This is a genomic window from Paenarthrobacter sp. A20 (genome assembly GCF_024168825.1).
Classification (GTDB): domain Bacteria; phylum Actinomycetota; class Actinomycetes; order Actinomycetales; family Micrococcaceae; genus Arthrobacter.
Map to the genome: position 1 here is coordinate 4806800 of NZ_JALJWH010000001.1, position 230686 is coordinate 5037485.

General features: G+C 63.3%; 201 protein-coding genes and 1 tRNA gene (2 of these 202 cut by a window edge). 75 read left to right on the plus strand and 127 right to left on the minus strand.

The features are described from left to right. Together J3D46_RS22260 and J3D46_RS22265 are read right to left on the minus strand one after the other, a co-directional pair. Window positions 1-755, minus strand: the 5' portion of a protein-coding gene (locus J3D46_RS22260) for a YdiU family protein (protein WP_253468908.1). The gene continues 709 nt to the left of window position 1, outside the view; 755 of the gene's 1464 nt are visible here — the first part of the coding sequence; its start codon is at window positions 753-755; its stop codon lies off the left edge, out of view. A 51-nt stretch (window positions 756-806) separates the two neighbouring features. Then, window positions 807-3146 (minus strand): glycosyltransferase family 2 protein, encoded by a 2340-nt coding sequence (locus tag J3D46_RS22265; protein ID WP_253468910.1) that lies wholly within the window; start codon window positions 3144-3146, stop codon window positions 807-809. Between the two features lie 219 nt (window positions 3147-3365). Here J3D46_RS22265 and J3D46_RS22270 point away from each other — a divergent pair, with 219 nt between their 5' ends. Both J3D46_RS22270 and J3D46_RS22275 read left to right on the plus strand, forming a co-directional pair. Then, a complete protein-coding gene (locus J3D46_RS22270; RefSeq protein ID WP_253468912.1) occupies window positions 3366-4931 on the plus strand; it encodes a chitinase in 1566 nt (521 codons plus the stop codon). A gap of 104 nt (window positions 4932-5035) precedes the next feature. Then, window positions 5036-6571 (plus strand): hypothetical protein, encoded by a 1536-nt coding sequence (locus J3D46_RS22275; protein WP_253468914.1) that lies wholly within the window; start codon window positions 5036-5038, stop codon window positions 6569-6571. A gap of 44 nt (window positions 6572-6615) precedes the next feature. Here the strand turns inward: J3D46_RS22275 and J3D46_RS22280 are convergent, their stop codons facing one another. From J3D46_RS22280 to paaA, 6 genes are read right to left on the minus strand one after another with little or no spacing between them, the layout of a single operon-like run. After that, complete coding sequence (locus J3D46_RS22280) at window positions 6616-7395, minus strand: enoyl-CoA hydratase/isomerase family protein (protein WP_253468916.1); 780 nt, start codon at window positions 7393-7395, stop codon at window positions 6616-6618. An 8-nt stretch (window positions 7396-7403) separates the two neighbouring features. Next, window positions 7404-8609 carry a 1,2-phenylacetyl-CoA epoxidase subunit PaaE gene (paaE, locus tag J3D46_RS22285; protein WP_231342000.1) on the minus strand — a complete coding sequence of 402 codons (1206 nt, stop codon included), beginning with the start codon at window positions 8607-8609 and terminating at the stop codon, window positions 7404-7406. 10 nt (window positions 8610-8619) lie between these two features. Beyond that, window positions 8620-9177: a 1,2-phenylacetyl-CoA epoxidase subunit PaaD gene (gene paaD, locus J3D46_RS22290; RefSeq protein WP_253468918.1), complete on the minus strand. Its 558-nt coding sequence runs from the start codon at window positions 9175-9177 to the stop codon at window positions 8620-8622. A gap of 5 nt (window positions 9178-9182) precedes the next feature. Then, window positions 9183-10100, minus strand: coding sequence for a 1,2-phenylacetyl-CoA epoxidase subunit PaaC (gene paaC / locus J3D46_RS22295; RefSeq protein WP_253468920.1), 918 nt, complete (start codon window positions 10098-10100; stop codon window positions 9183-9185). After that, window positions 10097-10474 (minus strand): 1,2-phenylacetyl-CoA epoxidase subunit PaaB, encoded by a 378-nt coding sequence (paaB, locus tag J3D46_RS22300; protein WP_231342012.1) that lies wholly within the window; start codon window positions 10472-10474, stop codon window positions 10097-10099. Before paaB ends, paaC begins: the two co-directional genes overlap by 4 nt. Then, window positions 10471-11466 (minus strand): 1,2-phenylacetyl-CoA epoxidase subunit PaaA, encoded by a 996-nt coding sequence (paaA, locus tag J3D46_RS22305; RefSeq protein WP_231342014.1) that lies wholly within the window; start codon window positions 11464-11466, stop codon window positions 10471-10473. Before paaA ends, paaB begins: the two co-directional genes overlap by 4 nt. Before the next feature lie 125 nt (window positions 11467-11591). On the opposite strand from paaA, the gene J3D46_RS22310 reads away from it, so the two are divergent. The 3 genes from J3D46_RS22310 to J3D46_RS22320 all read left to right on the plus strand — a co-directional run bounded on the left by J3D46_RS22310 (window position 11592) and on the right by J3D46_RS22320 (window position 17811). After that, on the plus strand, window positions 11592-13286 hold the full coding sequence (locus J3D46_RS22310; protein WP_253468922.1) for an alkaline phosphatase: 1695 nt from the start codon (window positions 11592-11594) through the stop codon (window positions 13284-13286). 248 nt (window positions 13287-13534) lie between these two features. Then, window positions 13535-16900 (plus strand): PAS domain-containing hybrid sensor histidine kinase/response regulator, encoded by a 3366-nt coding sequence (locus tag J3D46_RS22315; RefSeq protein WP_253468924.1) that lies wholly within the window; start codon window positions 13535-13537, stop codon window positions 16898-16900. Next, window positions 16897-17811, plus strand: coding sequence for a diguanylate cyclase (locus J3D46_RS22320; RefSeq protein WP_253468926.1), 915 nt, complete (start codon window positions 16897-16899; stop codon window positions 17809-17811). The genes J3D46_RS22315 and J3D46_RS22320 overlap by 4 nt, the downstream gene beginning before the upstream one ends. A gap of 62 nt (window positions 17812-17873) precedes the next feature. On the opposite strand, the gene J3D46_RS22325 is transcribed toward J3D46_RS22320, so the two are convergent. The 8 genes from J3D46_RS22325 to J3D46_RS22360 all read right to left on the minus strand — a co-directional run bounded on the left by J3D46_RS22325 (window position 17874) and on the right by J3D46_RS22360 (window position 27922). Then, entirely contained in the window at window positions 17874-19130 is a 1257-nt protein-coding gene (locus tag J3D46_RS22325; RefSeq protein ID WP_253468928.1) for a glycosyl hydrolase family 28-related protein, read from the minus strand. A gap of 83 nt (window positions 19131-19213) precedes the next feature. Next, the gene (locus J3D46_RS22330; RefSeq protein WP_253468931.1) at window positions 19214-20572 is read right to left on the minus strand and encodes a glycoside hydrolase family 5 protein; all 1359 of its coding nucleotides are present in this window, start codon (window positions 20570-20572) and stop codon (window positions 19214-19216) included. Then, the gene (locus J3D46_RS22335; RefSeq protein WP_253468933.1) at window positions 20569-22152 is read right to left on the minus strand and encodes a glycosyltransferase family 39 protein; all 1584 of its coding nucleotides are present in this window, start codon (window positions 22150-22152) and stop codon (window positions 20569-20571) included. The genes J3D46_RS22330 and J3D46_RS22335 overlap by 4 nt, the downstream gene beginning before the upstream one ends. Beyond that, window positions 22149-22973 (minus strand): PIG-L deacetylase family protein, encoded by an 825-nt coding sequence (locus J3D46_RS22340; RefSeq protein WP_231340462.1) that lies wholly within the window; start codon window positions 22971-22973, stop codon window positions 22149-22151. Before J3D46_RS22340 ends, J3D46_RS22335 begins: the two co-directional genes overlap by 4 nt. Window position 22974: 1 nt before the next feature. Then, window positions 22975-24060, minus strand: coding sequence for a glycosyltransferase (locus J3D46_RS22345; protein WP_253468935.1), 1086 nt, complete (start codon window positions 24058-24060; stop codon window positions 22975-22977). Window positions 24061-24166: 106 nt separating this feature from the next. Continuing rightward, window positions 24167-25726, minus strand: coding sequence for a lipopolysaccharide biosynthesis protein (locus J3D46_RS22350; protein ID WP_253468937.1), 1560 nt, complete (start codon window positions 25724-25726; stop codon window positions 24167-24169). Between the two features lie 34 nt (window positions 25727-25760). After that, window positions 25761-27203: a glycosyltransferase family 4 protein gene (locus J3D46_RS22355; RefSeq protein WP_253468939.1), complete on the minus strand. Its 1443-nt coding sequence runs from the start codon at window positions 27201-27203 to the stop codon at window positions 25761-25763. Further along, window positions 27200-27922, minus strand: coding sequence for a glycosyltransferase (locus J3D46_RS22360; RefSeq protein ID WP_253468941.1), 723 nt, complete (start codon window positions 27920-27922; stop codon window positions 27200-27202). The genes J3D46_RS22355 and J3D46_RS22360 overlap by 4 nt, the downstream gene beginning before the upstream one ends. Before the next feature lie 269 nt (window positions 27923-28191). Between J3D46_RS22360 and J3D46_RS22365 the strand changes: the two genes are divergently transcribed. Then, the gene (locus J3D46_RS22365) at window positions 28192-30411 is read left to right on the plus strand and encodes a S9 family peptidase (RefSeq protein ID WP_253468943.1); all 2220 of its coding nucleotides are present in this window, start codon (window positions 28192-28194) and stop codon (window positions 30409-30411) included. Window positions 30412-30418: 7 nt separating this feature from the next. On the opposite strand, the gene J3D46_RS22370 is transcribed toward J3D46_RS22365, so the two are convergent. Together J3D46_RS22370 and J3D46_RS22375 are read right to left on the minus strand one after the other, a co-directional pair. Then, the gene (locus J3D46_RS22370) at window positions 30419-31228 is read right to left on the minus strand and encodes a class I SAM-dependent methyltransferase (RefSeq protein ID WP_253468945.1); all 810 of its coding nucleotides are present in this window, start codon (window positions 31226-31228) and stop codon (window positions 30419-30421) included. A gap of 19 nt (window positions 31229-31247) precedes the next feature. After that, window positions 31248-31631 carry an STAS/SEC14 domain-containing protein gene (locus tag J3D46_RS22375; protein WP_231340455.1) on the minus strand — a complete coding sequence of 128 codons (384 nt, stop codon included), beginning with the start codon at window positions 31629-31631 and terminating at the stop codon, window positions 31248-31250. 190 nt (window positions 31632-31821) lie between these two features. Here J3D46_RS22375 and J3D46_RS22380 point away from each other — a divergent pair, with 190 nt between their 5' ends. Further along, window positions 31822-33486, plus strand: coding sequence for an ATP-binding protein (locus J3D46_RS22380; RefSeq protein ID WP_256491776.1), 1665 nt, complete (start codon window positions 31822-31824; stop codon window positions 33484-33486). A 256-nt stretch (window positions 33487-33742) separates the two neighbouring features. Here the strand turns inward: J3D46_RS22380 and J3D46_RS22385 are convergent, their stop codons facing one another. Next, window positions 33743-33913, minus strand: a complete 171-nt coding sequence (locus tag J3D46_RS22385; protein WP_207594441.1) for a hypothetical protein — start codon at window positions 33911-33913, stop codon at window positions 33743-33745. A 107-nt stretch (window positions 33914-34020) separates the two neighbouring features. Here J3D46_RS22385 and J3D46_RS22390 point away from each other — a divergent pair, with 107 nt between their 5' ends. Continuing rightward, the gene (locus tag J3D46_RS22390) at window positions 34021-35073 is read left to right on the plus strand and encodes a hypothetical protein (RefSeq protein ID WP_231340454.1); all 1053 of its coding nucleotides are present in this window, start codon (window positions 34021-34023) and stop codon (window positions 35071-35073) included. Window positions 35074-35075: 2 nt separating this feature from the next. After that, complete coding sequence (locus J3D46_RS22395) at window positions 35076-36629, plus strand: bifunctional diguanylate cyclase/phosphodiesterase (RefSeq protein WP_253468947.1); 1554 nt, start codon at window positions 35076-35078, stop codon at window positions 36627-36629. On the opposite strand, the gene J3D46_RS22400 is transcribed toward J3D46_RS22395, so the two are convergent. Continuing rightward, the gene (locus tag J3D46_RS22400) at window positions 36622-37200 is read right to left on the minus strand and encodes a GNAT family N-acetyltransferase (RefSeq protein ID WP_253468949.1); all 579 of its coding nucleotides are present in this window, start codon (window positions 37198-37200) and stop codon (window positions 36622-36624) included. The two genes, J3D46_RS22395 and J3D46_RS22400, sit on opposite strands and share 8 nt — an antisense overlap. Before the next feature lie 108 nt (window positions 37201-37308). Between J3D46_RS22400 and J3D46_RS22405 the strand changes: the two genes are divergently transcribed. The 5 genes from J3D46_RS22405 to J3D46_RS22425 all read left to right on the plus strand — a co-directional run bounded on the left by J3D46_RS22405 (window position 37309) and on the right by J3D46_RS22425 (window position 41521). Further along, the gene (locus tag J3D46_RS22405) at window positions 37309-37773 is read left to right on the plus strand and encodes a hotdog fold thioesterase (protein WP_253468951.1); all 465 of its coding nucleotides are present in this window, start codon (window positions 37309-37311) and stop codon (window positions 37771-37773) included. Between the two features lie 7 nt (window positions 37774-37780). After that, complete coding sequence (gene paaK, locus J3D46_RS22410; RefSeq protein WP_253468953.1) at window positions 37781-39130, plus strand: phenylacetate--CoA ligase PaaK; 1350 nt, start codon at window positions 37781-37783, stop codon at window positions 39128-39130. Between the two features lie 36 nt (window positions 39131-39166). Next, a complete protein-coding gene (locus J3D46_RS22415; RefSeq protein ID WP_231340450.1) occupies window positions 39167-39769 on the plus strand; it encodes a TetR/AcrR family transcriptional regulator in 603 nt (200 codons plus the stop codon). 163 nt (window positions 39770-39932) lie between these two features. Next, a complete protein-coding gene (locus J3D46_RS22420) occupies window positions 39933-40733 on the plus strand; it encodes a CPBP family intramembrane glutamic endopeptidase (RefSeq protein ID WP_253468955.1) in 801 nt (266 codons plus the stop codon). Between the two features lie 11 nt (window positions 40734-40744). Next, a complete protein-coding gene (locus J3D46_RS22425; protein ID WP_253468957.1) occupies window positions 40745-41521 on the plus strand; it encodes a CPBP family intramembrane glutamic endopeptidase in 777 nt (258 codons plus the stop codon). Window positions 41522-41722: 201 nt separating this feature from the next. Here J3D46_RS22425 and paaZ read toward each other — a convergent pair whose 3' ends face one another. The 13 genes from paaZ to J3D46_RS22490 form a co-directional block, all read right to left on the minus strand. Beyond that, a complete protein-coding gene (paaZ, locus tag J3D46_RS22430; RefSeq protein WP_253468959.1) occupies window positions 41723-43822 on the minus strand; it encodes a phenylacetic acid degradation bifunctional protein PaaZ in 2100 nt (699 codons plus the stop codon). 198 nt (window positions 43823-44020) lie between these two features. Then, the gene (locus J3D46_RS22435; RefSeq protein ID WP_374110824.1) at window positions 44021-46207 is read right to left on the minus strand and encodes a carboxypeptidase regulatory-like domain-containing protein; all 2187 of its coding nucleotides are present in this window, start codon (window positions 46205-46207) and stop codon (window positions 44021-44023) included. 125 nt (window positions 46208-46332) lie between these two features. Continuing rightward, complete coding sequence (locus tag J3D46_RS22440) at window positions 46333-47349, minus strand: glycosyltransferase family 2 protein (RefSeq protein WP_253468963.1); 1017 nt, start codon at window positions 47347-47349, stop codon at window positions 46333-46335. Next, on the minus strand, window positions 47346-48086 hold the full coding sequence (locus J3D46_RS22445; RefSeq protein ID WP_253468965.1) for a tyrosine-protein phosphatase: 741 nt from the start codon (window positions 48084-48086) through the stop codon (window positions 47346-47348). The genes J3D46_RS22440 and J3D46_RS22445 overlap by 4 nt, the downstream gene beginning before the upstream one ends. 92 nt (window positions 48087-48178) lie before the next feature. Further along, window positions 48179-48781, minus strand: a complete 603-nt coding sequence (locus J3D46_RS22450; protein ID WP_253468967.1) for a GNAT family N-acetyltransferase — start codon at window positions 48779-48781, stop codon at window positions 48179-48181. A gap of 26 nt (window positions 48782-48807) precedes the next feature. Continuing rightward, window positions 48808-49671, minus strand: a complete 864-nt coding sequence (locus J3D46_RS22455) for a 3-hydroxyacyl-CoA dehydrogenase family protein (protein WP_231340441.1) — start codon at window positions 49669-49671, stop codon at window positions 48808-48810. Next, window positions 49668-50471 (minus strand): enoyl-CoA hydratase/isomerase family protein, encoded by an 804-nt coding sequence (locus J3D46_RS22460; RefSeq protein WP_253468969.1) that lies wholly within the window; start codon window positions 50469-50471, stop codon window positions 49668-49670. Before J3D46_RS22460 ends, J3D46_RS22455 begins: the two co-directional genes overlap by 4 nt. Next, window positions 50471-51697 (minus strand): acetyl-CoA C-acyltransferase, encoded by a 1227-nt coding sequence (locus J3D46_RS22465; RefSeq protein WP_253468971.1) that lies wholly within the window; start codon window positions 51695-51697, stop codon window positions 50471-50473. Before J3D46_RS22465 ends, J3D46_RS22460 begins: the two co-directional genes overlap by 1 nt. A gap of 132 nt (window positions 51698-51829) precedes the next feature. Next, entirely contained in the window at window positions 51830-52486 is a 657-nt protein-coding gene (locus J3D46_RS22470) for a pentapeptide repeat-containing protein (RefSeq protein ID WP_231340438.1), read from the minus strand. Continuing rightward, window positions 52486-52944 carry an SRPBCC family protein gene (locus J3D46_RS22475; RefSeq protein ID WP_231340437.1) on the minus strand — a complete coding sequence of 153 codons (459 nt, stop codon included), beginning with the start codon at window positions 52942-52944 and terminating at the stop codon, window positions 52486-52488. The genes J3D46_RS22470 and J3D46_RS22475 overlap by 1 nt, the downstream gene beginning before the upstream one ends. A gap of 9 nt (window positions 52945-52953) precedes the next feature. Beyond that, complete coding sequence (locus J3D46_RS22480; RefSeq protein ID WP_253468973.1) at window positions 52954-53361, minus strand: DUF2177 family protein; 408 nt, start codon at window positions 53359-53361, stop codon at window positions 52954-52956. A gap of 8 nt (window positions 53362-53369) precedes the next feature. Beyond that, window positions 53370-55238 (minus strand): long-chain fatty acid--CoA ligase, encoded by a 1869-nt coding sequence (locus tag J3D46_RS22485; protein ID WP_231340435.1) that lies wholly within the window; start codon window positions 55236-55238, stop codon window positions 53370-53372. Next, window positions 55235-55714: a MarR family winged helix-turn-helix transcriptional regulator gene (locus J3D46_RS22490; RefSeq protein WP_231340434.1), complete on the minus strand. Its 480-nt coding sequence runs from the start codon at window positions 55712-55714 to the stop codon at window positions 55235-55237. Before J3D46_RS22490 ends, J3D46_RS22485 begins: the two co-directional genes overlap by 4 nt. Before the next feature lie 97 nt (window positions 55715-55811). Between J3D46_RS22490 and J3D46_RS22495 the strand changes: the two genes are divergently transcribed. Beyond that, window positions 55812-56681 (plus strand): DUF1295 domain-containing protein, encoded by an 870-nt coding sequence (locus J3D46_RS22495; protein ID WP_253468975.1) that lies wholly within the window; start codon window positions 55812-55814, stop codon window positions 56679-56681. 94 nt (window positions 56682-56775) lie between these two features. Here J3D46_RS22495 and J3D46_RS22500 read toward each other — a convergent pair whose 3' ends face one another. The 5 genes from J3D46_RS22500 to J3D46_RS22520 all read right to left on the minus strand — a co-directional run bounded on the left by J3D46_RS22500 (window position 56776) and on the right by J3D46_RS22520 (window position 63404). After that, window positions 56776-58239: an amino acid permease gene (locus J3D46_RS22500; protein ID WP_231340432.1), complete on the minus strand. Its 1464-nt coding sequence runs from the start codon at window positions 58237-58239 to the stop codon at window positions 56776-56778. Between the two features lie 239 nt (window positions 58240-58478). Continuing rightward, entirely contained in the window at window positions 58479-58790 is a 312-nt protein-coding gene (locus J3D46_RS22505) for a Rieske 2Fe-2S domain-containing protein (RefSeq protein WP_253468977.1), read from the minus strand. Next, on the minus strand, window positions 58787-61255 hold the full coding sequence (gene nirB / locus J3D46_RS22510; RefSeq protein ID WP_253468979.1) for a nitrite reductase large subunit NirB: 2469 nt from the start codon (window positions 61253-61255) through the stop codon (window positions 58787-58789). The genes J3D46_RS22505 and nirB overlap by 4 nt, the downstream gene beginning before the upstream one ends. Next, window positions 61255-61602, minus strand: a complete 348-nt coding sequence (locus J3D46_RS22515) for a molybdopterin oxidoreductase (protein ID WP_159701185.1) — start codon at window positions 61600-61602, stop codon at window positions 61255-61257. The genes nirB and J3D46_RS22515 overlap by 1 nt, the downstream gene beginning before the upstream one ends. A 140-nt stretch (window positions 61603-61742) precedes the next feature. Then, entirely contained in the window at window positions 61743-63404 is a 1662-nt protein-coding gene (locus J3D46_RS22520) for an ABC-F family ATP-binding cassette domain-containing protein (protein WP_253468981.1), read from the minus strand. 202 nt (window positions 63405-63606) lie between these two features. Between J3D46_RS22520 and J3D46_RS22525 the strand changes: the two genes are divergently transcribed. Beyond that, window positions 63607-64107 (plus strand): histidine kinase, encoded by a 501-nt coding sequence (locus tag J3D46_RS22525; protein ID WP_253468983.1) that lies wholly within the window; start codon window positions 63607-63609, stop codon window positions 64105-64107. After that, window positions 64107-64964: a DUF4097 family beta strand repeat-containing protein gene (locus J3D46_RS22530; RefSeq protein WP_253468985.1), complete on the plus strand. Its 858-nt coding sequence runs from the start codon at window positions 64107-64109 to the stop codon at window positions 64962-64964. Before J3D46_RS22525 ends, J3D46_RS22530 begins: the two co-directional genes overlap by 1 nt. A gap of 5 nt (window positions 64965-64969) precedes the next feature. Here J3D46_RS22530 and J3D46_RS22535 read toward each other — a convergent pair whose 3' ends face one another. The 3 genes from J3D46_RS22535 to J3D46_RS22545 are packed head-to-tail and all read right to left on the minus strand — an operon-like array spanning window position 64970 to window position 67512. Continuing rightward, complete coding sequence (locus J3D46_RS22535) at window positions 64970-65833, minus strand: metal ABC transporter permease (protein ID WP_253468986.1); 864 nt, start codon at window positions 65831-65833, stop codon at window positions 64970-64972. A gap of 3 nt (window positions 65834-65836) precedes the next feature. Beyond that, window positions 65837-66571 (minus strand): metal ABC transporter ATP-binding protein, encoded by a 735-nt coding sequence (locus J3D46_RS22540; protein WP_253468987.1) that lies wholly within the window; start codon window positions 66569-66571, stop codon window positions 65837-65839. Further along, window positions 66568-67512, minus strand: a complete 945-nt coding sequence (locus J3D46_RS22545) for a metal ABC transporter substrate-binding protein (RefSeq protein WP_253468988.1) — start codon at window positions 67510-67512, stop codon at window positions 66568-66570. The genes J3D46_RS22540 and J3D46_RS22545 overlap by 4 nt, the downstream gene beginning before the upstream one ends. Window positions 67513-67563: 51 nt before the next feature. On the opposite strand from J3D46_RS22545, the gene J3D46_RS22550 reads away from it, so the two are divergent. The 5 genes from J3D46_RS22550 (at window position 67564) to J3D46_RS22570 (ending at window position 71905) form a co-directional block, all read left to right on the plus strand. Beyond that, on the plus strand, window positions 67564-68292 hold the full coding sequence (locus tag J3D46_RS22550; RefSeq protein ID WP_253468989.1) for a CPBP family intramembrane glutamic endopeptidase: 729 nt from the start codon (window positions 67564-67566) through the stop codon (window positions 68290-68292). A 122-nt stretch (window positions 68293-68414) separates the two neighbouring features. Continuing rightward, window positions 68415-68852, plus strand: coding sequence for a VOC family protein (locus J3D46_RS22555; RefSeq protein ID WP_231340422.1), 438 nt, complete (start codon window positions 68415-68417; stop codon window positions 68850-68852). A gap of 21 nt (window positions 68853-68873) precedes the next feature. Then, the gene (locus tag J3D46_RS22560) at window positions 68874-69824 is read left to right on the plus strand and encodes a 1,4-dihydroxy-2-naphthoyl-CoA synthase (protein ID WP_231340421.1); all 951 of its coding nucleotides are present in this window, start codon (window positions 68874-68876) and stop codon (window positions 69822-69824) included. A 7-nt stretch (window positions 69825-69831) separates the two neighbouring features. Next, the gene (locus tag J3D46_RS22565) at window positions 69832-70971 is read left to right on the plus strand and encodes an AMP-binding protein (protein ID WP_231340420.1); all 1140 of its coding nucleotides are present in this window, start codon (window positions 69832-69834) and stop codon (window positions 70969-70971) included. A 52-nt stretch (window positions 70972-71023) separates the two neighbouring features. Further along, window positions 71024-71905 (plus strand): 1,4-dihydroxy-2-naphthoate polyprenyltransferase, encoded by an 882-nt coding sequence (locus J3D46_RS22570; RefSeq protein ID WP_231340419.1) that lies wholly within the window; start codon window positions 71024-71026, stop codon window positions 71903-71905. Window positions 71906-71966: 61 nt separating this feature from the next. Here J3D46_RS22570 and J3D46_RS22575 read toward each other — a convergent pair whose 3' ends face one another. After that, complete coding sequence (locus J3D46_RS22575; RefSeq protein ID WP_231340418.1) at window positions 71967-72278, minus strand: DUF4229 domain-containing protein; 312 nt, start codon at window positions 72276-72278, stop codon at window positions 71967-71969. 84 nt (window positions 72279-72362) lie between these two features. Here J3D46_RS22575 and J3D46_RS22580 point away from each other — a divergent pair, with 84 nt between their 5' ends. Further along, the gene (locus J3D46_RS22580) at window positions 72363-72803 is read left to right on the plus strand and encodes a PLD nuclease N-terminal domain-containing protein (protein ID WP_231340417.1); all 441 of its coding nucleotides are present in this window, start codon (window positions 72363-72365) and stop codon (window positions 72801-72803) included. Window positions 72804-72809: 6 nt separating this feature from the next. Beyond that, window positions 72810-73436 carry a hypothetical protein gene (locus tag J3D46_RS22585; protein ID WP_231340416.1) on the plus strand — a complete coding sequence of 209 codons (627 nt, stop codon included), beginning with the start codon at window positions 72810-72812 and terminating at the stop codon, window positions 73434-73436. Here J3D46_RS22585 and J3D46_RS22590 read toward each other — a convergent pair. The 10 genes from J3D46_RS22590 to J3D46_RS22635 form a co-directional block, all read right to left on the minus strand. Next, window positions 73417-74892, minus strand: coding sequence for a dynamin family protein (locus tag J3D46_RS22590; protein WP_231340415.1), 1476 nt, complete (start codon window positions 74890-74892; stop codon window positions 73417-73419). The genes J3D46_RS22585 and J3D46_RS22590 overlap by 20 nt on opposite strands. Beyond that, window positions 74889-76778, minus strand: coding sequence for a dynamin family protein (locus tag J3D46_RS22595; protein WP_231340414.1), 1890 nt, complete (start codon window positions 76776-76778; stop codon window positions 74889-74891). Before J3D46_RS22595 ends, J3D46_RS22590 begins: the two co-directional genes overlap by 4 nt. Window positions 76779-76908: 130 nt before the next feature. Beyond that, the gene (locus J3D46_RS22600; protein ID WP_231340780.1) at window positions 76909-78201 is read right to left on the minus strand and encodes an IniB N-terminal domain-containing protein; all 1293 of its coding nucleotides are present in this window, start codon (window positions 78199-78201) and stop codon (window positions 76909-76911) included. 174 nt (window positions 78202-78375) lie between these two features. Beyond that, a complete protein-coding gene (locus tag J3D46_RS22605) occupies window positions 78376-80445 on the minus strand; it encodes a LuxR C-terminal-related transcriptional regulator (protein WP_231340779.1) in 2070 nt (689 codons plus the stop codon). A gap of 3 nt (window positions 80446-80448) precedes the next feature. Next, complete coding sequence (locus J3D46_RS22610) at window positions 80449-82431, minus strand: Hsp70 family protein (RefSeq protein ID WP_231340778.1); 1983 nt, start codon at window positions 82429-82431, stop codon at window positions 80449-80451. A 186-nt stretch (window positions 82432-82617) separates the two neighbouring features. After that, window positions 82618-83685, minus strand: coding sequence for a c-type cytochrome biogenesis protein CcsB (ccsB, locus tag J3D46_RS22615; RefSeq protein ID WP_231340777.1), 1068 nt, complete (start codon window positions 83683-83685; stop codon window positions 82618-82620). Next, window positions 83685-85400 carry a cytochrome c biogenesis protein ResB gene (locus tag J3D46_RS22620; RefSeq protein ID WP_231340776.1) on the minus strand — a complete coding sequence of 572 codons (1716 nt, stop codon included), beginning with the start codon at window positions 85398-85400 and terminating at the stop codon, window positions 83685-83687. Before J3D46_RS22620 ends, ccsB begins: the two co-directional genes overlap by 1 nt. After that, window positions 85400-86155, minus strand: coding sequence for a cytochrome c biogenesis CcdA family protein (locus J3D46_RS22625; protein WP_231340775.1), 756 nt, complete (start codon window positions 86153-86155; stop codon window positions 85400-85402). The genes J3D46_RS22620 and J3D46_RS22625 overlap by 1 nt, the downstream gene beginning before the upstream one ends. A gap of 5 nt (window positions 86156-86160) precedes the next feature. After that, window positions 86161-86766 (minus strand): TlpA disulfide reductase family protein, encoded by a 606-nt coding sequence (locus J3D46_RS22630; protein WP_231340774.1) that lies wholly within the window; start codon window positions 86764-86766, stop codon window positions 86161-86163. A 2-nt stretch (window positions 86767-86768) separates the two neighbouring features. Then, the gene (locus J3D46_RS22635; RefSeq protein ID WP_231340773.1) at window positions 86769-87434 is read right to left on the minus strand and encodes a histidine phosphatase family protein; all 666 of its coding nucleotides are present in this window, start codon (window positions 87432-87434) and stop codon (window positions 86769-86771) included. A gap of 208 nt (window positions 87435-87642) precedes the next feature. Between J3D46_RS22635 and J3D46_RS22640 the strand changes: the two genes are divergently transcribed. The 3 genes from J3D46_RS22640 (at window position 87643) to J3D46_RS22650 (ending at window position 90033) form a co-directional block, all read left to right on the plus strand. Beyond that, window positions 87643-88194 (plus strand): YceI family protein, encoded by a 552-nt coding sequence (locus tag J3D46_RS22640; protein WP_231340783.1) that lies wholly within the window; start codon window positions 87643-87645, stop codon window positions 88192-88194. A 178-nt stretch (window positions 88195-88372) separates the two neighbouring features. Next, window positions 88373-89071, plus strand: coding sequence for a hypothetical protein (locus J3D46_RS22645; protein WP_231340772.1), 699 nt, complete (start codon window positions 88373-88375; stop codon window positions 89069-89071). A 263-nt stretch (window positions 89072-89334) separates the two neighbouring features. Beyond that, a complete protein-coding gene (locus tag J3D46_RS22650; RefSeq protein ID WP_231340771.1) occupies window positions 89335-90033 on the plus strand; it encodes a hypothetical protein in 699 nt (232 codons plus the stop codon). A 47-nt stretch (window positions 90034-90080) separates the two neighbouring features. Here the strand turns inward: J3D46_RS22650 and J3D46_RS22655 are convergent, their stop codons facing one another. Beyond that, a complete protein-coding gene (locus J3D46_RS22655; protein ID WP_141281215.1) occupies window positions 90081-90788 on the minus strand; it encodes a redox-sensing transcriptional repressor Rex in 708 nt (235 codons plus the stop codon). A gap of 76 nt (window positions 90789-90864) precedes the next feature. After that, a complete protein-coding gene (locus tag J3D46_RS22660; RefSeq protein WP_159707209.1) occupies window positions 90865-91119 on the minus strand; it encodes a glutaredoxin family protein in 255 nt (84 codons plus the stop codon). A gap of 76 nt (window positions 91120-91195) precedes the next feature. Between J3D46_RS22660 and J3D46_RS22665 the strand changes: the two genes are divergently transcribed. Together J3D46_RS22665 and J3D46_RS22670 are read left to right on the plus strand one after the other, a co-directional pair. Beyond that, window positions 91196-92014 carry an HAD family phosphatase gene (locus tag J3D46_RS22665; protein ID WP_231340770.1) on the plus strand — a complete coding sequence of 273 codons (819 nt, stop codon included), beginning with the start codon at window positions 91196-91198 and terminating at the stop codon, window positions 92012-92014. A 178-nt stretch (window positions 92015-92192) separates the two neighbouring features. Next, complete coding sequence (locus tag J3D46_RS22670) at window positions 92193-93155, plus strand: DUF559 domain-containing protein (RefSeq protein WP_253468990.1); 963 nt, start codon at window positions 92193-92195, stop codon at window positions 93153-93155. A 154-nt stretch (window positions 93156-93309) separates the two neighbouring features. On the opposite strand, the gene J3D46_RS22675 is transcribed toward J3D46_RS22670, so the two are convergent. From J3D46_RS22675 to J3D46_RS22725, 11 genes are all read right to left on the minus strand, one after another. Beyond that, window positions 93310-93408, minus strand: a complete 99-nt coding sequence (locus J3D46_RS22675; protein ID WP_003792170.1) for a 30S ribosomal protein bS22 — start codon at window positions 93406-93408, stop codon at window positions 93310-93312. A gap of 163 nt (window positions 93409-93571) precedes the next feature. Then, on the minus strand, window positions 93572-93784 hold the full coding sequence (locus J3D46_RS22680; protein ID WP_017199160.1) for a helix-turn-helix domain-containing protein: 213 nt from the start codon (window positions 93782-93784) through the stop codon (window positions 93572-93574). A gap of 140 nt (window positions 93785-93924) precedes the next feature. Next, window positions 93925-95073 (minus strand): 3-deoxy-7-phosphoheptulonate synthase, encoded by a 1149-nt coding sequence (locus tag J3D46_RS22685; RefSeq protein WP_253468992.1) that lies wholly within the window; start codon window positions 95071-95073, stop codon window positions 93925-93927. A gap of 220 nt (window positions 95074-95293) precedes the next feature. Then, window positions 95294-96313, minus strand: coding sequence for an acetylxylan esterase (locus J3D46_RS22690; RefSeq protein WP_231340767.1), 1020 nt, complete (start codon window positions 96311-96313; stop codon window positions 95294-95296). 51 nt (window positions 96314-96364) lie between these two features. Continuing rightward, window positions 96365-97057, minus strand: a complete 693-nt coding sequence (locus J3D46_RS22695) for a DUF1961 family protein (protein WP_253468993.1) — start codon at window positions 97055-97057, stop codon at window positions 96365-96367. Then, on the minus strand, window positions 97054-97725 hold the full coding sequence (locus J3D46_RS22700) for a rhamnogalacturonan acetylesterase (protein ID WP_253468995.1): 672 nt from the start codon (window positions 97723-97725) through the stop codon (window positions 97054-97056). Before J3D46_RS22700 ends, J3D46_RS22695 begins: the two co-directional genes overlap by 4 nt. Before the next feature lie 27 nt (window positions 97726-97752). Further along, window positions 97753-98625, minus strand: a complete 873-nt coding sequence (locus tag J3D46_RS22705) for a carbohydrate ABC transporter permease (RefSeq protein WP_253468997.1) — start codon at window positions 98623-98625, stop codon at window positions 97753-97755. Continuing rightward, window positions 98625-99599: a sugar ABC transporter permease gene (locus tag J3D46_RS22710; protein ID WP_231340763.1), complete on the minus strand. Its 975-nt coding sequence runs from the start codon at window positions 99597-99599 to the stop codon at window positions 98625-98627. Before J3D46_RS22710 ends, J3D46_RS22705 begins: the two co-directional genes overlap by 1 nt. After that, window positions 99596-101125: an extracellular solute-binding protein gene (locus tag J3D46_RS22715; RefSeq protein WP_253468999.1), complete on the minus strand. Its 1530-nt coding sequence runs from the start codon at window positions 101123-101125 to the stop codon at window positions 99596-99598. The genes J3D46_RS22710 and J3D46_RS22715 overlap by 4 nt, the downstream gene beginning before the upstream one ends. Then, complete coding sequence (locus tag J3D46_RS22720; protein ID WP_253469001.1) at window positions 101122-101358, minus strand: hypothetical protein; 237 nt, start codon at window positions 101356-101358, stop codon at window positions 101122-101124. The genes J3D46_RS22715 and J3D46_RS22720 overlap by 4 nt, the downstream gene beginning before the upstream one ends. Then, entirely contained in the window at window positions 101351-102121 is a 771-nt protein-coding gene (locus J3D46_RS22725) for a YesL family protein (RefSeq protein WP_253469003.1), read from the minus strand. The genes J3D46_RS22720 and J3D46_RS22725 overlap by 8 nt, the downstream gene beginning before the upstream one ends. 338 nt (window positions 102122-102459) lie before the next feature. Between J3D46_RS22725 and J3D46_RS22730 the strand changes: the two genes are divergently transcribed. Next, window positions 102460-104571 (plus strand): DUF6807 family protein, encoded by a 2112-nt coding sequence (locus tag J3D46_RS22730; RefSeq protein WP_253469004.1) that lies wholly within the window; start codon window positions 102460-102462, stop codon window positions 104569-104571. A gap of 98 nt (window positions 104572-104669) precedes the next feature. Further along, on the plus strand, window positions 104670-107717 hold the full coding sequence (locus J3D46_RS22735; protein ID WP_253469005.1) for a family 78 glycoside hydrolase catalytic domain: 3048 nt from the start codon (window positions 104670-104672) through the stop codon (window positions 107715-107717). 58 nt (window positions 107718-107775) lie between these two features. On the opposite strand, the gene J3D46_RS22740 is transcribed toward J3D46_RS22735, so the two are convergent. From J3D46_RS22740 to J3D46_RS22765, 6 genes are all read right to left on the minus strand, one after another. Further along, the gene (locus tag J3D46_RS22740; RefSeq protein WP_253469006.1) at window positions 107776-109068 is read right to left on the minus strand and encodes an ABC transporter substrate-binding protein; all 1293 of its coding nucleotides are present in this window, start codon (window positions 109066-109068) and stop codon (window positions 107776-107778) included. A 121-nt stretch (window positions 109069-109189) separates the two neighbouring features. Beyond that, window positions 109190-110482: an MFS transporter gene (locus J3D46_RS22745; RefSeq protein WP_253469007.1), complete on the minus strand. Its 1293-nt coding sequence runs from the start codon at window positions 110480-110482 to the stop codon at window positions 109190-109192. A gap of 105 nt (window positions 110483-110587) precedes the next feature. Next, the gene (locus J3D46_RS22750) at window positions 110588-111229 is read right to left on the minus strand and encodes a Poxvirus protein I5 (RefSeq protein ID WP_253469281.1); all 642 of its coding nucleotides are present in this window, start codon (window positions 111227-111229) and stop codon (window positions 110588-110590) included. A gap of 34 nt (window positions 111230-111263) precedes the next feature. After that, window positions 111264-112190, minus strand: coding sequence for a carbohydrate ABC transporter permease (locus J3D46_RS22755; protein ID WP_231340755.1), 927 nt, complete (start codon window positions 112188-112190; stop codon window positions 111264-111266). Beyond that, window positions 112187-113137 carry a carbohydrate ABC transporter permease gene (locus J3D46_RS22760; protein WP_253469008.1) on the minus strand — a complete coding sequence of 317 codons (951 nt, stop codon included), beginning with the start codon at window positions 113135-113137 and terminating at the stop codon, window positions 112187-112189. Before J3D46_RS22760 ends, J3D46_RS22755 begins: the two co-directional genes overlap by 4 nt. Window positions 113138-113186: 49 nt before the next feature. Next, on the minus strand, window positions 113187-114473 hold the full coding sequence (locus J3D46_RS22765; RefSeq protein WP_253469009.1) for an ABC transporter substrate-binding protein: 1287 nt from the start codon (window positions 114471-114473) through the stop codon (window positions 113187-113189). Between the two features lie 208 nt (window positions 114474-114681). On the opposite strand from J3D46_RS22765, the gene J3D46_RS22770 reads away from it, so the two are divergent. Further along, on the plus strand, window positions 114682-116700 hold the full coding sequence (locus J3D46_RS22770; protein WP_253469011.1) for a beta-galactosidase: 2019 nt from the start codon (window positions 114682-114684) through the stop codon (window positions 116698-116700). 73 nt (window positions 116701-116773) lie between these two features. On the opposite strand, the gene J3D46_RS22775 is transcribed toward J3D46_RS22770, so the two are convergent. The 3 genes from J3D46_RS22775 to J3D46_RS22785 all read right to left on the minus strand — a co-directional run bounded on the left by J3D46_RS22775 (window position 116774) and on the right by J3D46_RS22785 (window position 120175). After that, on the minus strand, window positions 116774-118126 hold the full coding sequence (locus J3D46_RS22775; protein WP_253469013.1) for an ABC transporter substrate-binding protein: 1353 nt from the start codon (window positions 118124-118126) through the stop codon (window positions 116774-116776). Between the two features lie 182 nt (window positions 118127-118308). Next, window positions 118309-119238: a carbohydrate ABC transporter permease gene (locus J3D46_RS22780; RefSeq protein WP_231340750.1), complete on the minus strand. Its 930-nt coding sequence runs from the start codon at window positions 119236-119238 to the stop codon at window positions 118309-118311. Further along, the gene (locus tag J3D46_RS22785; protein WP_231340749.1) at window positions 119231-120175 is read right to left on the minus strand and encodes a carbohydrate ABC transporter permease; all 945 of its coding nucleotides are present in this window, start codon (window positions 120173-120175) and stop codon (window positions 119231-119233) included. The genes J3D46_RS22780 and J3D46_RS22785 overlap by 8 nt, the downstream gene beginning before the upstream one ends. A 375-nt stretch (window positions 120176-120550) precedes the next feature. Between J3D46_RS22785 and J3D46_RS22790 the strand changes: the two genes are divergently transcribed. Genes J3D46_RS22790 through J3D46_RS22800 form a run of 3 tightly spaced genes read left to right on the plus strand, consistent with a single transcriptional unit; the run spans window position 120551 to window position 124919 of the window. Next, a complete protein-coding gene (locus tag J3D46_RS22790) occupies window positions 120551-121768 on the plus strand; it encodes an acetylxylan esterase (RefSeq protein ID WP_253469015.1) in 1218 nt (405 codons plus the stop codon). Next, window positions 121765-123813 (plus strand): DUF6807 family protein, encoded by a 2049-nt coding sequence (locus tag J3D46_RS22795; RefSeq protein WP_253469017.1) that lies wholly within the window; start codon window positions 121765-121767, stop codon window positions 123811-123813. Before J3D46_RS22790 ends, J3D46_RS22795 begins: the two co-directional genes overlap by 4 nt. Continuing rightward, window positions 123810-124919, plus strand: a complete 1110-nt coding sequence (locus J3D46_RS22800; RefSeq protein WP_253469018.1) for a Xaa-Pro peptidase family protein — start codon at window positions 123810-123812, stop codon at window positions 124917-124919. The genes J3D46_RS22795 and J3D46_RS22800 overlap by 4 nt, the downstream gene beginning before the upstream one ends. 113 nt (window positions 124920-125032) lie before the next feature. Here J3D46_RS22800 and J3D46_RS22805 read toward each other — a convergent pair whose 3' ends face one another. Genes J3D46_RS22805 through J3D46_RS22825 form a run of 5 tightly spaced genes read right to left on the minus strand, consistent with a single transcriptional unit; the run spans window position 125033 to window position 130956 of the window. Next, window positions 125033-126484, minus strand: coding sequence for an aldehyde dehydrogenase (NADP(+)) (locus tag J3D46_RS22805; protein WP_253469020.1), 1452 nt, complete (start codon window positions 126482-126484; stop codon window positions 125033-125035). Continuing rightward, window positions 126465-127613, minus strand: a complete 1149-nt coding sequence (locus J3D46_RS22810; protein ID WP_253469022.1) for a mandelate racemase/muconate lactonizing enzyme family protein — start codon at window positions 127611-127613, stop codon at window positions 126465-126467. The genes J3D46_RS22805 and J3D46_RS22810 overlap by 20 nt, the downstream gene beginning before the upstream one ends. Next, a complete protein-coding gene (locus J3D46_RS22815; protein ID WP_253469024.1) occupies window positions 127613-128518 on the minus strand; it encodes a 5-dehydro-4-deoxyglucarate dehydratase in 906 nt (301 codons plus the stop codon). Before J3D46_RS22815 ends, J3D46_RS22810 begins: the two co-directional genes overlap by 1 nt. Then, window positions 128515-129513: an NAD(P)-dependent oxidoreductase gene (locus J3D46_RS22820; protein WP_253469026.1), complete on the minus strand. Its 999-nt coding sequence runs from the start codon at window positions 129511-129513 to the stop codon at window positions 128515-128517. Before J3D46_RS22820 ends, J3D46_RS22815 begins: the two co-directional genes overlap by 4 nt. Window positions 129514-129543: 30 nt before the next feature. Further along, window positions 129544-130956, minus strand: coding sequence for a Gfo/Idh/MocA family protein (locus tag J3D46_RS22825; RefSeq protein WP_253469028.1), 1413 nt, complete (start codon window positions 130954-130956; stop codon window positions 129544-129546). A 179-nt stretch (window positions 130957-131135) separates the two neighbouring features. Here J3D46_RS22825 and J3D46_RS22830 point away from each other — a divergent pair, with 179 nt between their 5' ends. Next, window positions 131136-132167 carry a LacI family DNA-binding transcriptional regulator gene (locus J3D46_RS22830; RefSeq protein ID WP_231340740.1) on the plus strand — a complete coding sequence of 344 codons (1032 nt, stop codon included), beginning with the start codon at window positions 131136-131138 and terminating at the stop codon, window positions 132165-132167. A 41-nt stretch (window positions 132168-132208) separates the two neighbouring features. On the opposite strand, the gene J3D46_RS22835 is transcribed toward J3D46_RS22830, so the two are convergent. Continuing rightward, window positions 132209-132907 carry a FadR/GntR family transcriptional regulator gene (locus J3D46_RS22835; protein ID WP_253469030.1) on the minus strand — a complete coding sequence of 233 codons (699 nt, stop codon included), beginning with the start codon at window positions 132905-132907 and terminating at the stop codon, window positions 132209-132211. Window positions 132908-132997: 90 nt separating this feature from the next. Here J3D46_RS22835 and J3D46_RS22840 point away from each other — a divergent pair, with 90 nt between their 5' ends. Further along, window positions 132998-134329: an alpha-hydroxy acid oxidase gene (locus J3D46_RS22840; RefSeq protein WP_305884640.1), complete on the plus strand. Its 1332-nt coding sequence runs from the start codon at window positions 132998-133000 to the stop codon at window positions 134327-134329. 81 nt (window positions 134330-134410) lie between these two features. On the opposite strand, the gene gdhA is transcribed toward J3D46_RS22840, so the two are convergent. After that, a complete protein-coding gene (gene gdhA / locus J3D46_RS22845) occupies window positions 134411-135748 on the minus strand; it encodes an NADP-specific glutamate dehydrogenase (RefSeq protein WP_253469032.1) in 1338 nt (445 codons plus the stop codon). Window positions 135749-135955: 207 nt separating this feature from the next. Then, a complete protein-coding gene (locus J3D46_RS22850) occupies window positions 135956-136537 on the minus strand; it encodes a helix-turn-helix transcriptional regulator (protein WP_231341547.1) in 582 nt (193 codons plus the stop codon). Window positions 136538-136693: 156 nt separating this feature from the next. Between J3D46_RS22850 and J3D46_RS22855 the strand changes: the two genes are divergently transcribed. After that, a complete protein-coding gene (locus J3D46_RS22855) occupies window positions 136694-137170 on the plus strand; it encodes a hypothetical protein (RefSeq protein WP_231341546.1) in 477 nt (158 codons plus the stop codon). A 32-nt stretch (window positions 137171-137202) separates the two neighbouring features. Here J3D46_RS22855 and J3D46_RS22860 read toward each other — a convergent pair whose 3' ends face one another. Next, a complete protein-coding gene (locus tag J3D46_RS22860) occupies window positions 137203-138351 on the minus strand; it encodes an acetoin utilization protein AcuC (protein WP_231341545.1) in 1149 nt (382 codons plus the stop codon). Between J3D46_RS22860 and J3D46_RS22865 the strand changes: the two genes are divergently transcribed. Genes J3D46_RS22865 through J3D46_RS22875 form a run of 3 tightly spaced genes read left to right on the plus strand, consistent with a single transcriptional unit; the run spans window position 138350 to window position 140645 of the window. Beyond that, entirely contained in the window at window positions 138350-138487 is a 138-nt protein-coding gene (locus J3D46_RS22865) for a hypothetical protein (RefSeq protein ID WP_231341544.1), read from the plus strand. The genes J3D46_RS22860 and J3D46_RS22865 overlap by 2 nt on opposite strands. A 45-nt stretch (window positions 138488-138532) precedes the next feature. Beyond that, on the plus strand, window positions 138533-139966 hold the full coding sequence (locus J3D46_RS22870) for a TrkH family potassium uptake protein (RefSeq protein ID WP_231341543.1): 1434 nt from the start codon (window positions 138533-138535) through the stop codon (window positions 139964-139966). After that, window positions 139959-140645 (plus strand): TrkA family potassium uptake protein, encoded by a 687-nt coding sequence (locus J3D46_RS22875; protein WP_026541351.1) that lies wholly within the window; start codon window positions 139959-139961, stop codon window positions 140643-140645. The genes J3D46_RS22870 and J3D46_RS22875 overlap by 8 nt, the downstream gene beginning before the upstream one ends. A gap of 75 nt (window positions 140646-140720) precedes the next feature. Here J3D46_RS22875 and proC read toward each other — a convergent pair whose 3' ends face one another. The 7 genes from proC to J3D46_RS22910 all read right to left on the minus strand — a co-directional run bounded on the left by proC (window position 140721) and on the right by J3D46_RS22910 (window position 149620). Further along, window positions 140721-141551, minus strand: a complete 831-nt coding sequence (proC, locus tag J3D46_RS22880; protein WP_231341542.1) for a pyrroline-5-carboxylate reductase — start codon at window positions 141549-141551, stop codon at window positions 140721-140723. Window positions 141552-141869: 318 nt separating this feature from the next. After that, complete coding sequence (locus J3D46_RS22885; protein WP_231341541.1) at window positions 141870-142703, minus strand: sugar phosphate isomerase/epimerase; 834 nt, start codon at window positions 142701-142703, stop codon at window positions 141870-141872. A gap of 1 nt (window position 142704) precedes the next feature. Continuing rightward, complete coding sequence (locus J3D46_RS22890) at window positions 142705-143814, minus strand: Ppx/GppA phosphatase family protein (protein ID WP_231341540.1); 1110 nt, start codon at window positions 143812-143814, stop codon at window positions 142705-142707. An 89-nt stretch (window positions 143815-143903) separates the two neighbouring features. Beyond that, the gene (locus J3D46_RS22895; protein WP_231341539.1) at window positions 143904-144338 is read right to left on the minus strand and encodes an SseB family protein; all 435 of its coding nucleotides are present in this window, start codon (window positions 144336-144338) and stop codon (window positions 143904-143906) included. Between the two features lie 66 nt (window positions 144339-144404). Continuing rightward, entirely contained in the window at window positions 144405-147128 is a 2724-nt protein-coding gene (gene topA / locus J3D46_RS22900) for a type I DNA topoisomerase (RefSeq protein ID WP_231341538.1), read from the minus strand. A gap of 124 nt (window positions 147129-147252) precedes the next feature. Then, a complete protein-coding gene (locus J3D46_RS22905; RefSeq protein WP_231341537.1) occupies window positions 147253-147963 on the minus strand; it encodes a helix-turn-helix transcriptional regulator in 711 nt (236 codons plus the stop codon). A 7-nt stretch (window positions 147964-147970) separates the two neighbouring features. Next, window positions 147971-149620, minus strand: a complete 1650-nt coding sequence (locus J3D46_RS22910) for a methyltransferase (RefSeq protein WP_231341536.1) — start codon at window positions 149618-149620, stop codon at window positions 147971-147973. 92 nt (window positions 149621-149712) lie between these two features. On the opposite strand from J3D46_RS22910, the gene J3D46_RS22915 reads away from it, so the two are divergent. Continuing rightward, window positions 149713-150156 (plus strand): hypothetical protein, encoded by a 444-nt coding sequence (locus tag J3D46_RS22915; protein ID WP_231341535.1) that lies wholly within the window; start codon window positions 149713-149715, stop codon window positions 150154-150156. A 65-nt stretch (window positions 150157-150221) separates the two neighbouring features. Then, window positions 150222-150752, plus strand: a complete 531-nt coding sequence (locus J3D46_RS22920; protein ID WP_231341534.1) for a hypothetical protein — start codon at window positions 150222-150224, stop codon at window positions 150750-150752. Between the two features lie 5 nt (window positions 150753-150757). On the opposite strand, the gene J3D46_RS22925 is transcribed toward J3D46_RS22920, so the two are convergent. After that, entirely contained in the window at window positions 150758-151654 is an 897-nt protein-coding gene (locus J3D46_RS22925) for a rhodanese-related sulfurtransferase (RefSeq protein WP_231341533.1), read from the minus strand. Window positions 151655-151800: 146 nt separating this feature from the next. On the opposite strand from J3D46_RS22925, the gene J3D46_RS22930 reads away from it, so the two are divergent. Then, a complete protein-coding gene (locus J3D46_RS22930) occupies window positions 151801-152496 on the plus strand; it encodes a GNAT family N-acetyltransferase (protein WP_231341532.1) in 696 nt (231 codons plus the stop codon). 90 nt (window positions 152497-152586) lie between these two features. Then, window positions 152587-154929 carry a DEAD/DEAH box helicase gene (locus J3D46_RS22935; RefSeq protein ID WP_231341531.1) on the plus strand — a complete coding sequence of 781 codons (2343 nt, stop codon included), beginning with the start codon at window positions 152587-152589 and terminating at the stop codon, window positions 154927-154929. Window positions 154930-154968: 39 nt separating this feature from the next. On the opposite strand, the gene J3D46_RS22940 is transcribed toward J3D46_RS22935, so the two are convergent. The 7 genes from J3D46_RS22940 to ssd all read right to left on the minus strand — a co-directional run bounded on the left by J3D46_RS22940 (window position 154969) and on the right by ssd (window position 160125). After that, window positions 154969-155328 carry an Rv3654c family TadE-like protein gene (locus tag J3D46_RS22940; RefSeq protein ID WP_231341530.1) on the minus strand — a complete coding sequence of 120 codons (360 nt, stop codon included), beginning with the start codon at window positions 155326-155328 and terminating at the stop codon, window positions 154969-154971. Next, on the minus strand, window positions 155328-155741 hold the full coding sequence (locus J3D46_RS22945) for a TadE family type IV pilus minor pilin (protein ID WP_231341529.1): 414 nt from the start codon (window positions 155739-155741) through the stop codon (window positions 155328-155330). Before J3D46_RS22945 ends, J3D46_RS22940 begins: the two co-directional genes overlap by 1 nt. Beyond that, on the minus strand, window positions 155738-156157 hold the full coding sequence (locus J3D46_RS22950) for a DUF4244 domain-containing protein (protein ID WP_231341528.1): 420 nt from the start codon (window positions 156155-156157) through the stop codon (window positions 155738-155740). Before J3D46_RS22950 ends, J3D46_RS22945 begins: the two co-directional genes overlap by 4 nt. Before the next feature lie 149 nt (window positions 156158-156306). Next, a complete protein-coding gene (locus tag J3D46_RS22955; RefSeq protein ID WP_231341527.1) occupies window positions 156307-156930 on the minus strand; it encodes a type II secretion system F family protein in 624 nt (207 codons plus the stop codon). Further along, complete coding sequence (locus J3D46_RS22960; RefSeq protein WP_231341526.1) at window positions 156930-157724, minus strand: type II secretion system F family protein; 795 nt, start codon at window positions 157722-157724, stop codon at window positions 156930-156932. The genes J3D46_RS22955 and J3D46_RS22960 overlap by 1 nt, the downstream gene beginning before the upstream one ends. Further along, window positions 157724-159010, minus strand: coding sequence for a TadA family conjugal transfer-associated ATPase (locus J3D46_RS22965; protein ID WP_231341525.1), 1287 nt, complete (start codon window positions 159008-159010; stop codon window positions 157724-157726). Before J3D46_RS22965 ends, J3D46_RS22960 begins: the two co-directional genes overlap by 1 nt. Next, window positions 159007-160125 carry a septum site-determining protein Ssd gene (ssd, locus tag J3D46_RS22970; protein ID WP_231341524.1) on the minus strand — a complete coding sequence of 373 codons (1119 nt, stop codon included), beginning with the start codon at window positions 160123-160125 and terminating at the stop codon, window positions 159007-159009. The genes J3D46_RS22965 and ssd overlap by 4 nt, the downstream gene beginning before the upstream one ends. 138 nt (window positions 160126-160263) lie before the next feature. On the opposite strand from ssd, the gene J3D46_RS22975 reads away from it, so the two are divergent. Beyond that, the gene (locus J3D46_RS22975; RefSeq protein WP_231341550.1) at window positions 160264-161955 is read left to right on the plus strand and encodes a bifunctional 3'-5' exonuclease/DNA polymerase; all 1692 of its coding nucleotides are present in this window, start codon (window positions 160264-160266) and stop codon (window positions 161953-161955) included. Window positions 161956-162142: 187 nt separating this feature from the next. Then, the gene (locus J3D46_RS22980; RefSeq protein ID WP_231341523.1) at window positions 162143-162343 is read left to right on the plus strand and encodes a DUF1508 domain-containing protein; all 201 of its coding nucleotides are present in this window, start codon (window positions 162143-162145) and stop codon (window positions 162341-162343) included. Window positions 162344-162385: 42 nt separating this feature from the next. On the opposite strand, the gene J3D46_RS22985 is transcribed toward J3D46_RS22980, so the two are convergent. The 3 genes from J3D46_RS22985 to J3D46_RS22995 are packed head-to-tail and all read right to left on the minus strand — an operon-like array spanning window position 162386 to window position 165368. Then, complete coding sequence (locus J3D46_RS22985; protein ID WP_231341522.1) at window positions 162386-163066, minus strand: CoA pyrophosphatase; 681 nt, start codon at window positions 163064-163066, stop codon at window positions 162386-162388. After that, window positions 163063-163857 carry an endonuclease III gene (nth, locus tag J3D46_RS22990; RefSeq protein WP_231341521.1) on the minus strand — a complete coding sequence of 265 codons (795 nt, stop codon included), beginning with the start codon at window positions 163855-163857 and terminating at the stop codon, window positions 163063-163065. The genes J3D46_RS22985 and nth overlap by 4 nt, the downstream gene beginning before the upstream one ends. Window positions 163858-163868: 11 nt before the next feature. Next, the gene (locus J3D46_RS22995; protein ID WP_253469034.1) at window positions 163869-165368 is read right to left on the minus strand and encodes a hypothetical protein; all 1500 of its coding nucleotides are present in this window, start codon (window positions 165366-165368) and stop codon (window positions 163869-163871) included. A gap of 469 nt (window positions 165369-165837) precedes the next feature. Here J3D46_RS22995 and acs point away from each other — a divergent pair, with 469 nt between their 5' ends. From acs to J3D46_RS23015, 4 genes are all read left to right on the plus strand, one after another. Beyond that, window positions 165838-167883 carry an acetate--CoA ligase gene (gene acs / locus J3D46_RS23000; RefSeq protein ID WP_253469283.1) on the plus strand — a complete coding sequence of 682 codons (2046 nt, stop codon included), beginning with the start codon at window positions 165838-165840 and terminating at the stop codon, window positions 167881-167883. A gap of 167 nt (window positions 167884-168050) precedes the next feature. Beyond that, entirely contained in the window at window positions 168051-168839 is a 789-nt protein-coding gene (locus J3D46_RS23005; RefSeq protein ID WP_253469036.1) for a DeoR/GlpR family DNA-binding transcription regulator, read from the plus strand. 106 nt (window positions 168840-168945) lie between these two features. Beyond that, on the plus strand, window positions 168946-169692 hold the full coding sequence (locus J3D46_RS23010; protein WP_253469038.1) for an ABC transporter ATP-binding protein: 747 nt from the start codon (window positions 168946-168948) through the stop codon (window positions 169690-169692). 7 nt (window positions 169693-169699) lie between these two features. Then, window positions 169700-171055, plus strand: coding sequence for an FtsX-like permease family protein (locus J3D46_RS23015; RefSeq protein ID WP_374110846.1), 1356 nt, complete (start codon window positions 169700-169702; stop codon window positions 171053-171055). 114 nt (window positions 171056-171169) lie between these two features. On the opposite strand, the gene J3D46_RS23020 is transcribed toward J3D46_RS23015, so the two are convergent. Beyond that, window positions 171170-172189 carry a LacI family DNA-binding transcriptional regulator gene (locus J3D46_RS23020; RefSeq protein WP_231341820.1) on the minus strand — a complete coding sequence of 340 codons (1020 nt, stop codon included), beginning with the start codon at window positions 172187-172189 and terminating at the stop codon, window positions 171170-171172. Between the two features lie 14 nt (window positions 172190-172203). Continuing rightward, the gene (locus tag J3D46_RS23025) at window positions 172204-173403 is read right to left on the minus strand and encodes a Gfo/Idh/MocA family protein (RefSeq protein ID WP_231341821.1); all 1200 of its coding nucleotides are present in this window, start codon (window positions 173401-173403) and stop codon (window positions 172204-172206) included. A gap of 215 nt (window positions 173404-173618) precedes the next feature. On the opposite strand from J3D46_RS23025, the gene J3D46_RS23030 reads away from it, so the two are divergent. The 5 genes from J3D46_RS23030 to J3D46_RS23050 all read left to right on the plus strand — a co-directional run bounded on the left by J3D46_RS23030 (window position 173619) and on the right by J3D46_RS23050 (window position 180623). Next, a complete protein-coding gene (locus J3D46_RS23030; protein ID WP_374110827.1) occupies window positions 173619-174581 on the plus strand; it encodes a carbohydrate ABC transporter permease in 963 nt (320 codons plus the stop codon). 26 nt (window positions 174582-174607) lie between these two features. Further along, window positions 174608-175519, plus strand: coding sequence for a carbohydrate ABC transporter permease (locus J3D46_RS23035; RefSeq protein WP_159707050.1), 912 nt, complete (start codon window positions 174608-174610; stop codon window positions 175517-175519). A 27-nt stretch (window positions 175520-175546) separates the two neighbouring features. Next, window positions 175547-176887, plus strand: coding sequence for a sugar ABC transporter substrate-binding protein (locus tag J3D46_RS23040; RefSeq protein WP_253469042.1), 1341 nt, complete (start codon window positions 175547-175549; stop codon window positions 176885-176887). A 105-nt stretch (window positions 176888-176992) separates the two neighbouring features. Then, on the plus strand, window positions 176993-179176 hold the full coding sequence (locus J3D46_RS23045) for an alpha-galactosidase (RefSeq protein WP_253469044.1): 2184 nt from the start codon (window positions 176993-176995) through the stop codon (window positions 179174-179176). A 247-nt stretch (window positions 179177-179423) separates the two neighbouring features. After that, window positions 179424-180623, plus strand: a complete 1200-nt coding sequence (locus tag J3D46_RS23050) for an IS110 family transposase (protein ID WP_231339521.1) — start codon at window positions 179424-179426, stop codon at window positions 180621-180623. Between the two features lie 100 nt (window positions 180624-180723). Here J3D46_RS23050 and aroQ read toward each other — a convergent pair whose 3' ends face one another. After that, entirely contained in the window at window positions 180724-181188 is a 465-nt protein-coding gene (gene aroQ / locus J3D46_RS23055; RefSeq protein WP_159707044.1) for a type II 3-dehydroquinate dehydratase, read from the minus strand. A gap of 129 nt (window positions 181189-181317) precedes the next feature. Next, entirely contained in the window at window positions 181318-182502 is a 1185-nt protein-coding gene (locus J3D46_RS23060) for a MarP family serine protease (protein ID WP_231341824.1), read from the minus strand. A 235-nt stretch (window positions 182503-182737) separates the two neighbouring features. Between J3D46_RS23060 and J3D46_RS23065 the strand changes: the two genes are divergently transcribed. Continuing rightward, window positions 182738-183415 (plus strand): Crp/Fnr family transcriptional regulator, encoded by a 678-nt coding sequence (locus J3D46_RS23065; protein ID WP_011775987.1) that lies wholly within the window; start codon window positions 182738-182740, stop codon window positions 183413-183415. A 66-nt stretch (window positions 183416-183481) separates the two neighbouring features. On the opposite strand, the gene J3D46_RS23070 is transcribed toward J3D46_RS23065, so the two are convergent. Then, window positions 183482-184636, minus strand: a complete 1155-nt coding sequence (locus J3D46_RS23070; RefSeq protein ID WP_305884641.1) for an epoxide hydrolase family protein — start codon at window positions 184634-184636, stop codon at window positions 183482-183484. Window positions 184637-184699: 63 nt separating this feature from the next. On the opposite strand from J3D46_RS23070, the gene J3D46_RS23075 reads away from it, so the two are divergent. After that, window positions 184700-185677, plus strand: a complete 978-nt coding sequence (locus J3D46_RS23075) for a YafY family protein (protein ID WP_253469046.1) — start codon at window positions 184700-184702, stop codon at window positions 185675-185677. Between the two features lie 84 nt (window positions 185678-185761). Here the strand turns inward: J3D46_RS23075 and J3D46_RS23080 are convergent, their stop codons facing one another. From J3D46_RS23080 to J3D46_RS23090, 3 genes are read right to left on the minus strand one after another with little or no spacing between them, the layout of a single operon-like run. Then, complete coding sequence (locus J3D46_RS23080) at window positions 185762-186673, minus strand: NUDIX hydrolase (protein WP_253469048.1); 912 nt, start codon at window positions 186671-186673, stop codon at window positions 185762-185764. 17 nt (window positions 186674-186690) lie between these two features. Then, window positions 186691-187227, minus strand: coding sequence for a RidA family protein (locus tag J3D46_RS23085; RefSeq protein WP_231341827.1), 537 nt, complete (start codon window positions 187225-187227; stop codon window positions 186691-186693). A 2-nt stretch (window positions 187228-187229) separates the two neighbouring features. Beyond that, window positions 187230-187385 (minus strand): DUF4177 domain-containing protein, encoded by a 156-nt coding sequence (locus J3D46_RS23090; RefSeq protein ID WP_011775990.1) that lies wholly within the window; start codon window positions 187383-187385, stop codon window positions 187230-187232. Between J3D46_RS23090 and J3D46_RS23095 the strand changes: the two genes are divergently transcribed. From J3D46_RS23095 to J3D46_RS23115, 5 genes are all read left to right on the plus strand, one after another. Next, a complete protein-coding gene (locus tag J3D46_RS23095) occupies window positions 187384-189717 on the plus strand; it encodes a transglycosylase domain-containing protein (protein ID WP_253469050.1) in 2334 nt (777 codons plus the stop codon). The two genes, J3D46_RS23090 and J3D46_RS23095, sit on opposite strands and share 2 nt — an antisense overlap. A gap of 2 nt (window positions 189718-189719) precedes the next feature. Beyond that, window positions 189720-190667, plus strand: a complete 948-nt coding sequence (locus J3D46_RS23100) for a metallophosphoesterase (RefSeq protein ID WP_253469052.1) — start codon at window positions 189720-189722, stop codon at window positions 190665-190667. Window positions 190668-190819: 152 nt separating this feature from the next. Further along, window positions 190820-192619 carry an ABC transporter ATP-binding protein gene (locus tag J3D46_RS23105; protein ID WP_253469054.1) on the plus strand — a complete coding sequence of 600 codons (1800 nt, stop codon included), beginning with the start codon at window positions 190820-190822 and terminating at the stop codon, window positions 192617-192619. Continuing rightward, on the plus strand, window positions 192616-194448 hold the full coding sequence (locus J3D46_RS23110) for an ABC transporter ATP-binding protein (RefSeq protein WP_253469056.1): 1833 nt from the start codon (window positions 192616-192618) through the stop codon (window positions 194446-194448). Before J3D46_RS23105 ends, J3D46_RS23110 begins: the two co-directional genes overlap by 4 nt. Window positions 194449-194547: 99 nt before the next feature. After that, a tRNA-Pro gene (locus J3D46_RS23115) sits at window positions 194548-194624 on the plus strand. A gap of 167 nt (window positions 194625-194791) precedes the next feature. On the opposite strand, the gene J3D46_RS23120 is transcribed toward J3D46_RS23115, so the two are convergent. Then, on the minus strand, window positions 194792-195019 hold the full coding sequence (locus tag J3D46_RS23120; protein WP_253469058.1) for a hypothetical protein: 228 nt from the start codon (window positions 195017-195019) through the stop codon (window positions 194792-194794). A 126-nt stretch (window positions 195020-195145) separates the two neighbouring features. Here J3D46_RS23120 and J3D46_RS23125 point away from each other — a divergent pair, with 126 nt between their 5' ends. Further along, window positions 195146-196411: a helix-turn-helix transcriptional regulator gene (locus tag J3D46_RS23125; protein ID WP_231341833.1), complete on the plus strand. Its 1266-nt coding sequence runs from the start codon at window positions 195146-195148 to the stop codon at window positions 196409-196411. 74 nt (window positions 196412-196485) lie between these two features. Here the strand turns inward: J3D46_RS23125 and J3D46_RS23130 are convergent, their stop codons facing one another. Both J3D46_RS23130 and purD read right to left on the minus strand, forming a co-directional pair. Continuing rightward, window positions 196486-197424 (minus strand): phosphoribosylaminoimidazolesuccinocarboxamide synthase, encoded by a 939-nt coding sequence (locus tag J3D46_RS23130; protein WP_253469060.1) that lies wholly within the window; start codon window positions 197422-197424, stop codon window positions 196486-196488. A gap of 2 nt (window positions 197425-197426) precedes the next feature. Next, entirely contained in the window at window positions 197427-198737 is a 1311-nt protein-coding gene (gene purD / locus J3D46_RS23135) for a phosphoribosylamine--glycine ligase (protein WP_374110847.1), read from the minus strand. A gap of 185 nt (window positions 198738-198922) precedes the next feature. Between purD and J3D46_RS23140 the strand changes: the two genes are divergently transcribed. Further along, window positions 198923-199939 carry an asparaginase gene (locus tag J3D46_RS23140; RefSeq protein WP_231341836.1) on the plus strand — a complete coding sequence of 339 codons (1017 nt, stop codon included), beginning with the start codon at window positions 198923-198925 and terminating at the stop codon, window positions 199937-199939. 21 nt (window positions 199940-199960) lie between these two features. After that, window positions 199961-200371 carry a sterol carrier family protein gene (locus J3D46_RS23145; protein ID WP_253469062.1) on the plus strand — a complete coding sequence of 137 codons (411 nt, stop codon included), beginning with the start codon at window positions 199961-199963 and terminating at the stop codon, window positions 200369-200371. A gap of 69 nt (window positions 200372-200440) precedes the next feature. Here the strand turns inward: J3D46_RS23145 and J3D46_RS23150 are convergent, their stop codons facing one another. From J3D46_RS23150 to J3D46_RS23170, 5 genes are all read right to left on the minus strand, one after another. Continuing rightward, on the minus strand, window positions 200441-201928 hold the full coding sequence (locus J3D46_RS23150) for a cation:dicarboxylate symporter family transporter (protein ID WP_231341838.1): 1488 nt from the start codon (window positions 201926-201928) through the stop codon (window positions 200441-200443). Window positions 201929-202108: 180 nt separating this feature from the next. Then, window positions 202109-202609 (minus strand): hypothetical protein, encoded by a 501-nt coding sequence (locus J3D46_RS23155; RefSeq protein WP_253469064.1) that lies wholly within the window; start codon window positions 202607-202609, stop codon window positions 202109-202111. A gap of 638 nt (window positions 202610-203247) precedes the next feature. Then, complete coding sequence (locus J3D46_RS23160) at window positions 203248-204015, minus strand: SDR family oxidoreductase (RefSeq protein WP_253469066.1); 768 nt, start codon at window positions 204013-204015, stop codon at window positions 203248-203250. 36 nt (window positions 204016-204051) lie between these two features. After that, window positions 204052-204813, minus strand: coding sequence for an aspartate/glutamate racemase family protein (locus J3D46_RS23165; RefSeq protein ID WP_231343245.1), 762 nt, complete (start codon window positions 204811-204813; stop codon window positions 204052-204054). Window positions 204814-204907: 94 nt separating this feature from the next. Further along, window positions 204908-206473 carry an NCS1 family nucleobase:cation symporter-1 gene (locus J3D46_RS23170; RefSeq protein ID WP_253469070.1) on the minus strand — a complete coding sequence of 522 codons (1566 nt, stop codon included), beginning with the start codon at window positions 206471-206473 and terminating at the stop codon, window positions 204908-204910. A 291-nt stretch (window positions 206474-206764) separates the two neighbouring features. Here J3D46_RS23170 and aceE point away from each other — a divergent pair, with 291 nt between their 5' ends. Next, window positions 206765-209539, plus strand: coding sequence for a pyruvate dehydrogenase (acetyl-transferring), homodimeric type (gene aceE / locus J3D46_RS23175; RefSeq protein ID WP_253469072.1), 2775 nt, complete (start codon window positions 206765-206767; stop codon window positions 209537-209539). A 77-nt stretch (window positions 209540-209616) separates the two neighbouring features. Here the strand turns inward: aceE and J3D46_RS23180 are convergent, their stop codons facing one another. After that, on the minus strand, window positions 209617-209808 hold the full coding sequence (locus J3D46_RS23180; RefSeq protein ID WP_044569301.1) for a DUF1508 domain-containing protein: 192 nt from the start codon (window positions 209806-209808) through the stop codon (window positions 209617-209619). Window positions 209809-209967: 159 nt separating this feature from the next. Between J3D46_RS23180 and nboR the strand changes: the two genes are divergently transcribed. Continuing rightward, window positions 209968-210606 carry a nicotine blue oxidoreductase gene (nboR, locus tag J3D46_RS23185; RefSeq protein WP_253469074.1) on the plus strand — a complete coding sequence of 213 codons (639 nt, stop codon included), beginning with the start codon at window positions 209968-209970 and terminating at the stop codon, window positions 210604-210606. Between the two features lie 21 nt (window positions 210607-210627). Then, on the plus strand, window positions 210628-211095 hold the full coding sequence (locus J3D46_RS23190; RefSeq protein WP_253469076.1) for a GNAT family N-acetyltransferase: 468 nt from the start codon (window positions 210628-210630) through the stop codon (window positions 211093-211095). 48 nt (window positions 211096-211143) lie between these two features. Here the strand turns inward: J3D46_RS23190 and J3D46_RS23195 are convergent, their stop codons facing one another. The 5 genes from J3D46_RS23195 to J3D46_RS23215 form a co-directional block, all read right to left on the minus strand. After that, entirely contained in the window at window positions 211144-213966 is a 2823-nt protein-coding gene (locus J3D46_RS23195; RefSeq protein WP_253469078.1) for a molybdopterin-dependent oxidoreductase, read from the minus strand. After that, window positions 213956-214894 (minus strand): xanthine dehydrogenase family protein subunit M, encoded by a 939-nt coding sequence (locus tag J3D46_RS23200; RefSeq protein WP_253469079.1) that lies wholly within the window; start codon window positions 214892-214894, stop codon window positions 213956-213958. The genes J3D46_RS23195 and J3D46_RS23200 overlap by 11 nt, the downstream gene beginning before the upstream one ends. Beyond that, a complete protein-coding gene (locus J3D46_RS23205; protein WP_253469081.1) occupies window positions 214885-216189 on the minus strand; it encodes an XdhC family protein in 1305 nt (434 codons plus the stop codon). Before J3D46_RS23205 ends, J3D46_RS23200 begins: the two co-directional genes overlap by 10 nt. Window positions 216190-216534: 345 nt before the next feature. Next, window positions 216535-218100 carry an NCS2 family permease gene (locus J3D46_RS23210; RefSeq protein WP_253469083.1) on the minus strand — a complete coding sequence of 522 codons (1566 nt, stop codon included), beginning with the start codon at window positions 218098-218100 and terminating at the stop codon, window positions 216535-216537. 6 nt (window positions 218101-218106) lie between these two features. Further along, window positions 218107-218601: a nucleoside deaminase gene (locus J3D46_RS23215; protein WP_017200639.1), complete on the minus strand. Its 495-nt coding sequence runs from the start codon at window positions 218599-218601 to the stop codon at window positions 218107-218109. Window positions 218602-219013: 412 nt separating this feature from the next. Between J3D46_RS23215 and J3D46_RS23220 the strand changes: the two genes are divergently transcribed. Then, window positions 219014-220360: an 8-oxoguanine deaminase gene (locus J3D46_RS23220; RefSeq protein WP_253469085.1), complete on the plus strand. Its 1347-nt coding sequence runs from the start codon at window positions 219014-219016 to the stop codon at window positions 220358-220360. A 110-nt stretch (window positions 220361-220470) separates the two neighbouring features. Here J3D46_RS23220 and J3D46_RS23225 read toward each other — a convergent pair whose 3' ends face one another. Both J3D46_RS23225 and J3D46_RS23230 read right to left on the minus strand, forming a co-directional pair. Beyond that, window positions 220471-221436, minus strand: a complete 966-nt coding sequence (locus J3D46_RS23225; RefSeq protein ID WP_253469087.1) for a hypothetical protein — start codon at window positions 221434-221436, stop codon at window positions 220471-220473. A 67-nt stretch (window positions 221437-221503) separates the two neighbouring features. After that, on the minus strand, window positions 221504-222049 hold the full coding sequence (locus J3D46_RS23230) for a hypothetical protein (RefSeq protein WP_253469089.1): 546 nt from the start codon (window positions 222047-222049) through the stop codon (window positions 221504-221506). A gap of 532 nt (window positions 222050-222581) precedes the next feature. On the opposite strand from J3D46_RS23230, the gene J3D46_RS23235 reads away from it, so the two are divergent. Beyond that, the gene (locus J3D46_RS23235) at window positions 222582-223484 is read left to right on the plus strand and encodes a hypothetical protein (protein WP_253469091.1); all 903 of its coding nucleotides are present in this window, start codon (window positions 222582-222584) and stop codon (window positions 223482-223484) included. Window positions 223485-223669: 185 nt separating this feature from the next. On the opposite strand, the gene J3D46_RS23240 is transcribed toward J3D46_RS23235, so the two are convergent. Next, window positions 223670-223846 carry a hypothetical protein gene (locus tag J3D46_RS23240; RefSeq protein ID WP_014922716.1) on the minus strand — a complete coding sequence of 59 codons (177 nt, stop codon included), beginning with the start codon at window positions 223844-223846 and terminating at the stop codon, window positions 223670-223672. Between the two features lie 370 nt (window positions 223847-224216). Here J3D46_RS23240 and pucL point away from each other — a divergent pair, with 370 nt between their 5' ends. Then, on the plus strand, window positions 224217-225131 hold the full coding sequence (gene pucL, locus J3D46_RS23245) for a factor-independent urate hydroxylase (RefSeq protein WP_253469093.1): 915 nt from the start codon (window positions 224217-224219) through the stop codon (window positions 225129-225131). A gap of 178 nt (window positions 225132-225309) precedes the next feature. Next, window positions 225310-226818 (plus strand): nucleobase:cation symporter-2 family protein, encoded by a 1509-nt coding sequence (locus J3D46_RS23250; protein ID WP_231341605.1) that lies wholly within the window; start codon window positions 225310-225312, stop codon window positions 226816-226818. Between the two features lie 217 nt (window positions 226819-227035). Here the strand turns inward: J3D46_RS23250 and J3D46_RS23255 are convergent, their stop codons facing one another. Then, entirely contained in the window at window positions 227036-227791 is a 756-nt protein-coding gene (locus J3D46_RS23255; RefSeq protein WP_159705757.1) for an IclR family transcriptional regulator, read from the minus strand. Window positions 227792-228012: 221 nt separating this feature from the next. Here J3D46_RS23255 and J3D46_RS23260 point away from each other — a divergent pair, with 221 nt between their 5' ends. Both J3D46_RS23260 and aceB read left to right on the plus strand, forming a co-directional pair. Continuing rightward, window positions 228013-229413: an NAD-dependent malic enzyme gene (locus J3D46_RS23260; RefSeq protein ID WP_253469095.1), complete on the plus strand. Its 1401-nt coding sequence runs from the start codon at window positions 228013-228015 to the stop codon at window positions 229411-229413. Window positions 229414-229429: 16 nt separating this feature from the next. Further along, window positions 229430-230686, plus strand: the 5' portion of a protein-coding gene (aceB, locus tag J3D46_RS23265; protein ID WP_253469097.1) for a malate synthase A. Its footprint extends 342 nt past the window's final position; 1257 of the gene's 1599 nt are visible here — the first part of the coding sequence; its start codon is at window positions 229430-229432; its stop codon lies beyond the right edge, outside the window.

Here is a 230686-nt window from a genome sequence, read left to right on the forward strand (position 1 = left end):
TTCATGACGCCGTGCACGAATCCGACCAGCATCCATTGGGCCACAAGTTTCGCTTGGACCGATATGACGCTCTTGAGAAGTGCAAGGTAACGGTTGCTTTCCCCGGCCGACGACGGGTGGTGTCGTTCGATTGCGTGATCAGCAAGGCGGCGGAGCAGATCCACGTCGTTAGTGGCCCTGGCATATTGGAAACTACCTACGCGCAGGTGGCTGCCGGCCACCCGGGTCAGAACGGCCCCCGGCAGGAGAGTTTCCCGCTGAACCTGATGCCCTGTGCCGACGACGGCAAGGCTTCTGGTGGTGGGAATATTCAGGGCATGCATCGATTCACTCACGATGTACTCGCGCAGCATCGGGCCAACCGCTGCCAGTCCATCACCATTCCGGGCAAACGGCGTGCGCCCCGAGCCTTTGAGGTGGATATCGCGGAGCTTCCCGTCGTCGCCGGCGATTTCACCCAGCAGCAGGGCACGCCCATCCCCCAACCGGGGTGAGTACCAGCCGAACTGGTGACCCGAGTAGGCCTGGGCTACTGGGGTTGCTTCCTCCGGTAGGGCATTACCGATCAGCAGCCGAATGCCCTCGGGGCTCCGGAGAAAATCAGGATCAAAACCGAGTTCGACGGCGAGTGGCTGGTTAAGTGCCAGAAGCTGCGGGTCGGCTGCTTCCTCCGCCCGCCACGGAATGGCCAACTCCGGGAAGTCCCGGGCGAAAAACCCCTCGAAGGCGATGGTGGAACGTGCAACGTCACTCATCGCTTAATGATACCGATGCGTTTCAGGGTTGCCCGGTCGCAGTTACGGGCATCACCGCAAAGAGATACGACGACGGCGGTCGGTTCCGCCGCGTAGGTCCCGGTTAAGCCTGCGGTCGCCGTGGTAGAGAATCGATTCCCAGTCCACTTCCTCCGCGGTCTTTGGCACTACGAGGGACTCCGGCTTGCCGTTGGATTTGGGAGTCACGTATAGCCAGTTGATGGCACCGAGAAAGACATCCACCGCAGAATTCCAGATCCCGATGTATGCCTGGATGCAGGTCATTGCCAGGACGGCATTCAACGACGCGAAGGCTACGTTTCCCCAATTACCCTGCTGGGCGTCCCTCCAGATTGTCAGGATTGAGAACGCGACGATTGCGTACGGAATCAACACATAGATGGCCGGCGCAGCGGTCCGGTTCTTCACCTTGGGTGTACGGACAAAGGGGATCTTATCCCCCGTCAGCCCCTGTTGGAGAGACTTCAAAACACCGGCCAGGTTGACCGGGAGCAGGATGAGGTTGAAGCCGTAGATCCGGAAAATGTCGCTGAACCGGTGCCCGCAGTCGCGAAGGTCCGAACCCATGCACAGGAAGTACGGGAGGGCAGCGATGAAGACGGCCGGACTGAGCAGCCTGCTGTCGTAGGGGTAGGCCAACAGGAAGAGGAGTCCAAAGCTGGCCCACGTTATGGACGCCATATAGTTCACCCGCAGCAGCACTTCGCGGATGAGTATCCGTTGCCGTTGGCTGCGCCTATGGGACAGCTGGTTCCACAGCTTGGGAAGGATCAGCAACCCGCCGTTGGCCCAGCGCCGCCGTTGCACCACAAGTGAGCCGAAGTCAGGTGGTGTGGCGCTGTAACTCAGGCGCTCCGGATAATTCACGAGTTTCCAGCCATGGGTTCCCAGGTCGATGCTGGACTCGGTGTCCTCAATGACCGTGCGGTCCTGAATGTAGGTACGGATTTCGAACCCGCCCACTGTCTCCACTTCCACGATGTCTTCAAGCGCGCACTTGCGGATTATCGCGTTGGCTCCCACCCAGAACGTGGCACCGTAATAGGTCATGCCTTGGTGGAGAATGTGCTGGATGTCCGTTGTGGCGCCTGCGATTCTCTCGATCCTGGTGGGGGCGCCGCGGAACGATGAATACGGCGTTTGCGTCACCGCCACACGTTCATTGCCGGCAGACTCAAGGAAATAGACCAACCGCAGGCAATAGTCCCGCAGGAGCAGGGAGTCCGCGTCCAAAGTCAGCAAATATGTGCTGTCCGGAACCAGGAGGTCGTCCTCACGCGGAACCAGCGAAGGCCGCAGCACCACGCTTCCGGCAGTTTCTTCCCGGCGCCACCTTTTGCCCATGAGGGAGATGTAGGCATTGAGGTTCATGGCTTTGTTGGCCTCATGGGAGAGGCTGGCGTACTTCTTGCGCTCAAACGTCTCCGTGCGGACATTGAAAATCCAGGTGAGGCGAAGATAAAGCTGCTCCATGCGTTCCGGGCTGGGGGCAGCATTCTGGGCAGTGGCTGCTTTGAGCGCCAATAACACCAGGCGAAGTTCGCGCGCCAGTCCCATAATGACCAGGTCCACGAAGAATTCATCCACGTGGTCCTCAACCGTCTCGGCCTCAGCCATCGTCTCCAACCACTCAACGGCTGCCTCATACTCGCCGATCAGCAGCTGGAGTTCCCCGGTCTCATTGGCGCCTGAACCTTGCCTCTCCCTGAAGGCTGCAAGGGCTTTGTTGACCCGCCCTGCCGGAGCCGACATCGCGTCTTCGATGTGACCTGCCAACGCACGGGTTTGGTCAAGGCGTTGAATCTTCTCCGGCTCAGTGGGGTTGGGAGGGTCATCGAGCAACAACACCACTCGCAGATCCGGGAATTCCTGAAGAGCGGCCGACCACAGCGTTCCCCTCACAACCTGTGGTTCTTCGGCATAGGACGGCACCAAAACCGTCACGGCCTCGCTGTAATGGGCAAAATGGTTATCCAGCTCTCCGCGGGGTACCCGCCGGTGTTCCTTAAACCGATAGAGGGCTCCTTGCCGCGCCATGAGGTACATGAGGGCTGAGAAGGTCAGGAAAGTGACCACAATGAGGTAGGAAATCGATTCGAACCCGAATCGGAACCCGGAGTTTGGGTTGTCAACGAACTGCCGAATGATGGTGGAGACAACGTAATAAATCCACGCTCCCACCGTCACCAAAATAGCCAGCCTGCCGAGCACGATCTTTCGTGAAGAGGGCGTTGGATGAACAATTGCCAAGGGCTCGGAGCGACGCTCGGATCCCCACTGACGCTTACGTACGGCATTTTCCAGGCGCTCAGGGGGAAGCAAACCGGAATCCCGCGCAAGTTCAGGTGAAACAACCAACTGGTCCGTCATAGTTCCCCATCAGACTGTGACCGGGCCAAAAAGCCCGATGTCCGGTGAACGTCCGCCTTTTCGTAGCAAAAGCGTCGCCGATTGCCCTTATAGTAATCGATAACAGGTACCTTATGATTCGCGTGCAATCGACGGAAATCATTTGGACACTTTTAGGCTTTGTCAAGAGGCTAATAACATCCAGTCGCGCGCATTTCCAGTGTCAACGTTGGGGGATTTATGTCGAAACACTTTCCTGGGCGAAAGTTGTCCTGGATTCGGCTCTCCGTTCTTGTCGCTGTGATTGCGGCAGTGGTGGGCGCCGGCGTCGTTTCCTGGCGCACCTACACAGACACCCGGGCGGCCGCAGCCTCACCATCGGTCTTCACCGGATACGTTGATGTAACCGCGACCCCACGGTACGCATTCGAGCAACCAGCCACAGAAAACACCAAGTCAGTGGCGTTGGCTTTCATCGTGGCCGATGCGAAGGATGGGTGCACACCTTCCTGGGGATCCTTCTACAGCCTTGAAGCGGCCGCCACGGAACTGGACCTGGACCGGCGCATCGCCCGGCTCCGGCAAACCGGTGGAGACATCGCAGTCTCCTTCGGCGGGCTATCAAACCGGGAACTTTCCACCGCCTGCACTGATGACGCACGGCTGCAGCAGGCCTATTCGGCCGTGGTGGACCGCTACGACCTGTCCACCATTGACCTGGACATCGAAGGCACCGCTCTGGCTGACAAGGCTGCCATTGCGCGGCAGGCCAAAGCCATCACAGCTCTGCAGAAAGACCGGCAGGCGGAAGACAAGAACCTGTCCGTCTGGCTCACGCTCCCCGTGGCCCCAGCCGGGCTGACCGCTGACGCGACTGCCGCCGTCGCGCAAATGCTTGCCGCCGGAGTGGAACTTGCCGGCGTCAACATCATGACCATGGACTATGGCGAAAGCCGGGTTGCCGGGCAGTCCATGCTGCAGGCCTCCATCGCGGCGGCAGAAGCCACCCATGCCCAATTGGGTGATATCTACTCTGCCGCGCAACAGAACCTGGGTGCACAGACGCTGTGGCGCAGGATCGGCCTCACGCCCATGATCGGCCAGAACGACATTGTGGCCGACGTGTTCACCCTGGCCGACGCCCAAGGCCTTCACGACTTCGCGCAGGGCAAAGGCATCGGCAGGATGTCCATGTGGTCCTTGAACCGGGACGCCGAATGCGGGCCGAACTATCCCACCCTCACAGTAGTGTCCGACGCTTGCAGTGGTGTGGCGCAAGGCAGCACCCGGTTCTCCGACGTCCTGGGAGCCGACATCGACTCCAAGGTCACTGACGCCCCCAGCTCCGCGTTGCCCATCGGCACAACCACTGCCACGGCGATAGTGGACAACCCCGCCACCAGTCCCTATCCGATCTGGTCCCCCGTGGCCACCTACGTGCAATCAGACAGGATCGTCTGGCAGGGCAACGTTTACGAGGCCAAGTGGTGGACAAAGGATGACGTGCCCAATGACCCGGTCCACGACGGCGCCGCGGCGCCGTGGAAGCTGATCGGTCCGGTTCTTCCCGGTGACCGCCCAGCACCCGAAGTCACCGTTCCCGCCGGAACCTACCCGGCTTGGTCGGCCACCACCGTTTACCACAAGGGTGACCGGGTGATGCTTGACCAGCACGTCTTCGAAGCCAAATGGTGGGTCCAAACGCAGAGCCCTGAGGCGGCCCTGCAGGGTTCCTCCGACTCAGCGTGGATGAAACTCTCCAACGAGGAGATGGCCAAGTTGCTGGCGGGAGGAACGGCTAAGTAGCCGTCGGCAGGCTGTATTCTCTACTTGAGCCACGCCCAGCTGGCCCTTTTTTGGTTTGGAACCACACCCTCCAGGTGCTGAACCTTTCCGTTCCTGGGGGAACCATGAATTCTTCAGCGTCTGCGCTGACAACCCGACTGAAGTCTGTGGGACTGGCCATCACGGCGGTAGGGGCAGCATTTCTGCTGTCCTCGTGCACTTTCCTCACGCCTCAAGCTGCGCCTGCCACAAGCACGCCAGCACCAACCGTGGCTCCGGTTGAGCGAAGCACGGAAACCGCGACGGCGGCATGGGAAGTTGCGCTCGATCCCATCGGTCAGCCTGTGGTGGCCGACGGTGTTGCGCTGGTTTACGCCAAGAGCGCGGCAGGCGTTGCGGCCCATGCCATCTCTGTTGCAGACGGCAAAGAGCTGTGGACGCAGCCCGTTCATCCCGGGTACGAAGCACCTGGTGTCCCGCTGGAACCGGTTGTGACCAGGACTTCCACTGGCAAGAGCGCCGCGATCTTCCTGCAGGCGGCAACACCACCAGCCAATGACGGCGGCGTGGCATGGTGGACAGCCCCCGTAGCCTTTGACCTTGGAACAGGAAAGGAAATCTATCGCGGCAGGGAAGAGCTGGTCAGCACTCGTCCCTTCGCCTGCGACGATATCCAAGACATGTGCTTCATCGCCTTCGATGAATCAGCCCACACTGTGGAACATTGGGTGGACTTGGAATCCGGCGAGGAATCGGGTGGTCCCGACATCAACCCCCTCATCGGGAACTTCCGACCAGTGGGCAAAGAACTTTACTCGGTGGTGACGGACGGCGTCGAAAAGCTGGCCCACATCTCCTACGGCGAGGTGCTCTGGGAAGTCGGGATAGAAGAAATCTTTGGCAAAGGGGCCAACACCGGCATGGGCTGGCACTTCATCTACTCCGAAAAGCTGGACCTCTACGTTGGCTCCGTTGGAATGAACCCCACGGATCTCGCACCCGAAAAATTCTCCGAGCAAACCTTCTCACTGAACCTGCGCGAATCCACTAAGACCGTAGGCTTCCGGGCTTCAAGCGCCCGGGTTCTCTGGACATCGGAAGGATCGCAAGTTGAGTGCGCCAAGACAATTGGAACCACAGCCACCAAGTTGGAAGGGGGCGAGGCATTCCCTGTTCGGTGCGAGTACACCGAGGGCCACATTGAATTCCCCTCTGGAAAATATCGTGGTGGTCTATCAAAGTTGGTCGGCTACGATCCCCTCACCGGCAGTGCCGCTTGGGAAACCAAGGCGGTAGAAGTCCGGAGCTGGGGCGACTACGGCCTTTTGCCGTCATTAACCCCTGGAGACAGGGTTATTGCAGGCACCTTTTGGAGCGCAAACCTTTGGGACACCGCCGCCGGGAAATACCGTGGCACATCGTTCGAGGACGTGTTCGTCTGCCTCAAGGAGACGACGTACACCATGCCCCCTCGTGGCCCATACCAGGATGCTCCCGGCGCAGGATCTTTCTCAGCGTTCCCGTGTATCAAGGGCGGCACAGCCGTCCCGGCATTCACTTACGGTGCCCTCACCGACGTGAATACAACGGACAATGGCGTGGCCGTCATCTCCTTGGAAGGAAAAGTGGCCGGCTACAAGCTCCTGAACGGCTTTGTGTAGGGAATACCCGGGCAGCCCCTCAGCTTGGGCGGGACCGGCCGCGGCTAGCCCTTGAAAACCGGCGCGCGCTTCTCCTGAAAAGCCCGGAAGCCCTCGGCGTAGTCGTCGGTCTTGCACAGCCGGGCCTGCTCGGCGTTCTCCTCGGCCATGGATGCCCACAGGCCCAGGCGCTGGTCACGGATGTGGGCCACGAGTTCCTTGGATGCATTGAATGCTTCGGTTGCCCCGACAGCTACCCGCGAAACGATCTCCCGGGTCTCGTCAAGCAATACATCGGCAGGCATCGCCCTGCTGAACATCCCCTGGGCCACTGCTTCGGCCCCTGAGATGAGGTCGGCCGTGTAGATCAGGTCCAGGGTGCGGTGCATTCCGAGCCGCTCCGTAAAGTACCAGTGTCCGCCCGAGTCCAGCGTGGCCCCCAGCTTCGCAAAGGGAGAACCAAACTTGGCGTTCTCCGCCACGTACACAACGTCAGTGGCCAGCAACAACCCCAGCCCGACTCCCAGGCAAGCGCCGTGGGCGGCAGCGAATGTCGGCGTCGGGAAGGCGGCCATCTTCTTCAGCAGCGGCTCCACGAGGCCACCGAGGTAAGCCTGTGCGTCGTCGGTTTCCGGAGTCACGGCGGCAATGTCGCGGCCGGCACAGAAGGCGCGTCCCTCTCCGCGAAGAAGCAGCGCCCGCACCTCGCCACGTGAGGCGGCGGCAGCAGCGTCGTCGTACGCCTTATCCAGTTCGGCCAGCGCGTCCTCGTTGAGCGAGTTCAGCTTTTCGGGGGAATTGAGGACAATTTCGGCAATGCCGTTGGCAATGGAGAGCTCGATCATGGGACTCCTTAGACGTCGAAGTCGACGGTAACTTCTTCGCTGGTGGGGTGGGACTGGCAGGTGAGGACATAGCCTTTGTCCAGCTCGTCCTGTTCAAGGGCGTAGTTCTCGTCCATGGTCACCGTACCGGTGATCAACTTGGCGCGGCAGGTGCCGCAGACGCCACCGGCACACGCGAAGGGAACGTCCGGGCGAACACGAAGGGCCGCGTTGAGGATGGATTCGCGGGCATGGGTGGGGCTGGCGACGTCGCCGGTGAGGCCATCCAGTGTGAAGGTGATCTTGTACGTGTCCTGCGACTCGTCCGCCACAACAGGTCGGCCCGCGTTGCCCTCGGGACGATCCGGGCGGCCGGTGGTGAACAGCTCGAAGCGGACGTGCTCAGGCTCGACGCCGCGGGCAGCTAGGGTGTCGCGGCACAGCTGGACCAGTTCGAACGGTCCGCACAGGAACCACTCGTCCACATCCTCGGCACGGATGGCACTGCTGAGCAGTGCCTGCAGCTTCTCGGAATCAATACGCCCGGTCATCAGCGGCGCGATGCGCTGTTCGCGGGACAGCACATGGTGCAGCGCCAGGCGCGACGGGTACTTGTCCTTCAGGTCCGCCAGCTCCTCGAGGAACATCACGTCCATGGCTGCTTTGTTGGCGTAAACGAGGTCGAACGTGGTTTCCGGGTTGGCGGCCAGCAGCGTCCGCGCAATCGCGATCACCGGCGTGATGCCCGAACCGGCGGCGATGGCCACGAAGCTGCCGGGCTCCCCTGCCAGCTCCTCCGGGTGGTTCATGGAATTCATGACGTTGTGCTGGACGGACGAGCCGTCCTTGCCGTGGCGCGAAATGAACGCACCCTGCGGGCTCATGACATCCAGGACGTCGCCGGCCTTCAGTTCGGCGTTGGCCCACGTGGAAAAGATGCCGCCAAGGTCCTTCTTGATGGCCACCCGGATCTCGCTGCTGCCGTCCGCGAAGCTGCGCGGCTCTGCGCAAATCGAGTAGCTGCGGCGGACCTCGTGCGGCTCCCCGGCTTCGTCGGGAAGCGTGGTGCGCAATGCCACGTACTGGCCCGGAAGGTAGTCGTACTGGCCGGCCAGCTCGGCGGGAACACCGAACGTGACCTCAATGGCATCGTCCGTGAGGCGCCGGACTTCCGCGACGGTCAGGTTGTGGAAAGACGCACGACGGCGGCTGGCCGTCTGTGTTTCGGTGGTCATGGCTGCTTCCTTAGAGGACTTTGAAGTAGTCGAACGGTTCCTTGCAGTCCTGGCAGACGAACAACGCCTTGCAGGATGTGGAACCAAAGCGGGTGAGTTCCTTAGTGTTCAATGACGAACACTGCGGGCATTTCACGGCAAGGCTCAAGCGGACAGGACCGGAGTGGCCACCGGCCGCAGCCATGCCGGTGGGCGGGGCAATCCCGTACTCCTCCAGCTTGGCTTTCCCGGAATCCGTCATCCAGTCCGTGGTCCACGCCGGCGACAACACCAGGTTGATGTGCACGCTCGCGTAGCCTTCCTTCTCGAAGGCTGTCCGCAGATCGTCGCCAATGGCGTCCATCGCGGGGCACCCGGAGTAGGTGGGCGTGATGGTGACCTCGACGGCGGTACGTGAGGTGCCGCCGTCGTGCTTGGCCGTTGCTTCAGTCGGGGCTACCCGCACACCGCGCAGGATCCCCAGGTCCTCGATGGTGAGGACAGGGATCTCCGGATCGCAGACCGTGGACGCAATGTCCCAGGCCCGCTGCTCAGCGGTACGTTCCTGCGTCCGTGACTGCGTCGTCATGCTGGTCACCAGCTCGCGCCGGGGTGTTCGCGGGCAAGGACCTGCATTTCAGCAAGGATGTAGCCCAGGAATTCGGAGTGCTTGCCACGGCGGCCACCGCCCAGGGACTGCGGGACGCCGGGGATTTCCAGCTCGGCCTCGGCCATGATTTCCCCGGTGAGGCGGTCGAAACCAGCGCGGAGGCTGGAGGGCTGCACCGCGACGCCGGCCTCAGCCAGGCGGGTGGTGAGCTCATCGTCCTCGAAGAGTTCGTCCACGTATGGCCATACGAGCTTGAAGCCCTGGATGATGCGTTCGCGGGACTCCTCGGTGCCGCCGGCCAGGCGAAGTACCCACTGGGCGCTGTGGTCGCGGTGGTAATCCACCTCCTTGACGGCCTTCGCGGAGATGGCAGCGAGGGTGGCGTCGGTGGACTCCATGAGCTTTGTGTAGAGCTCGTACTGGTAGAAGCTCACGATGAACTGGCGGGCAATGGTGACTGCGAAGTCGCCGTTGGGCTGCTCAAAGAGGTGAGCGGAGCGGAACTCGTGCTCGCGGCGGAAGTAGGCGAGGTCGTCCTCGGACTTGCCCCAAGCGGCGCCGGCATACGTCAGGAACGACCTCGCATGGCCCAACTGGTCCAGGGCAATGTTGCCCAGCGCGATGTCTTCCTCCAGCTCGGGAGCACGGGAAATCCAGTGGCCCAGGCGCTGGGCGAGGATCAGGCCGTCGTCGCCGATGCGCAGCGCAAACTCTGCAACGTCCTCGCTGGGCTTGACCTGCCCGCGGCTGATTTCGAGGGCGATGTCTTCGGGACGCAGCGCATTGCCCGGTGTGATGCGGGTGGCGCTGGCGGAACCGTCGCCCGAAGCGCCGGCTCCGTGGACGCCCACGGAAATGTCCCCGTGGCCTTCGATGGCGAAGTCAGTGTCTTTGGTAGTCACAGGTGCTTCACGCCTTCGCTCTTGGTGTAGTACGTTGCGTGGCGGTAGTCCTTGCCCTGCGGGGACTCGAAGAAGGAGCCCTTGGAATCAGGATCGCTGGAGGAAATCGCCTCGGCCGGGACAACCCAGATGGACACGCCCTCGTTGCGGCGGGTGTAGAGGTCGCGGGCGTTCCGGAGAGCCATGGCGGCGTCCGGAGCGTGCAGAGAACCGGCGTGTACGTGGGACAGGCCTCGGCTGGAACGCACGAAGACCTCCCACAGGGACCATGGGGATTCCTGGTGCTCCTCAGTGGTGGCCGCAACCTTTGGGGCTTCGCGGTTGATTTCGCTGGAGGCGCTGCCCGGTGCTTCCGGGTTGCCGTGTGGGCTCATGCTGCGTGTTCCTTCTGTGCTTGCTTGCGGGCGTATGCCACTGCGGCTTCGCGAACCCAGGCACCGTTTTCGTGTGCCTCGCGGCGGCGCTCTACGCGCTGCGAGTTGCAGGGGCCGCGGCCGGCCAGGACTTCCTTGAACTCGTTCCAGTCCAGGGGTCCGTGCTCCCACTTCTTGGTTTCTTCGTTGAAACGGATGTCCTCGTCAGGCAGGGTCAGGCCGAGGACCCGGACCTGCTCCACCATCATTCCGACGAACCGGCTGCGCAGCTCGTCATTGCTGAAGCGCTTGATGTTCCAGGCCATGGACTGCTTGGAGTTGGGTGAATCGTCATCCGGCGGGCCGAACATCATCAGCGACGGTGCATACCAACGGTTCACTGCGTCCTGGGCCATCTGCTTCTGAGCAGGCGTGCCGTTGGCGAGTTCCAGCAGGATCTCGAAACCCTGGCGCTGGTGGAACGATTCTTCCTTGCAGATGCGCACCATCGCGCGACCGTAAGGACCGTACGAGGCACGGCACAGGGGCACCTGGTTGCAGATGGCGGCGCCATCAACAAGCCAGCCGATCGCCCCCATGTCTGCCCAGGAAATCGTGGGGTAGTTGAAGATGGACGAGTACCTGGCCTTGCCGGCAATCAGGTCTTCCATCATCTGGTCCCGGGACTGGCCCAGGGTCTCGGCGGCCGAGTAAAGGTAGAGACCGTGGCCGGCCTCGTCCTGGACCTTGGCCATGAGGATGGACTTGCGCTTCAGGCTCGGAGCCCTGGTGATCCAGTTGGCTTCCGGCTGCATGCCGATGATTTCCGAGTGTGCGTGCTGCGAGATCTGGCGCAGCAAAGTCTTGCGGTAAGCCGCCGGCATCCAGTCGCGCGGTTCGATGCGCGAGTCCTCCGAAATGATGCGATCAAAATACGCCTGACCGGCTGCCTCCCGCTCCTGCTCCTCCGGGGACAGCTCAGCGGGCACTGACTGCAGATTCTGCGATGCCATGGTTGCTCCTAATAAATTACCGACCGTTCGTTCAGAATATGCGGAGCGGGTGTTTTCAGTCAAGGTCCGGGTTCCTTTACCTCAACCTCACTTTCCGTTCATGGGCGCTCACAACAGTGGACGGCATGACTGACCTCACGCGCCGCACCCTCGTCAAGACGTCCCTCGCCGGCCTGGCCCTGACCGGCCTCGCCACCAGCGCCGCCCCCGCCTCCGCCGCCCCTGGATCCGCGGCTTCTGGATCCGCGGCCCCCTCCGCCATTCCCTTGGTCCGCAAGCGGCTCACGCTTCCCACCGGGATCGCCACCGGCGACGTCACCGCCGACTCCGCCGTCCTGTGGTCCCGCGCTTCCGGGCCCGGCCGGCTCACTGCTTTATTGCAGGCAGTGGACGAATCGGGCGAGATCCTGCGCGGCCGCAGCGGCTTCAGCCGCACCATCCGCGGTCCTTTGGCCAACGAAGCCAGCGACTTCACCGCCAAGATCCATGCCAAAGGACTCCCCGCCGGCACCCGCTTCGCGTTGGAACTGAACTTCGAAGACGGCAACGGTCCTGGCGAAGCACTTCGCGGCACCTTCCGCACGGCACCTGGCACTTCCATGGGAAAGCACGACGGCGGTACTGACGTCGCGCGCGGAGGCGGCAGGTCGTCGTCGTACTCGCAGTCCTTCGTCTGGACCGGCGATACCGCCGGCCAGGGCTGGGGCATCAACGAGGACCTGGGCGGCATGCGCGGCTACAAGGCCATGCACGCCACCAAACCGGACTTCTTCATCCACTCCGGCGACACCATCTACGCCGACGGCCCCATCGCCGCCACTGTGACCGAAAAGGACGGCCAGGTGTGGCGGAACATCGTCACGGAGGAAGTCTCCAAAGTGGCAGAAACCCTCAAGGAGTACCGCGGACGCCACCGCTACAACTCACTGGACGCCAACATGCGCGCCATGTTCGCCGACGTCCCGGTGATCGCTCAGTGGGACGACCACGAGACCACCAACAACTGGTACCCCGGCGAAATCCTGGACGACCCCCGCTATACCGAACGGAACGTCAATGTCCTCGCCGCCCGGGGCCGCCAGGCGTGGCAGGAAAACATGCCGATCGCCGACGCCGCGGCGCTCTGGCGCCCGGGATCGTACGACGCCGGCCAGTACCAGCCGGCGCGCATCTACCGGAAGATCCCACGCGGCCCGCAGCTGGACATCTTCTGCCTGGACATGAGGACGTTCAAATCCCCCAACACCGACGGCAAGGAACCCTACGCCACCAACATCCTGGGCCAGGAGCAAGTGGACTGGCTGATCAAGGAAGTCCGGAAGTCCAAAGCGACATGGAAGGTGATCGCCGCCGACCTGCCACTGGGCATCATCGTTCCTGACGGCGCCGTCAACCAGGAAAGCCTGGCCAACCGCGACCACGGAGCTCCTTTGGGCCGCGAGCTCGAGATCGCCGGCGTACTGAGCGCGTTCAAGAAGCACGGGGTCAAGAACACCGTGTGGCTGACCGCGGATGTGCACTACTGCGCCGCGCACCACTACTCCCCCGAACGCGCAGCCTTCACCGACTTCGATCCCTTCTGGGAGTTCGTGGCCGGGCCCATCAATGCAGGTTCCTTCGGGCCCAGCGAGATGGATGGGACGTTCGGCCCGGAGGTTCTGTTCGCCAAGGCGGGGCGTTTCGCGGGCGAGTCACCGCGCGACGGTGAGAACCAGTACTTCGGGCACGTGGACCTCGCCTCCGACGGCGTGTTTACGGTGAGCCTGCGCAACGCCTTGGGCTCCGTGATCTACTCAAAGGCCCTCATCCCCGAGCTCTGACCCAAGTAAGTAGCAGATCAGGCCGTTCTGAATCCGTCTCGTCAAAACGGCCTGATCTGCTACTCAGGAGGGGATTTCGGCGTATGCTCTCCTCAGCGCAGAGGCAAGACGCGTTGTTCGCTTTTGGTGGGGCCACTTTTGAAGGCAGGGGTTCAGTGGCAGGAGTGAAGCACGAGGTTCTTCCGGTGCGCTCGTCGGCACGACATGGTTGGCCGATCTTTTTAATACCGGTTGGGGTTTGCCTGGTATTGCTGGTTTTCGGGCTGGCAAGCGGAACAGGAACGACGACGGCGCAACTCGCCGGTGACCTGGCGATCCTTCTCGCTGCACTCACCGCGCTGACCACCCACACCCTCGCTGCCCGGAAACGACAGGACAACACAGCCGGCCGATGGTTCATCGTGGCAGGCTTGGCCGTATGGTGCGCCGGGCAAATCGTGTGGACCATCAACGGCATCACGCTCGACCACCATTACCCCTTCCCTTCCTTCGCTGACATCGGTTTCGTCTGGTATGCGCTGCCCACGTCCATTGGACTTGTGCTGCTGTTGAGGGGCCAGGGGCTGCGCACTTCACTGCGCCGCACCATCCTGGACGCCGGCGTGGTGGCAAGCTCCATGTTCTTCATCGCATGGAGCTCCGTCCTCGGATCCTTGGCAGCAACCACCGACCAAGACGCTTTTGCCCAGGCAACGCAGATGGCCTATCCCATTGCTGATGTGTTCATGGTCTCTGTGGTGATCGTCCTGACGATGCGCGCGGCCCGCGGCCGCCGGCTTCCCTGGCTGAGCCTGGGAATTGGCTTCTGGATCCTTGCCATTACAGACCTGGCCTATATGAACTTCACGCTCCAGGGCATCACGGGTGTCACGGGCTCCCCCCTGGCGCTGGGGTGGGTGTTCGCCTTCCTGCTGGTGGGGCTCAGCCCGTTGCTCCCGGAAGCGGACAGCACGCGCAATGATGGACGGGCCTACGCTGCCGCCCTTGAACTGCTCCCCTACCTCCCTGTGTTCAGCGCCGTGTTCTTCTCGCGCAGCCGTCCCATCGGGGAGGACCGCATCCTGCTGGTCACCGGACTGGTGGTGATTGTCTTCGTCATCGTCCGGCAGGTTCTGATCGTCGTCGAGAATGTGACGCTGACCCGCGACCTCGAGTCCAAGGTGGCCGAACGCACTGCCGAGCTGGAGGGGCTCGGGGCAATCGTCAACTCCTCCGGCGACGCCATCATCGGCGAAACACCCGACGGCGTGATCACCAGTTGGAACCCAGGGGCGGAGCGCATCTTCGGGTACCCGGCGTCGGAGGCAATTGGCAGGAAGGGCGACTTCTTCGTCCCCGCCGAGTTGATGGAGAAGGAACGAGGGGCGTTGGAAGCCACTGCCCAAAGTGGTGATGTTCAGAATTACGAGACACTGCGTAAGCGCGGAGACGGTGACGTTATTCCGGTGTCAGTGACGCTGTCTCCCGTCCGGGGCGAATCCGGCATCCGCGGCGTCGCAACCATCTCCCGGGACATCACCGAACGCAGGGCGGCCGAGAAGGAACTCCTCGCCGCACGTGAAGCAGCCCTGGAAGCAAGCAGGCTCAAATCCGAATTCCTGGCCACCATGAGCCACGAGATCCGGACTCCGCTCAACGCGGTAATCGGCCTGACGTCGCTCATGATGGACACGCCCCTGAGCGAGGGCCAGAGGCAGTACGCCCAGGGCGTCAAGGGCGCCGGTGAGGTCCTCCTGACCCTGATCAACGACATCCTGGACTTCTCCAAACTGGAAGCCGGGAAAGTGGACCTGGACGTCAACGCCTTCGACCCCAGGGCATTGGTGGATGAGGTGGCCGGGCTGGTTGCCGAAGCAGCGCAGGGCAAAAACCTGGAACTCATCTCCTACTGCCACCCCGACGTTCCGGAACGCCTGATGGGCGACGCCGGTCGGATCCGCCAAATCCTTCTGAACCTTTCCTCCAACGCAGTGAAGTTCACCCCGGCCGGCGAAGTCGAAATCCAGGTCTCCGTGGTCAGTCGGGACACAGAGAACGCCGCACTGCGATTTGAAGTCCGGGACACAGGCATCGGAATCAGCGCCGAAGACCATCACCGGTTGTTCGAATCCTTCGCCCAGGCCGATGCTTCCACCACGCGGCGGTATGGCGGCACTGGCCTGGGTTTGGCCATCTCACGTCGCCTCACCGAAGTCATGGGCGGCAGGATCGGACTTGAGAGCGAGCCGGGAACCGGCAGCAAATTCTGGTTCGTCCTGGAACTTCCCGTTGGCCCGGCCGCCTCGGACACGGGAACTTTGCCTGCCACGCTCGCCGGCCGCAGGGTGCTGGTGGTGGACGACAATGCAACCAACCGCCTGGTGCTGGAAAAGCAACTGGCCAGTTGGGGCATGCAGCCAGTGGCCGTTGCCGACGCCGCCTCAGCAATGGATGAATACCGCACAGCCGTGCTGACAAGCCACCCCTACGACATCGCCGTGGTGGACATGTGCATGCCCGATACCGACGGTCTTGAACTGGCACGCCAAATCAAGAGTGAAAACCAAGGTTCCGGAACGCCTGGGATCATCCTGCTGACCTCCACAATGCAGGTTGAAAGGGGCGACCTCGTCAGCGCGGGCATCCGGGAATACCTCACCAAACCCGTCCGAAGCTCAGAGTTCTACAACCGTCTCCTGCGCCTCATGGCCACCAGGACGGTGGGCTCCGCTGCCCCGACTGCTTCCTCCGAGATTTTTGCGACGGCCGAACCCGTACGGCGGCTGGGAAAACTGCTGGTTGCCGAAGACAACGAGGTCAACCAGTTGGTAGCCCGTGGCATGGCAAACAGGCTGGGCTACGACGTGGACATTGTGGATGACGGCGCCAAAGCCGTTACAGCAGCGCTGTCCGGGACATACGCAGCGGTGCTCATGGACTGCCACATGCCCGTCATGGACGGCTTCGACGCGACCCGGGCCATCCGGGCCCGCAACGGCCACTCGGCCCGGATTCCCATCATCGCCATGACGGCAGGGGCACTGAACGAGGACCGCGAGCGCTGCTTCGCTGCCGGCATGGACGACTACATCAGCAAGCCCGTGGACCTGGCCAAACTCGGGGAAGTTCTCATCCGTTGGGTCCCGGAGGTTGATGAAACGTCGACGGCGGTTGGCGGGTCGGCAGCGCAGGCTGCGGTGGGCGTCGCGCAAGAACCGGCGGAAGCACCGGCGTCGAGCGCTGTTATTCAGGATGCTGGTGTTCAGAACGCTGTAGTTTTGGACGCCGCGAGGCTGCAGATCCTGCGCGAACTTGGACCTGCCGACGGCTTGGGCCTCCTGCCGGAGGCTATCCGGGCGTTCCGGCAGGATGCGCAGATGGCCGTTGAAGCGCTGCGGTCTGCGCTGGCTGGCGAACAAGCCAGCGCTTTGGAAGCGGCCGCACACAAACTCGCCGGTGCTGCGTCCAACATCGGGGCCGCGGGCGCTGCAGCCCTGTGCAAGGATTTGGAACGGTTCGGTCGCGAAGCGGGGCCTGATCTGGCTACCCTCGGCACACCGGTATTGGGGCAGTTGCAGGCTGAACTCTCACGGGTGGACCTTGCCCTCGAACGCACTCTCCAAGGAGCTTCATGAAAGTCCTGATCGCCGACGACGACCAGATCTCCCGGATGATCACCAAGGCCGCCGTCGAGCAGTCCGGCCACGAGTGCATCGTGGCAGTGGACGGCGATTCGGCATGGCAGCTCTACCAGGATCACAGCCCCGAAGCCGTGGTGACCGATCTGATGATGCCCGGCCTCAATGGGCTGGACCTTTGCCGTGCTATCCGGGCAGCAGAGGAAGATACCTACACGTACATCATCCTGGTGACCTCCCATGGGTCGCGGAAAGACGTCCTGGCCGGCATGGAAGCCGGAGCCGACGACTATGTCACCAAGCCCCTGGACCCCTTCAGCCTGCACATCCGGCTCCTCGCTGCCCAGCGGATCACGTCGCTGCACGCGGACCTGGCCCGGTACCGCTCGGCGCTCACTGAGCAAGCCCGCACGGACCCCCTGACCAAGCTGAACAACCGGCTGAAACTCACGGAAGACCTTGGCCAGTTGCGCAGCCGCGAAGACCACGACTACTGCCTGGCCATGGTGGATGTGGACAACTTCAAGAGCTATAACGATATCTACGGCCACCAGGCCGGGGACGCCGCTCTGGTAGCGATCGCAACAACCCTCGCCCGCGAGGTGCGCAAGGCCGACGCCGTTTATCGCTTTGGCGGCGAAGAGTTCCTGCTGGTCCTCCGCGACGAATCGGTCTTGGGTGCCCGAACCGTCATGGAACGCGTTCGTTCCGCAGTGCACGACTTGCGCATCGAGCACTCCGGAGACCCCGATGGCGTCCTGACCATCAGCGCTGGCGTCTCCGCCTTCACGGATGGGCACCGCGCCGGTACCGAGCAACTCCTGCGGGAAGCCGACCTTGCCCTCTACGCAGCCAAGGCCTCTGGCAGGAACCGGGTGACCTTGGCCAGCGCCCTCCGCACGGAGTGATCTGGACGAGCTTGTTCCAATGTGCCAGTAGTGCCCGACTCACGATACGAGCCCAGCTTGGGTCAGCATGCCGTACTCAGAGTGTTCCGCGCGTTGACATTCCCGGTACCGGCCGGAAGCCGGTAATCACCTGAGTTGCATGCCGTGTTGTCCGTCATGGTCACGTAAGTCACCGGTCGCTCGAAGTCGACTGCCCCGCCGGTTGTTTTGATGTCGTTGTTCTTAAAGGTGTTCCCTACAACCTGAATGTGATGGATTTGCTTTGTGCCGTCGTAGTAGGCGTCGTGCAGCCCCCGAGGTGAACCCCAGACAGTGTTACCGGTGAGATTAATGTTGTAAACAACCCCGGATCCCCCAGCAAGGTCTATCCCGGCACCGTGCCGGCCTCCGCGAACAGTGTTATCCGCAATTCTGATGTCGTGAACGTCCTCATTGCCGTACGTGTGAACAGCGATACCATCGTCGCCGTCCGTGCCCTTGCGCTGGTCCACGACGTTGCCCACAATGTCGCCGTTAGCCGTATTCATTGCATGGATGCCGTCCAGTTCCACGTACTTACCGTTCGTTGCGGACTGGGTGCTGCTGTCCCTAACACACCACTTCAATCCGCCGACGAACGCGATTGAGTACGTAAACGGATTTTTCGTATGTACGCCTTGGACCAGGGAATTGGACGACTCACGCACGTCAATCACGTACTCATTGAGGCGGCCCGTGACGTTGCCGTTCAATGTGTCACCTGACTGGTCCGCTGTGAAGTTCGACAGGGTGGTATTGTCGGCGCCCGCCGTCGTCACGATGGGATATCCCCCAGCAGGTCCGGTGTTACCCGTAAATGAAGGACCCGCTTTCAGAATCGTTGCCGGCCCCGCACCTTCCAGCTTCACATTGCCCGCCATGCGAAGCTTGCCATTGATGACGAATGTGCCTGCAGGTAGTTTTACGATTCCGCCGCCAGCATTCCCGGCCGCATTGATCCTGCCTTGAATACTTGCCGTGTCATCGATGGCGTCATTTGGCGTCGCCGTGACGCTGTAAACGCTCGTCGCGCTGCTACCAGTGGCAAGGCTAAGGGAACAGGCAGACCCTGTGACACTGAGAGGCACCGCATTCTGAGCGGCCACAGCAGCGTTCGCATGGGCGGCGGTAGGGGTCACGGCGCACATGACCAGTAATGCTGCCCCTGTGGCCGTGAGGAGGCGAACGCCGCGTCCATGACGCCACCCAACGCGTGTCGGTAAAGATACTGGGGTTGGAATTGAACCTGTACCAACAGGTGAGAACGAATCGAATTCAGCAGGACCACTGTCTTTGGACACGCGTATAGTCTCCTATCAGATCTTCGGACTGGCCTCGTGGAGCCGTCCATTGAATGAGTACACGCAGTCTTGCGAACGTGACGTTACCGGTGAATGCCTTCAATAACTTCTTTGTAGTCTTCAAGAGCAAATCCGCTTCCCGCACGGTCGTCATCTTCAAAGAGGTTTTCTTCGAAGCCGAACAAGAACATCGCCATCCCGCATTCGACCGCATACCGCGGAGCAGTTCCCATCTGTTCAGCAAGGCTGTGCGACTCGGGCGAGCCGCCGGTGAACGGTGAATCGGGCGGTCCGGGGTTCTCCCCCACCAAACCGAGTCCTGCCCGCCGGGCCAGGGCGCTCGTATACCTGTGTGATGACCACGAGGAGACATCTCCCAACAGCACAACGTCATCGTCGCCCGGCCGACATTGGTCTTGCGGCGGAACAGCAGCCCGCGCCCGGACGTCCGACACATCGTCCAGTCCGGTGAAATCCACGTCCACCCCCGTCAACGTTGCCAGGACCGCGAACTGTGCAGCATAGTCCAACCCACGTTCCTGAGCGCCGTCAGGGTTGGCCCGCCCGTCCAAGCGACCTTTGACGGCTTCCGCTTTGTCAGCCGGCAGCACTCCACGGCCCGCGACCGGTACATGCACGCGCCCCTGAAATCCGAGCGTCCGCAACTCGCCTACCTGCCATGCCACCGCGTTGACAACAGATCCGGCGTACCAGTCCCACCACCTCTGCACCTGTTCGTCAGTGACGGATTTGCCGTGCCATGAACGGGAGCCCGGAACCCATCCCGGCATCGGAGACGGTGCCACCCCCTCAGCCAAACCAATACCGAACTGGGGAGCGTCACCAAACGCCCAGAATTCCTCGTCGCTGCCGCCGTCTTCGTTGCCACCGTCTTCGCTGCCACCGTCACCGTCACCGTGCCCCGGGTACCCCAGCTCACCGGTGGCGTTCGTACCGACACGGATGGCTGTGATGCCCTCGAAGCCCAGGTCCGATGCGACGCGGGCCAGGTACTTCCGTGCCGCGTCCCGCACCTCTGCACTGAAGACGAGCTCTGCCCCGGCATCCTTCGGCACGTCTCCGCCGCTGCCCTTCAGAACGCCCCCAGTAAGATCCCCTACCCAATCAGGAGGGTAGTGCAGCCCGGGAGACAGAATCACGCCCATGCCGGCTTGGCGGCAATCGTTCAGCCGCGCCCGCACCTCGTCAACATAGTCACGGTTCTCCTGTCCAGCTTCCGGCTGGTACCGATCCCAGGCCACCGGTAACTCCACCACAGAAACGCCGGCCTCATGGAGCGCTGCCAGCCGTTCTGGAGTACAGGTGCTCCCCAGGACTCCGAAAGTCATAGGCTCAGCTGCGTGATCGGGCTCCACGCTGCATCCCGCGATCACAGTGGTCAGGACGATGGAAAGCAAGAGAGTCGGAAGCAGGTGTCTCATGGATACCCACCCGTTACAGGAGGGAGTGTCAGGCCTCCGGCGACAGCGGCCTCCAACCTTGCCCGGTCCAACATCCACACAACAGTGTCACCGGACGTTGGACCAGTGAATGTGAAAACTGGTTGGGCGTTGTCCTGCAGCCAGCCCAAGAACTCCGGCGAAGCGAAACCGTACCCCTCACTCAGCGGTCTGCCCTGCGTCAAAACGTACTCGGCGCCTCCGTCCCGCAGGGATTGCAGCGAAGGCAACACCTCCCAATTCTCATGTGGCTGTAAAGCGAACTCTCCGGTGACCGATGTCAGAGCCACCTTTGAGGAAAGGGGCAGCTCGGCATTCATCCAGTCACGGGCACGCACCAGGCCGTCATCCACTACGGACCTTGCTTGAATACCGAGAAGAAGACTAAGTACGGCGACGATCGCAGCGAAAGCAATGACTGCCCCTCGAAGGCGTGGCCGCCATTTCACCACCATCACAGCGGCTATGGGTGTTGAAACCAGGGCGGCCAGCACCACACAGTAACCAAACTGTTCCTCTGCCGCCCCGAAAAACACGGAGTAGACGCCAACCAAACCGGTAATGATCGAAAACAGACCCATGACCCGCCGTCCCACCGACGGAGAAGCGGCGGCCACAACACCAGCCACAACGGAGAGCCCCAGAAGCATGTAGCTGGTACCGAACCGGCCGGCCATATCCATAAGTCGATCGGTCAGGCTGACACCCGGGACTGAATTGAAGCCAGTCATCTGGACAGCCCCAACCATTCTGAGGATGCCCACCGATTTTTGGTCCATGAACTGCGGAAACAGACCGGTGACAGCGATCAAGCCCAGATAGACCAGATACGGAACGATTGAACACGCGAGGATACGCAAAGCTGTTTGCAGGGGAACGGTTCTGCGCCAGACCACCGCGGCCAGCAGAGGGACCACCGTGAAGACTGCCGTCATGTCCTTCATGACGACGGCTAGTCCGAAGACCAACCCGGCACTGACTTCGATCCGCAGGCGCGCGCGTCCCCGCTCCCTGTTGAGTGCAATAAGGACCAGCAGCCACCCTGACAGCGCGGCCAAGCCCGCAGGGGTTTCCATCATCAGCCGCCCGTCCATGCGCAGGACAAATGGATCACTTGCCAGAATGACGCCAGCCAATGCTGCAGGTCCCACTCCCACCAGACGGCGCACCAACAGGAAGCAGACAACCGCTGTCATTGCTCCCAGGACGGAGTTGACCCAGCGCAACTGCAAAGCCAAATCCATGGCGTGACCTTCAAGGCCCAGCACTCGAATGACCAGGGCGTTGAGTGCATACGAACCGGGAGGGTGCAGGAAGAAGGGAGCGCCCGAGCTTGATGGCATGTGCCCATCAGCTACTTGTCGTGCGATGTCCGCGTAGGTTACCTCGTCAATAAACAGGTCGTTGGCCCGTTGAACACCGAACACCCGGAACACCAGGGCCAGTAGCCCCACCAGCAGCGCAACCCACCGGCTGCGCCGCAGGGCCCTCTGAGCCCTGCGGGCGGAACTCCGCGTGCGGCCCTCCGTCGGAAGTACTTCCAGCAGGTGAAGCGAATTCATGACTCCCCGTATTTCGAGGCAGGCGCTGCACTTCCGGGCACATAATAGATTTCCGGCTGCAGCGGAATCTCTCCGGCGGGGAACAATGCGTCAGCCTGCGACGCATATTGCCTGATCCGACCGGGTTTGGCGTCGAGTCCTGAGTCCCAAGTCCACGGCACAAATCCCATCTTCGCCATGTGCGTTTCATCGGGCCCGGCCACAAGGTCATAAGGAAAATCCGAGTACATCACCAAGCTCTCCGGATGGCCTTTGCCAACCTCCCGGGTGATGAGGTGGTCCACATGCTTCCCCACTCCCGCAGGGCAGAAGAGAAGATCCGCTTTGGTCTGCGCCATGAGCACGGCAATGTTGCTCCGGAGTTGGCGGATAAGCCCCTGGTCACCCCGGGAAACCCTGCCCAACGCGATGTCGAACCGGTAAGTGGGGTAACGATGGGTGAGTTCCGGCAGGAGTCTTTCCCACGCGCTGCTGCCTAACATCGCCGGCTTGCGCCGGCGTCGGAAAAGCGCGTCCACTTCGCCGAGGTGAATTGACTGGACTCCCATGTCCTCCAGCACAGCCCGGTCCTCCGACTGCCTGGCCACGAAGAGTTCCCCTGCGTCCGGTATGGCGCATTGGCGCATGAAGGACCGTGCCGCGCGCGTGTGGGGTGACGGCATGGCCTCCGTGAACAGCGTGGCCACGATGATCTCGCGCCCCTGTGCTTGAGCTTCGATCAGCGCCCCGCAGGACAGCACTGCATCATCCAGATGGGGTGATAGGAAGAGCCACGGCGCGTCGCCTGCCATGGACCGCTCAACGCGTGATTCGAGCAGCATTTCAAGCCCTTTCCGGGGAGAGGGCCCATTGCCGTTTGGGTCGGGGTTCATTCAGTTCGCCGAGAGCTGTGTTGTAAGCCCCTGCCTGCAAGTCGGCGAGCGCATCCCAGTTGTAGTCCGCGGCAAACTCCCGTCCCCGTGCGGCGACGTGTTCCAGCCCCTCCTGCTGGTACCTTCGGACAATTTCCTCTTCCAAGGCTTTGACGTCGAAGGGCTCCACGAGCCACCCGGTTCCCCGTGGGACGACCTCCCGCAGGCACGGAATGTCGAAGGCAATTACCGGTGTGCCTGCGGCCAGGGCGTCGATGGCTACCAACCCGAACGTCTCGTGCCGGGATGGCACCACCATCAGCCGGGCGCCACTGATGGCACCAAATTTCTTGTCCCCTGAAAGCCACCCAAGAAACTGCACGCGCTCAGAAAGACCGGCATCCTGAATGGACGCACGCACCCTTTTTTCGTCTGGGCCCTTCCCCGCAATCAACAGGTTGCCATCTACTCGGCGGCACGCTTTGGCCCAGGCTTCCAGCAGAAGGTCCAAACCCTTGTATTCGTACTCCAGGCGCCCGACAAACAGCACATCATTCCCGTGCCGGGGTTGGGTGTTCCATATACCGGGATCCACTCCATTGCCGATGATGTCCACATGAAGGGCTGGGTTCAGTTCCTTCAATCGATCGCTGATTCCCTGCGAAACAGAAATGAGCCTGCGGTGCCTCCGGACGCCCAACCGCTCTATCCAGTGCAGCGGTAGTTTGTACTGCCGTGCTTTGTCCTTGGCATGGAGCCATTGGACCACTCCGATGGTTGGACGCTTGGTCCAGAGTGGTGCGGCCATGGTGGAAAACGGAGCGAAGAAATCCTCCACAACCAGCTCAGTAGCTGCCCGGCGCTTGTGGACTTCAAAGGGCAGTCGGACAACATAGGCCACCAGCCTGGTCAGACGGTTGCCGCCTGTTCCGAAGCCAATCGGCACATAGTGCACACCGTCCTCCACGCGTTCCTTCCAGCCCGGGTATCGGGTGGTCAGCACGGTGACATGGAAGTCTTTGGCAGCCAGGCGGCGGTTGATCTCGTGGGTCCGCACAGATCCTCCACCCGCCCCAGGCATACGCGGATCTTCAAAGCCCAAATGTAAAACTCTCATCGTTGTCTTTCCGTCTCAAAATCTGTTGAGGGCAAACTGCTGCTGGTCACTGCACCCGTTTCCCCGCACCAGGCACGGCGGGGGCGGCCCCGGGGCGTTCAGGCAGGTGACGTGGGCGGTGCTGTCGACGGCCCGAACTCCTGCTTCGGTTGCGGGGCCGGCGTCGTCGGGAGATCCTGAAGTCGTTCCTGTACGGCAGCAGGCCGCGCTGGTGGGCAAGAACTGTGAAGCCGCTGATGGTGGCAAGGACCAACCAGGCCAGGGGCTGAACCAACGCAGCGACTGCGAGGACCACGATGAGGGCGAAAGCAAGAATCAGGAACCTCCCCGTTCCCCTTCCCGGGTGGGCTGCCATCAGTACAGGTCGCGCGAGGACTGTCAGGACCAACCCGGCCGTCACAGCCCCGACGGCGGAACCCACAGCCATTCCCGTGACCGCGTCCAGCTGCCAGCCCGCCCAAAGCCCGCCAACCACCAGAAGGCATGCACAGGCGAGACCGATTTGGCAGCGACGGTATGCGCGCAGGGCGAGAAGGACGGTGGAAAGCACCATCAGGACGGCATAGCCAAGGCCTGAGGCCCCCAGCCATGGCAGGAGGTTCAGGGAGCCGTGGTACTTCGGTGGAACAATCAGGCCGGACATCAGGGGCGGCGCGGTAGCGATAATGGCGAAAGCCACCACCACGAGTTGCCCGAACGAAGCAAAGGAGGCGCCAAGCACCTCGCCAACCTTTACGCCAGGGGTGCGAAGCAGGGGAAACGCCACCAACGCCGTTCCGGCTGCCACATACACGGGCCCTTTCGCGATCGTGGCCAGCGCCTGGAATCCTGCGGCGGCCGCCGAGCCGTTATCGAGGAAGCCGACCACCACGACGTCGATGCCCACCAGCACCGAAACCACGCACAGAACCGACGCGATATCGCTGGTCTCAGCCCATCGCCATTTCTCACGCAATACCCGCGGACGCCAGCGAAGATCCCGGTAAAAAGACCACGGGACAACCAACGGCGCCATGCACCCCGCGACGAAGCCAAGCACTGCTCCACCGGCTCCCCACGCCATCGCGATCACCAGCAGGCTGAAAATCAACCTGAGGACCACCTCACCGATCGTGGACAGTGCGTACCAGGTGAAGCGGAGCTCGCCCTGCAGCCATCCGGCGGGTGCATTGACGACGAAGATGACAAAGGCCGCCAACGCCACCACTGTTGCCAAGGCTGGAGTAGCCAGCGCGAGCGTTACGCTGCCGGTTATGGCGGCCGCAGCAATTCCCGCCATGCACGATACGAAGACAGAGAAGGCCATACCGTTCCGGCGCTCTTCGGATCCTTCCGGGTGCACCGCAACAACGTGTGACAAGGGAAGCGGAACCAACGCGTTGGCGACGATTCCCACAACCCCAAGAATCATCGCGGCGGCGGCGAATTGTGTGTAGTCCGCCGTCCCCAACATGTTGGCCATGAGCAGCGTGCAGGCGTAGCTGACCACGCCCACTACTCCCGCAGACACAGCGAGGAAACCACTATTCTGGGCTATGTTGACGTCCTGGTCTGACGTCCTTTCCCTGTATTCAGCTCTGGGCCTCAAGGTCACGTCTGTGGTCATGGTCTGTTCGGATACATCCACGGACCAACTGCCACTACTGACCGTCAAAGGCATCGGCCGGAGCGACGGCACTTCCGGGACCAGCAAGGAGTGTGTCGCGTCCTGCGTGACGGAGTTCCGCTGCTGGCACGCCAATTTTCTGTACGGCCGCGAATGCCTCGAATTCGTCGCGGCCGTTCATCAGGACCGCGACATGTCCGTCGTTCATCAAGGCAACTTCGTCGGTGGGTCGCAGGATGGAGCGCAAATCGGCCCCTTCCGGCAGTTCGAAGCGCACCAGGGTGGACAGGTCCGAGTGGCGTGAGCGGGGGTCACCGCCCTCACGGCGCAACGCCTCCTCCTCCAAAAGCACGCCAGTGAGCAGCCTGGTACTGCGATCCCAGGTGAAGCAGCTGGCCCATTCCCGGCAGTCCGCCGAGACGTCCTTGGCTGCGTCCGGTTCACGCATGGCTGTCAGGGCCTCAACCATGGCGGTCCCAAATTTCCTGGGGGTCTCCACCAACCAACCTGTCCTGCCGTCCACAACGGAGTCCCGAATGCCTGGAACCCGCAATGCCAGGCAAGGCACGCCCCACGCCGCGGCCTCGATCACTGAGCAGCCCCAGCCCTCCGAAGCCGAGGTGGATGCCGTGAGCCAGGCCCGGCTCAGCAACTCGTCACGCACGTTGTTGGGCTGGTAGCCGTGGAATGTTACTGCGTGGTCAAGGCCCAGATCCATGGCCAGCTGCTGGAGTCTGGCCCGCTCCGGGCCGTCCCCAATGATGTCCAATCTTAGTTTGGGAACACGGCGCGCCGCCACCGCGAACTGGCCCAGGAGCAGATCCAATCGTTTATGGGGCACCAGCCGGCTGACGACGGCGATGGTTGGGTTAGGGGCTCGTGTCGCCACAGCCTGCGGAATGTCCATTGTGCCGTTCGGCACCACGTGGATAGGACCCGCAAAGCCGAGCTTTCGAAGTTCCAGGCGTGTCGAGGGTGACACCGCCACTATTGAGCGCTGCCCGTACACCGTTTTGGCTCCCGAGCTTTCCAGGAATCGGCCTACTGCGGCCATGGGCGGCGAGAACCTGGTACGGAACTGCTCCTGGTGGACGTGGTGGATCAGTTGGACGATCGGAATGTCCCCTGACAGGAACAAAGGGGAAAAGAACGGAATCCCGTTTTGGCAGTCCACAACGGCATCAAACCGGCCACTGCTCCGCAGAAGGCGAAGGGCAGCGTGTCCATAGATGGATAGAACCCCGCCTCCGCGCAGTATATGGATGCCGTCAATGACGTCCTCGGCAGCCTGGCCGACATCGCGCCCTGTGAACCACGTGACCTGAACCCCGTTTTGCACCCATCGCTTGGAAATTTCATGCATGTACTGCTCCGCGCCGCCGGCTTGTGAATGCCTGACGTCGCGCCAGTTGAGGACCAGCACGTGCTTTCCTGCGAGTCGGGATGGGGAGTTCAGGTCAGGAAGGGCATACGTCACGGGGTTGCCTTCTGAAGTTGGAACACCGAGGCGAAGCTGGCGATTCCGTCCTGGAAGGGGCGGAATGTTGATTCAGCTCCGTTAGTCCAGGCCACAGGCAGTTCGATAATGCTGGCGTCGTTGTCCTGAAGCCGAAGAAGAAGCTCCACGTCAAAGGCGAATCCGGTGCTTCGGCATTGCACCATCGCCGCGGTGAGGGCATCCCGTTCAAAGAACTTGAAGCCACACTGGGTATCCTGGATGCCTTTGACCTTGGACCTTGTCAGGACCCGGAAAGCCGTTCCGCCCACTCTTCGCCCCAGATGTTGGGGACGGACGAACGTGGAGCCAGGGGCATGGCGGGATGCGATGACCGCTGATGCGCCATCGGAGAGATACGACATGGCTGCGGAGAGGGTGTCCAAAGGGGTGGCAAGGTCAGCATCGAAGAAGCCCGTGAACCTCGACGTTCCACTAAGAAGACCGCGGCGCACTGCTGCGCCCTTTCCACGCTGGGAACACCCCACCACAGAGATGGGGACCACGCCCCCGTTTTCACGGGCTATCCCACGGACAACCGCCGCGGTCTCGTCCACGCTGCCGTTGTCCACCACCACGATGCGCGATGACCATGGTTGGCTGGCCAGGAAGTCGACAGTCTGCCTCAGCGTGCTGGGAATCCTCGCGGCCTCGTTATAGGCCGGGATGATGACCTCAAGATCCACTTGGGATCGGCGCAAGGAGTCTGAATGTCGGCGCGCCTGAAGTACCCCCCTCCTGCCAATGTGCACACTGTGGGATTGCAGCAGAACCATCTGAGCCTCCAAATATCCGGGAACGGGACGAAAAACGTGCCCGCAATATATGGAGTGGCGGCACCCGCCAAGACATGACGCGAATCCCACGTTGTGGCCCAAGTCATGGCTCCCTATCACTACCGCGGACAGGCGCCCGGCGCTCTGAGCGAAATCGCTGGTTCCATGTCGGAGCCCGTCTATAGAGTGGCCACATGAGCCACGTATCTTCGGTCCCTGCCAGCGCCCCGGAAACAGCGGTCGCGCCTCCTGTCGCCAAGCGCATCCCCACCCGCCGCGAACACCACGGCGACGTCTTCGTGGACAACTACGAGTGGCTCAGGGACAAGGAGTCCGCCGAAGTAGTGGACCATTTGAAGGCCGAGAACACGTACCAGGAAGCGGTCACGGCGCACCAGGAACCGTTGCGCGAGGCGATGTTCCAGGAGATCAAGGGCCGTACCCAGGAGACGGACCTGTCCGTGCCCAGCCGCAAGGACGGCTGGTGGTACTACAGCCGGTCGGTGGAGGGCAGGGAGTACAGCATCCAGTGCCGCGTCCTGGCCTCGAACACCGGGGATCCAGTAGCCGATTGGACTCCCCCGTCGGTGGAGCCCGGCGTCGACATCGACGGTGAGCAGGTGCTTCTGGACGGCAACGTTGAAGCCGAGGGCCAACCGTTCTTCAGCGTGGGCGGCGCCGCCGTCACGGTGGACGGAAATCTCTACGCCTACGCCGTGGACAACTCAGGCGACGAACGTTTCACCCTCCGGATCAAGGATCTCCGTACCGGCGAACTCCTCCCGGACGTCATCGAGGACATTTTCTATGGGGTGGCCTTTTCCCCCGATGGCACCCGCCTTTTCTACACCGTTGTGGATGATTCGTGGCGGCCCTACCAGGTGAAGGCACACGTCCTGGGCACTCCGGTCACGGAGGATGAGGTTCTCTACCAGGAGGACGACGTCGCAATGTGGCTTGGGTTCGATCTTTCCTCGGACCGCCGCCACCTGGTGCTCAGCATCGGCTGTTCCGAGTTCAGCGAGACGCAACTCCTCCGCTTCGACCAGTACGCAGCCGGCCTGAGCACCGTTATCTCCCGCGACCACCACATTCTTTACGAGGCCGAGCCCTTCCTCCTGGAGGGCAAAGAGACCTTGCTCCTGACCCATAACAAGGACGCCATCAACTCGATGGTGAGCCTGGTGGACCCGGCAGAACTCGCCAAGCCGGTGGCAGAGCAGGACTGGCGTACCGTCGTCGCACATTCGGACGCCGTACGCGTCAACGGCGCCGGCGTTACGTCCACGCACCTGGTGTTGTCCATCCGCAAGGACACCATCGAGCGCGTTCAGGTACTGCCCTTGGAAGGCCTGGGCACTGCGGCGCAGAGCGCCCCTGTGGAGCCTGCCTTTGACGACGAGCTCTACACCGCCGGGGTCTCCGGGTCCGACTACGAAGCTCCCGTCATCCGCATGGGCTACACCTCCTATTTCACTCCGTCGCGCGTCTACGACTTCGTCTTGCCCACCGCGGAACTTCCGGCCGGCCAGCTGCTGCTGCGCAAGGAGAGCCCGGTCCTTGGCGGCTACTCCGCGGCGGATTACGTCGCCACCCGTGAATGGGCAACGGCCGACGACGGCACACGCGTCCCGTTGTCCGTGCTGCGTCACGCTTCGGTTCAGCAGGATGGCTCTGCCCCTGGACTGGTGTACGGCTACGGCTCGTACGAGATGAGCATGGATCCGGGCTTCGGCATAGCCCGGTTGTCGCTGCTGGATCGCGGAATCGTCATGGTGATTGCCCATATCCGGGGCGGCGGTGAACTCGGCCGGCAGTGGTACGAGGATGGCAAGAAGCTCACCAAGAAGAACACTTTCACGGACTTCATCACGGCCACTGACTGGTTGGCAGGGTCACGCTGGGCGGACCCCGCGCGAATCGCTGCCATGGGCGGGTCCGCCGGCGGCTTGCTCATGGGTGCCGTAGCCAACATGGCCCCGGAAAAGTATGTTGCCGTGGTGGCACAGGTGCCGTTCGTCGACGCATTGACCACCATCCTGGATCCTGAGCTTCCCCTGTCCGCCCTGGAATGGGAGGAATGGGGCAACCCGATCACGGACCCCGAAGTGTACGCCTACATGAAGTCCTACACTCCGTACGAGAATGTGGGGGCCGTTGCCTACCCCAAAATCGCTGCGGTGACGTCCTTCAACGACACCCGTGTGCTGTACGTCGAACCAGCCAAATGGGTCCAGGCACTGCGCTCCGCTTCCACCGGTTCCGAGCCAATCGTCATGAAGATCGAGATGGACGGTGGGCACGGCGGCGCATCAGGCCGGTATGTCCAGTGGCGTGAACGCGCTTGGGACTACGCGTTTGTTGCCGACTCCGTAGGCGCAACCGAATTGCTGCCGGGAGCCGGCCTGAAATAAGTGTTCGTCAGTTTCGGCGCGCCCGCAGCAGTGCGAAGTAGCCCGGGATCACGTCCGGGGCCGACGGGTTGCTGAGCGGGCGCGTCTCGATGCTCGCCGAGCCTTCCTCCACCAGGGACCAGTCCGCCGTCGGGAAGGCCTTTGCGCGTTGCGCGGCCCCGAAACGGCCCGGCATTGGCAGTCCGCGAATGGCCCACTCAAGAGGCGCCGGAATGGAATCCCGGGTGGCCCCGAGGTGGCTGACGTAGTCCACCGGCGTTCCGGGAAAATTGGTTTCTGCCAGGAACACGCCTCCGCGCGTCCCGACGACAGGCAGCAGGTTCGCTGCCAACGCTGACCGGCCGTTCCGGTCCAGTACGTGCAGGACTCCGCGAATGAAGACATTCGCGTCCCCGGCCCAGCCTGCAGCTTCGAGTGCCGTTGCGACTGTTTGCGCAGCGTCAGGTGCCGTCATGTCGCACACGGCGAATGACGCCGTCGTAATCCCCGCCGACTCCAGCCGTGCGCGATCCACGGCGTTGGCGGAGTAGTCGAGTCCCAGCGCATGCGGGAAGTGCTGCGCCAACAGCCGGGTGAAGCTGCCGTTGCCACAGCCAACGTCCACCACGGGCAGGGCGGGGTCCAACCCGGCCAATGTGGGGAGGTAGCCCAGGAGTTCGTGGTCGCTGCCCGAGTCCCACAGGACATCGCCCGTGGCGCCGGTTGAGCGGATGTCGCCCCAGAACTGATCCCAGGCCGTACGGGCGTCCTTGGGCGCGGCGGAAGAGAGCCTGATGAGGCGTGGGATCAGCAGGTACTTCCTGAGGGCGGAGAACATTCTCCAAATATAGGTGGCACTAGGCCTCCACCAGCCACTCCAATGCCTCTGTTTCAGATGTGAAGAACTTGGTAGGGCACGGGGGTTTCATGATGCCCAGGAAGAAGTTGGCGATGACCCTGTCCACCGGTGACGAGCCCCAGAGTGCGATGCGGTTGGCCTGGCAAGGCTTGGCAAACACAGAGCGCGCACCGCGGGTGACGTCGTCGGTGGTTGCCATGTCCACAATCATCGGATGGCGGTCCGGGCCGCACAGCTCGTTGACCCGGTCCATGGCACGTTGGGCATCCGCTTCCTGGATCCTGGCCCCGCGCGGCCATGTCAAGCGAAGGATGCCCGGTTCCTCGAGCTCCAATTCAAACGACACCTGTTGATGATCCTGCGGTGTTGCTGGGTGGTCCACAGTGCTCCTTGCGCGATTGGTGGTGCTGCAGGGGAGGCGGGCGTGGCTCCCCTGCTGACACCCTCAAGGCTGACGAATCCGGAACACAAAGTAAAGGTGTGCCCTGCGACTCATCCCGGCCATTTGACGCACGGCCGCCTTTGTCCTCAAAGCCGCTGATAGGGTGTTGCCACATCAAGAAATACCGTGAATGGAACGTTGGAACGGAAGGGGCTCAGTGGGCGAGACCGTTGCCGACGTACAGCATGTCCGGTCGGCCGTAGTGGCGGATTCAGACAGTGGCAGGTTGGCCGCGACCTCGGCCGCGCTTTCCTCAGCGGGATTCGAGGTCTTCCCTGCCCCCGACGCTGACTCCCTGGCCTCGCAAATCCAGCAGCACAACCCCTCTGTAGTGGTGGCTCAGAGCGCCCTTGCGCACGGCTTGCGCAGCCCGGGAGTCCCGATGCTGCTGGTCCTCGCCGCAGAGGAAATTGTGGACATTGAGGAAGTGGAGGCCTGGCGGGTAGCTGACTACGTCATCAGCCCGGTGCAGTCGGGGGAAATTGTCCACCGTGTTAAAACCCTGATCGGCCGGGCCGCCGAACGCGCACGTTCCCGCGGCGAAATCGAAGCGCTCCGGGAAAGCCTCCGCAATGTCTCCTCGGCCATCCGGGAGACCAACGATCCCCAGTTGATCGCCGACCACGTGGTCCGCGGCTTCGGCGAGGCCCTGCGTGTTGACCACGTCTGGTTCGCTACGTTCCGGGACGAACGCGTCCCCAGTATCCGGGCTCAGTGGAACCGTCCCGGCCTTTCGCTGCTGCCCGCGCGCCTGGGCGAGAGCGAGAACGCCATTATCGAGACGGCCAACAGGCTTTGGGCCGAGGCGGACGTCCTCGCCGTCACGGACCACCGGGAGGACCCCGACTCAAAGATCGCCAAGGCGCTGCGGGAATGGTCCGGTGACCTCAACCCCGTGTCCACTGTCCTTCTCCCCGTGGGTGAAGGCGCCTCGGCCATGGGCATCATCCTGCTGTCCACCGTGGAGGAACGGCACGACTGGACCCGACCCGAGATTGCCTTGATGCAGCATGTGGCTGGAAATGTGGCCCACGGCCTCATCCAGGGCCATCTCATCAGCGCCCAGCAGCGCGTCCTCCACCAACTCAGGCAGTTGGATAAGGCCAAGACAGATTTCCTGGCCACCGTAAACCACGAGCTCCGGACACCCTTGACCTCCATCACCGCATATCTGGACATGATCCAGGATGGCTCAGGCGGGCCCGTCCCCGAAGGCATCAGCAAGATGCTGGACGTCATTGCCCGGAACTCCACACGCCTCCGCAGGCTCATCGAGGACATGCTCACAGTGTCCATGCAGGACGGCAGCAACCTGGACCTAAAACCGGTGGATATCGCCAAGCTCCTCCAAGTGGTGGTTGCGACGCTGCGGCCACTGGCAGAGTCCAGGCACGTCTCAGTGTCCTTTACCGAAGGGACTGAGGACATCGAAGTCACGGCCGACGAAGCAAAGCTGGAACAGGTATTCACCAACATCGTGGCCAACGCCATCAAGTTCACTCCCGAGGGTGGACGGGTGGGCATCACCAGCTCAGTCTCGGCCTCCGAGAACGGCGGACTCGCGCTGGTCCGGATCGCAGACAACGGTTTGGGCATCCCGGAACACGATCTCCCACACATCTTCACCCGCTTCTACCGGGCCTCCAACGCCACTTCCGCGGCAGTGCCGGGCAGCGGGCTCGGTTTGGCAATCGCCCACGACATCATCAGCCGCCATATGGGGCGCCTGCTCCTGGATTCCACGCTGGGCTCCGGGACCACGGTGTCCGTCGAGTTGCCGGTAGGCGGGCCGTAGCGGATCTTCCGTGTCGGATCGGCGCACCTGGTCAGGAACCGGTGCTGCTTGATTTCATGAGGCGCGCCCGGCCTCAGCAGCGCCCAGGAACCCTCTCTATCCGGCGCCCGGTGTGACAGCCGTGTCAACGTGGGCTCCGCACATGCGCGTGATGGTCACTAATGCTCGACATACTCCGAAACAAAATTGATGCCCCGGGCAGCAGCCCGGGGCATCAATTGACGTCATATGGCCTTGAGAGGCGCTCCCCCAATGTTTAGTTCGGCCACCAACCGATGCTGGTGGTGTTCGTCTTCGTGGTGGTGAAGCTGTTAGGCCACCAGCCGATTGCCGTGCTGTCCTGCGTAGGCTCGGCATTAGCCGGGGCAGCGAAACCCGTTACTGCCAGAACCGCCGCCATGAGCAGGGTTGCCGCAAATTTTTTCATCCGCTATGCCCTTTCGTACTGATGCGAATTTGTTGTCTGTGACTTGAATAAAGTCACGGTGCAAACTATACGAGCTTTTCTTCCGCAATGACATGGATAATGGGCACATGCAAAGTCCGCACCTCGCTTCCCACCTCGTTGCCGGTCTTTCGGCACGCGCCAAGTGGAAGGAACGGGACTTCGACGAGGCCTATCGGCTTGCAGGCGACGCTGCCGGACTGGCAACCGTCGCCGGCGATGACGAATCGTGGTGGAACATGCGGTACCTGCAGGCCGAGTGCCTTCGGGACCAGGGGCGCATTGAAGAGTTCCTCACCCTGGCCATGGAACTCAATGGCCACAACCTGACCTCGTCTTCACCGGAACTCGGGGCCAAAGCAGGCACCATGGTTGCCGTGGCATTCCAAGGTTTGGGCCGGCTTCCCGAAGCAGCAGCCATGGCGGCCGATGCGGCGAAACTAGCAGCCAGGGACGCCGAGTTGGTGTACGTCCAGATCCTTGCCCAGCGCGCCCTGATCGCTGCTCTGGCGGAGAGCCGCATGCTGGACGATGCCTGGCGGGAATGCTTGGTGCTGGAAACACTACTGACCGACGACGTGGATGAAGACACCGCCGGAAAAGGTTATTGGGTTATCGGCAATGTCGCTTTCCTTGCCGACCGCGTTGCTGACGGCGGGCGATATCACGATCTTGCTGCCGAACGGCTGTCACCGTCAAAGGACGTTGACTTGTGGGCCCGTTTCAACAGGGCTTCCGCGGAAATGCGGCTTCAAGCGAAGCTCAGCGACGCAGCAACCCTGCGTTGCATTGAAAGGGCTGAGCTGGCCACGGACATTGTTGGCGGCTCGGAACGGGACCATCTTGAAATGTCCCTGGTCCGCGCCCATTGGTATTTCCTCAGCGGCGATATGCAGCAAGCCACCGCAATCCTTGAGCCGCTCTGCACCCGATCCTCCATTCTGGCCACCCAAACCTCCGCCGAGGCACATTTCCTTTTGGCCCGGACTTTGCTGGAATCCGGTAGGCGTGGAGATGCTCTGACTACGTTCGATGAGGCCGCAGCACTGTTCGAACAGGCGGCGCTGCCCGAACGCAGCGCTGCAGTCAGGGAGTATCTTCGCCATAGCGATGAGCAACGAGGCGAGCCACACAGGGGGTGAGCATGTCCGAAGGAAAAATGTACTCCGGCAACGACCCTCGCTTGGGACTGCTCCTGGAAGGCATCGTCAGGCTTGCCGCCGGGGACCTCAACACCCGGATCGAAGTCTCGGATGCGCGCGATGAAATCGATGCCGTGATCATGGGTACAAACCTCCTTGCAGAAGACCTTCAGATCGTTTACGAAGAACTTGAGCAGAGGGTGCAGGCCCGGACGCAGCAGCTCAACGAGGCCCATCTTGCGATGCAGCATATGGCCATGACCGACGCCCTTACAGGGCTGAACAACCGCTCAGCGTTTGCCACCGCCCTCAGCGAAGCCCAGGTCAGCGGGGCCGAAAGCGGCCGACGGGCTGCGATCCTCCTGCTGGACATGGACGGATTCAAAGCGATCAATGACTCCCTGGGCCACACCATCGGGGACAAGGTCCTGGAAACGGTCGCCAACAGGATCTCAGGGGCTGTCCGCGACCAGGACATGGTCGCCCGCATGGGCGGCGACGAATTCGCCGTGCTGATTCCCGAAGTGACCCCTGCGATAGCCGCCTCCATCGGCAACCGGATTCTCGCTGCAGTTGTGAGCCTCATGGAGATTGAGGGCCAGCACCTCCGTTGCGGTGCCAGCATGGGCCTTCGAATGGCTGACCCCGGCCATAGCGCGGAGGAACTGATGATGGAAGCGGACATTGCCATGTACGAGTCCAAGGCTGATGGGCGTGGCAAGCTCAAGGTCTTTGAGCCGGCAATGCTGCATGCCCGCCAGATGCGGAACCAATTGGTGGGTGAACTGAAAGAGGCGATCGCCGGTTCGCAGTTGGTGCTCTTCTACCAGCCGATCATCAGGCTGGATACCCGCGAAATCGAAGGCGTGGAGGCCTTGGTCCGCTGGAACCATCCAAGCCGAGGCCTCATCATGCCGGACGAGTTCATTCCCATCGCCGAGGAAACCGGGATGATCTCGGACCTGGGCGGCTGGGTGCTCCGCACCGCCGTCGAACAGCTGAAGCAATGGCGCACCGACCCCCTCACGTCGAGCCACGACTTCAGCATGCGCATCAACGTTTCGGCGGCCGACCTGCAACGGCTCGAGTTCATCGAGGACGTCCGGGAGGCTTTAGCCTCCGCGGAGCTGGACCCCTCGCTCCTGGTCCTGGAACTGACCGAGAGCGCGGTCATTCAAGGCAACGATCTGGACCGCTACACACTCAACAGCCTGCGCCGCTTGGGCGTGGGGCTGGAAATCGACGACTTCGGCACCGGTTATTCTTCCATCAGCTACCTCCGCCAGCTCCCTGTGGACACCGTCAAAGTGGACCGGACCCTGCTGTCAGCCCTGGGCAGCGACCCGGCGCAACCGGCCCTTCTTGCGGCCGTGCTGCAACTGATCCGGGCCTGTGGATTGGCCGCCGTGTGGGAGGGCGTGGAAACCGCCGATCAGGCCGAGTACCTCCTCAGCATCGGTTGCACCAGTGGCCAGGGTTACTACTTCAGCCGGCCCTTGCCTGAGGCGCAGTTGACCGAACAGTTGAAGCACAACAAGAGCTGGCCAGTCAGCTGATGGTCCGGGTCCAGGGATGGTGCCGCGTGCGCCACTCAGAGTCCAGGATCGCGTAGATGTTTTCAGTGGCCCATTGGCCCTTGTAGTGCCAGTTGTCCACCAATGTTGCTTCGAGCCGCATGCCCAGGCGCTTGCAGATGCCCGCCGAGCCAGCGTTGAGCGCGTCCAACTTCGCATCGATCCGGTGGAACGCCAGTTTCTCGAAGGCCAGCTTCATGACAGCCTCTGCCGACTCGGTTGCAATCCCGTGTCCTCGAGCTTCGGGGTGCAATATCCAGCCCAGCTCCCCCTGTCCGGTGCCCTCCAGCCATTTCAGGACCACTTCGCCCATCAAACCAGGCTGGTCCTTGCGCTCGATGGCAAGGCAGATCCAGTCTCCTTCCTGGTTGAATTCGAAGTTCGCGTACCGTCCCAGGACTTCCATTGACTTGGTCCTGGTCAGCTCGTTGCGCAGCAGGAACCGGGCGGTTTCAGGAAGTGATTGGTAACCGTGGAAGCGTTCGAGGTCCTCAGCTTCGAAGCGCCGCAGGATGAGTCGGTCAGTGATGATGGGAAGCTCAATTTCGGGCATGTGTTCGAGGCTACTAGGTGCAGGCGAATACTGGTCCAGTCTTGACACGTGACGCGATCTGGGATTACCTAATGAACATTCGGTAAATAAAGCTGGAGGCAATGACGCATGGTTGAAACAACCCTCTCCGGTGCATCGCACCACATCCTGACAAACGACTACGCGTCCGAATGGATGGGCATTGAGGTCCTCAAGCTCGACGACGGCCACGCCACCATCCGGATGCACCTCCGCCAGGAGATGCTCAACGGATTCGGCATGGCCCACGGCGGAATGATCTTCGCCTTCGGTGACACAGCCTTCGCGCTGGCCTGCAACCCGGCCAACCCCACGCCCAAGCAAGCCGCCAACATCACGGTGGCGTCCGGCGTCGACATTAACTTCATCAAGCCGGCGTTCCAGGGCCAGGTGATCACCGCCGTCGCAAACCGCCGCGCCAGCACCGGCCGAAGCGGCCTGTACGACATCCAGATCTACGCCGCTACCCCTGACGACAACGCCGCCCACGACACCGAGCCCGGCGAGCTCATTGCTGAGTTCCGTGGCCGTAGCCGCACCATCTCCAAGAAGTAGGAAACCGATGACCCAGAACACCGTGGCCGCACCAACCGCTACCACCGCCAAGGCCAGTGCCCCTGTGCTGGACCGTGAAGAAACCATCTCCCGCGACGAACTTGAGGCACTGCAGCTCACCCGCCTCCAGCACACGGTCGCCTACGCCTACGATCGCGTCCCGCTGTATAAGCGAAAGTTCGACGAAACCGGAGTCCACCCTTCGGATCTCAAGGAACTCAGCGACCTCGGCAAGTTCCCCTACACCACCAAGGAAGACCTCCGCCTGGAGTACCCCTTCGGCATGTTCGCTGTCCCCCAGGACCAGGTGGCGCGTATCCATGCAAGCTCCGGCACCACCGGCCGACCCACCGTGGTTGGCTACACCAAGAACGACCTCGCCAACTGGGCAACCCTCGTTGCGCGCTCCTTCCGCGCCTCGGGCGTCCGCCCCGGCATGAAGGTCCACAACGCCTACGGTTACGGCCTGTTCACCGGAGGACTCGGCGCACACGCCGGCGCTGAAGCGCTCGGCTGCACCGTCATCCCCATCTCCGGCGGCCAGACCGAACGCCAGATCCAGCTCATCCAGGACTTCAAGCCGGACGCCATCCTGGCCACGCCAACGTACCTGCTCACGATCGCCGATGCCATGCAGCACCAGGGCATCGACCCCACCTCTACCTCCCTCAAGTACGCCGTTCTCGGGGCCGAACCGTGGACCGAAGAGATGCGCCACGAGCTCGAAGTCACCATGAACATCAAGGCCTCGGACATCTACGGACTCTCCGAAGTCATGGGGCCCGGCGTCGCTGGCGAGGCAGTGGAAACACAGGACGGTTGCCACATCTGGGAAGACCACTTCCGCCCGGAAATCATCGACCCCTTTGACCACTCCACGGTCCTGGGCGACGGCGAACCCGGCGAACTCGTCTTCACGTCCTTGACCAAAGAAGCATTGCCAATCATCCGGTACCGAACCAAAGACCTCACCCGCCTGCTTCCGGGCACCGCCCGCCCCGCGCACCGCCGCATGGGCCGCATCACCGGCCGCAGCGACGACATGATCATCCTCCGCGGCGTGAACCTGTTCCCGTCGCAGATTGAGGAAATCGCCCTGCGGATCCCGGAGCTCAGCCCGCACTTCCAGCTCGAGATCACCCGCCCCGAAGGCAAACGAATGGATTCGCTGACGGTCAAGATTGAGCGCCGGGAAAACGTTCCATCCGAGGCCGGCACGACGGCGGCACACACCTTGCGTGAGCAGATCAAGATTCACGTCGGGTCATCCTGCGTGGTTGACGTTGTGGAGCCAGGTTCCCTGGAGCGTTCCAACGGGAAGCTTCGCCGGATCTACGACATGCGCCCGAAGGGCTGAACGCCCGCCCCGTAGAGATCGTGAGAAAATGCCAGCATGCCTACTGAGACCACCACCAAGCGCGGACGGCCCGGTTACGACCAGCAGTCGGTGCTCCGCATCGCCGTCGACGTCTTCAACCGCCACGGGTACGACGCTACGTCCATGGGCATCCTGGCCGAGAACCTCGGGATCTCAAAATCGGCCATCTACCACCACGTGCCGTCCAAGGGCGATCTCCTGAAGCTCGCCCTTGACCACGCGTTGGGCGGTTTGGAGGCCATCCTGGAGGAGCCATCTGCCAGCACCGGCCCCGCCGACGCACGGCTTGAGTTCGTGCTCCGGCAGACCATCGCGGTGCTGGTGGACCGGCTGCCCTTCGTAACCCTGCTGCTGCGTCTACGCGGCAACACGGAGATCGAGCGGGACGCACTGGAACGCCGCCGCGCTTTCGACCACAAGGTAGCTGCCCTGATTTCCGCGGCCCGGGAAGATGGTTCGCTGCGCCAGGACATCGATCCCCGCACGGTCACGCGCCTGCTGTTCGGCACCATCAACTCGATCGTGGAGTGGTACAAGCCGGGCGGCTCGCTGTCCCCCGAGAAGCTCGCCGATGACGTCATCACCATGGCCTTCGACGGGCTCCACACAGCCGCCTGACCACCTCCGTGGCCAACGGTCGCCTAGGGAACTGTGGGTACGAAGTGCTTGACACCGACCGGGCGGCTGCTATTTTTGTGCCCATCGGGTTCGTGTTCCACCCTTGTCGGATTCCTCCCGCACGGCGCGCACCCTGAAAGCAGGACGCCGTGGAGATTGACCAATGACCGCGTCACTGGCGTTCAGCATCCTCACCTATCTTCTCGCTTTGGGACTGGGCGGCTTCGCAGTCATCCACTACGCCCGCAAACGTAAACCGGTGCTGCGCAGCTTGGGGTTGACCCTCAATCGATGGCTGCCGATCGACATCGCCGTTGGGCTTGCGATCACGTTCGTTGCGATCGGGCTGGTCTTCGTCGTCGAACTCCTCCTGGGTGTAGTCGCGGTCCAGCCGGGAACGCTCACCTGGTCCTCGTTCGCCAGCGAAGTGCTGGTCCCGCTGATTCAGGCCGCGGCCCTGGAAGAGTTCCTCTTCCGCGTCCTTCTCCTCAGCGGCGTGGCCATCCTGCTCTCGCGACTGACACACGGTCGGTGGATCGCTGTGCTCCTGACTGCAGCGCTCTTCGGGGCCGGCCACTTGGGCAACGACGGTGCCACAGCGGTCTCTGCCTTCGGCACAGGCCTTGGCGGCGTGATCTACGCCGTTGCGTTCCTCGCAACCCGCAGCGTGTGGTTGCCGTTCGGCCTTCACCTCGGCTGGAACATGGCCCAGGGGCTGTTCGGCTTCCCGATCAGCGGCAACATCGTTCCCGGATGGTTTTCGACAGCCTCTACCGGCCCCGAACTTCTCAACGGCGGCGCTTACGGCCCCGAAGGCGGCATCCCCGGAATGCTGGCCCGCGTGTTGATCATCGCCATGGTGTTCGCCTACGTGAAGACCCGCTGGCCGGACGGCAGTATCGCCACCCTGCGGTTCGCGCCAGCCCCGGAGAAACGCAGCGCCGTTCTCCAACCAACAACCTGAAAGGAATCGCCATGCGGATAGCACCCAAGGTTTGGATCGGCCTCGCTATTTGGATCGGCTACGTGGTGGTCGTGACCGCCATCCAACTACTCTCCGGCATCCCCTATCCAGAGCTCAGTGCCAGCGCCTCAAACGTATGGCGGGCCATCGTGGTCTCCCTCAGCATCGGGAGCATACTACTGGCCGCCACCGCGTGGTGGCTTGGCTGGTGGAAACCAGCCCTGCGCGATCGCCATCGCGCGCCCCACAAATGGCCAATCATTGCCCCTCTAGTGCTCCTGCTGGCCGCACTCGTGAATTTTGCCGGCACCGATTGGTCCAAGTTCGACGCCGGATTCCTCCTCGCGCTACTCACATTCGGTGTCCTGGTCGGCTTCGCCGAGGAATTCAGCACCCGTGGCCTGGTGCTCGTCGCCCTGCGCTCAAAGCTCGGCGAAGGATGGGTATGGTTCCTCTCCAGCCTGATGTTCGGGCTAATGCACGCCGTCAACTTCTTCGCCGGACAGGCACTGTCGCCAACATTGACCCAAGTCGTCCTGACGTTCGCGCTGGGAACCGGGTTCTACATCCTGCGACGCACCACCGGCACCCTGCTCTGGGCCATGGCCCTGCACGCAATCTGGGACATCTCCACCTTCACCGTCGCCTACGCACCCACCGAATTGGCTGGCCTGGCCGGCCCGATCCAATACCTCAGCGCAATCCTCGCCGTCGCGTTCGTTTACTGGGCGATCAAGGGAGCCAACGAACGGACCGCTGTCACCACCCCAGACCCAGCCCTCAGATAGGCGTTTTTTCAGCGGCTTGTTCGAGCCTTTTTGGCGCGGATGCCCGATTCCTACGAAGAACGGTGAGAGAGGGAACCCCTCAAACCCGACAGGCGTGAGAGAGGGAACCCCTCAAACCCGACAGGCGTGAGAGAAGGAACCCCTCAAACCCGACAGGCGTGAGAGAAGGAACCCCTCAAACCCGACAGGCGTGAGAGAGGGTTACTTCTCCACGAGCGTCAGGACGTCGTAGGTGGCTACGATTTCGTCGTTCTGGTTGGTCAGGACGGCGTCCCAGGCAACTTCGCCGTATTCATCAGTCTCGCGCGGGGTGATCTTCTTGGCCGTCAAGGTGACACGGATGGAGTCGCCGGCCGCAACGGGCGTGATGAAGCGCAGGTTCTCCAGGCCGTAGTTGGCCAGGACGGGACCCGGTGCGGGCTCGACAAACAGTCCGGCAGCCCAGCTCAACAGCAGGTAGCCGTGGGCCACGATGCCGGGGAAGAACGGGTTGGCTTCGGCGGCTTCCTGGTTGGTGTGCGCGTAGAAGGTGTCGCCCGTGGAGTTCGCAAAGGCAGTGATGTCCTCGAGCTTGACCTCACGGAGTTCAGAACGCACGGCATCGCCGATGCGCAAGGTTGAGAGGTGCTTACGGAACGGGTGCTCCCCCTCGGTTTCCACCGTGAAGTTGCGGTCGGCTCCGGTGTGCCACTGGCCGGTAACAGCAGTGAGCATGTTGGGGGAGCCCTGGATGGCGGTGCGCTGCATGTGGTGCAGGACGGAGCGGATGCCGCCCAGTTCCTCGCCGCCACCTGCGCGGCCGGGACCACCATGGACCAGGTGCGGGACAGGTGAGCCGTGACCGGTGGACGAGCGCGCATCTTCACGGTTGAGCATATGGACGCGTCCGTGGTGGGCTGCGATGCCGGTGACCAGCTCGCGGGCTACAGCAGGATCGTTGGTGCACACGGAGGCCACCAGGGAGCCGGAGCCGCGGGCCGCAAGACGGATAGCGTCGGCAAGGTCCGTATAGCCAATGACTGACGATACGGGTCCGAATGCTTCCAGCGAGTGGACTTCTTCGGTCTCAGCATCGGCCCAGCTTAGGAGCACGGGAGACATGAAGGCACCGTCCGCCACGACCCCCACTTCGCCGCCAACTGAGGTGACCGACGGCGTATCGAGAGATCCGTACGCAAGCTCGCCACCGGCGTCGAGCATGGATTGCACAGCAGCGCGGACGTCGGCGAGCTGCTCCAGCGAAGCCAGGGCGCCCATGGTGACGCCGTCTGCACGGGGGTCACCGACGACGACGCGCTCGTTGATGCGGGCGCCGACGGCGGCAGCAACCTCAGCGGTGAGCTGCTGCGGCACGATGATGCGGCGGATGGCGGTGCACTTCTGGCCCGCCTTGACAGTCATTTCGGTGACCACTGCCTTGACGAAGGCGTCGAACTCTGGCGTGCCCGGAACGGCATCAGGGCCGAGGATGGCGGCGTTCAGGGAGTCGGTTTCAGAGGTAAAGCGGACGCCGCCCTGAACAACATTGCTGTGGCTCTTCAGCGAGTTGGCGGTTGATGCCGAGCCCGTGAAGGACACGAGGTCGCGGTAGTCGAGCTCGTCCAGGATGGTCCGGGCCGAACCGGAGATGAGCTGCAGGGAACCGGCCGGGAGGATACCCGATTCGACTATTGCCTTGACCGCAGCGGCGGCCACGTAACCAGTGGGCGTTGCGGGCTTCACGATGGTGGGAACGCCGGCAAGGAATGCGGGAGCAAACTTCTCCAACATGCCCCACACGGGGAAGTTGAAGGCGTTGATCTGCACCGCGACGCCGGGAATGCGGGTGTAGATGTGCTCGCCGGCGAAGGAGCCATCCTTGGACAGCACCTCCATGGGGCCGTCCACCACAACCTGCGAGTTGGGCAGTTCACGGCGGCCCTTGGATCCGAACGTGAAGAGCACGCCGATGCCGCCGTCGATGTCGATCATGTTGTCGATCTTGGTGGCACCGCTCTGCGACGAGGACTCATAGAGCTCCTGGCGCCGGCCGTTGAGGTACTGGGCAAGCTCCTTGAGCTTGAGGGCGCGCTGGTGGAACGTCAGTTTCCCGAGTTCGGCCTGGCCTGTGGTGCGGGCGTAATTTACGACGGCGGCAAGGTCCAGTCCGTCGGTGCTCACGTTGGCCAGGACTTCTCCGGTGCTGGCATCGCGAACCGGGACCTTCTTGGCGTCTGGCGCCGGGGTCCACCAGGCATCCTGAACGTAACTGGGGACGGTTGCAACGGCTGTGGTTTCCGGGGCGACTGCGGTAGTGGTCATCGTCGACGGGTCCTTCCAAGGCACGTGAAATCGGCACGGTCAATGCTGACTGGAGCCAACATTACTGACCGGCCGTTCGGTAATATATACAGGGTACATGAATGCCCGGAGGAGTACAGCAGTAATTTCCAGGGACGCCGAAGGGCCGGCCCCTTTGTGGGGAGCCGACCCTTCGTTTCGCTTGTTTGGATGCCGAGTCTAGTTGGCGCCGAATTTGGTGTTGTAGCGGAACATGAAAGCTGCCATCGCGTCACGGTTCACCGGCTGCAACGGACGGAACGACTTAGTGTTGCCCGCCTCGGCCCAGCCCGTGGAGATCCCCTGCGCCGCGAGCCAGGTGATCTCCTTGTAGAACTGCGCACCCACCGGAACATCAACAAACGGCGAAACCTTCGGCGCCGTGAACTCAGGCTCCCCCGCCAGCCGGTACATGAACGCCGCCATCGCATCACGGTTCACCGCCTGCAACGGACGATACGTCTTGGACTTGTCAGCCTCGACCCACCCCGTCGAGATCCCCTTATCGGCAAGCCAGGTGATCTCTTTATAGAACTGCGTACCAACAGGAAGATCCTTGAACGGAGTCACCGCAGGAGCCGTGAAAGCAGGCTTGCCAGCCAACCGGTACATGAACGCAGCCATCGCATCACGGTTCACCGGAGACAACGGCTGATACGTCCTGGACCCATTCGCCTCCCACCCCGTGGAAATACCCTTGTCCGCCAACCACTGGATCTCATCCTGGAACTGCGCCCCCAACGGAACGTCATCAAAGCCACGAGTACCTTGAGTAGCCGTGGCATAACTCAACGTCCCAATATCCGTGTTCTGACCCACTGCGGTCGCAACCGACCTGGCATTGGCCTCAGCAAGAACATTCCCCGAGAAAATCGGCCCCAGGCCTTCAGGCTCAGCTACTACGAAGTAGAACCCCGTGGTCAGGCCGGTAACCTTAAAAGTTCCGTCAGCCGCTGTCCTTCCCGGACGAGTAGTGAAGGACCCATCCTTGGTGTAGACACGGATCGGCACCTCGCTCAAAGGAGCGCCGTTGGCGCCGAGGACCTTGCCCGTCAGCGTTCCGCCCACGCGAACGGTTGCATTGATGTTCTCAGCGGTCTGCCCGGCAGCAACCGTCACTGGCGTGGCATTGGCGGCACCCCCGGATTCCGGGAGGTCCTTGTACAGCTGGCCCTCGTAGGTGGTCCAGTACCCCTTGGTGCGGTTGAACCCGACCTTGTAGGAACCGGGCAGCAGGTTCTTGAGGGAGTAGGTGGTCTGCGACGTTTCCATGACTGTGGAAGAAGCCACCGTACCGTCCGCAGTCACCGCTGTGATGCCCATCCCCGGGCCACTCATCGACGGGCCCGGCGCGGGTGCCCCGGCGACGGAACCAGAGATAGTGGCAGCTGCAACAGCGGAGTCGTGGATTCCAGTGAGCTTTTGGCCGTCGGTCACGGTGATCCAGGGCGACTTGGCAGGGTCAGCAACCCCCTTGTGCCACATGTTGGCCCACGTGTCGTTAAAAGCGCGGTAATGGAGCTTGTACGTGCCAGCCTTGAGACCACCAATCGTGAAGTTACCCAAGTTATCCGAGCTGAGGAACGCTGATCCTGCGAAATCGTTCAGGGCAAAGTCCGGGCCGGCCTCCACCATGACCTGGCCGTTGTAGGCAGCAGCACCAGCCGGAACCGAGAGCTTTCCAGAGATCATTGCGGCCGGTTTCAGCGTTTGATCGATGCCGCTGGTGGTGGCACCCTCTGTAACGTTCACCGGTGTCGCTGCGCCGCCCGGAGACGTCGAATACGACGTGCGCAAAACGGGCGAGGGCTCAGGAGAGTAGCTGAAGCCCACTTCATGTGTGCCGGTAGGCAACCCGATGACTGTGTATGTGCCGTCTGCTGCTGGATTGGCGGGCAATCCGGCATTTGCGTTAACGCTGACCTTGGTCACGTCCACGCCGGCAGGTACGGTGACCTTTCCTGAGATCTTGCCGCCGATGGTCAGGGTCTGGTTGATCCCGGTCACCACTGCACCGGCCGCAACGGGAATGACGGTCGCTTGGCTTTCCTTACGACCTCCATACCAAGTGGAGGTGAGTTCGGGCGCGGCAAAGGTACTAAAGCTGACTTTGTACTGCCCGGCTTCGAGCCCGGTGAGAGTGAAGGTGCCGTTGGCTTGGACTTGGGCATAGCTGTACGACGGGCTAAGTGTTTGCACCGTAATTTTCGTTACGTCAAAGCCCTCGGGCACCGTGACCGTTCCGGAAATACTTCCCGTGGCCGCTGCAAACGCCGGGGACGCAAACCCAGCGGGCAATGCGCCCAGAATAAGTGCTGCTAACAGTGTGAGAGCGAGCCGAAAACGGCCGCGAGAAATACCCCTCATGGGTCCCCCGATTTTCATGCGAATGAAGGGGTCGCTGGGTTGGCGACCCGTCGCGATCCTAGTGCATGAAAACGGTTATTCGAAACGCCGGATATATGTGAAGTGAGAGAAGGCTTCGGGCTGCTTTAGCCCTTGCCCCCGAGCTTCTTCACCAACAGGAGCGGCTTTTTGAGGAACTCCCCTACGCTGGTCCGGACGACGATGGTCTGGTTCAGGGCGTCGAGCCGCTCCAGCACGTGGTCGAGCTTGGCGGCGGCTTCGTCGAGGCGACGCTGCTGGGCACGGATCAGCTCCTCCTGCTCGGCCAAGACTTGCGTCAGGTAGAGCATGGTGCCGAGCCCGCCCTGGGCAACACCCTCTCGAAGGTGCTCATCGCGGACCAACGCATCGTAGCGGGCGTGCTCGGCGGCTTTGGCGAAGATACTGTTCCCGTCATGCCCCTCGGACTCAGGCCGCTGGGACCAGAACGCGAGGGGTTCACCGTCGAGGAATCCAACGCGCGAGTGGCTGAGGACCCGCAGGTGGAACTCCCAGTCGCCCACCACAGGGAGGTCTTCGTTGTAGTACCCCACGGCGTCGTGGAGGCTGCGACGGTACAGGAAGGAAATGGGGACAGCCCGGTTGATCTTCAGCATGTCGGCAAGGGTGATTTGCTGCATGTCCGCCCAAAAGATCTCGCGGCGGATCGGCTCAATCCGGTCTGCCACGAGCTCTTCGATGACGATCTCGGTGCGGACCATGACGCCGCTCTCGGCTCCGTGGGCAGGATCATCCAGGTAGGCGACCGTGCTCTCCAGGAAGTTCGGCGCCCAAAAATCATCGTCGTCGTGGATCACGATGAAGTCGCCTGAGCCGGCTTTGATGCCCGCGTTGGAGGCGGCCTCCATCCCTACGGATTCGGCATGGTGGAGCGTGATGATGCGTTCCCGCTCGGCTTCAGGCCGCTGGGAGGTGAGGCGATCGACGTCGACCGGGTCGCCGCCGTCGTTCACGATCACCACCTCGAAGTCCCGGAAAGTCTGGGCGAAAATGTCGTCCAGGGCCCGTGCCAGGAAGATTGGGCGGTTCTTGGTACGGGTCACGATGGTGACGCGGGCACCGGCATTCATGGCTGGTCCATTCCGTTCGGGAAGTGTGATCAATCCTGCATGTTAGCAGCGCCCGGAAGCCCGGAGCCCAGCTTTGCCCGAACCGCCGCGATCTGAACCTCAGTGACGCCGTTGGTCGTCAGGAAAGTCACCGCGTCGATCGAACCAAGGAAGTCCCGAAGGCTCGCCCGACGCTGCGCCAGCATTGCCTCAAGGTCGTCGCCGGAAAGGTACGGGTCGTGCGCGTGAGGCGCCCCATGTGTGCGGTGTCGCTCGTTGATCCCGCGGGCAGCGAGCTCGTAGCCGCGCACGATCTCCTCTTGGTCGATGTCCGCCAGCTGCTGGAGGAGCAGGGCGATCACACCACTGCGGTCCCTGCCCGCCGAGCAGTGAACAACCACCTTTCCCGGGGACGCGGCGATGGCTTTGAACACCGCGGCAATTTTCTCCCCGAAAAGCTGCAAATAGTCACCGTACTGCGCAGGGTCCTTTAGATAGGGGCCAAACAGTTCACTGAAGCCGCTATGGTCAGGATCCTCTGTTGGGCAATGGACGACGTCGATACGGGCCTTCACGTGGTCCGGCACCTTGGGATCGGTATCGCGTTGGCGACGTTCGCGGGAGGCACGGAGATCGATCACGGTGCGGACGCCGTCGTCGTACATCTGCTGCCAACCCGTCCCGGTGAGCCATTCGTGCCGACCCATCCGGTACACGTCTCCGGCAACGTGCCAGGCGTTGACGGCGCCATCCCACCGAACAGCGTGGTGAGCTGAGGTTGTCCCATCCATAGGAGCCAGCTAAGCACATTGGACGGCCTGGATGTGAGTGTTCGCTGAGGGGTTGGCTCTCGGGATTATCACGCGCGCCTAATGCCGAGAGCTCACCCCTCGGCGGCGTATTTCGACAGCCTGAACTCGAGGCCGTTGCGCACCGCGGGCCATTCGTGGTCAAGGATGGAGAACACCACAGTGTCGCGGAGCGCACCGTCGGCGCTGCGCGAGTGGTTCCGGAGCACGCCGTCCTGCTTCGCTCCGAGCCGGGCAATCGCGTCACGGGACTGTTGGTTCAACCAGTGCGTGCGGAATTCCACGGCCGGGCAACCCAGTGTTTCGAAGGCGTGCCGAAGGAGCAACAGCTTGGAATCCGGGTTGGTTCCCGTGCCGTGCGCCGAAGCAGCATTCCACGTCGAACCGATCTCCACGCGCGGCGTTACGGCGTCGATGTTCATGTACGTCGTCATGCCGATGAGCTTGCCCGTCGCCGTGGACCGCGTGGCAAACGGCAGCATGGAACCTTTGGCTTGCAGGTCCAGGCGCCGGTCGATCTCGGCGGCCATGCCCTCCGGCGTCGGGACTGAGGTGTACCAGAGCTTCCACAGTTCGCCGTCGCGGGCTGCGTCCACCAGCCCATCGTGGTGCTCCGGGCTCAGCGGTTCAAGCGTCACGAATTTTCCAGTCAGGGTGATGGGTTCGATTGAAGTCACCCGGTTAGCCTAACCGCCTGCGGGCGTCAGTCGTTCCAGTCGAAGAAGCCCTTGCCTGTCTTGCGTCCGAGCTCGCCACGGGCCACTTTGTCCCGGAGGATCTGCGGCGGAGCGAAACGGTCGCCGAGCGTGGAGTGCAGGTACTCCGCAATGCCAAGCCGGACGTCCAGGCCCACAATGTCGGTGGTCTTCAGCGGACCTGTGGGGTGCTTGTAGCCCAGGACCATGGCGGCATCAATGTCCTCCGCGGACGCGACGCCCTCTTCCACCATGCGCATGGCCTCCAGGGCGATCGCCACACCCAGGCGGGAGGATGCGAACCCGGGCGCGTCATTGACGACGACGGCGGTCTTGCCAAGTGCCTCGGTCCAGCTTTTCGCCGCAACAGCGAGTTCGGGAGACGTTTCCTTGGCCAGCACCACCTCAATGAGGGTAGAGGCGGGCACCGGGTTGAAGAAGTGCAGGCCAACGAAGTTGGCGGGCCGGCGGAGTTCGTTGGCGAGTCCGGTGACTGACAAGGAAGAGGTGTTGGATGCCAGGAAAGCATCCGCTGAAAGGTGCTCTTCAACGGCTTTCAGAGCGGTGACTTTGAGTTGGTAGTCCTCAGGCACGGCTTCCACCACAAGGCCACAGTGGATGAACGACTCGTAATCCGTGGAGGTGCTGAAGCGGGCCATGGCTGCTTCGGGGGCCTCGCTCAAGGTTCCACGGGCTGCAGACTTGGCAACCGCCTCGGCTACGCGGCCTTGCGCTCCGGCAGCCGCCTCGTGATCACGCTCCACCACGATCACGGTGGCACCCTTGGTGAGGAAAGCGTGCGCGATGCCGGCACCCATCCGGCCACCGCCCAAGACTCCGACGACGTGCGGGATGGCGGGAACTGCTGTCATTTCTGGGTCCTGTCTTGCGTGGGCGCTTCAGTGTCTTGCTGGGCTTTTACCGATTTCTTATCGAGGAAGGCCTGCATGCGATCAAACTTGGCCTGGGATTCAAAGAGGATTCCCTGGGCGAGGGTATCAATCAGCGGGTGGGCTTCAGCCGGGGCGTGGAACACCGACTTGGTAATCCGGACCGCCAAGGGGTCCTGACGTCCGATCCGGTCCGCCAGCTTGTGGGCGGCATCCATCAATTCCGGGGCCTCATGGATTTCCGTGATGAGGCTGATCCGCAGTGCTTCTTCAGCCCGCAGCACGGCTCCGGCCAAGAGAATCTCCTTGGCCTTCGGCTCGCCGACAAGCTCCTTCAGTCGCCAGCTGGCACCGGCCGCGGCCAGGATTCCCAGGCCGGTTTCCGGGTTTCCAATCCTGACGCTCGGAGTTCCGATGCGGAAGTCCGCCGCGTAGGCGAGTTCAGCGCCCCCACCCAGGCAATATCCGTCCAAGGCCGCGATGACGGGCATGGGAAGCTTGGCGATCCGGACAAAGATGGTGGAGTTGATCCCCTGTAAGGCGTCATCCCGACGGCGTTCCCGCAACTGGCCAATATCGGCACCGGAGGCAAACACGCCCTCGGTTCCGGCGATGATCAGTACCTTGGGGCTCCGCTCCAGTTCAGCGCAGACCAGGTGGAGCTCGTCCACCATTTTCTGGTCAATCGCATTGCGGACCTCGGGGCGGTTCAGGAGAACGGTGAGGCGGTCTTCGCGTTCCTCGATGAGCAGCGTGCTGAAGTCTTTCGGGTTCAGTGCCATTACACGCCTTCCAGCAGCATCGCGGTGCCTTGTCCGACGCCGATGCACATCGTCGCCAACCCGAGCTTCGGTCCAGTCCCGGAGGCGAGTTCGCGCTCCATCCGGCCCAACAGCGTGATGGCGATACGTGAGCCGCTGGAACCGAGCGGGTGCCCCAAGCTGATGGCGCCGCCGTCGTTGTTCACGATGTCAGGGTTCAACCCGAGGCGACGCATACTCGCGAGTGACTGCGTGGCGAATGCTTCGTTCAGTTCCACGGCGCCGAGCTGATCCGCGCTGAGGCCCGTACGCGCAAGGATTTTCTGAGTAGCCGGAACAGGACCAATGCCCATGATTTCCGGCTCGCAACCGGCTGAAGCTCCATCGACGATGCGGGCGCGTGGGATAAGGCCGAACTTCTTGATGGCTGCCTCTGACGCCACGATAATGGCCGATGCGCCATCGTTCAGGGTGGAAGAGTTGCCGGCCGTGACCACGGATCCGCCAGGGACCACAGGCCGCAGCTTGGCCAGGACGTCCATGGTGGTGCCTTCACGGGGACCTTCATCGGTGTCCACCACTGTCGCGGACTTACGCGTCGTGACCGTGACCGGAACAATCTCGTCCTTGAAGCGGCCGCCGGCAATGGCGGCCAGCGCGCGCTCGTGCGAGCGGACGGCGAAGGCGTCAGCGTCCTCACGGGAGATGTTGTCCGCCCGGCCCACTTCCTCGGCCGTCTCCGGCATGGAGTACGTCATCTTGCCGTCACGGGAGAGCTCACCCTTGGTGAAGAGCGGGTTGGCAAAGCGCCAGCCGATGGACGTGTCGAAGATCTGTCCCGGCTTGGCGAATGCTGTGGCCGGCTTCTCCTGGACCCATGGCGCTCGGCTCATGGACTCAACGCCGCCGGCTACCACGATGTCCGCAGCACCGGACTTGATCATCTGGCTGGCCATGATGATCGCGCTGAGACCGGAGGCGCACAGGCGGTTCACCGTGATGCCAGGGATGTGGAGGGGAAGTCCCGCCAGAATGGTGGCCATACGGGCCACGTTGCGGTTCTCCTCGCCTGCGCCGTTGGCGTTGCCGAGGATCACCTCGTCAATGGAGTCAGGGTCGACGCCGGCACGCGCCACCGCTTCCCGGACCACCAACGCTGCGAGATCGTCCGGACGGACGGAGGACAGTGCCCCACCGTAGCGACCTACAGGCGTACGTGCGCCGCCAACAAGAAAAGCCTCGACCATGAGAACATCCTTCGCGAAGTGAAAGGGACCGGCCTGGGAATAATATACCGACCGTTCGTTCTATAAAGATTACACGGCACGGCGGGCCGGTCAACAGGAGAAGCTCTCCGTTAAGCCGGCCCGCCGGCCGCATCACACCACCCGGATCCCCAGATGGCCCGCCAGCAAAGGTGCCATCAGGCTGAGTTGGTAGTCGTCGATAACAACCCCCGCCAACCCCGCCAATCCATTGATCCCCCGGAACTCGGACGTCCGCAGATCAACGTCCTTGAGCTTGGCCCCAGTAACGTCCAAGGTGCCAATGGTGCAGTTCTTCAAAGCGATCCTGGTCCCGGCGCAACCACCGAGATCGAGCTCGTTGATGATGCAGTCGGAGATCTGGAGGTCCATGAGCTTGGAGCCTCGCAGGTTCACATAGTCCAGCTTGCCGCCATCGATCCGGACGGAGCGCCAGTTTCCCTCATAAAGTTCAGCTGAGCCCCACCGGGGGTTGCTGATTTCCACGTCCTGCCAGGAACTTCGCGCGGCAGTGAAGACCGGCGCATACGGCTCGGCCAGAATGCACTCCCGGAACGTGGCGCCCCGCAACTGCGCCTCGTTGAAGGAGACACCGTTCAACTCGCATTCGATGAAGTCGGAGCCGCTCAGCTCTTCTCCGTCAGCGGAAACCTTGGTCCACCTGACGCCGTCGTACCGTTCGCCACGCTGGAAGTCCGGAGCGTCGTCGTCGCGCAGTTCTTCCAAACGGACCGGTGAAATCTTAGGGGCCGCAACCTTCGCAGCCGCCATCAGAGGGATTCCGCCTTTGCTGCGATCTCCGTCAAGTCCTTGGCGAGTGCCTTGCGCGTCATGCTCATGCCGATCTTCCCGAAGAGGGCCATACCCACCTTGCTGAGGAATGACGGCTTGAGGACCTCGGCGCCGAACGTCAGCGTAAGGTCCGTTCCGCCGTCGCGCTCGGACAGGGTGAAGCGCGAGGTGTAATCAGCGCCGCCCTGAAGCGCCTTCACAGTAGTGCTGCGCGGCGGGTCGGCCTGGGACACCCACATTTCGACGGTTTCCTGCTTGCCCATCATGGTCCGGGTTTCTTTCCATCGCGTGCCTTCGCCGTACGGGCCCTCGCTGAGCAACTGGACGGAGTCGATGCCGGAGAGTGTGCCGGCCGAGCCCGGGATATCCGAGATAACGGCCCAGACTTTCTCCGGGCCTGCCTTAATGTGCTGCGTCAGGGTGGTGGTGTGTTCCATACATCGAGCCTAGTCCCGACCCCTGACAGTCCCAATGAGGGCAGTCAGCCAAGTGACCACGGCGCAGACACCAACACCCCAGGCAATGTCGGTCAACGCCACCATCGGCGGGAAGTCCTTGAGCACGGCGAGCGCCGTCAACGCCCAGGTGGAGTACGTGAAGAAGCCAAACAACGCTCCTCCCGCGGCCCGCCGACCCAGCGTGAGGTCCGCCTTCCCTGGCCGCACGCCATAGTGAACAATCCCGGCAACAAAGACTACGTAGAACAGCACCGCCGCCACTGGCTGCGGACTGGACGCTATCAGGTGTCCGATCTGGCTTTCATACTGCCGCTGCGCCACGGTGAGGATCCATACGACGTCGATCACGGCAAAAATCACTGCTGCCAGCGCGTAGGACAGAAGCCAGCGCTTCATGCCGCGGCTCATCCCTGGCGCCGGGTGTCAGCGTAGAGGTTGTCCACGATGTGCCGTGCGCGTTCGGTGAAAGCCCCACGTTTGAGTTTCATGGTCGGTGTCACGATTCCGTTGGCCTCCGTGAGGTCGGTCAGCAGCAAGACGAACCGGCGCACCTGCTCGGAGCGTGCGATTTTCGCGTTCGCAGCACTGACGGCCTTGCCAATGACGGCCAGAAGCCGGACGTCGTCGATTTGGACTGCGCCGCCGTCGTCGGGGATCCGGAGGCCCTTCAGATCTGCAATGCCCTCGCGCTCGGCCCACGCAGCCAAGGTTTCGGGGTCCAGCAGCACCAGCCCACCGAGATACGGCTTGCCCTCCCCCACCATCACGGCGTGGGCAACCAGGGGGTCGCCTTCAACGTAGCCTTCCCAAATGGCCGGGGAGATGGTCTTCCCGCCGGCGGTGACAATGACGTCCTTGATCCGCCCCTTCAAGGTGAGCCGGCCCAGATGGTCCAGCTCGCCGAGGTCCCCGGTCCGGAAATAGCCGTCGACGAACGCTTCGGCGTTGTCCGCCTGCCGGCGGTAGCCTGCAAAGACGCCCACACCGCGGGCCAGGACTTCACCTTGGTCCGAGAGACGCACGGTGGTACCGGGCATGGGAACACCCACGGACCCCGAGTTAATGGCCCCGGGCAGGTTCCCCGTCAACGGGGCGGTAGTTTCCGTGAGGCCGTAGCCTTCGATCACGGGAAGTCCCAGTCCTCGGAAGAACAGGGACAGTTCCGCGTCGAGGGCCCCGGCGCCGGACAGCAGGTAATCGAGGCGTCCGCCCACCAACTTCCGCAGCCGGGCGTAGAAAAGGCGGTCGAACAGGGCCCGCCGGATGCGGAGGCCGGCAGAGGCACGGACGGTCTGGTCGGCGTCGTGCGCTTCGGCAAACCGGCCCCACTCCACTGCCGTGCTTTGCGCCGAAGCCCACACGCGCCCCAGCCGCTTTTGCGTTGCGGCGGCAGCGGCCGATGCCTGGATTTTCTGCAGCACACGCGGAACCACCACCAGGAACGTTGGCTTCAAAGCGCCCAGTGCAGGAACCACGTCCCGTGGATCGGAGAGGTGGGCGATCCGCATGCCGTTGGCCAGGCAGATCAGCTGCAGCCCGCGTGCCAGGACATGGGCCATGGGCAGGAAGATGATGGTGTTGCCACCCTCTCGGACCACCTCCGTGTAGGCTCCGGCGACGTTCAGGACCTGCCCCACGAAGTTGCCGTGGGTGATGAGCGCACCTTTGGGCGCCGCCGTGGTGCCGGAGGTGTACACGATGGTGGCAACGGAGTCGAGATCGGCCAGCAAGCGGCGCTCCTCAACGGTGCTGTCCGGGATCCCGACACCGCGGGCCACTAAATCTGCCAGGTCCGCCCCGGGCACGGCATCAATGGTCCAGATCCCCAGGGGCTGGATTCCTGCGGTGCTAAAACCCTGCTCCAGCAAAGCGGCGTGCTCCGCGGTGCCGCCCACGGCAAGCCTGACGTCGGCGTCGGCCAGGATCGCCGTCACCTGCGGCGCCGCTGAGGTTTCGTAAACCGGAACCACGACGGCGCCGGCGAACCAAGCCGCCATATCGGCCAGTGCCCACTCGTAACGGGTGGGGGACATGATGGCCAGGGACTCCCCCGGCTGGATGCCCGCCGCGATGAAACCCTTGGCCAGTGCCCGGACCTCGTCCACGAACTGCTCCGTGGTGACTTGCCGCCACGGATCGGTGATGGCCGCATCCGTCGCACGGACTTCGAATGCGATGTGCCCGGGGTTCGTCCGGACGCGCTCCATGAGCAACTCCGTGGCGTTGCGGTGGTTGGCCGCGTCAACCAGCGGCGGGGAGGTGAACTCTCTCAACGGGCACCCCCGGCTGACAGGGATTGCAGGTGCTCCTGCATCAGGCCCAGGACGGCGTCGAGAAAGTCCCCGACGACGGCTTGGTGTTCAGCAGGCAGCGCGTCCACGTGCGCAGTGGCAGCAGACAGGAGCGGCTGCAGCAGGTCCTTGACCTGGAGGGATGCCGAACTGGTGACGTTGACGTGCACTTGCCGCCGGTCTTCGGTGCTGCGCAGGCGCTCAACGAACCCGTGCGACTCCAAACGGCTGACCAGCGCAGTTGTGGTGGCCGCTGTAGCACCCAAGTCCGAGGCGAGGGCACCCACAGTAACGGGTCCCGACTCAGCCAGTACGGTCAGCGCCCTGTAGTCAGTGAGGTTGAGTCCGAGGGCCCGGGCTACCTCGCGTTCGGTCTCATTGGCCAGGCCAAACAGACCCTGCAAGGTCCGGGAGGTCGGGTGGGCCGACTCTCCGGTAGCCTTTTCATGATTTTGCATGGTTATATAGTAATCAAATTAGTTTGAACATAAAACAGGCTAGGAAACAGGCATTGTGGGGAAACGCCGCTCGAGCCGCCGTGAAAGGAACGCTGTCGTGAAGGATTCAGAGAGGAAGGGCCTCATTGCCCTTCCTGTGGTGGTGCTGCTGGGCGGACTCGTCGCCGTGGCTGGAAGCCAGCACGGAGCAAGCCTGACCGGGATTCCGGTCTTCGCCGCCGCAGTCGCCGCCGCGTTCATCATTCAATGGCTTGTCTTCATCCCGTCCTTCAAAGCACAGACAGAGAAGTACTTCGATCTCACTGGCTCACTGACCTATGTAGCCATCACCGTTCTTTTGGTGCTTGCCACCCCCGGAATTGATGCCCGTTCGCTGCTCCTTGCGGCCATGGTTGCCGCGTGGGCCCTCCGCCTGGGAACCTTCCTGTCCCGGCGGATCCACAAGTCCGGCAAGGACGACCGCTTCGACGAGATCAAGCCATCATTCATCCGCTTCCTCAACGTCTGGACCATGCAAGGACTCTGGGTGGTCTTCACTGCCGCAGCAGCATGGGTGGCCATCACCAGCACCAACCGGGTGGCTTTGGACTGGCTGGCCGTCCTCGGATTCGTGGTGTGGGCGGCAGGATTCCTCATCGAGATCGTGGCCGACCTGCAGAAGAGCCGGTTCAAGGCCAACCCGGCCAACAAGGGAAAGTTCATCTCCACCGGACTGTGGTCAAAGTCCCGGCACCCCAACTACTTCGGCGAGATCCTCCTGTGGACGGGGGTGGCCATCATCGCCATCCCGGTACTCCAAGGCTGGCAGTGGATTGCACTGATCTCCCCGATCTTCGTTGCCCTCCTGCTCACCAAGGTCAGCGGCATCCCCTTGCTGGAAAAGAAGGCCGACAAGACCTGGGGCGGCGAGGCGGGGTACGAGGCCTACAAGAAGAGCACCCCAGTGTTGATCCCGAAGCTCAGCTAGGACCCACAACGCGACGCCCACCACGAAAACGGCGCGTGCCCCCGGAAGGAGGCACGCGCCGTCGTACGTTTGAAACGCAAGGACCAGACGGGTCTTAGCTGAACAGCTCGCTCTTGGGCTCGTTGTTCTTGACCTTCTGCCACCCAAGCCACAGGACCAGGGCGAAGAACGGGATGGTGGCCAACGTCCATAGACCCAGCAGGAAGACCTCGCCGGTTGCCTTGTCCGTCATCGTGTCGAATCCGATGAGCACGGTGATGGCCAGCAGCGCGATGAGGCCCAGCCAACTGGTCCACGGCGAACCGGGCATCGGCAGGCTGGAGACGTTGCCGCGCTTCTTCCGCAGGGCAATCTGGCTCGCGAAGATGGAACCCCACGTGAAGATGACGCCGATGGATGCGGTGTTCAGTGCGAGGTCGAAGGCGTGCGAGCCACCCAGCCAGATGTTCAGGAGGATGCCCACGAGGTAGACGCCACCAATCGCCAGGATGGCGGCGTACGGCACGTGACGGGTGGACATCTTGGTGAGCCACTGCGGAGCGTGGCCGTTGTTGGCCATGGTGCGGAAAATGCGGCCGATCGAGTACAGGCCCGAGTTGCAGGAGGACAGTGCGGCGGTGATGACGATCATGTTCATGACGTCGCCCATCCAGCCCAGGCCCATCTGGCCGAAAACGGTAACGAACGGCGAGGTGCCGGCCACGTACTGGTCGGACGGAAGCAGCATTGCCAGCAGCGTCACCGAACCAACGTAGAAGACCACAATACGGATGACGACGGCGCGGATCGCCTTGGGAACTTCGCGTTCGGGGTTCTCCATCTCACCAGCGGTAATGCCGACGAGTTCGATGGCGTTGTAGGCGAAGATCACGGCGTTGAGGACCAGGATCATCACCAGGCCGCCCTTGGGGAACATGCCCCCGTCTTCGTGGAAGAGGTTGGCAACGGACGCGTTGCCGTCGCCCACCTTGGCGTTGGTGACAACCATGAAAGTGCCAACAGCCAGGAAGATCACGATGGCCGCGACCTTGAGGCAGGAAGCCCAAAACTCGAATTCGCCGAAAGCCTTGACGCTGAACAGGTTCACGGCCACCAGCAGCACCAGCGCGGCGATGGCAGACAGTTCAATGGGCACGTTCGGGAAGAAGAACTGGAAGTACAGGCCGATCGCGATCAGTTCGGCGATACCTGTCATGGCCCAGTTGATGAAATACATCCAGCCGGAAAGGAAGGCGCCCTTCTTGCCGAACATTTCGCCGGCGTAGCTCACGAAGGAGCCGGACGTCTGGCGGTACATGATGAGTTCACCGAGCGCGCGCATCAGCAGGTAAGCGATGACGCCGGCAATGGCGTAGGAGAAGATCAGGGCCGGGCCGGTGGAGGCCAGGCGGCCGCCGGCACCCATGAAGAGGCCGACGCCGATGGCGCCGCCCATGGCGATCATGGTGACGTGGCGGCGACTCAGGGTCTTCTGGTATCCCTCAGCGCTGAGGGTTGAGCCCGCGGCTGCGGATGACGCCTTGGAGCTCTGGAGATCTGTGGGAGTACTTTGCGGCACAGCTGTTCCTTGTGGGTTGGGGTCTTGCTGTAGGTGTCACGCCCATGCCGGAACACAGGCGTCTTTGGCACACAAAATTCGAGCTTTTCCTCCTTTGAGGACCCGAAGTGTGACAAAGAACGCAGAACGCCGAAGCTTCGCGCAACCCGTCTATCTTACGGGATTAACCCGAATGCCCGTGACGCAGGCAACAAGGGGCTGTGGAAAAGGTCCCCCGCTGCACCTCAAACCATCGCCGCTCAGCCGGCCTCCAGAACAATATTCCCGGCCTCATCTGCGAAGACTTTGTAGGTTTGAAGGGGTTTGGCGCCCGTGGTGGAGCAGCCGGTTTGGAGTTCGAAGGCGTGCTGGTGCAATGGGCACATCACCACGTGCTGGTCGATGGTTCCGTCTGCAATGGGGCCGCCTTTGTGCGGGCAGACACCCGAAACGGCGCGCAGGCTTCCGTCCCTGAGCCGGAACACTGCCACCTGCTCGCCGTCGACGCCAAAGGCCCGGCCTTCACCGAAGGGAATTTGGTCAAGAGGTCCCAGGACCAGCGGAATCTTCATTGGACCGGCACCTGCGGCAGAACTGTCAAAGGCAGGGAGGTGCGGAACTGGCCGGGCGTCAGGGGATCATCGCGTTCGCTCCAAGGGTCCACGTAGCTGTCCACCGAGGCTTGCATGGAAGCATCCAGGCGGGCGGCGATCCCTTCGGAATCGTCAAGAATGACGCTGCGGATCCGCTCAATCCCCACCCGAGGCACAAAGGAGTACGTCCGTTCCAACCAATGGGCGTTCTCCCGGTAGTACTGCATGAAGCGGCCTGCAAGGAGAGTGACTTCCTCGGGCGTATCCACCGTGACCAGGAGGTCCCCCTTGCGGATGTGGGCACCCGCCGCTCCCCCGATGTAGATTTCCCAGCGGCCACCTTCCACCGCCACCACACCCACGTCCTTGACCAAGGACTCGGCACAGTTGCGTGGGCAGCCGGAGACCGCGAGCTTTAGCTTGGCCGGCGCTTCGATTCCTTGGAAACGCGACTCCAGACCAATGCCCAGTCCGGTTGAATCCCCCGTCCCGAACCGGCAGTAGTCCTTCCCCACACACGTCTTGACCGTGCGGAAACTCTTGCCATAGGCATACCCGGACGGCATGTCCAGATCCGCCCACACCTGTGGAAGCTCCTCCTTGGGCACTCCCAGCAGGTCGATCCGCTGCCCGCCGGTCAGTTTAATCATGGGAATGTTGTGCTTCTCTGCGACGTCGGCGATCCTTCGGAGTTGCTGGACCGAGGTCACCCCACCCTTCATCTGCGGCACCACGGAGAACGTGCCATCACGCTGGATGTTGGCGTGTACGCGGTCGTTGATAAACCGGGCGTCGCGTTCATCAACGTAGTCTCCTGCCAACATCATCTTCATCAGCGATGCCAGCCCCATCTTGGATTTGGCGTCCTCGGCGCTGCCCGGCGCCAGGGCGGCAAAGACTTCCGAAACTGAACAGAGGCCGCGCGAACGGATCTCGGCCATCAAGGAACCCTTGTCCAGCGGAATTCCCGGAACGTAGTAGCTAGCTGCCGGGTCTTCCTCCACGGCACCACCAGCCGCCCATTCCACCACTTGGGTGACCATGGGCTTGCACGACCCACAGCCCTTGCCTGCACGGGTTGCGTCCATGGCAGCGGACACCGAAGCGCACCCGCCACGAACGGCGCACACCAGTGCCCCTTTGGAAACGCCGTTGCAGTTGCAGACCTGGGCGTTGTCCGCCAGCTCGGCAACGCTCTCCTCCTCCCCTGGTGAGCCGAGGTCGAACATCAGCGAGAGCCGCTCCTCAGGAAGGGGCAAACCCTGGTCGAAAGCCTGGGTCAGGTAGGCCACCTTGCGGCTGTCGCCCAGCAGGGTGGCGCCCACCATCTTGTTGTCCCGGATCACGATCGACTTGAACACTCCGCGGCCGGGTTCCGAGAAAACGATGTGCTCATCGGTATCCCGTTCGGGGCCATGAAGTCCCATGGAAGCGACGTCGACGCCGGCCACTTTCAGTTTGGTGGCAGTCCGGGAGCCCAGATACATCGAGTTGCGGTCCACTCCGGTGACGTGATCGGCCAGTACGGCGGCCTGCTCCCACAAGGGTGCCACCAGTCCGTACACCTGGCCGCGGTGCTGGACGCACTCCCCTACTGCGTAGATTTCCTCTTCATCCATCACCCGGAGGTGGTCGTCGACCACGATGCCGCGCTCCACTGCCAAACCACTCACGACGGCGACACCCACGTTGGGCCGGATGCCTGCGGTGACTACCACCATGTCGCAGTCGAGATCTGGTTGGTCGCGCAGGCCCACCCCGGTGATGCTGTCCGAACCCAGGATCGCCGTGGTCCGGCTTCCGGTGTGCACTTTGATGCCCAGCGCCTCCACGCTCCGCCGCAGTATTGCACCGCCGTCGGGCCCCATTTGGGCGCTCATCAGGTGCCCGCCCGAGTGGACCACAGCAACGTCCAGGCCGTAGGCCTGCAACCCCCGGGCCGCCTCCAGCCCGAGCAATCCGCCGCCAATCACCACTGCCCGCCGGTGGTGCTCGTGCTGGGCGAACTCGATCATCTTCCGGGTATCGTCCATGGTCCTGAAGGTGAAGACGCCATGCCGGACCGTTCCGCTGGGCGTATGGAGCCCGTCCATAGGTGGCAGGAAGGAGCGGCTGCCGGTGGCGATAATCAGTTGGTCGTACTGGACCACGCGGCCGTCGGCGGCGAAAACGTGCCGGCTGAACTTATCGATGCGGTCCACCAGGACCCCGGCATGGAGAGTGATGTTGTTCGCCTGGTACCAGGGGAGGGCGTTGAGGAAGATGTCCGCATCGCTTTCCTCGCCCGAGAGGACATGGCTGAGCATGATCCGGTTGTAGTTTCCATAAGGTTCGTCGCCGAACATGGTGATGTCGAAGATGTCACCGCCACCCCTGGCCAGGACTTCCTCCACGGCACGGGCACCGGCCATGCCGTTGCCGATCACCACCAGCCGCTTCTTCATCAGTGCTCCACCATGCCGAGATCCACCACCACTGATCCCCGAACGCCCGCGGGCGCCACCAGGAACAGCTCGATCACCGACCCGCCATCGGTGTCCTCCACTACCCTCAGCGGGATGTGGACATCGCCCTTGGCGCCTATGGGGAAATAGCGCATGGGAATGCGGTCCCGCATGAGGACAACGGTGATCAGTTCCGGGCTCGAGTTGCCGCCGCGGAAGTACAGCGTCTGGTTGACGACGCCGTCCGGGACGAAGTGCGAGAGCTCGGCATGGATGGGAACCGGTTTATCCAGCCCGGTGCCCTCGAAGTGGTAAATGCCCTGCAGGAAGAGGTTCTGGATGATCACGGGACAAGTCCTTTCGGCCGGTTCCCTTCCCATGGTGCTCTGCCGTTGTTTCAGAACGCGCGACGCCGTATTTCCGCCCACAGCACGAGGCGTAACGATCACTTTGCGAACAGCTCACCGGCGTTGAAACCGCGTGAGGATTACAGCAATTTGCCGTCCTGCATCCCGTACCGGACCCACGTCCCCGTAGACGCCTCCCGGCCAGGACTGGAAGCACACCGATCGAACCACTCCCCCAAGGCACGGTCGTGGCTCACGATCACCAGCGTCCCGGCAAACGACGCCAGCGCGGCCTCCAACTGTTCCACCAGCACGGGTGCCAGATGGTTGGTGGGTTCGTCCACGATCATGGTTTCGCAGCCGCCCAACAGGAGCCGGGCCAGGGCGAGCCGGCGTTGCTGACCTGCGGAGAGGCCACCCACGGGGACGTGGAATTCAGCAGGCCGGAAGAGCCCCAGGCGGAGCAACCCCTCAGCATGGTCATCAATGTTTCCGCCCAATCCCGCAGCGAACGCGGGGAGCAGTCGGAGCCCCGGCCGCGCGGGCACGTCGAGTTCCTGCTGCAGGTAGCCCACTTTGCCCTTGATGGTCACGGATCCAGCCGCGGGTTCCAGGTTGCCCGTCAGCACAGACAACAGGGTGGATTTGCCGGCGCCATTGGGGCCCGTAATGAGCACCTTTTGTCCGGTTTCCACCTTGAGGTCGGTGGTGTGGAGCCGTCCCGGCACGCTGACTCCGTGGGCTTCCAGCGCGGGTTCGGAGTCCGTTTCAGCCACGGAACCCAGCGGCGCCGCCAGCTTCAGTGGCACGGGTGGCCGGTCAACGGGGTTTTCTTCGAGCCTGCGAAGCCGCTCCTGGGCGTTGCGGACTTTGCTGGATGCCGCACTCTGCCATGTTCCGGCCTTGAACCCGAAAGCCATCTTGTCGTTGTCGCGCTTGCGTCCGTAGCCCATGCGGTCGGCCACCGTGGCGGCCTGGAGGCGTTCGGCAGCCATGGCGTCGAGCCATTCGTCGTACTCCTGGACCCAACGGGCACGCTCGGCTGCTTTCTCGCGGAGGTAGCCTTCGTAGCCGTTCCCGTAGCGGTTCACGGACCGACGGTCGGCGTCCACTTCGATGATGGTGGCGGCTACCTTACGCAGCAGGACACGGTCGTGCGAGACCACCACTACCGTGCCGCGATGGGCAGCCAATCGGGACTCAAGCCAGGCGGTACCGTTCGCGTCAAGGTGGTTGGTGGGCTCGTCCAGGAGCAGCGCTTCGGCTGGATCGGCCAGCAGGCAGGCCAGCGCTACACGCTCCTGCTCGCCGCCGGACAAGGATCCAAGCGTTCGACGCCGGTCCAAGCCTCCCAGCCCCAGTTTGTCCAGCGCCGCTTCCACCCGGGATTCGGCAGCGTAGCCCTCGCGGAGTTGGTACTCCGTTTGCAGGCTGCCGTAGAGCTCGAGTTCCTCGGTGTCGGCATCCGCCAGGCCTGATTCGAGGTCCAGGATTCGCGCTTCCAAGGAACGCAGGGATGCCAGGGAGGAGTCGATGGCGTCCCCCACTGTCAACGACTCGGAGAGCCCATGGGTTTGCGCCAGGTAACCGACGCGGTAGCCGGCGTTCCCGGACAGACCCGCAGTGCCGTCGTCGGGCGTTTCGACGCCAGCCATGAGCCGGAGCAGCGTGGATTTACCCGCGCCGTTTTCGCCGACGATTGCCACGTGTTCGCCATGGTGGATGACGAGGTCGACATTGTGCAGGAGTTCGCGGTCCCCGTAGCCGTGGGAAACGCCGGAAAGGTGAAGGTGGTCAGTCAAGAGGTGTCCTCGCAAGTCCGCAGTGGATGGCAGAAAGCCGTGTGGGTACTGGGGATGCAGCCGCAAAAGGGCTGCGCTCAAGACTTCATCGCTCCAGCCTGCCCGGCGGACATGGTCCCCGTCAAGCGGGAGTACCAAGGATGACACCATCAGAGTTCAATAAACTCTTGAAATGACACCACTTTGGCGTCAGAATGATGTCATGCAGCTCAACCAGTACGTGACCGCGGTCCATCATCAGCTGAACACCGCCGCCGAGGCCGGTGGGCCCGAAGCGCGCGCACTCAGCGAACGCCTCACCGCCGCCGTCGAATCCACTGTGCGACTGGTCCTCCTGGAGGCCCTCTCGGATGCCGCAAGCGAGATCACGCTGGAACTCGCGCCGGGTTCCGTAGAGGTCAGGCTCCGCGGCCGCGACCCTGAATTCGTTGTCAGCAACCCGCAGAGCGGAGACTTCGAGACAGTCAACGAACGGCAGCCCATCGCACCCGAAGACCTCGACGGAGCCAGCACAACGCGGACGACGCTCCGACTACCCGATCACCTCAAGCAGCAGGTTGAGGACGCGGCGGGCAAAGACGGCCTGTCGGTAAACTCATGGCTGGTCCGGGCCGTCGCCGAGTCGCTGAACGGCGGTGGCCCTTCCCAACGGAAGGTGCGCCGCGAACCCGGCGAGCAGAACTTCACAGGATGGGCCCGCTGATGGCAACGTTCCAGACTCCCCAGCCAATCGCCGTCGTTGTTGACGTTTCCGTCCGCGGCGACATTTGGATCGTAGCCCGCGACCACCCCGAGACTGAGGTGACGGTCCAACCCCGCAAGGCCAAGCGAAGCCTGGATGTCAGGATGGCTGAGCAAACCACTGTGGACTACGCGGACGGCCGCTTGCAGGTCAGGCTTCACCCCGCATTCCGCCACACCTGGTTCAGCGACGGCGGCGCCGTGGAAATCACCGTGGAGGTGCCCACGGGCAGCAGCCTGGAATTGAAGTCCGCCATGGGCGACCTCCGCTGCGAAGGCGGGTTCGGCACTGCCGAGCTGAGGACTGACTTGGGACATATCAGCATGGACCACTGCGGTGAGCTCCGGGCCCATACGGACATGGGCGACGTCACCGTGGAGCACGCCTCAGGTAGGTCCAGGATCAAAACCGGCTCCGGAAAGATCCGTATCAGGGATATTGAAGGCGTTGCCACAATAAAGAACGGCAACGGCAACACCTACATCGCACACGCCGCCGGCGAGCTCAGCGTCAGTGCGGCCAATGGTGACGTCTCCCTGGAAAGAGCCGGCCTATCCACTACCGTCAAGTCGTCCAGCGGCGACATCACCGTGGGCGAAGTCGCCGCCGGGAACCTCACCGTGCAGACAGGCGCGGGCACTCTCGTCGTCGGTGTGCGTGAAGGCACCGCGGCCTGGCTTGACCTCAACACCAAGTACGGACGCGTGCGCAATGGACTCGAAGCAAGCGGCGGACCCGGCGAGAGCATGGACAAAGTGGAGATCCGCGCCCGTAACGCCTACGGGGACATCACGGTGAAGCGCTCGGCCGTCCGCTAGAACCGCTACACGGTGGCCACAGCCCGCTTCCGGCGCGCTTTGGCCACCCGGGTGCCGATCAGTCCCTGCCGCGGGCTGAACAAGTACACGGCGGCGAACACCACTCCTTGGGTGAGGACCACCATGGCTCCGGATGCGGTGTCCAGGTAGTAGCTGAGGTAGATGCCGGCCACCGAACACACTACGGAGATGACGGGTGCGATGACCAGCATCCGGGAGAAGCGGTCGGTCAGCAGGTAGGCGGTGGCGCCCGGGATGATCAGCATGGCCACCACCAGCACCACACCCACGGTCTGCAGCGCCACCACGGAGGTCAGTGCGAGCAGGCCCAGGAGCAGGGCGCCGAGCTTTTTGGGTGACAGGCCGATGGCGTGGGCGTGTGTGGGGTCAAAGGCGTAGAGGGTGAGGTCGCGGCGTTTGAGGATCAGGATCGCGAACGCGACCACGCCCAGGACCACCACCTGGATGAGGTCGGGGATGCTGACGCCCAGCAGGTTTCCGAAGATGATGTGGTTCAGGTCGGTTTGGCTCGGGGTCACGGAGATCAACACCAGGCCCAGCGCGAACAGCGAGGTGAATACGATGCCGATCGCAGCGTCTTCCTTCACCCGGCTGGTATTGCGGACCACCCCGATCAACGTCACCGCAATCAGGGCGAACACCAGCGCACCGAGCGCGAACGGGGCACCCACGATGTACGCGAGGACGACGCCGGGAAGCACCGCGTGCGAGACGGCGTCGCCCATGAGGGACCAGCCGATGAGGACGAGCCAGCAGCTCAGGACGGCACAGACCACCGCGGCGATGGCGGTGGTGGCGAGGGCACGTACCATGAAGTCGTAGCTGAGGGGTTCCAGCAGGAATTCCACGGTTCAGCCCCTGTTCATGACGTCGAGGCCAAAGGCCATGGCGAGGTTCTCCGGTTGGAGCACGGTGTCCGGGCTTCCATGCATCAGCACTTTGCGCATCAGCAGCACCGCTTCATCGCAGAGTTGGGGAAGGGCATGAAGGTCGTGGGTGGAGATGAGGATGGTGGCGCCGTTGTCGGCCAGCTCGCGGAGGAGCCTGGTGATGGTGGCCTCGGACCTCTTGTCCACGCCCGCGAACGGCTCGTCCAGCAGCATCATGGTGGCGCCCTGCGCAATGCCGCGGGCCACGAAAGCCCGCTTCTTCTGCCCGCCGGACAGCTGACCGATTTGCCGGTCCGCGTACTCGCTCAGCTCCACGCGGTCCAAAGCATGCTCGACGGCGTCACGGTCGGCTTTGCGGGGCCGGCGCGTGAATCCGAGGTGCCCGTAGCGGCCCATCATCACCACGTCCCGGACGGACAAGGGGAACGCCCAGTCCACGTCCTCGCTTTGGGGAACGTAGCCGATGCCCGCATCCTTGCGCATCTTCACCGGAGGTTCCCCATTGATGAGCACCCTGCCGGAATCGGGTTTCACCATGCCCATGATGACCTTGAACAGGGTGGACTTGCCCGAGCCGTTCATGCCCACCAGGCCGCAGATCCTTGAATGGTCCAAGGTGAGGGACGCCTTGTCCAGGGCCAGGACCTCACCGTAATGGACCGTGACGTCCTCGACAGCGATCGCGGGGGTGCTCATGACGTTGCTCCTGTCAGTGCCGTGGTGATGACCTTGGCGTCATGGCGCATGAGGTCCAGGTACGTGGGAACGGGGCCGTCCGCTTCCGAGAGGGAATCGACGTACAAGGTCCCCCCGAACGTGGCATCAGTGGCACCCACCACCTGCTGCATAGGAGCGTCTGACACCGTGGATTCACAGAACACCGCCGGAACCTGGTTCTCCTTCACGAACTCGATGGCACGGGTGATCTGCTGCGGCGTTGCCTGTTGCTCAGCGTTCACAGCCCAGATGTAGACCTCTTTGAGGCCGGCATCGCGTGCCAAATAGGAGAACGCGCCTTCGCAGGTGACCAACGCCCGCTGCTTCTCCGACAACACGGAGAGCTTGGAGACCATCTCGTCCTGCACGGTCTGGAGCTGGGCGTTGTAGGCCTTCGCGTTGGCTTCGAACTCGGCAGCATGGGACGGCGCCAGCTTCGCGAACGCCTTGGCCATGTTGTTGGCGTAGATCTGGACGTTCTTGGGCGACATCCACGCGTGCGGATTCGGCTTGCCCTGATACGAATCCTCGGCAATAGGCATGACCTCCACTCCATCGCTGACCACGGCGTGCGGCACATCGAGGTCCTCCACGAACTGGGCGAACCACGCTTCAAGGTTGAGTCCGTTGTCCAGGATCAGATCGGCTTGGGCAGCTTTGCGGATGTCTCCCGGCGTTGGCTCGTAGCCGTGGATCTCGGCGCCCGCCTTGGTGATGGACTCCACGCGCAGCTTATCGCCGGCAACGTTCTTGGCGACGTCCGCCAACACAGTGAACGTCGTCAGAACCACGGGCTTGTCATCACTTCCTGCGGAGGAATTCCCACCGCAAGCGGTGACGCCAAGGGCGAGGGTGATGGTGATCAGGGCAGCAGCGAAACGGCGGACATCTTTGGCGCGCCGAAACGAAAAGTTAGGCATACCGAAAAGTGTAGCCAAGCATGGGCCACCCAGCAAAGCTAGGCTGGTCACATGGGCACTCTTTCCACCAAGGCATCTCTGTACAGGTTCACTGCCCTCGACGCCATCGCCGTGGCCGTCTACCTCGGCTTCACCTTGTACTTCACCTTCGCGGGCGAGTCAGTGGAACGGCTCATGCTCCAGGTCTTTCCACAGCCAGCCACCGCCTCCTATGCCGTCAACGCGATCTTTTATACCGGCGTCGGAATATTTGCGGTCGCTTCGGCCTGGCGCGTAATAGGCCGCGACCTAAAGATCCTGGGCACCCGGCCATGGTTCACCCTGGGCATGGTCCCCTTGGCGATCGTGGTGATGCTCATTCTCACGGCCCTGCTGGTGGCGGCATTCGGGACAGCCCAAAGCTCAGAGAACCAGCTGGGCATCCAAGGTCTCCTGCAGCAGGTACCCGCCTGGCTCATGGTGCCACTGTTGGTGATCCTTGGTCCGTTCGTGGAGGAGTATCTCTTCCGCCATCTCCTGATCGGCAAGTTGTCCCGGTACTTGAATATCTGGGTTTGCTGCGCGGTCTCCGTGGTGGTCTTCGCGTCCATCCATGTGGTGGGCCGCGAAGGGCTGGTGCTGTCCGCCTTGGCGCCGTATCTGGGCATGGCCGTGGTGCTGGTGGCGGTGTATGTGTGGACCGGAAAGAACCTGATGTTCTCCTACTTTGTCCACGCCGCGAAGAATCTCATGGCCGTAGTGCTCATCTACGCCATCCCGCCTGAGCTCCTCCCCAACTGAGTAGCAGCAAACGTTCCACTGGGCCCTCGCTGCGACGTTTGCTGTCACGCAGTTGGGTAACCCGGACGGAAGGTGACCGCATCGCTCTACCCAGCCCCCGCCGTCGGGAATAACTTGGGGGCATGACACTGAACATCCAGGTAGTAGTCGACTGCAAGAAGCCCCACGACCTCGCCGACTGGTGGGCCGAGACGCTGGAATGGAAGGTGGAACCGCAGGACGAAGCGTTCATCCGGTCCATGATCGAGCAGGGATTCGCCACCGAGGACCAGACCATCACCCACAACGGCAAGCTGGTGTGGGCTGAGGGCTGCGCGATAGTGCCGGCCGAGGACACCGAACCCAAGACCGGCCGGCGCATCCTGTTCCAGACCGACCCCAATGAAAAGACCGTCAAGAACCGAGTGCACTGGGACGTGCGCCTGGACGGCCGGGACAAGGACGAGGTGCGGAAACAGTTGGAGGCCCGGGGTGCCAAGCACCTCTGGACCGCCAGCCAGGGACCCCACGAGTGGCACACCATGGCCGACCCTGAGGGCAACGAGTTCTGCATCAGCTAAGGCCATTACTAGACTCGGACTGTGAACAACCATCTACCTGCCAAGGTTTCCGACGTCTTTGACCCCTCACGCTGGCGCACCGTTTCCGGCTTTGATGACTTCAAGGACATGACCTACCACCGGCAGGTTGAGCGTTCCACAGATGGCACTGCCAAAGACCTGCCGACGGTCCGGATCGCGTTCAACCGTCCCGAAGTCCGCAACGCTTTCCGCCCGGGCACCGTCGACGAGCTCTACCGCGCCATGGACCACGCCCGCATGACCCCGGACGTCGCCACCGTGCTGCTCACGGGCAACGGGCCTTCCGAAAAGGACGGCGGGCACTCGTTCTGCTCCGGCGGGGACCAACGGATCCGTGGCCGCGACGGTTACAGGTACGCAGAAGGTGACACCCAGGAGACCATCGACCCCGCCCGTGCCGGTCGCCTCCACATCCTGGAAGTCCAACGACTCATGCGGACCATGCCCAAGGTGGTCATCGCCGTCGTCAATGGTTGGGCGGCAGGCGGCGGCCACTCACTCCACGTGGTCAGCGACCTCACCATCGCCTCCCGCGAGCACGGCAAGTTCAAGCAGACCGACGCCACAGTAGGAAGTTTCGACGCCGGATACGGCTCTGCGCTGCTGGCCCGCCAGATCGGGCAGAAAGCCGCGCGGGAGATCTTCTTCCTTGCCCGCGAGTATTCCGCCGATGACATGGTCCGGATGGGTGCCGTGAACGAGGCCGTTGACCACGAACGCCTTGAGGAAGTCGCCCTGGAGTACGCGGCGGACATCGCCCGCCAGTCACCCCAGGCCATCCGCATGCTCAAGTTCGCCTTCAACCTCGCCGACGACGGCCTGGCCGGGCAGCAAGTTTTCGCCGGCGAAGCCACCCGCCTGGCGTACATGACGGACGAGGCCGTAGAGGGCAAGGAAGCGTTCCTCCAGAAACGCGACCCCGACTGGTCCAACTTTCCCTACTACTTCTAGGACCTCCGTGAACATCGATCCCGTACTGAAAGCCCTGATGGCAGCCCTCCACGGTGAGGGCCCCGCCGTCGAAATCGTCCAGGATGAAAACGGCGGGCCGCAGGCGGTTCCGGTGGAGACCGGCGTCGAAGATGCGGCCGTGGTGGTCCGCACGTCCGGTTCCACGGGGACGCCCAAGGCAACTGTCCTGACCATCGACGCCCTGGCAGCATCCTCCGTGTCCACCGCCATGGCCCTGCGCGGTGAGGGCCAGTGGTTGCTCGCGCTCCCGCTGCAGTATGTGGCAGGTGTGCAGGTCCTGGTCCGCTCGCTCTACGCCGGCACGCGTCCGTGGGTGATGGACCAGTCGAACGGCTTCACTCCGGAGGCCTTCACCGCTGCCGCTGAGGAGCTGACGGACAAGATCCGCTTCACGTCCCTGGTGCCCACGCAATTGCAACGGCTCCTGGACTCCCCCGCCCCGGAAACCCTGGCCGTGCTGCGCCGCTTCAACGCGATCCTGCTGGGCGGGGCGCCTGCCTCACCCGATCTCCTTGCGACCGCCCACGCAGAGGGACTCAAAGTGGTCACCACCTACGGCTCGGCCGAGACCTGCGGCGGGTGCGTGTACGACGGTGAGCCGCTGGACGGCGTCGAGGTCCGCATCGGTGAGGGCGAGCTGGAAGGCCGCATCCTACTGGGCGGCGACACCGTGGCCGCGGGGTACCTGGACGCGGCCCGTGCCTCGAAAGCGGCGTTCTTCGAGGAGGACGACGTCCGCTGGTACGTGACCGGGGATCTGGGCCAGCTGTCCGACGACGGCAAACTCACCATCCTGGGCCGCGCCGACGACGTCATCATCACCGGCGGCGTGAAAGCCTCCGCCTCGTACATCCAAAGCAAGCTGGAAGAGCTCGACGGCGTCACTGCGGCTTTCGTGGCCGGCGTCCCCTCGCGCGAGTGGGGCCAAGCTGTGGCGGCATACGTCGCAGTGACGGATCCCACCCCTGAAGGCATCAAAGGCTTCACCTCCCGACGCGAGGCCGCACTGGGTGTTTTGGCCCCTAAGACGGTGCTCGCGGACAAGGAATTGCTGATGCTGCCGAACGGCAAACCGGACAGGCTGGCCATGATTGACCAGCTTTCCAAGCTGCATCAGGGACAATAGACACGTTCTTCCCCCGCTAAAGATCAACCGCGAAACACACGAGGTACTACACGTGGCGACAGCTGCACAATGGATTCAAGGAGCCCGGCTCCGCACACTGCCCGCGGCCATCGCGCCCGTCCTGATCGGTTCGGCAGCGGCGTACGAACTCCAGGCGTTCCGGTTGCCGAACGCGATCCTGGCGGCTCTCGTTGCGCTCCTGCTCCAAATCGGCGTGAACTACGCCAACGATTACTCGGACGGCATCCGCGGCACCGATGAAGACCGCGTGGGTCCCCTGCGCCTGGTCGGTTCCGGCGCTGCGCTGCCGGAGCAGGTGAAGTGGGCGGCGTTCGGGCTGTTCGGCGCCGCGATGATCTGCGGCCTGATCCTGGTGATCATCACCCAGACGTGGTGGCTGATCCTGGTCGGTATCGGTTGCGTCCTGGCAGCCTGGGGCTACACCGGCGGCAAGAATCCTTACGGCTACATGGGCCTCGGAGACGTCTTTGTCTTCGTGTTCTTCGGGCTCGTCGCCACTCTGGGCACCACCTACACACAGGCTGGCCAAGTAAGCCTGGCCGCGGTGATTGGCGCCATTGGCACGGGACTCATCGCCTGTGCACTGTTGATGGCCAACAACGTCAGGGATATCCCCACGGACACTGCTGCGGGCAAGCGGACGTTGGCAGTGCGTCTCGGCGACAGGCACGCGCGTGAAAGCTATGTGCTGATGTTGGCCGTCGCCATCCTGCTGGTGATAGTGCTGGCGCCCACCAAACCGTGGATGCTGATCGTGCTGCTGCTGATCCCCGCCTGCCTGATGCCGGCGTGGCTGATGGTCAACGGCAAGAAGCGCAAGAGCCTCATTCCGGTGCTCAAGCAGACCGGCCTGATCAACCTTGGGTACAGCCTGCTGTTCTCACTGGGCCTGGTCCTGAGCCACGGCTTCTAAGTTTTTGTACAGCTAACGCCCTCAAGAAGGCTTCTTGGGGGCGTTAGCTGTACAAAAACTCCTAGACGGAACCCGGGCGCTTGTCGTTATTGACTGCGATGTCCGGGTTCTGCTCCACCAAGCCGTCCTCCGCGGCGGCGTCTTCAACCTCGCCGGCGGTGCGGATGGGCTTGGCCCGCCCGGAGAAACGTTCGCGCATTGCGGCAGTGGCGGCGTCGCGCTGTTTCTGGAAGAAGAGGTAGCTGATGGCGAAAGCGATCAGCCCGGCGAAGATCACCGCCAGGATCCAACCGACCCCTAAAAAGGCGAAGAGCACGAACAACGGCACGAACAGCGCCAGACGGATGAGGGAATACTTCAGGAAAGCCACCATCCAAGTTTAGCCGCGATGGTTGCACTCTGATCACGGCAGGGATCGGGCGCCCAGCGGAGGGCTTCCGGCGACTAGACTTGGTGCATGCTCCGCGTTGTAGGCGTCGTCGTCGTCCTTGTCATCTTCGTCTATGCCCTGGTGGATGTCATCCGCACGGACGGCCACCAGACGCGCGGTATTTCCAAACCCGCCTGGATCATCGTCATGATCGTCCTGCCGCTGCTCGGCGCGGTGCTCTGGTTCATCTTCGGCCGGCCCTACGGCAAGCCGACCGCAAAGCCCGTCCGCCGTCAGCCCACCGCCCCGGATGATGACCCCGAATTTCTCCGGAACCTGGAAACCCGCCGCCGCAACCAGGCCGAAGATGATCGCCTGAAGAAGCTCAAGGCCGACCTCGAAGCCAAGGAACGCAAGCTCGGCGACAAGCCCTCCGATGGCTCCGGTGAGGCAACAGGCAACGGTTTCAAACCCGGCGATGCCAAGCGCAGCGAGCCGGATCCCCATGATACCGACGAGCTGAAGTAGGCAAACATGGCCCAGCAAGCTGATGGTTCACGGCAGTCACCTTCCACCTCACCATCAGCCAGCGGGCCAACGGCATCCCCGGCGCCGCCGCCGCGTCCCGGCATTTCCTTGTCCACACCGCCGCCCATTGCCGCGGTCATCAAGCCTCCAGGCCCCGCACGCGCCTCCCGGTCATTGTGGCTGGCAAGTTTCGTGGCCGGCATCGCCGTGGTGGTCACCGGCTTCCTCGGCCGTGACGCACAGTTTGACCGCCTGAAAAGCGTCATCGAGGGCATGGTTCCCGACGGCGACGCGCAGGCTGTCGAGGGGGCCACCGCCGTCGTATTTCTCGGAAGCCTCGCCATGATCGCCCTGGTGGTGGCCATGGAAGCGGTCCTGCTTGCCGTTCTCTTCAGACGCCGTATCTGGGCCCGTTGGACGCTGGCGCCCCTGGTCCTCCTGCACGCCGTGGTCACGGTGATCACCGCCGACTTTGTGGTGGCTCCCGGAGCTGACGGTGCCTTGACCACAGCCCTGTTGGCGGCCCAATTCATCCTTGCCGCTGCAGGCCTGATCCTGCTGTTTTTCCCGTCAACCACCACGTGGCTTCTGAGCGAACGGGTCAGCGAACGGGTCAGCGAACGGCGGGCATAGAGGCCAGCATTCCCTCGCAGCTGCGCAGGACAACACGGCACGCGTCCAGCGCGCGGGGCTCGGTCAGCGGATTCTCCGCGATCAGCCGCCAACGGTTCAATCCGTCACGGGCGGCCCCGCTGATGTGCTCGGGGTCCGTTCCCGGATCCAGGCCCAACCTCAGGGCGGGCATGCTCCCTCGTCCACCCACCAGGCGCTCGGCTTCGGCTTCCAGTTCCTTGTCCAATCCAACGCCATCGGTGCGCAAGGCTGCCAGGAGCTTCAACTCCCGGAACTCGTGGGCTCCCGTCATAAGCCTCTCCAACCCGGCTTCCAGCGGTGCTATACGGTCCTTGGGCGAGCAGCGCAGCAATGATTCCAAACCGACGACGGCGGCACGGGCCTTAAGTGCTTCGGCGCGCGTCTGGAAAAGATGGCCGATGGTGTCGAGCAATTGGCCAAGGCCGCTGCGGCGGGCAAGCTCGTGGGCCAACTCCGTAGGGTCCGTGGTTCCGCCCCGGATCAGGGCAACGCCCAAGCGGATTCCGAACAGGCCGAACCTGTGCACCAAGGAAGCTTTCATGGCCTGATCGAGTCCCTGCGGATCCTCCCTGCGGATGAAACGGTCCGCGGACAGCATCATCCGTTCCCGTTGGCCTTTGTCCATCTGTGCCAACAGTTTCATGGCGTCAACATCCCCTTGCCGCATGGTCCGTGAGCTTTGTGCCAGCAATCCGGCCACGGGAACAACACCCAGGGCGAGGGGTTTGAGACTTTGGTCCCGGCTGTATCTCTCCGCGATGACTGCTGCGGAGATCAGGGAGTCGATCCTCCCGGCGCCGATCTCATCGGCCCGGGACAGTACTGCCAAGGCATTGACGGTACCGGACTGCCCGGCGGCTGTGTCCTTGAAGGATTCGAGGAACCGGACGTCGGAGGCGTGCAGGTGCCGCATGAGGTAGATGACGGCATCGGCCGACGCTGGGGTGTCTTCCGGCAACAGGAATGCCGTGGACCTTCCGGAAACGTCCTGCGACAAGGAAGCTATGCCCGGTGTGTCTATCAGCGTGAGGTGACGCAGGCTGGCTGATGGCCAGTCCACCACCAAACGCTCTATGTCTTCGGCCGGGACATCACCCAGGGAGAAGACCAGGCGGCCGTCCTCTCGGGTTACCGGAAGGGTTCGGGGTTTTCCCCTGAACGGGTAGAGCGTGATTTTCGGAGTGTGTCCGAACCGGTACCACGTGACCACCTTGGTGCACTCACCGGCGTCGGTCGGCGCTATTTCTTCGCCAATGATCGCGTTGAGCAGCGTTGACTTCCCGGCCTTGACCATCCCGGCAACTGCTATGCGCAACGGCCCTTCCAGCCTGTTTTCAAGCTCATCCACCACCGCGAGCGCAGCTGCGTCCTCGTGGAAGACTTCCCGTGCCAGCCGTAGCAGCTCCGCGGCTCCGGCGATGCCAGTTTCCATCATCCGGCCGGGACCGCCGATGTGGCGGGATTGGGTTGGTTCTCCGCGGATGGGACTTCCTGCAACAGTTGCGCGTCCTTCGCCAAGGTGTCCACGGCCTTGAGTTGGTTCCGTATCTCTTTGATTCTCAGGTCCCGCTCCACGGCATAGACAGCCGCCGCTTTCTGGGCGGCCGCCACAGATTCCGCCAGGGAACGGTGGTGCTCTTCGGCAATTTCCGTGAAGTGGTCCCGGGTGGCCCGCTGGACCAGCCGCAGCCTGTCCTTGAGTTGCTTTCCTACTTGGAACACCACATCGTCCACGTGCTTCCTGACGAGGATCTTGGCCTCCGACTGCCTTTGCTTGAGCCGGGCTGCTTTGTCCTCCCGGAAGGCTTTCCGTCCCAGCAGGAGACCGGCCCCAACGGAGAGAGGATTGATGAGGGCCATTCCAAAGATGCCTGTCAGGAGGCCAAACATGAGGACCCCGCCGTAGGATCCCCGCATGCCGATCAGCACTTTCTGCAGGGGTCCAAGCCGCCCGCTTTCCATCTCCTGGATGTCGGCTACAGGATCCAGCACGCCGCCGGTGTCGGCAACCTTCAGCGCCGGCAGTGCCACCTCCTCCTCGGAAAAGTGGTCCGCCACCTGTGTGGCCAGCCATTGGGCACGTTCACTGGTCCACACGAATGTGTCCGACACCGCAGCAGCGGTACTCTGTTCCAGCCATTGGGTGAACTGCTCCCACGCAGGCCCGGGATCGCCGTTGTCAATGGCCAGTTCCGCTTCGCGTTGAATGCGGCGCAACCTGTCCTTCAGGTCATACTCCATGTCTGCGATGAGGTCCCCGATCCCATCGTTGAGCGTTATCTGCCAGCGGGCCGACCGTTTACGCAGTGCGTCGGCGTCCTCCTTGGCCGCGGTGAGGCCGGCGATCATTTGCGGAGTACCTTCAGGGTTCTCCAAGGCACCAAGCTCCGCCTGCAGCGCAAGCCTCAGGTTCTCCGTAACGGTCAATAGGTCATGGCCAACTGACCTCCGCTGAATTCTGGCAGCCTCCCCCACAATGTTGTTCCGCAGGTGTGTGATCAGCGCGGGAAATCCCGATTCGGCGTTCAGTTCCGTGTCCTGGAGCCGCGCTGCCTGGAGGCGAAGCTCTGAGGAAACCGGAAACAGGGGAATGTCCGGCCCCACGTCCGCGAGGTGCCTCTGGTCCAGGTCCGCAATCTGCCGCCAACTCGGATAGAGGTCTGTCTTGGACAACACGCACACAACGTTTGGACTGATACGCATGGCTTGCCGCAGGAAGCGCATCTCTGGTTCGGTGTATTCCTGGGAAGCGTCGGAGACGAAAACCATGGCATGGGCCGAGGGCAAGGCAGTCAACGTGGTCAGAGTGTGCGTTGACCCCAGGCCACCGACGCCCGGCGAATCCACTACGGTCAGGCCGCCGGCCAGCAATTTCCTCGGCAGTGAAACTTCGGCCGCCACGATCTTCTTTGCATTGCCCGGGTTGCCCTTCTCCGAGACGTATTCAGCAAGGTGGTCCAGCTGAACGGGTTGCCGTTCCAGCCTGCTTTCAGAGCCGGCGTTCTCTCCTTCGGGGGTTCCGTTTGATGTGCCCGGCTCCGGGCCGGGAACCAGGACAACGGCCGACGCCGGATCCCCCTGCCGTATGACCGTTGGCACTGTGGTGGCAATGTCGTCGTCGACGGGGCACACGGGCGCATTGACCAACGCGTTGATGAGTTGACTCTTGCCTTGTTTGAACTCGCCAACCACAATGACGCGGACGCTCGGATCCTCCAGGCGGTTCCGGGTGTTCTCCAAGCGTCGACGCAGATCGTTCCGGTCCCCCACGAGCGCCATGCCCTGCTCCACCAACGTGGTCATGCGTGCTGTTTCCGCCACAGTCTGTCCTTTGCTCGGCTGGCCTCGTCGGGGCCACGAAGTGCCCGGCAGGCGACCATCCGCCTGCCGGGCACTGCTGGGGGGCACTTCACGTCGCAGCTATCGCTGCTCCGTTTGGAGCTCTTGGGTGCTAGTCGATTTCAACGTCGTTGTCTGCCACCACGATCGAGTCATCGATGTCGTTGTACTCGACGTCCACGTCTTCGACGTCCAGGTTGGTGGAGTTGTCGTACTCGAATTCGTTGTCCGCCACCACGATCGAATCGTTGATGACGTTCACATCGTCCACTTCGACGTTGGTGGAGTTATCCGGCGAGTACTCCAGGTCCAACTCGTTGTCCTGGACCACGACGGAGTCCTTGATGAGCTGAACATCTTCGACGTCCACATCGGTGGAGCTGTCGTTGAACGAGTCGGCCACGTTGACGGAGTTGTCCGAGTTGTCGGAGTTGTCCGAGTTGTCGGAGTTATCGGAGTTGTCGTTGAACGAATCGGAGATCGTCGTGGTGTGCGTCGAGTTGTCCGTCTCCTCGTTGAAGGAGTCCTCGATGTCCACATCGACATCAACATCGGTGTTGTAGGAGTCTTTGGTCACCGAGTGGTCGGAATTGTCATTGAAGGAGTCCTTGACCTCGATGTCCGTGTTGCCTACCTCCAGGTCCCCGTCGCCCGACTCACTGAGGTTCACCGAGTTATCTGTTGAGTGGTCATCGGTCGTGGTGGTATTGCCGGAGTCCTTCACGTCGTCGCCAGCGGCAATGGCACCGTCGCCCGAGGCGACCACTGCGTCCTGGTTGAAGAGCTGCGTGACGTCGCCGTCTGCCCAGATATTCTGGTTTACCGACTGATCGGTGATCGTGTCACGGTCGTCGATGTTGGTGGTGTACGAGTAGTTGTTCACCACGTGGACCAGTTGCTGAACGGCGTGGGCGTGGTCATCGCCGCCATCCCAGCCGCCGCCACCGCCGCCGCCATGGCCGTGATCGTCGTCGTGGCCACCCCAGCCGCCGCCACCGCCGCCGCCATGGCCGTGATCGTCGTCGTGATCGTGATCGTCGCGATCGGGGCGTCCGCCACTCCCGCCGCCGCCGTGACCGTGGTCGTCGTCGTCATCGGGGCGTCCGCCACCCCCACCGCCGCCGTTGGGACGATCGTCGTCGTCCTGCCCACCCCAGGTGGCGCCGCCGCCGGTGGATCCGTGGTTGCCGCCGGTGTTGTATTCACGATCGAACGACGAACGGGCGTTGATCGGTGCGTAGTCCAGGACCACGGGGCGAACAGCATCGACGTCGGCCGAGGAGACGTCGCGGAGGCCCGCTGCGGCGAGGGCAGCTTCGGGATCGCGGACAAAATCTTCGGCTGCGTCGGGATCGTTGAACAGGCTCATCAGGAACTGCACGAGCTGTTGTGCGAGTGTAGGCATTGGAGTGCTCCCTCAAATTCTGCGGTGGGTGGTAATTGGCCCGGCGCCTTTGCCGGGCTCCCATTCAACGTATGGCCGGGGTGGGGGTCCGGGCATCGGGGGTGGTCCCCCTGCCGCTTGCCCCACCGTTAGGGGATCGCGGGTTTTTCCGTCAGGGGGCGGAGGGGATACCGCCTAGGGAGGCGGGTGCCCCTCCCCCAACGCCAGGCGCAGGCGGACAAGGAGCTCCGAGCGGCTGTCAGCCCCCAATCGCCGGCGCATCCGGGCCACATGGTGTTCTGCGGTGCGTGGCGATATGTAGATCGCATCGCCAATTTCGCGGTAGGTCTTCCCTTCCAGGAGGAGGCGGCCCACTTCACGTTCCCTGGCGCTCAGCCCGGATGGGTCCGTTGCGCCTTGGCCGACGCTTTCCGGAACAGGAGGGCCCGCAACATCATGGTGCGGATCCGCCAGGCGCTCCGGTGTCCCGCCGGACGTGGCACTGTGGGGATGAAGATCCCTGGCACACGCAAGAAGCCTCACCATGTCGCGTCGTTCCTCCGCATGCGCCGCAGCATGGCCCGCCAGGCGGGCTCCTTCCCAGGGCATCCCGACGGCGGCCAAGCCACGGGCAGCAGTTTCGACGTCGGACGCTTCAAACCGACTGGCCAGAACCGAAACCCAGGCCTTTCCGCCCGCGGCGAGGACCGCAGCAACATGGCTGTGTTCGGAGGCGCGCACCAGCGCGGCCGCATGTGGGGCGAGCTCTGCGGGGCTCTCGCTCAGCAAAGCAGCCTGTACCGCAGCCCAGTGCAGGGGCACGGCCCACAGCGACGGGCTTCCCAGCCTGCCCAACAGCTCCCAGGCACCGTCCAAGTAGTGCGACACCCGACGCGTCTCCCGCAGCCGTGCGGCGCAAATCATCAACTCGCCCCACGGCAAAAGACTGAACAGATCCACGGACACATGCATCATGGCTTCGCGTGCCCTGTCCCACGCCAAAACCAGCTCATGTACTTCGCTGCCCCGGCGTGCCAGCCCCACTTCCAGTGCCGACAGCAGGAGTTCGTCCCGCGGCGCCAGTGGCCAATGGTTCGCCTTGACAGCTTCATTGATGGCCAACCGGGCTTCGTCAGCGTTGTCCTGCTGCATGGCGGTCCATGCCCGCAGCAGGAACAACCTTGGTCTGGCAGCATCCCCACCCTGCCCCGCGGCCAACGCCGCCGTGAGTACGTGGTCAGCCACTGCCGGCTCCCCGCTATGAAGGGCACATAGCGCAGCCAGGGCGGCGGGGGTCTCCGGCACTGGAATCGCCGCGCCGGATGCGTTCATCATGTCCGATGCCCTGATGAGTTCCGGCAGCGCCATGTGAGGTGCCGGTCCGAGAGTTCGCCCCAGTCCCTCCTGGGTGAGCGACAAAGCCACCGCCAGGAGAGTCGGCGAACCGGACGGGGGCGCTGCGGCCAGGAGTTCCTCGACCCTCACTGCATCGCCCGAGCCGATCATGGCTACCGCCGCGAGTGGCGCAGACCCGTCCATCCTGTCCGGCCCCAGCCAGTTGTAAGTATCAGCACCGCGGGCAAGCATGCCCCGTTGAGCCCATACCGCAGCAGCCACGTCCACACCCAAGCGGAGGTCAGGAGGCTCGGGCAAAGCGAGGAGACGGTCCACGATCCTGCCCGCTGCATCCAAGTCTCCTATTGCGGCGGCCGCCTGGGCCCTCCGTGCTGCGTTGGCGAGTTCGTTGTTCCCGGCCATAAGCGCCTCGGCGTAAAGATCCGCGGCCAGCCGCGGATCCGTATCCAGGACCCTGTTTGCTGACTCCTCCAGTTCTGCGGCAACACGGGAATCCTGCAAACCGCTCCTGGCGAGGTCGCGGGCCAAGTCCCCCAAAACCCGGCCCTCCGCCAGGATCTTGCCCACGAGTTCCCGCTGCAGCGCGCCAATGCGGGCAGTAGGGGCACCCTTCAGTAAGGCATACCGGGCAGTGCCCACCACGGATCCGTCGGACATCAGAAGGCCGGCGTCCCTGGCTGAAGCGATGATCGAATCCAGCCCCGCATGGCTTTCAAGGCCGCTCGGCAACGGCGCAGGAAGGGTGAACCCCACAGACAGGGCAAGGAGCAGCTCGCGGACAGCCGCGGAATCGCCTGTCAGTTCCGGAATACCGGGGGAATCTGCCTCAGGGTGGGAAGCAGGTTCCGTGAGCGGGTGATCGATTGACCCGGGCCGAAGGTGCCCGGGCTTATGGTCATGTCCCGTCATGGGCTAGACCGCCGAGAGTAGCGCTGGATCCGGAATCGGGCCAGTTTCCGTGGGCAGGGGTGCGGGGTCAAGCGTGGCAGGCGGGGTTGTGGGCTCCGACTGCGGCACTGTTGGCTCGGGAGCGGGCGGCGGAGGGTCCTGCGTGACCGTCGGCTCAGGCTGCGGCGCTGTTGGTTCGGGCGAGGGAGGGGGTGTCACCGGATCCGACGGAGTGGTAGGCGGTGTTGTCGGTTCGATGACCGGTGGCGGGGTTGTGGGTGGTGTTGTCGTCGGAGGCGGGGTAGGCCCGGTGGCGGCGCCACCTGTGGGAGCCGGCGTGGGTGTGGTGGTCGCAGTGCCGGGGGTCGTAGGAGTTCCGCCTGGCACGGCGGGAGTGGCAGTGCTGCCCGTTGAGGTGCCGGAGGCCGGGCCGGCAGCCGATCCCGCGGCGGTGCCCGAACCAGTGCCCGCATTTGCGGTTCCTGACCGGGCCGGACTCTTACCTGTCGCGCTCCCGGCCCTCGTGACCCCGGCCCTGGCGCTGGCTTCAAGTCCCGCCGCCGGGTTGCCCACCGCCGGCGCCTCTCCGGCTTTCCCGCCACCAGCGCCGCTGCCTTGGCCCGTGGACGCCTGGGTACCGCCGTCGCGCATGACATCGGCGGCCTGGTTGCCGAACATGGTTGCCAGCAGTCCACTGCCTCCAGGGCTCTGTGCCGCCGTTGCCGTGGCGATGGTCAGAACGGTTGCGGCGACTGCCGCTGCTGCCGCCATTCGGACACGGGGCCGTGGGGCGTGCCGGCCAGGCTTCGCGGGGACAGTTTTGAGGGCGCCCAGGGCCGGAGCCCGGGTAGCGACATGCGGCCTTTCCAGAGACATGCCATCCGCTATGCTGACGGACGCCGAGGCCGCCGCCTCCGCGGCGTCCGCTCCGGTTGAACCCAGGCCAGCCACCGCTGCACCAAGGCAGATGGAGGACTTGGGATCGGCGTCGACGGCGATTGGCCGGCCAAGTTCCACCGAAATCATCTCGGCCACGAGCGGAATACGCGAGGAGCCCCCGATCAGCAGAACAGCCCTCAAGTCCTGCGCGTCGACTTTGATGGCCCGCAGGCTGCGTTCCAATGACTCCACGGTGTCCCGGACAGGTTCCTCGATCATCGCTTCGAATTCGGCCCGGACCAGCCGGACGGACTGCTGGGTGCCGGGCAGGGATACGGCCACGCTGGATTCAGTGTCCATGGACAGCGCTTCCTTGGCTTCCCTGCATTCCCGCTTCAAGCGGGAAAGGGCCGCCATCGTGTCCGGCGCCGTCGGGTCCACGTCCGCTGCGGCGCTGACGTGACCCATCACGTGACGCAGCACGGCGGCGTCGAAATCGGCGCCGCCAAGGGTTTCAATGCCGTCCGGACGGCCTAGTAGCTCAAAGTTTCCGGCTCCGGCTTTGCGGAGGATGGCGGTGTCGAAAGTACCGCCACCGAGGTCGTACACCGCGATGATGCTGCCGTCTTCCACCCGGGTTTGGGAGGCGTAGTGCAGGGCTGCTGCTTCCGGCTCGCTGATCAGGGTGATGTCCTGCAGGCCGGCCACGTTGAGCGCTGCGAGGACCGACGAGGTACGGTGCTGGCCCCAGGCCGCGGGGTGCGTCATGATGATCGACGACGGCGCCGCCCCCTCACGCTCCTGCGCCCTGTCCAGCACCCAGCGGGCCATGGTGGCGTACACGTCCTCCGCAGCAAGCCACCGCTCGCCGACAGCCAGGGGGACGGAATCTCCGATCCGGCGTTTGAACTCACGCACCATGTGCTGGGGATCGTCCAGGCCCCGGCGTTCGGCCGCTTCACCTACCAGCACACGGCCGTCGTCGGCGTAGAACAACACAGAGGGCACGGCGCTGCCATGCAATCCCAACGGGAGGATTTCCGGTGTAGGCGTTGGACTCTGATCAGGCTTAACCAGGGCTGCTGCGGTAAAACTTGTCCCGACGTCAATGGCGAGAACATAGCTCATAGGTACCTCGAAAGAACACTGCGCGTCGCTAGCGGGCTGCATCACAAGCGGGTTCTGAACAAGGTAGCACCTGCCTTGGGCAGGCAACAGGCTTGTTTAGTGCACCGTTTTGTTGTTTTCCGAGACCCGGGCCCGCACCGGGGACAACGCCCCTGCTCAGGCCCGGAGTGGGACCCAACCCTCGGTTTAGAGCCCGGAGTAGGAATGCAGGCCGTTGAAGACCGTGTTCACCAGCGTGAAGTTGATGATGACGCAGGCGTAGCCAACAATCGACAACCACGCCGCACGGGTTCCAGTCCACCCACGGGTTGCCCGCGCGTGCAGGTAGCCCGCGTAGACCACCCAGATCACGAACGTCCATACTTCCTTGGGGTCCCAGCCCCAGAACCGACCCCAGGCCTTCTCGGCCCAGATGGCGCCGAACATGAGGGTGAAGGTCCAGCCGATGAAGGCGATGGCGTTGATCCGGTAGGACAGGTTTTCCAGGCTCAGCGCGTTCGGAACGATGCGCATGAAGCCGAGCTTGTCCGCACGGCCCGCGGCCAGGTTCTTCTGCCGGTGCGACTGGACCAGCTGCAGTGCGGACATGGCGAACGTCAAGGTGAACAGGGCGGAAGAAAGTACTGCGATGGAAACGTGGATGATCAGCCAGTAGCTCTGCAGGGCCGGCACCAGGTGGCCCACGGGAGTCCAGAAAGCAGCCGAGGCCGCCACGAGCATGATGATGGCCAGCCCGATCACGAACGTGCCCAGGAAGCGCAGGTCACGGCGGATGAGGACGATCAGGAACACGGCTACAGCAACGAAGGCACCGGTGGTGAGGAACTCGTACATGTTGCCCCACGGCACGCGACCTGCGCCGAAAGCACGGGTGACCACACCCGCGCCGTGGATCAGGACGCCCAGGACCGTCAGTGCAACGGCAACGCGGGCCGGGGCGCGCCGTTCGCCGGCGTACTTCATGTCGCCGGCGGCGGTGCCGCCCTCAACGGTGAGGCCCGACGTCGGACGCTCTGCACGGCCAGCCGGCCCACCGGCGTCGGGACCGCCCAAGCCTCCGCCAATGCGACCTGCGGAGACGGCAACCTTCTCGCTGGCGGAGCTGGCTGCGGCCTTCAGGTCCACTGCCCGGAGCATTTTGCTGCTTTTCGCCAGGTCCCAGGCAAACGCGATGAAGGCCACGGTGTACGTGCCGGCGGCCAACAGCATGAACAGCTCGCTGTACTGGCCCAGGGTTTCGTTGATGACGGGCATTACTGGTCCTTCGAGGTTGAGGAAGATCCTGCTGTAGTTGTTGCGGTGTCCTGCGTCTCCGGGACGTTCCATTCCCGGGCAAAGATCTCGCGAAGTGCCGCGGCTTCGCCGGCCAGACGGTGGTCTTCACCGCGGGCCAGCAGACCGTATTCCACCATGGTGCGGCCGTCCGCATGGGTTCCGGTGCGGACCCAGACACGTCGGCGGTTGATGTAGAGCGACATGACCAGGCCGGCAACCGCGAGGAAACCGAAGATCAACGCGTACAGCTGGCCGGGGTTGTGGTGGATGTCCACGCCGATGTACTTCTTGACGCCATCAAACGTGATGCTGCCCTTGCCTTCGGGCAGGTTGGCCGTTGCACCCGGAGTCAGGGTGATACCGCCGGCCGCTAGGTCGCGGCCGTTGAGCTGCTTGAGGTCCTTGACGTCCAGTTCAAACACGTTCTGGGGCACGCCCTTGTCAAGGCCAAGGTCACCGTAGAACGAGTTCAGGCTTAGCTGGGGGTTGATGAGTTCCGGGGCGCCACTGAAGGAAATGCCGTCCTCGGTGACGAACGCCGTGGGAAGGAAGAAGCCGACAAAGCCGAGCTGCTCCGGTTTGGCGTCCGGGACCTTGATGACCACCGAAGAGTAGTAGTTGTCACCTTGGACCTTGGCCGTGACGGGCCCCTGGAAGGAGACGTTCCCCTCGCCGTCGCGGACGGTCACCATGGGAGCGTAGCCGTTACCGGTGAGGTAAAGGCTGGTACCGCCAAGTGAAACGGGATCGTTGACCTTCAGGGTCTCCTTCTTGGCCGGCGCATCCGGGTTTTCCTTGGTAGTGACTTCGGCCGTGTAGTCGATCGGCTGGCCCGCCTTGCCCGGCGATTCGCGGTCGAACCTGGCCTCGAACTTATCCAACTGCATCGAGTAGGGCTGGAGCGAACTGCTCTGGAAGTTGGTGCCAGGCGTGAATTGGTCGTAGCCCACCAACGTGTTGACGAACGTGTCGCCCTCCACCAGGATGCGCTGGCCGCTGTACCCGAAGAGACCGCCGATGGCCACTGACACCAGCACGCCGATCAGGGAGGTGTGGAACACCAGGTTGCCCACTTCCTTCAGGAAGCCGCGCTCGGCACCCAAGGACGGCAGGGCGCCGTCGACGTCCCTGACCTCAACACGGTAGCCGCGCTTCTTGAGCAGCCCGGCGGCATCGTTAATGGCCTTCGACGCCGGGACCCCGGCGTCGGCGGGCAGCTCCAGCGTGCCGTACTCCGGCAGGCGCGAAAGGCGCTTGGGGGTGCGCGGCGGCTGGGACTTCATGGCCTTGTAATGGGCGATCGCGCGCGGAGTGACGCAGCCAATCAGCGAGACAAACAGCAGGATGTAGATGGCCGAGAACCAGGCCGACGAATACACGTCGTACAGCTGCAAGGCATCGAGCAGCTCGCCGTAAGACGGGTTGTCCTTGATGTACTGCGTGACCACTGACGGATTCGCGGGCCGTTGCGGGAACAGGGAACCCGGTACGGCGCCAACGGCGAGCAGGAGAAGGAGGAACAGCGCCGTGCGCATGCTGGTCAGCTGGGTCCAGGCCCACCGCAGCATGCCCATGACACCGAGCGCGGGAAGCGCGGCCTCGGACTTGGCCTGCTGGAGTTTTCCTTCCGCTGTGTTTCCGGGCGTGCTCTCAGCGGACGGTGACTTCTTCTTGGCTTTCACGGACTCGCTCATCAGATCGGCAACTTCACATCGTTTTGGAACCAGTACTGCAACTCGGTCACCCAGGTTCCCCACACACCGGTGGCCATCAGGATGCCGAGCAAAATCAGGATGCCTCCGCCGATCCGCTGGATGGCCAGCCGGTGCTTGCGGAAGAAGGACATGACTCCCATGCCCCGGCGGACGGCCAGCGCGATCAGGAGGAACGGAATGCCGAGGCCAAGGCTATAGACGAACGCCAGGAGTGCGCCCTTGGCAGCAGAGGAACCACCGGACAGGCTCAGCAACTGTACCGCGGAGTACGTCGGACCAATACAAGGCGCCCAGCCCAATCCGAAAGTGAGTCCAAGCAGCGGCGCACCCCATAGTCCCGCCGGGGGTTTTGCATGGATCTTCGCGTCGCGCTGCAACCAGCCGAAGCCGCCCATGAAGACCACGCCCATGATGATCACCAGGATGCCGAGCAGTTGCGTGATCCAGGCATTCTGCGGACCGGTCAGGAGCGTCCCAAGCTGGCCGAAAGCCCCGCCCAGGAGAACAAAAATCACCGAGAATCCAAGGACGAACAACCCGATGCCGGCCAGCATGCGGCCCCGCCGCTGCTTTTCAAGGTCGACGCCGGTCAGCCCCGTGACGTAGCCAAGGTAACCCGGGACGAGCGGCAGCACGCAGGGCGAAAGGAACGAGACCAGCCCGGCCAGCAATGCCACTGGCACGGCCAGCAGCAGTGATCCGTTGAGGATCGTCTCGGCGAAGGGACTGTTCATGGGTGCTACTCGGCCACTGCGGAGGTGATGAGGGCTTTCAGGGTGCTCTTCTCGATCTCGCCGAGCACGCGGGAGGCAACCTTGCCTTCCTTGTCCAGGACCAGGGTTGTGGGCACGGCGCCCGGGGGCACGATGCCGGACACGGACAGGAGCACAGCCCCGTCCTTGTCGTTGAAACTTGGGTAGGTGATGTTGAAGGTCTTGTCGAAGGCATCGGCTGTGGCTTGTTCATCCCGCAGGTTGACGCCGAAGAACTGGACGCCCTGGTCCTTGAAGTCCTGGTGCAGGGCTTCAAGCTGGGGCGCTTCGATGCGGCAAGGGGCACAGGCGGCGAACCAGAAATTCAGGACGGTGACTTTGCCCTGGAGGTCCTCGGGCTTCACTGTTTCGCCGTTAAAGAGGGTGCCTTTCAATGCCACGGGCGCTGCACGGTCAGCCTTGGCGAACTCCGTCACCGAACCATCGCCGGCCACATAATTCTTGTTGTCGCCTGCCTTGGCTTGCTTTGCCAGCGAGTCTTCCTGGGCGCAGGCGGACAGGCCCATGGTCAGTCCTGCGAGGAGGACGCCGCCGGCGGTCAGCACGCCGCGTCGTGAGAGATTGTTATCCATGCTTATGCTCCCGGTGTGCTCGCCGCGCCGGGGAGCAGGACAGCAGCAGGCTCACTGTACTCAACGCGGATGATCTTGCCGTCATCGTCCAACGTGAGGGAAGTAAGGGACGTCAGGGTGCACTCGCGCTTGCGGGGGTCATGCGCCAAGCGGCGTCCCTCCGCCGTCAACCGGGTGGACCAGATGGGCAGTTGGTGGCTGACCAGGATGGCTTCGGCGCCGTCGCCGCCCAGCTCGATTGCCTTGACGCGGGCGTCCTCAACTGCGGCGAGCACGCGGGCAGCCTGTTCCTTGTAGGGCTCTCCCCAGGAAGGCCGCAGTGGATTCCGGAAGTAGAACCAGTGCTTGGGCTTCAGGAACTCACTTTTGGTGGGGTGGAGTCCTTGGAAATGGTTCTCGGCCTCGATGATGCGCGGCTCGGTGGTGATCTCCAGGTTCAGCGCCTCGGCTGTGGGCATCGCCGTTTCCTGGGCCCGTGTCAGAGGCGACGCGACCAGGTGCACGATCTTGGCGCCCTGGCTGGCGCGGGCCGCGAAGTGATCGGCCAGCATGCGGGCCATCTCCCGGCCGCGTTCGGAGAGGTGGAATTCCGGCAGCCGTCCGTACAGGACGCCGTCGGGATTATGGACCTCGCCATGGCGAAGCAGATGGACAGTTGCTTGGGGCATGTTTACCAGTTTCTCAAAGAAGCGGGGCGATCCGAAATCTTCTACCGCTAGTAGAACTCAAAGTTTTTCCGAAATGTTCCCCGGAGTTGGAATAAAAGATGCATATGCATGTTTATACTAGACACGAAGCTCGGTTGACGCTTCAAGCAATCGGCGTCAACCAGGCAAGCACGCAGTACCTTCCACTAGACATAGGAGCAACACCATGATGACTCTCCCCGCCACCGTCACCACCGGCACCTGGACCCTCGACGCTTCCCACAGCGAGATCGGCTTCACCGTCCGCCACGCAGGTATCAGCAAGGTCCGCGGCCAGTTCAAGGACGCTTCGGCCACCCTCGAGGTTGGCGAAGCCCTCACCGACTCCAAGGTCAGCGCCACCATCCAGACCGCCAGCTTCGACTCCGGCGACGTCAACCGTGACGGCCACGTCAAGGGCGAAGACTTCTTCGACGTGGAGAAGTTCCCGGAGATCACCTTCGTGTCCCGCCACGTCAAGGCCAACGGCAACAGCTTCGACCTCGTGGGCGATCTCACAATCAAGGGCGTGACGAAGGAAGTTTCCATCGAGACCGAATTCAACGGCGTTGCCGTGGATCCGTTCGGCAACACCCGCGCCGGCGTTTCCGGTGAAACCACCATCAGCCGCAAGGACTTCGGCCTCACCTGGAACGCCGTCCTCGAAGCCGGCGGCGTGCTGGTCAGCGACAAGGTAGTCATCAACCTGGAACTCGCTTTCATCGCTCCTGCTGCTGCATAGTCCCAGCCTTCGCCCGAAGGCAGCCAAACGGCGCCGTCCACAGTTTCCGGCTGTGGGCGGCGCCGTTTTGCAATACACGGAAGTCACCCCGCAATTGTTCGGCAAACAGCCTGTATTAACCTGCGAGTTGGCTGCGAAGTTCCTATGCAACCTTCAACCTGCGGTCTACAGTGATGCCATGAGTACCCCAGACGAAGCACCACAGCCACAGCAGCCCGGCTCCCAGCCTCCGCAGCCCGGCAATGTTCCTCCTGCGGGTTACCAGCCTCCGCAGGGCTACCAGCCACCCCAGGGTTACCAGCCGCCGTCGCAACCGGGCCAGTATCAGCAGCCCGCGCCACCGCCGCCCGGCCCCGGCCAGCCTGCCCCAGGGCAGCCCGGTTTCCACTTCGAAATGCCCACCGACGGGCCCCGCAACTTCAACGACGTCATGCCCCAGGGCGGATTCTCGGGAATGTTCAAAACCCAGGGCCTTCCAACGGAACTGAAGGTCTCCTACTTCATCTGGGTGATCTCCGGACTCCTGGGCCTGCTGTTCGGGCTTATTGGATTCTTCGCCGTCATCGCCGCCTTCGCGTTCGCTCCGGCCATCGCAGCCCTGGCACTGGTCCTGCTCCTGCTCGCTTTGGCCGTGGCCGCAGCCCAGGTGGTCCTGGCCATGAAGATGAAGGAGGGCAAGGAGTGGGCACGTCTGGCATTGACCATAGTGGCCGCTGTCTCCCTGCTGCTCGCCATCTTTGGAGCGGCAAACGGCAGTGGATCGGGCATGGGACTGGGCGGAAACTGGTTCGGCTTCCTCGTCAGCGCAGTAGCCGTTGTCCTCATGTGGCTCCCGAATTCCCAGCTCTGGTTCAAGGCAGTAAAAGGTCACGCTTAGCGCTGGCTGAACTGCCGCCGTCGTTCCCTGAACGGCGGGCATGTGAGCAGAAGGCCGCGGCGAATCCCTGGTGGATTCCCGCGGCCTTCATCATGAAGGCGTAAGCCAACATGATGATTTTTGCTGTGAGCCTCAAATACCTGCGTGTGATCGACTGCAGCGTCAGACCCGGGAGGTACGGTGGAAGCAGAACCACGCTGGGGGCAGGGTCATTTTGCTGATCCCGGCGGCCGCACCAGCAGTCGAACAAGCAAAGGAATGCCATGAGCAACCCTCCGTACCCGCCGTCAAACCCAGGCGATGCCAACCAGCCAGAGCAGCCAGGCGGCCAGCCCGCTGCGCCGCAGTACGGCCAACAGTCACCCGTCGCGCCGCAGTACGGCCAGCAGTCACCCGCCGCGCCGCAGTACGGCCAGCAGTCACCCGCCGCCCCGCAGTACGGCCAGGCGCCCGCCGCACCGCAGTACGGCCAGGACACCAACTGGCCAAGCCAGCAGCCCGGCCCCACCACTGTGCCGCAGATGGTCAACATCGCTTTCTGGCTGATCGTCGGAGCCGGAGCGATTTGGCTCATCTCCATCCTCATTGGCATGGCGGCCCTGAGCGATCCCACGATGCGCAGCATGGTGGAAGACCAGATGGCTGCCGGCGGTGCTGCGGACGTCAGGTTCGAAGACGTCCAGGGCTTCATTATCGGAGTCATGGTGGTAGTGGGGATCATCGGTGCGGGCCTCTACGCACTCGTGGCCATCAACGTCCGCAAGGGCCGGAACTGGGCCCGGATCCTTGGAACGATCCTCGCCGCGCTCTCCATTTTCGCCCTCTTCCCGTTGAGCCTCGCGACGCTCTCCGCACTCCTGGGAATCGCCGCAATCGTCCTGCTCTACCTGCCGGCGTCGGCTCCTTACTTCCGTAAGGCCCAGCCGTTCGGCAACGCATACCAGAACCCTTACGGCCGCTAAAGACGCGGGACTCCAAGCACTAAACGCGGGCGCGGACCCGGCGAAGGCTAAACAGCCTGGCCCGGTGTCTGCGCCCGTTGTGCGTGGTAGGCCAGAATCTGGAGCTCGGTGGCCATGTCCACCTTGCGGAGGTTCACATGCGGTGGAACCTGCAGCAGGACTGGAGCGAAGCTGAGGATGCTCCGGATTCCGGCGGCAATCACGCGGTCGCACACAGCCTGGGCCACCGTGGCAGGCAACGCCAGCACCACCATATTCGTGTGGGTACGCTCCAGGACCCGTTCGAGTTCGGCTGAGTCGCTGACCCGCAGCCAGCCCACTTCATTACCAATCACCATGGGATCGGCGTCGAAGATGGCTACGACGTCAAAGCCCCGGGATTCGAAGCCGCCGTACCGTGCCAGTGCCTTGCCGAGGTTACCGGCGCCGACGATCGCGACCTTCCAGTCGTGCGTCAGGCCAAGCGCGGCCGCTATGTGGCGACTCAGGTACTGGACCTCGTAACCAACACCCCGGGTTCCATAGGAGCCCACGTAGGAGAGGTCCTTGCGGAGAGTGGATGAGCTGACGCCCGAGGCCTCAGCCAGCGCTTCGGAAGAAACCCGTTCCACGCCCTCGGCCAAAAGAGAGTTGAGCGCGCGCAAATAGAGGGTCATCCGGGCCACAGCCGCGGGCGGGATCTGCTTGGCGGCAGGTTCGTTGTCCCCGGTTGTTGCTTCCGGTGACGGTTCCAGCGCAGTCACGGTATTCTCCATTGCGTCGCTTTGTTGTTCCACTCTATGACCCCCGGCCGGACTCAACAAAAGCCGTTACTTACGGGTAACCGCACCCTCAGCCCTCCAGGACTTTCTTCAGGGTGCGGCTCAACCGCTGCTCATCGATCTTCCAAAAATCCCGTTGGACGCCATCCACCAGCACTACGGGAATCTCTTCGGCAAACCGTTCCTGCAGTTGGGGATCGTCGTCGATCCTTTGCTCCGTCCACTGCACACCCAGGCTTTTCGTTACACGTTCGACGGCGGCACGCGCCTCCGTGCAGAGGTGGCAGTCAGCTTTAGTGAGGAGGACGACGTCGGGAATAGCCATGGGATAACGGTAACCGCCCGGATCCCCTCCCGGGCGCCGTCAGCGCGAGGCGCCGGCGATTGACTAGACTCAAAGCATGCCCGAGGAGAAGAACGCCGCTGTGTTCGCGGATGCCAAAGTGCAGAAGCGTACTGGCGAAGCCGCATTCTTCGATGTCGACAACACGTTGATGAAGGGCGCGAGCCTCTTCCACGTGGCCCGCAAAATGTATGAGCGCAAGGCATTTACGCTCCCCCAAGCTGCTGGTTTCGCCTGGAAGCAGTTCAAATTCGTCATGCGCGGCGAAAACATGGAAGACGTCCACGCAGTGCGCGACTCCGCCCTTACCCTCGCCGCCGGCATCACCGTGGATGACATCAAGGCATTGGGCGAAGAGGTCTACGACGAAATGATCGAGTCGCGGATCTGGCCCGGAACCAAGGCCTTGGCGGAACAACACCTCAGGGTCGGCCGGAAGGTGTGGCTTGTGACGGCAACACCCATCGAGGTTGCCACGGTCATTTCCACACGGCTCGGCCTGACGGGCGCCCTTGGCACAGTGGGCGAAGTCGAAGACGGAATGTACACAGGGAAACTTGTGGGTGACATCCTGCACGGGCCCGCAAAAGCCGTCGCCGTTCAACTCGTCGCCGACCGGGAGGGCCTGGACCTGGAGCACTGCTGGGCCTACAGCGATTCAGCCAACGACATTCCGCTGCTGACCATGGTGGGGCACCCCGTAGTGATCAACCCGGATGCCAAGCTCCGCAGGCACGCCCGCGAGAACAACTGGCCCGTGTACGACTTCCGTTCCGGTCGCCGCGCAGCAACGCTGGGCCTAAAGGCCGCCACCGTCGGCGGAGCGATCTACGGTCTGTGGCGAGGATTCTCAAGGTTCCGCGGCCCCCGCATCTGACCCCCTCTCACCAAACAGCCCCTCCCGGCCAACCCCCTCTCACCAAACAGCCCCTCCCGCCCAACCCCCTCTCACCAAACAGCCCCTCCCGGCCAACCCCCTCTCACCGCATGAGTTCAGCCACAGCGCCTGTGGATAACTTCTGCACGTGCTGGGCTTCTTGGGCAACAATGCCCGTATGCAAAAACCGTCGCCCGTTCCTGCCTTGCTGGCTTCTGCCCCCTTCACCATTGACGAGGCCAAGGCTGCGGGCTTGGAGCATGCGCAGCTCCGAAATCGAAACTCATTCGAAAGTGTCAGCCAAGGAATCTACCGTCCCACCAATTGGGACTTTGACCTGACGGAAGCTGCGCGATCCCTCTCAGCGGCGAGTCCTGGCGCATGGATCTCCCATGTGACCGCCGCCAGGATACACGGCCTTTTCCTCCCGCCGTGGCTGGCCGATTCACATGAACTGCACCTCAGTAAGCCAACGAAACTCCCCTCAGCGCGGCGACGAGGCATCATCGGACACACGGTGATCGTGGACGAATCCGAAATCGAGTTCAACCACGGCATGTGGATGAGCACCCGCTCCAGGACATGGCTGGACCTGGCACGCCGACTACCGTTGAAAGAGCTGGTCTGTGTAGGCGACCAAATCATTCGCACCCCTCGGCAGGAGTTTGAAGGACGCGAAACTCCGTTCAGTTCCATCGCGGCACTTCGGAAAATGCTTGACCGGCACAAGAACCTGCAAGGTGTGGTCCGGGCACGCGAAGCACTTGAACTGATGAGGGTCGGTGCTGACTCGGCGCCGGAGTCGATGCTTCGTCTGGCCATGCTCGACGCAGGCCTCGCAGAACCTGAGCTCCAGATACGGCTACGGGCGGACGACCCGTACTCTCCATCCGCGGACCTCGGCTTCCGCGTGCGGCGCCTGGCCATTCAGTACGACGGCGAACATCACCTTGAGGAGGAACAGTTCTTCAGCGATCGGCGCCGCGACAAAGCTTTCGCGGCGGCGGGCTGGACCGTTCTTGTCTTCGGAAAAGACGATCTGGCAGACGGATTCGCCAAGGCGATACTGCACATCAAGAGGGCCCTACCGAACGGCTGGATTGACCCGGCTGTGGAGTCGGGTTTCGCGCCGGGACGGTGAGAGAGGCTTCCGCCAAAAGGCCCGAACGGTGAGAGAGCGCCAGCAAAAACCGTGCCGACGGTGAGAGGGGATCGGTGGTTGGGGGCGGGGTCCGGGATGCAAAAATGCCCGCCACCTCGAAAGGCAACGGGCATTCACGCTTGATGAAGTATCTCTACTTCTTATTGCGGCGCTGGTGGCGGGTCTTGCGAAGCAGCTTGCGGTGCTTCTTCTTGGCCATACGCTTGCGGCGCTTCTTAATAACTGAACCCACGAAAGTTCCTTACAAACTAGAAGTTCCTGTCTGTTGGAACAGATCCGCGGAAGCAGACAGTACAACTGACAGATTCTTACATTGACGTAAAACGTTCCTTAACAGAGTACCGCTTCAAAGGGGTACCCCATGACCACGGTCCGCTGGACGGACCCCGGCAGCCTCAGGCGGTCTCGGATTGTCCGTCAACCACAGCACCCTTGAGGTACTGGGCAACAGCCTCTTCAGGAACCCGGAAGGAACGGCCGAACCTTACGGCGGGCATTTCCCCTGAGTGGACCAGGCGATACACAGTCATTTTGGAAACACGCAGGACGTCGGCCACTTCAGCCACCGTCATGAAACGCGCATTCGAGAAGTTAGTCTCTGCGGACATTTCCCATATTCCTTTGCTCTCAGCCGGTAAGGACACCCCCCGTAGAACGGTGTGCCGATGCTGAGCCATCAAACAACCATGTGCTAGATACTCTAGAGGCTGATGGGGCCAATGTGAAAGTACTTTCGGAAAGTGGGACCCTACTCCTCCGTCGCTGCACGACGCTTCCGTGCCGACGCTGCGAGCTGTTCCAAGACCGACGCCGTGACGTCCCACTCCATGCAGGCGTCGGTGACGCTCTGGCCGTAAACGAGTTCCTGTTCGCCTGCCAATTGCTTGGCGGTGTCCAGGTTCTGCGCTCCTCCCACCAGGAAACTTTCCAGCATGACGCCGGCAATCGGCGAGGTCTCCCCCGTCTCGAGCTGCGCACCGATTTCCAGCGCAACCTCGGCTTGGCGGTGGTGGCTCTTGCCGCTGTTGGCGTGGCTGGCGTCCACGATCAAGCGCGGGTTCAGCCCCTTGGCAGCGAGCTTGGACGATGCAGCCGCGACGTCTTCCATGGAGTAGTTGGGCCCCTTGCGTCCGCCACGCAGGATCACGTGGGTGTCCGGGTTGCCGGACGTCGCCACGAGGGCCGCGCGGCCGTCGTCGTCGATTCCCAGGAAGGCCTGCTCAGCGGCGGACGCGCCACAAGCGTCGATGGCCACCTGCAGGTCTCCGTCGGTGCCGTTCTTGAAACCGATGGGCATGGACAGTCCGGAGGCGAGCTGGCGGTGGATCTGGCTTTCGGTGGTGCGCGCGCCGATGGCACCCCAGGAGACCAGGTCAGCCATGTACTGAGGGCTGATCGGCTCAAGGAACTCGGTGGCCGTGGGCAGGCCCAGCGCGGTGACCTGCTTCAGGAAACCCCGGGCGGCGCGAAGACCAGCGGCAATGTCGTGGCTGCCGTCCAGGTGGGGATCGTTGATCAGGCCCTTCCAGCCGACGGTGGTGCGCGGCTTCTCGAAGTAGGTCCGCATAACGATCAGCAAGTCTTCCTTGTGCTTCTCCGCCTGGCTGACCAGTCGGCGGGCGTATTCCAGGCCGGCTTTGGGATCGTGGATGGAGCACGGGCCAACGATCACCAGAAGGCGGTCGTCCACGCCGTCCATGATGGCGCGGACCTGGTCACGGCCGCGGTCGACGACGGCCGCTGAGCGGGCGTCCAGCGGCAACTCTGCGATGAGGTCCTGGGGTGCCGGAAGCGGCTCGAAACGGGCAACCCGGAGGTTGGAGGTGCTGGGCTGGGCTGCTTGCCCGGAATCAGCGGAGTCGAGCGATTCGGTGTGTTCTGCGGCGATGCTGGTCATTTCTGGGTCCTGTTCCGGGATGCGGAGCGGGCCCTTTTTCAGAACCCGCCGGATATGGCGAAGGGCAGAGAATAATCTCTGCCCTGTTGGCTCTGAAGGAAAGTTGGATGCGTGTCAGTTAGACGCGGGCCCCTCCAGAGCCAACGAAAAATACGCATACCAACGGTTTGTCATAGCCACACCATAACCGCGGTTCTTCACAGCGGGCAAATCCTGTCCATCAAGATGACAACAGTTTGCGCAGGAACTGCAACTGCCGGATCCAGTGGTGCTCCTGGCCGCCTTCGTGATTGTTGAAGCGGTACACCTCAATGTCCTTCTCGGGCGCGCTGCCCTTTTCGCGGGAGCCAATGCCGTAGTTGTTGTAGCTCGCGAACACGGTGGACGGAGGGCAGATGTCGTCCATCTGGGCAGCGGAGAACAGCGCGGGTACCGTTGCCGCGCGGCCGAGGTGCACGCCGTCGAAGTAGTTCAGCACCGCCAGCATGGGCTGGTACTTGTCGCGATGCCGCCCCAGGAACCCGGCGATCTCCGGATACGGACCGCGCGGGGTGATGTCGATGGCGCGCGGGAAGTCCTGCAGGAACGGGACGTCGGGCAGCGCGGCGATGACGCCGTCGAGCCTTCCGGCCGTCAGCCCGGCGGCAGCAACTGTGATGCCGCCGCCCTGGCTCACGCCGGCCAGCACCACCTTGGCAGGGTCGACGGCGGGATGGCTCTGTGCCGCTTCCACCGCACGGAACGCGTCCACGTAGACGCGCCGGAAGTAGTAGTTGTCCTGGTGGTCGGCACCCCGGGTCATGAGCCCTGCATAGTTGACGCCACCTGCTGACGCATGCGGATCCGGCGTATCCCCCGAGACGCCGCCATAGCCCTGGCCTCGGGTGTCCATGATGAAGTGCGCGTAGCCCGCCTGGGCCCATCGGGTGTTCTGGTTCACCAGGCCCCGGCCGCCCGAGTAGCCAATGTACTCGACCACCACGGGAAGCCGCTGGCCTGCCTCCAGGTGTGCTGGCACGTGAAGCCAGCCCTTGATGCGGTCTCCGCCGAAGCCGGAGAAGGAGACGTCGAAGGTGTCGATCACTGAGAGGTAGTTATCCACGGGTTCGAACACGGCGTCCAGCGGAAGGGCCCTGGCCTCGGAAATGGTGCGGTCCCAAAAGGCGTCCAGATCTGCTGGTGGGACCGCGCTTGAGGTGTAGTCGCGGAGCTGCTCAAGGGGAAGGTCAAAGAGGGGCATGGGGACATCCTACGTCATGGTTTCGTGTGCCCCGTCACAGGGCCCACGTGGTCACAGGTTGCTGATGGACAGGTTGCGGTACGCGGCTTTCAGTGGAGCCATTTGGCGGATTCCGAAGTAGCCGCCGCCGAGTGGTTCTGCTGCGGGATCGGTCCATTCGAAGAGCCGCAAGTCATTGATGGCGAAGGCCACCCGCGGGCCGTCCTTGATCACTTCGATGCGATAGAAATCGTCGGCATCCCCGACGGGTGGAAGTGGATCGGCTCCCTGCGCCACCAGCTCGAAGCCTGCGCTCTTGCGGAGATTGCAGGTTCGGAACGCGCGCTCGGAAGGGTGCTTGTGCCGGAAGTAGGAGATGTGCAGGGCGTCGATATCCCCCGAATGGTACTGGGGATAGAAACCGGTGCGGGGAGCCAGGGACGCCGAGAACAGGTCCTCGCCTCCGTGACCGCGGGCTGCGAAGAACGCCATGGCCAGGCCGGGCTCCTCCAGCGGCAGGAACTCCCAGGTGATCCGCACATGATCGGGAAGTTCCTCCGGGCACCAGAGGGTCCAATGGGCCTGGTCGCCGTGCTCTTCCGCGTCGAGGGAACCCGACAACACCAGCGCGTTGGTTCCGTCATCCGCGAGCCCCAGCCCGCCGCCGTCGGCCGTTCCATGGTTGTACGTTCCGAAGTGAACCGGCCCTTCGGCCACCCAACCAGCCACATCCGAAGGACCCCGCAAGGCGTTGGAGTAGATCAATCGCGTACTCCGGCGCTGACCGTAGCCACCAGCCCGTAACCGAGGGATTCCAAATGCTCTGCCACGAACGCCGCGATCCGCCGGGCACCCTTTTCGTGGAAATGGGTGTTGTCCTCAAGCCCGCCGGCCCGGTGTGCGTGCTCGCCCGGAGCGAAGTGGAAGAAGAGCTCTTTGGAACCCTCTTCCCCCAGTTCCTGGTACAGGGAGCGCGTCCACTGGTTGAGGTCGATGACGTCCAGGCCGAGCTCCAAGCCAAGCTCCCGGACCACCACGGGGTAGTCCCCCAGCGTGACCTCAAGCTGCCCGTCCGCAAAGTGCCTGCGCTCAACCGAGGTACACAGGACGGGAATGCCGCCTTTGGCGCGAACCTCGGCGACCATCCGCCGGAGGTTGTCCGTGTAGCCCGCGCGCGCCGCGAGGTGCTCGCGTTTCTGATCGTTATGCCCAAACTGGATGAGGACCAGGTCCCCCTGAACCGTCTGGTTGATGAGCTGGTACCAAAGACCCTCCTCGCGGAACGACTCCGTGGTGGCGCCGCCTTTGGCAAAGTTGTGGACGGCAGCCCACCAGTAGGTCTCGGGCGCAAGATGGGCGCCCCAGCCGCTCATCGGATATTCGTAGCTGGGACAGGCGGCAACAGTGGAGTCGCCCGCAAGGAGGATTTTCATGGTTGTCCTTTCATCGGGAAGCGGCGCCTAGCCCTTCACGGAACCGATCAGCATTCCCTTGGCGAAGTGCTTCTGCAGGAAGGGGTAGAAGACCAGGATTGGCAGGGTTGCCACCACGATCACAGCAAATTTGATGCCCTGTTCCGGCGGGATATAGGAGGGGTCCACGTTGCCGGTACCCAGGAGATCCGAAGCGGCCGTAACCTGGCGCAGGTACATCTGCAGGGTCCACATGTTGTTATCGCTCAGGTAGAGCAGGGGCGACATGAAGTCGTTCCAGATCCCCACCGCGTAGAACAGCGCGAACGTGGCCAGTACCGGCTTGGACAACGGCAAGAGGATCCGCCAGAGGATCCCGATTTCCGTGGCACCGTCCATCTTGGCCGACTCTTCCAACTCGGCCGGGAGCTCCTGGAAGAAGTTCTTGATGATGATCAGGCTGAACGGGTTGATGGCCGCCGGCAGGATAAGGGCCCAATACGAGTTCAGCAGGCCCAGGTCCTTGACCAGCAGGAATGTGGGAATCATGCCGCCGGAGAACACCATGGCGAAGACCACCAGGGACATGATCAGCTTCCGGCCCCGCAGGTTCTTCTTCGCCAACGGGTAGGCCATGGTCACGGTCAGGATGAGCTGGATCAGGGTGCCCACCAGCGTGACCAGCACAGTGGTGATCAGTGCCCGGGTGAAAGCCGGCGTGGAGAAGATGTACTCGTAGGCGCCCAGGGTGAATTGCTCGGGCCAGACGAAGAACGCCCGCCGGGTGATCTCGGCTTCGTTGGCGAAGGACCCGGCGATCACATAAATGAACGGCAGCAGGGTGATGATGCCGACCAGGCTCAGGAAGACGTAGTTTGCGGCATCAAAAACCCGTCCGCCGCGGGTGTTGTGAATCTTCATTAGAACAATCCGCTCTGGTTGAACCGCTTGGACAGCCAGTTGGTGCCGAAGATCAGCACGATGCCCACCAGGGACTTGAACAGTCCGACGGCGGTGCTGTAGCTGTAGGCGCCTTGGGTGATGCCCACGAAGTACACGTAGGTATCGAAGACGTCGGCCACGCTGCGGTTGAGTGCGTTGGTCATGAGGTAGATCTGCTCGAAGCCGGTATTGAGCATCTGTCCGATGGCCAGGATGAGCATCACGATGATGGTGGACCGGATGCCCGGCAGGGTGATGTGCCAGACGCGACGGAACCTGCCGGCGCCGTCGATAATTGCCGCCTCATACTGGTCCTGGTCCACGGTGGCAAGCGCGGCGAGGAAGATGATGGTTCCCCAGCCGGTGTTCTTCCAGATTTCCTGGAGCACGATCAGAGGCCGGAACCAGTTGGGATCGGACAGGATGTCCACATTGGTGCCGAAGAGTCCGTTGACGAACTGGAACAACGGCCCAATGTCCAGGGCGAAGAGCAGGAAGCTCAGCGAGGCCACGATGGTCCAGGACAGGAAGTGCGGAATGTACACCAGTGTCTGGACGGTGCGCTTGAGCACCGACAGGCGGACCTCGTTGAGCAGCAGCGCCAAAATAATGGTCAAGGGGAATGCGATCCCCAGGTTCAGGAAGGCCAGGATCAGCGTGTTGCCCAGCAACCGGGGAAAGTCCGGGTTTGCGAAGAAATCCGTGAAGTTGGTGACGCCCACCCAGGGGCTGCCATTGACGCCCAGGAACGGAACGTAGTCCTTGAAGGCGATGGACACGCCGTACATGGGTCCGTACCGGAAGATCGCGAAGTACAGGACTCCGGGCAGCAACAGCAGATACAGCCACTTGTAATGCGCGAAGTGGACGGCGAACCCGCGCCGCCGCGCCGGGGCGGGCGGCGTGGTGGCCGCCCGCTCCGAGGCTTTGGCCTCTACAACCGGGGCTGTCACTTCTTGTTGTCCTGCCAGAGCTTGTTGATTTCTTCCTTGACCTTGTCACCGCCGCTGGTGTTCCACAGCTTGATGGCGTCCTTCAGGCCCTGCTCGTCGATCTGCCCTGCCAGGTACTTGATGCGGGCATCGGCCACGATGTTGTCCAGCTGGGCACCCTTGGCAACATAGGTGGGCGAAACGAACGCAGCTGCCGGGTTGTACACGGCGCTCTTGAGGTCCTCGGCCATGACGGCGACGCGGTCGTCAAAGACCTTCTGCTCATACTCGGAGGCCTGCTTGACGGGGTAGAAGTTGTTGCCGGTGACGTTGGTTCCCAGCTGGGCGAAGCTCTTGATGTCCGTGTTGACCACCTTGCCCTCAGGGGTCTCGGGCTTGATGGTGGCGGCGAGGCCTTCCTCCACCGTGAAGTTCACGCCCTCGATGCCGTTGTTCATGAGCACGGCAACTTCCTTGCTGTTCAGCTTGTCCAGGAAGGTGAGGACGTTCTTCAGGTCTGCCTCGGTCTTGACGCTGGCTTTGGGAATGGCGAGGAAGCCGGAGTAGCCGTCGGTGGGGTGAGCGTGCAGCTCACCGTCCGGCCCCTTCAGGCTGCCCACAAAGCCCACCTTGTTCTCGAAGTCATTCGGGTTGGCTTGCTTGAACAGGTTGATCAGTACGCTCACGCGGGAGTCGACGTCAACGATGATGCCGCCCTTGCCGTTGAAGAACGGCTCGTTCCACTTGGTGCCGTCAAACGTTGCGAAATCGGGGTTGATGAGTTTCTCGTCCACCATCTTCTTGACGAACCGGTTGGCCTCCAGGAATTCTTCGGTTTCGAAGCTCGGGACCAGCTTGCCGTCACGCTCGGTCCAGCGGTTGCCGGCGCCGTACCAGGTCTCGATCAGGTCGTACGGGCTGTTGGTTCCCAGCGCGCCCCATTTGGGGATGGTGATGCCGTAGGTGTCGTTCTGGCCGTTGCCATCCGGGTCCTGCTCGGTGAAGGCCTTGGCCACGTTGTAGAGATCTTCGGTGGTCTCGGGCGCTTTCAGCCCCAGCTTGTCCATCCAATCCTGACGGAACATGACCGCAGCGCGGATGGGGTTGCGGCCGCGGTACACACCGTAGACCTTGCCGTTGACGCTGGCGTTTTGCTGGACCTCGGGGAAGGTGGTGGTGAGGTTGGGGTAGTCCTTCAGCTTGTCCGTCAGGTCCCAGAAGGCGCCGGCCTCAGCGTTCTTGACGAAGCCGGGCGTCTTTCCCTGGACCACCAGGACGTGTGGGATCTCCGATGATGCCAGCGTGATGTTCATTTTGTCTTCGTACGACGCGTTGGGCGTCCACGTGATGTTGACGTCCTTGCCCGTCAGCTCTTCGAGCTTCTTCTGCACGGCGCCGTCGGCTGTTGGCGGCTGCGCCTCCAGGAACGGCGCCATGATCTTGACGGATGAGAGGTCCGACGCCGGCGCTTCGCCACCACAGGCGGTCAGCGCCAGGGCTGCGGAAACGACGACGGCGGCGGCCAGCGTGTGTTTTCTACGGATCATTTTCTTACCTGCTCCACTTCATCGGGGTTGGTGTCTTTCGACTCTTGGTTTGACGGCACACCCGGGAACCTTTTAAGGCTCCACATGTGCTGGCCACTTGCATCTTGATACGTTTCATTAGTACTCACGCCGGAGGCGTTGGGAACGAGTTCACTGCTTCCTTGAACATCGAGGGAGCGGTGAAGGATCGCCGGCCCGCTCAAAGCGGGACTGGCGCGGTTGAGCTCAGACAAGGCTGGCCTCCGTACTGTGGGTCGTGGTGGAAACAGGGCCGGTGCCGGAGGCGGACTGCGCGCTGGCGGCAGCTGCGGCCGGCGGTGGGCTGGCCGCGGACGCGGGACCCGATGCTGCGCCGCGGGCGGCCGCATCGCCGACGGTGGCTGCCATCGCCTCATCGTTGGCTGTAAAGAAACGGTCGCAAAGCCATCCCGTGACATAAAGCCACGCACCAATACCGAAGAAAGGAATCAGCCCCGGAATCGACCGGCACACGAACAGGGCGGCCGCCGTGACGAACAGGAGGATCACAGTTCCTGCCAGGTGCCGCACCGCAAAGCGTGAGGACATCAGGAAGTACCGGGGAAGGGAAAGCTCATAGCGGGCGAACATCGGGAACAGGTAGCAGACCGTGCCGGCGGCAAAGAGGGCCGCCATCAGGATTCCGGCGGAAGCGATCTGCGAGCCAAAGTCCCAGCCCGCCGAGAAGTAGGCCCAGTTCAGGCTCAGGGCGACACCCACAGCAATGAGGGGCAACCCCAAGGCGTTGCCCTTGGCGAAGTTCTTGAAATACTCCCTTGCGAAGCGCCGCATCAAGGGCGCAGCATTTCCCCGCACCTTGTCGCGGACCAGGACGTGGGCGGCAGCGGTGCTGGGCCCGACACCCAGGACAACCCCACCGAGGACAGTGAAGGCAATCCACAACACGTTCAGGCAAGCAATCCACACGAGCGTGTCGAAGAGCGTGTAGGCACGGAAACCAAATCCACCAGAGGCCATGGCGCTCCCCCTTTCTCCATCGTTGCAGAACAGGCCCGCGTGACCGTGAGTGGCGATTGTCAGGGAGTCTCACTACAGCCGCTGGAGCCGGTCAGTCGGGGTTGGCCCACGTGGGCCATGTCACTAAGTAAACGCTTTCCCGTCAACTTAGACGCTGGGTAAGGGTGGAGTCAAGATGATTCTTGAATCGTTACATTTGCTGGGATCCCGCGCTACACTGGGCGGAGCCGGAACTGGGAAAGCGCTTGCTGGGTATAGCCTGAACCCGCCGGACCACTTTCGTGAATACCTTGACGACGGCGTCACAGCCTTCGTTGCAGCGCCAGCAGAGGAGAGCCATGGACACCCCTTCCATCGAGTCCATCACCAGCCCGAACCCCCGCGGGGATTCGCCTGCACTCGGAGAAAAGGCGGCGACCGGAGCAACCCAGGCCAAGGGATCAGCCCCAGCACCTCGGACCGGACCGGCCCGGATTGCCTTGGTAGGTGTCCACGGCTTCGGAACGCATCACCTCCACAATCTGGAACGGCTCAGCGCACAGGGAGCGGTGGAACTCGTCGCCGTGGCCGACCCCAATCCCCCGTCCGCAGGAGCCCTGCCCGAAACCACCGCTGTCCACGAAAACCTGGACTCCTTGTTGGCAGGTGACCACCGCCCGGACATCATCATCGTGGCGACCCCCATCCAGACCCACGCCCCCTTGGCCCTTTCCGTGCTCGCTTCCCAGGCCGACCTCTATCTGGAGAAGCCTCCAGTGGCCTCCATGAATGACTTCCTCCGCCTCCAGGACGCCGCAAACGCAGCCGGTCGCAGTGTCCAGATTGGATTCCAGAGCCTCGGTTCCCAGGCACTTGCGGCGTTGGCGGAGCTGGCAAACGGCGGCGCCACGGAAGAGCTTCCCGGTATCGGCACCCTCAAGGGCATCTCTGCCACCGGCCGTTGGGTGCGCGACCGGGCTTACTACAAGCGCTCACGCTGGGCGGGCAAGCGCAGCCTCGATGGCGTGGACGTGGTGGATGGAGTTGCAACCAATCCCTTGGCCCATGCGATCGCGACTGCGTTGCGCATTGCCGGAGCCCGCCAAGCGGAGGACCTCGCCTTCGTGGACACGGATCTCTATCGCGCCAACGACATTGAAGCGGACGACACCTCAGTGATCCGCATGAAGACCGTGGACGGACTGCCCATCACCTGCGCCCTCACTCTCTGCGCCACTGAATCGGTGGAACCGTACGTCACGCTGCACGGGACCGAGGGAACGGCCGTATTCCACTACACCGAAGACCGCGTCACAGTCAGCACGGAAGCTGGTGACACCACCCATGTCTTCGGGCGGGACGATCTCACCGAGAACCTGCTCCAGCACCTCACCGACGGCGTGCCCCTGCTCAGCCCGTTGGATCACAGCGGCGCCTTCATGCGCGTCGTGGAAGCCATCCGGACTGCCGAGGCACCGGCTTTGATTCCCACGGAATACGTGACGTGGGTTGGAACGGGCGATCAAGCCCATGCCGTGATCCCGCACATCGAAGACATCCTGAAACGGGCCACGCTCGCCCATGTCACGTTCTCCGAGCTCGGCCTCCCTTGGGCACGGCCAACCTCCGCTGGCACCGAGGCTCTCTTCACTCCGGGCGGTGCCGGAAGCGATGGTCCAGATGCAGTCCTCCGCAGTGGAAGCGGCCTTGATACTGCGTTGTCGCCGAGGCCTTACCTTCATCCGGTGGCCACTCCGGGCGGCGTTGTAGTGACGGATCACCTGGCGTCGGACCATGTCTGGCATCTCGGCGCGGGATTCGCGCTGCAGGATGTCAACGGCAGCAACTTTTGGGGCGGCCGTAGTTATCGACGGACCGCGGGAAAATACCTGGACTTGAAAGACCACGGCAGGATCGGGATCGCGGGAATCACTCGCGGGTCGGAACACACCAGGGCGGACCTGCACTGGCTCGGAGCAGATGGCGGCTTGCTCCTGGAGGAGTGCCGCACTTTCCGCCGTACGCTCATCAACCCGAACACGTGGCGAATGGACATCACAACGGAGCTCACCGCCGTCGTGGATGCCGCGCTGGGGAGCCCAGGGTCCCACGGTGCGGCCGGAAGCGGCTACGGCGGCTTCTTCTGGAGGCTTCCTGTCAATGCGTCGATGCGTATCTTTTCCTCCACAGCCGAGGGCGAACCCGCCGTGCACGGCTCAGTCACCCCGTGGCTGGCATGGACTGGAGAGTTCGACGGCGGCCCTGCAACATTGGTGTTTGGCGCACCGGCCGAGTCCCCCGACCCATGGTTCGTCAGGTGCAGCGGCTACCCGGCCGTCGGTTCGGCACTGGCCTGGGATACGGCCAAGATGCTTGCCGCGGGCGAGTCCCTCACCCGCTCCGTCACGGTGTGGATCAGTGACGGAACACTGGATATGGGGGAAATCGAAGGTTTGGTGGCCAGCCGATGAGCTCCGGTGCCACACGATCACCACTGGCCGCCACGAACCTCACGGTCGGGGGCCTGACACAGTGTTTGATGGCACCGGCCGTGCCAAGGTTCGGTTGGTTGCTTGATGCAGGCCACTCCGCGAGCGCGGGGCAATCATTCCAGGCCGCCTACCGCCTCCGGGTGATGGACCGCGCGGGAACAGAAGTGTGGGATTCGGGCACGGTTGTCACGGACCAGCAGCACCACCTTCCCTACACAGGCCCGGAGCTGACCCCGGACAGCGACTACCAATGGACGGTGCAGCTTACCGACTCCACCGGCGCTGTGGGTGAACCCTGCGCTCCTGCCGCTTTCAGCACGGGTCTCTTCGAGTCCACCGCCAACAGCTGGGCTGCGGAGTGGATTCACCGCGAACCCGGCGGACGTGTGCCACTGGAACAGGTGAATGGACTGCTGCGGGTGAGCGGCTCGCCTTATCTTCCGTGGCCAGCCCTACCCAACGGCACCACCACTATTAGTGCCCGTTTCCGCCTGCGGCTGGGTACCGCGGGAATCCTCCTTCGCAGTGAAGGCCCTGGTTCAGGTCTGTTGCTGGAGATCAAGCCGAACCGCTCTGCCCTCCTGCGTCCCGCCCCCGATTGGGAGATCGGCGCAATGTCGGCCCCGATCACTCAACCATTGGCCGAAACGCCGGCCTTTGAAGCAACAGCCTCTTCGCGCGCCGGCGCTCTGCCCGAGGACGGCTGGCAGGACCTGGTGGTCACCGACGACGGGCAGCGCATCACTGTCAGCATCGACGGTGACCTCGCCCTGGACACCGAAGTCCCCGGCAACACCTCCACGGGCATCGCATTCCATCAAGGGCCACGCAGCCAGGCGGAGTACTTGTCGGTTCGAGTCCAGGGTGGCGGGGCTACCCTCCTGGAAACTGACTTCACCACACCCGGCGCCCTCAACGGCTGGACCACCACCACTCCCCTCCGCCAGCCCGACGAGTGGACTCTCGTAAAAGCCACCTTCAACCTCAAGCGTCCCGTGGTCCGTGCCCGCCTCTACGCTGCCGCGAGCCACCACGCCGCGTTCACCATCAACGGCAGCCCGTGCCTGGAGACCACCAATTTCGGGTACCCGGGCGAGCAGTTCTACAACGCCGCCGACGTCACTGGCACACTGCAGTCGAGCGGTACCGCCACCTTGACCGCCGTCGCCCATTGGTATGGTCCCGGCCAGGGCCGCGCCGCCAGCCGCCCCGGCCTGCTGGCCCAGATGACACTGGAGTACGACGACGGCACCCGGGACGTGTTCGGATCAGGGCCCGGGTGGCTGGTGGCCGAAGGTCCGTATCGGCAGAGCGGATACCGAAACGACGAGGGCGATCCCATCGAGCATTTCGATGCGACGGCCTGGCTGGAACCACAGCAATGGCACCCGGCAATCTCCCTCGGAACCCACCCGGTCCCCGACTTCCCACACCTGCGACCCAACGATGCGGGCGTCGCACGTCACTACACGGCCGCCGTCGACATTTTCACGGCCGACGACGGAACCCCTGTGGCGGACTTCGGCGCAGTGATTCCAGGGCGCCCCGTGGTGGACTTTCTCCGTGGGGAGCAGGGGCGGACCGTGATGCTCCGGGCAGGCTACAACCTCCGGGCCGACCGTCGCGTGGACACTGGAAAGACACCCAGCCAGAACACGGACATGTCGTTCCCCTTTACTCAGGGAGACGGTCCGCAACGCTACGAGGCGGCCGTGCACCTGGGCTTCCGCTACCTCGAAATGCCTGGCATGGAGCTCGCAGACCTCGGCGCGGTCGGCGCAACAGTGATCCATGCCGAACACCCGTCCGAAGGCACCTTCCACAGCTCCGACGACACCCTGAACAGGGTCTTCGCCCTCCTCCGGAACTCAGCGTTGTTCGGCGTGCAGGAGCAGTTCGTGGACACGCCCACCCGCGAGAAGGGCCAGTTCCTGGGCGACGCCGTGAATATCTCGTACGCCACCATGGCCCTGTTTGGTGAGCGTCACTTCACGGCCAAAGCGTTGCGCGAATTCGCGGGATCTGCCAAGCGCTACTGGCAGGATCCTGCTGAGCGTGGGCGTTACAACGCGGTCTACCCCAACGGCGACGGGAAGCGCGACATCCCGGATTTCTCGCTCATGATGCCCGAATGGGTGGAGGACTACCACCGGCTCAGCGGGGATGGTGCGCTGGTCCGGGAGCTCCTCCCCTGCCTTCAGGACACGGCGGAGTACGTGCTCCGGCACATCCCGTCGGATGGCCCCACCGCAGGGCTGGTCACCGATCTGGGCGGCGGCGGTGGTCCCTACCTCCATGGCATCGTGGATTGGCCGGCGCCGGGCCGCTTCGGCTACGACATGGACTGCGCGGCGCGCACCACGGTGAACGCCCAGTCGTGGTCAGTGCTCGACGCCGTCAGCCGGCTCTGCGCGTCCGCTGGCCTGGCGCCCGAGGCCGCCCGGTGCAGGGAAGCGGCGGCATCGCTGGCTGGACGGATCAACTCGCGGCTCAGGGTCGACGGCGTGATGGTGGACGGCTTGTACGCCGACGGCCGCCCCAGCTTGAATGCTTCCCAGCACGCGACCTCTTTCCCGTTGTCGCTGGGGATCACTCCCGCTGAACACGTGGCGAAGGATGCCGAACGCATCGCCGGGATGGGGATGCGGCAGGGTCCCATGACCGTGCACCGGCTGCTCCGTGCGCTGCTCTCCCAAGGGCGGGTGGACGATGTCCTGGATCTCCTCACTGACCCCAGCCAACCCGGGTGGGCGCGCTTGCTCGAAGCCGGAGGGTCCTTTACCTGGGAGGCCTGGGAGCTTGATGAGGGCACGGATTACAGCCAATCCCACGCGTGGTCAGCCTCCGTGGTCCGGGAGATCCTTGAGTACCTCCTCGGTGTCCGCGTCACCGCACCGGGGGCGTCCGCCGTCGTGATTCAGCCGCCGGTATGCCGACTGGAAGCTGCCGGGGGAAGCGTGCCCACCCAGCGCGGATTCATTGCTGTCTCCTGGCGTCGAACGGCCGCTGGCATGGAGTTGGAGTGCACCATCCCCGCTGGCGTTACTGCCCAGGTGGTCCTCCCGGAGCGGACCATCGACGTCACCCCGGGAACGTGGCATTTCACGCCGCGAGGTGACACTTAATGCCAATGTTCCTTCTCGGAACTGTCATCAAGTGCCACCTCGCGTGCCCGATCAGGGACTAGCCCAGCGCGCTCTTCGCTTCGTCCATGGCCTTCTTGGCAGCTTCTGCGGGTGACATCCGGTTGAAGTGCACTTCCAGGCCGTAACGGCCAAAGGCCTCGACGGCGGAACTGGAACCTGCCGGCGGCACGGGCACTGAGTCTCCCAGTTCGGAGGAGATTTCGTCGATGAACTTGGCAGTGGCGGCGTCCTCCGGCGTCAGCTTGGGAAGGACAGCGGCACGGACCTCCGAGTTGCCCGGAATACCCCGGTCTGCCAAGGCAATTTCGCCGGCCTCCACATTGTTGGCGAGGAAGTCGATGAACTTCTGCACCTCAGCCGGGTGCTTGGTCCGGGAACTCGCGGACCAGAACTGGGATGACTTGTAGAACTGCTTTGCGCTGGCGGCATTGCCGTCCGTGCTCGGCGGGCGGTGGATCTCAAGCGGCTGGCCCGAGGCTTTGGTGAGGGCGCTCAGCTGGTTGGACCAGTACCAGGCAAGACCAAACCTGTTGGTGGCCAGGCCCTGCTGATCCACCGACGCTGTGGCGTCCTCGGTCATCACTGAAGCGGGAGGCACCGCCTTGGAGTCGCGGAGTTCAGCCTGGTATTCGTACCAGCCCGTGAGGTCGCCCTCGTCAAAGCCGAACTTGCCGTCGGAGGTAAACAGCGATTTGCCGTGCTGGCGGAACCATAGGTTCATGGGAGCGTCGCCGCTGACGGCACCCGAGCCATAAACACCGCTCTTGCTGCCTTCGGTGATGGAGGCAGCCGTCTTGTTGTACTCATCCCAGGTCCACGTCTTGTCATCGGGCAAGGTGACACCGCTGGCTGTGAGGAGCGAAGGGTTCGCCAAGACGACCTGGGCGTTCACGCCTGCAGTGACGGCGTACTGCTTGCCTTCAACCTTGCCGGCATCTGCCACGGCAGGATCGAACTTGCCGAGGTCCACATCCTTCAGTTCGAGGAGTGCCCCGCGTTCGGCGTACTCACCCAGGTAAGCGGCGTCCATTTGGATGATGTCCGGGGCGTCCTGCGATGCGACCTGGGTGGCCAGCTTGTCCCAATAGCCGGACCAGTCGCCGTACTCACCTTTGACCTTGATGGTGGGATTTTCCGCTTCGAAAGCGTCAATGAGTTTTTGGGTCATCTTGTGGCGAACATCCGAACCCCACCAGCTGAAGCGAAGGGTGACGGTTCCATCGGAGGCGGCTTGCTGGGAGCCGCCTCCACAACCGGTCAACGTGATGGCGACGGCGGCTGCGGCCGCTGCTACTTTCGCGGCTAATTTTCTGCGTGCTCGAGGAGACATCAAACGTCCTTATCTGAGTCGTGCGCTACGGGGAGAAAACGCTTTCTCAGCCTAGGTGTGCGCTACATCACTCGTCAAGGGAGTTTTTGTTTGTTTGAGCTATCACTTTTAACAAAAGCGCTCAGACTGCCGTGCGGGTGCGCCGGGCTGAATACCTCCACAGCAGGAGCCCAATCACCACTGCAGACGCCATGCCCAACGCCCCTGTGACCACCAGCCCGGCTCGTACGCCGAAGTCCTCCGTCAGCCAGCCGGCAAGCAGCCCACCCAAAGCGTGACCGCCCAAAAGCAACGGAAAGTAGAGGGCAAGAACCCGGCCGCGTACGCTGGCACCCGCTTCAAGCTGCACTGCGGTGGCTGCACTGGTAAGGAACACCAGCGTCATGAAGCCAACCACAATCAACATCACCACGAACCACTCCTGCGTGGGCATCAGGGCAGCGAGCAACTGCGTCAGCCCGAAGAGTCCAGCACTGGCAACGATCCCCTTACGGCCAAACCGCTTGATCCGTGTAGCCACCAGCGCACCAGCCAGGGCGCCCAACGCACTGACCGTATTGAAGAGACCGAAACCGGCAGGACCGCTATGCCACACACCGTCCGCAAAAGCGGCGAGGACCACAGGGCCGTTCATTCCAAATGCGCCCAGCAAGCCCGCCAGGAGCATCGTCAGCAGGAGGGGAGGTCGTGCCCGGACAAAGCGGAACCCGGCCAGGATCTGACCTTTGCGCGCCGTGGGATCAGGAGATTCGGGAGAATGGTGCAGCTCGTCGGACCTGATGGATGCAATCATCACCAGGACCGCCACGCCAAGACAGGCGTTGGCAGCGAACGCCGCCGCTGGTCCTGCCTGGGCAATGACGACGCCGGCCAGGGCAGGTCCGGCCATGGCACCCAGTTGGCCAACGGCGCTGTTCAGGCCAATTGCTGCTGGCAGCCCGGCATCGCCCACCACCTCATTGACGAACACCTGGCGTGCCGGTCCATCAATGGCACTGGTGATCCCCAACGCGATGCAGGAGGCGTAAACCACCCAAACGTCGCTGCCGCCCATCGCGTTCCATACAGCCAGGCCGGCGGCCAGCAATGCGGCGACGGACTGGCAGACCAGGAGGATGCGGCCCTTTGGGAAAAGGTCCACCAGAACGCCACTGATGGGGCCCACTACCAGCATGGGAAGGAACTGGAGCGCGACGGCGAGGCCCACTGCGGCCGGGCTTCCTGTCAACTGCAGCACCAGCCAATCCTGCGCCAACCGCTGCATCCACACGCCACCGCTCCCCACCAGGGACAGCGCGACGAAGACCCGGTAATTGTGGTGCCGCAGCGGGTAGTGCCAGGACTCCATGGAGCGGGCACGCGCTGCCGGAGCTTTGGTGGATTTGGGGCGCAGTGGGAACGGGCGCGGCGACACGGGGCGGTCTGCTCGATTCAGCGGGTTGGGGGCGGATTCTTATGGAGTTTTTGTACAGCTAATGCCCTTAAGGAGGCTCCTAAAGGGCATTAGCTGTACAAAAACTCAGCGATGGGAGCGGATCTTGATGGCTGCTGCGGCCAGGACCAGGGTCCCGGGCACGATCACGAACAGGGCCTGCAGCATCCAGACGAAGACAACGGTCATGAAGACGGCCGCGAGCAGGAGGAGCGAACCACTCCAGTCGCGCAGCGAATCAGCTTTGGCGCTGGCGTAGGCGGCAGCCCAGCGTTGCTGGCCCGGTACCTCAACAGGCTGCTGGCCTGCATCGCCGTCCCAGTTCACCCCGCCGCTCCAGTTGGCGGCGACCCGCAGGAAGAGGACCGCCCCTGCCGCGGCGAGAATCAGGGTGGCGGGCAGGATGGCTGCCCGGCCGGGCAGTTGACCCACCAGAGCGAGCAACAGGTTCAAGACAATCACGACGGCGGCTGCCGCCGTCGTGATTCCCATCTTCCAACTGCCTGGAAGCGCGCGGCGGAAGTTCCCCCACAAGCTGCGGAGGGAATCGTCCCTGCCGCTGAGGTGCCTCTCCAGGTGCGCGACGCCGGCCGCATAGGCAGCCGGCGCCGTCACCAAGGGGACGGACAGGAGGAGCACGATGACCCCCGCCAGGATGGTCTCGGCGAAGAGGGCAAAGCGGTTGACCGGAATGCCGGGATTCCCCGACGACTTGCCGGTGGCGTTCATGGTGCTCATTTTTCAGTACTCTCTTCCGTGTCCGTCAGCCTTTGAGGCCCTGTGTTGAAACGCCTTCGACGATGTAGCGCTGGAAGACGAGGAAGAAGACCAGGACCGGGAGGAGCGCCAGGACGGACATGGCGATCATGGCTCCGTAGTCCGAGGACTGGGTTTGGTCCACGAAGAGCCGCAGCGCCAGCGGGAGCGGATATTTCTCGGGGGTGTTCAGGTAGAGCAGCGGGCCCAGGAAATCGTTCCAGCTCCAAATGAAGGAGAAGATCGAGGTGGAAATCAGGGCCGGTTTCATGAGCGGGAGCATGATGGACCCGAAGATTCTCACGTGCCCTGCGCCGTCGATGCGGGCTGCCTCGTCCAGTTCGGCCGGGAGGCCACGCATGAACTGGACCATGAGGAACACGAAGAACGCGTCCGCGGCGAGGAACTTGCCGATCAGCAAGGGTACGTAGGTGTCCACGAGGCCGAGCTGTTGGAACACGATGTACTGCGGGATGATCACCACGTGGAAGGGCAGGAGCAAGGTGGCGATCATCATGCCGAAGAACAGTCCACGGCCGGGAAAGTTGATCCTCGCGAACGCGTAGGCCGAGATGGACGCCGAGAGGACCGTTCCCACCACGGCGCCGACGGCCAGGATCAACGAGTTGGTGAAGAACGTCAGGGTGGACACCCCGCCGATGCCTTCCATGGCGGTGGCAAAGTTATCGAAGCTGAAGTTATCCGACCACAACGCATTGTTGGCGCCGCCGATCTCGGAGTTCGGCTTGAAGGATGAGGCGATCATCCATAGGGCCGGATAGAGGACCATCGCCACCAGGGCCAGGGCAATAATGTGGAAGATGGTGCTCTTGATGCGTTTGACCGTGCCGGACTCGGACTTCGGGTTGTAGACCGGCGCCGGAGTCGCGGGCGTTGTGGGTTGGTTTTGGGTGGGTGTTGCCATGGTTGTCATTTCGAATCACCGCTGTAGTGGACCCAGGACTTGGAGGTCTTGAAGAAGATCAGCGTGATGATGCCGACCACGATCACCAGGAGCCAGGCCATGGCCGAGGCGTAACCCATCCGGAAATCGGAGAAACCGCGCAAGTACAGGTAGAGGGTGTAGAAGAGGGTGGAGCCTGCCGGGCCGCCCTCACCGTTGGAGATGATGTAGGCCGAGGCGAAAATCTGGAACGCATGGATGGTTTCCATCAGCAGGTTGAAGAAAATCACCGGGGAAAGCATGGGCCAGGTGATGTTGATGAACTTCCGGACCGGACCGGCGCCGTCCATCGACGCTGCCTCGTACAGGTCGGCGGGGATCTGCTTCAGGCCGGCCAGGAAAATCACCATCGGGGCGCCGAACTGCCACACGGTCAGCAGGATCATCATGCCCATGGTCATGTCCGGGTTGCCCACCCAGCCGCCAAGGTTGATCCCGAAGAAGGACAAGCCCTGGTCCACGGGACCGGAATCGCCGAACATGGCCTTCCACACGATCGCGATGGACACCGACGCTCCGATCAGGGACGGTGCGTAGAACGCGGAGCGGTAGAAACCCTGGCCCTTGCGTTTGCTGTTGAGCAGCATCGCGATCGCCAACGCCGCCGCGAGTTTGAGCGGGGTACCGAAGACCACATATTGCATGGTCACGCCCACGGACTGCAGGAACCGTTCGTCCTGGAACAGCGAGGTGTAATTGTCCAGGCCGATCCATTTGGGGGCATCGAAGAGGTTGTAGTTGGTGAAGGACAGGTACAGCGAGGAAATCATCGGGCCCACGGTCAGGGCGATGAATCCCAGCAGCCAGGGCAACAGGAACGTGTAGCCGGCGCGGGCGTCCGCCCCGCGCCGCCGCGATTTACGCGGCCGCGAGGGAACGGACGCGGTGCGCCTGCTCAGGGTTGGGCTTTGAGTCACAAGATCAGTCCGTCAGTTGGGAAGGCCGGTTCAGACACAGAAGGTCTGCTTAGGCGTTCTGCTTGATGAGGTCTTCGGCTTCCTTGAACCACGCATCCGCTGCGCCGTCCACGGTGAGCTTGCCGTAGTTCAGGTCCTGGGCGACCCGCTTGAACGTGGACTCCAGCGTGCCGAACCCAACAATGGGCGGCTCCGGGGCGTCCTTGAGGTACTTCTCGATGGACTTCTCGTAATCGACCACCAGTTTGTCGGTGCCTTCGAACGTGGTCCCGTCGCGCTGGGTCTTCGACGCCGGAACACCGCGGGAGGTCTTGAAGATCTGGCCCACCTCGGGATCGTTGACCATGAAGTCAATGAACCGGGCAGCAGCGTCCTTGTACTTGGTCTTCGCGCTGGCCACCATCAGCATGGACGGCTTCAGGAACAGGCCCAGGTTCTCCGGATCATCCGAGGGAACAGGTACCAGCTTGAGTTCCTTCGCACCGGAGTCCGCGAGGTAACCGGCCATGAAGTTATCCCATGTCACTTCCGTGGCGGTCACGTTGGAGCCGAACGGGGACTTGGGCAGCAACTGCGTGGCCTTGTCCTCTCCTACAATGGCCCCGGTGCCGCGCAGATCCGCGGTGAGGTTGAACCACTTCTTCAGATCATCCTTGGAGAACCCAAGCTTGCCTTCGTCCGTGAAGGCCTTGATGTTGTTCTGCCGCAGCCAGATGTTGAAGTTCCACCAGATGCCGGTGTAGTCGGTGCCGCCGAACAACGTCCCGTTGCCCTTGGCGCCAACCTCGGCCAGGAACGCGTTGAACTCCTTGTAGGTCCAGGACCCATCCGGCTCCGCGATACCCAAGGAAGCGAGCTTGGCAGGATCATAATAAACAGCAAAAGCATTCGTGCTGGTCGGGATGCCGTACGTCTTGCCACGGATCTGGCCCGACGGCAACAAAGACTTCTCGAAAGCGTCCGTGTTGACCTTCACCGTGCCAAGATCCAGGAGTTGGTTCCGCTGGCCGTAGTCACGCAGGTAGGACAGGTCCCACTGCATCACGTCCGGCAGGCCACCACCGGCAGCCTCGGTGGCGCGCTTCTGCCAATACCCCGCAAAGTCGGAGAAGTTGCCGTTGACCTTGATATCCGGGTTCTTCGACTCGAACAACGCAATAGCCTTGCGGGTACGCTCAGCGCGGTCGTCGTTGCCCCACCACGTGTACGTAATGGTCACGGGATTCTCCGCCGAACCAGCCTGCCCAGCGGTCGAGGACTGGCCACACGCGGCCAGGAATGCAGCAGATGCAGTGCCCAAAGCCACCGTGCCCAGGAACTTCCTTCTATCAATCATGAGAGCCTCCTTGCTCAGTTGGTGCAAGTTTGTCGAGTTATCTACAACGTGGCAGTGATCTCGCTTACACTCGTTCTGAATCGATACAATATCCCTAAACCGGGATCTGGGCAAGCGTTTTCCAAAGAGTACGTTTTCCCGGATACGCTGCACTCATACCTCCTGCACCACCCGCACCAGCCCGGCCAACTTGACGAAGGAGTCCCCCTTGACCTCCCCCGAAATCCCCCGCAGTCGATCTGTCTGGCACAGCGTCGACGGCCTCGCCTACGGCGGCGACTACAACCCGGAGCAGTGGCCTGAAGACATCCGGCTCGAGGACATCGAGCTCATGAAGGAAGCCGGCGTAAACTTCCTCAGCGTCGGTATCTTCTCCTGGGGACTCCTGGAACCCGCCGAAGGCACCTACGACTTTGGCTGGCTGGATGACGTGATGGACAACCTCCATGGCGCCGGCATCAAGGTGGCGCTGGCGACGGCCACCGCGTCACCGCCGGCATGGCTGGCCCGCAAGTACCCCGAAATCCTCCCCGTCACCGCGGAAGGAGTCACGCTGGAGCGTGGCTCGCGGCGCCACTACACGCCGTCGTCCTCTGTCTACCGCCGCTACGCCACCGCCATGACGCGCATGATCGCCGAACGGTACAAAGACCACCCGGCCCTGGCGCTCTGGCACGTTGACAACGAACTCGGCTGCCACGTTGGCGAGTTCCACGGCGAAGAAGACGCCGCCGCATTCCGCGCCTGGCTGGAACGCCGATACGGTTCCATCGAGGCCCTCAATGAAGCCTGGGGAACGGCCTTCTGGTCCCAGCACTACGCCTCATTCGAGGAAATCATCCCACCCGGCGCGGCCCCCACCACCCTCAACCCAGGCCAGCAGTTGGACTTCGCACGGTTCAACTCCTGGGTGTTCATCGATTACTACCGTGAGCTGCTGGCCGTGATCCGCGAGGTCACCCCGGAAATTCCGGCCACCACCAACTTCATGGTCTCCAGCGCCACCAAGACCCTGGACTACTTCGACTGGTCCGAGGACATGGACGTCATTGCCAACGACCATTACCTGGTGGCGGCGGACCCGGAGCGCGAAATCGAGTTGGCCTTCAGCGCCGATCTCACCCGCGGCGTAGCGGGCGGCCAGCCCTGGATCCTCATGGAACACTCGACGTCCGCGGTCAACTGGCAGCCGCACAACCAGCCCAAGATGCCCGGCGAAATGCTCCGCAACTCGCTGGCGCACGTGGCCCGCGGAGCCGATGCCGTGATGTTCTTCCAGTGGCGGCAGAGCAAGACCGGCTCGGAGAAATTCCATTCAGCCATGGTTCCGCACGGCGGCCGCGACACGCAGGTGTGGCGCAATGTGGTGGACCTCGGAGACGCTTTGGCCAAGCTGCAACCCGTCAGGGGCTCCCAGGTGGAATCACGGGTGGCGATCATCTTCGACTACGAGGCCTGGTGGGCTTCGGAACTGGATTCGCACCCGAACAATTCGCTGAAATACCTCGACACGATGCGCGCCTTCCACCGGGCTTTGTATCTGCGCGGGATCACCGCGGACTTCGTCCACCCCTCCGCCAACCTCGCCGGTTACGACCTCATCCTGGCCTGCACCCTCTACGCCGTGACGGATGCCGCGGCTGCTTCAATAGCCGCCGCCGCCGAGGGTGGGGCCACGGTGCTGGTCAGCTACTTCAGCGGGATCGTCGACGAACGGGATCACGTCCGCTTGGGCGGATACCCCGGCGCCTTCCGCAAACTCCTGGGCATTCGCAGCGAGGAATTCCACCCGCTTTTCCCCGGAACCTCCGTCACGTTGAGCGACGGATCCACGGGCTCCGTATGGAGCGAACACGTGCACGCGGACGCCTCGACGGAGGTTGTTGCCACCTTCACGGATTACCCGCTCGACGGCGTCCCGGCACTGACGCGCCGCGTTGTCGGAACCGGTTCCGCCTGGTATCTCGCAACGCTTCCCGACGCCGGAAGCATCGACTCCTTGACCGCGCGACTGGTGGAGGAAGCCGGGGTGACGGCCGTGGCCGAGGCGGTTGCCGGCGTCGAACTTTCCCGCAGGCGCGCCGCAGACGGCCGCAGCTTCCTGTTCGCCATTAACCACAGCCGGGAGGACGCCACCGTGAAGTCCGACGGCGAGGAACTCCTCAGCGGTGGTCGCTTCGGTGGCGTTGTACCCGCCGGAGCCGTGGCCGTCATCGCGGAAGACTGACACAACACGCAAGAACCGCGCCCCGGGCTGATCACGAATGATCGCCCGGGACGCGGTTCCCGTTGCAGAAAAGCTAGCTGATGGCGGATTTCATCTCATCCACGGCTTTCTTCCCGGCTTCTTCCGGCGAGAGCCTGTTGAACATGACCTCCGACGTGTAGCGCTTGATGATTTCCTGGATGGCACCTGCACCCTTCGGCGGAGCGGCCGGGGCTTCGCCGAGCTCTTCCTTGATGGCGCCGATGAAGTCGACCACCTTGACGTCCGCCTTCGCGAGCTTCGGGGCGATTGCGTCGCGGACCTCGGAGTTGGGGTAGACGCCGCGGTCGGCCAGCAGGATCTCTCCGGCCTTGGCGTTGTTGGTCAGGAAGTTGATGAACTTCGCTGTTTCTTCAGGGTGCTTGGTCCGCGATGATGCCGACCAGAACTGCGACGCCTTGTACCAAAGGCCGGCGTCCTCAGCCTTGCCGGTCTTGGACGGGAACCGAAGGATCTGCAGTTCGCCGCCGGAAGCCTTCTCGAGGGCGGGAAGCTGGTTGGACCACCAGAATGCCATGCCGTTCTTACCGGTCGCCAGGCCGCTCTGGTCCAGCGGTGCGGCTTCGGCTTCGACAATCTCCGATGCCGTAGGCACTGCCTTGTTCTCGCTCATCTGCTTCAGGAATTCCCAGTAGCCCTTGATGTCCGAGGGCTCGAAGCCGAGCTTTCCGTCCTGGGTGTAGAGCGACTTACCGTTCTGGCGCAGCCACACCCCGAGGGAGGCTTCGTCCGTCCCGTAGGCCGCAGCACCGTAGGTCCCCTTGGGAGACTTGGCTGTCACCTCGGCTGCAATGCGCTCGAAGTCTTCCCAGGTCCAGGTTTTGTCATCCGGAAGCGCTACGCCTGCAGCCTCGAAGACCGCCGGGTTGGCCAGGATGGTGGCGGCATTGATGCCCGCGGCAATACCCGTAAGGCCCTTCTCGCCCTTACCGGCGTTGAGTGCGGCTTCGTCGAGTTTGGACGTGTCAATGTCGTACTTGGAAAGGTCAAGCAGGGCACCGCGGGTGGAGTATTCGGTGATGTACTTTTCGTCCATCTGGATGATGTCAGGAGCATCGTTGGCCGCAACCTGCGTGGCCAGCTTGTCCCAGTAACCGCTCCAGTCGCCGTATTCAGCCTTGACCTTGATGTTGGGGTTCTCGGCCTCGAACGCCGCGATGGCTTCCTGTGTCAGCTGCGCACGCTTGTCGCCGCCCCACCACGAAAAGCGAAGCTCGACTTTTCCGTCAGCGCTTTTCGCCTCGGATCCCCCGCCGCAGGCGGTGAGGGCGAGTACCGCGGCGGCTGTTGCTGCGATGAGGGCAGAGGCGCGGAGCCTGCGCTTGGCCTTGGGTGCTTCAGCACGGGTTGCGGGGGCGATTGCTTCACCCTTTGGATTTACCGGCACTGTTGTCTCCGATCTTCATTGATCCTGATGCGATGTGAGAAAGCGTTTTCTTACTGTTGATTATGGTACAAGTCACAGTCTTGTATGACAAGACGTTGACTTGTACTACTTGTTGGTGGCGTCCGACGGCGGCACTCACCAAAAGGGGGCGGCATGCGCCCCCTTCTGGTGGAACGATCGGTCTACTTGATGCCTGTGGTGGCGATGCCCTTGATAAGGAAGCGCTGGCCGAACAGGAAGACCAGGAATACGGGGAGCAAGGACACGATGGACATTGCGAAGAGTGATCCCCAGCTGGTGGCGGACTGCGAGTCAACGAAGGCCCGCAAAGCCACCGGCACGGTGAACATATCCGGGTCCGTCAGGTAGATGAGGGCGCCGAAGAAGTCGTTCCAGGTCCAGATGAACGTGAAAATGGTGGTGGTGGCCAGGGCCGGGACCATCAGGGGCAGGATGACGCGAAGGAAGATCCGGGGGTGGCCGGCGCCGTCAATGCGCGCTGCCTCATCGAGGTCCTTCGGGATGCCGCGGATGAATTGGACCATGAGGAACACGAAGAACGCATCCGTGGCCAGGAGCTTGGGCACAATCAGCGGCCAGAACGTATTCACCCAGCCGATCTGCGAGAACAGGATGTACTGGGGCACGATTACCACGTGGAAGGGCAGCATGATGGTCAGCAGCATGATGCCGAAGAAGATCTTCTTGCCACTGAACTGCAGGCGGGCGAAGGCGTAGGCGGCCATGGAACAGGAGACCAGGTTGCCAACGATCGAGCCCAGGACCACGATCGCGGAGTTGATCATGTAATGCCCGAACGGGTGCGTCAGCGCGGACCAGCCGTCGGTGTAGTTGCTCATCTCCAGGTTCTCCAGCCAGAGACCCGGCTCACGGAAGATGAGGTCATTGGGGCGCAGGGAGGAAACCACCATCCACAACAGCGGGTAGATCATGACGCCGCCAACAAGGATCAGGATGGCGTGCTTGATCAGGCCCTTGATGCGGGCGCTGCGGCTATAGGCCAGGTTTCCCCGGGATTCACGGCGGCGCGGGCTCTTACCGGACGTGGCGTCAGAGGAGGAAGCGGCGGGGAGGGTCTGGAGTTTAGTCATCGTAGAACACCCAATACTTTGAAGCGATGAAGTTGATGGCAGTGAAGGCACCGATGATGACCAGCAGGAACCAGGCCATCGCTGAGGCGTAACCCATATCGAACTGGCCGAAGCCCTTTTGGTACAGGTACAGGGTGAAGAACATGGTGGAGTCGGACGGGCCGCCGTTGCCTCCGGAGACGATGAACGCCTGCGTGAACGACTGGAATGAACCGATGATCTGCAGCACCAGGTTGAAGAAGATGATGGGGCTCAGCATGGGGAGCGTGATCCGCCAGAACTGCTGCAGCGTGGTTGCGCCGTCCACCTTGGCTGCCTCGTAGTACATCACCGGGATCTGGCGCAGGCCGGCCAGGAAGATGATCATGGGGCTACCAAAGGTCCAGACGTGCAGCAGGATGATGGAGCCCAGTGCGGTGTTGGGGTCAGAGATCCACCCCGGCCCTTCAATGCCCACCATCGCAAGGACCTGGTTCACCAGGCCGGTGGTACCGAAGATCTGCTTCCACAGGATGGCAACAGCAACGGAACCGCCCAACAGGGAGGGCAAGTAGAAGATGGAGCGGTAGAACGGAAGGCCGCGAAGACCCTTGTCCAGGACCAAGGCAATCACCAGAGCAACAGCCAACTGAAGCGGAACACCCACCAGGACGTAGGTGAAGGTGACGCGCAGCGAGTTGTGCAGGCGGGCATCGCCGAACATCCGGACAAAGTTGTCCAGGCCGACCCATTCCGGTGGCTGCAGGAGATTGTAGTCCGTGAAGGACAGGTACAAGGACATCAGCATGGGGCCCACGGTGATCGCAGCCAGGCCGAGCAGCCAGGGAAGAAGGAACACGTAGGCGGCCTTATTGTCGCGGCCGTTCGCTTTCTTCTCTTCTTTGGTCATGGGGCCCTTGCGGCGGGTCATCGTGGAGAGTTCGCCAATGGCGCTCATTGTTTCCCCCTCGCCGGAGCGCGAACGCCTTGCGGCGTCCCCGTGTTTGTTACAGCGGCCATGTGGTCTCCTTTGGTCATCGTGGCCATCCACGGAGTTCGAGTCTGGGTGGTACTTGCCTTGCGGGGGCGCCGCCATACTTCCGGCGCTCCCCCATGGGAAGCCAGGATTCGGGTCCCGGCTTTCAGCGGCTCCGTACCAAAGTAAACGTTTTCTTGACCCATGTACAGCCTTTTGCTAATTTTTGAGAAAGCGTTTTCTTGCGAAGCCGCCCACATCGATTTCCCCACGCTGAAGAAGCCCGGCGTGCACTTCCGCACACCACCCCGCACCGATAAGGCTGGACACAATTGTTTCCCACCGACTCCGCCTGCCATGACCACCGCTGACATGGCAGAATCGCCCAACCGCCCCAGCGCGCTGGCCGGCTACGAAGATTGGCCCGGGTATGCGGCGCGCCATCAGCACGTGGCCGGCTCGCCTGAAGCGGGGCAACTGGCCGACACACTTGGGGTTCCTGCCGTAACACCGGACCTTGGGTACACGGTGCACTCGGAATCGGAGCACGACGGCGTCATCACCTCGTCCCTTTCCTGGCAGTTGGGCTTCGGGCCAAGAACCTCCGCTTGGTTCGTGCGGCCGGCCGGCGCCACCGGACCACTGCCCGGCCTGCTCGCCCTGCACTGCCATGGAGGCATCAAGGCTTACGGTGCCGAGCGGCTCGTGTCCCTTCCTGCAGGCGCCGAAGACCACGACGGCGGTACCTCCACCGCTGGCGGCTTCGGCCGCCTGCCTCGCGGATTGAGTGGAAAGCTTTACGGCGGGCGGGCGCCCGCCACGTGGTTGGCACAACAGGGCTTTGCCGTTCTGGCGCACGACGCTTTCATGTGGGGCAGCCGTCGTTTTGAGCTGGATCCCCTGCCTTGGCGGACTGCCAAAGCGGTCGACGGCCAGCAGGCACTCTGGCGGGAGGCCGGCGTCGAACCCTCCGCGGCGGAACAGTACGACTCAGCGGCGGCCGCCCACGAGGAAACCGTGGCGAAAGCTGCCACGCTGCTCGGAAGCAGTGTTGCCGGAACCGTGGCGCATGACGACCTCGCGGCACTGGGTATCCTGGCATCCCTGCCGGGAGTGGACCGGGATCGGCTCGGTTGCCTGGGCTTCTCCGGCGGAGGTGGCCGGGCTTTGGTGCTGGCCGCCCTCACTCCCCGGATCCGTTGCTACGTGGTGACCTGCATGATGACCACTTTTGAGTCGCTCCTGCCTTCCTACCTCGACGCACACTCCTGGCTGCTGCATTCCCCTGGCCTGGCCAGGCTTGGAGACTGGCCGGACCTGGCTGTGCGCTCCAACGCCCACGTCCTGGTCCAATACGGACTGGCCGACCACCTCTTCCCCGAACAGGGCATGCGCGACGCCCATGCCCGTTTGTCGTCACGCATGCCCACCCGCTACACGGGCAGCTTCTGGCAGGAACCCCACGTTTTTACCCCGGCCATGCAGGACGAGGCCGCGGCCTTCCTCACCGCAGCCCTGCAGCCTACACACCCCGCCAGTTCCACCGCACCTGATCCCGCTAGGACGGACTCATGACCCAGCCTTTGACCACCTCAACTGCGGATGCCCAAGCCCGGCTCCCCCGCATCGCACTGGTGGGCGTGCACGGATTCGGCGAACGGCACTTGGACAACCTTGACCGCCTGAGCGCTGCCGGCCGCGTCGAACTGGTTGCCGTGGCCGATCCCCTACCCCCGGCGGAGGGGGAACTCAGCCACGGGGTCGACGTCTTCACGTCCCTTGATGAGCTCCTCGCTGCTGGAACCGCGCCGGACGTGGTGATCGTCTCCACGCCCATCCAGACCCACGCGCCTTTGGCCCTCGCTGCCCTCAAAGCCGGCGCCAATGTGTATCTGGAAAAGCCACCAGTAGCGTCCATGGAGCAATACGAGGAAGTCATGGCAGCGGCCGCGAGCGCCGGACGACTGGTTCAAGTGGGGTTCCAGAGCCTGGGTTCCGAGGCCTTGCCCGCGATCGAAGCACTCGTGGCATCCGGCGGCATTGGTGAGGTCCGGGGCATCAGTGCCACTGGCCTGTGGCTGCGCACCAAGGGGTATTTCAAGCGCTCCCGGTGGGCCGGGAAGCGCAGCCTGAACGGAACCGACGTGGTGGACGGGGTGGCCACCAACGCCCTGGCGCACGCCGTTGCTACCGGGCTGCGGCTGGCTGGTGCCAGGACAGTAGCGGATGTCGAATCCGTAGACACCGATCTCTACCGGGCCAACGACACCGAGAGTGACGACACCTCAGTGGTGAGGGTACGGACCACGGACGGCACAGTCCTGACCTGCGCCCTGACGCTCTGCGCACCCGTGCAGTCCGCACCGGCGGTCACCATCTACGGGACGTTGGGACAGCTCGCCCTCTCGTACACGGAGGACCGAGTGGAGATCACCACGCCCGAGGGTGTCCGGACGCAGAGTTTTGGGCGGAAGGATCTGCTGGAGAACCTGCTGGCCGCCCGCAGTGAGAAGGATCTACTCAGCCCGCTCAGTGGCGCCGGCGCCTACATCTCCGTGCTGGAGGCCATCCGCACGGCAGACTCACCCTTGCCGATCCATCCGGACTTCATCAGCTGGGAGGGCCGGGACGACGACGCCCACCCCGTGGTGCACGGCATCGAATCCTTGATCCGCCGGGCAGCCTTGGGCCAAGCCACTTTCGCGGAGCTCGGAGCACCGTGGACTGACTCCGCCGGGACCTCCCTCACCATCAACGGCACCCCGGTCGCGACACTCCAGGACGGCACCCACATCCGTGGGACCTCCTCCCCGCGCCCCTATGTCCACCCCGTGCGGACCCTTGGCGGAACGGTGGTCACCGATCACGTCCCCGAAGACCACGTGTGGCACTTGGGTGCAGGTGTGGCACTCCAGGATGTGGATGGCATCAACTTCTGGGGCGGCCGGACTTACACCCGCGACGCCGGGGCGTACGTCTGGCGCAAGGACCACGGCCGCATCGTCACCGAATCCGCGGAGCACAGTGATGGGCATCGGCGCGAACACCTGAGCTGGCTCGGGCCCGACGGCACACCGGTGCTGCGCGAGCAGCGCGAGTGGCGCTGGGCCGCCGTCGGGAATTCAGCATGGAAACTGACCCTGGACTTCACGCTGGAGTCCGCCACCGGTCGTACCGTACTGCTGGGCAGCCCCGGTTCCAACGGGCGGCCGCAGGGCGGTTACGGCGGCTTCTTCTGGCGGCTGCCCAACGTTGGCGGCGCCACCATCTGGACTCCGGACGCGCGTGGCGAGGACGCTGTGCACGGCACCGTGGCGCCATGGCTGGCGTGGTCGGGAACGTTCGACGCCGGAACGTCCGACGCGGCGCACGTCACGGGCGACCCCGGGCTGGGCCACCCGGCAACGCTCGTATTCCTTTCTTCGCCTCAGGCCCCGGACCCTTGGTTCGTACGGCACTCCGGTTACCCCGGCGTCGGGCTATCGCTGGCCTGGGATGCCCCGGTGTCCGCCGAGCCCGAACGCCCTGTCCACAGGTCGGTCACCGTGCTCGTCACGGATGGCTTCCTGGCAACACAAGACATTGAACTGCTCATCACTACCTTGGGGGAATCGGCATGACCACGCCCACTCAATCCACTCCAGCCGTGGCTGCACTCACGGCTCCCGGCAACGCAGCCGACCGCGCCGTGAAACGCCGCCGCGTGCTGGACATCCTGGACGCCGCAGGACGCGACTCGCTCCTGCTGACGTCCAACACGGCGCTTACCTGGTACCTGGACGGCAGTCGCGTCCACATCAGCCTGGCCGGCGACCCCATCGCGGCCCTCTTGGTGGACCGCTCCGGCGACCATCTGGTCACGTTCAACAACGAGGCCGGGAGGATCGCCGCCGAGGAATTGCCGGAAGGCGTCAGCCTGGACACGGTCCCATGGCACGGCCAGCTGCATGCTGCGGCCGCGGGCCTGGCGATCGACGGAGACCCACTGGTGGAGGCTGCAGTCACCTCGGAACTCCGGGCGGCCCGCCAGCAACTCCTGCCCGCCGAGGCAGCCCGGTACGCCTCACTGTCCGCCGACGCGGCGGCAGCCATGACCGATGTCCTCACAACTGCGACACCGGAAACCACTGAGTTCCAGCTGGTTTCAGAGCTGGCCGCCAGGATCGTTGCAGCAGGTGCCGAGCCGCTGGTCCTGCTCTGCAACGGCACGTCCCGCAGCGACTTCCGGCACCCGCTGGCCACGCACTCCCCCATCGGCAGGCGCGCCATGGCAGTTGTTTGTGCACGCAGGAACGGTTTGGTGGCCAACGTGACCCGTTGGGTGGCGTTCGACGCCGGGACTCCCCGGGAGCTGGACGCCGAGGCCCGCATCGCAGCTGTAGAGGCCGACATCTTCCGGGCCACGGTCCCCGGCGCCAGGCTCAACGAGGTCTTCACCCAGATCCAGCAGGCCTATGCCCGGCATGGATTCGGCGACGATCAGTGGACGCTGCACCACCAGGGCGGCCCAGCAGGATATGCAGGCCGCGATCCCCGGGTCACCGCAGACGTGACGGACACCATCGTCCTCAACCAGCCCTTCACGTGGAACCCGTCCGGTCCTGCCGTGAAGATCGAGGACACGGTGCTGCTCACGGATTCCGGCCTGCGGGTCCTGACCACGGACGATCGCTGGCCGACCACCGAAGTGGACGGCCGCCGTCGTCCGCTGACGCTCCGCCCCTGACTCCTGCACCCAACACTCCTGCGCCCAACCACGAAAAGGGGCGGGGTCACCATCACGGTGACCCCGCCCCTTTATCGTGTGCGCTCACCCAAGTAGGTCGCAGTTGGGTGGGGTCAGCTGAGTGTCAGCACGCCGTCCACGCGCCGCGGGATTCCCAGCGGGTTGGCGTCGTGCAGCGCCGGGTGCAGGACAGACTCCGGGGCGTCTTGGTAGGCCACCGGACGCTGGAAGCGACGGACCGCAGTGGCGCCAACTGAGGTGAACAGCGAGGTAGTGGCCGGGTACGGGCCGCCGTGCTGCTGGGCCCAGTTCACGGCAACACCCGTGGGCCAGCCGTCGAACAGGACCCTGCCAGCCAAACCGCTGAGCTGCTCCACGAGTGCGGAGACGTCTTCACCCGGTTCCGCGTGAACGGTGCCCGTGAGGCTGCCCGGAACCTTCGCCAGTGCCGCGGACAGTTCCTCCTGGTTGGCGTACTCGATGAGCAGCGTGGTGGGGCCGAAGCACTCCTCCAACAGCTCATCAGGGCGCTCCAGCACGTTGGCCGCACTGGTGGAGAACACCACGGGTGCGGCGCCGTCGGCCAGGCTGTCCTGCTGGACGGTGCCACTGACGACGGCGACACCCGGCTGGCCTGCGACGTTCCGGAGCCCGTCCGGGTACGCCTCGGCGATGCGCTCGGTGAGCATGGCGGCTGTCGGCTTGTCCTTGCTTGCCTCAGCAAGGCGTGACGCAAAGTCCGTGCCGGCCGGGATGAAGACCAAGCCGGGCTTGGTGCAGAACTGGCCCGCACCCATCGTGAAGGAGCCTGCGAGGCCAGCAGCCAGCTGTTGGCCTCGCTCGGCCAGCGCGTCCGCCGTGATGACTACAGGGTTCAGGCTGCCCAGCTCGCCGTAGAAGGGGATGGGCTCCGGGCGGGACGACGCGAGGTCGAACAACGCGCGGCCGCCGGGGATGGAACCCGTGAAGCCGACGGCCTTGATGGCGGGGTCCTGGACCAACGCTGTGCCGGCCTCGCGCCCGCTGACCAAGGCAAAAACCCCGGCGGGAGCTCCGGCCTTGGCCAGGGCGTCGCTGACAATCTCGGCGGTCCGCTCGGAGAGGCGGAGATGTCCCGAGTGCGCCTTGACGATCACCGGACAGCCAACAGCCAACGCGGAAGCAGTATCGCCGCCGGCCACGGAGAACGCGAATGGGAAGTTCGACGCCGAGAACACGGCCACCGGGCCAATCGGACGCAGGATGCGGCGCAAGTCGGGCTTGGGCGGAGTGGCCGTAGGGTCGGCGTGGTCAATGACGGCTTCCAGGTACGAGCCCTCGGTCATCACGTTCGCGAACAGCCGCAGCTGGCCACTGGTCCTGGCTACCTCGCCCGTGAGCCGGACAGAACCCAGGCTCGTCTCGGAATCGGCGATGGCCACCAGTTCGGTGACGTTGGCGTCCAAGGCGTCGGCGACGGCGGTCAGCCAGGCTGCACGCTCGGCGTCAGAGGCTGCTGCGGTCACTTTTGCGGCCTCGGTAGCTGCCGCCGTGATGGCGGTCAGGTCAAGAGTTGCTGTACTCAATGCGGTTTCCTTTACTCTCGGGGGCGGAGCTGTCAGGGGCAGCCACCTCAGGTGTGTGCGGCTTCCCGCCGAAGTCGAAGCCGAGCCCGTGAAGGCCTGAAGACGTGAGCCGGCTGTTGCGGATGCGAACCGGGGAAGGCCCGGACAGGATGCCAAGCTGACCGAATGAGGCGTCCTCAACGTCCTCCACGCTCACGGCCTCGGCCAAGGTGAGTGCCAGCTGCCCGGACAGCTCCGGGAGCAGGTGCGGCGCCACCCGGATGCTGTTGGCACGGGCAAGCTCAACGATCCTGCGGAAGGGCGTAATACCGCCCACCCGGACGATGTTGGGCTGGATGATGTCCACGGCTTCAGCTTCGATGAAATCGCGGAAACGGTAGATCGTGTGGACGTTCTCGCCCAGGGCAATGGGCACGGGCGAGTGCTTGCGCAAGCGGCGGTAGGCCCAGAGGTCGTCGGCGCGGATCGGTTCTTCCAGCCACTCCAGTCCGTGCTCCCCCAAAACATCCAAGGCACGGAAGGTGTGGGCGAGGTCCCAACGCTGGTTGGCGTCGATCATGAGCAGCCGGTCAGGGCCGATCACAGCCCGCACGGCGGCGACGCGTTCGGCGTCTTCGCGGAGTTCGGGCTTGCCCACCTTGATCTTTACGGCGTTGTGCCCCGCGGCAACCCACCGCTGGGTTTGCTCCACCAGCTGATCCAAGGTGTAGTGCAGGTTCACGCCGGAACCGTAGACCTCCACGGATTCCTGGCGCTGGCCCAAAAGCCCGGTGACGGATGTGCCCGCCTGCCGTGCCTTCAGGTCCCACAGGGCAAGGTCCACACCTGCCATCGCGATGGTGGTGAGGCCTCCCCCGCCTGCTTCGTGCAGCCGCTTCCACAGTTGGTCCCACACGATCTCCGGGTTGGCTTCCAAACCCACGATGAACGGTGCGATGTCGTGATCCAGCAGAGCCTTCACCGCCTGGGGACCAATGGTAGGTGTCCACGAGAAACCGTGGCCCGTACCGCCGTCGTCCGTGGTCAGTTCGGTGACGATCACATGGTTCTCGGGCGCCTCAGCACCCCAGCTGCGCAGCAGCGGGACCGTGATCAGCCGGGTGGCGAGGCCCGTAATGCGGGCCGGCATCAGCTGCCGGCCAGCTCGTGGCCCTTGGCCAGGATGGACTTGAGCTCCAGCAGTTGCTCTTCGCTGGGGTCAACCAGCGGCGGACGGACCGGGCCAACGGGCAGCCCGGCAAGGCGCAGGCCTGCCTTGATGAGGGAAACGCCAAAGCCCGGAGTCTGGTCGCGGAGCCGGACCAGCGGCGCGTAGAAACCTTCCAGCAGGGCGTGGCGGCGCTCTTCGTCACCGAAGACGTAGGCGTCGTAATAGGCCTTGGCGATTTCCGGGGCCATGGCGAACGCCGCGGAGGAGTACAAGGGGATGCCGAGGCCACGGTAGGCACCCTGCGTCAGCTCAGCGGTCAGCAGGCCGTTGAACAGGGCGAAGTCGGTGCGGCCGCTGGCGTTGATCGCGGAGACGATTTCCTGGGCCAGTCCGACGTCGCCGATTCCGTCCTTGAAGCCAACAACCTTCGGGTTGGCAGTGAGGCGCGTGATCGCCTCTGCGGTGAACTTGGCCGTACCGCGGTGGTACACGATCACCGGCAGGCTGCTCGCGGCGGCGATGGCTTCGACGTAGGCCACCACGCCGTCCGTGGGGCCGGTGACCAGATACGGCGGGAGCACCAGGAGGGCGTCTGCGCCTGCTTCCTCAGCCACCTTGGCTGCGGCGATGGCGTGGCCCAGGGGTCCACCGGCACCGGAGACCACGGGAACAGCTCCTGCAACGGCCTCGACGGCGGCAGTCACCACAGTGCGGATCTCATCGAGCGAGAGTGCGTGGAATTCGCCGGTGCCGCAGGCGGGGAAGACGCCGCCGGGGCCGAATGGAAGACGGGAGGTGATGTGCTCCTTCAGCAGGGCTACATCTACCGAGCCGTCCTCGGCAAAGGGCGTGACGGGGAAGAACAATACGCCGTCGAAGTTCATGGGGTCTCCTTGGTTGCTCCCGCCGGGACCAGGCCGGCGTGATTCTCGTCGTTGAGTGCTGGTTGTTCGGTTGCTGCTCTGTCTTCGCCCTCGAAAGCCGGCCTAAGCTCGGTGCGCCAGGTGCGCTTGGGCGCCCAGCCGAGGAGTTCGCGGGCTTTGTCGATGGAGAATGCCGGGCTGGTTCCGGTCAGCTGTTCAGTGAGTGGGCCGCTGCCGGGAAGGAAGCGCGGGAACAATTCCGCCAGGGGCGCTGTAGCCAGGGCATCCCTGGCGCCAACGAAGAAGACCTGGCCGTTGGGAATTGAGTCCATCTTGTCCAGGAGCACGTCCAGGAAGTCGGCCACGTCCCGGGCATCCACGTAGTTGAACAGTGCCGGTGCTGAAAGCGCTGGGTCCTGCAACCGCTCGCGGACCGTGTGTCCCTGCTGCGTCAACGCGCCTTCCCATTCTTCCGGGGAGATCACGTAGCAGGGGCGGAATGCCGCGTACCGGATCTTGTCCCCCTGCGCGGCCGCGAACATCTGCACGGTCTGCTCGGCGATCAGTTTGGACAACGCATACGCGTTCCACGGCTTGGGCAGCGTCCGCTCGTCCAGCGGGAACGACGGCGGCAGCCAGCCGGCCGGTGAGCCATAGCCCAGGGCGGTGGGGCTGGACGCCGTCACGATCTTCGGGACACCCGCGTCGGTAGCCGCACTGACCACCGCGTAGGCGAGCCGGGTGTTCGTGCTGAAAATGACGTCCTCGGGTGCGCTGAAAGGTACGGCAATAGCAGCGAGGTGGATCACGGCGTCGGGCGCTGTTTCGCGGATGAGCCGCTCCGCTTCCCCCGGTGCCAGCAGATCCACGGTGTACTGCTCGGCTCCGGCGGGCAACTGCTCCGCGGGGATGGCGTCCCGGTCCACCGAGATCACCTTGTGGCCCGCATCGGCGAGACCGGCCACCACACTGCGGCCGAGCCGGCCTGAACCGCCGGTGACGAATATCCTGCTCATGGTCTTTTCCTTGCTTGGGTAGTGAACCGGTCAGGCCTGGCTGCGGCTGAGATCAACGCCGAGGCCAAGTTCGCTGATGCGGACGGGAAGGTCGGTCTCCAGGGATTGGTTGCCGGCGATGCCCACCGATACGGACCGGAGTCCGTCGATGTAGCCGGACGGGCGGCCCAGCGGGTCAGCGCCGGGACCGTTGAAGAGGTCCGAGAGCAGCAGGTTGTCGCCGCCCCCGTGGCCGCCTTCGCCGTTGATGATCGGGACTTCGTAGGCAGCTTCCCAGTGGCGCTGGACCACCAGGCGTTCACCGTTGCGGCGTACCGCGTCTTCCTCCTCGATGGGAGTGGCGCTCGGGTCCACCACGGTCTTCTTGTCCGTGCTGGACTCGACGGCGGCGCGCTCCACCACTTCGAGTTCCGCACGGCCTTCGGTGCCGTTGACGGTGACCCGGTAGCCTTCCCACGGGCTGTGGGCGTTCAGCGAGTAGCTCAGCGTCGGCCCGCCCTGGTAATCCACCACGAGGGCCAGGTTGTCCTCGATGGTGATGCCCTCGGTGAACACGTCTTGGTCACGGATGTAGCCGTCAAACTTTTCGTTGTCGTAGTACAGGGCCTTCAAGCGCTCGTCGTCGCGCATGTCCAGGCGGAAGGGATCGTGCTCCAGGCCGTCAACGGTGCCGCGCTCGGGGCGGGCTCCCAGGCCGCGCTCGGCGGCGTTCTTGTCGCCGTAGAAGCGCAGGCCACCGGAGGCAAACACGCGCTCCGGAACATCGTTGATCCACCAGTTCACCAGGTCGAAGTGGTGGGAAGCCTTGTGGATGAGCAGGCCACCGGAGTTCTTCTTTTCGCGGTGCCAGCGGCGGAAGTAGTCGGCGCCGTGCACAGTGTCCAGCACCCAGCTGAAGTCGATGGACGTGACTTTTCCGATCACGCCGTTCTGGATGACTTCCTTGAGCGCGCTGTTGCGTGGCGAGTAGCGGTAGTTGAACGTCACCACTACGTAGCGGCCGGTCTTCGCCACGGCGTCGGTGATTCGGCGGCAGCCGTCAACGTCAATCGTCAGCGGCTTTTCAACCACGACGTCGGCACCCGCCTCGAGTGCCTCAACGATGTAGTCCGCGTGGGTGTAGTCGGGCGTCGTGACGATGACGCGCTCGATGCCGTTGGACTGGATGAAGCTTGTGAGCTCGCCGGGCTCGAAGGAAGCTACCGGCTCTGTTCCGCCGAGTTCCTTGATGAGGTCCTGGTAGAAGTCCACCCGGCCCTGGTTGACGTCGGAAAGCGCAATGAGTTCTGCGACGTCCGCGTGCTGCCCATAGATGGCCCGGATGTACATCTCCGAGCGGCCGCCCGTGCCGATGAGGGCAATGCGGGTCCGCTTGCGGCCACCGGCCTGGGTTGTCGTTGCGGCAGATGCGGTCTGGGTCTCGGCTGAGTCGACGTTGACCATGTGGATGCCCCTTTCGAAAGGCAGGAGTGAACCGCTTGACGGCCCGGCTTCAAGTGGGAAGAATCATGAGAAAGCGTTTTCTCAGAGCGTTATAAGCTTTGTATCAAGACTCTGGTGGTCACGTCAACCATTGCTCCAACGACGGAGCATGCGGGAGGCGACCAATGGGAAGGGGCCACATGGCACGCAGGAACACCAACAGGCGCGTTGGCATTGCCGATGTCGCGGAGAAGGCGGGCGTCTCGCACGCCACCGTGTCGCGCGTCATGAACGGTAATGCCGCCGTGGACCCTGGCATCGCTGCGCGCGTCCGGGCAGCCGCTGCGGAATTGAAGTACCAGCCCAACCCCGTGGGGCGCAGCCTCGCCCTGGGCAAGACAGACACCATCGGCATCGTCGTACCGGATCTTGCCAACCCCACCTTCCAGGCCATCCTCCGCGGACTCAGCATCGCGGCAGCCCAGGACGGGTACCGCGTCCTGATCGCCGACTCCTCCGAGGTCACCAGCGAAGAAGCCATCCTTGCAGGCGAGGCCAGGCGCCGCTGTGACGGCGTGGTGCTCTGCGCCCCCCGCATGGCTGATGCCGAGTTGGAAGAACTTGCGCCCACCCTGCACCCGCTGGTGCTCATCAATCGCACCACCATTGCCACCAACACGCCCAGCCTGAGCGTCGACTACGGGCAGGGCATCCAGGAGTTGGCGCAGCACTTGGTGACGTTGGGCCACCGCCGGCTGGCATTCCTCTCCGGACCCGAGCACAGTGCATCCAACCGCCAACGCCTGGTCGGGCTGGACCAGTTCCGCGCCGAACACCCGGAGATCGAACTGCAGATGCTCCATGGCGGCTCCAACTTCGACTCCGGCCATGAGTCCACCGAGGCCATCATTGCCAGCGGCGCCACCGGAATCCTGGCCTTCAACGACCTCGTTGCCATGGGGTTGCTCAGCGGCCTGCATGAGCGCGGAATACGCGTACCGGAAGACATCTCAGTGACGGGCTTCGACGACATCCCGTTCGCCAAATACACAACTCCCCCGCTGACCACCGCGGCCGTGCCCATCAACGAGCTCGGAAGCCTGGCTTGGCGGAGGATGCGGGAGCAGATCCAGCAGGCCGGCGAAGCCACCACCCAGGCGCAGGACGAATTCGCCCCCAGGGTGGAGATCCGCAAGAGCACGGCAGCCCCCGCACTCACTCCAGCCAGTTGACACTTAATGCCAATGTTCGGCGAGAAGATTGGCATTAAGTGTCACTTCGGGGAGGGGTTTGCGCCCACTCCGGCCTCTTTATAGAAGCCTTGGATGTGGGCGGCCACCAGCTCAGCTGCCTTGCCGCCGTCGTTATTGTTCACAGCAGTGAGGATGGCGCGATGTTCGGCGCGCAGCCGGGTTGACGTAGTGTCCCAATCGGGCAGGTTTCCGGTGAGCTCACCGGCGTAGTTCTCGATCGCACCCCTCAGCGAGGCCATCATGGCACTGACCACCGAGTTGCCGGCAGCCTGCGCCAGTGCCACATGGAAGCGGGCATCAAGGGCCAGGAAAGTGTCGATGTCAGGCGCCGCATCCATCTGATCCAGGAGCGCAGCAGCTTCCTCCAGCTCCGGCACGCCCACCTTAGCCCGCTCCGCCGCCCAGGATTCAAGCAGGACGCGGGTCTCCACGATGTCCGCCACCGGAAGGTGCCGGGTGGCCACGTGCAGCCGAAGGGTTGAACCCAGCGCGGAGCCCGGCTCGGCGATGACCACTGTCCCGGCGTCCTTGCCCGAACCCACGCCGGCGCGGACCACGCCCATCGCTTCCAGCATCCGGACCGCCTCGCGCACGGAAGTCCGTGACACCTGCAATTGTTCGGCCATGGCGCGTTCACCCGGCAGCCGGCCGCCAAGGGCAAGGTCTCCGTCGGACAACTGCTTCTCGATCCATTGCAGGACCAACTCATGGGTACGCATAACGGAATACTAGTTGATGTGGTCCAACCACATGCATTACAGTGTGGTTAGACCACAGTGGTAGGACCACAGAATTCAAGGGAGAACCGTATGACCGAGACCCTCGATCCCAAGATCACCGCCGCCCCTGCCAATGCCGGCAGCGACGAAAACGTGATACGCCCCGCCCAGCCGCGCCCCGCCGTCGTGCAGCCGCCCGCGCTGAAGCGCCGCGTCCCCAAAGTCTCCGACCTGGCGCCACTGATGCAGTTCAAGAAGCCGGAATTCAGCAAGACCGCACGGCTCAAGCGCGCCAGCACCATCTGGGAACTGCGCGGGATCGCCAAGCGCCGTACCCCGCAGGCTCCCTTCGACTACACGGACGGTGCCGCCGAAGAAGAGATCACGCTGCGCCGCGCACGCCAGGCCTTCCAGGACATCGAGTTCCGTCCCGGCATTCTGCGCGATGTCTCCACGATCGATCTCCGCACGGACATCCTGGGCAAGGAATCACGACTGCCGTTCGGCATTGCACCCACAGGATTCACCCGGATGATGCAGTCCGAGGGCGAGTACGCCGGCTCCCAGGCAGCTGAGGCTGCAGGCATTCCGTACACCCTGTCCACCATGGGCACTGCATCCATCGAGGACGTGGCCACTGCCGCCCCGAACGGGCGCAACTGGTTCCAGCTCTACCTGTGGACGGACCGCGACCGCTCGCTGGAGCTGATCGAGCGGGCTGCCAAGGCCGGCAACGACACCCTCATGGTCACCGTGGACACAGCCGTAGCCGGCGCCCGCCTGCGCGATGTACGCAATGGCATGACCATCCCGCCGGCACTGACCCTGAAGACCGTGCTCGATGCCTCCTATCGCCCGGCCTGGTGGTTCAACTTCCTCACCCACGAACCCCTGACGTTCGCCTCCCTCTCGCGCTACACGGGCACCGTGGCAGACCTCATCAACTCGATGTTCGACCCCACGCTGACCTACGAAGACCTGGACTGGCTGCGTGAAACCTGGAAGGGCAAGCTGGTGGTCAAGGGCATCCAGACCGTGGAAGACGCCCGGCGCGTTGTTAACCACGGTGCGGACGGCATCATCCTCTCCAACCACGGCGGACGCCAGCTGGACCGTGCACCCATCCCGTTCCACCTGCTTCCGGAGGTCACGACGGCACTGAAGGCGGACAACAGCAAGGCCGCGGTCATGCTGGACACGGGCATCATGAGCGGCGCGGACATCGTGGCAGCCCTGGCCTTGGGCGCCGACTTTGCCCTGATCGGCCGCGCTTACCTCTATGGCCTCATGGCCGGCGGACGTGAAGGCGTGGACCGGACCATCCAGATCCTTGAGAAGGACATGACCCGGACCATGGCGCTCCTCGGGGTCAGCAAGGTGGCGGACCTCAACCCGGACCACGTGCGGTTGCTCCAGCGCTAACCGCACCCAAGTAAGTCGCAGCAAACGCCCTTTTGAGCGCTCAGAAGGGCGTTTGCTGCGACTCAGTTGGGTAAAGGCGGGCTAGATCAGGCCCTGCGCCAGCATCGCGTCGGCAACCTTGACGAAGCCGCCGATGTTGGCGCCCACCACATAGTTTCCGGGCGCACCATATTCGTCCGCGGTGGCTGCGCAGCGATCGTGAATGCCCACCATGATCTCGGTGAGGCGCTGTTCCGTGTGCTCAAAGGACCATGAATCGCGGCTGGCGTTCTGCTGCATTTCCAGCGCAGAGGTAGCCACACCACCGGCGTTGGCAGCTTTACCCGGCCCGAACAGGATCCCGGCTTCCTGGAACACGGATACAGCGGACCGCGTGGACGGCATGTTGGCACCCTCGGCCACAGCGATCAGTCCGTTGCTGACCAGCTTGGCGGCAGCATCGCCGTCGAGCTCGTTCTGGGTGGCGCACGGCAGGGCCACTGTGCCGTTCACGTCCCACACGGACCCGCCGGCAACATGGCTGGCACCGGCGCGGCGCTCAGCATACTCGGTGAGGCGCCCGCGCTCAACTTCCTTGATCTGGCTCAGAAGTTCGACGTCGATTCCCGCCTCGTCCACGATGTAACCGGCCGAATCGGAACAGGCCACCACGGTGGCACCAAGGGCTTGCGCCTTGGCAATCGCATGGATGGCCACGTTGCCGGAACCTGAGACAACAACTCGCTGGCCGTCGAAGGACTGGCCCCGGGTCTTGAGCATCTCCTGGGCGAAGATCACGGTGCCGTAGCCGGTTGCCTCGGGGCGGACCAAGGACCCGCCCCACGAGATGCCCTTGCCGGTGAGGACTCCGGATTCGTAGCGGTTGGTGATGCGCTTGTACTGGCCAAAGAGGTAGCCGATTTCGCGGCCGCCCACGCCAATGTCGCCGGCGGGGACGTCAGTGTATTCGCCGATGTGGCGGTAGAGCTCAGTCATGAAGGACTGGCAGAAGCGCATGATTTCCGCGTCGGAACGGCCACGGGGGTCGAAGTCCGAGCCACCCTTGCCACCGCCGATGGGCATGCCTGTGAGGGCATTTTTGAAGATCTGCTCGAAGCCGAGGAACTTCACGATGCCCAGATACACCGAGGGGTGGAAGCGGAGCCCGCCCTTGTACGGGCCGAGGGCAGAGTTGAACTCCACGCGGAAGCCTCGGTTAACGTGGACGCGGCCGGCGTCGTCGGTCCATGGCACGCGGAAGATGATCTGGCGCTCGGGTTCGCAGAGGCGTTCCAGGACCGCACCCTCAAGGAACTCGGGATGACGATCATGCACGGGACCGAGGCTTTCGAAGACCTCAGTGACGGCCTGGTGGAATTCCTTCTCCCCCGGGTTCCGCGCCAACACCGTGTCGCGGACAGCTTCGAGCCTTGAATCCATGCGTGTTCCTATCCTCAGAGCGCCGACCCGCGGCGAGACGATTAGTCCCGCCCATGGTTGCACCGAGGGACATAGGATCTCCATCCAGAGCCAATGTGACCCTCATGCCGGAGTTAACACAACTGTAGAAAATCGTTGAAAACTCAAGGAAATGCAAGGTTAACAAAAACTCACAATGTGAGGAGGATCACGTTAGGTTGGTGCCCGCTACCGCTTACGCCCGAACTTGGGAAGGTTGGGCAGGTTCGGGAGGTTGGCCAGGAGATCAGCAGCCTTAGTGGCCGCCCGCCCCACTGTGCGGCCAATCTGTTGGGGAACGGTGTCATCGGAAGCCGGGTCCAGGGTCACCGGTGTTCCACTCGCATGGACCTTTACGGCCTGGCCGATGGCGTCGGTGCGGGTGGGGGCAGCTTCAGGCGCTGCCGCGGCGGCAGGCGCCTCAGGTGCTGCCGCGGAAGACTCAGCAGCAGACGGAACAGCAGCAGACGGTACAACAGCAGAAGGCACGACGGCGGCGGGAGCCGGGGTTCCGACGTCGAACGTTTCAAGCCAACTCGCGACGCCGGCGAGAGGCTTCGGATTCAGCGCATAGAAGCGCTTCTGGCCTTGCGCGCGCATGCTGACGAGATCCGCCTCGCGGAGCACCTTCAGATGCTTGGAGATTGTGGGCTGGCTCGCAGCCAGTTCTTCCACCAGTTCGCCTACTGCTTTATCCCCAGAGCGGAGGGAGACCAGGATGTCACGCCTGGTTGCCTCAGCTATGACGGCAAATACGTCGTCAGTCACCATGCCTCCCACCCTAGCGACATATACGCCAATTGGCATCCCTGTTTCCTGCGGCGACAGGTATGGGCCGTTGACCCCCGCGGGGGCCGATGTTACAACGGAGGCACGGTCCGTCCGGGCTCCCAGGCCCCGGCCGCCAAAAGCACGGGGTGCATGGCAATGACTGAATTTTTCCGGCGGCGTATCTTTGACATCATTGCCGCCGTATTCCTCGCCCTTTTCGTCCTCGTATGGACCACCGTCCTGGTGCGTGTCGGCACGTGGGTCCCCTCGGGAACTGCGGAGGCACCCGAACTGAACGGCGCCTTGGTCACGGCAGCGGGAGTCATGGCAACGTCGCTGAGTTCGCTCACAGCGTCAGCGCTCGGCTTCACTATTTCAGAAGTAAAACGAGACAACGCCGACGCCGGGTCGCCCAGCCCCTTGGTCAGCCCGGCTGACGTGGCCACGAGGCTCTCCGGCCGCGTGATTTTCGCGATCATGGTCTATATGACCATGGGCATGCTGGTGCTGGTGCTCTGGCTGTTCAAAGGCCAGGCCTCCACGGATCTCATCGGAGCCTTCGCGCTGTCCCTGCTTGGTTGGCTCGTGGGGGCCGCCGGAGTGGTTTTCCAAACGGAAAGGACCGGGCCCTAGCTTCCCCGGGTCCAGGGTCAGTCGAACCACGGTCAGTCGAACCAGGGATCCAGGCCATACAGCGGGAAGATCTCCTTGCGTGTGGCGATGACGGTCCTGTCCACCTCGTCCGCGGGGTCGTAGCCAACCTCCCACGAGCGCCACCAGACATCCACGTCGTCGCCCATCGACTCCGGGGCCCAGACGCCGTACGTTTCCTTGACGTATGTACGCCAGGCTTCCGGCACGGGCGTGCTGAGGGGTACCGGGCGTTGCGTCACCATTCCGATCAGGTGGCTCCAGGCGCGTGGCACAACACCGGTGACGTCGTAGCCCCCTCCGCCTGTTGCGATCCAACGGTTGTCGCAGTAGCGCGCAGCAAGGCTGGCGACGGCGGACGCCGCCTCACGTTGTCCGTCGACGCTCAGGTTGAGGTGCGTCAGGGGGTCGTCCCTATGGGAGTCGCAACCGTGTTGGCTGACGATCACCTCGGGCTGGAAGGCGCCCACGAGCTGCGGGACCACCGCGTGGAAGGCCCGTAGCCAGGCCGCGTCACCGGTGAAGGTAGGCAGCGCAACGTTGACCGCCGTCCCGGGCGCATCAGGGCCTCCTGTTTCATTGGCAAAGCCGGTGCCCGGAAACAGCGTGAGGCCGGTTTCGTGCAGGCTGATGGTCATGACCCGGGGATCGTTCCAGAAGATACTCTGCGTCCCGTCGCCGTGGTGGGCATCGACGTCGATACTGACGATCCGCTGCACACCGCCGTCGAGCAGTCTTTGAATCGCCAGCGCGACGTCGTTGTATACGCAAAAGCCGCTGGCCCGCTCACGAGCGGCGTGGTGCATCCCGCCGCCGAAGTTCACGGCCCGGACTGCCCGGCCGGACAGGATGCTCTCAGCGGCCAGCAACGAACCACCGGCAAGGCGGGCACTGGCCTCATGCATGCCGGCAAACGCGGGATCATCCTCGGTGCCCAACCCGCGGGCTTCCTCGGGAGTGGAGGGGTCCTCGCTGACGCGGCGGACGGCCTCCACATAGCCGGCGCTGTGCACCGTGAGGAGTTCGACGTCGGTCGCCACCTTGGGTGCCTCCACCGCCACATGCTGGTGTCCGAACAGCCCCAGGGACTCGGCCAGCCGCGCCGTCAGTTCCAGCCGCTGCGGGGCCATGGGGTGACCCGGACCAAAGTTGTAGGCTGTCATGGCTGGATCCCACACCACCGTCGTTGGCAGTGCGGAGCGCGTAATGCTGGACGCTGTGGTTCCGGCCCTGGAGTTCATCCAGAACAGGCTACCCGAGGCAGGAGGGCGCTACCGCCCGGTTACGCCGCAGGAATAGTGGTTTACTACTCAGGAAAGCTTGTTTCAACCGAGGAAGAGCGCCATGTCTCAAAGCCAGTCGCGGTCCACCAGCCCGGCCAACTGGCAACCCAACCAGCAGGAGCGGGAAGGTCTCTGGATCTTCACCCGCGTGCGCGACTTCATCGACAACATTGCCAACACCTCACCTGCCCGTTTGGCGTTGACCGTCTTTGCGGTGGTGATCCTGGTGTTCACCGGTTTGCTGTCCCTCCCTGCCGCATCCTCGGATGGGACCGTCACACCATTGCACCAAGCAATGTTCACGGCCGTTTCCAGCGTCTGCGTTACCGGCCTGACCGTAGTTTCGACTGCCACGCACTGGACGTTTTTTGGCCAGCTGGTCATTCTGATTGGCATTTTCGTAGGTGGTCTTGGCACGTTGACCCTGGCCTCGTTGCTGGCCCTCATGGTGAGCAAGCGGCTGGGCGTGCGCGGCAAGCTCATCGCCCAGGAAGCAATGAACAACGCCGGCCGGCTCGGCGAGGTGGGTACTTTGCTCCGGATCGTCATCGTGACGTCCGTGGTCATCGAGGCCGCCCTTGCCCTGGCCCTGATTCCGCGCTTCATACTGCTCGGCGAGGACTTCTGGCAATCCGTGTGGCACGGTGTCTTCTACTCGATTTCCGCGTTCAACAACGCAGGCTTCACCCCGCATTCGGATGGAATCGTTCCCTACGAAACCGACCTCTGGATCCTCATCCCGCTGATGCTGGGGGTTTTCCTCGGCAGCCTCGGCTTCCCCGTTGTGATGGTGCTCCAGCAGAACGGGCTCAACTGGAAAAAGTGGAACCTCCACACCAAGCTCACCATCCAGGTCTCCTTCATCCTGCTCGCAGCTGGAACCATCCTGTGGGCCTTGATGGAGTGGGACAACGTGCGGACCATCGCCCACATGGACTTGGGCGACAAAATCACCCACTCGCTCTTTGCCTCTGTCATGACCCGATCCGGCGGCTTCAACCTCGTGGACCAGAACCACATGGAATCCACCACGATGCTCCTGACCGATGCCCTCATGTTCGCAGGCGGTGGCTCCGCTTCCACCGCCGGCGGCATCAAGGTGACCACCATCGCCGTCATGTTCCTGGCCATCATGGCCGAAGCCCGCGGTGACGCCGATGTGAAGGTCTACGGCCGCACCATTCCCCAGGGCACCATGCGCGTAGCTATCTCGGTGATCGTCGCCGGAGCCACCCTGGTGTCCGTGGCCGCGTTCCTGCTGCTCTCGATCAGCGGTGCCTCACTGGACCGGGTGCTCTTCGAATCAATTTCCGCCTTTGCCACCGTGGGACTGAGCACCAACCTCAGTGCCGAGCTGCCGCCGTCGGGCGTGTATGTCCTCACTGTTTTGATGTTCGCCGGCCGCGTCGGCACCGTCACCCTTGCTGCCGGACTGGCCCTGCGCCAACGCAGCCAGCTGTACCACTACCCGGAAGAGAGGCCAATCATTGGCTAGTACCACGGGGGCTGCCAACCGCCCCGCACACAACGCACCAGTACTGGTCATTGGGCTTGGCCGATTCGGGTCTGCGACCGCCGAGCAGCTGGTCAAGCAGGGCCGCGAAGTCCTCGCCATCGAACGCGACCGCACCCTCGTCCAGAAATGGGCGCCCGTTCTGACGCACGTAGTAGAGGCCGACGCCACCAATATCGATGCCCTGCGCCAGCTCGGTGCCCAGGAGTTCAGCTCTGCCGTGGTTGGTGTGGGCACGTCCATCGAATCCTCGGTGCTCATCACCGTGAACCTGGTGGACCTCGGCATCCAGCACTTGTGGGTCAAAGCCATCACGCCCTCGCACGGCAAGATCCTCACCCGGATCGGCGCCAACCACGTGATCTACCCCGAGGCTGACGCCGGCGTCCGTGCCGCCCACCTGGTGTCCGGGCGAATGCTGGACTTCATCGAGTTCGACGACGACTACGCAATCGTCAAGATGTACCCGCCCAAGGAAACAGTGGGCTTCACGTTGGAAGAATCCAAGGTCCGTTCCAAGTACGGCGTGACCATTGTGGGTGTGAAAACCCCGGGCGAGGACTTCACCTATGCCCGGCCGGAAACCAAAGTGTCCGGCCACGACATGTTGATCGTGTCCGGACACGTGGACCTGCTGGAGCGCTTCGCAGCGCGACCGTAACCGGATGGAGTTTTTGTACAGTTAACGCCCTTTAGACGCGCTCTTAGGGGCGTTAGCTGTACAAAAACTCCGAGGTTAGCCGAGCTGCTTGGTGATCTCTGCAGCCCTGGCGGCAGCCGCGCGGGCGCCGTCCGCGATGATCCTGGGGATCCCGCCGTCGTCAAAGGCGGCAATTGCGCGTTCCGTGGTGCCCTTGGGGCTGGTGACGGCGATGCGAAGGGCGGTGGGATCTGCTCCCGGTTCGGCCAACATGAAGCCTGCGCCCGCCACGGTTTCCCGGGCCAACATGACGGACAACTCCTGGTCCAAGCCGAGTTCGACGCCGGCCGCAGCCATGGCCTCGGCCAGATAGAACGCGTAGGCCGGGCCGGAGCCGCTGATGGCGGACAGCGCGTCCACCTGCTCTTCAGGAATCTCGACCACCGTGCCGGCACCCGCCAGCGCCTTCTTTGCTTTATCGAGCTGCTCAGGCGTGCAGTGCGTGCCCGGGGAGACGGAAATGACGCCGCGGCCCAGCCTTGCCGGCGTATTGGGCATGGTGCGGATCACCGGCTGACCGTCCGGCAGCGCTGCTTCCAGCTGGGTGATGGAGACCGCTGCAGCAACGCTGACCACAAGGGTGTCCTTCGCCAGTGCCGGACTGATCTCCCGTGCCAGGTCCAGGATGCCCACCGGCTTGACGCCCAGGATGACCATGCTGGAGCCCTTGGTGGCCAGCTTGTTGTTGTCCGGCTCCTCCTCGCCCGCGATGGCCATGACGTGATGGCGCTGCGCCAGTTCGTCAGCGCGTTCTGCCCGGCGGACAGTGGCGACAATGTCGGACGGGTCCGTCCCGGCGGCAATCAGACCGCCCAGGATTGCCTCGTTCATGGATCCACAGCCAAGGAATGCGATTCGGTTGCTCATTGCTCCATCATTGCAGTTGGCCTTGGACGGGGTCTAACGGGTTCCGGATTCCCAGCTTGTTCCCAAGGTTATTGCAGGCAGCACTCATTCTTGGTCCGTAACTTAGTAGTTACCTCATTGAGGGTGCGAGTGATGAGGCGGGCATGGGGATGTCCGCCAGCAGCACCGGTGGCCGGGCGGGTTTTCCCCCATTTCCCGATTCGGCCGCCGGTGCTTTCGCTTTTAAGCCGCAGCCCCGCTAAATCCCGCAGTCGCCCGCCTGACGAGCCGCTGTAGGGCACGCCAGGCGAACAAGCACAGGAACAGCGCTCGACGCCGTTAGTTGTCCACGCTTCGAAGCAGCGGGACGCTGAGGTGCTGCTTCGCGAAACGCAGGGTTTCCGCAAGCATTTCCTCACGTTCCCCCGCCACTTTCGCCTTGCGGGTGGAAATCTCGGCCACCACAACACCGTCAAAACCACTGGATGCCAAATGCTGGAGGGCATCCGCACATTGCTGCGTTCCGGTACCGGGCACCAGGTGCTCGTCCTTGCCGGAACCCGAGCCGTCGGTGAGGTGGACGTGGCGGAGCTTGCTTCCCAAGGCCTTGATGGCTTCCAAACTGTTGGCCCCGGCAGTGGCCGCGTGCGAGAAGTCCCACGTGACGTCGTCGTAATCCTGCCCCAGCGGATCCCAGTGCGGCAGGTAAGCCACAGCTTCCCTGCCGCGGACACGCCACGGGTACATGTTTTCCACGGCGATATGGACCTGGTACATCGCCGCTATCTCCCGGACGCCTTCCACGAAGTTCTCGGCGTAGTTGGACTGCCAGCGGAACGGCGGATGGACCACCACAGTGTCGCAACCGACGTCTGCGGCCATCTGGCAAGACTTCTCGATCTTGTTCCACGCCGTACCCCAAACTTGCTGGGTCAGCAGCAGGGTGGGCGCGTGGATGGACACGATTTCCTGGTGGTAGCGGTGGCTCAACTGGATCAGGGCATCAGGGTTCTGGCTCACCGCGTTATTGGTGACCATCACCTCCACGCCCTCGTAGCCCAGGTCCTGCGCCACGGCAAAGGCGTCATGGACGCTCAGGGGGTAGACGGACGCGCTGGACAGCGCTACAGGGATCTGGCGGTCATTCACTTCAGGTTCGACGTCGTTGCTCATCTCAGGAGGCCAGCCCGCCTGCCACGGGGGCTGGGATTGGTGCAGGGGCCGGGGTGTTTACAGGGACAGGAAAGTCATGGACATGGGGCTGGTTTTCGTCAGTGTCCGCCGCCTTGCCCGCTTTCTTCTTGGACTTGTCCTTCTTTCGTTTGCCCACATGCGGAGCGGGATCGAGGGCCTCTTCGAAAACCAACTGGTCAAGCCGGCGCAGGATAAGGCCCTCCCGCAGTGCCCAGGGACAAATTTCCATCTTGGGGAATTCAAAAAGCTCAAGGGCTGCTTCGGCAACCAGGGCACCTGCCAACAACTGGCGGGCACGGGCATCCGAAACGCCCGGAAGGTACAAACGGTCCTCCACCGTCATGGCGGAAATGCGCTGGGCCCAGAGTCCCAGGTCCGCCGCGTGGAGTTCACGCTTGACGTACGGGCCTGCACCGCTTGGGGCAGCGCCTGCAATCCGGGCCAGGGAGCGGAAGGTCTTGGAGGTGCCGGCCACCAGGTTGGCGCGGCCCAACTCGTGGAAGTTCCGCACCACCGGCTTCAGCGTCGAGCGGATGTAACGCCGCAATTCCTTGACGCTCTTGGCAGTGGGGGGATCGTCATGGAGCCAGTCCCGCGTCAGACGGCTGGCACCAAGGGGCACGGAGGTGGCGAACTCAGGGAGTTCATCCGTTCCGTACGCCATTTCAAACGAGCCACCCCCGATGTCCAGGTCGAGGATGGGACCTGCGCCCCATCCGTACCAACGGCGGACGGCGAAGAAAGTCATGGATGCTTCTTCGCTGCCAGTGAGTTCCTGGAGGGTCACCGTGGTTTCGTGCTTGACGCGGGCCAGGACTTCCGGGCCGTTGGTTGCTTCGCGGATCGCCGACGTACAGAAAGCCAGGAGATCCTCGGCCTTGTGGCTGGCGGCGAACTCCCAGGCTTCCAGGACGAACTCAATGAGCTCGTGCTGGCCGGCGTCGTTGATGTTGCCGTCACCATCGAGGTATTGCACCAACGACAACGGACGTTTATGGGATGCGAAGGCCACCGGACGCGCGCCCGGGTGAGCATCCACAAGGAGCAGATGGACGGTGTTGGAACCGATGTCGAGAACGCCAAGACGCATTCTGCCATTATTCACCGATTCGAAGCCCGTGAAGCAACCTGGTGACGACGTTTCGCTGACGGGATGGTGTCCGGCAGCCTGGGCGACCGCTATTCCGCGGGCTCCCCTGCTTCGTCTGCGCGCTTGAAGTCGCGGCGGATGTTCGCGATGCCCTCGGGATCGATTTCGAAGCCGAACTCACTGCCCGGGTTGATGACCATACCCAGTTCATCCCCGATGTTGCCCAGGATCGCCGACCCCATGGTGCCCAGCACGTGAGGGGCAGCGTCGAGGAACCGCTCGTCCACTCGGCTCGGGTGGCTGAAGACCGCAAGGACGGGCTGGCCATCGGCGTTGGAAAGTACCAGCGGCTCAACGGAGGAATCCGGGCCATCCACGGCTTCTGAGCTGACGAGGTAGACCTCGTTGTTCAGGAAGGCAAGGATGACGTCCACCGGGTTCGCGTCCGGCTGTTCGGCCGAGGCGAGCTTTGCCTCGAGGTCGTTCAAGGGTTCGTTATCCGGTGAAACCGTCTGTTCAGTCATGGTTCTACTCGACCACGATGAAGGCCGGGACGCAATTCGCCATTGCTGTCCCGGCCTTCAGTGAAGCTACTTCTTGGCTGTGGCCTTCCTGGCTGGCGCCTTGCGTGTAGTGGTCCTCTTGACCGGCCCCTTGGCCCGCTTTTCGGCCAAAAGCTCGACGGCGCGTTCCCGGGTCAGCTCCTCCAGCGAGGTTGAACGAGGGACAGTGATGTTGGTGATGCCATCTGTGATGTATGGGCCGAAGCGGCCCTCCTTCACCACGATGTTCTTTTCCGAGACCGGGTCCGGGCCGAACTCGGCCAACGGCGGTACGGCCGCACGGGCGCCACGCTGCTTGGGCTGCGAGTAGATCTCCAGTGCCTGCTCAAGAGTGATCGTGAAGATTTCCTCTTCCGACCCGATGGAACGCGAATCCGTGCCCTTCTTCAGGTACGGACCGAAACGGCCGTTCTGCACGGTGATGGGGTTGCCCTCGGCGTCCTCACCCAGGACCCTGGGCAGGCTCATGAGCTGCAGTGCCTCATCCAAGGTCACCGTGTCCACGGTCATGGACTTGAACAGCGAACCGGTGCGCGGTTTGGCCTTGACGGGCTTCTTTGGCGGCTTCGGCTTGCCGTTCTTATAATACTCAACCGGCTGGTTGGCCAGCTGTTCCTCGGTCATCTCCGGGATGATCTCGGTGACATAGGCTCCGTAGCGGCCGTTCTTGGCAACCACGGTATGGCCGGTGTGCGGATCCGTTCCCAGGACCCGTTCTTCCGGGGCAGCAGTCTCCATCAGCTCAATGGCCTTGGCGGCCGTGAGCTCATCCGGTGCGAGTTCCTCGGGGACGTTCGCCCGTGAGGACTCAACTACCTCACCGGTTTTTTCGTCGATCGTGGGGATCGAGCTTTCCAGATATGGGCCGAACTTGCCCACGCGGAGGGTGATGCCTTCGGCGATGGGCACGGAGTTGATCTCGCGGGCATCGATTTCGCCCAGGTTGTTCACGATGCTCAGCAGGCCGGGGTCAGCGTCTTCACCGTAGTAGAAGTGCTTGAGCCAGGCAGCGCCTACGGCCTGGCCGTTGGCGATCTTATCCAGGTCGCCTTCCATGTCAGCCGTAAACTCGTAGTCCACGTAATCGGTGAAGTGCTGCTCCAGCAATCGGATAACGGAGAACGCGATCCAGCTCGGAACCAGGGCAGAACCCTGTTTCCGGACGTAGCCGCGGTCCTGGATGGTAGAGATCGTGGAGGCATAGGTGGACGGACGGCCAATGCCCCGTTTTTCCAGTTCCGCGGTCAGCGATGCTTCGGTGTACCGCGGCGGGGGTGACGTTTCGTGGCCTACAGCCAGGATCTCCGATGCCGTCAGGGAATCACCCTTGGCAACGTTGGGCAGGCGCCGGGCTTCATCCGATTCCTCGTCGCCACGGCTCTCGTCCTTGCCCTCTTCGTAGGCGGCAAGGAAGCCGGGGAAGGTGATGACCGTACCTGAAGCCGAGAACTCGGCGTCGCGTCCGTCGGAAGCAACCGCACCGAGGCGGATGGTGGCAGTGGAGCCCTTGGCATCGGCCATCTGCGAGGCGACTGTGCGCTTCCAGATGAGCTCATACAGCCGGAACTCGTCGCCGCTCAGCTGCTTGGCAACCTGCGCAGGCGTGCGGAAGGAGTCCCCAGCGGGACGGATGGCTTCGTGCGCTTCCTGCGCGTTGGCGGCCTTGTTGGCGTACACGCGGGGGCTTTGGGGCACATATTCGGGGCCGTAGAGCTCGGCGGCCTGGCGACGGGATGCCGTGAGGGCTTCATCGCTCAACGCCGATGAGTCGGTACGCATATAAGTGATGTAGCCGTTTTCATACAGGCGCTGGGCTACCTGCATGGTGCTCTTGGAGGAGAAGCGGAGCTTACGGCCGGCTTCCTGCTGCAGCGTCGACGTGGTGAATGGTGCGGCAGGCCGGCGGGTGTACGGCTTGGTGTCTACGGACCGGACACGGAAATCAGCGTTTTCCAGGCCGGCAGCCAAGGAGGTGGCGAGTTCTTCGTTGAGGTGCACCACGGTGGACGAGGTGAGCTGTCCGTTGTCGTTGAAGTCCCTGCCACTGGCAACCTTGGACCCATCCACAGCGGCGAGCTTGGCTTTGAACGAGCCCGAGTCTGAACCGAACTGGCCGGTGAGGTCCCAATAGGACGCTGCCCGGAAGGCCATGCGCTCACGTTCGCGGTCCACCACCATGCGGGTCACCACGGACTGCACGCGGCCTGCCGAGAGCCCACGGGCAACCTTGCGCCACAGGACAGGAGAGATCTCGTAGCCGTACAGGCGGTCGAGGATGCGGCGGGTTTCCTGGGCATCCACCAAAGCGGTGTCCACATCGCGCAGGTTGTCCATGGCGCGGTGGATGGCTTCCTTGGTGATTTCACCAAAGGTCATGCGGTAAACGGGAACCTTGGGCTTCAGGACCTCCAGGAGGTGCCACGCGATGGCTTCACCTTCGCGGTCCCCATCGGTTGCGAGATAGAGCGCGTCGGCGTCTTTCAGCTGGGCCTTGAGCTCGGCAACCTTTTTCTTCTTGTCCGGGGAAACAACGTAGTACGGCTTGAAGTCGTTTTCGATGTCGACGGCGAACTTGCCCAGCGAGGTCTTCTTCAGTTCTGCAGGGAGATCGGACGGCTGCGGGAGGTCCCGGATGTGGCCGATGGAAGCCTCAACGATGAAGCCTTCCCCAAGGTACTTGGCGATGGTCTTACTCTTCGCGGGAGACTCCACGATCACGAGTTTCTTGCCGGTTTTTGCCTTGCTGGGCACGGTGCTCCTACAGAAAAAATGTGTAATTGGGCTGGTGCCCATATTGGCCTAGTTCACCATAGTTTGCAGAATCCTGCGTTTTGGTACGGAAACCAGGGCGGTCATTCGGTGGTTGTGTGGGCCCCTATTGCCCGGGTGCCACGCGGTCATCCGGGATCATTGACCATAAGGTTGCCACACGTTCAGCACCCTCCGGTATATGGGTTGGATCGTCGAGTTCGTATTCCCGCACAACCTCTCGGATCCTGTCCGCAAGTTCCTTGCGTTGAGGGTTGGTGAGGTACAGCAGGTTGCTTGAGAGGACCACCGATACCGGTTCCTCTCCCCCTTCACCTCGCTGCCGGCGTTCTCCCCGGGCTCTGGCGAAGGCCGACGCCCTTCGGCGGAAGGCATCGAGCTCCAGGTCAACCACGGCAATCTCGGGGCTAGCGACACTGCCGCCCGAGATGGTGAAGTCCGTTCCGGCCGCTTTCCAACGCCGTTCGCGGGCATCTCCGGCATTTTCGGCCGGGGCCACGATCCCCCACTTCTGGAGGGCCCGGAGGTGGTAGCTCATGGCGCTGGGGGTGAGGCCCGTACGGGCAGCGAGTTCCGTTGCTGTGTGGCTCACCTGAGTGGCATAGAGCTCGGAGATAACCTCGATGCGGGCAGCGTGCGCCAAGGCACGGATGGCCTTGGGATCGGTGATCTCAACCGTCTTCTCGGCCCGCTTCCGCCGCGGAACGTCGCCTGACGCCTGGGATGTCTCGTTGTTCGCAATCACTTCATCAGTGTAGTCAGGGTCACTTGCGGGCGGGCGGGCGTTGATTGCCGACGGCATCGCGTCGCTGCTCATTCGCTGCTCATTCGCTGATCCGCGCAGGATCCGGAAGCAGGAAGCCGTCCAATACCAGGTTGGTGACGTCCCGGATCAGTCCTTCCCGGAAAGCATCCTCGTCGAAGTCCTCTCCGCCACCCAGTAGAGACACCAAGGCCGAGGCGATCTGCCGGACCGACAACTGTCCATCGCAGGCCGAGATGAAGCCAGCGAGTTCGGTGCTGAGCAAATTGGTCCGGCGAAGACCCGCTCCCTGCCGCAGGAGGATGACCCCGGGGTGGGCGGCTCCGGGACGCTGATGCCGTTCCTCGGTGACGTCCTCCGCCACCAGCAGATGCGCTTCAGGTATCGGATTGGCCGCTACCCAATCGGCCAGTTCCATGGCAGCACCCAAATGCGGTCCGATGGGCTGCTGGATGGGATAAGTGATCTCCTCGAAGCGGCTGATGACGGGCTCGTGACCGGATGCGGGGCGGCGAAGCCAGATCATTCCGAAGCCCACGCCTTCCACGTTCCTGGACGCGAAGTCGTCAAGATAGGCGGCGTATGAGTCCTTGTACTGCTCGCGTTCGCGGTTCTGCGATGCGTCCTGCAGCCAGGTTTCAGCGTATTGCCCGGGATCAACCTGCTCCCGCTGAATGAACCAGACGTCCAGGCCTGAATCATGGAGCCACTCCCTGGGACGGTCTTTCCAGTCAGTTCCAGCAGCGACTTCCCAGTTTCCGAGCATCTGGGCCGTGCCCCCGGGTTCGAGTACGCCAGCTAGGGACTGCACCAAGGAAGCCACGATGCCATCACCCGGGAGTCCGCCGTCACGGTAAGTGAACTGGTCCGACGACGATTCCCCACCAGTGCGGGGCGTAATCACGAAGGGAGGATTGGAGACCACGAGGCCAAACTCTTCGCCTGCCACCGGTTCCAGGAGCGAACCCAGGCGCAAGCTCACACGACTCTCCAAACTGCGCGGATCCAGGTCAAGCTCCGCCGCGTTCAACAGCAGGTTGAAGCGGGTGAACGCCAGTGCCCGCTCAGAAATGTCAGTGGCCGTCACATGCTCGCAGTGGTGCAGGAGGTGGAACGTTTGGATGCCGCAACCAGTCCCCAGGTCCAAGGCGCGCTTGGTGTGCTGCCTGAACGTGGTTTGGACGAGCGTTGTGGACGCACGCCCGATGCCAAGGACGTGATCGTGTCGCAGCACTCCCGGCTGCTGGTGGGCTGCGAGGTCGCTGGCGACCCAGAGCTCCGCACCGCCGCTGCCATCGGCGTTGGCCTCCCAGCCGTAGGGACGCAAGTCCACTTTGCCCCGGACGACCCCGGATTCGATACTCACCAAGCCCAAGTCCACCAGCCCTTGCGCCCGGATCCCCGGCAAGGCCGAGTCCACCTCTGCGACAGGCTGCGGGACGGCGAGCAACCAGAGACGGACAACCACAGTCAGGGCCCGCACGGCAGGATCGTGGGAATCCGTCAACCGCTCAGTGGCCAGGAGCGCAGGGACCACTTGGTCCCTGCTGAGCGCCGCGGAGGCAGACTCCCCCAGAAGGCCAGCAACGCCGTCCACGGTGTAGGAGATGGCACGAAGGTCCCCGGCAAGCACCGGGAGAAGCTCGGGCTGGTCGCTTCGGGGGGCATCGTCAATGGTGCCGGCGGTAAACAAGAAAGCTGTGTCAGTCACCTTGCAAGTGTAGGTGCGGTCCAACAGGCAAGCCGGTCCCCCGTGGAACTATGTGGACAAACGCCCCGTCCGGAACCCGGTAGCGTGGAATCATGCTCAACTTCTCCTCCACAAGGCGCCGTGCGTGCCTTGTTGCCATTACCGCCGGGGCCCTGCTGGGAGTCAGTGCCTGCCAGGCCCCGGTCAATATCGCAGATGCAGACGTTCCGGCGTGGAAGGACAAGGTCCTTCCGGCAGCGAACGGTGTGGTCCTGGAGGACTCCGGCAAGATCCTGAACCGGGATGAGCTGGTGAAGGAAGCACCCGGCGTGACTGCCGGAACGTACACGCTCACCATGGCCTGCGATGGCGGCGGCAAGGCTTACTTCGCCGTCTCCTCGGGCGGAAACAAGATCACGGACGCCGCCGCAGCCTGCAATGGCAACCTCGATGTGGTGAAGATCAAAGTGCCCGGCACGGGCGCCCTCAGCATCTCGACGAGCAGCGTCGATGCACCGCTGATCTACGCCTACCACCTCGTTCCGGCAGCCAGCTAGACCCGCACCGGAACCTCCCGCTGACAGCCCTTCAGCCAGCGGCTGCACCGGCGTAAAGTCAGTGCATGGGCAGCAAGGCAGCTGGCTCGGTGATGCCACAGCGGCTGGCGAGGGCCGCCGTCGTACTTCTCGTTGTCCTGTGCGGCAGCGTGGCCGGCTGCGAATATACCTACGAGGACGGCGGCAGGCCAGAGGCCAGCCCCACTTCCACAGCCGGAAATGTTGCCCTCCCGCCCGATCCGGCGCTGGAAGAAACTGTCACAGGCGAAGCTCTGGAGGAGTGGGCCAAGGCTGCCCTGCCCGAATCGCAGGGGCAGTCGTTCTACTCAAGCAGCGGCTACCTCAACCCCGGTGAGTCCAAATCCGAGCAAACAGTTCAGTTGCCCGGAGGAACATATGCGGTGACGCTGGCATGCCGGGGCACCCGGCGCGTGACATTCGCTGTCCGGCTGAACGACGTGGCTCTCGTGGACCTGACTCTGGGGTGCGCGAATGCGCGGGTGAGCGTGGTTCAACTGGACAAGGATGCCATCTTGTCCATCACGGTCGGGTCCAGGTCGGACGCCAACTTCGCCTACAGGGTGAGCAGGCTCTGAGGCTGCTAAGCGGCCTCGCAGCCTCCGGGGCACCGCAGTGTTTCCGGGCTGGAAGCACATTCAGCACAGTAGAGGGTCAAGGTGCGGCAGCTGAGGTTGGAGCAGTTCTCGAACTTGTTGGTGGGAGCGGCGCAGCGGACGCACTCACCGATGGTCTTGGCGTCCTCGCTGAATTCCACGTGCATGCGCTTGTCGAAGACATAAAGGGAACCCTCCCACAGGCCCTTGTCCTTGAACGTTTCGCCGTAGCGGACAATCCCGCCGTCCAGCTGGTAGACCTCTTTGAAGCCTCGGTTGACCATCAGGCTGGACAACACTTCGCAGCGGATGCCACCGGTGCAGTACGTGACAACGGGTTTGTCCTTGAGGTCGTCGTACTTGCCCGAATCGAGTTCCTTGATGAAGTCATGGGTCGTGTCGACGTCCGGAACGATCGCATCCTTGAACTTGCCGATTTGGGCTTCGAACGCATTGCGGCCGTCGAAGAACACGACGTCTTCACCGCTGGATTTCCTGGCCTCCACCAGCGCGTGGAGTTCCTCTGGCTGAAGGTGCCTACCGCCGCCAACTACTCCGTTGGCATCGACCTTGAGTTCACCGGGAGCACCGAATGACACGATCTCATCGCGGACCTTGACACTGAGGCGCGGGAAGTCGGCGGCGCCACCGTCTGACCATTTGAAGTCGATTCCGTGGAAACCCTTGTATTCACGGGTGGTTTTCACGTACTGCTTCATGTTGTTCAGCTCGCCGCCCACCGTGGCGTTAATGCCGTCCTTCGAAATGAGGATCCGACCGGTGAGGCCAAGTTTTTCGCACAGGGCGCGCTGCCACAGACGCACGGCGTCGGGGTCGGCGATCGGGGTAAAGCCATAGAAGAGCACAATTCTGTTTAAAGCCACTATTCAAGGGTACTTGGTGCAGTAAAATCGCCCGCTGCCGTCGCTTCCGGCTTCAGCACATGAGAAGAAGTCACAATTCCATAAGCAACGATTCCCGGGCTGATCCGGCTCTGTTGCTTCATAGTGCACTGGCATACTCTCTCTACATGAGTCCAGACGCCTTGGTTGAAGATATTGCGCACCTCTTGGAAGTCTGGGTAGCCGGCTGGTCCGGCTGCCGCGGCTATGAATCACGCCTGGAGGGCCGCTTCCCTGCTGCATTTCGCGCCGATAAAACCGGTGATTGGGAGTATTTTGCCCATGATCCCTCGGACGAAGAGTTCACCGCTCTGGCTGGCAAGACCACAGAAGCCCCCACCAGGATCCTGACAGTCCTCACCAACGACGTCCAAAGGTACAAGTACCTGGCTGAACAGCACGGGCTGACCGTGACGTCGGCGTCGCAAACCATGATGATCGTGGACATGGAAACCCAGGATTCCGAGGATCCGTGGCTGCCCGACGACGACCTTGAACTGGCCACCTCCGAATCCAACGGAGTCCACTACGCCGTGGTCCATTCCGGCGAGCAGGTGGCTGCCAGCGGCCGGGTTTTCGTGGTGGACCGTACCGCCGTCTTCGACAAGATCGTCACCGAACCGGACTTCCAACGCCGTGGGCTGGGAAGCTTCATCATGAAGGCCCTCGCCGCCCAAGCGTTCTCGCATGATGTGGAGAACGGGCTCTTGCTGGCATCCCTTGACGGCCAGAAGCTTTACTCCCACCTTGGCTGGGACGTCGTGGGCCACGTGCTCATGATGTCCGGCAGCGGCGCTGAAGGGTCCGACCTTTCCGGGGCGTAACTTCTCGGCTGACGGCTGATTGAGCCAGGTTCGACGGCGGCGCCCCCGGGTGCCGCCGTCGGCATGCCCGCACAGTGACAGAATGATTCGGTGGCTGCACCTCATTCATTGATCTCCCTGCTGGGCCGGACGCCGGACCCGGAGCAGCTGCGCCATGTCCACACCATCCCTGCCAGAAAAGCCGTCAACGAGCCGTGGCCGGGCTGGGTGCATCCCGACGTCGTGGCAGCCTATGGAACCTTGGGGATCCACGAACCGTACCGGCACCAGATCCAGGCCGCCGACCTCGCCCACTCGGGCCAGCACGTGGTCATCGCCACCGGGACAGCTTCGGGTAAGTCGCTCGCCTACCAGTTGCCTGCCTTGGACGCGATACACCGCTCCGAACTGCGGGTCCTGTCCGATCCCGGGAAGATCCACGACGACGGTGCCGTCACCCTCTATCTGTCGCCCACCAAGGCCCTGGCCGCTGACCAGCTTGCAGCGATCCGCGCGTTGAAGCTGCCCACAGTTCGTGCAGAAACATACGACGGCGACACCGACGTTGCGTCGCGCCGCTGGATCCGTGATCACGCGAACTTCATCCTGGCCAACCCGGACATGCTGCACTTCGGTATCCTGCCCAACCACACCTGGTGGGCAAAGTTCTTCCGGCGGCTGCGCTACGTCATCGTGGATGAAGCCCACAGCTACCGCGGTGTCTTCGGCTCCCACGTCGCCAATCTGATGCGCCGCCTCCGACGGATCTGCGCCTACTACGGAGCGGGAAACACCTTCCCCGAGCCTGTGTTCATTGCGGCATCCGCCACGGCCTCCGACCCCGGAGTTTCCTTCGGACGGCTCATCGGCGCTCCAGTGAGGGAAGTATCCGAAGACTGCTCTCCCCACGGCTCCACCACAGTGGCCTTCTGGGAGCCGGCGCTCACGGACCTCAAAGGCGAGAACGGAGCCAAACAGCGACGGACCGCCGTAGCCGAAACAGCGGACATCCTGGCCAACCTCGTTTCCTCCCGCGTGCGGACCATCGCGTTCATCAAGTCGCGTCGCGGCGCCGAGTCCATTGCTTCGATCACCAAGAGACTGTTGGACGAGGTGGACCCCAGCCTGCCGGGGCGGGTGGCCGCCTACAGATCCGGGTACTTGCCCGAAGAACGGCGTGCCTTGGAGCAAGCATTGCGGTCCGGGCAGTTGCTGGGGGTCGCCAGCACGTCTGCCCTGGAACTGGGCATCGACATTTCGGGGCTCGATGCAGTGCTGGTGGCTGGATGGCCGGGCACCCGCGCTTCCCTGTTCCAGCAGATTGGACGGGCAGGACGGGCCGGACAGGATGCCATTGCGGCCTTTGTGGCCAGCGACGACCCGTTGGACACGTATCTGGTCAACCATCCCGAGGCCATCTTTGATGTGTCCGTGGAAGCCACCGTGTTTGATCCCGGTAATCCCTACGTCCTCGGTCCGCACTTGTGTGCGGCCGCGGCGGAGTTGCCGATCGGTCCTGCCGAGCTTGAACTCTTCGGTCCAACAGCCGAAGGCCTTCTCGATCGGCTGGTGGTTCAGGGATACCTCCGAAAGCGGCCCGCCGGATGGTTTTGGACACATCCGGAGAGCGCCGCAGGCATGGTAAACCTCCGGGCCGACGGAGGCGGGCCTGTCAGCATCGTCGATGCCGAGACCGGGTCCCTCCTGGGAACCATGGACTCGCCACAAACCCACTACCAGGCCCATACGGGTGCCATCTACGTGCACCAGGGCGAGAGCTACCTTGTGGAGGACCTGAACGAAACCGACCATTGCGTCATGGTGCGGCGCGTCAACCCCGATTTCTACACCACGGCCCGGGACGTGACCCAGATCGAGGTCCTCGAAACATCCCGTTCGGTGCAGTGGGGCGACATCACCGTGCATTTCGGCGACGTCAAAGTGACTACGCAAGTTGTCTCCTTTCAGCGGAAGGCACTGATCTCAAATGAGATCCTTGGCGAGGAGCCCCTCGAACTGGGGGCCCGCGATCTGTTTACCAAGGCCGTCTGGTTTGTGGTGGACAACCGCTCGCTTCACGGAGCCGGCCTGGTGGAAGCGGAATTTCCCGGGGCGCTGCATGCGGCCGAACATGCGGCCATCGGGCTCCTTCCTTTGGTGGCATCAAGCGACCGCTGGGACATCGGAGGGGTTTCCACCGCCCTGCACGCCGACACCGGTGTGCCCACGATCTTCGTGTACGACGGCCATCCAGGCGGCGCTGGATTCGCAGAGCGGGGCTTTGACAAGGCCAAGATCTGGCTGACCGCCACGAGGGAGGCCATCAAAGCATGTGAGTGTGAAAACGGCTGCCCGTCTTGTGTGCAATCCCCTAAGTGCGGCAACAAGAACAACCCGCTGGACAAGGCAGCCGCCATCACATTGCTGGGAGTCCTGTTGAAGGACGCCGTCTAAGGACGGCCCCGCCCAGGCAGAAGAGCCAGCGCCCGCAGCCTACGGGGGTGGTCCCGCCCGCGCCCGGCCGGTGGCAACTCCCCAGTCCAAGGGGTGGTCCAACTCGACACCGACTTCCACCACGTTCCCTCCGACCACGGTGCAGGAAGTCAGGGTTGCATCGTGGCGCCCGGCCACGTCCGACGCCACCGCACACGGATCTCCCGATGTGAGGCCCCGCGCGGCATCTGCGGCAGCAAGAGCCGCGAGGTCAGCCGCCGATGCGGCCCGGGACGCCAGCACCCCCGCCTGCGCCAGGAGGAGCACTCCAACGAGCAATGCCATCACGACTGCTCCCAAGGTCAGGGCAAGAACCGTTCCCGCCCCGCTCTCATGATGGGAACGTATCGGGGACGGCATCACGGGACACCTGACCCGATGGCGGGTTCGGCACCGGCGGATTCGGCACGGGCTGAAGCCGACGCTGACAGTGTCCACGGGATCAGTGGGCCCAGGGCACCACCAACGGGCGACGAGGCTGTCACTGTGAGCCAGACGCCGTCGTCGACCAGCGACGAACTAACGCCCTCCCCGGCAAGCCTCCGGACAATCCCATCTACCGAGGCCGCTGTTTCGCCCCGGGCCGATGCCCGCGCTCCCGCCCTGGCGGCCTCCTCCAGCCGCAGTTGAGTGATGCCCGCAGCGCCGCCTGCCAGCAGGAAGGCCAGAAGCAGCATCACGGCAGGCAAAGCGACGGCAAATTCAGCAGTGACAGCGCCCCGATCCTGCTTGCTCCAGGACGCTCGCCGGCGGGCAGGCAGCGCGCACGTCATGGCAAGGACAGTGCGGTGCGGATCAGATTGAGAAGGAAGCCGCGAACCTCTTCACTGCGAAGAATGACCACCAGCAGGCCCGCAAGACCTACGGCGGCAAGGGTAGCAATGGCGTACTCAGCGGTAGCCATACCCACTTCCGAACCCATCAGCTGTGTCCTTGCCCAGAAACCATCGTCCTCACGTCGCCCCTCCTCGAATTCCTCAAATTCGTCGAATCCAAGTTCGAACTCCCCGATTTCTTCCTCAAGATCGAATCGCTCAAGGTCGTTAGGTTCCAGCTCGTACTCGGAGAGCTCGTACGGCTGGGTTGTCACCGGTTCCAGGGAAGGAGCCTCCGGGACTCCAAAGGGAGCCGGCCGATCCTCGAGCCTGTCATCGAGAATGCCTGGAAGCGTGGTGGAATGTGTTTTCACGGTGGTTTTCCTTTCAGGAGTGCCAGCGGGTCCGCCGACTGATTTGACTCTTCCGTGGCTGGGTGTTGCCCGTAAGAAGGGGATTCCTTCAAGTGGATAACCCTGACGAACCGCTGGATGTGGAGGGGCAGTGGGGCCATATCCATGGCTCAACCGGAGGGAAGCATCGCGATCAGTACGGGAACGATGCCCAGGCAGATGAAGGCCGGCAAGGAGCACAGTCCCAGGGGTACAACAAGCTTTACGCCCAAGGCAGCGGCCCTCTTCTCCGCGGCCCGGAACTGTTCCCGACGATCCCGGGCAGCCTGTGCGTAGAGAATGGAGGCCGACGGCGCCCCGGTCAGCGCTGCAAAAGCCAAGGCCTCCTTCAATCGGACCACCTCTGGCGCGTGCTTGCTTGGGCTCCGCCAAGCAGTGTCCCAAGCGGCGCCCATTGCCAGCGCAGCCACCACGGGCCTCAAGGATTGGCTGATGGGCGGCGAGGCACACCTGGCAATGAGCTCCAGTGCCCGCCCGATGCCGGCACCGGCGTCGAGCATGGACGCCACCAGCTCCAACATCATCGCGGTGTCGCGAAGACCATCGATCGGTGCGGTGACGTCGGCCAGGGCGCTGCGGCTTTCCGGGCCGGACGAATCCGCCGGAGCCGTTGCCCCGTCGGCTCCGGCCAACAACTTTGCCCTCACCGCCCGCACTCGGATCGGCGCTGCAAAACAAACGAATGCTGCCAGGGACACCATCAAAATCATCAGTAAGACCGGAGCGCCGGGCATCACATGCCTCCGGCTGCAGACGCCACCAGCCGTGAGGACCAGACGCGGCCAACCACTGTCAGGAGGAGCCCGGCAGCGAAGGTAGCCACTCCCAAAAAGTTGTCCAGCAAGATTCCCAAGGGATCCACGCCCAATGCCATCCCCAACACCAGCCCGAACACCGGGAGCCACGACAACAGCCGGACGGTCGCTTTTGGTCCGGCGAGCGCCGTCTGTCGTGCAGCTTCGGCGTCCTCTTCGGCTTCAAGCTGGGCAGCAAACCGGGTGAGAAGATCGGCGAGTGGACAGCCGCTTGTTTCTGACACTTCAAGGCACGCTGCCAGTTCCATCCACACACGTCGCTCAGAACTTCCCCGCCGGGGATACATCCTTGCGACCGCCTGGCGAATCGCATCTGCCGGCGGGTTTCCCACAGTGGACGCTGCCCGCGCTGCGGCCACGACCAGCAAGGATTCCGGGGTGAGTCCAGCGGTCACCTGCTCCGTTTCCGGTGCCGTGCTGCCGTGGTGGGTCAGCCTCGGAGCGTGCACCGCCCATAGCTCCTCCCACAGGCTGGAAGTTCCCCGCCCGCCCCGAAGCAGCGCCGCGAGCTGTTGTACCAGCACCACAAGCGAGACGGCCTCTCGCCGCTTGCGCCGCCACAGGCGTCCAGACCACAATCCGGCAAGGGAGAGATAGCCGTCGTTCCCGCGCGCAGGCTCACCCAGGCTCCTCCGAACACGCCGGCCATCGGCGCGGTGGCCCCTGAGCTGCAGCCAGGCCGCGAGCATTGCAACGAGGACAAAAGCACCCATTACGCGTCCTCCCCGAATATCGGTGAACACCTGCGCGGTGTGCCGGGGTCCTGCAAGTCGATGCCGGGCGTTCCGTTCTGCTGGGGCCAGCCGTGGGCAGGCACCTCAGGGGAGAGCCGCGCGGCGAGTTCGGGCCAGGCCGGCCCCTGGGTCATTCCTGACGGATGCCAGCTCAGGGCCGGCACCACCTTCTGGCCTTCGAGGGTGTCGGCCAGCACCCCGATGGAAGCAACTTTCCGTCCCGTTGGGGTTCGGTCGACATGGATGACGACGTCCAAGGCACTGGAAACCTGCAACCGGACAGCTTCTGCATTCAAGCCCGCGAGCGCACCGAGAGCTACCAACCTTGCGGGCACAGCCTCTGCCGTATTGGCGTGGATGGTCCCGCCGCCGCCGGTGTGCCCCGTGTTGAGTGCTGTCAGCAATTCACGGACTTCAGCGCCGCGGCACTCTCCTACGATCAACCGGTCCGGTCGCATGCGAAGGGCCTGGCGGACCAACTCACCAAGGTCCAGTGCACCTCCGCCCTCAAGGTTTCCATGCCGGGATTCCAGCGTCACCACATGGGGGTGGACGGGGTTGAGCTCGGCAGCGTCCTCTATCAGGACCAACCGCTCGTTCGGATGGCTCAGGCCAAGCATCGTGGACAGCAGGGTTGTCTTGCCGGAGCCAGTGGCCCCGCTGATCAGAAAACTTAGCTTTTGCCCCATGATGGCCCGCAGGACGTACTCTACGGTCTCGGAAAACATGCCGAGCTCCCTTAGCTCGGTCAGGGTGAACACATTCTCGCGGCGGATGCGGATCGACAGTAGCGTCCCCGTGATGGATATGGGTGCCAGGACTGCATGAACCCGATAGCCGCCCTTGAGGCGGACGTCCACGCAGGGAGAACCATCATCCAGTCGACGGCCTCCTGCGGCAACCAGCCTGGCAGCCAAAGACCTGACCTGTTGTTCGGTCTCGAAGTGAACCGAAGATCGTTCCAAACCCTGCCCGCGGTCCAGCCATACGGATTCCGGACCGTTGACGAAGACGTCCGTCACGGCGGGATCCCGGGCAAGTTGCTGCAGCGGTCCCAGACCGTTCAGCTCTGCGTTGATCGATTCGGCTGCCTCCAAAGCTCCTGCGGTGCCCAGTAACCTGCCACTTGCCTGTACTGCTGCTGCGACGGTGGACGGCGTGACGGGTCCGTTGCCCGCCAGCACAGACTCCCGCACAGTCTCAAGGAGAAGGGAGTCGAGTTTTCGGCCCTGCCTGCGTCGCGTGCCCTCAGCGAAAGTGTTCACTGGATGGCCCCGTTCAGTTCCAGCACGGACATGGCAAAGCGGTTTACTGGCTTACGACGCCCGAGTTCAAGTAAGCGTCCCAATTCCGTGGCGGTTGCCACCCCCCTTATCTCAGGGACAACGCCCAACAATGGCAGTCCCAGTGACTCGGCAATCAGGCCAGCGTCCACTGACGAGGTGGTGCTCCCCCGGACCAGGAGCCCTGCGTCCACGGGCGGGAGCTCGTTGACGATGCGCCCTGCTGCTACGGCCGATGTGAGGTGGGCCTTGGCCAGTAGCAGGATCCTGTCGCAATCCCAGGCCAGGGTCTTCAGGCCCTCGCCGTTTCGCCCGATGTCCACCAGGATGAGTTCAAAGCTCCTGCGTGCAGCGTCCAGGACAGCGGCCACGGCACCGGCATCGGGCCCTTGGACCGGATCCCGCGCTCCAGGCCACGACAGATAGGCAAAACCGCCCGCCACGGGCAGGGAATCCCTGAACTTGGCGGGGTCGATGCTGCCCCGGGTTTCTGAGAAATCAGGCCAACGGAGGCCGGGAATGTCCTCAGCCGTGACGGCCAGCTCCAGGCCACCGCCCCATGGATCACCGTCGATGAGCATGGTGCTGACACCGTGGTCAGCCGCTGCTTGGGCGAGCCAGATTGCCGTGGTGGTGGCGCCGGCCCCACCACAGCCACCGATAATTCCGATGACCACGCCTCCAGGGTCCGGAGAGCCGGACATGCTGAGGTGTTCAGCCAACCAGGCCGCGGCCTCAGGAAGGACTGCCACCCGTTCAGCTCCAAGGGCAGCGGCCAGCCTCCATAGTCCGTCTCCTTCGGCGGCCCTGCCCAGCAGGACCGTTGGCCCTCGTCGTCGCGGGGGCAACTCGCGCACGTCGCTGCCCACCAAGACAACGTCGGCGCTGTCCCAACCGTGAACAGCTTCAGTGACATCCGCAGCCATTGAGAGGCTTCCGCCAGCGGCTGCAACTATCCGCTTGGCTTCTTCCTGAAGGTAGGGGTCTGCGGAGACGAGCAGTATCCCGGCAGCATCGCGTGGAACCCAGGATCCGTCTGTTTCCGCTTCTCCGGAGTGGTTGCTGGTGTGCCTGTGCCGACGATCTCTCTTACTCATGGGACCCACATTGGTGGACCCGGCGAACCACGGTAAGTGACCCGGCCCCCTATGTGCACAAGCTGGCAAACTTGGTGCCTGTGGAGGTGCAGTGACACCGGCACAGCTGCCCCGCCCACACAGGGCAGAATGGAGACCATGTACTTGCTGCTCGCCGCCCACCCGGAAGGGGCAGCCATACAGAGGATCTCCCCCACAGGAAAAGCGACAGCGGACGCACGCATCGTCGCACGGGGTGAGCTGCCCGCCGTCGTGCGTGAATACGAAGCCCAGCGGCCCCGCTGGGTCTGGCACCGCGCCATGGACTGGTACCCGGAACTGTTAACTCACGGCATCGAGCTGGAGCGGTGCCATGACCTCTCGCTGTGCGCGGCAATCCTGGCGCACTCTGAATTCACCGCTCACACGGACTATGCCCGGCATGCGGTCAAGCTCACCCAGGACGACGACTCAACACCGCCACGCGTCCTCCAACCACCACCGCCTCCCGCGGACCAAGGCGCCCTGTTCGAGGACCCTTCGCCGTCAATCGCCAAAGCAGGGCTCCCCGAACTCAAGGAGGAATTCGGAGCGCAGCAGCATGCAATTGCCCAGGTCCCCACGGATGGGCAGCGAAAGCAACGCCTCCAACTACTGCTCGCCGCCGAATCAGCCTGCGCCATCATCGCCGTCGAGATGCAACACGCCGGTGTCCCATGGCGCGAAGAGCTTCATCAGCAGATACTCGCCGACGTTCTGGGCCCCCGGCCGCCTTTGGGACACAGACCTCCCGCCCTTGAAGCGCTCTGCACCGAGCTCAGGAGCATCCTCAATTCCCCGGGCCTGAACCCGGACTCACCGCAGGACCTCATGCGTGCCCTGCACAGGAACGGCATCGAGGTGAAAAGCACCCGCCAATGGGAGCTCCAGGAGTCCAACCATCCTGCCATCCAGCCGCTGCTCGCCTACAAGAAGCTGTCCCGCCTTCACACAGCCAATGGTTGGGCGTGGCTGGACGCGTGGGTGCGTGACGGCAGGTTCCACCCGGAGTACGTCGTTGGCGGCGTGGTGTCCGGACGCTGGGCCTCGCGAGGTGGTGGAGCACTCCAGATCCCGCGCAACATCCGGGGTGCGGTCCATGCCAATCCCGGCCACAAGCTCATCGTCGCCGATGCCTCTCAATTGGAACCCCGCGTACTGGTTGCTCTGGCCCAGGACACCAAGATGGCGGAAGCCGCCCGCGATAAGGACCTATATGCAGGCATCGCCGCACAAGGTTTCGGCGGCGACCGGGCGAAGGCGAAAATAGCACTGCTCGGAGCTATTTACGGCGCCACCACAGGCGAATCGGGCAGGCTCATGCCCCAACTCACCCGCACGTATCCACGCGCCGTCGGATTCGTGGAGCAAGCCGCCCGGCAGGGCGAAGCGGGCAAGACGGTGACTACCCGGCTCGGCCGAAGCAGCCCACCCCCGTCGGCCGGCTGGTTGCGGAGCCAGCAATCCACCTCAGCGGAGGAACAGCGTCGTGCCGACAACCTGGCCAGGTCACGGGGCCGTTTCACCCGCAACTTCGTTGTCCAGGGCTCAGCCGCTGAGTGGGCGGCGTGCTGGCTGGCAGAACTACGACGGCGGTTGCGGACCATGCGGGCCGAAGGCTCACCTTCCGGTGAACTCGTCTTCTTCCTGCACGACGAAGTGATGGTTCACGCCCCCGACGACGCCGTGGACGCCTGCATCCAGGCCATCGAGGAAGCGGCTACAGCGGCGAAGGAACTCATGTTCGGACGGATTCCCGTGGAGTTCCCGGTCAGTGTCGCCGTGGTCGATTCCTATGACAAGGCAAAGTAGCCGCTGCACACTAACCGGAACCCCGTGGACTATCCAGTCACATCTCGCCATATGAGGCGGAATGACCTGCCTCATGACCGGTACCGCCAAGTAACTTTTGTTCTCCCCCGGTTCTGGATACTTTCGCTATGTGGATGGATGTGCCGGTCCACATGTGCATGCAAGGAAGCATCAAGGGGGAACAGCAATGGCTGGCAGGTTTGAAATTCTCAGAGACACCGACGAAAAGTACCGGTTCCGGCTGACAGCGGCCGACGGAACCGTCGTGGCCGAATCACCCACGTTCACGCACCTCTCAGGCGTCATTGCCGGCATCAATGCAGTGCGGGAGAACGCCGCAACCGGGCTGATCGTGGACCGTTCGACGGCGGCTCGCAAGGCTGCCTGAGAAGAACCGCCGGTGGTACCGGAGCGGCGCTGGAGTCGACGGCTACTGGAGGTCGACGTCGCGCAGCTTGTCCGTTTCCCACGGAACGGTCCAGCCCAGTTCGTCGAAGAGCCCACTGAGGACCATCCCGGTAAAGCCCCAGACCAGGACGCCATTAACTGTGAAGCCGGGGCTGGTGTAGGTACGCCCGAAACGCGAAATGGTGGCCGTTACACGGTTGACGGGATCCAGGAGGTCACGCACCGGAACCCTGAATACCTGTGCTGATTCGGCGTAGTCCACCACTCCAACGGGCGACGGCGCATCCCACCACCCCAGCACTGGTGTCACGCGGAAGTTGCTGCGGATGAGTCCAAGCTCGGGTATGACGCCGAGCACGCGCACACCGCTTGCGTCCAGACCCGTTTCCTCCACGGCTTCACGCAGCGCCGCAGCCACCACTGAGTCGTCTTCCGGATCCACGCTGCCGCCCGGGAAGGCCACCTGCCCGGGGTGGTCGTCAAGGGTATGTGCGCGCTCCAGCAACAAGACGTCCAGGTCCGCCGGGGCAAGAGGGCGCCCCGACGCGGCGGGGACATCATCCAGCACGCCGAAAAGCATCAGCACGGCAGCAGGCCGGTTGGTTTCCTGGGTGACTGGAAGCCTTTCCCACAGCGCCGAGTGCTGTTGCTCGCCCGCCTCGAAACGGGTGACCAGCGCCGATAACTCTTCAAGCGCGGTCACCCGGGCCTCCTTTGCGATTCCATCCGGATCTCCGCGGCACGGTGGGTCTCGGCCAGGAGCTTCTCCAACAACGCCTCACTGCCCGGAGCGAGCTCGTACTTCAGCAGCTTGGCCGCCTTGACCGGGTCAGTTTCGCCGTCGCCATAGCTGGGGCAGAGACTGGCAACAGGGCAGGCACCGCACGCTGGCTTCCTGGCATGGCACACCCGTCGGCCGTGGAACACCACCCGGTGCGACAACATGGTCCAGTCCTTGGGTTCAAACAGTTCGGCGACGTCGAACTCGATCTTCACTGGATCATCGGAGGCCGTCCACCCGAAACGGCGGGCCAACCGTCCGAAGTGCGTGTCCACCGTGATCCCGGGAACACCGAAGGCATTCCCCAAAACCACGTTTGCGGTCTTGCGCCCAACCCCTGGAAGCGTCACCAGGTCTTCCAGCCGTCCCGGGACCTCGCCGTCGTACTCATCCACCAGACGGTTGCTGAGCGCCAGGACGTTCCGGGCCTTGGCACGGAAGAAGCCCGTTGGCTGAAGAATTGTCTCCAGCTCAATGGGATCCGCTTCGGCCAGGGCCCGCGCATCCGGGTACCGGGCAAACAGGATCTTGGTGACCTGGTTGACCAGGACGTCGGTGGTCTGGGCTGAGAGGACCGTGGCCACCACCAGCTCAAACGGGTTCCGGAAATCAAGTTCCGCATGGGCGTAGGGATACTTTTCCGCCAGGACCCTGTTGATCTTGCGGGCACGGCGTTTGAGTGCGAGCAGCGAACCAGCTTCAGCGATGGCCACGGGATCCCTGCTTAGCCGCGTTCGATGTTGCTGAGCTCCCGAAGAACCCCAACCTTGCCGTCGGTGTCCTGCACCAGGAATTCATGACCTCGGTCCTCCAGTGCAAGCACCCAACCACCGGGCTCAATGGTGAAGGCAGGAGTTCCCGAGTGTTCGTCGTAGGCAGTCCGGGGTTGGGCCACAGCGAACCAGAACGCCTCATACTGCGGGGAATCGGAGTCGTCCGGCCGGCTGGCAGGGTCCACGGTGGCACCGATGGAGTCGCTGACCTTCCTGGTGTCCCCCGAGACAATGGGGGTTGCCATGGTGGCAGCCCACGGCTGCTGGGTGGCAGCCTGCTGCGTGGCGTGCTGCGTAGTAGCGGGCTCAGCGACGGCCGGGGACTTTCCTGATTCGGTCTTTGCCTCAGCACCCTTCACGATCTCCTGCTCCCGTGACGGCGCGGAAGGAGGAGTGCCAGCACCGGACGGTGCCTGGGCAGCTACAGGACCAGCCGCTGAAGGGTCAGTCACTTCTGCTGGCCTGCCGTCCGCTGAAGGGGCGTCCGCTGCACGGCCGTCCGCTGAATGCACGACGGCGGGGGCTTCCGTCGCCGGCGACGGTGCAGCGGAATAGGTCGCCGGCGGAGCGAAGGGGCTGGAACCTGCGGCGGTACCGGCAGCGCCGGCAGCGCCGGCACCGGGAGCACCCGCGCCGGGCGCTCCCGTGGAGGCTGCAGCAGCCGATGCAGCGGGAGCCTGGAGCCCCGAAGCCTGCGTACCCGACGACTCCGGACCCGGAGCCTGTGCCCCGGCGACTGAGGGGCCCGGAGCGGGATACCCGGACGTCGCACCTTGGAAGCCGGGAGTCGAAGCGCCAATGGAAGTGCCCTCAGCCGGCTTGGCAGCATTGGGCTCCTTGGGCGCTTTAGGCGATGCGGGCTTACGGCTCGGCACTATGGCTTCGCGGGCAACAACATGGGCCGGGACTTCGGCACGGCCCTTGAAATCAGCGGAGAGCCACGGAAGATGCGGGGCCAGGACGGTTGCAGCCAGCAAACCTACGGAGCCGACCAAACCCAACAAAACGCCGCCGTTGAACGAGTTGGCGATGGTCAGGAAAAAGAGCGGGAAGGCGAAAGAGGCCGTGACGGACGCGAACTGGTCAACGGACAATGAGCCGACGCGGACGATGGTTCCCGGCTGCAATCTGCGGGCAACGAACAGTGCCACGACGACCAACGGAAGGATGATGCCGAGCAACAGGAAGAACAGGTTTCCAAGGTTCCATAGGTTGTAGCGTGCTCCGAACATCGGCAACAGGGACGCAACGAACATCAGCAGCGTGGAGCCGAAGACAGTCAGGTCCCGAATGGTGAACGGCCCCAGGACGGCGTCGTACTTGGCTACGTCCTTCGTGGCAGCGTCGTTCTTAAGGGGTCCTCCGGACGTACCTGTTGCGGTGGCCGTTCCAGCCGTGGTGTCCGGTCCCGTCGGTTGTGAGTCGTGCGGGCCTGGGCTCAGCTGGTTCATCTATTTCTCCTTCGTACGGCGGTGTCCTGGGCAGTCCGGTCCGGTGATCCCGCAGGATTCCGCGGAAAACCGGACACACCTGACGATGCGTCCCAGGACTTCTTCAGCCTATGCCACCCCACTGACAGGGTTCTAGCTGAAAACGGCCATCCAGCTTCGCCCACAGCAAACTCCAAGGTTCCTTACAGAAAGTGCCCCGGCTTGGTGGCGTCGACAGCGGCGGGCAGGTGCCGCCGTCGTCGTCATGTAAGCGGTTCCCCACCGCCGGTGGCGCCATTCGTCGCTAAATCCGCGCCGCTCGCTGGCACGTTTGTGATGACGCACACGTAGGACCTTTCAAAGCGATAGTGTTGATGGCGGACAGCACTCTGCGGACCTTTCGGGGAGACGCTCGACGCCGACGACGGCCCGGGCGGGAACCTCGCGGCAGGTTCCGCGCAGCAAAGATCGATGAATGATGAGGTTCACCATGTCCCAGGACACCACCGGATCCACGGCCACCGCTGCAGCTTCAACAGCTCACAACGGTCAGGCCCCCCACGTTGAGGCGCTTGAAAACCTCCTCCACGAGAACCGCAGGTTCGCGCCGTCGGCCGAATTCGCCGCGAACGCAGTCACAAGCGCGGACGCCTACAAAGAGGCTGAAGCTGATCGCCCTGCGTTCTGGGCCAAGCAGGCCCGTGAACTGCTGACCTGGGACAAGGACTTCACCGAGGCCCTGGATTGGTCCAACCCGCCGTTCGCCAAGTGGTTCGTCGGCGGCGAGATCAACGCTGCGTACAACGCGCTGGACCGTCACGTGGAGAACGGCCTGGGCGACCGCGTGGCCATCTACTTCGAAGGCGAACCGGGCGACACCCGCAGCTACACGTATGCGGAGCTGACCAAGGAGGTCAAGAAAGCCGCCAACGCGTTCGAGTCCCTCGGCGTTGCCAAGGGCGACCGCGTGGCCGTATACCTGCCCATGATCCCCGAAGCCGTCATCACGCTCTTGGCCTGCGCCAGGATCGGGGCAGTGCACTCCGTGGTGTTCGGTGGCTTCTCCGCCGACGCGTTGCGTTCCCGGATCGAGGACGCCGAAGCCAAGCTCGTGGTCACCGCCGATGGCACCTACCGCCGCGGCAAGCCCAGCGCCCTGAAGCCGGCCGTGGACGAAGCCCTCTCCAAGGAAGGTCATACGGTCCAGAACGTTGTTGTGGTCAAGCGCAACGGCGAGGACGTCAACTGGGTGGAAGGCCGCGACCTCTGGTGGTCTGAAACCGTAGACAAGGCAGATACGGAGCACACCGCCGTCGGGCACGACTCCGAGCACCAGCTGTTCATCCTCTACACCTCAGGCACCACCGGAAAGCCCAAGGGCATCCTGCACACCACCGGCGGCTACCTCACCCAGGGCGCCTACACCCACAAGGCCGTGTTCGACCTCCACCCCGAAACGGACGTGTACTGGTGCACCGCCGACGTCGGCTGGGTCACGGGCCACTCGTACGTCACCTACGCGCCGCTCATCAACGGCGCCACCCAGGTCATGTACGAAGGCACTCCGGACTCCCCGCACCAGGGCCGCTGGTGGGAAATCGTGGAGAAGTACAAGGTCTCCATCCTGTACACCGCCCCTACCGCCATCCGGACGTTCATGAAGTGGGGCCGGGACATCCCGGACAAGTACGATCTCTCCTCCATCCGCGTCCTGGGCTCCGTGGGCGAATCCATCAACCCCGAAGCGTGGATGTGGTACCGGGACGTCATCGGCGCCAACGCCGGTAAGAACGGCGAAAAGAAGGAACACCCCGCCCCGATCGTGGACACCTGGTGGCAGACAGAAACCGGCGCACAGATGATCGCGCCGCTGCCTGGCGTCACGGCCACCAAGCCCGGCTCGGCCCAGGTTCCGCTGCCCGGCATCGCCGTGGACGTGGTGGACGAGGCCGGCCAGTCCGTGGCCAACGGTGAAGGCGGCTACCTGGTGGTCCGCGAGCCGTGGCCCTCCATGCTCCGAGGCATCTGGGGCGACCCGGAACGCTTCAAGGACACCTACTGGTCCCGGTTCGAGGCCATGTACTTCGCCGGCGATGGCGCCAAGAAGGACGAAGACGGCGACGTCTGGCTCCTGGGCCGCGTGGACGACGTCATGAACGTCTCCGGCCACCGCCTCTCCACCACGGAAATCGAATCCGCCCTCGTCAGCCACCCTTCCGTCGCTGAAGCAGCCGTCGTTGGCGCCGCTGACGAGACCACCGGACAGGCCGTCGTCGCGTTCGTCATCCTGCGCGGTGACGCCGTGAACAACGGCGACGAAACCGTCCTGGAGCTGCGCAACCACGTGGGCAAGGAAATCGGCCCGATCGCCAAACCCAAGCAGCTCCTGATCGTCCCGGAACTGCCCAAGACGCGCTCCGGCAAGATCGTCCGCCGCCTCCTGAAGGACATCGCAGAAGGCCGCGACACCGGAGACGCCACCACCCTGGCCGACCCCGGCATCATGACCCAGATCGCGGAGTCGCTGCGTAAGTAGGCAATTCTCGACGGCGCCGCTCGCCTCACACGGTGAGCGGCGCCGTCGTGAGTTCGGCCGGTTGCGTGACGACGCCGCGACTGGATTTGCCGCCGGGTTGCGAAACTGCGTCCTAGACTGGAGCCAGACTCAGCCTCACGTCTACGAGGCTCTCCAGAAAGGCCCTGATGCTTCAGGCAGCACGCCACTCCGCCATCATCGATGCCGTCCAGCGCGAACGCGTGGTGCGCGTCTCCGACCTCGCCCAACTGCTGGGCGTCTCCCCCATGACCGTCCGGCGGGACATCGAAGCCCTCGAGGAAACGGGCCGTGTGGAACGTATCCACGGCGGTGCGAAGCTTCCCGGTGATGCGAGCACCCATGAACCGGGCTTCGAGTTGAAGTCCACACAGCTCACTGCAGAGAAGCACGCGATTGCCGTCGAAGCCGCCACCTTGGTCCAGGAAGGCATGGCCATCGGCCTCAGCGCCGGCACCACCACATGGGCCCTGGCTCAGGAACTGGTTCACGGGCCGCGTATCACCGTGGTCACCAACTCCGTGCGGATCGCGGATCTGTTCCACCACGGCGCATCATCGGGCCCCGGCCGTTTCGGCTCCACTGTGATCCTGATCGGCGGCGAGCGCACTCCGTCGGATGCTTTGGTGGGTCCGATTGCGACGGCTTCCCTGAAGCAGCTCCACTTGGATGTCCTGTTCCTGGGAGTCCACGGTATGGATGCGCAGGCCGGCTTCACCACGCCGAACCTGCTCGAAGCGGAGACGGACCGTGCCTTCATGTCGTCCGCCCGGAGCACCGTTGTCCTGGCCGATCACAGCAAGTGGGGCGTGGTGGGCATCGCCTCGATCGCCCAGTTGGAAGAGGCCGACGAGCTGATCACGGATTCGCTGCTGGGCGAGGACGCCCGACGTGTGCTGGCCGAGAATGTGGCCAAGCTGCGGATTGCGGAGGCTTAGCCCAAGTAGGTAGCAGTTGGGTCTCATACCGCGGGTGGAGGCAGGTCCGCAGAGTTCAACCGCGGGACTGACGCCGCGGAATGCAGTTCTTGTGGATGCTGGATATATGAACGCCATCCTCGACGCCCAGCAACTCACCAAGCACTATCCCGGCAGCATTGCCTTGGACCGCGTCGACTTCACAGCAAACGCCGGCGAGTCCATTGCGATCATCGGACCTTCCGGTTCGGGTAAGACGACACTTCTGCACTGCCTTGCCGGGATTTTGAGGCCCGACGCCGGATCGATCACCTTGAACACGCCATCGGCACCTTTGAGGCTGGACACCTTGGGTGACGCCGCGTTGTCGCGCCTCCGCCGTGAGGAGTTTGGGTTCGTCTTCCAACAGGGCATGCTCCTGCCGGAACTGACCGCCGTGGAGAACGTGGCCCTGGCGCTCATGTTGAACGGAACCGACCGGGCTACGTCAGAGTCCCGGGCGGCCGAGTGGCTTGGGGCTTTGGGCCTTGCGGGCATGGAGCAGCGCCGGTTGGGTGAGCTGTCCGGTGGGCAGGTCCAGCGCGTGGCCATTGCCCGCGCCCAGGTCACAGGTGCTCGTGTGGTCTTCGCGGACGAACCCACCGGCGCTCTGGATTCTGCAACGTCCAACGAAGTCCTGGACGTTTTGCTTCGCTCAGTGGCAGCCAACGGCCGCACGTTGCTGGTGGTGACGCATGATCCCAACGTGGCGGCCCGCTGCCAACGCGTGGTGGAATTGCGCGACGGCCGGATCGTGGCGGACAGTGGCAGCGCGGTTGCCGCTCCCGCCCAGGCCGCGCCCGCCACCAACTTCAAGGGTGCCTTCAATGTCTAGCCTCTCCATGGCCCTGCGCCTCACCCCGTACCTCGCGCGGAGCAGCGGCAGCAGCCTCAGGGAAACGGGCCTCCGTGACGCCGGGTTGCCCGTACTGGCCTTCGGTACGGTCACAGCACTTCTGCTCACAGTGGCCGGGGGCTCACAAGTCTTCTGGTCTTGGTCGGATGACATCGCGGGCACTTACCAAGCGCTGGCCGTCGTCGCCATGGTCCTGCTCATCATTCCGCTCCTGACGCTCGGTGCCTCAGCCGCCCGGCTCGCCGCCCGCCGTCGTGATGACCGCCTGGCATCGTTGCGCCTGCTAGGTGCCAATAGCGGGACGGTGGTGTGGATGACTGTTATTGAGTCCACTGTCCTGGCTGCTGTGGGGGCGCTGGCGGGCGCGGGGCTGTATGCCTGCATGGCTCCGTTCCTGGGGTTGATCCAGTTCCGCGGCCAGGCAATCGGAAGCCATGCATGGCTGTCCGTCCCATCCATCCTGGGCTGCATCCTCGCCGTCTGCGTCCTGGCTGCGGCGAGTGCGGCGCTTGGACTCCGGAAGGTCGTCGTGACGCCTTTGGGCGTCAGGACCCGGCAAACGGCCGACGGCGCCCACTGGGTTCGCGGACTCATCGCGGCCGTGGTGGTGGTCATCGGCGTGGTGGCGATGGGGATGCTCAGCAGCTTTGGCGCGTTCATTGTGATCATCGCTGTCATGGGTGGCTGCTTTGGACTGGCGCTGTTGGCATTGAACCTTATGGGTCCTTGGATCCTGCGGCTGCGCGCCTCCTCACAGCTCAAGCGGGCCAAGCGACCCGAGCAACTGCTGGCCGCACGGACCGTGCTGGAGAGCCCCAAGGAATCGTGGCGGCAAGTTGGGGGCGTCGCGATGACCAGCTTTGTGGGGGTGTTCGTGGGCGTCGGCATGGCTGTGGCTGACACCATAGGTCCCGGCGCCACGGATGAAACGGCTTTGCTGGTCCGCGACATCAACACCGGTGTGATGATCACGCTGCTGGGCTCGTTCCTGATGGTGGCGTGCTCAGCGGGCGTGAACCAGGCCGCTGCGGTGCTGGACCGGGCGTCGACCCTGGTGGCCCTGGATCGAGTGGGGATGCCGCGCAAGCTCATGGTGGCGGCACGGGTCAAGGCTGTCATGTCGCCGCTCTTCCTGGTGGCCGGCATCTCGGCGGCCGCTGCTGCGGTGCTGGTCCTGCCGCTGACGGGCACCGTGTTGTTGACCCAGCCCGTGGTGTTCCTGACCATCGGCGGAGTGTTCGCGGCCGGGTTCCTGCTGGTCCGGTTGGCCGTAGCTGCAGGCACCGCGCAGATCGGCCAGGTCCTGGCCCGGCCGGAGCGCTACGCGAGCATGGACTCCTAGCCGCTCCCGCCCGACCCTCTATCACCGTTGGCCCCCTCCCGCCCGACCCTCTAGGAGCGGCCGTGAAAGGTGATAGAGCATCGGGCCGAACAGGCGAATCGGTGAAAGAGGGTGCTATTTGCAGCCGCAGGACTGCCGGATGATCAGCTCGGTCGGCAGGATGTGGTGTTGCGGTTCTTCCGCTCGGTCCTTCCCCACCAAGGCCCGAACGGCGGCCTCCGCCATCAGCTGGACCGGTTGGGACACCGTGGTCAGTGCAGGCCAACTGTATTCGGAGTCCAAGGAACCGTCGAAGGACACCAACGCCATGTCTTCGGGCACCCGCACTCCGGCCTCGTGGAAGGCCCGGAGGATGCCGATGGCTTGCATGTCGTTGCTGGCGAAGATCGCAGTGGGCCGGTTGGACATGGACAGGAATCGCTTGCCGACTTCGTACCCACCAGGCCGGGTGAAGGGGCTGTGCAGCATTGGCCCGTCCGGCAGGCCCGCCTCACGCAGGGTGGCAAGCCAGCCCACTTCGCGCCCGTCCAACTGGTTTCCGGTATTGGTACCGATGGCCAGCCCGATGTTCTTGTGACCATGCCCTATCAGGTGCTCGACGGCGGCACGACCACCGGCTTCCAGATCCACGCCCACGCTGGCAAAACCCGGAGGAGATCCTGCGTTGTTCAACAGGACCGACGGGATTTCCGAGGCTTCCAACTCCGTGACATCGGGGTCGAAGACGCAGCTGGCCAGGAAGACGCCGTCCACCTGTCGTGCGGCCAAGGTACGGATGTTCTTGCGCTCACGGGTCAGGCTGCCATCGGAATTGGTCAGCACCATTCCGTAGCCCAGTTCCGATGCCGCCTCTTCCACGGCATGGGCAAGATGCGTGAAGAAGGGGTTGGTGTTGTCCGGCACCACAACGCCGATGGTCTCGCTGGACCCCAGCTTCAACGCCCGCGCCGCCGCGTTGGGACGGTACCCGAGGATACGGATGGCGTCGCGCACTTTGGCTTCCGTTGCCGGCGCAACGTTCTTAGGACCACCGTTCACCACATAACTCACGACGGCGGTACTCACCCCGGCGTACCGGGCCACGTCTTTGCGTGTTACCGGGCCGCGCGGGGTTTGTACTGCTGAAGTGGTCATGGGGTAAATGCTAGCTAGTGGATGGGAGCATCACCGAAGTCGCGGATGGGAAGACGCTCACCGCCGCGGAGGGCGGACTCGTGGGCGATGATCCCAGGGAGGGTGAACCGGGCCGCCACCCAGGCGTTGACCGGTGGCAGTGTCCGGTTGTTCACCGCGGTCACAAAGTCATCCACAAGGAACTGGTGGCTTCCTTCGTGCCCGTTGGGTGCACCGAGGAACTCCTGGGGTAGGCGGGACTGGTCATGGACGGGCGCCAGGCCCGAGATGAAGGCATCGCGCAGTTCCGGTGCCACATCTGCCAAGGACGGATCATCGGCAGACATGGTCGGCTTGGTTTCCACCTGTTCGGAGACGTCCTCCACAGTGGACTTGTCCTGCCAGACCGTGGTGGTGGCTAGTTGTTCAAAACTGGCGTCCGTGCCGAAGAAGCGGAAGCGGGACTCCCGGATATGCGAGGGATAGCCGACGCGGCGCATCTCGTTGGTGCGCATCGCACCGCCGTCGTTCATTTCGAACAAAGCCGTGGCGTTCGAAAAGTCGTTGGCGAACATGCTGACGTTTTTGTCGAAGACGCCGTCGCCGCGCTGGTCCTTCACGCCGATGCAGCTGACACTGACGGCGTGGCCCGGCACGGCGCCGAGGACACCGCCGATGGCGTGCGTCGGGTACAGCATGGGCGGGTAGCTGGCGGTTTCCTTCCACCGTTCTCCACCGCTGTACTGGTAGGCCTCGTAGAATCCCAGATCCATGTCGTGGACGTAGTCGCCCTCGGTATAGAAAATCCGGCCGAACTTGCCGGCTGCATGCTGCTGCCTGGCGTAGACCGTGGCGGGGTTGTAGTAGCTGGTCTCCCCCATCGCGTAGACCAGTTTCGTCTCTCGGACGGCCTCGATGATGCGAGCGATTTCCTCCTCCGAGATCGCCATCGGCACCGCCGAATAGACGTGCTTTCCGGCGCGCAGCGCACGCTCCACCAAAGGACCGTGGGTCCACCGCTGCGTGAAGATGGCGACAGCATCGACGTCGGACTCCAACAACTCATCAAAGCTGGCTTTGACACCATCCAAGCCCCAGCGTTCCTGGGCTGCGGCGGCGCGCTCCGGGAGCTCATCCACGGCGTAGACCGCGCTGACACCGGGGTGGAGCTTGAACAAATGTGCGAACTGGCTGCCGAACTGTCCGACACCCACTACACCGATCGAAAACGTCATTGTTTACCTTTCCTTGAAGCTGCCGCGCAGCCCATCGAAGCGTCCCCTTTTAGGTTTCACATGAGTCTTCCACCGCGATCTACACGAGTCAACAGATAGAACACATTCGAACATTTCTCACCAAAAATTGCCGTCAACCCTTGTGCTGATCAAATCTACTCGTGTAGATTCCAGTCCAGGTTGTTATTCACATCACAGTCAGGAAAGGGTCGACGATGACCACGCTAACCAAGCAACCGGGGAAAGCTTCGGGGCGTTCCGGAGCCAACCACGGACGCAAGCTTCAACCCGCCAAACGGAGCATGACCAGCCGTCTCGGCGACCTCAGAATCGCCCTCTTCTTTATCTTCCCGGCGCTCATTGGCTTCGTGGCGTTCTTCCTTATCCCCACCATCCGCGGTATCTACCTCAGCTTCACCGAATACAGCATCCTGGGCGAGCCCACCTGGATCGGGATCAAGAACTACACCGCCATCTTCGCCGACGAACTGTTCTGGAACGCCATGGGCGTCACGCTCCAGTACGTCGCACTCAACATCGGATTCCAGACCGTTATCGCCCTGGGCCTGGCCCTGCTGATGCACCGCGTCGCCAAATCCACCTTCATTCGTGGCGCGCTGCTGCTGCCATTCCTGGTGGCCAACGTGATCGTCGCCCTCCTCTGGTTCTGGATGCTCGACTATCAACTGGGCATCGTCAACGAAGTCATGAGCTGGGTGGGCCTCCCCCGCGTCGCCTTCTTCGGCAGCGAACAATGGGCTATCCCCACCATCGCCTTCGTGAACGTCTGGCGGCACATGGGGTACACCGCGCTCCTGATTTTCGCCGGCCTGCAATCCATCCCGAACCACCTCTACGAGGTAGCAAACCTCGACGGCGCGTCCCCGGCCCGTACGTTCCGGAGCATCACCATGCCGCTGCTCCGCCCCGTATTGGTACTGGTGCTGGTGGTCACCGTGATCGGTTCCTTCCAAGTGTTCGACACCGTGGCCGTCACCACCAACGGCGGACCCGTCAACGCCTCCCGCGTCATCCAGATGTACATCTACCAAAAAGCCTTCGGGGAATCCGACTTCGGCTACGCATCCGCCCTCTCCGTGATCCTGTTCGTCATCCTCGCCCTGGTGGCCTTCGTGCAAATGAAGTTCCTCAAAGGCAACGAATCGGACCTGGACTAAGCCGGATGTGGACTAAGGAAACCGCCATGACTACCTCAACCCTTCCCCGCAATCGCCGCAAGAAGCCCCTCAATTGGCGCCGGATCGGCGCGTGGGTGCTTGTCGCCGTCGCCGTCGCCGTGACCGTTGCCCCGTTCCTCTGGATGCTGCGGACGGCACTGTCGAGCAACAGTGCACTGGCCTCCAACGCCGGGAACCTCCTGCCCGCCGACTTCAGCTGGGGCGCTTTCAAGCGCGTCCTGGGCCTGCAGACCACCGAAGAGGCAATCGCCGACGGCGGTTCCGGCGCGGCCATCAACTTCTGGCTCTACCTCCGGAACTCGGTCATCTTCGCCAGCATCACCACAGCCGGCCAAGTGTTCTTCAGCGCTATGGCCGCCTATGCCTTTTCACGGTTGCGCTGGCCGGGCCGGAACAAAGTGTTCGCCGTCTTCCTGACCACCATGATGGTCCCGCCGATCTTTACGGCGCTGCCGAACTTCCTCATGATCAAGAACCTTGGGCTGTTGAACACCATGGCCGGGATGTCCCTGCCGTTCCTGTTCATGACCCCGTTCGCCATCTTCTTCCTCCGCCAGTTCTTCCTCAGCATGTCCCGCGAGGTGGAGGAAGCGGCAATGCTCGACGGCGCCAAGCACCTGCGCATCTTCTTCCAGATTGTGCTTCCCAACGCCGCAGCCCCTATCGCCACGCTGGTGCTGCTGACCTTTATCGGTCAGTGGAACGAGTACTTCTGGCCGCTGCTGGTGGGCCAGGACGAGAACGTCCGGGTGCTCACCGTTGGCCTCAGCGTCTTCAAGTCCCAGTCCCCCCAAGGCGCCCTGGACTGGTCCGGGCTCATGGCCGGGACCCTGGTCGCAGCGCTCCCGATCTTCCTGCTGTTCATCGCCTTCGGCAAGAAGGTAGTCAACTCCATCGGATTCTCCGGAATCAAGTAACCCGCATCCCCTCTTGAAAGGTTCGTCATGAAGAAAACCCTCGGCGTCGCCGCTGCTGCCGCCGCCATCGCCCTGACCCTGTCCGCCTGTGGCGGTTCCGCCCCCGCCTCCACCGAGGCCAAGGGTGAAATCAATTACTGGCTCTGGGACGCCAACCAACTCCCGGCGTACCAGCAATGTGCCAACGACTTCACCAAGGCCAACCCGGACATCAAGGTCAAGATCACCCAGCGCGGTTGGGACGATTATTGGACCACCCTGACCAACGGATTCGTTGCCGGAACAGCCCCGGACGTCTTCACCAACCACCTCTCCAAGTACCCGGAATATGCCGCCAAGAAGCAGCTGCTGTCCCTGGACGAGGCCGTGGAGAAGGACGGCATCAAGCTGGACGCCTACACCAAGGGACTCCCGGAACTTTGGGTAGGCCAGGACGGCAAGCGCTACGGCCTGCCGAAGGACTGGGACACCGTGGGACTCTTCTACAACAAGGCCATGACGGACGCCGCCGGAATCTCGGCAGAGCAGATGGCTTCGCTTGATTGGAACCCGAAGGACGGCGGCAGCTACGAGAAGGCCATCGCCCACCTGACTGTGGACAAGAACGGCAAGCGCGGCGACGAATCGGGTTTCGACAAGAACAACGTAGCCACCTACGGACTGGGCCTGACGGGCAGTGGTTCGGGACAGGGCCAGACCGAGTGGAGCTTCCTCACCGCCACCACGGGCTGGACCGCAACTGATAAGAACCCGTGGGGCACCAAGTTCAACTACGACGACCCCCGCTTCCAGGAAACCATCGCCTGGTGGGCCGGACTGGTGGACAAGGGCTACATGCCCAAGCTCGAAACCACGGTGGGCGCAAGCATGCCGGACAGCTTCGGTGCCGGTAAGGCTGCCATCAACACCAACGGTGACTGGCTGATCGGACAATACCAAACCTACAAGGGCATCCAAACGGCCTTCGCCCCCACTCCCAAGGGCCCTGATGGCAAGCGCGCGTCCATGTTCAACGGCCTGGCCGACTCCATCTGGGCAGGCACCAAGAACCCCGGAGCCAGCGTCAAATGGGTTGAATATCTCGGCTCCACGGCCTGCCAGGACGTGGTGGCCAGCAAGGCCGTCGTGTTCCCAGCCATCGCCAGCTCCTCCGAGATCGCAGCCAAGGCCTTCGCTGACAAGGGCACCGACGTCTCGGCCTTCACTACACACGTGAAGGATGGCACCACGTTCCTCTTCCCGATCGCTGACAAGGCTGCCAAGGTGGATGGCATCATGAAGCCAGCAATGGACGCTGTCATCTCCGGCAAGAAACCTGCTTCCTCGCTGACTGAAGCCAACGACCAGGTCAACAACCTCTTCAAGTAACCCCACCCGTTGTGAGGCCCGCTCTGCGCGTTATTTCCTTCGCGAAGCGCGCAGAGCGGGCCCCACAACTCCCCATATGACCCGATTTGAAAGTGACTCACATCCATGCAACCGCTCCATCTCCGTTCCGCAGGTACCAGCCTGGTGATCAGCACCCACCGCGGAGAGGCTGAGATAACCCACTGGGGAGCTGACCTGGGCGACGCCCTGCCTGACCTGGCGATCCTCAACGAGCCCATCCCGCCGTCCTCGATCGACGCGAATGTTCCTGCGGGACTCCTCCCGCAGGCTTCGTCGTCGTGGCAGGGCCGGCCCGGGCTTCGCGGTCACCGGATATCCGAAGGCGTACCCGGCTTCGATTTCTCAGTACGCCTTCGCATGGTGAGTGCGACGACGGACGGCACCACCGCCGTCGTGATTCAGTCGGATCCCGACGCCGGTATCACGGTGACCAGCAACCTCACCCTGCACGCGGGCGGGCTTCTCGAACTCAAGCACACGGCCAGCAACGACGGCACGTCGCCCTTCCAGCTGGACGAGTTGGCGACGATGCTCCCGGTGGCGCCGGACGCCGTCGAACTTTTGGACCTGACCGGACGCTGGTGCCGCGAACGCCACCCGCAGCGCCGGGCCATCCAGCAGGGAACGTGGGTCCGAACGGGCCGGCACGGCCGCACCGGGCACGACTCCTCGCTCCTGCTCGCCGCGGGAACGGCCGGCTTCGGCAACAGGCACGGCAAGGTCTGGGCAACGCACCTGGCGTGGAGCGGGAACCATGAGCAATTCGCGGACAACGTTGCGGACGGGCGAACCATGGTGGGCGGTTCGGAGCTCCTGGGACCCGCCGAAGTGGTGCTCCAGCCCGGCGAAAGCTACACCACCCCTGCACTGTTCGCGGCGTACTCAGACCGCGGCCTGGATGGCATCACCGAGGCGTTCTACAGCTGGTTCCGCGCGCGGCCGCATCACGTCGGTGCGCTTTCGGGCAAGCCGCGTCCAGTGGTCCTCAACACCTGGGAAGCGGTCTACTTCGACCACAATCTGGATACCCTGGTCGAGCTGGCCGAGTCGGCTGCAGACCTGGGCGTCGAACGGTTCGTGCTCGACGACGGCTGGTTCCGCGGGCGCCGCGACGACCACGCCGGGTTGGGCGACTGGTACGTGGACCAAACTGTGTGGCCCGACGGGCTGACACCGCTCATCGACGCCGTGACCTCGCGCGGCATGGAGTTCGGGCTGTGGGTGGAGCCGGAAATGGTCAACCTCGACTCCGACATTGCCCGGGCTCATCCCGAGTGGATCGTGGGTCCGTCCGCGGCTTCGCACAAGGACGGTGGCCGGCTGCCCCTGGAATGGCGGCAGCAGCACGTCATCGACCTGGTGAACCCGGAGGCCTGGAGCTACGTTTTCGACCGGATCGACGCGCTCCTGCGCGGCAACAACATCAGCTACCTCAAGTGGGACCAGAACCGCGACCTCCTGGAGCACGGTCATGCCGGCCGGGCCTCGGTCCATGAGCAAACGCTGGCGGCGTACCGGCTCTTCGATGCTCTCCGCGAGGCACACCCGGAGGTTGAGATCGAGAGCTGCTCCTCCGGTGGCGGACGCGTGGATCTGGGAATCCTCGAGCGGACGGACCGGGTGTGGGCATCCGACTGCAACGACGCCCTGGAGCGGCAGACCATCCAGCGCTGGACCGGCGTGGTGGTTCCGCCGGAGCTGGTGGGCGGGCATGTCGGGCCCACTACGTCTCACACCACCGCCCGCACGCACGATCTTTCGTTCCGGGCCATCACGGCCTTGTTCGGTCACTTCGGCATGGAGTGGGACGTCCGCTCGGTCACCGGAGCCGAGCGTGAGGAACTCAAGCGCTTCATTGCTTTGTACAAGGAACACCGCGGGCTTATCCACAGTGGACGAATGGTGCGCGCCGATGTGCCGGACGAGTCGCTGATGGTGCACGGCGTTGTCGCGGACACGCACGACGGCGGCACTCCCACAGGTGCCACGGCCGCACTTTTCGCTGTGGTCAAGACCCGCACAGGCTTCGCCGAGCAGGTGGGCCGGGTGGCGATTCCGGGGCTGGATCCCTCGCGTTCCTATCGTGTCGAGGCGATCTTCCCGTCTCCGGGAGACGCCGACTACGGGCACACGTTCATCGAAGCCAAGCCGGCCCCCTGGCTGGCAACCGGTGCCGAAGCATCGGGGCGTTTCCTGGGCGAAGTGGGGCTCCCTATGCCCGTCCTGCATCCGGAGCACGCCATCGTTCTGCGGCTCACAGCCCTCTGACGCTCGTTACCTTTTTCGTAGCCTGTTTCCTGGTGCAGGATATGGGTGTGCTGGCCTGCTGATCCCGGCATGATTGTGACGCTCTGTCAGTCGATGATCTTGAGAGTGTTGTCACCGGGGTTGGTAGGTGCCGGGAGACCGCTGATAGGGGCAGGACAGTTCGGGAACGTCGTGCGTAACGTGGGTGCCGGGTCCTGACACCGATGGTGGGCCAGTGGAGGTAGTTGACTACGACTGGAGGTGCCAGATGATCACGAACCACGACGGTGTCGAGGTGTTTATTGGGCTGGATGTTGGCAAGGGCGTCCATCATGCCGTTGCCGTGGATCGGGCCGGCAGGAAATTACTGGACCGGGCGCTGCCCAACGATGAAGCCAAAATCCGGGAAATCATCGCCGAACTTGTGGACGCCGGACGTGTGTTGCTGGTCGTTGACCAGCCAGCGACTATCGGCGCGTTGCCGGTAGCGGTTGCCCAGGCCGCCGGGGTGCTGGTCGGCTACCTGCCGGGGCTGGCGATGCGCCGGATCGCGGATCTTCACCCCGGAGAGGCGAAGACCGATGCCCGGGACGCGTTCATCATCGCCGAGGCCGCCAGGACCATGCCGCATGCCCTGCGCTCGGTTCAGTTGGTCGATGAGCAGCTCGCTGAGCTGAGCATGCTTTGCGGGTTCGACGAGGATCTGGCCAAGCAGGCCACGGCGACTTCGAACCGGATCCGTGGGCTGCTCACCCAGATCCACCCAGCTCTGGAAAGGGTGCTGGGACCCTACATGGACCACCCGGCGGTGCATGACCTGCTGCGGACCTGGCCTACCCCTGAAGCGCTCCGTCACGCGGGCCGGCGCCGGATCGGGACCCGGCTGAGCAAACTCGCGCCGCGGATGGGTGAACGTCTTGCCGATGACATCATCGAGGCCTTGGGCCGGCAAACAGTCACTGTCGTAGGAACGAACGCCGCGACCATCGTGCTGCCCCAGCTCGCGGCCATGCTCGCCGGGCTCCACGAAAGCCGCGCCACGGTCCTCACCCAGGTCGAAGCTCTCGTGGAGGCCCACCCTCTTCACCCGGTCCTGATGTCTCTGCCGGCCGTGGGCATCAGGACCGCCGCACGAATCCTCACCGAAGTCGCCGGGAAAGAGTTCCCCACCGCCGGGCACCTGGCCTCTTACGCCGGGCTGGCCCCCGTCACCTGGCGATCCGGGTCCTCCATCCGCGGCGACCATTCCTCAAGAAAAGGCAACAAAGTCCTCAAACGAACCCTGTTCCTCTCCGCATTCGCTGCGCTCCACGACCCACCGTCCCGGGCATACTACGAACGCAAACGAGCCGAAGGAAAACGCCACAACCAAGCACTCATCGCCCTCGCACGACGACGCTGCGACACCCTCTACGCCATGCTCCGCGACGGCACCCTCTACCAACCCCCAACACCCAAAACCGCTTGACGAAAAACATAGGGACACTCTCACCTATCGACGGTCTCCCGGGAACCTTCTCTCACCTACCGACGGTCTCCCGGGAACCTTCTCTCACCTACCGCCTGCGTTAGACCGCGTCGGCCAGGTAATCGATGGCCAGCTTGTAGCCCAACACTCCAGCGCCGACGATGATCGCAGTACAGACACCCGACAGGTACGAGTGGTGGCGGAACTCTTCACGCTGGTGGACGTTGGTGATGTGAACTTCGACGGCGGGTAGCTGCACCGCTGCCAGGGCGTCCCGAAGAGCCACGGACGTATGGGTGTACGCCCCCGCATTGATGACAATCCCGACCGCTGTGCCACGCGCGGCATGGATGGCGTCCAGGAGATCGCCCTCGTGGTTCGACTGCACACAGTCAACGGTGAAGCCATGGGCTGCAGCCGCTGTCATGGCGAGTTGCTCGACGTCGGCCAGAGTGGACGTGCCGTACTTTTCGGGCTCGCGGGTACCCAGCAGATTCAAGTTGGGGCCGTTGATCACAAGGATGGTACCGCGACCGGCTTCGGTGGCGGGAGTGGCTTCAGTCATGGCTCCCAATCTATAGCGGCAGGCGGGCGCCGGGGAATCGTGCCCAAGAGGTGAGAGAGCGTTGGCTCAAAACGCTCACGATGTGAGAGGGGGCCCGCCGAAACGCCGCGGAAGGTGAGAGAGGGACCGCTACTTACGGGTGCATTGACCGGCCGAGACCGGGCTGCTGAGGCCGGGTGCCTGTGCCGCCACCGGCTCCAGGTCCGCCATGGTGAGTGCGAAGCCAAGGGCGGCATCAGTGGTGGTCTTGGCGAAGATCAGTCCGGCCACTTGTCCCTGCATGGTCAGCAGGGGGCCACCGGAATTGCCCGGCTGGACGTCGCCGGCCAGCTTATAGACCAACTCCGGCGAGGGGTTGTTGCCGTAAATGTCAGGAACCAGGATGGTGGAAATCCCTTGCACGGTAGCCGGTTTCGACTGGAACGGACCGCCGTGCGGGTACCCGGCAAACGCCGCGGGGCTGCCATCGGGCAGGTCGGTGCCCAGCGGCAACGGACTGGACTGCAAGCCATCCACGGCCAGGACCGCGATGTCCCGCTGGGAGTCGAAGTAAACCACACGACCGGGCAACGCACCGCCGTCGGGAACTTCCACGACCGGCTGCGACACGCCCGCCACGACGTGGGCATTGGTGACGACGCGCCCGGGCGAAACGACGAATCCGGAACCGGTCTGGTTTTGGCCGCATTCGAAGGCGGTGCCTGCAATTTTGAGGACTGATTCGGCCGCTTGGTTCAAGGCCGGAGTGTCGGTTGACTCATTGGGAACGGGCACGGGAGTCACTGGTCCGATGCCCTCGATGAGCTGGGGAATTCCGCCACCAATCACCGTTGACCGCAGCTGGGCCATGGTGCTCTTGACGGGCGTCGGCGTGATGTTGTCGATGTAGCGGATAACCCTGGACTCGGCCAACTGCTGCGAAACGAACGGCACACCCAGCGAACTGACACTGAACGCCAGCATGGACATCACCAGCGCAGCCACCACCACGCTGACCGCACCGCCGATCAGCCTGTCCACCGCGTGCAGGGGCTTGATCCGCACAGCGTGGCGGATTTTGCGTCCGATCATGGTTCCCAGCCCATGACCCAAGGCGATAAGCACGACGGCGGCGCCCACCGTGGCGGTCAATCTCCAGCCGCTGTCGGTCACCCAGCCGCTGACGAGTGGGACGGCGACGAAAGCCGCGATGGCTCCGACCACAAATCCTGCAATTCCACCCAGGGTGACCATAAAGCCGTTGCGCAGGCCATAGATCAGGTAGGACAGCAGCATCAAGATCAATGCCAAATCCAATATCGTCAAGCCAAACACCAATGCTCCTCATAGCCGGGTAGCGCCAATTCTAGATGTTGACCCTGACAGCCCACCGTTAGTCCGGTCACGATCCGGAGCCGCTTATTACCCGTTTGAGGGCCGCCAACAGGCCTTGGATCGCCCCAAACCCGCGTAGTTTCAGCGTTTCACGTGCCAAGTACGTCACAGAAGCCCAAAAATTCTGAAACAATGGCTGAAGCGCCACGACCGAAACTTATATTCAGGAGATTTCATGGACATCGAGGTATTGCGCCGCGCACCCCTCTTCGCCACCCTTGACGACGACGCATTCCGCTTGCTGACGGACGAACTCACAGAGGTGGACCTCTCACGCGGGGCATCGGTGTTCCGCGAAGGCGATCAGGGTGACCAGCTCTACTTCATCGTTTCCGGCAAGGTGAAGCTCGGCCGCACCTCCCCCGACGGACGCGAGTCCCTGCTGGCCATCCTCGGCCCGGGCGAGCTCTTCGGCGAGATGGCCCTGTTCGACCCCAGCCCGCGTACCGCCACGGCCACCGCCGTCTCGGAGACCCGCTTGGCCGGGCTTAAGAACGAAAGCCTCAACGCGCTGCTCCGCACCCGCCCCGAGGTTTCCGCTCAGCTGCTGCAGGCCTTGGCACGCCGCCTCCGCCGCACCAACGATTCCCTGTCCGACCTCGTCTTCTCGGACGTTCCGGGCCGTGTTGCCAAGGCTCTCCTGGACCTGGCCGACCGCTTCGGCCGTCCGGCTACCGACGGCGTCCTGGTTGCCCACGAGCTCACGCAGGAAGAACTGGCGCAGCTGGTTGGCGCTTCCCGCGAAACCGTGAATAAGGCACTGGCTGAGTTCGTTCAGCGCGGATGGCTCCGCTTGGAAGCCCGCGCCGTTGTCATCCTCGACATGCAGCGCCTCCGCCAGCGTTCGCGCTAGGCGATTCAGCCAAGAGCCGCCCCGGTTTCGTACCGGGGCGGCTCTTTTGTTTTGGTTTGCCTTGCGTCACCGCTCGGCGCGAACCAGCCCGAAGAATGTTCGTATGTCTCCGGCCAGGAGCGATGGCACTTCCAATGCGGCGAAGTGCCCACCTTCCTCAAATCGACTCCAGTGCACGATGTTTGAGTTGTCCCGCTCGGCGAAGACACGGATCGTCTGAAAGTCGTCTTTGAAAACTGCCACACCGGTGGGCGCCCCGTTCACCTCTGGTTCGGCGTGGGTGCGGGCGTTGTCCAGGTAACTTCGGCTCATGCCTGCCGCAGCGTTCGCAAACCAGTTCACGGTCACTTCGGTAAGGATCTTCTCGAGCGGGACCAGTGAGGTACCGTTTCCGAACGAGTTGAACAACTCGCTGTAGGCCAGCAGCCCCACAGGCGAGTCACTCAGCCCCACAGCCACGGTCTGCGGACGGCTCGCGTTCATTGTGTTGTAGCCCCCGACAGACTGGAACCACTCCATATGGGCGAGCCCTGCGTAGTCTTGCGGTTCGAGCTTCTCGAACTCGGCCGGGTCACCGGATGGGAACGAGAAAAGCTGCAACACGTGGAGGCCAAGGAATCCGTCCGGGTTCAAGAGACCGAGCTCCCGGGCGACCATCGCGCCGTTGTCAGAACCGTGAATACCGTAGTGGGTGTAGCCAAGCCCGCGCATGAGAGCGTCATAGGCTCGGGCCACGCGTGCGGTGTTCCACCCGGACTCGGCCACAGGATTGGAGAATCCGTAGCCGGGGGCATCCGGGATCACTACGTCGAAGGCGTCCTCAGCCCGGCCACCGTGCGCCACGGGATCGGTAAGTTCATCGATCATGTCGAGGTAGTCGACGGATGAGCCAGGGTAGGTGTGCGCCAGGAGCAGCGGCGTAGCTCCAGCGTGTGGTGAGCGCACATGGATGAAGTGGAAGTGCTGTCCGTCGATCTCGGTGGTGAAGTGCGGAACGGCGTTGATGCGCGCTTCCTGGGTCCGCCAGTCAAAGCTGGTGGTCCACGCGTCCACGGCCTCGCGAAGGTAGGAGTTAGGGGTCCCGGCGTCCCAGTCATCAACAGGTGCCGTCCGGGGCAGCCGGGTCCGGGCGAGGCGCTCCATCAGATCATCAAGTTCGGCCTGGGGAACGTCCAGGCGGAAGTCGCGGATATCGATACTCGCTTCTGTGATATTCATCATGCTTAAGACGATACGGTCGATATAGGAACCCTTTCTTCCTAAAAGAATCAGGAATTTCCCACAATGTCTTCTACAGCTGAACGCCTCCTGGCCCTGCTTTCGCTCCTGCAGTCGCGGCCCGATTGGACGGGTACGGAACTCGCTCACCGCCTCGGCATTTCAACGCGCACGGTTCGCAAGGACATCGATCGATTACGCGAACTCGGGTACCCGGTGGATGCGACCCGCGGGACGACGGGAGGCTACCGCCTTGGTGCCGGCGGAAAGCTACCGCCGCTGCTCCTCGACGACGAGGAAGCCGTCGCCGTCGCTATTGGCCTCCGCACGGCAACCGGCATCGCCGGCATTGCGGAGTCGAGTGCCCGCGCCCTCGCAAAACTTGAGCAGGTGCTGCCGTCGCGGCTGCGGCCAACTGTTACGGCACTGTCGAATGTCGATCGCGCGCCCGAGAACAACGGGACAGACGCGGAAGATCCCGAAGTCAACCACGCAGTTCTCGCCGCCATTGCCGCCGCCATCCGCGACGTCGAGTGGTTCCGGTTCGATGACCGAGGTACGCCCAGGCTTGTGGAGCCTTATCGGCTGCTGAGTTGGCAACGGCGCTGGTACTTGGTGGGGCGTGACCCTGCCTCTGATGAATGGGGCGTCTTCCGCGCAGACTGGATTGAACCGCGGCTGCGTACCCGACGTCGGTTCTCCCCGTTACCCCTGCCGGGCGGTGACTACACCGCGTTCGCGATGCAATCGATCGCCGCCAGCGGTTGGAAAGTGCATGCCCGCCTTCGCGTAGCTGCTCCTGCAGAGGCGGTCCTGGCTCGAATCAACCACGCTGTGGGGGTGGTGGAGTCGATCTCCGATACCGAGTCCGTCTTGGTTACTGGCGCCGACAGCCTCGAAACCATCGCCGCCTACATCGGCATGCTTGGCATGGATTTCACAGTCGAGTCGCCAGCTGCCCTGGTACCCCACTTGAGGCATCTCGCAGACGTCTACCTTCGAGCGATAAACGACGAACCGGCTACGGCTACCGACAGAAAGTGAGCGAGCGTTCGCCCAAACCCAACGGGAGGTGAGAGAGCGACCCACTCAAACAGGCGATCGGTGAGAGAGCGTCGGAATGGGGCTTTAACGCTCCCGCTGGGGCTCTCCAGCGATGGTCCGGGCTGCTTCGACCTCAAGCATCAGGATTCCGCCCTCGTCTACGAGTTTCGCCTGGTACACATGGGCTTTGCGCTTGTAGCTCAGGTAGGCGATGCAGCCGTTGGAGGCAGCCATCTTCTCGAGCATGATCTCGGAGCCGGGTACCAGGAGCTGGCCGAGGGTGAGGCCAACGGTGTTTTGCTGGCCTACTTCGTCTCCGAGCGCCGGGGTCTCGCGGAGGGCAACCGCTTCGGCCGCGGTGACCCAGCGCCCCCACACGCCCTTGCTGCCAAGGATGCTGGGCTGTTGGTTCACGGGGACGGTCGCGGCGAAGTAGCGCGTATTGAAACGGGTGTGGGCAAAGTCCGGGCTGAGCCAGTTCACCAAGGGCTTCAGAAGGTCAGTGCGAAGGGAGAGTCCACGTTTGGAGAGCATCTCCGTGAAGGACTTCTCCTGGGCTGCCACGGCTTCGCGGGCGCGCATCCAGTCCACAGTGGAGTTGGCCTCAACGGTGGATGATGCGTCGGGTCCCGCGAGCAGGACGCCGGTCTCTTCGAAGAGTTCGCGGATGGCGCCCACCACGTGGCGGCGGGCGAGTCCGACGTCGTCCGTTCCCATGTGCTCAGCCCACTGCTGGGGTGAGGGGCCAACCCACCCTACGGGGTCGTCGTCGGACGGATCCAAAGATCCACCCGGGAACGCGACAACGCCCAACGGCGAGGAGCCTGGCCTGTAACCAAGCCAGGTTTCCAAGCCGGTGGGCGAGTCGCGCAAAAGCACAACGGACGATGCAAAGCGGGCGGCCCTGGGGGTCCGCTCGCCGAGCTCAAGCCAGTTCCGTGCTGCCCCTTCGAGTTCGGGAGGCAGTACAAACAGGCGGCGGGCAAGCTGCGGCAATTGGGTGAACCGGTTCCTTAGCTGAATTCAGCAATGAGCTCGACTTCAACAGGAGAGTCGAGCGGCAGGACAGAAACGCCGACGGCGGAGCGTGCGTGCTTGCCGGCGTCGCCAAAGACCTGGCCGAGGAGTTCGGACGCACCGTTGATGACGCCGGGCTGGCCGGTGAAGGTTGGTTCCGAAGAGACGAAACCGACAACCTTGACGATGCGGGTGATGCGGTCGAGGTCGCCGATGACGCTCTTGACTGCTGCCAGGGCGTTAATGGCGCAGACGGCGGCGTAGCGCTTGGCGTCGTCGGGATCAACGGTGGGCTCGTCGGAGGTGCCCAACTCACCGAGGGAGACCTTGCCCTTAGCTTCGAGTTTGCCGTTAATAAAGGGCAGCTGTCCGGAGGTGTAAACGTAGTTGCCGGAGACGATGGCCGGCACGTAGTCGGCAACAGGGGCGGCGACCTCGGGGAGGGTCAATCCGAGCTCGGCCAGTCGCTGCTCAACAGCGGACGTGGGGGCGCCGGATTCCGCGGGAGACGTGGTTTCTGCGGGGGTGGTCATGGTTACTGCTTCTCCCTCTTCAGGTATGCAACAAGGCCTTTGCCATCGGGGCCACCGACGACCTGGACAAGCTCCCAGCCGTCTTCGCCCCACTGGTCCAGGATCTGCTTCGTGGCGTGAATAATGAGCGGAATCGTGGCGTACTCCCATTTGGTCATGACAGAAAGCCTAGCCCTTGCCGGTAAAGTGGAAAACATGGTGACTCGCAAGAACCCACTATTCGACACTGCCACCACCCTCGGAAAGATTCTAGGCTTCCTTGGTGTGAGCGCGATTTGTGGCGTCCTCGTGGCGGGCCTCTTGGTCCCCGCAGCCGCCGTTTCGGGCAGTGCCGCCAGTGGTTCAATCCAGTTCTTTGACACTCTGCCGGCGGAACTCCAGGTGGATCCGCCCAGCCAGAACACAACGATCCTGGCGAAGGACGGTTCGCCGATCGCCTCGATCTATGCGGAGAACCGGACCAAGGTCCCGCTGGACTCGATGAGCCCGTATATCAAGGACGCTGTCATCGCCATCGAGGACAGCCGTTTCTATGAGCACGGCGGTATCGACACCACCGGCATCATGCGAGCCATCGTCAGCACCGCCCGCGGCAACAAGCAGGGCGCGTCCACCATCACGCAGCAGTACGTGAACAACGTCATCAACGAGTCCCTGGTGGCGTCCGACCGCGAAGAAGACGTCAAGCTCAATGGTGGCGGCAAAGGCGTGGGCGACAAGCTCCGCGAAATGAAGCTCGCCATCGCCCTGGAGAAGAAGTTCTCCAAGGAGCAGATCCTTGAGGGCTACCTCAACATCGTGTTCTTCAACCGTGACGCCTACGGAATCGAAGCTGCCTCCAAGTTCTTCTTCAGCACCACCGCCAAGGACCTGACACTTCCGCAGGCGGCCCTCCTGGCCGGCCTCGTGAACAGCCCCTCAGCCTTCGATCCCATCGCGAACCCGGACAACGCGCAGAAGCGCCGCGACCTCGTGCTCGCTGCCATGGTGAACCAAGGCAAGATCACGCAGGCCGAGTATGACGAAGCCGTAGCCACCCCGGTCACCACCAAGGTCACCCCGGCCCGTCAGGGTTGCGCGTACGCCACCATGGCGCCGTACTTCTGTGACTACGTCCTTCACCTGCTCTTCAACAACCCCGCCTATGGCGACACCACGGAAGAGCGCATCAAGCGCGTCCAGCGCGGCGGTCTTACCATCCAGACCACCCTCGATCCGACCGCCCAGACGGTCGCCCAGCAACAGGTCGATGCCACGGCTGGCGCCAACCCGGACAAGTGGGGCGCGTCCATCACCTCTGTTCAGCCGGGAACGGGCCAAATTGTCAGCATGGCCCAGAACACCGTCTGGCTCCCTCAAGAGGGCAAGTTCGATCAAACCCAGAACTTCAACGTCGACGTCCTGGATTCCAATGGAAATGACCTCAACGGCATTGGTGGCTTCCAGCCCGGCTCGACGATGAAACCCTTCACGTTCGCCCAGTGGCTGAACGAGGGCAAGTCGATGAACACGAACATCAACGCAAGCGTCCGAAGGTACAAGCAGAACTTCCCGTGGAGGAACACCTGTCCTGCACCGACAGTGGGCTGGTACGACGCCACCAACGGTACCTTCGATCTTCAGAACTCAGACGAGGGTTATTACCGGAACATGACCGTCCTTTACGGCCTCATGAACTCCATCAACACCGCGACGTTTGCCTCTGCATCCCAGGTGGACCTCTGTGGCATTCAGGGCATCGTGGATGCCACCGGAATCCACGGCGGACTCCCCACCCGTGATGAAACCGGCAAGGTCACTGATCCGAACCCCCAGGTCCCGATGACCACACTGTCGAACCTGATTGGTGCAACCCAGACTGCGCCCCTGACCATGGCAGCCGCATTTGCAACCTTCGCTGCCGACGGCAAGTACTGCGAGCCGATCGCCATTACGTCGGTCAAGGACCAGTCCGGCGCGGAGCTGCCGGCCCAGTCCTCCAACTGCAAGGACGCCGTCAAGCCCGAGGTTGCCCGCGGCGTTGCCTACGCCATGCAGGAAGTGCTCAACGCGGGTTCGGGTTCCTTGATCCGCCCGGCGCTTTCCACGCGGAACAACTTCCCGGTAGCAGCCAAGACTGGTACCAACGACTCCAACGGCTCCACGTGGGTTGTTGGTTACACCACCGGGCTGGCAACGGCTTCCTGGTTCGGCGACCCGCTGGGTGACCAGCTCCGCCCGGGCCGAAACCTGACCGTCAACGGCAAGTTCTACCCCTCCATTGACGGTTACATGATTGCCGGTCCGCAGTTCACCAACTACATGTTGTCGGTGGCTCCCGCGTACGGAACCAACCCGTTCCAGGCTCCGCCTTCCAACTTGCTCGGCACGGCTGCCCCGCAGCGCAACACAACGCCGACACCAACAACGCCGAACCCCGCACCGTCCTCAGGAAACAGCGGCAACGGGAACAATGGCAATAACGGCAACGGCAACAACGACAAGGACTAAGCGTGTCCTTCCGTGATTCACTGGCAAACCGCGTCCGCACCGTCGGGCGCGGTTTCGCCGTCACTACAGCCCTTGGTACAACAGCCGGAGCGGCAGCAGCTGCCTATGGTTGGTGGGAGAAGGACCAGTTCGAGGTCCGCCAGGAAACACTTCCGGTCCTCCCCGAGGGTTCAGCGCCGTTCCGGGTCCTCCACCTGAGCGACATTCACTTCGTCCCGGGCCAGGACAAGAAGGCCCAGTGGCTCCAGTCGCTGGCCGATCTGAAACCCGATCTTGTGGTCAACACGGGCGATAACCTGAGCCACACCAAGGCCGTCGATCCCTTGATCCAGGCACTTCGCCCGCTGCTGGAGTTCCCGGGCGTTTTCGTGCCGGGGTCCAATGACTACTACGCGCCAAGAATCAAAAACCCGGCCGGATACTTCCGCGGGCCCTCAAAGCTCAAGACTGAACCCATCAAGCTCGACTGGCCCAAGCTCCGGTCAGCCTTCGGCATGGGCGGTTGGATCGATCTCACCAACCGCGCCCAGTCAGTGGTCCTCAACGGACTCCGCTTCGATTTCTCCGGAGTCGACGACCCCCACCTCAAGCGCGAGCGGTACGCCGGCTGGCCCCGCGGAACCGTGAACCAGGACGCCCGCCCGCACCTCAAGGTCGGTGTCATCCATGCTCCGTACCAGCGCGTGCTGGACCACTTCACCGAAGCTGGAGCGGACGTAATCTTTGCCGGGCACACCCACGGCGGCCAGATCTGCATCCCTGGCTATGGCGCCCTGGTCTCCAACTGCGACCTCCCCACGTGGCGCGCAAAGGGACTCCACGACTGGGAAAGCAAGGAATTCACGACGCCGGTAAACGTCTCAGGCGGTATCGGCACCTCACGCTTCGCGCCGGTCCGGATCGCCTGCCGCCCGGAAGCAGTGCTGCTGACGCTCACGGCACGCAGCTAAACACCGAGGGATCATTGCGATCCTCAATAACTGGGTCAAACATTTCACCTACGTTGCGTAGTCCTGTGAAACGAATCACGCCATGGCATAGGGTAGTTGCTACGGGAAACTACCTCCGCACCATCTGAAGATCCAGCTGTTGAGAAGCGGGCATGTCCAAGCAAACGTCATTTTTCACCTCCGTCGGCCGGCTGTACCCTCATGTGCGGCCAATCCTCCCCCGCCTGTTCATGGGCCTGATATGCGCCCTGCTGGCAAGCATCGTGGCGCTGACGATTCCGCAGGTACTGCGGGTCCTCGTCAACAACTCCTTGCAACCCGGCGGTTCCACGGACGCAGTCTGGATTGCCGCCGTCGTGATCCTTGCGTTGGGTATTGCTGAAGCGGGGCTGGTGGCGTTGCGCCGGCAGTTCGTCATCAACCCCGCCACCACCGTTGAGACCCGGATGCGCGTAACGCTTTACGGGCACCTGCAACAGCTCACCGTGGCGTTCCACGACCGCTGGGGTTCGGGCCAATTGCTCTCCCGCGCCATGACGGACCTGAGCTTCCTGCGGCGCTGGATGGCCTTCGGCGCGATCATGCTGGTGGTCACGACGTTGACGGTGATCATCGGCGTCGGCGTGATGTTCTCCATGAGCTGGCAGCTCGCCCTGATCTTCCTGGGCGCGGCGGTACCGATCATGATCAACTCCTTCCGCTTCCGCCGCCGGTTCAGCCTGGTCACCCGGCTCAGCCAGGACCAGGCCGGCGACCTCGCCACCACCGTGGAGGAATCCGTCCACGGCATACGCGTCCTGAAGGCCTTTGGGCGCAGCCGCGAAGCGTTGGAGAACTTCAACGGCCAGGCCGAGGAGCTTCGGCAGACCGAGATCGCGAAGGCCAAGCAGCAAGCCGGCTTCACCTTGGTTGTTACTTTGCTGCCGGAACTTGCGCTGGGCGTCGGGCTGGTGGTGGGCATTATGCTTGCGGCCAGCGGCCAGCTGAGCATTGGCTCGCTGGTTGCCTTCTTCGCAACCGCCGCCGTGGTGGCCACTCCGGTGGAATTCTCGGGCATGCTGCTGGCGATGGCCCTGACCGCGAAGACCGCGTTGGACCGCCACTTCGAGGTCATGGACACGGAAAACACCATTACTTCCCCGGATCACGCCACGGTGCCGGAGACCGTGAAGGGCGTCTTGCGCTTTGAGCACGCGGGTTTCGGGTTCGACGACGGCGGGTCGCTCCTGCACGATCTCACCCTTGATATCCGTCCTGGCGAAACGATGGCCCTGGTGGGCATCACCGGCAGCGGCAAGAGCGCCATGCTCCAACTCGTCCCCCGCCTCTACGACGTCACCGAGGGTGCTGTGACCATCGACGGGGTGAATGTCCGCGACTACGACATCGACGAGCTCCGGAGGATCGTGGCCGTTGCCTTCGAGGACACCACCTTGTTCTCCAGTTCAGTGCGCGACAACGTCCTCCTGGGCGCTCCGGATCCCAGCGATGCAGCCCTGGATGAAGCCTTGGACGTGGCGCAGGCCCAGTTCGCCTACTCATTGCCCGACGGCGTGGACACGCTCATCGGTGAGGAAGGGCTGAGCCTGTCCGGCGGCCAACGCCAGCGCATCGCCCTGGCCCGGGCCATCGCGGCCAAACCGAAGGTCCTGGTCCTGGACGATCCCCTGTCCGCCCTGGATGTGAACACCGAGGAACGAGTGGAGGCCCGCTTGCGCGAGGTCCTCCGCGAGACCACCACACTGATCGTTGCGCACCGGCCATCCACTGTGGCTTTGGCGGACCGGGTGGCGTTGCTCGAAAACGGCACCATCACCGCCGTCGGAACCCATACGGAACTGTTGGCCGACAACGATCACTACCACTACGTCATCGCCAGCCTGGATACCGGTCCGAAGGACCTGGACACCGAACTGGACGAACTCGAAGAAGCTGAGGAGGCCCGCCGGTGAGTGCCACAACTTTTGGAACCGCCAACGAGGACAACACGCTCCTCACCAAGGCAGACAGCAAAGCCGTACGACGCCGGTCGCTCACCTTGCTTGCCTCGCTCATCCGCCCCGTGCGGTTGCGTTTCTGGCTGACGATCGCGATGGTGGTGGTCTCGCAGCTCACGCGGGTTGCCGGGCCGGCGCTGATCGCCTTTGGGATCGACAACGCCCTTCCCGCGCTGCAGGCAGGCGACAACGGCCCCTTGGTGCTGGCGGGTGCCCTGTATCTGGCAGCTGCCATCGCCACGGCCGGAATGACAGCACTGTATGTGACGTCCACGGCCCGCCTGAGCCAGGCCATGCTCCTGGATCTCCGGCTGCGCGTTTTCCGGCACACCCAACGGCTGAGCCTGGAATTCCACGAGAAATACACCTCCGGGCGCATCATTGCCCGGCAGACGTCGGACCTTGAAGCGCTCCGCGAACTCCTGGACTCCGGCGTCAGCTCCTTGGCGTCCGGCATGCTGTTCATGCTCTTCACGGCCATCACGGTGTTCGCGCTGGATTGGCGCAGCGGTCTGATCATGCTGGCTGCCGGAGTGCCCATGTTCTTCCTTGCCCGCTGGTACCAGAAGCACTCGCAGATCGCCTTCCGTGAATCCCGTGTGGTTTCAGCCCGGTTGATCGTGCACTTCGTGGAGACCATGACAGGCATCCGCGCAGTGAAGGCTTTCCGCAAGGAACCCGAGAATGCATCGCAGTATGGCGAGTTGGCCGAGGATTACCGTAAGAACACTGTCCGCTCCATCAACCTGAACGGCATCTTCCAGCCGGGCCTGGTGCTGATCGGGAATGTCTGCGTTGCCGTGGTCCTGCTGTTTGGTGGCTTCCGTGTGCTCAGCGGCGACCTCGCCGTCGGCGTCCTGCTGGCCCTGATCCTGTCGACCAAGCGCTTCTTCCAGCCCGTGGACCAGATGGCGATGTTCTACAACTCGTTCCAGAGCGCGCAGGCAGCATTGGAAAAGGTGTCGGGCCTCCTTGAGGAAGTTCCCACGGTCCGTCCGCCGAAGGCCCCGGTGCCGCTGAAGAGTTCGCGGGGCGAGATCGATTTCCAGTCTGTGGAGTTCGGGTACGGCGACGGCCAGGTAGTGGTTCCCACGATGGACCTGCATATCCCGGCCGGGCAAACCGTTGCGTTGGTGGGCCAAACCGGCGCCGGCAAATCGACGCTGGCCAAGCTCGTGGCACGCTTCTATGACGTCACGTCCGGGGCGATCACCCTGGACGGCATCGACCTCAGGGACTTGTCCACCACAGACCTGCGCCGCGCCGTGGTGATGGTGACCCAGGAAGCGTTCCTCTTCAGCGGATCAGTAGCTGACAACATCGCGCTGGGCCGGCCCGAAGCATCCCGGGCGGAAATCGAGGCCGCCGCGGTTGCTGTCGGGGCTCACGAGTTCATCACCAGCCTGCCCGAAGGCTACGACACTGACGTCAACAAGCGCGGTGGCCGGGTGTCCTCGGGCCAGCGCCAACTCATTGGTTTCGCCCGGGCCTTCCTGGCCGCACCGGCCGTGCTGATCCTCGACGAAGCAACGTCCTCCCTGGACATTCCGTCCGAGCGGATGGTCCAGCAGGGACTTGCGCAGCTCCTGGAAGGCGTGGCGGGTGGGAACTCTGTCCGGACGGCAATCATCATCGCCCACCGCCTCTCCACCGTGGAGACAGCCGACAGGGTCCTCGTGGTCCATGACGGCCGCATCGTGGAGGACGGGACGCCGGCCGAATTGATCAACGGAGGCGGACGGTTCGCCCAGTTGCACGGGGCCTGGCGGGACTCGCTGGTGTAGCTTTCCTGTGGGTCCAGGCAGTGACGAGGGACACTCCCTCCTCGATTTCGCATCACGGGACGTTTCGGCTATTCTTGAACAGTTGCTTTCGCAGCGGATCGGGATGTAGCGCAGCTTGGTAGCGCGCTTCGTTCGGGACGAAGAGGTCGCAGGTTCAAATCCTGTCATCCCGACCAAACACGAAAATGGCGTCGAGAAATCGGCGCCATTTTTGTTTGCCGGGACCTGTCCTGACCCCTTCATGCGGCCGCCGGCGAATAGTCCAGGCCACGCATACCCTTAGGGCAAAGAAAACCCCGGGGCGTCGCTCGTAACGCCCCGGGGTTTCTTCACTGCAGTTGATTTACATAGGATCCGGCCAGTTGCCGATGGACAACGTCGTGTACGTCGGCGGCGTGGATGTTGTGGACTTCGTCGGCGCAGCGATGCGCATGGGATCAGGCCAGTTGCCAATGGCACTGATGGTGCTGCTGGAGTCCACTGCCGGAGCAGCAGACACGACTGCGGGAGCCGCAACCGCTATTGTCAGTGCGCCCGCCACGGCCACTGAAGCGATGATTTTCTTGAACATGGTATTTCCCCAATGCGAGTCGGATTCGTTATGGAAATTGCGCGGTCCCTGTTGACATACATTGTAAAATGTTTTCCACAGAGACTGTCAAGGTTTAGGTCAAAAGACACCTGTAGGAGGGGACCCGTGGGAAACGGATTCGGCGAGAAGCTACGTGCCGAACGGCTCGAACGTGGGTTAACGCAGGCCGAGCTCGGCAAAAACCTGTATTCGCCCAGCTACATTTCGCTCCTTGAGACCGGCCGGCGTGAGCCCACAGCCGAGGTCATCGAAGAGCTGGCCCGCCGGTTGGAACTGGCGCCGAAGGCCTTGGAAGCGTGGAGCCAACCCGTTTCCGTAAGCGACGCCGAATACGTCCTCGCTGGACTCTATGCCCGGCAAGCCTGGGACCTTCGCGACTACCAACTCGCCGCCAGCCACGCTGCCACCGCCGCTCAGATCGCCCTTGAGGCCAAGAACAACAGCGCCTGGTGGAACATGACGTACATGCAGGCCGAGTGCGTGATGAAGCAGGGCCACCTCAAAGAATGCCAACAGATCGTTGAACATCTGCTGGAACATCCCATGGCCACCGAATCCGCAGGCCTCGGAGTGCGTGCGTGGCAGATGCTTGCCGCAGTGTGTCACGGACAAGGTCAGCTGGCCACCGCCGTCGAACATGCAAAGCAGGCAGTGAAGCTGTGCGAGCAGCTGCCCAAGGGATCCACCCTCATCATCGGAGCTCACCGCGCCCTGATCGGTGCCCTTGCCGAGAGCGGCAAGCTGGACGAAGCATGGACGTACTGCCTGGCCATGATCGATCACATGGACGAGCACTCCATGTCGCAGCTGGCCGGGGAAGTTGCCTGGGTGGTGGGCAACGTTGCCTTCATGCGCCACGACTACGTCGAAGGCATCAAGCACCACGAGCGTGCAGCCAAGCTGCTCTCCCCAGCCAACGACATCGAGCTGTGGGCCCGGTTCAACAAGGCCTCCGCAGCGGTCCGCTTGTCCTCGGGCATCGTGGAGCCGGAAACACTGTCCGCCATTGAGCGCGCCGAACTGGCGCTGTCCATCGTGGGCGGAAACAAGACGGACCAGCTGGAGGTCGCCTTCATTCGCGCCCGCTGGCTGTACCTGACCGGCGACATTCCTGCCGCCGTCGAGAAGCTCCGCGAAATCCATGCCGACCGAAAGGTCCTGGCCCGACACACCGCCGGCGAGGTTTCGCTGCTGCTGGGCAAGTCCCTGAAAGCAGCTGGGGAAGCCTCTGAGGCGCTGCAGTTCCTGGAAGAGGCCCAGCACGACTTCAGCGCTGCCGGGGCCTCTGACAGGGTCCAGCAGGCCATGGATGCCGTCCTCGAGATCCGCCTCGCCGAGCGCCGCGCCGCGAAGGAACACTCCGGAGCCTGAATTAACCCAATAAGTCGCAGTTAAGTACGTTTTGACCGCTCAAAACGTACTTAACTGCGACTCAGTTTGGTGCCTTAGGCGAAGGTGCGGCCTGTGAGCTTCTCGTAAGCCTCCACGTAGCGGGCACGGGTGCGCTCTACTACCTCGGCGGGCAAGGCCGGCGGGGGTGTGTCGGAGGACTTGTCCCAGCCGGACTCGGCGGACGTCAGCCAGTCACGGACATACTGCTTGTCGTATGAGGGCTGCGATTTGCCCGGCGCGTACGTGGACGCATCCCAGAACCGCGAAGAGTCCGGGGTGAGGACCTCGTCGCCAAGAGTGATGATGCCCGTGGCAGCGTCAATGCCGAACTCCACCTTGGTGTCGGCCAGGATGATGCCGCGTTCGCGGGCGATCTCCTCGGCGCGGGTATAGATCTTCAAGGTCAGCTCGCTGAGGCGGGCTGCGATGTCGTCACCCACCATTGCCACGACGTCGTCATACGTGATGTTGACGTCGTGCTCGCCTACCTCGGCCTTGGCCGAGGGAGTGAACAACGCCTTGTCCAGACGGGAACCGTCCACGAGGCCTTCGGGCAACGGGATCTCGCACACCGTGCCGGATTCCTTGTACTCAACCAGGCCCGAGCCAGTGAGGTAGCCGCGGGCGATGCACTCCACCGGGAACATGTCCAGCTTCTTGCAGATCATGGCCCGGCCCTCGACAGCGGCAGGAACGCCACCCTCAACTGTGGAGGCAAGCACGTGGTGTTCAACGTCCAGCTGGTCGAACCACCAGAGGCTCAACTGGGTGAGGACGCGACCCTTGTCCGGGATCTCGCTGCTGAGCACATGGTCGTAGGCGCTGATGCGATCGCTGGCAACCACCAGGACGCACTCCTGGCCGATCTTTTCCGTGATGGCTTCATCGGCAGGGACGTAAAGATCGCGGACCTTGCCGGAGTACACGTGCGTCCAACCCGGCAGGTCCAACGTTTCAGTTTCGAAGCCGCCCGTGGGTATTCCTTCAGTCATGCTCACGCCTGCACTTTCGGGATGGTGCCGGTGGCGGTGTACGGCACGCGGATTTCGCCGCGTGCGGCCTTGCCTCCGATGTCCGTACGGAACTGCGAGCCTTCAAGCTGGACCAGCTCGACGCCGTCGTACGCCTTTTCGCGGGCCTCCACCAGATCCGAACCCAGCGCAACAACTGCAAGGACGCGGCCGCCTGCGGAAACGACCTTGCCTTCGTCGTCCAGCTTGGTGCCGGCGTGGACAACGTGCACGCCGTCCAACTCGTCAACCTTCTTCAGGCCGCGGATTCGGTCACCCGTGCGGGGCGCGTCCGGGTAGTTTTCGGCGGCAACGACGACGGCGACTGCCGTGTCCTTGGACCAGCGCAGCTCTTCCGCCGTGTCCAGTTCGCCCTTGGCAGCTGCCAGCAGCAGCGCACCGAGCGGGGTCTTGAGGCGGGCAAGGACAGCCTGCGTCTCGGGATCGCCGAAGCGGACGTTGAACTCGATGACGCGGGTGCCGCGCGAGGTCAGGGCCAAGCCACAGTAGAGCACGCCGACGAAGGGGGTTCCGCGGCGGGCCATCTCGTCCACGGTGGGCTGGGCCACGCGGTCGATGACTTCCTGGACCAGGCCCTCGGGAGCCCACTCGAGCGGGGTGTACGCACCCATGCCACCAGTATTGGGGCCTTCGTCGTTGTCGAAGATGCGCTTGAAGTCCTGGGCCGGTGAGAGCGGCACGGTGGTGCGGCCGTCGCACAGGACAAACAAGGAGACCTCGGGACCGTCGAGGAATTCCTCGATGACCACGGTTCCACCGGCGTCGAAGCATGCCTGGGCGTGTGCCAGGGCTTCCGTGCGGTCCTTGGTAACGACGACGCCCTTGCCGGCGGCCAGGCCATCGTCCTTAACTACGTGGGGCGCACCGAAGGTATCCAGCGCATCGGCAGCTTCCTCGGCATTGGTGGCAACGCGGGCCATGGCCGTGGGGACGCTGGCTTCGGCCATGATCTGCTTGGCGAACGCCTTGGAAGCTTCCAACTGGGCTGCTTCCTTGCTGGGACCGAAGACCGGAATGCCGGCCTCACGGACAGCGTCGGAAACTCCGGCAGCCAGCGGCGCCTCGGGGCCGACGACAACCAGGTCCACGCCCAGCTTGGTGGCGAGGGCGGACACGGCTTCCGGGCTGTTCCCGTCGATCGCGTGGGTGGGAACGAGTTTGCTGATGCCCGCGTTGCCCGGGGCCGCGTGGACCTCGGAGACGTTGGGGTCTTCAAGCAGAGAGCGGACAATGGCGTGTTCGCGGCCACCTGGGCCAATGACGAGTACCTTCACAGTCTTCAAGGGTACTTTGTGAAGGGCGCGGGGCCTAAGCTGTGTCATTCCCCGGACCCGGCAGCTTTGACCCGGTTACCCTGCAGCGCGCGGGTGCGCGGTTGAGAGCGCGCGGGCGCGCGGTTGAGAGCGCGCGGGCGCGCGGTTGAGCCGGGAACCGCCCCACTGCGCCCTAGACTTGGCTTATGCCCATGAGTTCGCATGAAACGTTCAACGTTGAGTCTGCGGTGGAACTGGCAGTGATCGAACGAAGTGGCTTTATTGAGTCCCGGCACATCGGCGCGGCCGTCGTTCTTGCCGGTGACGGCTCTGTGGTCACCCGTCTTGGTGACATCGACGCCCCCATCCTCGCCCGCTCCACCCTCAAACCCTTCCAGGCACTGGCCTCCATGCAATCCGGTGTGCCCCTGCGCGGGGCGCAAGTTGCTGTCGCCTGCGGGAGCCACACCGGGTCCTTGGACCACATGGACGTGGTGGAGGGAATGCTCAAGGCAGCCGGCGTCAAGGAAGAAAACCTGCAGTGCCCCACGGCCTGGCCGCAGGACGAGACGGCCCGCAACTGGCTGGTCCGGTCCGAACGCGGACAGTCCAAGCTCGCCTTCAACTGCTCGGGCAAGCACGCCGCCTTCTTGTGGGCCTGTACTGAAAACGGCTGGGACCTCCGCAGCTACCTTGAGCCCAACCATCCCCTCCAGCAGCGCGTACGGTCCGTGATCGAGGAGTACAGCGGCGAAACGATTTCACATCTGGGCATCGACGGCTGCGGAGCCCCCGTGGCAGCCATCTCGCTAACGGGCCTTGCCCGCGCCTACTCCCGGCTGGCCAAGTCGCCCGGGGACTCGTCGTCCAACGCACGCGCGGCCACCATCGCCACCTCCATGCTGGACTACCCCTGGGCCGTCCAAGGCAAGGGCGAGTCCAACACGGTGGTCATGGAAGAGCTTGAGGTCCTTGCCAAGATTGGCGCCGAGGGCATCCTGGTCCTGGCCACGCCAACCGGCGCGACGGTGGCCGTGAAAATGCTCGACGGCAACCTCCGCGCCACGTCCCTGGTGGGACTGACCCTCCTGGCTGTCAGCGGCGCCGTGGACATCCCGGCCGTTTCCAGCGTCCTGGAACGAGTGGTTGAGCCCGTCCTCGGCGGCGGTCGCCCAGTGGGTAAGATCCGGTTGGGCCACGCCGTCTCGGCCCTGCTCGACTAGCACTTCTGAGGAGAGACACCCATGGCTGTTGCACGACGCCGCGTCAATATTGAGGAAGGCCGCGCCGCCCTGGCAGCTTGGCAGGCCGCCGTCGAACCTTCCGGCGGCGAAACCGCCGGTGAGCCGGGCCGCGATGCCGGGAACCCGCCGTCGCGCTCTCTCATTGCGACGGCGGTCCGCTACTCCCTTGAGGAAGTCACCGCACGCGCACCCGGCAACTCGGTGGAGGTCCGGGTGCCGCCGTTCGGCGTCACCCAATGCGTAGAAGGCCCCCGCCACACGCGCGGCACTCCCCCCAATGTGATCGAGTGCGACGCCGCCACCTGGCTGTCGTTGGTGACCGGCCGGATTTCATGGGCAGACGCGGTGTCAACCCACCGGGTGGCTGCCTCCGGCCTGCGTGCCGATCTTTCAGAGTTGCTCCCCCTCTAAGGAGTTTTTGTACAGCTAATGCCCCTAAGACGGCGTCTTAAGGGCATTAGCTGTACAAGAACTATCCGGTCAGTCCGGGCAAACCGGGGTTGTTGATTGCCCCTTCTTGCTCATCTCGAACTGCGGGATGTCGTCGGCTGCGGGTCCACCGCGGAACTTCGGGGAAGGGTTCTGGCCGCTGCTGATGCGCTCCAGTTCCTGCTGGGCATAGACGTCTTCCTTGCCGAGCATGATGGCTGTGTCCTCGTTGGTGATCTCACCGTTGAAGGCGCGGACCATGACGCTGCGGTCGAACTGGCCTTCCCACTTGGCCACCACGAACGTTGCCACACAGTTGCCGAGCAGGTTGACGACCACGCGCATGGAGTCCATGAGGCGGTCGGCTCCGAGAAGAAGCGCGACGCCGGCAACCGGGAAGATGCCGAGGGCTGCAGCGGTAGCGGACAGTGCCAGGAAGGACGACCCCGGTACGCCCGCCATGCCCTTGGAGGTCAGGAGCAGCACGCCAAGGGCTGCCAACTGCTGGCCGAGATCAAGGTTGTGGCCGAAGGCCTGGGCCAGGAACAGCAGCGAGATCGAAAGGTAGATCGCGGCGCCGTCGAGGTTGAAGGAGTAGCCGGTGGGAACCACCAGGCCGGTGGTGGCACGGGAGCAACCGGCGTTGGTCAGCTTGGTCATGATGCGGGGCATCACAGCTTCCGTGGAAGCAGTACCCAGTGCCAGCAGGAATTCTTCGCGGGTGTACTTGAGGAACTGCCACAACGGAACGCGGGCGAAGCCCCAAGCCACCACGAACAGCAAGCCGATGAAGATGATGGCCGCGCCGTAGCAGGCAGCTATCAGGAGGGCATAGGTACTGAGCGTGCCGATGCCGTACTGGCCGATGATGAAGGCCATGGCACCGAAGGCGCCGATGGGGGCCACCTTCATGATCCAGGACATGATCTTGAAGATCAGCTCGAGGACGGTTTCCATGAGGCTGATGACCGGAAGGCAACGCTCGCGGCCGATGACCACAATGGCGGCGCCGAAAAAGACTGAGAAGAACAGCACCTGAAGCAGGCTGTTGTTGGCAAACGCACCGATCACGCTGACGGGGATGACATCCAGGATGAACGCCGCGGCGTCCTTGGGCGGAGCGTTGCCGGTCTTGGCGTTAAGGGCATCCTGGGACAGCGTGGAGGGATCGATGTTCAGGCCGGCACCTGGCTGAACGATGTTTCCCACGATGAGCCCGAAGACCAGGGCAAAGAGGGTGGCGCCGGTGAAGTACAGGAGCGCTTTGACCCCGACCCTTCCGACCGCCTTGACGTCGCCCACTGCCGAGATGCCCGTGACGATCACGAGGAAAATCAGCGGGGCGATGATCATCTTGATGAGTTGAATGAATCCATCACCCAGTGGCCGGAGGGCGGACCCAATGGTCGGCCAAAAATGACCGATGAGCACACCTGCGACGACGGCGATCAGGATTTGAAAAAAGAGCGACTGGTACAGCCGCTTTTTCTTCTGCGGGGCCGAACTCGCCTTCAGCGCCGCGGGGTCTGGGATCTTCATTGATCTGAACCAATCAGTTTGGGAACAGCCCCACATTTTGAGGGGGTTTTTCAAATGTAATCCCGCTCACACCATTCCGCAAGGGGAAAATGTTATTCCATATTGTGGAAGTCACATTTGGTTTTTTGTACAGCTACTGCCCTGATGGGCGGCTCATAAGGGCAGTACCTGTACAAAAACTCAGCCCGTCCACCCCTGTTTGCGGAGCCCCTGGGATACCCGGGCCACTACCCACTTCCTCCCGTGCTTCATGTCGATCTTGTTGATCTTGACCTGACGCCAGCCGGCCTCTGAGACGCGCTGATCCCGGTAAGCATCCAGCGCCTGCTGCTCTGGACAAAGGTGATGGAGACCCTCGTATTCAAGGCAGATCCGATACTCCGGGCACCCCAAGTCAGTCCACACCGGCTTGCCAAGCGCATCGTCTACCCGGCAGTTTGGAACGAATGCAGGAAGCCCGGCCTCTTCAAGCAAGAGCCGGAGCTTGGTTTCCGGCGGAGAATCAACACCCACGCGAATCGCATCCAACGCGATACGGGCCTTGCGGACACCATGGATACCGTTGGCCTTTTCAACGAAGAGTTGCAGCTTCGGCAACGAAACCAGGGGGACCCGCGGTGGACCGAACGAGCGTTCGTGTTCGCTGACAATGGCATCTCCCACGACCACCAGATCTTCCATGGGCAACATCGTGGCCAGATCCACCCACGTCCGCGCAACAGACGTGAGGACAGCGACCTCCAGGTCTGTGAGATCACCGTCCCTCAAAGTCAGGCGATGGCCGGCCACTCCCCTACGCCGAGGCAGCGATCCGTTCCTTGGCCGGGATAGATGGATGAATCGCCCCGGCTCCCGAAAGTGGGGCCCGCTTTTTGGCCCCCAGGGAATAGGTTCGACGACGGCGGTCACCGGGCCGCCGTCGTCGGGCTTGAATTGCGCCCAAGCAGGCAGCGGCAGGCCCAGAACCTCCGCGGCACTGATATGGCTAAGGAAATCGCCCCGGTGGAGGTCAAGATGTGGCCGGGCAACCTCCAGCAACGTTTGCACTCGCAGTGGCAGCCGGAGTCCCCTGCTGGGCACCAGTAGGTCCGACGCCCGCAGCCTCTTCGGGGCAACGCCGAATTCATCAGCCTCAGCCAGAGTAAAGGCTTGGTCAGAGAGCGCGGGAGGAAGTGAAGACAACGGACGCATGCCCCATTCAGTCATAACGACCGAGGCGACCGAGAGTTATCCACAGATCATTCGCGTCAGACCTGAGTTTTTGTACAGCTAATGCCCGGAAAGGGCGGATTTGAGGGCGTTATGTGTACAAAAACTCGCTAGCCGCGGCCCACGAATGGCATGCCTGCGGCGGTGACCACCAGGGATCCCACACTGGCCGACGCCGGCATATTGGCCATCATCAGCACAGCACGGGCGGCGTCGTCCACGGGGAACATCGGCTCCACCTTGCGGCTGCCGTCGGCCTGGAGGGCGCCGGAGCCCACGCCGATGGTGTCCATGATTTCCGTGCGGGTATTACCGATGTCGATCTGCCCGCACGTGATGCCGAACGCCCGGCCGTCGAGCTCGATGCTCTTGGTCAGGCCGGTCATCGCGTGCTTGGTGACGGTGTAGGCCACGGATCTGGGCCTCGGTGAGTGCGCCGAGATGGAGCCGTTGTTGATGATGCGGCCACCTTGCGGTTCCTGGGCTTTCATGGCCCTCACGGCCTCGGCAGCGCACAACATTGAACCCGTGACATTGACGCGCAGGGTTGCTTCCCACTCGTCCACGCCGATCTCGCCCACGTCCCCGGCCGGACCAAAAATACCCGCATTATTGAACAGCACATCAACCCGGCCCCAGCGCTGGCGGACCTCGGCGAAAAGGCGCGCGACGTCGTCGGGCGCTGTGACATCGCAGGGGACCGCAAGCGTGTCCGGATGGTCGCCTGCCGTCTCCAGCAGTTGCGCCGCGCGGCGCCCGGCCAGTGCCACCCGGTAGCCATCGGCGAGCATCAGCCGGGCAACCGCCCGCCCAATGCCCGAACCAGCCCCGGTCACGACGGCGACCTTCGGGTCTGCGGGCAGGCTTGAGTCAGTCATGTGGTTGCCTTTCGGGTGGCGCGTTCAGCGCATGGATCAGTGTGCGGCTTCGGCCGGCTGGTGTGCGACGGGCTGGGCTGCAGTTATCGGCCAGCCTATGACAGTCTTCGGGCGCGGAGTGGCGTAGGTTCGGACCTTGGACGTGGACAGGCCCAGACGGACCAGGGATTCGGCAATGGTGACAGCCGCGGCCACGCCATCAACCACCGGAACACCCGTTCGCTGGCGGATTTGGTCGTCGAGTCCCGCCATCCCACCGCAGCCCAGGACGATGACCTCGGCCTTGTCTGCGTTCACTGCTTCCTCGGCCTGGCCCACAATCGCCTCAACGGCACGTTCCGGGTATTCCTCGAGCTCCAGCACGGCCATGCCACTGGCCCGGACGGAGGCGCAGCGTGTGTCCAGGCCTGCAAGCTTGAGCCGGTCCTCGATAAGGGGCACCGCGCGGTCAAGCGTGGTGACCACCGAGTACTTGTGGCCCAGGAACATCGCGGTGCTTGCTGCGGCCTCGGTGATGTCGACCACCGGGACGTCCAGGAGCTCCTGGAGCCCCTCGCGGCCGTGCTCGCCGTAGCCTGCCTGGATGACGGCGTCGAACGGTTCCGGGTAGTTGACCACGGCGTCCATGACGGCGATCGCGGCGAGGTAGCTTTCGAAGTTACCCTCGCAGGAATCGGCGCCGAACCGCGGAGTGATGCCGATAATCTCCGTGCCGGGCGCTGCTGCCGCGCGGGCCTGGGCGGCGATGGAGTCGGTCATGGACTGGGTGGTGTTCACGTTTGCGACAAGGATGCGCATGGGTTTCCTCTCAACGGCAATGCCCGTCCTCCGCTGGATCCGGTTGCTGGGATCTGCTTGGCGGGAGGACGGGCGACGCCTTGATAATGGTGTGTCAGTGAGTGCTGGCGACCGCGATCGGCTCGCCGGAGACGTCCTCATGGAGCTGCTTCTTGTCAGCCACCGCGAAGAACGTGAGCGCAGCTACGCCTGCTCCGATAAACCAAGCGAACGGTGCTGCGGGTGCCAGTGCCGGAATGAAGGCGATGGCGATGGCGATCGCTGCCGCCGGGATCATTGCGATGATCGCCTTTGGGTTCACGCCCCGCTTATAGAAGTACGCACCCTTCGGGTCCTCGGTGTAGAGCTCGGGCACGTTGACCTTGCCCCGACGGACCAGCCAGTAGTCGGCCATGATCACGCCGAACAGCGGTCCAAGCAACGCACCGAGCCCGCCCAGGAAGTACACAATCACGATCGGGTTGTTGTAGAGGTTCCACGGCAGGATCACCAAGCCAATGGTGCCGCTGACCCAGGCTGCCTTGCGGAAGTTCAAGTGCCGCGGGAAGAGGTTGGTCAGCGCGTACACCGGAGCGACGAAGTTGGCCATCAGGTTCACGGCCACTGTCAGGATCAGCAGGGCGAGGCACGCCAGGACCAGCAGCAAGGTGTTCGGGATGCTCTGGACAATGTCCGAGGGGCTCTCGATGACGGTGCCATTGATTTTGTACTGTCCGCCAGCCATGACGACGACGATGGCGCCAAAGACCAGCATGTTGATGGGGATGCCCCAGAAGTTGCCCTTGACGATGGACTTCTTGGACGTGGAGGACCGCGTGAAGTCGCAGAAGTTCAGCACGAAGGTTCCGTAGATGGACACCCACAGCGCACCTCCGGCGAAGATGGTGAGCCACATTTCCCCACCTTCAAGGCCCTTGATGCCGGACCACTGAATGGCGCCACCGGCTTCGATGAACACCCACACGGCAATCGCTGCCATTGTCACCAGGATGACCGGGCCTGCGAAAGCCTCGTACTTACGGATCATCTCCATGCCGAAGCTGACGATGACCAACTGCACGATCCAGAGAGCCACGAAGGAGAACCAGCCCAGGGTGGACAGGCCAAGAATGGAGTTGCTGTCCAGGTCCTTGAGGCCAGGTGCCATGGCAACCAGCATCACCCGGAGGACCACCGAGGCCAGGTATGTCTGGATGCCGAACCATGCCACGGCAACGGCGCCGCGGACGAGGCTGGCGATCTGCGCACCCCTGATACCAAAGCTGATGCGGCTCATGACCGGGAACGGGACGCCGGTCTTCTGGCCCATGAACCCCGAGAAATTCAGGAGGGCAAAGAGCAGGATGGCACCGATTCCCAGCGCCACCAGAATCTGCCAGCCGCCCAAGCCAAGGGAGAACAGGCCGATGGCAAAGGCGTAGTTGCCCAGGCTGTGGACGTCGTTGGCCCAGAGGGTAAAGATGCTGTAGCTGGTCCACTTGCGGCCCTTGGCCTTAGTGGGAGCGAGGTCGATGTTGTAAAGACTGGGGCTGATGGTACGGCCTGATGCTTCGGAAGCAATAGCGCAGAGGTCCGTGTTGCCCACGGCCGGGTGGTTGGGGCCACCTGCTGGTGCGTCTCCCGGAGTACCAGTGACGCCGACTGATGAAGTCGTCTGCATCGTGGATCTCCACTTCGTACTGATTCCACATTGCGGAATCAAGTTATTGAATAGTGAAAACACTCTATGACGCAGGTCACTCGCCGTCAAGGTGTCACGAATGTAGGCAGGGTCACATTCGGTTGCTTGGCCGACGGTTTCCCAGTTGACTGTTTCGGTTACGCAATCCGTGTTGACGCTGCCGATCCGCAGACGTAATCTCGAATTGCAGAATTTTATTCTCACAATACGAAATTCCTTGAGCGCCCCCACAGAGCAAGCGCCCAGACATTCAATGAAGAGAGGTTGGACGTGGCTGCAGGAGAAGAGACCTCACACATCCTCAGCGGGTTGACTGCCCAGCTGCCTGATCGTGATCCGGAAGAGACCGCGGAGTGGATTGAGTCCCTTGATGCGTTGATCGCGGAGCAGGGTACCGAGCGTGCCCAGTACATTATGCGTTCGTTGTTGCAGCGTGCTGGTGCCCGGTCGGTGGGTGTGCCGATGGTGACGACCACTGATTATGTGAACACGATCCCGGTGGACCAGGAAGCGCCGTTCCCGGGGAACGAGGAGTTCGAGCGCCGGTATCGTGCGTACATGCGGTGGAACGCTGCGGTGATGGTGCATCGTGCGCAGCGTTCCGATATTGGGGTGGGCGGGCATATTTCCACGTATGCCGGTGCCGCGACCCTGTACGAGGTGGGCTTCAACCACTTCTTCCGCGGTAAGGACCACCCCTCCGGTGGAGACCAGGTGTTCTTCCAGGGCCATGCGTCCCCGGGTATGTACGCCCGCGCGTTCATGGAAGGCCGCCTGACCGAGGAGGATTTGGACGGGTTCCGTCAGGAGAAGTCCAAAGAGGGCCACGCCCTGTCCTCGTACCCGCACCCGCGCCTGATGCCGGACTTCTGGGAATTCCCGACCGTGTCGATGGGTATCGGCCCGATGAACGCGATCTACCAGGCCCAGTCCAACCGATACCTGCAGAACCGTGGCATCAAGGACACCTCCGACCAGCAGGTCTGGGCGTTCCTGGGTGACGGGGAAATGGACGAGCCCGAGTCCCGTGGCCTGCTCCAACTCGCCGCGAACGAGAACCTGGACAACCTGAACTTCGTGATCAACTGCAACCTCCAGCGCCTGGACGGACCGGTCCGCGGCAACGGCAAGATCATGCAGGAACTCGAGGCGTTCTTCCGCGGTGCGGGCTGGAACGTGATCAAGGTCGTCTGGGGCCGGGAATGGGACACCCTCCTGGAGAACGACGCCGACGGGGCGTTGGTGAAGATCATGAACGAAACCCCCGATGGTGACTACCAGACCTACAAGGCCGAGTCCGGCGGGTTCGTCCGTGAACACTTCTTCGGTAAGTCCCCGCAGACCAAGGACATGGTCGCGGATTTGGACGACGAGCAGATCTGGGGCCTCAAACGCGGCGGGCACGACTACCGCAAGGTCTACGCCGCGTACAAGGCCGCGACCGAATTCAAGGGCAAACCCACGGTCATCCTGGCCAAAACGGTCAAGGGCTACGGCCTGGGCCCGCACTTCGAGGGCCGCAACGCGACCCACCAGATGAAGAAACTGACCATGGAAGACCTCAAAGCCTTCCGTGACCACCTGCGCATCCCCATCAGCGATGACCAACTCGACGCGGACCTCTACCGGCCCCCGTACTACCACCCCGGCATGGACGCCCCGGAAATCAAATACCTCATGGACCGCCGGGCAGAACTGGGCGGGTTCGTCCCCGAACGCCGCCGCAAACACACCGACGTGGTCCTCCCGGACGCGAAGTCCTACGACGTCGCCAAACGCGGGTCCGGGAAACAACAAGCCGCGACCACCATGGCCTTCGTCCGTTTGTTGAAGGACCTCATGCGGGACAAAAACTTCGGCGCCCGCTTCGTGCCCGTCGTCCCGGACGAATCCCGCACCTTCGGCATGGACGCGTTCTTCCCGACCGCGAAAATCTACAACCCCAAAGGCCAGAACTACCTCTCCGTGGACCGCGACCTCGTCCTGGCCTACAAAGAATCACCCGCAGGCCAACTGATCCACCCCGGCATCAACGAAGCCGGCGCCGTCGCAGCGTTCACCGCCGCCGGCACCGCCTACGCCACCCACGGCGAACCCCTGGTCCCGATCTACGTGTTCTACTCCATGTTCGGCTTCCAACGCACCGGGGACTCCTTCTGGGCCGCCGCGGACCAAATGACCCGCGGCTTCATCATCGGCGCCACCGCAGGACGGACCACCCTCACCGGCGAAGGACTCCAACACGCCGACGGACACTCCCCCATCCTGGCCTCCACCAACCCCGCCGTGAAAACCTACGACCCCGCCTACGGCTACGAAATCGGCCACATCATCCGCCACGGCCTCGAACAAATGTACGGACCCGACGCTGACGCGCAAGGAACCAGAACTGCGTCAGATAAAAACGTGATGTACTACCTCACCGTCTACAACGAACCCATCACCCAACCCGCCGAACCCGAAACCCTGGACATCAACGGACTCCTCAAAGGCATCTACCGCCTCGCCGAAGCCCCCACAGGAGACCCGAACCGCCCGAAAGCGAACATCCTCGCCTCCGGCGTGTCCGTCCCCTGGGCCCTCGAAGCCGCCCGGATCCTCAACGACGACTGGAACGTCGCCGCCGACATCTGGTCCGTGACCTCCTGGAACGAACTCCGACGCGACGGACTCGCCGCCGAAGAACACGCCTTCCTCAACCCAGGCCAACCCGCCCGCACCCCGTTCATCACCGAACAACTCGCAGGCACCACCGGACCCGTCATCGCCGTGTCCGACTACATGAAAGCCGTCCCCGACCAAATCCGCCAATTCATCCCCAACGACTTCGCCTCCCTCGGAGCAGACGGCTTCGGCTTCTCCGACACCCGCCAAGCCGCCCGCCGCTACTTCAAAAACGACACCCACTCCATCGTCGCCAAAACCCTGCAGTTGCTGGCGGCGAGGGGCGAGGTAGAGGAGGGCGCGCCGTCGTACGCCATTGACCGCTACAAGCTGCTCGACGTGAACGCCGGCACCACAGGCGGCGCAGGCGGCGACGCCTAAAAACCCGCACAAACAACAGTTGGCGGCAGTGTTCGTGATGAACACTGCCGCCAACTGTCATTTTGCTGGGTTTCGTACTAGGTGCCCAGGTTCCGCCTGTCGACGACAAAGCCTGTTGCCGCGTTCTCGCGGACTGCGTTGATACCGGCCACAACGGCCTTCAAATTCGGAAACTGTGGCGACACTGCCACAACCGTTCCGTCCTCGGCTGTGAGCCGGAATCGGAATGAGTTGGTACCTGCTTTGAGAATCTCGAAACTACCGGCCATTTTCCCCTGTCCCTCGCGCGTCGCTGCGTATCGAGCTGACTTCATAACTCTCCCCCCGACCCTAACGGCCATTTCAGACCATCAAAAGCCCTACTGATCGGTAATTTACAACCGATATCGGTAGATCTCTTTGAAAGCATTCGAGGAGCTACAGACCGCATGGAACCCCGCGCGTATCGTGAGGATATGACTGACTCCGGCATGGCCCCTGTGACGGGCGTGCTGCTCGCTGCGGGCGCCGGCACGCGCCTGGGCCGTGGCCCCAAGGCATTGCTCCCCTTCCGTGGGCGCACGCTGGTGGAAGTGTTGGCCGACACCTTGTTCGACGGCGGCTGCCGCGAGGTTGTGGTGGTTCTCGGAGCTGAAGCCGACCACATTCGAAGCGTCACGGATCTGGGCACACATGTGGTGGTCGAAAACGAAAAGTGGGCCAAGGGCATGGCAGGATCGTTCCGTGCGGGCATCGAAGCCGCCGCCCCCGGCAACAGCATCATGGTTGCACTGGTGGACCAACCCGGTTTGACCCCGACGGCGGTGAGCAGGCTGCTGGGCAGCCACCGTCCCGGTCGGGTCACCGCAGCCGCCTACCCTGACGAGTCAGGCCACCTGAAACGCAGGCACCCGGTGATTTTCGACGTCGGGCTTCGCGAACAAGCCGCGGAAGCGGCCAATGGCGACACGGGCGCGCGGGCGTTCCTCAAGGCGCATCCGGGCCTGGTGGACCTGGTGGATTGCAGCGACCTCTGCTCGGGCGCGGACCTGGACACGAAGGATCAGCTGCATCTTCTGGACGGGTAGCAGCGCGGTAAATTAGGGTCCATGATCCGCATCGCACTCGACGATCCCGCACGCCCCGATGTCCACCAGCTCCTCAGCGAACACTTGGCCGACATGTTCGCCACCTCGCCCGCGGAAAGCGTGCATGCCTTGGACCACTCGGCGTTGTCGCACGAGTCGATCACGTTTTGGACAGCCCGCGAGGACGGGGTTTTGTTGGGATGCGGTGCGTTGAAGACGCTCTCCAGCGGGCATGCAGAGATCAAGTCCATGCGCACCACGGCCAACGCCCGTGGACGCGGCGTGGCAACCCTGCTGCTTGAGCACATCGTGGCCGAAGCCCGGAGTCGGAGCTTGGAACGCCTCAGCCTGGAAACGGGGACCGAGGATTACTTCGCACCCGCCCGCCGACTGTATGCGCGGCACGGCTTCACCGAGTGCCCGCCGTTTGCCGACTACGCCCTGGACCCGAACAGCGTGTTCATGGAGCTCCCCGTCTCACCCAAGTAGGTAGCAGATCAGGCCGTAATGAGGGCTCAAAACGGCCTGATCTGCGACTCAGTTGGGGATCAGGGTGCGGTCGCGGAGGGCCAGGTAGATCTTGTCCCGCGCGATGGGCAGCTCTCCGAAACGGATGCCGGTTGCGTTGCGGATCGCGTTGGCCAACGCAGGGGCGACGGGGTTGAAGGGGCTCTCGCTCATGGACTTGGCGCCCAGTGGGCCAGTGGAGTCGTTGGTCTTGGCGAAATACACCTCGCTGCGGGGCACGTCCGCGAACGACGGAATATGGTACTGACGCAGGATGTCCGTGGTGACCCGTCCGGCGTCGTCCACTTTCACTTCCTCGTACAGCACCGCCCCGAGCGCCTGCGCAATGCCACCCTCAATCTGTCCACGGCACTGTCGCGGGTTCACCACCACACCGGCGTCCGCCGCCTGCACACTCTGCAGGATCCGCAGCTCACCGGTACCCGTATTGACGGCAACGCGGAAGCCATGCACGTTGAATGCCACGGAACGCGGCGTTCCTCCCCAGTTGCCATCGGTGGCGAGCCGGACGCCTTGCAGCCTGGCGGCGTCGACAATTTCGGTCAGCGTCACCCTGCGGTCTCCGCACTCAACGGCTCCGTCCACCAAACGGCAATCCGCCAAGCCCGCTCCCGTCAGCGACGAGGCGACGGTTTGGATCCGGGTGGCGAGTTCCAGCGCTGCTCCGAGTGTCGCCTTGCCGGCCACCACGGTTCCAGCCGAGCCGAACGCGCCGGTGTCGTGCTCCAAGAGGTCGGTATCGGACTGGCGAACGGTCACCTTGGAAGCTGCTGTCGCCAGCGCAGTGGCAGCCAACTGCGCATGCACAGTGGTGGTGCCGTTCCCGAATTCCGCAGTACCGACGTCGACGGCGAACCTTCCGTCCGCTTCCAGGCTCACCCGGGTGTGGGCGAAGTGGCCGCGGGGTGGGACGGTGTCGATCATGGAGAGCGCGGAACCTTCGCCAACGACCCATTCGGGGCCAAGGTCATCGAGCCCGGCAGCACGGTAGCGTTCCTTGCCACGCTCCAGGGCATCGCGCACCAAGGCCACGCATTGGTCCAGTCCGTAGCTTCCGTAGTGAACGTCTTCCTCGGGCTCCGGCGTAGTGGACAGCATGTGGTCACCGGGCCGGACCATGTTCTTGAGCCGGAACTCCAAGGGATCCATGCCAATGCCAACGGCAAGCTCATCAATGGCCGACTCGATCGCGAAGATCATCTGGCTCAGCCCATAGCCGCGGAAGGCGCCGGCGGGAACGGTGTTGGTGTAGACGGCGTGGGCGTCCACCTTCTTGTTCACGCATTTGTAGACAGCCAGGGACTCGCCGCAGCCATGGAACATGACGCCGGGAGCATGGTTTCCGTAGGCGCCGGTGTTGGTGAGGACGTCCAGCTGCAGCGCAGTGAGGTAGCCGTCCCTGCTGGCACCCGCCTTGAGCTTGATAGTGAACGGGTGACGGGTCGTTGTGGCGGTGAACTGCTCGGTACGGGTGAACTCGAGCTGCACTGGCCGGCGGAGTTTCAGCGCGGCCAAGGCCACCAGGTCCTCGGTGAGGACTTCCTGCTTCCCACCAAAACCACCGCCAACCCTCCCGGCCACGACGCGGACGGTCTCCGGCGGCAGATTGAACAACCGGCTCAACGTCCGCTTCACCAAGAACGGAACCTGGGTGGACGAACGGACAATCAGCCTGCCGTCCTCATCCAACCAAGCGATGGACGCGTGAGTTTCCATGGCCACGTGCTGCACCCGCTGAGTCTGGTAGGTGTGCTCGTGGATGAAGTCGGCGGCCGCGAAGCCATCTGCAACACTGCCCAGCTCGGCATGCACTTCCGCCACCACGTTGTGATGCGGCCTGGAGATCCGGGACGCTTCACCGTCCTTCTCACCGTGGATCGCGGGAGCGCCGGGAAGGATGGCTTCCTGGGGAGTGAACACCGGCGCCAGGAGTTCGTACTGAACAGCCAGCGCACGGGCACCGGCCTCGGCCGCACCCACCGAATCGGCCACGACGGCCGCAACCCGCTGCCCGATGAAACGGACCACGTTGTCCAGCACGCGGGTGTCGTCGGGGTCATCGGTGAAGTTCTCGTGCTGGGCTGTGGAGAACAACTGCTGTGGTGCGTCCTCGTGCGTGAACACAGCGACGACACCCGGCACGGCCAGTGCCGGAGCCTTGTCGATGGACACAATCCGGGCGTGCGCATGCGGCGAACGCAGGAGCTTCAAATGCAACAAACCAGGGAGCTGCTCCGCTGGAACATCCAAGGCGTACCTGGCAGTTCCGGTCACCACGGCGTTGCTGGCGAGGGCGGGGACGTTGTCGCCGAGCTGGCCGGGAGTGGCTTCCACGGCGGGGGTTCCCGCAGCGCCAGGTGACTGAGCCCCGGAGACATCGGCTCCGGCGTCGTGCTCGTGATCGCTTCCATGACCACAAACCGCATCCGCGATGGAGCGGTAACCCGTGCAGCGGCAGAGATTGCCCTTGAGGTTTCGGGGCAGGTTGGCACGTTGCTCGTCGTCGAACGTGGCGGCCGTCATCATCATTCCGGCGGTGCAGAATCCGCACTGGAAGCCCTGTCCTTCGCTGAACTGTTCCTGCACAGGGTGGAGTTGCCCGTCCTTGGACAGGCCTTCGATGGTGGTGACGGCTTTGCCCTCGGCACGGACGGCCGGGTAGATGCAGCTGTGCACGGGCGTGCCGTCAACGTGGACGGTGCAGGCTCCACAGTCGCCGCCGTCGCAGCCTTTCTTGACGCCGAAGTTGCCCTCTTCGCGGAGGAACGTGCGGAGGCATTGGCCGGGGCGGGGTGTGGCCTGCGAGGCAGTTCCGTTGATCTCAATTGCCATTCGGGGCCTCCTTCTGCTGGGTGTTGGATGGTGCGGGCTGCGTGGATGGCTGGGGCGAGGTGTTGTGTGGCGGCCAGAAATCGCCGGACACGGTCATTGACTCGCCCAGCAGCTCTGCCCGGATCTCCTCGGCCAGCTTGAACGTCATGTCACGGCGCCATGCCGGCAGGCCATGGATGTCGTCGTGGTACAGAGGCCACGGAATGGAATCGCCGACGGCGTCAGCCAACGTCCCGGCGTCGGGAACCTGCCCGGCGGGGAACCGCAGCTGCACTGGCCTTTTGGTGGAGGCGGTCACGGTGATGACCAAGCTGCCGTCGGGGTCGAGCCGGCCGATCAGCAGAACGCCGGAGCGGCCGAGGTTGCTCAGCGACAGCCGCCGGAAGGCGACGCGGGCTGAAAGCGCGTGTGCCGGCAGGTGGATGCTGCGCAGCAACTCCCCCGGCGCCAGGACGGTCTGCATATCTCCCGTCACAAAGTCGCTCACTGGGACGGTGCGGCTGGTGCCGTCCGGGCTGAGGATGGTCCCCACTCCGTCGAGTCCGGCGCACAACGATGTCATGGGCCCGGCCGGCAGGCCGGTGCATAGGTTGCCACCCACGGTGGACATGTTCCAGACCTTGAAGGATGCCACGAAGGAGTCACAACAAGGGCGGATCAGTGCAAGGCCAGGCCATTCGCGGCTTGCTGCCTCGGCGGTCTGCGGCAGGGCGTAGAGCTCGGCCACAGTACACGTAGCTGCAAGCTCGATGCCCGCGTCTGTCACGGTGATTGCGGGCCAGTTGGCTTCTCCGAGATCCAGGAGGCGCTTGAGAACCGTGCTTCCGTAGGAGAAGAGGACGGTACCTCCCGCCAACCAGGCATCGCCGTCCCGCCAAAGTGCCGGATCCGTGGTGGGCACCACGGCTTCGATGGTGTTCATGTCCATGGGTCCTCCTGAGTGAGGGATTGGGGTACTGGGTGAATCGGCGCCGGATGAATGGGGCCCGTGCTGTCCTTGAGGGAGGGGAACCCGCTGGACTTATCGCCGCCGCCGGCTGGGACGGCCGTTACGCGCTCCGCAATGATCTCCGCCGTGATGGAGACCGCTACTTCCGCGGGAGTCACAGCGCCGAGGTTCAACCCGATCGGTGAGTGCAGGCGTTCAAGTGCCTCCGGAGTTGTCCCGGCTTCAAGCAGCGCATCAACTCGTTGACGATGGCTGCGACGGGATCCCATCGCACCGACGTACGCCAGGTTGAAGCGCAAGGCCGTTTCCAGCAGCGGGATGTCGAACTTGGGGTCGTGGGTCAGGACGCACACCACTGTCCGGTTGTCGATGCGGCGTGCTGCTGCCTCGGTTTCCAGGTAGCGATGCGGCCAGTCGGTGACCACCTGATCGGCTCCGGCGAAGCGGCCCTGCTGCGCGAAGGCGGGCCGGGCATCGCAGAGGGTGACGTTGTAGCCGAGAAGTTGTCCGGCGGGGAGCAACGCTGCGCCGAAGTCGTTGGCACCAAAGATGAGCATCCGTGCGGCAGGCAAGCGGCTTTCGACGAACAAGGTGATGGGCTCTGGCTGGGTATCTTCTTCCTGGCTCTCGGCAGCCCACCTGTCGGTAGTGACCCAGCCATCGATGCAGCCCTCCGGCGGCGCGAGCCGGACCAACCCGGCACGTCCACCCTGGAGCAGCGGCTCCACTTGGGCGGCCGCTGCAAAGAGAGTGGCAGGGTGGTCGCCCACCAGCTTGGCCAGCTCCTCAGATTCCATGGCGCGGAACCGCACAGGATCGTTGACGACAACTACTCCTCCACCGGCACCGAGCCTGCGGATAAGTGCCATGGAGGCTGGGGCTTCCGCGTTGTGTGCTGTGGAGGATCGGCCTTGGAAGGATGAAAGCCCAGTAAAAACAGAAAGCTCCGCAGAGCCGGCTCCCAGTGGCTGGATGTGGACTTCCAGCTCTCCCCCGCAGGTGAGTCCGACGGCGAACGCGTCCTCGGCACTGTAGCCGAACGACTCCAGGCGCGGGCCGCCGTCGCGCATTGCTTCCAGCGCCGCCTCCACGACGGCGCCTTCGACGCAACCTCCGGACAAGCTACCCAGGATTTCGCCGTGTTCGGAAACCATCATGGAGGTCCCCATGGGCCGTGGCACGGAGCCACCAGTCCCTACGATCGTGGCCACGGCACACAGTTGGCCAGAGACCGCAGGCCGCCAGCTGCCCAAAGAAGGCATCAGATCCAGCATGGCAACACATCCTTATTCCAGGTGTCCCAACCGGGTGGCCCGGCCGGAGCAGTGCGCGATCTTGCCTCATATTCTCATTTCCAGAGGTTGTTGAGGGGAAGTCGCGGCTAAGTCAGTAAGAGTTCAATGGGTAAGAGTTCATAGGAACGGGGGCAAGGGCTTCATCTCCCTGCCCCCGTTCCCTGACGGAGCGTCGGTGCCCGTCCCTGAATCATCAGGGCCGCCGCCCGCCGTCGTGCCTGTTTGAAAGGGACGACGACGGCGGACGCCTATTCGTGCGGTGGGTTCCGACGGACCGTCGATCGGAGTGCCGGATGACCCGCCGGCACGGGGTGGGGCTCCGGGTCAGACACCCATCAGGGCGTTGATTGGGCCGCGGGCGAAGTAGATGATGAAGCCTGCCGTGACCACCCACATGAGCGGGTGGACCTTCCTGGCCTTGCCCGAGGCCGCGCTGATCACCGCGAAGGAGATGAAGCCGACGCCGATGCCGTTGGCGATGGAGTAGGTCAACGGCATGGTCACGATGGTCAGGAACGCAGGGAGTGCGATGGAGAACTTGGTGAACTTGATCTCCCGGATCTGGGCCATCATCATTGCGCCCACCACCACCAGTGCTGCAGCAGCTACTTCCAGCGGCACCACCGAGGTGAGCGGGGTGAAGAACATCGAGCCCAGGAACAGGAGGCCGGTGACCACGGAGGCCAGGCCGGTGCGTGCGCCCTCACCGATGCCGGCTGCGGAGTCGATGTACACCGTGTTGGACGAACCGGAGGTTGCGCCACCCACCACTGCGCCCATGCCTTCAACGATGAAGGCCGACTTCAGCTTGGGGAACGTGCCGTCCTTGTGTGCCACGCCTGCGCTCTTGGCCAGGCCCGTCATGGTGCCCATGGCGTCGAAGAAGTTGGTGAACACCAGGGTGAAGACCAGCATCGTCGCGGCCAATCCGCCGATCCGGGCGAACGAACCGAAGAGATCGAACTGGCCCACCAGGCTCAGGTCCGGGACCGAAACGAGTTGGCTCGACAGGATGGGGACGTTGAGGTGCCAGCCGCCGGGGTTGTCGGCGCTGCCGGGACCGATGTGGAACACTGCCTCGACAACTGCGGCGAGCACGGTGGTGGCGACGATGCCGATCAGCAGGCCGCCCTGGATCTTGCGTGCCACGAGGATGCCCATGGTCAGCAGTCCGACGATAAAGACGAGGGTGGGGATGGAGGTGATGGAGCCGTTGTCTCCGAGCTGGACCGGCGGGCCGCCCGTGGTGGCGCGAACAAAACCTGAGTCGACGAAGCCGATGAAGGCAATGAACAAGCCGATGCCCACGGTGATGGCAGCCTTAAGTTCCTTGGGGACTGCCTTGAAGATCGCCGTTCTGGCACCGGTGGCGCCGAAGAGGACAATCAGGATGCCGTTGATGACCACCAGGCCCATGGCTTCTGGCCACGTGACTTCCTGGATCACCGCGACGGCGAGGAAGGAGTTGATGCCCAGGCCGGCAGCGAGGCCGAAAGGCAGGTTGGCCACGAGGCCGAAAACGATGGTCATGACGCCGGCAGTGAGGCCCGTAACGGCACCCACCTGCGCTGCGGAAAGCCAGCCGCCCGCGACATCAACCGGAGCGTTGTCCGCCGAGAAACCACCCAGGATGAGCGGGTTCAGGATGACGATGTACGCCATGGTGAAGAAGGTGACCAGGCCGCCGCGGAATTCACGGGCCAACGTGGAGCCACGCTTGGAGATCTGGAAGAACTTGTCCAGGAAGGAATTCGACACCGGGGGCTTCTTGTTGCCATCTACCAGGCCGGTTGCCGTGTGCTTTGCCGCTGTGGGCTCTGCGCCGTCTCCTTGGGGAAAGAGCGCAGCCTGCTTCTCAGCGGAATTATCCAGGATTGTCATGTCAGCCACCGGGCCCTAGTAGTCAATCCTGGAATCAAGCGTGTTCCATGTGTTGAACGGCTGGAGGGCCGCCGGAGCCTGGGGGTCGCCCAGTTCCAGCTTGGCTACCGGCATCAGCGCGTCCCGGTTGTCGTTCTCGAAGTACTCGTAGAAGACGGCGTCGTCGAAGCCGACGGATGCGGCGTCGTGACGGTCTGCGGCAAAGAACACGCGGTCAACGCGTGCCCAGAGTGCGGAGGCCAGGCACATGGGGCATGGCTCGCAGCTGGTGTAGAGGGTTGCACCGCTCAGATCGAAGGTTCCCAGTTCGCGGCAGGCGTTACGGATGGCCGTGACTTCTGCATGTGCGGTGGGATCGTTCGTGGCGGTAACGCGGTTGACGCCTTCGAAGGCTCGTCCGTCCGCGGTGACAATGACGGCGCCGAAGGGGCCACCACTGTTGAGGACATTGGCTGTTGCCAGCTCAATGGATGTGGCCAGGAATTGCTCGGCCGTGACGGTTGTACTCATGTTGCGACTTCCTTAGTGCTGAGGAAGCCAGGTGACCTGTTTGGGGGCGCTACAGAGAAGAGCTCCAGTTAGCTTGGTTACCAGGCTTCAGCATGTGCGATGAAGGTTAAGTTGCGCCTGGTAGATAGCTTCCCGAGGTCCGGGTGCCCGCCTTTGGCAGTTAGAGCGTAGCACCGGGTTTGTGAGCCGCGCCATAGTTTTTTGAAAATTTAATTTCGTAATGCGAAATTACATTTACCTGCTGGATGCTGGCCGAATGTGACTGTGGGCGCCCGGCGGGCGTTGACTGCCGCCGTCGAGCATTCTACGCTTTTCGGACTGGGCCGCGTTCTGACGGCCCGGCAACCTGGATCAGCAGACAGGGCCTAACTGAGCTGGAACGCGTACACGCCGACCAGACAAGGAACCTGTTATGACCCGTCTTTGGATCAAGAATCCGCTGGGAATTTTCACCGCAAACGACCTCGACGCCGGTGGCGGCCTGGTGGTTTCCGACTCCGGCACCATCATTGAGCTGGTGCCTTCGGGCGGGCAGCCCTCTTCTCCCGCCACCGTTTTTGACGCATCCGGGCACGTGGTTCTCCCCGGGCTCATCAATACGCACCACCACTTCTACCAAACCCTCACCCGCGCCTGGGGACCCGTGGCCAACGCTCCCCTGTTCCCCTGGCTGCAGAACCTGTACCCCGTGTGGGCACGGTTGACGCCCCGCAGCCTCGAGCTTGCCGTGCAGGTTGCGCTGGCCGAATTGCTGCTTTCCGGCTGCACCACCGCTGCCGACCACCACTACCTCTTCCCCGACGGCATGGAAGACGCCATCGATATCGAGGTGGCGGCCGTGCGCTCCATAGGAATGCGGGCCACCTTGACCCGCGGGTCCATGACGTTGGGAGAGGACGACGGCGGGCTGCCGCCCAGGACCACGGTCCAGTCGCCTGAGGCAATTCTGGCGGACAGCGAACGGCTCATCCGCAAGTACCACGAAACCGGTGATGGGGCCGTTGTTCAGATCGCGCTTGCCCCGTGCTCACCCTTCTCGGTGACCAAGGAAATCATGGCCGAGAGCGCCGCCATGGCCGAACGCTTCGACGTCCGGCTGCACACCCACCTTGCCGAAACCATCGACGAGGAAGACTTCTGCAAATCCATGTTCGGGCTGCGGACCGTGGACTACCTGGAGTCCGTGGGCTGGTTGGGAAACCGTACCTGGCTGGGTCACGGGATCCACTTCAACGACGAGGAGATCGCCAGGCTCGGAGCCGCGGGCACCGCCGTCGCGCATTGCCCCACCTCCAACATGCGCCTGGCCTCCGGGACCGCCCGCGTCCTGGAACTTGAAGCAGCGGGAGTTCCCGTGGGGCTGGGAGTGGACGGATCGGCGTCGAACGATGCTTCGAACATGATCCTCGAGGCACGGCAGGCACTGTATCTGCAGCGACTCCGCTACGGCGCTTCCGTTCCCGTGGAGCGTGCCCTGAGCTGGGCAACGCGTGGGTCGGCTGCGGTTTTGGGTCGCTCCGACATCGGGCAGCTGGCACTCGGGCTCCAGGCGGACCTGGCCCTGTTCAAGCCTGACGAGCTGCGCTTCTCCGGCAGCCACGACCCCGTCGCTGCGTTGTTGCTGTGCGGTGCGGACCGTGCCGACCGTGTCATGGTGGGCGGGCAGTGGCGCGTGGTTGACGGTGCGATTCCGGGCTTGGACGTGGCCGGACTCATCGCTGAGCACTCGGCGGCGGCGCGGAAGTTGGTAGCGGGGTAGCGTCCGCTTGCTCTGCGCGCGAAATCGCCGGAACGCTTCCATTCCTCAGGGAACGTTCCGGCGATTTCACGGCTTTCCAGCGACTTCGTTGCCGGCGGCCGAGACGCTTCCTAGATCATGATCTTGTAAATGTGATGCGTGTACTCGTTGGCGAACGAGTCCGTGAACTTTCCGTTTTGGACCGGGATACTGCGGTTCTCGCCCACCACTTCCACCTGCGAGCCAGTGATCCCGGCAGGAAGGGTGAACGTCTTCGCACCGGTCGCGCCGTTCACACCGATGCCGGCAAAGAGGTAGGCGCTGCCGTCCTTGGCTTTGAGCATCGTGTCCGTACCCGTGGCGCCCGCGTTCCACACATAGCTTTGCGTATTGAGGACAGGAGCGAGGGCTTGGATACCAGCGAGTGCGGCCTTGATCTTCGCCTTGCGATCAGCCGGCGCCTGGACCAGTGAATACGTCCCGAACCCTGTCTGGCCGTTGTTGTTGTGCTGGAAAATGCTGATCCCGCGCGCCTCGTGGATGATGCCGGACCACATAGCTCCCTCCATCTGTTCGGGCGTGATGGTGCGGTCATTGGAGGCATTCAGGAACGGTTTAGCCGACTCAACGAAAATCCAGTTCGGATGGATGCCAGGTGCCGACTGGAACTTCCGCATCTGGTCAATCTGCCAACCATAGGCCGCCGATGTCGCCGTCTTTGCGCCCTGCGGCCACGCCGGAGTCCGGTTCAACTCGTCCTGCAGATCCGCCCGCGTGTACATGTAGTTATCCACGGATGCCGCGTCGACGGCGGCCATGAAGTCGTCCATCAGCCCCGGTGCCCAATAAGTGCCCAGGATGCCCTTGGAGTAGTTCGCGAAAGCAAACCTGCCGTCGTTGAATCCCCGGATCTGGGCCACTTTGTTCTGCATCTGTTGAAGGTTCTGCGCGTAGGTTGAGCCGTTGCAGCCCAGCCCGAGCATGTCGCACTCGTCGTACGTGTCCCAACCGACCACACCAGGGTTACTGCCCACTTCGGTGCGGGACCATTCCGTGCCGGCGATGACCAGCATTCCCGTATTCGTAATGGACGCCATCGTGGAGCCATCATGTTCGGCGTTCTGATAAACGTTGACCCCAATGTCCTTCAACTGAGTGGCGTGCTCAGGTTTGCCGTAATACACGCTGACCGGGAACAGGTTGGGGTTGTTGAGCTTCGCTGCGCCAGGGAACTTTGCCCAGTAAGCAGGGCCTCCATCCCACGGAACCCGAGCCAGGTTGGCGAGGCTCCCCGTGCCCGGGGTGGGGGTTGGGGTTGCCGTGGGGGTGGGGGTTGGGGTTGCCGTGGGGGTGGGGGTTGGGGTTGCCGTGGGGGTGGGGGTTGGGGTTGCCGTGGTCGCACTCGGCGTCGGCGTCGCAGTACGGGTAGGCGTCGGGGTGGGCGTCGCCGTCGCAGTTGCAGTACGGGTAGACGTCGGCGTCGGGGTAGACGTCGGCGTCGGGGTTGGCGGCGCCGTCGCAGTTGCAGTACGGGTAGACGTCGGCGTCGGGGTTGGCGTCGCCGTCGCAGTTGCAGTGCGGGTAGACGTCGGCGTCGGGGTTGCAGTGCGAGTAGAAGTGGGAGTCGCCGTCGGGGTTGCAGTGGTAGCAGTAGGCGACGACGTGGGTGCCGTGGCGGTTGTCGTCGGTGTCGGCGTCGGCGTCGTGCACCCAGCGAGAGCCAACGCGATCACCGCCCCAAGCATTGAGACCTTGAGTTTCATGACATGTTCCTTTGGGGTAGCAGCCACACATCGGCTGCTGCGGCGCCGGATCCCCACTCCCGGCTCTTTTGTCACCCGCCGAGGCAGGGATTTTAGCCAGGGTGAACGTCCTGGCATGGCTCGATGACGAGCGTCAGTTTTTACTCGACATGCTGCAGTGCGACGCGTGCGGGCCATATGTCCGGCGCCATCGAGCGAGCAAGCGCAACCCGTCAGTCAGGGCTGCAACGACCTTGAAGACCCAAAAGGGTGGCCGTCAGCCCAGCTTACGTGAAGCGCTCAGCACCCTACCGATTGTTACGCAGATCACATTTTGCGATTTCGATGCTTCGCTGCCAACCACGCCGTTCGCACGGCACAGCTTGCAGCGAGCCATCGAATCGGGCTTTTCCACATAGGGCAGCATGCTCCTGTTCGTGCCGCCACGTTCCTTCAAAGCTTGTTCCATGGCGAACAACAACAAAACAGGGCTCCCCCCAATGATGGATTTGTGGCGGACCAGCGAGCTCCATGAACTGGGGTTCAACGACAGAAGGATTGCAGCACTGGTGCAAGTCGGCGATCTGGTACGACTACGCCGGGGTTGCTACATCCGCGGCAGTACATGGGCCGCTCAAAAACCTTGGGTACGCAGCCGGCAGTTGATCGCCGCGCACGCTCACGGAACACTTACGACGTCGACTGGCGGCTTGGTCTACAGCCACACCTCGGCAGCACGCCTGCACGGACTGTTTCTCTGGGACGTGGATGACCGCGTGCACATCACAACCGATTCAAGCGCATCGCGATCGTCCCACGGCCACGACGCTGTTGCCCATGGTCGGGCCCTTGAAACCAACGAAATAATGCTTATCAACGGCATGCCTTGCACCTCCTTGGAACGAACCGTTGCTGACTGCGGCCTCTTACTGAACTACAAGCAATCCTTAGTGCTGATGGACCACGCCCTTCGAAAAGGTGCTGACGCCCACAAGCTGCAACTGATGTGCGAGTCCCTGGCCGGGCGCAACGGAGTCCTCGCCCTACGCCGGGCATTGGAGAGTGCGGACGCACGCTCCGAGTCACCAGGTGAAACCCTGACCCGCGAGTTGCTCCAGCGCTTACGGATCGATCTTCCTGAATTGCAAGTGGAGGTGTCATCACCTGAGGGTTCTCATCGACTGGATTTTGCTTGGCGGGACAAGAAGGTTGCCCTGGAGTTCGATGGGAAGGTGAAGTACTTCGACTACGCACCAACCTCCGAGGTCATCTTCAAGGAACGCCAGCGCGAAAAGGCCCTCATGGCACAGGGCTGGACGTTCATTCGGATCAAGTGGCAGCACTTGTTTCGGGAGCAGGAGTTCAAATCAACCGTGCTTGGGATCCTACGCAGCACCACCTAGGCAGTACCGAGGCCCCGTTTCGGGGGTTCGCTGCGTAGGACGCCGGGCGCACGGCACGTTCTGCAGCGAAGCATCGAAACGGGCAGCACACAGCGGGCCAGAAGGCACGCAAAAAGCGGGCGATACCTCCCCAGGTATCGCCCGCCTCGTTGGCTCTGTTGCGCAGAGTCCGCGCCCCCAAGTGCCTAGGGGCGCTGCCGGCCGAACACCGGGAGCGCGCGCAGCCAACGGGAGAACCCGCCGGCTTTGCGGTCACAGTCGGCCGGAATGTAGAAGTCGGGATCTGTTGCACCAAAGGGCAGGTACAGCTCCTGACCGGGCGCCGGGAATTCCACGACGTTGTTCGTATCCTTCGAGTCCATCTGTTCCTCCTCTTTCTCATGCACACAGTTTCCGCTCTTCGGAAAACTTTTATTGTTATGTGGAAAGTGTAGGCAGCTGCTAAACAACGCGTCAAGACCCCCTCCGGAGCAAAGTGAGTTGCCGCGGTCACATTTGGATGGTTCATAACGATCCTCGGGAACCCATGTACATCTGCCGAAATCATGCGCTACTCTCGAATGAGTTCGTGGCGTAGGTCACGTAACCTGAGAGCAGCAGGCAGGGTCGTAATGAGCTGGCATCCATGGATGCTGGCTCTTTTTTGTTGGGTCGGCTCCACCAGAAACGCAGTGGAAACACGCGCTTAATTTCATTGATGGAACGTAGGTTCCACCTCACAGAAGTTGGGATATGACCATGAGCAACAACATCGTCCTCGGCGAAAACCAGTACGGCAAAGCAGAAGTCCGCGTCGTCAAGGTCACTCGGGATACGGACCGCCACCACATCGAAGACCTGAACGTCACCTCGCAGCTGCGCGGCGATTTCCAGGCCGCACATCTCGAAGGCGACAACGGCCACGTCGTTGCCACCGACACCCAGAAGAACACGGTCTACGCGTTCGCTCGTGAAGGCATCAACTCCCCCGAGTCCTTCCTCTTGCGCCTCGCAGACCACTTCACCGGCGGTTTCGACTGGGTCACCGGCGGCCGCTGGGAAGCCGAAGCCTACAGCTGGGATCGCATCCAGGCCCACGGCGAGGGACACGACCACAGCTTCGTCCGCAACGGGCAAGAGGTGCGTACCGCCGTCGTCGTCCGTGATGGCGCAACCACCCACCTTATTTCCGGCCTCAAGGACCTGACCGTCCTTAAGACCACGCAGTCCGGCTTCGTCGGCTACCCGCGCGACAAGTACACCACCCTGCCGGAGACCACGGACCGCATCCTGGCCACCGACGTATCCGCCCGCTGGCGCTACAACACCAACCTGGATTTCGCCGGCACGGACTTCAACAAGAGCTACGAGGACATCAAGGCACTCCTGCTTGAAGGCTTCACCGAGAACTACTCCCACGCCCTGCAGCAGACGCTGTTCGACATGGGCAAGAAGGTCCTGGAAGCACACAGCGAAGTGGACGAGATCAAGTTCTCCATGCCCAACAAGCACCACTTCCTGGTTGACCTGAGCCCGTTCGGCCTGGACAACCCCAACGAGGTCTTCTTCGCGGCCGACCGCCCGTACGGCCTCATCGAAGCCACGGTCCAGCGCGAGAACATCCCCGCTGCACCGGTTGCCTGGAGCGGCATCGCCGGCTTCTGCTAAGCCCACACCGAAACCGCACTAAACCGCACCACCAACGGGTTTGTGTGCAGGTCCCGAACAACGGCGCCCCGTCAACGCTGGATCTGCACACAAACCCGACCCCAAAAACCTAAAGATTTTGTTAGCCAGACACAGTTAGCCAGACGAAGACGTCTGCCATGAACCCAGAAAGTCTGCCATGAACATCAAAAAGAAGTCCCGCCCTGCGAATACCACCTCTTCGCAGAAGCATCAGCCGGAACGCCCCGAGGACAAGCGCCTCTCCATCGGAAGCACGTTCGCCTACGGCTTCCAGCACGTCCTCACCATGTACGGCGGAATCATTGCCCCGCCCCTGATCATCGGCGCAGCGGCCGGTATGAACTCCCAGGACATCGGCCTCCTCATCGCCGCCTGTTTGTTTGTTGGCGGGCTCGCTACCATCCTTCAGACGGTGGGCATCCCGTGGTTCGGCTCGCAGCTGCCGCTGGTCCAGGGCGTTTCCTTCGCCGGTGTTTCCACCATGGTGGCGATCGTCCAGGGCGGCGGTGGAATCCAGGCGGTGTTCGGCTCCGTCATTGTGGCCTCGCTGATTGGCCTGGCTATCACTCCACTGTTCTCCAAGATCATCAAGTTCTTCCCGCCGGTTGTTACCGGAACCGTGATCACCACCATCGGCCTGACACTGATGCCGGTCGCTGCTAACTGGGCCATGGGCGGCAACGCCAAGGCCGACAACTACGGCAGCATGGCCAACATCGGACTCGCAGCTGCAACCATGGGCGTCGTCCTGCTCCTGAGCAAGGTGGGCAACGCAGCCATCTCCCGGCTCTCGATCCTGCTGGCCATGGTCATCGGCACCATCATCGCGTTGGTGGCCGGCATGGCCGACTTCTCCAAGGTTGGCCAGGGCGACATCGTCGCTTTCCCCACACCCTTCGCCTTCGGCGCTCCCACCTTCGAAATCGCAGCGATCATCTCCATGCTCATCGTCATCCTGGTGACCCTGACGGAGACCTCGGCGGACATCATCGCAGTGGGCGAAATCGTGGACACCAAGGTTGACTCCCGCCGCATCGGCGACGGCCTCCGCGCAGACATGCTCTCCAGCGCCATCTCCCCGCTGTTCAACTCCTTCACGCAGAGCGCCTTCGCCCAGAACGTGGGACTCGTGGCCATCACGGGCATCAAGAGCCGCTTCGTGGTCAGCGCCGGCGGTCTCATCCTGGTCATCCTCGGCCTCCTGCCGATCCTGGGCCGGGTTGTCGCAGCGGTTCCGACGCCCGTCCTGGGCGGCGCCGGCGTCGTGCTGTTCGGTACGGTTGCCGCCAGTGGTATCCGCACCCTGGCCAAGGTTGAGTACAAGAACAACATGAACCTGATCATCGTGGCTGCTTCGATCGGCTTCGGCATGATCCCCATCGCCGCCCCGAAGTTCTACGACCAGTTCCCGTCCTGGTTCGCCACGATCTTCCACTCAGGCATCAGCTCGGCAGCCGTCATGGCGATCCTGCTGAACATCCTCTTCAACCACTTCAAGGCCGGCAACTCGGACAACCAGTCCGTATTCGTGGCCGGTACTGACCGCATCGTCAGCGAAGAGGACATCAAGTGCCTGAGCGAAGGCGACCGCTTCGAGAACGGCAAGCTGATCGACGCCGACGGCAAGGAAGTTCCGCTCAAGACCTCCAGCGCGTCGGAGCACTAGCACCCTTCCGCAGATAACAGGCGGCAGTGTTTTCCTTGGGGGACACTGCCGCCTTTTGTCGCGTCGCGTGGTAGCCGCCCCGCACGGAATGTACGACGGCGGCACTCGGCTTTGAGGGCAGCCCACCTTGCGCAGGCCCACACTTGGTCTCCCCAGATGACAAAAGATGGCAATGTTCTTGGGAAACATTGCCATCAAATGCCAACTCGGCGGGAAGTTAGTTCTGGTTAAGCTCCGCGGAGATCGCCCTGGCTGCTTCACGCAGCATGGGCACGGCGCGGTCGGCGAAGCTCTGGTCCACGCGGGTGATCGGCCCGGAGACAGAGATCGCGGTGGGCGTGGGAGCGTTGGGCACAGCCATGGCGAAGCAGCGGACGCCGAGCTCCTGCTCTTCCTCGTCGATGGAGTAGCCGCGTTCGCGGATGAGCTTGAGGTCCGCGAGCAAGGAGTCGATGTCGCCGATGCTCTTGGCCGTGGGGGTCGGCATGCCGGTGCGGGCCACGATGCCGCGGACAACCTCGTCGTCCAGCTGGGCGAGGATGGCTTTGCCCACGCCGGTATCGTGCGTGTGGGCCCGGCGGCCCACCTCGGTGAACATGCGCATGGAGTGCATGGACGGGACCTGGGCGACATAGATGACCATGTCGGAGTCAAGGACGGCCATGTTGGAGGTCTCGCCGAGGCGTTCCACCAAGGTCTTCAACTGCGGACGGGCCACGGCACCGAGCTGCTTGCTGGCGCCTTCGCCGAGCCGGATCAGCCGGGGGCCCAGCGCGTAGCGGCGGTTGGGCAGCTGACGGATGTAGCCCAGCGATACCAACGTGCGGAGCAAGCGATGGATGGTGGGCAAGGGGAGGTCAGTGGACGACGAGAGCTCACTCAAAGTGACGTCGCCGCCTGCGTCCGTAATCAGTTCCAGCAGTTCAAAGACGCGCTCAACGGACTGCACGCCTCCGGAGGCTTTTTCAGCCATTCCCTTGTCTCCAATGACTCAGATTCCGACAACTCTTATCCGCATCGTGAAAAGAATTGCTTAGAACACCCAACATACAGCACGCCGGCAAGCTGCGCGATGACACCGAAGATGACCGGGCAGGGGGTTGTGTTTCCACTTTGTAGATAATAATATCCATAATACGAAAACATTCAGTTTGGAACGGCGGCCCGGGAACGGGCCTAACAGGAGGAATTTCAATGGCGAATCCGAGCCCCGGAAACTCGATCACCCTGCGCGTCGCCGCACCGTCGAGCTTCACCGCTACCAGCGAACTGGCAGCAGCCGTCGGCGCAGCCGGTGCAGCAATCACCGCGCTGGACGTCACGGAATCCCACCACGAGACGATCGTTGTTGACGTCACCTGCAACACCACCGACGACGACCACGCCGCCCGCGTCAAGGACGCCCTGAACGCCCTCGACGGCGTCACCGTCCAGCACGTCTCGGACCGTACCTTCCTCATGCACCTCGGCGGCAAGCTCGAGGTCGTCCCCAAGGTAGCCCTGCGCAACCGCGACGACCTCTCGCGTGCCTACACTCCCGGCGTCGCGCGTGTTTGCATGGCCATCGCAGAAGACCCGGCCGCTGCCCGCAACCTGACGGTCAAGCGCAACACCATCGCCGTCCTCACTGACGGTTCGGCCGTCCTGGGCCTGGGCAACATCGGCCCCGCCGCGGCACTGCCCGTCATGGAAGGCAAGGCTGCGCTGTTCAAGCAGTTCGCTAACGTTGACGCCTGGCCGGTCTGCCTGGACACCCAGGACACCGAAGAAATCATCATGATCGCCAAGGCCATGGCCCCCGTCTACGGCGGCATCAACCTCGAAGACATCGCTGCACCGCGCTGCTTCGAAATCGAGAACCGCCTCCGCGAAGAGCTCGACATCCCCGTCTTCCACGATGACCAGCACGGCACGGCAATCGTCACGCTCGCTGCCCTGGTCAACGCCCTCCGCGTTGTGGACAAGAAGCTCTCCGAGGTCAAGATCGTGGTTTCGGGCGTCGGCGCTGCCGGCTCCGCCATCATCCAGCTCCTCAAGGCCCAGGGCGCGCAGCACATCATCGCCGCCGGCCGCTCCGGCGCCATCCACTCCGGTGAGGAATACGGCGACGAGCACCGCAGCTGGATCGCCGCGAACACCAACGAAGAAGGCTTCTCCGGCACTCTGAACGACGCCCTCAAGGGAGCGGACGTCTTCATCGGTGTCTCCGCCCCGCACGTGATCGGCGAGGAGCAGGTCGCTTCGATGGCCGAGGACGCAATCGTGTTCGCCATGGCCAACCCGACACCGGAAATCGACCCGGTCATCGCTTCCAAGCACGCAGCCGTGGTTGCCACCGGACGCAGCGACTTCCCGAACCAGATCAACAATGTGCTGGCCTTCCCCGGCTTCTTCCGGGGCCTGCTGGACGCCGGAGCATCGGACATTACGCCGAACATGCTGGTGGCCGCCGCCGAGGCAATTGCCAACCGGGTGGCTGACGATGAGCTCAACGCGAGTTACATTATCCCCAGCGTCTTCGATCCCCATGTTGCCGCCGATGTAGCGACCGCCGTAGCCAATGCTGCGCACGCCAACGCCGCCAGCGCACTCTAGAAAAGGACACCGCCACATGGCTATCACAGTCACTGATCCCCGGCCGATCGATCGCGCCGAGGAAATCCTCACCCCCAAGGCACTGGCCTTCATCGAGGAACTGCACAAGCGCTTCGCCGGCACCCGCAACGAGCTGCTCGAGGCACGCGGCATCAAACGCCAGAAGGTTGCCGACACCAGCCGCCTGGACTTCCTCCCCGAGACCCAGGACATCCGCGACGGCGACTGGAAAGTCGCCGAGGCACCGGCAGCTTTGCAGGACCGCCGCGTCGAAATGACCGGCCCTGCCACCCCGGCCAAAATGGCGATCAACGCGCTGAACTCCGGCGCCAAGGTGTGGCTCGCGGACCTCGAAGACGCCAGCACGCCCACGTGGCCGAACGTCATCGACGCCATCCTCAACCTCCGCGACGCCGCCCAGGGCACCCTGAGCTACACCTCCCCTGAGGGCAAGGAATACCGCCTCCGCACCGACGCTCCCCTGGCTGTCGTCGTGGCCCGCCCGCGTGGCTGGCACATGGAAGAACGGCACCTGCTGATCGACGGCGAACCCACCGTAGGTGCACTGGTGGACTTCGGCCTGCACTTCTTCCACATCGCCAAGCAGCTCCTCCTCAACGGTCACGGCCCGTACTACTACCTGCCCAAGATGGAGAGCCACCTCGAGGCACGCCTCTGGAACGACGTCTTCGTCTTCGCCCAGGACTTCCTCGGCATCCCGCAGGGCAGCGTCCGCGCCACCGTGCTCATCGAGACCATCCCGGCAGCATTCGAGATGGACGAGATCCTCTACGAACTGCGCGATCACGCCTCGGGCCTGAACGCCGGCCGTTGGGACTACCTCTTCAGCATCATCAAGTACTTCCGTGATGCCGGCGAAGAGTTCGTCCTCCCGGACCGCGCCACCGTTGCCATGACTGCACCGTTTATGCGCGCCTACACCGAACTCCTGGTCAAGACCTGCCACCACCGCGGCGCCTTCGCCATGGGTGGCATGGCCGCCGTCATCCCCAACCGCAAGCAGCCCGACGTCACCGCCGCAGCCTTCGACAAGGTCCGCGCCGACAAGACCCGCGAAGCGAACGATGGCTTTGACGGCTCCTGGGTGGCACACCCGGACCTGGTTTCCACCTGCCGCGAAGTCTTCGACTCCGTCCTCGGCGACCGTCCCAACCAGCTGGACAAGCAGCGCCCCGAGGTGAGCGTCACCGCTGAGCAGCTCATCGACGTCGCCTCCGCCGAAGGCCACGTCACCGAGGCAGGCCTGCGCCTG

What these genes read in the sequence shown, in the direction of transcription:
- J3D46_RS22265 (WP_253468910.1), bottom strand. Translation starts at nt 3,146, where the DNA reads ATGACGGACCAGTTGGTTGTTTCACCTGAACTTGCGCGGGATTCCGGT.
- J3D46_RS22270 (WP_253468912.1), top strand. Translation starts at nt 3,366, where the DNA reads ATGTCGAAACACTTTCCTGGGCGAAAGTTGTCCTGGATTCGGCTCTCC.
- J3D46_RS22275 (WP_253468914.1), top strand. Translation starts at nt 5,036, where the DNA reads ATGAATTCTTCAGCGTCTGCGCTGACAACCCGACTGAAGTCTGTGGGA.
- J3D46_RS22280 (WP_253468916.1), bottom strand. Translation starts at nt 7,395, where the DNA reads ATGATCGAGCTCTCCATTGCCAACGGCATTGCCGAAATTGTCCTCAAT.
- paaE (WP_231342000.1), bottom strand. Translation starts at nt 8,609, where the DNA reads ATGACCACCGAAACACAGACGGCCAGCCGCCGTCGTGCGTCTTTCCAC.
- paaD (WP_253468918.1), bottom strand. Translation starts at nt 9,177, where the DNA reads ATGACGACGCAGTCACGGACGCAGGAACGTACCGCTGAGCAGCGGGCC.
- paaB (WP_231342012.1), bottom strand. Translation starts at nt 10,474, where the DNA reads ATGAGCCCACACGGCAACCCGGAAGCACCGGGCAGCGCCTCCAGCGAA.
- paaA (WP_231342014.1), bottom strand. Translation starts at nt 11,466, where the DNA reads ATGGCATCGCAGAATCTGCAGTCAGTGCCCGCTGAGCTGTCCCCGGAG.
- J3D46_RS22310 (WP_253468922.1), top strand. Translation starts at nt 11,592, where the DNA reads ATGACTGACCTCACGCGCCGCACCCTCGTCAAGACGTCCCTCGCCGGC.
- J3D46_RS22320 (WP_253468926.1), top strand. Translation starts at nt 16,897, where the DNA reads ATGAAAGTCCTGATCGCCGACGACGACCAGATCTCCCGGATGATCACC.
- J3D46_RS22330 (WP_253468931.1), bottom strand. Translation starts at nt 20,572, where the DNA reads ATGAGACACCTGCTTCCGACTCTCTTGCTTTCCATCGTCCTGACCACT.
- J3D46_RS22335 (WP_253468933.1), bottom strand. Translation starts at nt 22,152, where the DNA reads ATGAATTCGCTTCACCTGCTGGAAGTACTTCCGACGGAGGGCCGCACG.
- J3D46_RS22340 (WP_231340462.1), bottom strand. Translation starts at nt 22,973, where the DNA reads ATGCTGCTCGAATCACGCGTTGAGCGGTCCATGGCAGGCGACGCGCCG.
- J3D46_RS22350 (WP_253468937.1), bottom strand. Translation starts at nt 25,726, where the DNA reads ATGACCACAGACGTGACCTTGAGGCCCAGAGCTGAATACAGGGAAAGG.
- J3D46_RS22365 (WP_253468943.1), top strand. Translation starts at nt 28,192, where the DNA reads ATGAGCCACGTATCTTCGGTCCCTGCCAGCGCCCCGGAAACAGCGGTC.
- J3D46_RS22370 (WP_253468945.1), bottom strand. Translation starts at nt 31,228, where the DNA reads ATGTTCTCCGCCCTCAGGAAGTACCTGCTGATCCCACGCCTCATCAGG.
- J3D46_RS22380 (WP_256491776.1), top strand. Translation starts at nt 31,822, where the DNA reads ATGGAACGTTGGAACGGAAGGGGCTCAGTGGGCGAGACCGTTGCCGAC.
- J3D46_RS22385 (WP_207594441.1), bottom strand. Translation starts at nt 33,913, where the DNA reads ATGAAAAAATTTGCGGCAACCCTGCTCATGGCGGCGGTTCTGGCAGTA.
- J3D46_RS22390 (WP_231340454.1), top strand. Translation starts at nt 34,021, where the DNA reads ATGCAAAGTCCGCACCTCGCTTCCCACCTCGTTGCCGGTCTTTCGGCA.
- J3D46_RS22395 (WP_253468947.1), top strand. Translation starts at nt 35,076, where the DNA reads ATGTCCGAAGGAAAAATGTACTCCGGCAACGACCCTCGCTTGGGACTG.
- J3D46_RS22400 (WP_253468949.1), bottom strand. Translation starts at nt 37,200, where the DNA reads ATGCCCGAAATTGAGCTTCCCATCATCACTGACCGACTCATCCTGCGG.
- J3D46_RS22405 (WP_253468951.1), top strand. Translation starts at nt 37,309, where the DNA reads ATGGTTGAAACAACCCTCTCCGGTGCATCGCACCACATCCTGACAAAC.
- paaK (WP_253468953.1), top strand. Translation starts at nt 37,781, where the DNA reads ATGACCCAGAACACCGTGGCCGCACCAACCGCTACCACCGCCAAGGCC.
- J3D46_RS22415 (WP_231340450.1), top strand. Translation starts at nt 39,167, where the DNA reads ATGCCTACTGAGACCACCACCAAGCGCGGACGGCCCGGTTACGACCAG.
- J3D46_RS22420 (WP_253468955.1), top strand. Translation starts at nt 39,933, where the DNA reads ATGACCGCGTCACTGGCGTTCAGCATCCTCACCTATCTTCTCGCTTTG.
- J3D46_RS22425 (WP_253468957.1), top strand. Translation starts at nt 40,745, where the DNA reads ATGCGGATAGCACCCAAGGTTTGGATCGGCCTCGCTATTTGGATCGGC.
- paaZ (WP_253468959.1), bottom strand. Translation starts at nt 43,822, where the DNA reads ATGACCACTACCGCAGTCGCCCCGGAAACCACAGCCGTTGCAACCGTC.
- J3D46_RS22435 (WP_374110824.1), bottom strand. Translation starts at nt 46,207, where the DNA reads ATGAGGGGTATTTCTCGCGGCCGTTTTCGGCTCGCTCTCACACTGTTA.
- J3D46_RS22445 (WP_253468965.1), bottom strand. Translation starts at nt 48,086, where the DNA reads ATGGATGGGACAACCTCAGCTCACCACGCTGTTCGGTGGGATGGCGCC.
- J3D46_RS22455 (WP_231340441.1), bottom strand. Translation starts at nt 49,671, where the DNA reads ATGACAGCAGTTCCCGCCATCCCGCACGTCGTCGGAGTCTTGGGCGGT.
- J3D46_RS22460 (WP_253468969.1), bottom strand. Translation starts at nt 50,471, where the DNA reads ATGGCACTGAACCCGAAAGACTTCAGCACGCTGCTCATCGAGGAACGC.
- J3D46_RS22465 (WP_253468971.1), bottom strand. Translation starts at nt 51,697, where the DNA reads ATGGTCGAGGCTTTTCTTGTTGGCGGCGCACGTACGCCTGTAGGTCGC.
- J3D46_RS22470 (WP_231340438.1), bottom strand. Translation starts at nt 52,486, where the DNA reads ATGGCGGCTGCGAAGGTTGCGGCCCCTAAGATTTCACCGGTCCGTTTG.
- J3D46_RS22475 (WP_231340437.1), bottom strand. Translation starts at nt 52,944, where the DNA reads ATGGAACACACCACCACCCTGACGCAGCACATTAAGGCAGGCCCGGAG.
- J3D46_RS22480 (WP_253468973.1), bottom strand. Translation starts at nt 53,361, where the DNA reads ATGAAGCGCTGGCTTCTGTCCTACGCGCTGGCAGCAGTGATTTTTGCC.
- J3D46_RS22490 (WP_231340434.1), bottom strand. Translation starts at nt 55,714, where the DNA reads ATGCAAAATCATGAAAAGGCTACCGGAGAGTCGGCCCACCCGACCTCC.
- J3D46_RS22505 (WP_253468977.1), bottom strand. Translation starts at nt 58,790, where the DNA reads ATGAAGATTCCGCTGGTCCTGGGACCTCTTGACCAAATTCCCTTCGGT.
- nirB (WP_253468979.1), bottom strand. Translation starts at nt 61,255, where the DNA reads ATGAAGAAGCGGCTGGTGGTGATCGGCAACGGCATGGCCGGTGCCCGT.
- J3D46_RS22525 (WP_253468983.1), top strand. Translation starts at nt 63,607, where the DNA reads ATGCAGCTCAACCAGTACGTGACCGCGGTCCATCATCAGCTGAACACC.
- J3D46_RS22530 (WP_253468985.1), top strand. Translation starts at nt 64,107, where the DNA reads ATGGCAACGTTCCAGACTCCCCAGCCAATCGCCGTCGTTGTTGACGTT.
- J3D46_RS22540 (WP_253468987.1), bottom strand. Translation starts at nt 66,571, where the DNA reads ATGAGCACCCCCGCGATCGCTGTCGAGGACGTCACGGTCCATTACGGT.
- J3D46_RS22545 (WP_253468988.1), bottom strand. Translation starts at nt 67,512, where the DNA reads ATGCCTAACTTTTCGTTTCGGCGCGCCAAAGATGTCCGCCGTTTCGCT.
- J3D46_RS22550 (WP_253468989.1), top strand. Translation starts at nt 67,564, where the DNA reads ATGGGCACTCTTTCCACCAAGGCATCTCTGTACAGGTTCACTGCCCTC.
- J3D46_RS22555 (WP_231340422.1), top strand. Translation starts at nt 68,415, where the DNA reads ATGACACTGAACATCCAGGTAGTAGTCGACTGCAAGAAGCCCCACGAC.
- J3D46_RS22575 (WP_231340418.1), bottom strand. Translation starts at nt 72,278, where the DNA reads ATGGTGGCTTTCCTGAAGTATTCCCTCATCCGTCTGGCGCTGTTCGTG.
- J3D46_RS22580 (WP_231340417.1), top strand. Translation starts at nt 72,363, where the DNA reads ATGCTCCGCGTTGTAGGCGTCGTCGTCGTCCTTGTCATCTTCGTCTAT.
- J3D46_RS22585 (WP_231340416.1), top strand. Translation starts at nt 72,810, where the DNA reads ATGGCCCAGCAAGCTGATGGTTCACGGCAGTCACCTTCCACCTCACCA.
- J3D46_RS22590 (WP_231340415.1), bottom strand. Translation starts at nt 74,892, where the DNA reads ATGATGGAAACTGGCATCGCCGGAGCCGCGGAGCTGCTACGGCTGGCA.
- J3D46_RS22600 (WP_231340780.1), bottom strand. Translation starts at nt 78,201, where the DNA reads ATGCCTACACTCGCACAACAGCTCGTGCAGTTCCTGATGAGCCTGTTC.
- J3D46_RS22605 (WP_231340779.1), bottom strand. Translation starts at nt 80,445, where the DNA reads ATGACGGGACATGACCATAAGCCCGGGCACCTTCGGCCCGGGTCAATC.
- J3D46_RS22610 (WP_231340778.1), bottom strand. Translation starts at nt 82,431, where the DNA reads ATGAGCTATGTTCTCGCCATTGACGTCGGGACAAGTTTTACCGCAGCA.
- ccsB (WP_231340777.1), bottom strand. Translation starts at nt 83,685, where the DNA reads ATGCCCGTCATCAACGAAACCCTGGGCCAGTACAGCGAGCTGTTCATG.
- J3D46_RS22620 (WP_231340776.1), bottom strand. Translation starts at nt 85,400, where the DNA reads ATGAGCGAGTCCGTGAAAGCCAAGAAGAAGTCACCGTCCGCTGAGAGC.
- J3D46_RS22625 (WP_231340775.1), bottom strand. Translation starts at nt 86,155, where the DNA reads ATGAACAGTCCCTTCGCCGAGACGATCCTCAACGGATCACTGCTGCTG.
- J3D46_RS22630 (WP_231340774.1), bottom strand. Translation starts at nt 86,766, where the DNA reads ATGGATAACAATCTCTCACGACGCGGCGTGCTGACCGCCGGCGGCGTC.
- J3D46_RS22635 (WP_231340773.1), bottom strand. Translation starts at nt 87,434, where the DNA reads ATGCCCCAAGCAACTGTCCATCTGCTTCGCCATGGCGAGGTCCATAAT.
- J3D46_RS22640 (WP_231340783.1), top strand. Translation starts at nt 87,643, where the DNA reads ATGACTCTCCCCGCCACCGTCACCACCGGCACCTGGACCCTCGACGCT.
- J3D46_RS22645 (WP_231340772.1), top strand. Translation starts at nt 88,373, where the DNA reads ATGAGTACCCCAGACGAAGCACCACAGCCACAGCAGCCCGGCTCCCAG.
- J3D46_RS22650 (WP_231340771.1), top strand. Translation starts at nt 89,335, where the DNA reads ATGAGCAACCCTCCGTACCCGCCGTCAAACCCAGGCGATGCCAACCAG.
- J3D46_RS22655 (WP_141281215.1), bottom strand. Translation starts at nt 90,788, where the DNA reads ATGGAGAATACCGTGACTGCGCTGGAACCGTCACCGGAAGCAACAACC.
- J3D46_RS22660 (WP_159707209.1), bottom strand. Translation starts at nt 91,119, where the DNA reads ATGGCTATTCCCGACGTCGTCCTCCTCACTAAAGCTGACTGCCACCTC.
- J3D46_RS22665 (WP_231340770.1), top strand. Translation starts at nt 91,196, where the DNA reads ATGCCCGAGGAGAAGAACGCCGCTGTGTTCGCGGATGCCAAAGTGCAG.
- J3D46_RS22670 (WP_253468990.1), top strand. Translation starts at nt 92,193, where the DNA reads ATGCAAAAACCGTCGCCCGTTCCTGCCTTGCTGGCTTCTGCCCCCTTC.
- J3D46_RS22680 (WP_017199160.1), bottom strand. Translation starts at nt 93,784, where the DNA reads ATGTCCGCAGAGACTAACTTCTCGAATGCGCGTTTCATGACGGTGGCT.
- J3D46_RS22685 (WP_253468992.1), bottom strand. Translation starts at nt 95,073, where the DNA reads ATGACCAGCATCGCCGCAGAACACACCGAATCGCTCGACTCCGCTGAT.
- J3D46_RS22690 (WP_231340767.1), bottom strand. Translation starts at nt 96,313, where the DNA reads ATGCCCCTCTTTGACCTTCCCCTTGAGCAGCTCCGCGACTACACCTCA.
- J3D46_RS22700 (WP_253468995.1), bottom strand. Translation starts at nt 97,725, where the DNA reads ATGAAAATCCTCCTTGCGGGCGACTCCACTGTTGCCGCCTGTCCCAGC.
- J3D46_RS22705 (WP_253468997.1), bottom strand. Translation starts at nt 98,625, where the DNA reads ATGAAGATTCACAACACCCGCGGCGGACGGGTTTTTGATGCCGCAAAC.
- J3D46_RS22715 (WP_253468999.1), bottom strand. Translation starts at nt 101,125, where the DNA reads ATGATCCGTAGAAAACACACGCTGGCCGCCGCCGTCGTCGTTTCCGCA.
- J3D46_RS22725 (WP_253469003.1), bottom strand. Translation starts at nt 102,121, where the DNA reads ATGGCCTCTGGTGGATTTGGTTTCCGTGCCTACACGCTCTTCGACACG.
- J3D46_RS22730 (WP_253469004.1), top strand. Translation starts at nt 102,460, where the DNA reads ATGGACACCCCTTCCATCGAGTCCATCACCAGCCCGAACCCCCGCGGG.
- J3D46_RS22740 (WP_253469006.1), bottom strand. Translation starts at nt 109,068, where the DNA reads ATGTCTCCTCGAGCACGCAGAAAATTAGCCGCGAAAGTAGCAGCGGCC.
- J3D46_RS22750 (WP_253469281.1), bottom strand. Translation starts at nt 111,229, where the DNA reads ATGAACGCCACCGGCAAGTCGTCGGGGAATCCCGGCATTCCGGTCAAC.
- J3D46_RS22755 (WP_231340755.1), bottom strand. Translation starts at nt 112,190, where the DNA reads ATGACAACCATGGCAACACCCACCCAAAACCAACCCACAACGCCCGCG.
- J3D46_RS22765 (WP_253469009.1), bottom strand. Translation starts at nt 114,473, where the DNA reads ATGATTGATAGAAGGAAGTTCCTGGGCACGGTGGCTTTGGGCACTGCA.
- J3D46_RS22780 (WP_231340750.1), bottom strand. Translation starts at nt 119,238, where the DNA reads ATGACTAAACTCCAGACCCTCCCCGCCGCTTCCTCCTCTGACGCCACG.
- J3D46_RS22785 (WP_231340749.1), bottom strand. Translation starts at nt 120,175, where the DNA reads ATGAGCGCCATTGGCGAACTCTCCACGATGACCCGCCGCAAGGGCCCC.
- J3D46_RS22790 (WP_253469015.1), top strand. Translation starts at nt 120,551, where the DNA reads ATGACCACCGCTGACATGGCAGAATCGCCCAACCGCCCCAGCGCGCTG.
- J3D46_RS22795 (WP_253469017.1), top strand. Translation starts at nt 121,765, where the DNA reads ATGACCCAGCCTTTGACCACCTCAACTGCGGATGCCCAAGCCCGGCTC.
- J3D46_RS22800 (WP_253469018.1), top strand. Translation starts at nt 123,810, where the DNA reads ATGACCACGCCCACTCAATCCACTCCAGCCGTGGCTGCACTCACGGCT.
- J3D46_RS22810 (WP_253469022.1), bottom strand. Translation starts at nt 127,613, where the DNA reads ATGCCGGCCCGCATTACGGGCCTCGCCACCCGGCTGATCACGGTCCCG.
- J3D46_RS22815 (WP_253469024.1), bottom strand. Translation starts at nt 128,518, where the DNA reads ATGAACTTCGACGGCGTATTGTTCTTCCCCGTCACGCCCTTTGCCGAG.
- J3D46_RS22820 (WP_253469026.1), bottom strand. Translation starts at nt 129,513, where the DNA reads ATGAGCAGGATATTCGTCACCGGCGGTTCAGGCCGGCTCGGCCGCAGT.
- J3D46_RS22825 (WP_253469028.1), bottom strand. Translation starts at nt 130,956, where the DNA reads ATGGTCAACGTCGACTCAGCCGAGACCCAGACCGCATCTGCCGCAACG.
- J3D46_RS22830 (WP_231340740.1), top strand. Translation starts at nt 131,136, where the DNA reads ATGGCACGCAGGAACACCAACAGGCGCGTTGGCATTGCCGATGTCGCG.
- J3D46_RS22835 (WP_253469030.1), bottom strand. Translation starts at nt 132,907, where the DNA reads ATGCGTACCCATGAGTTGGTCCTGCAATGGATCGAGAAGCAGTTGTCC.
- J3D46_RS22840 (WP_305884640.1), top strand. Translation starts at nt 132,998, where the DNA reads ATGACCGAGACCCTCGATCCCAAGATCACCGCCGCCCCTGCCAATGCC.
- gdhA (WP_253469032.1), bottom strand. Translation starts at nt 135,748, where the DNA reads ATGGATTCAAGGCTCGAAGCTGTCCGCGACACGGTGTTGGCGCGGAAC.
- J3D46_RS22850 (WP_231341547.1), bottom strand. Translation starts at nt 136,537, where the DNA reads ATGGTGACTGACGACGTATTTGCCGTCATAGCTGAGGCAACCAGGCGT.
- J3D46_RS22855 (WP_231341546.1), top strand. Translation starts at nt 136,694, where the DNA reads ATGACTGAATTTTTCCGGCGGCGTATCTTTGACATCATTGCCGCCGTA.
- J3D46_RS22865 (WP_231341544.1), top strand. Translation starts at nt 138,350, where the DNA reads ATGGCTGGATCCCACACCACCGTCGTTGGCAGTGCGGAGCGCGTAATG.
- J3D46_RS22860 (WP_231341545.1), bottom strand. Translation starts at nt 138,351, where the DNA reads ATGACAGCCTACAACTTTGGTCCGGGTCACCCCATGGCCCCGCAGCGG.
- J3D46_RS22870 (WP_231341543.1), top strand. Translation starts at nt 138,533, where the DNA reads ATGTCTCAAAGCCAGTCGCGGTCCACCAGCCCGGCCAACTGGCAACCC.
- proC (WP_231341542.1), bottom strand. Translation starts at nt 141,551, where the DNA reads ATGAGCAACCGAATCGCATTCCTTGGCTGTGGATCCATGAACGAGGCA.
- J3D46_RS22885 (WP_231341541.1), bottom strand. Translation starts at nt 142,703, where the DNA reads ATGAGCAACGACGTCGAACCTGAAGTGAATGACCGCCAGATCCCTGTA.
- J3D46_RS22890 (WP_231341540.1), bottom strand. Translation starts at nt 143,814, where the DNA reads ATGCGTCTTGGCGTTCTCGACATCGGTTCCAACACCGTCCATCTGCTC.
- J3D46_RS22895 (WP_231341539.1), bottom strand. Translation starts at nt 144,338, where the DNA reads ATGACTGAACAGACGGTTTCACCGGATAACGAACCCTTGAACGACCTC.
- J3D46_RS22905 (WP_231341537.1), bottom strand. Translation starts at nt 147,963, where the DNA reads ATGAGCAGCGACGCGATGCCGTCGGCAATCAACGCCCGCCCGCCCGCA.
- J3D46_RS22915 (WP_231341535.1), top strand. Translation starts at nt 149,713, where the DNA reads ATGCTCAACTTCTCCTCCACAAGGCGCCGTGCGTGCCTTGTTGCCATT.
- J3D46_RS22920 (WP_231341534.1), top strand. Translation starts at nt 150,222, where the DNA reads ATGGGCAGCAAGGCAGCTGGCTCGGTGATGCCACAGCGGCTGGCGAGG.
- J3D46_RS22930 (WP_231341532.1), top strand. Translation starts at nt 151,801, where the DNA reads ATGAGTCCAGACGCCTTGGTTGAAGATATTGCGCACCTCTTGGAAGTC.
- J3D46_RS22940 (WP_231341530.1), bottom strand. Translation starts at nt 155,328, where the DNA reads ATGCCGTCCCCGATACGTTCCCATCATGAGAGCGGGGCGGGAACGGTT.
- J3D46_RS22945 (WP_231341529.1), bottom strand. Translation starts at nt 155,741, where the DNA reads ATGACGTGCGCGCTGCCTGCCCGCCGGCGAGCGTCCTGGAGCAAGCAG.
- J3D46_RS22955 (WP_231341527.1), bottom strand. Translation starts at nt 156,930, where the DNA reads ATGCCCGGCGCTCCGGTCTTACTGATGATTTTGATGGTGTCCCTGGCA.
- J3D46_RS22960 (WP_231341526.1), bottom strand. Translation starts at nt 157,724, where the DNA reads ATGGGTGCTTTTGTCCTCGTTGCAATGCTCGCGGCCTGGCTGCAGCTC.
- ssd (WP_231341524.1), bottom strand. Translation starts at nt 160,125, where the DNA reads ATGAGTAAGAGAGATCGTCGGCACAGGCACACCAGCAACCACTCCGGA.
- J3D46_RS22975 (WP_231341550.1), top strand. Translation starts at nt 160,264, where the DNA reads ATGTACTTGCTGCTCGCCGCCCACCCGGAAGGGGCAGCCATACAGAGG.
- J3D46_RS22980 (WP_231341523.1), top strand. Translation starts at nt 162,143, where the DNA reads ATGGCTGGCAGGTTTGAAATTCTCAGAGACACCGACGAAAAGTACCGG.
- J3D46_RS22995 (WP_253469034.1), bottom strand. Translation starts at nt 165,368, where the DNA reads ATGAACCAGCTGAGCCCAGGCCCGCACGACTCACAACCGACGGGACCG.
- acs (WP_253469283.1), top strand. Translation starts at nt 165,838, where the DNA reads ATGTCCCAGGACACCACCGGATCCACGGCCACCGCTGCAGCTTCAACA.
- J3D46_RS23005 (WP_253469036.1), top strand. Translation starts at nt 168,051, where the DNA reads ATGCTTCAGGCAGCACGCCACTCCGCCATCATCGATGCCGTCCAGCGC.
- J3D46_RS23010 (WP_253469038.1), top strand. Translation starts at nt 168,946, where the DNA reads ATGAACGCCATCCTCGACGCCCAGCAACTCACCAAGCACTATCCCGGC.
- J3D46_RS23015 (WP_374110846.1), top strand. Translation starts at nt 169,700, where the DNA reads ATGGCCCTGCGCCTCACCCCGTACCTCGCGCGGAGCAGCGGCAGCAGC.
- J3D46_RS23020 (WP_231341820.1), bottom strand. Translation starts at nt 172,189, where the DNA reads ATGACCACTTCAGCAGTACAAACCCCGCGCGGCCCGGTAACACGCAAA.
- J3D46_RS23025 (WP_231341821.1), bottom strand. Translation starts at nt 173,403, where the DNA reads ATGACGTTTTCGATCGGTGTAGTGGGTGTCGGACAGTTCGGCAGCCAG.
- J3D46_RS23030 (WP_374110827.1), top strand. Translation starts at nt 173,619, where the DNA reads ATGACCACGCTAACCAAGCAACCGGGGAAAGCTTCGGGGCGTTCCGGA.
- J3D46_RS23035 (WP_159707050.1), top strand. Translation starts at nt 174,608, where the DNA reads ATGACTACCTCAACCCTTCCCCGCAATCGCCGCAAGAAGCCCCTCAAT.
- J3D46_RS23040 (WP_253469042.1), top strand. Translation starts at nt 175,547, where the DNA reads ATGAAGAAAACCCTCGGCGTCGCCGCTGCTGCCGCCGCCATCGCCCTG.
- J3D46_RS23045 (WP_253469044.1), top strand. Translation starts at nt 176,993, where the DNA reads ATGCAACCGCTCCATCTCCGTTCCGCAGGTACCAGCCTGGTGATCAGC.
- J3D46_RS23050 (WP_231339521.1), top strand. Translation starts at nt 179,424, where the DNA reads ATGATCACGAACCACGACGGTGTCGAGGTGTTTATTGGGCTGGATGTT.
- aroQ (WP_159707044.1), bottom strand. Translation starts at nt 181,188, where the DNA reads ATGACTGAAGCCACTCCCGCCACCGAAGCCGGTCGCGGTACCATCCTT.
- J3D46_RS23065 (WP_011775987.1), top strand. Translation starts at nt 182,738, where the DNA reads ATGGACATCGAGGTATTGCGCCGCGCACCCCTCTTCGCCACCCTTGAC.
- J3D46_RS23070 (WP_305884641.1), bottom strand. Translation starts at nt 184,636, where the DNA reads ATGATGAATATCACAGAAGCGAGTATCGATATCCGCGACTTCCGCCTG.
- J3D46_RS23075 (WP_253469046.1), top strand. Translation starts at nt 184,700, where the DNA reads ATGTCTTCTACAGCTGAACGCCTCCTGGCCCTGCTTTCGCTCCTGCAG.
- J3D46_RS23085 (WP_231341827.1), bottom strand. Translation starts at nt 187,227, where the DNA reads ATGACCACCCCCGCAGAAACCACGTCTCCCGCGGAATCCGGCGCCCCC.
- J3D46_RS23095 (WP_253469050.1), top strand. Translation starts at nt 187,384, where the DNA reads ATGACAGAAAGCCTAGCCCTTGCCGGTAAAGTGGAAAACATGGTGACT.
- J3D46_RS23090 (WP_011775990.1), bottom strand. Translation starts at nt 187,385, where the DNA reads ATGACCAAATGGGAGTACGCCACGATTCCGCTCATTATTCACGCCACG.
- J3D46_RS23105 (WP_253469054.1), top strand. Translation starts at nt 190,820, where the DNA reads ATGTCCAAGCAAACGTCATTTTTCACCTCCGTCGGCCGGCTGTACCCT.
- J3D46_RS23120 (WP_253469058.1), bottom strand. Translation starts at nt 195,019, where the DNA reads ATGTTCAAGAAAATCATCGCTTCAGTGGCCGTGGCGGGCGCACTGACA.
- J3D46_RS23130 (WP_253469060.1), bottom strand. Translation starts at nt 197,424, where the DNA reads ATGACTGAAGGAATACCCACGGGCGGCTTCGAAACTGAAACGTTGGAC.
- J3D46_RS23140 (WP_231341836.1), top strand. Translation starts at nt 198,923, where the DNA reads ATGCCCATGAGTTCGCATGAAACGTTCAACGTTGAGTCTGCGGTGGAA.
- J3D46_RS23145 (WP_253469062.1), top strand. Translation starts at nt 199,961, where the DNA reads ATGGCTGTTGCACGACGCCGCGTCAATATTGAGGAAGGCCGCGCCGCC.
- J3D46_RS23150 (WP_231341838.1), bottom strand. Translation starts at nt 201,928, where the DNA reads ATGAAGATCCCAGACCCCGCGGCGCTGAAGGCGAGTTCGGCCCCGCAG.
- J3D46_RS23155 (WP_253469064.1), bottom strand. Translation starts at nt 202,609, where the DNA reads ATGGAAGATCTGGTGGTCGTGGGAGATGCCATTGTCAGCGAACACGAA.
- J3D46_RS23160 (WP_253469066.1), bottom strand. Translation starts at nt 204,015, where the DNA reads ATGACTGACTCAAGCCTGCCCGCAGACCCGAAGGTCGCCGTCGTGACC.
- J3D46_RS23165 (WP_231343245.1), bottom strand. Translation starts at nt 204,813, where the DNA reads ATGCGCATCCTTGTCGCAAACGTGAACACCACCCAGTCCATGACCGAC.
- J3D46_RS23170 (WP_253469070.1), bottom strand. Translation starts at nt 206,473, where the DNA reads ATGCAGACGACTTCATCAGTCGGCGTCACTGGTACTCCGGGAGACGCA.
- J3D46_RS23180 (WP_044569301.1), bottom strand. Translation starts at nt 209,808, where the DNA reads ATGGCCGGTAGTTTCGAGATTCTCAAAGCAGGTACCAACTCATTCCGA.
- nboR (WP_253469074.1), top strand. Translation starts at nt 209,968, where the DNA reads ATGGAACCCCGCGCGTATCGTGAGGATATGACTGACTCCGGCATGGCC.
- J3D46_RS23190 (WP_253469076.1), top strand. Translation starts at nt 210,628, where the DNA reads ATGATCCGCATCGCACTCGACGATCCCGCACGCCCCGATGTCCACCAG.
- J3D46_RS23195 (WP_253469078.1), bottom strand. Translation starts at nt 213,966, where the DNA reads ATGGCAATTGAGATCAACGGAACTGCCTCGCAGGCCACACCCCGCCCC.
- J3D46_RS23200 (WP_253469079.1), bottom strand. Translation starts at nt 214,894, where the DNA reads ATGGACATGAACACCATCGAAGCCGTGGTGCCCACCACGGATCCGGCA.
- J3D46_RS23205 (WP_253469081.1), bottom strand. Translation starts at nt 216,189, where the DNA reads ATGCTGGATCTGATGCCTTCTTTGGGCAGCTGGCGGCCTGCGGTCTCT.
- J3D46_RS23215 (WP_017200639.1), bottom strand. Translation starts at nt 218,601, where the DNA reads ATGAGTACAACCGTCACGGCCGAGCAATTCCTGGCCACATCCATTGAG.
- J3D46_RS23220 (WP_253469085.1), top strand. Translation starts at nt 219,014, where the DNA reads ATGACCCGTCTTTGGATCAAGAATCCGCTGGGAATTTTCACCGCAAAC.
- J3D46_RS23225 (WP_253469087.1), bottom strand. Translation starts at nt 221,436, where the DNA reads ATGGCGTCCATTACGAATACGGGAATGCTGGTCATCGCCGGCACGGAA.
- J3D46_RS23235 (WP_253469091.1), top strand. Translation starts at nt 222,582, where the DNA reads ATGATGGATTTGTGGCGGACCAGCGAGCTCCATGAACTGGGGTTCAAC.
- J3D46_RS23240 (WP_014922716.1), bottom strand. Translation starts at nt 223,846, where the DNA reads ATGGACTCGAAGGATACGAACAACGTCGTGGAATTCCCGGCGCCCGGT.
- pucL (WP_253469093.1), top strand. Translation starts at nt 224,217, where the DNA reads ATGACCATGAGCAACAACATCGTCCTCGGCGAAAACCAGTACGGCAAA.
- J3D46_RS23250 (WP_231341605.1), top strand. Translation starts at nt 225,310, where the DNA reads ATGAACATCAAAAAGAAGTCCCGCCCTGCGAATACCACCTCTTCGCAG.
- J3D46_RS23255 (WP_159705757.1), bottom strand. Translation starts at nt 227,791, where the DNA reads ATGGCTGAAAAAGCCTCCGGAGGCGTGCAGTCCGTTGAGCGCGTCTTT.
- J3D46_RS23260 (WP_253469095.1), top strand. Translation starts at nt 228,013, where the DNA reads ATGGCGAATCCGAGCCCCGGAAACTCGATCACCCTGCGCGTCGCCGCA.